Genomic DNA, 230,686 nt, shown 5'->3' with positions numbered 1-230,686 from the left:
GTTCGCACTCGGGGAGACCGCGCCATGCCGCGCATACGCTCTGTCGCCGACACCGCTGCATCCGCCACCGCCGCCAAGGCCGCCTCCATCGCCTCGGCGCTCGACCGCCGCACCTTCCTCGCCGCGTCCGGAGCCGTCTCCCTGACGGCCGGGATCGGCTACGCACTCGGCCCCGGCACGGGCAGCGCCGTCGCGGGCCCCGCGGCGCCTCCCGTACAGGGTCCCGTCCCGGCGGCCGTCTCCCGCCGGGCCCCCGCCGCCGCGCTCGCGCCCTACACGCGCGGCACCACCCTCGGATCCGTCGCCGCCGCTCCGGCCGGCGCGGGCTACCGGCGCCTCGGCGACGGCCCGGCCTGGCAGCGCGTCGTCCGCGGCGACCTCGCGTCCGCCAAGTCGGGGCGCGAGGGACGGCGCACCGCGCTCGCCGCGTTCGTCCAGTTCACCGACCTGCACCTGGTCGACGTACAGCACCCGCTGCGCTACGAGTACCTGCGCTCCCAGACCGCCAGCGCCTGGCGCCCCCAGGAGTCCCTCTCGGTAGCCGGGGCGGTCTCCCTCGTGGAGCGGGTCAACGCGCTGCGCGGGGCTCCCGTCACCGCGTCGCCCCTGCACTTCGTCATGACGACCGGCGACAACACCGACAACAACGCCAAGTCGGAGCTGGACTGGTTCCTGAAGGCGATGAGCGGCGGGCGCATCACCCCGAACACCGGCGACCCGCGCCGCTACGAAGGCGTGCAGGACAGCGGCCTCAAGCTGTACTGGCACCCGGACGCCGCCCTGCGCGACGCCGACAAGCAGCTCGGCTTCCCCCGCATCCACGGCTTCCTGGACGCCGCGATCGGTGAGCTGCGCAGCCCGGGGCTCAACCTGCCCTGGTACTCGACCGTCGGCAACCACGATGCGCTGCCCGGCGGCTGCTACGCGCCCGGCGACTCCTTCTTCGCCGACTTCGCGGTCGGCGGGCGGAAGCTGATGGAGCTGCCGGACTCGGCCGGCAAGGCGATCTGGGACAACGTCAAGAAGGGCGGCGACCCCAAGGGCCAGGCCTTCAAGGACCTCCTCAAGTCCCAGGCCCGCCACATGCGTTCGGTCACTCCGGACGAGTCCCGCGCCCCCTTCACCCCGGCCGAGTACCTCAAGGCCCACCTCGACCCCGCGCACACGGGCCCGGGCCCGCACGGCCACGGCTACACGCAGGCCAACGTCGACGCCGGCACCCAGTACTACGCCTTCCGCGTCTCGGACGACATCCTCGGCATCAGCCTCGACACGACGGACCCGGGCGGCCACTACGAGGGCTCCGTCGGCACGGCCCAGCTGCACTGGCTGGAGCGCACACTCAAGGACAACGAGAAGAACGGGGGCTCCCACGTCCTCGTCTTCAGCCACCACACCAGCAAGACCATGCGCAACCTCCGTCAGGACCCGCACCACCCCGGTGAGGCCCGGCACGGCGGCGACGAGCTCCTCGCGCTCCTCGGCCGTCACGGCGACGTCCTGGCCTGGGTCAACGGCCACAGCCACAAGAACGACATCACTCCGCACGCGGGCCCCGAAGGCCGCTCCTTCTGGGAGATCTCGACGGCGTCGCACGTCGACTTCCCGCAGCTGGCCCGCGTCATCGAGATCACCGACAACCACGACGGCACGGTCTCGCTGTTCACCACGCTCATCGAGTCCGCGGCCCCGCACCGCACCGACTTCACCGACCTCACCCAGACCGGCCTCGCGGCCCTCTACCGCGAACTCTCCTTCAACGCCCCCGGATCCCGCGCCACCCTCTCCGGCACCCCCGGGGACCGCAACACGGAACTCGTTCTGCGCAAGGCCTGAGACGCGAGGGGTGAGACGCCAGGCCTGAGACGCCAAGTCTTGGATCGGCTTGATCCCGCCCAACCCGATCTCGGCCCTCAACCCCTTCCCGTGACCCCTGAGTCCCCCAGGTCGACCGCAGCACACAGCTGTCGAACATCGGCGAAGGAGACACGGGATGTCAGTGCGTACCGGCCTGGTGGGTGTGGCCGTAGTGGTGTCGGTGACGGCGGGGGCGCTCGCGACCCCCGCTCTCGCCGACGCGCCGGCCAAGGACGGACACCGGGCGACGCGGCAGGCCATGGACGCCGCGGTCGCGGCGGGCGTGCCCGGGGTGACGGGGCAGGCGACGGACAAGTACGGAACCTGGAAGGGCACTTCGGGCCTCGGTGACCTGCGGACGACGACTCCGCGCGGCGACCGGGACCGCTATCGTGTCGGCAGCATCACCAAGACGTTCGTCGCGACCGTCCTCCTCCAGCTGGAGGCCGAGGGCAGGCTGAGCCTGGACGACACCGTCGACCACTGGCTGCCCGGCGTCGTCACCGGACACGGCCACGACGGCCGGAAGATCACCGTCCGCCAGCTCCTCAACCACACCAGCGGCATCTACAACTACACGGCGGACAAGGACTTCCAGCAGACCGTCTTCGGGCGCGACGGCTTCCTGAAGCACCGCTACGACACCTGGGCACCCGGCAAGCTCGTGTCGGTCGCCATGGCCCACGAGCCCGACTTCGCGCCCGGCACGTCCTGGAACTACTCCAACACCAACTACGTGCTGGCCGGCATGGTAGTGAAGAAGGTCACCGGACACTCCTACGCCGACGAGATCCGCCACCGCATCATCGAGCCCCTCCATCTGCGCGCCACCAGCCTGCCCGGCACCGCCGTCACCGTGCCGCGCCCGGCGGGCCGCGCCTACAGCAAGTTCCCCGACGACCCGGACAAGAAGACGTACGACGTCACCGAACTCAACCCGACCATCGCCTCGTCGGCCGGCGAGATGGTCTCCGACTCGGCTGACCTGAACCGCTTCTACTCGGCGCTCCTGCGCGGCCGGCTGCTGCCCGCCGCACAGCTCGCCGAGATGAAGAAGACCGTCCCCGTCTCGAAGGACGAGCCGGGCCTCGGCTACGGACTCGCCCTCATGCGGCAGAAGCTCAGCTGCGGCAAGGAGATCTGGGGCCACAGCGGCGGCATCCACGGCTCCAGCACGGACTCCGTGACCACGCCCGACGGCCGTCACACCCTCTCGTTCAACTTCAACGGCGACTGGACGGGCGACAGCCAGGCTGTCATCGAGGCCGAGTTCTGCCCGAAGTAGCCGCAGACATCGAGTAGTCGGGCGGCTTGGGGTCGGCGGTGCGCTCAGTGCGGCAGCACCATCACGTACGCCGCCGGTTCCCGGTCCACGGACGCCATCAGCGCGGTCCTTACGACCGTCGCCTGCTGTTCGAGGGACTCGCGCAGCTTGCGCGGCGTGATGTGGACGACGGTGATGCCGAGGCGCTCCAGGTGCTCGCGCTTGCGGGCGTACTCGGCCCACTCCAGGCCGTCGCTCTCCTCCTGGAGCTCCGGGCGCAGCCCGTGCCGGGGTGCCCGCGTGTCCAGCTCCACGGCGACGGCCTGGTCGGGCCAGTACGCGTCGACACCGCCGAGGTGCGGCCCGCCGGGCAGGCGCAGGTCCACGTTCCACAGCGGGTCGGGCAGGCCGTACTCGCGCACCATCTCGTACAGCCGGTCCTCGGCGATGGCGCGCCCCTCGGCGAGCAGCGAGTCCACGGCGTCGATGACGTGTGGGCGGGTGAGAAGCCTGGCCTGGTTCAACTCCCGTACCACGGCGGCGGGTTCGCAGTGGCCGCCACGGACGGCCTCGGTGAGCAGGCGCCGCACCGCGCCCGCGTCGTCGAGCTGGGCGACGGCGTCCGCGAGGGCGCGCGGCACCGGCGCCACCGGCACCCCCGCGATCCGCTGCGGCGTGGGCATCCCGTGACTGCGCACGAGCCGGGCGAGACCGGTCGAGCGCAGCCGCCGTGTGCGCGGCACCATGACGTCGATCCGGTCGAGGGAGAGCAGCGGCGGAACGGACACGAAACGGTGCAGGGCCAGTGCGGCGAGCCCCGTGACCATCGCGTTGGCGTACGGGACGTGGGGCGCGGCCTGTGGGGGGTGTGGCTCGTCGGGGGTGGTCTGCGTGGGCACGGCGACAGCGGTACGGGTCTGGGGACGGCCCGCGTACAGGAGGACCGCGTGCAGCCGCTCGTCGGCGGTGGGCAGGCCGGGGTGGAGCAGATACACGCCGGGCAGGAGCTGCTGCCAGGGGCCGTCCGGCCGGCACTGCTCGTTCAGGGCCGCGGAGTTGACCCCGTGCGCCTTGAGCTGGGCGGCGCTCAGCACGCGCTGACGGCAGTCGTCGAGGTGCTGGAGGGGGCGGGGGGACAGCGGGGTGTTGTGGTTCATGACCTGGCCATTCCCGGCGCCGGCCCGGCCCCTAACCGCTGTTACACGCCCGTCGACAAAGAGGGACAAGCCTGCCCTAAAGTACGGACGTTCGACTGCCGAGAAGGGCAGGCGGGGCGACGGGTTACGGCCGGAAGTGCCCGCGTTCGGTAACTCCCGGCCGTAGCCGCCCTGTTGTGTCTCTCGGGGCTAGATCCCGGCTGCCGCGTCGCACGCCTGCGCGCGCAGGGCACGGGCCAGGTCGTCACGCGCCTCGAGGACGAGACGGCGCAGCGCGGGCGCCGAGTCCTCGTGCGCCGCCAGCCACGCGTCGGTCGCGTCGAGCGTGCCCTGCGAGTCCTGGAGCGAGGGGAACAGCCCCCTCACCACGTCCATGCCGATCTGGATGGACCGCTCCTCCCAGACGCGCTCGATCGCCGCGAAGTACCGCTCCGCGTACGGCGCCGTCAGCTCGCGCTGCGCCGGCTGCTGGAAGCCCGCGATGGTCGCCTCGACCAGCGCGTTCGACAGCGCGTCCGACTCGACGACCTGCGCCCAGGCCTGCGCCTTCACCGCCGCGGACGGGCGCGCCGCGAGGCAGCGCACCTGATGCCGCTTGCCGGACGCGGTGTCGTCACGCGCCAGCTCCGCGTCGATCACCGACTCGTCGGCCTCGCCCGTGGAGGCGAGCGCGTTCACGAACGACCAGCGCAGCTCCTGGTCGACATCGAGCCCGTCGATCTTCGCGGTGCCTTCGAGCAGGCCGCGCAGCAGCTGGAGGTCGGCCTCGGCGGAGGCGACGGAGGCGAAGAACCGCGCCCACGTCAGCTGGTTCTGGCTGGCCGGCTCGGCGAACCGCAGCTCCCGCAGCGCGCCCTCGGCGAGCTGCCGGCTGCCCTCGGCGCGCCACTCGGGCGACGCGTAGTGCGTGACCGCCGAGTTCGCCCAGGTGTGCAGCATCTGGAGGACGCCGATGTCGCTCTCGCGCCCGGCGAACCGCAGCACGAGGCCGATGAAGTCGCGCGCGGGCATGAGCCCGTCCCGCGTCAGGCTCCACAGCGCCGACCAGCACAGGGCGCGCGCCAGCGGGTCCGTGATGTCGCCGAGGTGCTCACGGAGGGTGGCCAGCGAGTTCTCGTCGAAGCGGATCTTGCAGTACGTGAGGTCGTCGTCGTTGACGAGGACCAGCTCGGGCGCCTCGGCGCCGGCCAGCTCGTCCACCACGGTCCGCGGCCCGTCCACGTCGACCTCGGCGCGCGCGTACCGCACGAGCGCCCCGCCCGCGCCGTCGCGCCGGTAGAGGCCCACGGCGACGCGGTGCGGCCGCAGCGTGGGGTGGGACTCGGCGGCCTCCTGGACGACGGCCAGCTCGGTGATGTGCCCGTCGGCGCTCAACGTCACCTGCGGGGTGAGGGAGTTGACGCCCGCCGTCTGCAGCCACGCCCGCGACCACGTGGCCATGTCGCGCCCGCTGGTCTCCTCCAGGACGGACAGCAGATCGCCGAGCTGCGTGTTCCCGTACGCGTTCCGCTTGAAGTAGCGCCGGGCCCCTTCGAGGAACGCCTCGCGCCCCGCGTAGGCGACGAGCTGCTTCAGGACGCTCGCGCCCTTCGCGTACGTGATCCCGTCGAAGTTGAGCTTGGCGTCCTCCAGGTCGCGGATGTCGGCCGTGACCGGGTGCGTGGAGGGCAGCTGGTCGGCGCGGTACGCCCACGCCTTGCGGTTGTTGGCGAAGGTGATCCAGCCGTTGGTGAAGCGCGTCGCCTCGACCATCGAGAACGTCCCCATGAAGTCCGCGAAGGACTCCTTGAGCCACAGGTCGTCCCACCACTGCATGGTCACGAGGTCGCCGAACCACATGTGCGCCATCTCGTGCAGGATGACGTTCGCGCGCCGCTCGTACGACGCCTGCGTCACCTTGCCGCGGAAGATGAACTCCTCGCGGAACGTGACACAGCCCGGGTTCTCCATCGCGCCGAGGTTGTACTCCGGCACGAACGCCTGGTCGTACTTCCCGAAGGGGTACGGGTAGTCGAAGTGGTCGTGGAAGAAGTCGAGCCCCTGCTTCGTCACCAGGAACACGTCGTCCGCGTCGAAGTGCTTCGCGAGCCCCTTGCGGCACATCGCGCCGAGCGGGATCTCCAGCTTCGTACCGTCCTCGAAGACGCGCTCGTAGGAGTCCGTCACATAGTGGTACGGGCCCGCGACGATCGCCGTGATGTACGTCGAGATCGGCTTCGTCTCGGCGAACCTCCATACACCGTCCGCGAGTTCACCCACCCCGTTCGACCAGACCGTCCAGCCCTCGGGGGCCTGCACGCTGAAGCGGTAGGGCGCCTTGAGGTCGGGCTGCTCGAAGTTGGCGTGGACGCGCCGCGAGTCGGCGGGCTCGTACTGCGTGTAGAGATAGACCTCGCCGTCCTCGGGGTCGACGAAGCGGTGCATGCCCTCGCCGGTGCGGCTGTAGGCGCACTGGGCGTCGACCACCAGCTCGTTCTCCGCGGCCAGGCCGTCGAGCGCGATCCGGGTGCCGTCGAAGACGGCCGCCGTGTCGAGGTCCTCGCCGTTCAGCGTCACCGCGTTCACGGACGGCGCGATCAGGTCCACGAAGGTGGCGGCGCCGGGCTCGGTGGCCCGGAACCGGATCGTGGTCACCGAGCGGAACGTCCGGGGACCCTCGCCCTCGGTCTCGCCGACCGCGGACCGCAGGTCGAGCTGGACCTCGTACCCGTCGACGGACAGCAGGCCCGCCCGCTCGCGGGCCTCGTCGCGGGAAAGATTCTCTCCGGGCACGGGCGGCACTCCCTTGTGACTCGACTGGCTGCACTTGTGGTGCGAACAGGACCGATCCTGCCATGTGCTCCTGACCGCGGACACCGGGGAATGGGACGCCGGTGCGGTGCGTTGGCGAGGAGAGTCAACGCCACGGAATACATGAGGAGAACCATGTCCGAGAAGACCCCCGTCGACTTCTGGTTCGACCCCCTGTGCCCCTGGGCCTGGATGACCTCACGGTGGGTCCTCGAAGTGGAGAAGGTCCGCGACATCAAGGTCAGCTGGCACCTGATGAGCCTCGCCGTCCTGAACGAGGACAAGCTCGACGACCTGCCCGACGAGTACCGCGAGCTCCTGGAGACGAAGGCCTGGGGCCCGGTCCGCGTCGTCATCGCCGCGCAGGAGGAGCACGGGGCCGAGGTGCTCGGCGACCTCTACACCGCGCTCGGCACGCGCATCCACAACGGCGGCGAGGGGCCCACGAAGGAAGCCGTCGCCGCCGCCCTCGACGAGGTCGGCCTGCCCGCCTCCCTCCTCGACCACTGGGACGGCACCAAGTACGAGGCCGAGCTGCGCGCCTCCCACAAGGAGGGCATAGACAAGGTCGGCCAGGACGTCGGCACGCCCGTCATCGCCGTACCGGGCGCGAACGGCGAGCAGATCGCGTTCTTCGGCCCCGTCGTCACCCCGGCCCCCAAGGGCGAGGAGGCCGCGCGGCTCTGGGACGGCACGCTCCTGGTCGCCTCGGTCCCCGGCTTCTACGAGATCAAGCGCACGCGCACGCAGGGGCCGGTCTTCGACTGAGTTCAGTCCGGCTCGGGGATGCGGATGTGAAGGTCGCGGCTGCCCACGCACTTCTTGAAACCGGTGCGGACGTGCCGGCAGCCGGGTGCCTCGCACATCACGCAGTCGTCCACGTTGTTCCTCACGAGGCGATTCTTGAGCCAGTCCTTCTCGTCCCGCGTCAGTGAGCGATGCGTCTCCTGGGAGTCGCAGGTGTGACATGGCAGCTTTGGCATGTCTTCACGATCCCCCCGGAAGCCCGTAAACCGAAAGACCCCCGCGAGTCATGTCCTCGTGGGGGTCTTCCGTCTTTCTTCCGCCCGCCGTCGCGAAGGTTGAGAAGACGATCACGAGGCGGGACGCTTCAGGGGATCAGGGGGCGACCAACAGGTTGAACGCCCGGTCCTTCGCGGCCGCGTACCGCTTGGCGACGTCCTGCCAGTTGACGACGCGCCACATGGCCTCGATGAAGTCGACCTTCTGGTTCTTGTACTGGAGGTAGAACGCGTGCTCCCACGCGTCGAAGACCAGGATCGGGACCGAGCCCTGGCCGACGTTGCCCTGGTGGTCGTAGATCTGCTCGACGACGAGGCGCCCGCTCACCGGCTCGTACGCGAGGACGCCCCAGCCGGAGCCCTGCGTCGTCGCGGCGGCCTTGGTCAGCTGGGCCTTGAACCCGGCGAAGGAGCCGAAGGAGGTGGTGATGGCGTCCGCGAGGTCACCCACGCCGTCCGCGGCCAGCGGCTCGCCGCCGCCGTCGCCGGACATGTTGTGCCAGTAGATGCTGTGCAGGATGTGGCCCGAGAGGTGGAACGCGAGGTTCTTCTCCAGGCCGTTGATGGCGCCCCACGACTCCTTGTCGCGAGCCTCCTCCAGCTGCTCCAGGGTGTCGTTCGCCCCCTTCACATACGCCGCGTGGTGCTTGTCGTGATGGAGCTCGATGATCTGCGGGTTGATGACCGGTTCGAGCGCCGCGTAGTCGTACGGAAGTTCAGGAAGCGTGTAAATGGCCATGTCCGAGCCCTCCGGCTGAGTACTGCAGAGCTTATTGCAAGTAATGTGCAAATGCAGGCTAACAGCAGGAGTGCGTGGCGCAACGCGAAGGACCCCCGGGCCGTCTGGCCCGGGGGTCCTTCGGTGAGCGGGAGAGATCTAGGCGTCGGCCGCCGCCCGCGACTCCGCCGCCTTCTGGCGTACGTAGCCGACGATCGCGAGCACGATGGTCAGGCCGCCCGTGTAGTACAGCTGCACGCGTGTGTCGTGCTCACGGGCCATCAGGACGAAGACCGCGACCATCGCGACGAGAGCCAGGACCGTGAGGTACGGGTACGCCCACATCTTCACGACGAGCTTCTCCGGGGCCTCGCGCTCCAGCTTGCGGCGCAGGACCAGCTGCGAGATGGCGATGAAGAACCAGACGACGAGGATGATCGCGCCGATGGTGTTGAGCAGCCAGGCGAAGACGTCGTCCGGGCGCCAGTAGCTGAGCAGGACGCAGACGAAGCCGAAGACGGCGGAGACCAGAACCGCGACGCGCGGCACACCGCCGGTGACCTTGCCGATCGCCTTCGGGCCCATGCCGCGGGCGACGAGCGAGCTCGCCATGCGGGAGGCGCCGTAGATGTTGGCGTTCATGGCGGACAGGAGCGCGATGAGGACGACCACGTTCATGATCTGGCCGGCGCCGGGGATGCCCAGGTAGTCGAGCGTGGCGACGTACGGGCCCTTGGTCGGGATCTCCTTCGCCGTCCACGGCAGCAGGACGACGACGACGGCCATCGAGCCGACGTAGAAGAGCGCGATGCGCCACATCGCCGTACGGACCGCCTTCGCGACACCCTGCACCGGGTGCTCGGACTCGGCCGCGGCGATGGTGACGGTCTCCAGACCGCCGTACGCGAAGACCGAGGCGAGCAGGCCGACGATCAGCCCCTCCGTGCCGTTGGGCATGAAGCCGCCGTGGCCCGTGAGATTGTCCATGCCGGGTGCGGAGACGTCGGGCAGGACACCGAGGATCGCCAGCACGCCGATGACGAGGAAGAGCACGATCGCGCCGACCTTGAGCGTCGCGAACCAGAACTCGAACTCTCCGAAGTTCTTCACGGCCGCGAGGTTCGTGCCGGTGAACAGCAGCATGAACAGTGCGACCAGCGCCCACTCGGGCACGCCCGGCAGCCACCCGTGCACGATGCCCGCCGCGCCGATGCCCTCCAGGCCCACGGCCACACAGAGCAGGAACCAGAACGACCAGCCTGCCGTGAACCCGGCCCACGGGCCGATGCCCCGCTCCGCGTGCACGGAGAACGAGCCGGAGGCGGGGTACGCGGCGGCCATCTCGCCGAGCATGCGCATCACGAGCATCACGAGTGCGCCCGAGATCGCGTAGGCGAGGATGATCGACGGCCCGGCGGCAGCGATGGCGGTTCCGGAGCCCACGAAGAGGCCGGCGCCGATCACACCGCCGAGCGCGATCATGGAGAGATGGCGCTGCTTGAGGCCGCGCGACAGCGACGGCTCGGCCGGCGACTGATCGATCGGCTGCGCGTCGACCGGCGACTGCGCGGACGTCCGAGACATGGATGTGCCCTGTTCATTAGCTGAGACGGGGAAAGGCCCACAGTCTGAGCAGCGGCACCGGCTACAGGGAACAGCTGACCGGTATACGGACACGACGCTCACACATCGTGAAGGTTCAGGCACGCCGCGCGCGCAGTTCCCGCACTCCCGCGACGGCCACGACGAGCGCGGTCGCGCCGGTCGACCACAACAGCTGCGGACGGGCCGTGTCGTCGGTCAGCATCAGCCCGATGACGGCCGCCATCGCGGCGAGCGTCACCCACGTCAGCCAGGGGAAACCCCACATCCGCAGCACGAGCCGCTCGGGCGCCTCCCGTTCGACGAGCCGCCGCAGCCGCAGCTGCGACGCCGCGATCAGCGCCCACACGAACAGCAGCACCGCGCCGACCGAGTTGAGCATGTAGAGGAAGACGGATTCCGGCCACTCCAGATTGAGCAGCACCGACACGAAGCCGAACGCGACCGACGCGAGCACCGCCCGGCGCGGCACGCCCCCGCCGCTCACCTTCAGCAGCGCGCGGGGCGCCTCACCACGCTCGGCCAGCGAGAACACCATGCGCGACGAGCCGTAGAGGTTCGCGTTCAGCGCCGAGAGGAGCGCCACGAACACCACGATGTTCATGATCTGGCCGGCGGACGGCACCCCGATCGCGTCGAGGACCGTGACGTACGGGCTGATGCCCGCCTTCTGCGCCGTCCACGGCAGCACCGTCACGATGACCAGCATCGAGCCGACGTAGAAGAACAGGATGCGGAAGACCGCGCTGCGCACCGCACGCGAGACCGCGCGCACCGGGTCGTCGGACTCGGCGGCCGCGATCGTGACGACCTCCAGGCCGCCGAACGCGAACACGACGGCGAGCACACCGGAGATGACGCCCTGCCAGCCGTGCGGCAGGAAGCCGCCCTGCCCGGTGAGGTTCGTGAGGCCCACCGGGTCCGTGTCCGGCAGCAGCCCGAAGACCGCGAGCGTGCCGAGGATCAGGAACGCGACGATCGCGAACACCTTCAGGGCGGCGAACCAGAACTCGAACTCGCCGAAGTTCTTCACGGCCGCCAGGTTCGCCCCGGTGAAGACCAGCATGAACACCAGCACCCACGCCCACTGGGGCACGCCCGGCGCCCAGCCGTTCGCGATCTGCGCCGCGCCCGTCGCCTCCACGGCGAGGACGACGACGAGCAGGAACCAGTAGAGCCAGCCGACGCTGAACCCGGCCCAGCGGCCGAGCGCCCGCTCCGCGTGCACGGAGAACGAACCCGACGCCGGCATCGCGGCCGACATCTCGCCCAGCATCCGCATCACGCACATCGCGAGCGTGCCCGCGATCAGATACGAGACGACGATGCCGGGGCCCGCGACCGCGATACCGGCCCCCGAGCCGACGAAGAGCCCCGCCCCGATGACACCGCCGAGGCCCAGCATCGTCAGATGCCGCTGCTTGAGTCCGCCTCCGAGCGGTTCGGGTTCGGACGGGAGCTGGTCGTGCATGGGAGGTTCAGACTGCTTTCGGGGATCGCGTGAGTTTGGCAGGAACCTACAGTCTCCCCGGCGGCCGACCCCGGGCGCAAAACGGGCCGTTTCGGCTCTGGCCCCAGTGACGAGCATCACGCCAAGTCGCGCATGAGCAACGCCCTTTGTGAAGAGCCCACCAACACCCGCCGTCACCCTTTGTGGAGCAGTGACCGTGATCGGGGATCGGCCCCTGGGATAGCGTCACGGTGTCCCCACCTGCCCTCACCCCGCGGAGTCCCGATGAGTACGGCTGCCGTCTCCACCCGCCCCGGCAAGGTCCTGGCCGACCTGCTGCCCGCCTCGCGCACCCGCGACATCGCGCTCGTGCTCGGCGGCGCCGCCCTCACCGGCATCGCGGCCCAGATCGCCGTGCCCGTGCCGGGCTCCCCGGTTCCGGTCACCGGGCAGACCTTCGCCGCGCTCCTCGTCGGCACCGCGCTCGGCGCCCGCCGAGGCTTCCTCTCCCTCGCCGTGTACGCGCTCGTCGGCATGGCCGGCATGCCGTGGTTCGCCCAGGGCACCTCCGGTGCGGGCAGCGCCTCCTTCGGCTACGTCATCGGCATGCTGCTCGCCTCCACCGTCGTGGGCGCGCTCGCGCGGCGCGGCGGCGACCGTTCCGTCCTGCGCACCGCGGGCACCATGGTCCTCGGCTCCGCGATCATCTACGCGGTCGGCGTGCCCTACCTCGCCGCCGCCACCGGCATGACCTTCACGCAGGCGGTCGCCGCGGGCCTCACCCCGTTCCTCATCGGCGACGCCGTGAAGGCGGCCCTGGCGATGGGCGTGCTGCCCACCGCCTGGAAGTTCGCCAACAAGTAGTTCGCGCCACGGGCGCTCAGCGCACGTTGTAGTTCCTCCGGAAGAGGTTCGCCGGGTCGTACGCGGCCTTCACATCGGCGAGCCTCTTCCGCGTCTGCGCGTCGTACAGCCCCTCGGTTCGGTCGCCGCCGCCGAACGCGAAGTTCAGGGACCGGCCCATCCGCTGCTCCTCGACCTGCTGGAACGCGCGGGCGTGATGGGCGCGGACGGCCTCACGGTCCGTTCCGTCCAGCGGCGACAGGATCCGCACCAGCCACCCCGCCTCCCGGTACGGCACGGAGTTCGCGGCGGGCCTCGACAGGGCTCCGCCCAGGTGGTTGAGCTGCACGACGTGCATGGAAGAGGCGTCGGGCCCGCACAGCGCGAGGAGTTCGGACAGGCCCTCCACGGCCGGCTCCCGCAGCATCGCGCTGTCCCCGTAGTAGGCGTGCGGGAAGTCCGGGTCGCTGTGGATGGTGTGGCTCTGCGCGTACGGCATCTCGCGCAGGCTGTCCGTCAGGGCCGGTCCGAGCGCCGCCCGCAGGGGCGCCACGAGCCGCTCGCCCTCGTCCGCGCTCCCGGTGAAGGCGACGCGTACGGAGATCACGTACCGGCCGCGCAGGTGCGACGGGAGCGCCGGGATGTCCGGATGGACGAGGGCCGAGAGGGACGACGTCAGCGCGTCCGGCACGGTGCGCGCCCAGTCCGTGTATGCCCGCAGCACGGCCCCCGCGTCGGCCTTCGCACCGTCGTGGGCGAGCGAGCCGCCGTACAGCCGCGCGACCGGCATCAGAGCCATCTCCAGTCCCGTGACGACGCCCAGATTCGCGCCGCCGCCGAGCAGGCCGCGGAAGAGCTCCGGCTCGGCGTCGGCGGAGACCGTGCGACGGCGGGCGTCCGCCGTGACCACGTCGACCGACCGGACGTGATCGGCCGCGTAACCGAACTCCCGCGCCAGGATGCCGAGTCCGCCGCCCAGCGTGTACGAGACCGCGCCCACGCCCGGCGCCGAGCCGTTCAGCGGGGCGAGGCCGTGGGGGGCGGCCGCCTCGACGACCTGCCGCCAGCGCGTACCCGCCGAGACCCGCACCGTGCGCGCCGCCGCGTCCACCACGACCTCGTCCATGCGCCGCGTGGAGATCAGCACCCCGCCCTCAAAGTCTCCGGGCAGCCCGTGCCCGGTGGCCTGCACGCCGACGGGCAGGCCGGCACCGGCCGCGAACGCGACAGCGGCCTCGACGTCATCGGCGGAGGTTGCCGCGAAGATGACGTCGGGCCGCTGGGCGAAGCCGGTCTGGAAGCCGGCCAGTTCCTCGTCGTACCCGGCGTCGCCGGGCCGCAGGACGAGCTGCTGTGTACGGATGTCGTCGGAGTTCATGCGGCGGACTCTGCCCGCATTACCTGACACCCGCTGTCAGCTTTTCTGCTGAGACCTTTCCGGGATGGCCCGGACGGGTCAGGCGGAGACCTTCTTGCGCTTCTGTATCTGCTCACGCACCAGCGCGAAACCGACCACCAGGGCCGCCACGAGCAGCGACAGGACGACCTGCTCGCGGCCGGCGTCGTCGGTGAGCATGTAGACGAGCACGAACGAGATCATCGCGATCGTCGCCCACGTCAGATAGGGGAAGAGCCACATCTTCACGACGAGCTTCTCGGGCTGCTCGCGCAGGATCATTCCGCGCATCTTCAGCTGCGTGAAGCAGATGACGAGCCAGACGAAGAGGGCGACGGCGCCGGAGGAGTTCAGCAGGAAGTTGAAGACGGTGTCCGGCCACTGGTAGTTGAACCAGACGGCGACGAAGCCGAAGACGACCGAGCCGAGAATCGCGGCCTGCGGCACGCCCCGCTTGTTGGTCTTGGCGAACGCCTTCGGCGCGTCACCGCGCTGACCGAGCGAGAACGCCATGCGGGAGGCGGTGTAGAGCCCGGAGTTCAGGCACGAGAGCACGGCCGTCAGCACGATGACGTTCATGACCTGACCGGCGTGGGGGATGCCGATCGAGTTCAGGGCCGCGACGTACGAGCCGTCCTTGGTGATCGACTTGTCGTTCCACGGCAGCAGCGTCAGGACGATGAAGATCGAACCGAGGTAGAAGACGCCGATGCGCCAGATCACGCTGTTCGTGGCCTTGGTGACGGCACGCTGCGGGTCCTCGGACTCGCCGGCGGCCAGCGTGACGATCTCGCTGCCCATGAAGGAGAAGACGACCATGAGGACGCCGGTGAGGATCGACCCGGCGCCGTTGGGCATGAATCCGCCCGCGTCCGTCAGGTGTGCGAACCCGGCACCCGGATTGTCCGAGCCCGGCAGCACGCCGAACACGGCGAGCAGACCGATGATCACGAACCCGCCGATCGCGACGACCTTGATGCCCGCGAACCAGAACTCGAACTCGCCGTACGAGGCGACCGAGGCCAGGTTCGTCGCGGTCAGGACGACCATCACGATCAGGGCCCAGCCCCACTGCGGCACGGCCGGTACCCAGCCGTTGAGGATCACCGCGCCGGCGGTGGCCTCGACCGCGAGGACGACGACCCAGAAGAACCAGTACAGCCAGCCGATGGAGAAGCCGGCCCAGCGGCCGAGCGCCTGGTCGGCGTAGGCGGAGAAGGAGCCGGAAGAGGGCCGTGCGGCGGCCATCTCGCCGAGCATCCGCATCACCATGACGACCATGAGGCCGACGAGGGCGTACGAGATGAGGATGGCGGGTCCGGCCTTGGCGATGCCCGAGCCGGAGCCGACGAAGAGGCCGGCACCGATCACACCGCCGATGGCGATCATCGACAGGTGTCGGTTCTTGAGTCCGGCCTTCAGCTGGTCGGGACCGTTATTTCCGGTCTGACCGCTGTCAGGCTGTGAATCTCCAGGATTGTGGGGCGCCTGGTCGGCCTTCGCAAGGGAGGGTTGCGAGGTCATGGACGAATCCTTAAGTCTCGGGTCACGAGCCCACGCATTCAAACCCAGGGACGTACCGGACGGAAGACCTGACTCCGTATCGTGATTTTCGCCTCTGAGACGTTTGCCCGTAAACGATCGCCGACAACGACCCGACCGCCGGCGACAACGACCCGACCGCGCCGTGCCCGCGTGGGACGTGCCACACTCGGACCCATGCGCGTGTACCTCGGCTCGGATCATGCCGGCTACGAACTCAAGAACCACCTCGTCGAATGGCTCAAGGCCCACGGCCACGAGCCCGTCGACTGCGGGCCCCACATCTATGACGCCCAGGACGACTACCCTCCGTTCTGCCTCCGCGCCGCGGAGCGCACGGCGGCGGACCCGGACGCCCTCGGCATCGTGATCGGCGGCTCCGGCAACGGCGAGCAGATCGCCGCGAACAAGGTGAAGGGCGTTCGTGCGGCCCTCGCCTGGAGCGAGCAGACCGCTGCGCTGGGCCGTGAGCACAACGACGCGAACGTGGTCTCCATCGGCGGCCGCATGCACACGCAGGAAGAGGCGACGAAGTTCGTCGAGATCTTCCTCTCCACCCCGTACTCGGGCGAGGAGCGCCACACGCGCCGCATCGAGATGCTGTCGCGCTACGAGGAGACGGGCGAGCTCCCCGCGATCCCGGCCCACCACCCGCAGGGCTGATTCCAGCCGCTCGTTCCAGCTTCTCCGGCGGCTTCGTTCCAGCCCCTCCGGCGTTTTCGGAGCGGGGTCCGGGGCGGAGCCCCAGGACTTTCGGGAAGGGGCGGGGTGAGGGGAGAAGCTCCCCCCACCCCGCCCCCACCAACCCCAGGAGAAGAAGACCCGTGCCAGAGGGCCACACCATCCACCGCCTGGCCCAGGACCACCTGGAGCGCTTCGCCGGCCGGCCGGTACGCGTCCAAAGCCCGCAGGGAAAGTTCTCCGACAGCGCGGCCCTCCTGGACGGCCTGGTCCTCGACGGAGTGGACGCCCACGGCAAACACCTCTTCCTGGGCTTCACGGAAACCGGCTGGGTCCACATCCACCTGGGCCTCTTCGGCAAGTACACCCTCGGAGAGACCCCCGCCCCGCCGCCCACGGACACCGTCCGCCTGCGGCTGCTGAGCGACACGCACTACTCCGACCTGCGCGGCCCCACGACCTGCGCCCTGATCACGGACGCCGAGAAGCAGGCGATACACGACCGCCTCGGCCCCGACCCGCTCAGGAACGGGGACGACCCGGACCGCGCCTGGCGCCGTGTCTCCCGCAGCCGCACCACCGTCGCCGCGCTGCTCATGGACCAGAAGGTCATCGGGGGCGTCGGCAACGTCTACCGCGCCGAGGTCCTCTTCCGGCACGGCATCGACCCGTACACCCCGGGCAAGGACCTCACGCCCGACGAGTGGACGGCGATCTGGACGGACCTGGTGGCGCTGATGCGCGAGGGCGTCCGGCACAACCGCATCGACACCGTCCGCCCGGAGCACACCCCCGAGGCGATGGGCCGTCCGCCGCGCGTCGACGACCACGGCGGCGAGGTGTACGTCTACCGGCGGGCCACGATGTCCTGCCATCTGTGCGGCACGGAGATCCGCACGGCGTCCCTCGCGGCCCGCAACCTCTTCTGGTGCCCGAGGTGCCAGCCGCCACGCTGACCGGCACCCGGCACCCGCCGCGTCAGAACCCGTGCGGCAGCCAGGGCGCCACGGTCGACCCGAACGCGAGCGCCGCCTCGTCGACCGCGCCGGGACGCAGCTCGCGCACCCGGCCGGCCGCCGCCAGCGCCGAGAGCGACGTGTCACCGAGGTAGGCCGTCGCCAACTCCCTTACGGACAGGGCGAGATCGGCTGTGTCCGCGCCGTCCCCCGTGCGCTTGCACGACGCCCCCTTCGCGTCCCCGGTCAGCCGCCACCGCCCCGCGTTCCACGGACAGAACTCGTCCGTCACGTCCAGGACGACGTCGACCGGCGCCTGATACGTGCGGGCCTCCAGCGCGGCTCCGACGTCCACGAGCCGTACGTGCATCGAGTCCCGCAGCCGCACCTGGCACCGCCGGATGTCGCTGACGAGGGAGAACAGCGGATCGTCGACCGGCCGGTTGCGCGCCTGGACGGTCGACGTCAGGTCGATGCCCAGGAGGAAGCGCCACAGCGCCGCGTACGCCGCCGGGTCGAGCGCGTCGATGTGCCGCAGCGTGATCCGGCCCTTGGGTCCGGCCGCGTCCCACTCGGGCTTGTTGTGGAACCGGACGTAGCCGACCGTCTCACCGTCCCGCTCGGCCAGCACGCACTGCATCGGCGACGCGCCCTCCCGCTCCGACGGCGGGTCGAGCAGCGGCAGCCGCTCCCAGCCGGGCCTGCGGGCGAGCATGCCGGGCCGGGTGCCGATCGTCCGCGCGTACACGGACTCGCACGCGGCGGCGGCCTCGGCGACGTCGGCGAACCGCAGCCGTACGTCGTCCGTGCCCGCCGGAGCGTTGATCCGCACCCGCGTCGAGTCGATCTCCACGCTCGCCTGCCGCGTCGCGATGCCGTACCCGAAGCGGCCGTAGATCGCGGGCTCGGACGCGGTGAGCACGGCGAGCGGCTCGCCCCAGGACCGTACGTCGTCGAGCTGGCGCCGCATCATCGACGTCAGGACCCCGCGCCGCCGGTCCGTCGCCGCGACGGACACCATCGTGACGCCCGCCGCCGGGACCCGGGCCCCGCCCGGCACCGTCACCCGGAACGTGAACGCCCCCGCCGTCCCCACGCACCGGTCGCCGTCCCACACGCCGATGGACCGGTCGAACTCGGTGAGGTCGTCCCACAGCGCGCGTTCCTCGGGCGCTTCCGGAACTCCGCCGAAGGCCAGCTCCAGCTTCCCGTACCACTCGTGCCAGTCGTCCTGGCGCAGCACCCGTACGTCCATCGTCATGAACCATCCCTACCAGGACGCCGTGGGCGAAGCGAGAGATTTTCCCCGCCCGCGGAAGGTGCCACGGCCGCCGGGAAGACGGACAAGTGGGACCTCCCGTGCGAAGCCCCTGGGCCGATGGATAAGGTCCACGAGCAATGGCAGGACGACGCGCGCAAGCCGAGACGTTTCCGGCCCGGATGAAGATGAGACTGCACCGGGCTCGCATCGGCATGCGCAGATCGGGTGTCGACTACTTCCGCGGCGACGGTTCCGACTGGGTCGCGCTGGTGGCCCTGCTCCTCACGGTCCCGGTCATCGCCTGCGGCACCCTCCTCAACTCGGTCTGGTGCTCCCCGACGGCGCTCGTCCTGCCGATCGTGGCGGGCGGTCTGCTGCTGCGCCCGGCCAGCCTCCTCGGCCTGTACGCGGCGGCCGCCGCGGCGCTCATCGTGGAGTCGGTCAGCCTCGGCCCGTACGCGGAGGGCGCCGCCCGGGTCACCCCCGGCACCGTCCTGGCCGTCGCCGCCTGCGGCTTCTTCGGCCTGCTCATAGCCCAGTTCCGCAGCCGGGTCGGCGTGCCCTGGCGGCGCGGCGGCACGATGCTGTTCGACCTGCGTGAACGCATCCGCGTACAGAGCAAGTTGCCGCAGCTGCCCATGGGCTGGCACCGGGAGATGGCACTGCGCCCGGCCGGCGGCCAGTCCTTCTCCGGAGACTTCGTCGTCGCGGCCCGTACGAACGGCGGCCGCACGCTGGAGGCGGTCCTCACCGACGTATCGGGCAAGGGCATGGACGCGGGGTCGCGGGCGCTGCTCCTGTCCGGAGCCTTCGGCGGACTGCTCGGCTCCCTGCCGCCGCACGCCTTCCTGCCGGCCGCCAACGGCTATCTGCTCCGCCAGGACTGGGACGAGGGCTTCGCCACGTCCATCCACCTCGTCCTCGACCTGGAGTCGGGCGACTACGAACTCTTCTCGGCGGGCCACCCGCCGGGCCTCCAGCTCAGCGCGGGCAGCGGACGCTGGGAGGAGAAGGCCGCGGAGGGCCCGCTCCTCGGCGTCTACGACGGCGCGCAGTTCGACTCGACCAAGGGCTCCCTGCGCCCCGGCGACGTCCTGATGCTCTTCACGGACGGCCTGGTCGAGACGTCCGACCGCGACATCACCGAGGGCATCGACCGCCTCACCGGGGAGGCGGACCGCTACGTGTCGGGCGGCTTCCACGGCGCGGCCTGGCACCTCATCGAGGCGGTGGCCAAGGACGTCAACGACGACCGCGCGCTGCTGCTGATCTGCCGCGACGCCTGACGGCTCCGCCTGTGCGCTGAAGGGGTGCGGCAAAGCCGCCCGCCCTCAGGGGCGCGGGGAACGGCGCGACCAGCCACAGAAGACCCGCATCCGGCAACGAAGGCTCGCCCCCACGGCGCGCATCCGTCACACCCCGGCGCCCACCCGTTCCTCGAGGGGTGCCCCGTTCCCCCGCCCCCCTGGAAGGCGACGCGCGAGCCACTCCGAGCGGCCCGCCGCCATCGGCCCGAGGACCGCGAGCAGGAGCACGTAGCCCGCGATGAACGGCGACAGCCGCTCGTCCAGGCCCGCGCCCGCCGCCATCGTGGCGAGGATCAGGGCGAACTCGCCCCGGGCGAGCAGCGTCGTGGAGATGTTCGCGGCGGGGCCGGGCCCGAACCCGTACACGCGTGCCGCGCCGAGTCCCGCCAGCACGTTCATCACCAGCGTCACGGCGACGGCCGCGAGGACCGGCCACAGCACCGTCGGCAGGTCGCCCGGGTCGATGGAGAGGCCGAACGCGAAGAAGAAGATCGCCCCGAACGCGTCCCGCAAAGGGTGCACGAGCTTGCGGATGCGCTCGCCGGAGGTGGTGGAGCCGAGCATCAGGCCGACCATGAACGCGCCGATCGCGTCCGCGACCCCGAACCACTCGGAGACCCCGGCGACGAACACGGCCGCGCCGAGGAAGGAGATGACGAGGAGCTCGTCGTCCTTGGTGTTGAAGAGTTGGCCCACGATGCGGGTGCCGAAGCGCGCCGCGAGCGCGAGCAGCAGGAGGAAGCCGAAGGCCTTGCCGCCGTCCATGACCGCCGAGGCCAGGCTGTCCGCGCCGGACAGGATCGGCTGGAGCGCGGCCAGGTAGAGGGCCAGGAAGATGTCCTCGACGACGATGATCCCGAGGATCGGCTTGGTCTCCGGATTGCCGAGGCGCCCGGTGTCGACCAGCACCTTCGTGACGATCGCCGACGAGGAGATGCCGAGGACCCCGGCGAGGACCAGAGCCTCGGAGAGGCCCCAACCGAGGGCGAATCCGAAGCCGAGGCCCGCGCCGACGTTCAGCGCGAGGTACGTCCCGCCGGCGACGGCCATCTTCCGGCCGCCGGTCTTGAGGTCGTCCAGATGGAACTCGAGGCCCAGGTAGAAGAGCAGCAGGACCAGGCCGAGCGCGGAGAGCATCTCCAGGTCGTGCGGGTCGGAGACCAGCACGATGCCGGGGGTGTGGGGGCCGAGGAGGATCCCGGCCAGGATGAACAGGGGGATGGTGGGGAGTCCGATGCGTCCGCCGAGGCGGGCGAGGACGGCGGCGGCGAGAAAGGCGCCGCCCATGGCTATCAGGGTGTCCGCATGTCCGATGGGTCCGTTCCTTCCGGTCTTGGCTTGGTCGAATGACCGGCTCAGGTCAAGAGAAGGTCAAGAACGCGTCAATAGTTAGCTTACCAAACCATTTCCGGTGACGCGGGGTGGGGTTCTCCCCACCCCCGTTTCGCCAGCGGCCCTCATGGCCGGGAAGACCCCCGAATCCGTACGTTCGAGACATCGAATCCGGCATGTACGAGAGGGCGACCATGGGCCTGCGCAAGAAGCGGCACGACGAGGCACCGCGTGACGACGACAGGTGGGCTGTCGAACTGCGCGGCGTCCGCCGTCAGTACGGCCGCGGTGGCGGCGCCGTGCACGCCCTGCGCGGCATCGACCTCGCCCTGCCCCGCGGCAGCTTCACCGCCGTCATGGGCCCCTCCGGCTCCGGCAAGTCCACGTTCCTCCAGTGCGCGGCCGGCCTCGACCGCCCCACCGACGGCACCGTCCACCTCGGCGGCACCCTCATCACCGGCATGAGCGAGAACAAGCTCACCGCCCTGCGTCGCACCCGCCTCGGCTTCGTCTTCCAGGCCTTCAACCTGCTGCCCTCGCTCACCGTCGAGCAGAACGTCGTCCTGCCCATGCGCCTCGCGGGCCGGCGCCCCGACCGGCGCCGCGCCGCCGAGGTCCTCGCCCAGGTCGGCCTGGGCGACAAGGGCAAGCGGCGTCCGGGCCAGCTCTCCGGCGGCCAGCAGCAGCGCGTCGCCATCGCCCGCGCCCTGATCACCCGCCCCGACGTCGTCTTCGCCGACGAGCCCACCGGAGCCCTCGACACGACAACGGCCGCCGACATCCTGGGACTTCTGCGCACGGCCGTCGACGGCATGGGCGCCACCGTCGTCATGGTCACGCACGACCCGGCCGCAGCGGCCTGTGCCGACCGCGTCCTGTTCCTCGCCGACGGCCGGATCGTCGACCAGCTGCAGGGCGCGTCCGCGCAGACGATCGCCGCCCGCATGACGACCCTGACGGCCCCCGCCTACGCGGGAGTGGCCGCCTGATGGTCCCCAACGGCCTCGCCCGCGCCGCCGTCCGCTTCAAGCCCGCGGCCTTCGTCGGCACCTTCGTCGCCCTGATGATGGCCGCGATGATCGTCTCGGCCTGCGGCATCCTCCTGGAGACCGGCGTACGCGCCTCCGTCCCGCCCGGGCGCTACGCGGGCGCCCCCGTCGTCGCCGCCGCCGACCAGCGCGCCCACTTCGTCACCGGCTCCGGCGAGGACCGCCAGGACGAGTCCGTCCAGGTGCCCGACCGCGCGCTCCTCGACAACTCCCTGGTGGCGAAGGCCGCTTCGGCCCCGGGCGCGCGCACCGCCGTAGCCGACCTCACCTTCCCCGTACAGCGGGACAGGAAGCCGGTCACCGCCCACAACTGGGGCTCCACCGCCTTCACCGGCGAGAAGCTCACCGCGGGCCGCGCCCCGCACCCCGGCGAAGTCGTCCTCGCCGGCACGGCGGCCTCCGTCGGCGACCACGTCACCCTCACCGCCCCGGAAGGCCCCCGCACCTACCGCGTCTCCGGGACCACCGCCACACAGCCGCATCCCACCGCCTGGCTCGCCGACTCCGAAGCCGTACGCGTCTCGGGACACCCCGGCCGCATCGACGCCGTCGCCGTACTCCCCAAGGACGGAGTCACCGACGGCACCCTCAAGGCCCAGGTCGCCCACGTGCTCGGCGCCGAGGCCGACGTCCACACCGGCGACGACCGCGGCGCCGCCGAGGACGGCTCGCTCGCCGAGGCCAAGGAACTCCTCACCGGGCTCGGCGGATCCTTCGGCGGGATCGCCGCCACCGTCGCCGCGTTCACCGCCGCCGGCACCGTCGCCCTCTCCGTCGGCCAGCGCGCCCGCGAGTTCGCCCTGCTGCGCGCCATCGGCACGACGCCCCGCCAGATCCGCCGCTCCATCGCCACCGAGACCCTCCTCGTCGCCCCGCTCGCGGGCGCCGTCGGCTGTCTGCCCGGCATCGGGCTCGCCCGCTGGTGGTTCGGCCAGCTCAAGGAGAGGGGCGCGATCCCGCAGCCCGTCGACCTCTCCGTCTCGTACATCCCGCTGCTCGCCGCCGTCGGCACCGCCCTGCTCACCGCGCTCGCCGCCGGGTACATGGCGGCCCGCCGCCCCTCGCGCATGAAGCCTGGCCAGGCCCTGTCCGAGGCGTCCACCGAGCGGCTGCGGGTGGGCTGGATCCGTACGCCGCTGGGTATCGCGGCGGCCGTCGGCGGCGCCGTGTGTGCCGGGCTCGCCGCCTCCGCCACCGGCGAGGACGCGGCCAACGCGGCGCTCGGCGTCGTCATGCTGTTCATGCTCGCGGTCGCCCTGCTCGGCCCCCTCGTGGCCCGCGCCTGCGCCGCCCTGTTCGGGCTGCCGCTGCGCACGGCGGGCGCCTCCGCGAACCTCGCCGCCGCCAACTCCCGTACGAACGCGCGCCGTCTGGCCTCGGCGATCACGCCGATCGTCCTCGCCATGGCGTTCTCCTCGGTCCTCGTCTTCATGCACACGAGTGAGGACCGGGCCGCGAGCGACCAGCAGCAGGCCGGCATCACCGCCGACCACATCGTCACCTCCGACGCGGGCCTCGCCCCCGACGCCGTACGGCAGGCGGCGCACACCCCCGGAGTGACCTCGGCCGTCGGCCTCCTCAAGACGTCCGTCCTCGTCCCGGCCGGGTCCGGCGGCGACCGCTGGCTGGAGTCGGCGTCCACCCAGGGCGTCACCGGCACGGCGCGCGACCTCGCCCGCGTCCAGGACCTCGACGTACAGGACGGCATCCTCACCCTGCGCCCCGGGCGGATCGCCCTCGACGCGAACCTCGCCAGGACCGCCCATGTCTCCGTCGGCGACCGACTGGAGATCCGCCTGCCCGACGGCACCAAGGCGACCCCCGAGGTCGCGGCGACGTACGGCAGGGGCCTCGGCCTCTCCGAGGTGACGCTGCCCCGGGCCGACCTGGCGGGCCACGTCACCACGTCGTTCGACACGGAGCTGTGGACGAAGGGCGGCACGCCGGACTCCCTGGCCCCGCTCGGGACGGCTCTGGACCGTGGCGACTACACCACGGCCCAGTCCCTCGACCGTGAGCTCAACGCCTGGGCGAACACGGTGATGGCCGCGGTCCTGGGCGGATTCGCCGCCGTGGCCGCCGTCAACACCCTCGTCATGACGGTCCTCGACCGGCGCCGCGAACTCGGCACGCTCCGCCTGATCGGCTCCACCCACCGCCAGGTCATGCGCATGATCCGCTGGGAGGCGCTCCTGGTCGCCCTCGCCGGCATCGGGCTCGGCACGGGCATCGCCGTCGCCACCCTGGTGCCGATGATGAACGGCCTGACGGGGCAGTCCCCGTACATCCCGCCGCTCGTGTACGGCTCCTTCGCCGGGTCCGTCCTGCTCCTCGGTCTGGCCGCGACCGCGCTCCCGGCCCGGGCGGCCCTGCGCAGGCCGTAGGGTCGGCCGCATGCTGACCCTCGCCGAGGTGGAGGCCCTGGCACGCAGGGCCCACGCCACCCAGACGGACAAGGCCGGGCGCCCCTACGCGGAACACCTGGAGGCGGTCGCCGAAGGTGTACGCGCCCGGGGCGGCGACGACGAGCAGATCGCGGCGGCCTGGCTCCACGACGCGATCGAGGACGACGCGCTCTCACCGCAGTGGCTGGCCGCGGCGGACCTCACGGACCGCACGAAGGCCGTCGTCCTCGCCCTCACCAAGCGCTCCGGAGAGCCTCAGGAGGCCTACGCACAACGAATTCTGGCCACTCCTGGCGCGCTGCTGGTGAAGGAGTCGGACCTGGCCCACAACGCGAACCCCGCCCGTCTGGCGGTCCTGGACACGGCGACCAGAGACCGCCTGGCAAAGAAGTACGCGGGGATGCGGGCCCTGTTGGGCCTGAGCGAGTGATACCGGACTACGCCCGGACCCGCCCACGATCCCGCGCCACCTGGGCCGCGTCCTTCTTGAACGCCCACTCCATCTTCGGTTCCATCGCGAACCGGAAGATCCGCTGGACCGGGGGAGTGCACAGGACCGTGATCAGGGAGGCCGCGACGACCGTCACGAACACCTCGCCCAGCGGCTTGTGCAGCCAGGCGTAGTCGTCGAACCAGCCCCAGAAACGGGAGCCCTTCGCGATGAAGCCGTGCAGCAGGTAGCCGTACAGCGTCCCCGCGCCCAGCACGGTGAACCACATCTTCCGCCGCGGCACCCAGGCGAAGAAGCACGCGGTGAGGACGACCGAGCAGCCGAAGAGCGCGAACGTCATCACGGCTCCGGCCCACCACGGCGCGCCCAGCTCCTGCGCGCTGTCGCGGTGGTAGAACCACGCCGACGTCATCCGCGGAGCGGCCCAGTAGGCCAGCACCAGGGCCGCCGCGAAGATCGGCACGGACAGGATCCGCACCTCACGCCGGCGCACCAGCTGGAAGTGCTCGGGCTTCAGGAACAGGCCGACCACGAAGAAGGGGAGGAACTGCAGTACACGCTGGAGATCGAGGTCGTCGCCGATGTCGGGGGAGACGGAGGCGAGTACGGCGATGGCGACGGCGAGCGGCACCGGCCAGCGGACGATCTTCCACAGCGGGGTGGTGAGCCGCCACACGAACAGGGCGACCAGGAACCAGGTCAGGTACCAGGGGTCGAGCAGGCTGAACGGCTGCGTCGGATCGTTGTCCGCCCAGCGCTTGAAGAAGGTGTAGGCGACCTCGAAGATCACGTACGGCACCGCGACCCCGGTGATGAGCCGCCGGAGCCGGTCGGGCCGCATGTCGAAGCTGCGGGAGAAGTAGCCGGAGATCACGATGAACGCCGGCATGTGGAACGTGTAGACGGTCATGTAGAGCGCCTCGGCGACGCGGCTGTGATCCGTCAGCGGTTCCCAGGAGTGGCCCATCGCGACCAGCACGATGGCCAGGTACTTGGCGTTGTCGAAGAACGCGTCCCGCTGTTTCGCGGGCTTGGCGGCCGGTGTGGGGGGAGCGGCTGCCGTATTCGGTGGCTGATGGGCGGGGGCCGTCTGTGCCGCAGGGAGCGGGGCTCGGGTGGGGGCAGCGCGGAACATCTGAGGCACCTTAGCGGCGCCCTCGGTATTTCGTAAAACCCTCAAGTCAAATCCTCCTTACCGCCCGAGTACCCCCGATTCGGAGAAGTCGTCATAGCGATGGCGAAGTTTTCGCAGGTCTTCAGGAGGGACTTCGGGAGGCATCCATATGAGTCCGTTATGACCATTCTCATCCTGATTAAATAGTGCATATCGGCCGGACTCGACCGTCCTGGATGTGGCCCCCGCGACAATTCGAATTCGCGGCGAACAACGCATGCGTGATCCCACGTGCCCACGATGTGGACATGCTGTGTGTGCATGGAAACGATCAGGCCGAATTGCCGGCCGCGGGAACCCGCGAAATTGCCCGGGGGGCACCCGCTGATCATGTGCCCCAAGGGTGTGCGGCCGGCACGCCGTCGCACGGGAGTGGCCGACGATGCGTCACCCGCCGCATACGGGGGCCGTGTTGGTGGCACGATGGTTCTGGCGGGGGTGTGCGGGGTCGTACCCCCCGGGCCGGGAGTGCGGACCGACCTAGGGTGTGATCAGTGTGGCCATTTCGCTGTCAGTCGTACTGCTGTTGGCGATCATTCTCGTGGTGCTGATCCGGGGAGGGTCGATCAAGGCCGGGCCTGCCGTCGTGGCGGTCCTGTTCGGGTTCTTCCTGGCCTCGACCGGAATGGCCGACGACATCCAGAGGTTCCTGAACTCGATAGCGGACACGATCAACTCGATCCAGTTCTGACCGCTCGGGAGGCTGTCCGGCCCAGGACATGAAAAAACCCCGGGCCCGGTTCGTGAGAACCGGGCCCGGGGCCACAAGAGCGGGCGACGGGAATCGAACCCGCGTAGCTAGTTTGGAAGACTAGGGCTCTACCATTGAGCTACGCCCGCACAGCTTGCGCCGCAGGTCGGTGACCGCGGCAACGGGAAGCATCGTAGCGGGTCGGACCCCCTCGTCGCACACCGCATTCACACCACTCGCAATGCGGGAGCCGCAACGGCCGCGTGCATGTACCCTACGTGTCGCACCGACGGGGTGTGGCGCAGCTTGGTAGCGCGTCCGCTTTGGGAGCGGAAGGCCGTGGGTTCAAATCCCGCCACCCCGACCAGCGTCGCAACAGCAGCGTCTCAAGCGGTAAACGCCCCCTCAAGATCGCGTTGTGGGTCGGCTCCGGCTTGCCGTTACTATGCAAGCTGCGTGCCCGTGTGTCTCTTAACCGGGCAGGAACCCAGAAGTCAGCCCCCAAGGAGACCGAACCGTGAAGAGCGCCGTGGAGACCCTGAACCCGACCCGGGTTCGGCTCAGCATCGAGGTGCCCTTCGAGGAGCTCAAGGACAGCCTCGACGCGGCGTACAAGAAGATCAACCAGCAGGTCACGGTGAAGGGCTTCCGCAAGGGCAAGATCCCTGCCCGCGTCATCGACCAGCGGTTCGGCCGCGGTGCTGTGCTTGAGGAGGCCGTCAACGACGCGCTTCCGAAGTTCTACACCGAAGCGGTCAACGAGGCCGAGCTCAACGTGCTGGGCCAGCCCGAGGTCGACATCACGGAGCTGAAGGACGGCGAGACGCTGAACTTCACCGCCGAGGTCGACGTCCGTCCCGAGATCGAGATCCCGGACTACTCCGGCATCGAGGTCGAGGTCGACGCCATCGAGGTCAGCGACGAGGACGTGGACAAGTCGGTGGAGCAGCTCCGTGAGCGCTTCGCCTCCACCTCCCCGGTCGAGCGGGCCGCCGAGGACGGCGACGTCGTCACGATCGACCTCGAGGCCAAGGTCGACGGCGAGGTGCTCGAGGACGGCGTTGCCTCCGGCGTCTCGTACACGATCGGCTCGGGCGAGCTCCTCGAGGGCATCGACGAGGCCGTGAAGGGCCTGGAGGCCGGTGGCGAGGCCACCTTCACCTCCGAGCTCAAGGGCGGCTCCGCCGAGGGCAAGGAGGCCGAGGTCACCGTCAAGGTCACCCAGGTCGCCGCCCGTGAACTGCCGTCCCTGGACGACGAGTTCGCGCAGCTCGCCTCCGAGTTCGACACCCTCGACGAGCTGAAGGCCGACAGCCGCAAGCGCCTCGAGAACATGAAGCAGTACGACCAGGCCACGCAGGCCCAGGAGCGCGTCCTGGAGAAGCTGCTCGAGCTGGTCGAGGTCCCCGTTCCCGAGAAGCTGCTCGAGGACGAGGTCAAGACCCGCAAGCACAACCTCGAGCACCACCAGCTCGGCCAGATGGGCCTCGACCTCGAGAAGTACCTCGAGATCCAGGGCAAGACGGTCGAGGAGTTCGACGCCGAGACCGCCGAGCAGGCCGTCAAGGGCATCAAGACGCAGTTCGTCCTCGACGAGCTCGTCAACAAGGAGAAGCTGAACGTCAACCAGGAGGAGCTCACCGAGCACCTCATGCGGCGCGCGCAGTCCTCCGGCATGTCCCCCGACCAGTTCGCCCAGGCCGTCGTCGAAGGCGGCCAGGTCCCGATGCTGGTCGGCGAGGTCGCCCGCGGCAAGGCCCTCGCGGTCGTCGTCGAGGCCGCCACGGTCAAGGACACGAACGGCGAGATCGTCGACCTCGAGGACGACGAGGACGAGTCGGCCGCCGCCGGCGAGACCGTCGAGGCGGACGCCTCCGCCGAGGCCGAGGACAAGAACGAGGCCTGAGCCTCGGTCTGATCTCATCTGCGTGGCTGGGCCCCGGGACGACACCGTCCCGGGGCCCAGTCGTACCTGCGGCGCCGGGTGCGACATGCGCTCACAGCGAACAGTTCCCCTTGCGGGATTCACCGAAGCGACCCGCGCGTTAGGGTCCATGAATACGAGGGCAGATGAGTCCCCGCAGCCGCCGCCGAAGGGCGGTGCGCAGGTGTGGGCCCCAGGCCCTCCGCATAAGACGCGAGACGGCGCGTTGCCGTCAGAGACGAGCAGGTGGATACGTGACGAATCTGATGCCTTCCGCCGCCGGTGAGCCGTCCCTCGGTGGTGGCCTCGGCGACCAGGTCTACAGCCGACTGCTCAACGACCGCATCATCTTCCTGGGCCAGCAGGTCGACGACGAGATCGCCAACAAGATCACTGCCCAGATGCTCCTCCTGGCCGCTGCCGACCAGGACAAGGACATCTACCTCTACATCAACAGCCCTGGCGGCTCGGTGACGGCCGGCATGGCGGTCTACGACACCATGCAGTACATCCAGAACGACGTCGTCACCATCGGCATGGGCATGGCCGCCTCCATGGGCCAGTTCCTGCTGACCGGCGGTACTCCGGGCAAGCGCTTCGCGCTTCCGAACACGGACATCCTGATGCACCAGGGCTCCGCCGGCATCGGCGGTACGGCTTCGGACGTCAAGATCCAGGCCGAGTACCTGCTGCGCACCAAGAAGCGCATGGCGGAGATCACCGCCCGGCACTCCGGGCAGACCGTCGAGACGATCATCCGTGACGGTGACCGCGACCGCTGGTACACCGCCGACGAGGCCAAGGAGTACGGCCTCATCGACGAGATCATCAGTGCCGCTACGGGTGTTCCGGGCGGCGGCGGCACCGGGGCCTGAAACCCCGGTTACGCGGTCATCCAAGCCCACCTCACAAGGACGGAACACCGACCATGAACAACATCCCCGGCAGCGGTCTGTACACCGGCCCGCAGGTCGACAACCGCTACGTGATCCCGCGCTTCGTCGAGCGCACCTCGCAGGGCGTGCGTGAGTACGACCCGTACGCGAAGCTCTTCGAGGAGCGCGTGATCTTCCTCGGCGTGCAGATCGACGACGCGTCCGCCAACGACGTCATGGCGCAGCTCCTGTGCCTGGAGTCGATGGACCCGGACCGCGACATCTCCATCTACATCAACAGCCCCGGCGGCTCCTTCACGGCGCTCACGGCCATCTACGACACGATGCAGTTCGTGAAGCCGGACATCCAGACGGTCTGCATGGGCCAGGCGTCCTCCGCGGCCGCCGTGCTCCTCGCGGCCGGTACGCCGGGCAAGCGCATGGCGCTGCCGAACGCCCGCGTCCTGATCCACCAGCCCTCCGGCGGCACCGGCCGTGAGCAGCTCTCCGACCTGGAGATCGCCGCGAACGAGATCCTCCGGATGCGTGAGCAGCTCGAGGAGATGCTGGCCAAGCACTCCACGACGCCGATCGAGAAGATCCGCGACGACATCGAGCGTGACAAGATCCTGACGGCCGAGGACGCCCTGGCGTACGGCCTGATCGACCAGATCATCTCCACCCGGAAGATGAACAACTCCGCGGCCGCGTGACGCAGCGCTGTATCGTCTGCCGCTCCTTGGCACGCTTCACGTAGAAGTGAACCGTGCCAAGGGGGGCCCGAACGGGGGGCCCGGCAAGGTACCGTCGGATACAGGCACCAGGAGTCGCTTACGCGAGCGTCTCCCAGGCGAAGGGGAAGCACCTCGTGGCACGCATCGGTGACGGCGGCGATCTGCTCAAGTGCTCGTTCTGCGGAAAGAGCCAGAAGCAGGTCAAGAAGCTCATCGCAGGCCCCGGTGTGTACATCTGCGACGAGTGCATCGACCTCTGCAACGAGATCATCGAGGAAGAGCTCGCGGAGACGAGCGAGGTCCGCTGGGAAGAACTTCCCAAGCCTCGCGAGATCTACGAGTTCCTCGAGGGCTATGTCGTCGGCCAGGAGGCCGCGAAGAAAGCCCTCTCGGTCGCTGTGTACAACCATTACAAGCGGGTCCAGGCCGGTGAGAACGGCGGAGCCCAGGGACGCGACGACGCGATCGAGCTGTCGAAGTCCAACATCCTGCTCCTGGGCCCCACGGGCTCGGGCAAGACCCTCCTGGCCCAGACCCTGGCCCGCATGCTGAACGTTCCGTTCGCCATCGCCGACGCGACGGCGCTCACGGAGGCCGGCTATGTGGGCGAGGACGTCGAGAACATCCTCCTGAAGCTGATCCAGGCGGCCGACTACGACGTCAAGAAGGCCGAGACCGGGATCATCTACATCGACGAGATCGACAAGGTCGCCCGTAAGAGCGAGAACCCGTCGATCACGCGCGATGTGTCCGGTGAGGGCGTCCAGCAGGCCCTGCTCAAGATCCTCGAGGGGACCACGGCTTCCGTCCCGCCCCAGGGCGGCCGCAAGCACCCCCATCAGGAGTTCATCCAGATCGACACGACGAACGTGCTGTTCATCGTGGGCGGCGCGTTCGCCGGCCTGGAGAAGATCATCGAGTCGCGGGCGGGTGCCAAGGGCATCGGCTTCGGCGCGACGATCCACTCCAAGCGCGAGCTGGAGGAGAAGGACCAGTTCCAGGAGGTCATGCCGGAGGACCTGGTGAAGTTCGGGATGATCCCCGAGTTCATCGGCCGTCTCCCCGTCATCACCTCGGTCCACAACCTGGACCGCGAGGCGCTTCTCCAGATCCTCCTGGAGCCGCGCAACGCCCTGGTGAAGCAGTACCAGCGCCTCTTCGAACTCGACGGCGTGGAGCTGGACTTCGAGCGCGAGGCCCTGGAGGCCATCGCCGACCAGGCCATCCTGCGCCGCACCGGCGCGCGCGGCCTGCGCGCGATCATGGAGGAAGTCCTCCAGTCGGTGATGTACGAGGTCCCCTCCCGCAAGGACGTGGCCCGCGTCGTCATCACGGCAGAGGTCGTCCTCTCGAACGTGAACCCGACACTGATCCCTCGCGACGTCCGCGGCTCGGGCAGCGGAGAGCAGAAGTCGGCGTAGCGCGTACGTGAGACATGGGAAGGGCCCCGGTCGGGTGACCGGGGCCCTTCTTTCATGCCGTGCCTGAGGTGCCGGGCGAGGTCAGGACTTGACGCGGACCTCGCCGCGGAGCTTGGTCGACGTGTCGGCGGCGCTCTGCAGATCCGCGCTCTTGCCCGTCATGGCCGTCGCGAGATCGACGGGGATGACGATGCCGAGGGTGCTGTGGTCACCCCAGATGCAGATCGGCATCGACATCTCCTTGGGGGCGGAGGAGGTCTCGCCGCTGCTGGGCGTGTCGTTCTTGATCTTCGTCTCCTGGCACTTCAGTACCGCGCCGTCGGAGTCGAAGCTCTGCGGGCTGCCGACCAGCTCACCGGTGTCGGAGTTGTCCGACGAAGACTTCGCCTTCATCTCGGCGAACATCCCGTCGACGACCTTCTCCGGGTCGGAGATCTCGCCGTACACGCCCATGAACTTCAGGTACTTGACCGCGAGCGGGTTCGTCTTGGTGTCGCCGGCCTGGTACTCCGCGCCGACGCCCTGGGCGTTCTTGACGCCGTTCTTCTCGGCGTCCTTGACGTCCTTGTCGCTCATGCTGGAGTCGTCGCCGCTCGCGGCCTTCTTGTACTCCCCGAGCACCGTCGCCGGCGTCGTCAGCTTGTGGGGGCCGTCGTCGGCCACGGACGAGCCGCCACCGCCGAAGACGAAGTACGCGCCCACGCCGATCGCGGCGACCACGGCCACCGCGCCGATGATCAGGCCCGTCTTCTTCTTGCCGCCCTGGGGCGGGCCGGGGGGCGGGGGGACCTGGCCGTAGGGGGCCTGGGGGTGCTGCCCGTAGGGGCCGGGCTGCTGGGGCTGGCTGTAGCCGCCCGGCTGGCCGTACGGCTGCTGCGGCTGGCCGTAGGGGGGCTGCTGCGGCGGGACGCCCTGCGGGGCCTGCTGCGGGTAGCCGTAGCCGGGCTGGGGCGCGGCCGGGGGCTGCTGGCCGTAGGGGCCCGGCTGCGGCTGGCCGTAGGGTCCGGGCTGCTGAGGCTGCTGCCCGCCGTACGGGCCCGGCTGGTTGTAGCTCATTTCTGGGGTTCCCTCCCGATGCTTATGCGTTCCGAACATCCTGGCGGAAGGTGACCGTGCGTGGGGAACCCAGAGTCGGATCGGTGCCATGTTGTTGAAAGGTTGTGCCACATGGCCGGGGCGGCCGCCGCGTCGCACGGGAATCCGGTTTCGGGGCACCCCTGCCGCGCCTCTAAACTGGGCCCGTGACCGAGAACACTCAGCAGCAGAATCCAGCGCCCACCACCGAACTGCCGACCCAGTACGCGCCGGCCGAGGTAGAGGGGGCGCTGTACGAGCGCTGGGTAGACCGGGGTTACTTCACCGCTGACGCGAACAGCGAGAAGGAGCCGTACACGATCGTCATCCCCCCGCCGAACGTCACGGGCGCGCTCCACCTGGGCCACGCCTTCCAGGTCACGCTCATGGACGCCCTCACGCGCCGCAAGCGCATGCAGGGCTACGAGACGCTGTGGCTGCCCGGCATGGACCACGCCGGCATCGCGACCCAGAACAAGGTTGAGCAGCAGCTCGCCGAGGAGGGCAAGTCCCGCCAGGACCTGGGCCGTGAGGCGTTCACCGACCGCGTGTGGCAGTGGAAGGACGAGTACGGCGGCCGGATCCTCGGCCAGCTGCGCCGCCTCGGCGCGGGCCTCGACTGGTCGCGCGAGCGCTTCACGATGGACGAGGGCCTGTCGAAGGCCGTCCAGACCATCTTCAAGAACCTGTACGACGACGGGCTCATCTACCGCGCCGAGCGCATCATCAACTGGTGCCCGCGCTGTCTGACGGCGATCTCGGACATCGAGGTCGACTACCAGGACGACGACGGCGAGCTCGTCTCGCTCAAGTACGGCGAGGGCGACGAGACGGTGGTCGTCGCCACGACCCGCGTCGAGACCATGCTCGGCGACACCGCCGTCGCGGTGCACCCCGACGACGAGCGGTACGCGCACCTGATCGGCAAGCGCATCAAGCTGCCGCTCACCGACCGGACCATCCCGGTCGTCGCCGACACGCACGTCGACCCCGAGTTCGGCACCGGCGCCGTCAAGGTGACGCCCGCCCACGACCCGAACGACTTCGCGATCGGCCAGCGGCACGACCTGGAGTCCATGACGATCATGGACGAGCGCGGTGTCATCACCGTGCACGGTCCCTTCCAGGGTCTCGACCGCTTCGAGGCGCGCTCCGCGATCGTCGGCGCCATGCGCGAGCAGGGCCGTGTCGTCGCCGAGAAGCGTCCGTACGTCCACTCCGTCGGCCACTGCTCGCGCTGCAAGACCACTGTCGAGCCGCGCCTGTCCCTCCAGTGGTGGGTCAAGGTCGACACGCTCGCGCAGGCCGCCGGTGACGCGGTCCGTGACGGGCGCGTCGCGCTCCACCCGAAGGACATGGAGAAGCGGTACTTCGACTGGGTCGACAACCTCAACGACTGGTGCATCTCGCGCCAGTTGTGGTGGGGCCACCGGATCCCCGTCTGGTACGGGCCCGACGGCGAGGTCGTGTGCGTCGGCCCCGACGACCCGATCCCCGGCACGGAGGCCGAGGGCTGGACCCAGGACGAGGACGTCCTCGACACCTGGTTCTCCTCCGGCCTGTGGCCGTTCTCCACGCTCGGCTGGCCGGAGAAGACCCCGGACCTCGAGAAGTTCTACTCGACCGACGTCCTGGTGACCGGCCACGACATCATCTTCTTCTGGGTCGTCCGGATGATGATGTTCGGCCTGTACGCCATGGAGGACCAGGTCCCCTTCAAGACCGTCGCCCTCACCGGTCTCGTCCGCGACGAGTTCGGCAAGAAGATGTCGAAGTCGAACCCGAACGCCGTCGACCCGCTCGACTGGATGGACGCGTACGGCTCCGACGCCGTGCGCTTCACCCTGGCCACCGGCGCCAACCCGGGTGCCGACGTGCCGATCGGCGAGGACTGGGTCAAGGCCTCCCGTAACTTCGCCAACAAGATCTGGAACGCGACGCGCTTCGCGCTGATGAACGGCGCGACCGTCGAGGGACCGCTGCCGGCGCCCGAGGCGATGACCGCGACGGACCGCTGGATCCTGTCCCGGCTCAACAAGACCGTCGCCGAAGTCGACGCTTTCTACGACGACTTCCAGTTCGCCAAGCTCTCCGACGCCCTCTACCACTTCGCGTGGGACGAGGTCTTCGACTGGTACGTCGAGCTGTCGAAGACGACGTTCTTCGAGGGCGGCGAGCAGGCGAAGGTCTCGGGTCGTGTCCTGGGCGAGGTCCTCGATGTGACGCTGCGTCTGCTGCACCCGATCGTCCCGTTCGTCACCGAGACGCTCTGGACCACGCTGACCGGTGGCGAGACCCTCGTGATCGCCGAGTGGCCGAAGGACAGCGGCTTCCGTGACCCTGCCGCCGAGAGCGAGATCGAGACGCTCCAGCAGGTCATCACCGAGGTCCGGCGCTTCCGTGCCGACCAGGGTCTTCAGCCCGGTCAGCGCGTGCCGGCCCGGCTCGACCTCGACGGGACCGCGCTCGCTCCGCACGAGGCCGCCATCCGGCAGCTTCTGCGGCTGCAGCCCGAGGGTGACGACTTCTCGGCGACCGCCACTTTGCCGGTCGGCGGCGCGCAGGTCGCGCTCGACCTGTCCGGCACGATCGATGTGGCGGCCGAGCGGAAGCGGCTCGCCAAGGATCTGGCAGCCGCCGAGAAGGAGAAGGCCCAGGCCACGGGCAAGCTCGGCAACGAGGCGTTCCTCGCCAAGGCGCCGGACGCCGTCGTCGACAAGATCCGTGGGCGCCTCGCCAAGGCGGACGAGGACATCGCCCGCATTCAGCAGCAGTTGGAGCGGTTGCCTCAGGCCTGACGTGGCTGACGCGTCCGAAGCGAGACGCGCTTCGCATGCGTCCGTCGTGCGTGAAGTGCGGTGAAGGCCCCCCGGAATCCTCATGGTTCCGGGGGGCCTTCGCGTTTTCCGTAGTGGCGCGGGGCTTTACGTTCGTAGCCCCAGGCGTTGCAGCTCCGCGTCCGCCAGCGCGTCCAGCACCACCGGGTCCGCCTCTCGCCAGCCCTTCGCCAGCGAGCCCGGGCCGGGGCCAGGGGGGACGTCCAGTTCGAGGTCCGAGTCCGGGTCCGGGTCCAGGTCCGCGTCCAGGTCCTGGTCCGAGGTCTCGTGGGGCGCGGCCGGGAGCAGTTCCGCCGTCGCCGCCAGTTCGTCCAGCGGCCGCAACAGCGCCCTCAGCGCCAGGAGTTCACGGCCGTCCTCCGTCCCCGCCAGCTCCTGCGCTGCCGCCGCCTGGCGCGTCCAGCGGATGCGGCGGGGCAGCCACACCGTGAGCATCAGGCCGACCGGGATCAGGAAGAGCGCCGCCGTGCCCAGGACCGCGAGGGCCTGTGCGGCCGCGGGGCCCTGCGGTGCCGGTGCCGCGCTCACGATCCGGTCGCCCGCGTGCGCCACGCCCCGCAGCGCTCCGTCCACCGAGCTGCCGAGAAGCGGGATACGGGGGCGGTGGGGGGCCGGTGGGGACGCCGGCTGTACCAGCCGGTGCATGGCCAGCGCCACCGCTGCCCAGAGCGCCGTCCACAGCAGGGCGGCGCCGTCGCCCAGGAGTTGGCGTGCGCGGCGGCCGGGGTTGTGTGCGTACCACATGGTCCGATTGGACCTTCTCCGTACGGGGCCGGGGGCGCACCGCGCCGGGGGGTCTCCCGGCGTCCCCGGTTCGGGTCAGCCCTTTCCGGCCGCCACGCGCCCTTGGGCGCAGGCCACTTACGCGGCCTTCAGCAGGCGCTGGAGCGAGTCGAAGTCCTCCACGCACTTGCCGCAGCCCAGCGCCACGCTGTCCAGCGGGGCCTCCGCGGGGAAGACCGGGATGCCTGTCGCCTCCGTCATGCGCACGTCCAGGCCCGGAAGCAGCGCGCCGCCGCCCGTCAGCACGATGCCATGCTCCATGACGTCGCCGGAGAGCTCCGGCGGGCACTCCTCGAGGGTTGCCCTGAGCGCCGAGACGATCGCTTCGACGGGGGAGTCGAGGGCTTCCCGGATCTCTTGGGTGGTGAGGGTCGCGGTGTGGGGGAGGCCGGCCAGTCTTTGACGGCCTCGCACCGTGAAGGTGCCCGTTTCGGAGAGGTCCCCGGCCGGGGCCGCTGAGCCGATGGCCAGTTTGACGGCCTCCGCGGTGCGTTCGCCGATCAGCAGGCCGTGTGCCTTGCGTACGTGGTTCGTGATCGCCTCGTCCATGCGGTCGCCCCCGACGCGCAGGGACTGGGCGGTGACGATGCCGCCCAGCGAGATCACCGCCACCTCCGTGGTGCCGCCGCCTATGTCCACGACCATCGAGCCGCGCGCCTCGGCCACCGGGAGGCCCGCGCCCATCGCCGCGGCCATGGGCTCCTCGATGACGTGGACCGCCCGGGCTCCGGCTCGTTGTGCCGCGTGGACGATCGCCCGGCGCTCCACCGGAGTGACTCCGCTCGGGACGCAGATGACCATGCGGGTCCTGGGGCGGCGGCCCGGGACCGCCATGCGCACGAAGTGGCGGAGCATCTCCTCCGCCGCCTCGTAGTCGCTGATCACGCCGTCGCGGAGGGGGCGGATCGTGGTGATGGAGCCCGGGGTGCGGCCGAGTGTCTCTTTGGCTTCCGTGCCGACGGCGACGGTCGTCCTGTTCTGTTTCCGCGCCACCACAGACGGCTCGTTGAGCACGATCCCCTTGCCGCGTACGTAGAGAAGAGTGTTGGCGGTGCCGAGATCGATGCCTATGTCCATGATCGCCAAGTTTGCAGGGTGATGCCGCGGTCCGGATGGACCAAGGTCCTGAAACGGACGGGCCGAAAGTCCCTGGCTTGCCGGGTGGGGTGGGGGCCGGGCTGTGTCGGTGGTTCTCCGTAGACTGGCTCGTGTGAGTGAGCTCCCCCCGCGCGACAGCGGCGAATCCGACGGCTTCGACGACATCGTGGACGCCGAGACCGAGCGTGACCCCGATCTGGCACTGATCGAGGCCGGCAGCCGTACCCTCCGGACGCAGGGGGGTGCTCCGCAGGGGGACGGCGTGCCCGGGCGGCCGCAGGATCCCCAGGTGGCCGAGGCCCTGCGAGAGGTCGAGACCGAGCTCGCGGGGCGGTGGGGCGAGACCAAACTGGAGCCGTCCGTCTCGCGTATCGCCGCTCTGATGGACGTGCTCGGTGACCCGCAGCGCGCCTATCCCTCGATCCACATCACGGGGACGAACGGCAAGACGTCCACGGCCCGCATGATCGAGGCCCTTCTCGGCGCTTTCGAACTGCGCACCGGGCGTTATACGTCGCCTCACGTCCAGTCGATCACCGAGCGCATCAGTCTCGACGGCGCGCCGATCGACTACGAGCGGTTCATCGAGACCTATCGGGACATCGCCCCGTATGTGGAGATGGTCGACCAGAAAGAGGAATTCCGGCTTTCCTTTTTCGAGGTGCTCACGGGGATGGCGTATGCCGCCTTCGCCGACGCGCCGGTCGATGCCGCCGTCGTCGAGGTCGGAATGGGCGGCAGCTGGGATGCCACCAATGTGATCGACGCTTCGGTGGCCGTCGTGACGCCCATCGATCTGGACCACACGGACCGGCTGGGCTCCACCCCTGGCGAGATCGCCCAGGAGAAGGCCGGAATCATCAAGCAGGGCGCCACGGTGATCATGGCGCAGCAGCCCGTCGACGCCGCGCAGGTGCTCCTGAAGAAGGCCGTCGAGGTGGACGCCACCGTGGCCCGGGAAGGGCTCGAGTTCGGTGTCGTCTCCCGGCAGGTCGCCGTGGGCGGGCAGCTGTTGACCCTGCGCGGGCTCGGCGGCGAGTACGACGGGATCTTCCTCCCGCTGCACGGCGCCCACCAGGCGCACAACGCGGCTGTCGCGCTGGCCGCCGTCGAGGCCTTCTTCGGGATCGGCTCCGAGCAGGCCCGGCTGCTCGATGTGGACACCGTCCGCCAGGCCTTCGCCGGCGCCACGTCGCCCGGCCGGCTCGAGGTCGTGAGGCGTTCGCCCACCGTGGTGCTCGACGCCGCGCACAACCCGGCCGGCGCCCGCGTCACCGCCGAGGCCATCAGCGAGGTCTTCGACTTCAGCCGGCTGGTGGGAGTCGTCGGAGCGAGCGGCGACAAGAACGTGCGCGGGGTGCTCGAGGCCTTCGAGCCGATCTTCGCCGAGGTCGTCGTCACGCAGAACTCCAGCCATCGCGCGATGGACGCCGACGAGCTCGCCGCCATCGCGGTCGAGGTCTTCGGGGACGAGCGCGTGCAGGTCGAGCCCCGCCTCGACGACGCCCTCGAGGCCGCCATCACGCTGGCCGAGGAAGAGGGCGAGTTCTCCGGCGGCGGCGTGCTCGTCACCGGGTCCGTGATCACTGTCGGCGAGGCCCGGCTGCTGTTGGGGAAGGGCTGATCCGCTGTGCGCGTGCTGTGTTCATCGACCCTGATCGGCGAGTTCTTCGTCATCGGCTTCGCCGGACTCGTCGCCATGAAGGACCCCGACCTCTCGGGCGGGGTCGTGTGGGGCGTGTGCGGTGTCGCCATGCTGCTGTCCGTGCTGCTGTGCGGGGCGCTCGGGCGGCGTGGTGGCATCGAGCTGGGGTGGGTGCTTCAAGCGGCGCTCGTCGCCAGCGGGTTCGTCGTGCCGATGATGTTCATCCTGGGTCTCTGCTTCGCCGGGCTCTGGTGGGCCTCCGTCCACTTCGGCCGCAGGATCGACGAGGCCAAGGCCAGGTGGGCGGCCCAGGCCGAGGCCGGAGGTAACACCGCGTAGCCGTGCCCGGTATCGTGCGGACATCCCACGAAGATTTTGGAGCCGCACCATGAGTCAGCGCACTCTTGTCCTTCTCAAGCCCGACGCCGTCCGCCGCGGTCTCGTCGGCGAGATCATCGGCCGGATCGAGCGCAAGGCCGGCTGGACGATCAGCGCGCTGGAGCTGCGGAACCTGGACCAGGACACCCTGGAGCAGCACTACGGCGAGCACAAGGGCAAGCCCTTCTACGAGCCGCTGGTCGCCTTCATGGCGTCCGGGCCCGTGGTGGCTCTCGTCGTCGAGGGCGAGCGGGTCATCGAGGGTGTGCGTCAGCTGGCCGGTCCGACCGACCCGATCGCCGCCGCTCCGGGCTCCGTCCGCGGCGACTTCGGCACCATCGTCCGCGAGAACCTGATCCACGCCTCGGACTCGGAGGAGTCGGCCGAGCGCGAGCTGAAGATCTTCTTCCCTGGACAGGTGTAGTCCGGTCCGTGAGACCGGGAAGTTCTTTTTCTGACACTGCGTCAGTCGCGGAGCGCTGCTGAACAGGGGCGGCCGGAGAAATTCGGCCGCCTTTTGGCATATGCGCCCCCATTGGGGGAACGCGACACTCCGTCGGCACGTCCCCATTAGCGGAGCGGGGAATCATCTGCTGACAATGGCGAAGACCCTCGCGCCGTGGTCGTGCAGGCGAGACTACGATGTAAGCCTCCACGCCACTCGCACCCACCTCGCCTACCTAACAAGCCATCAAACGCTCCACTTGGGAAGGCCAGACGAATCCTGATGGGGAACTCAATGTCGTTCATCGGCCGTGACATGGCTGTCGACCTCGGGACCGCCAACACGCTGGTGTACGTCAGGGGTCGCGGGATCGTACTCAACGAGCCGTCCGTCGTCGCGATCAACACCAACACCGGCGGCATCCTCGCTGTCGGCGCCGAAGCCAAGAAGATGATCGGCCGCACGCCGGGCAACATCGTCGCCGTGCGACCGCTGAAGGACGGCGTGATCGCCGACTTCGAGATCACCGAGCGCATGCTCCGCTACTTCATCCTGAAGATCCACAAGCGGCGCTACCTCGCTCGCCCCCGTGTCGTGGTGTGTGTGCCCTCCGGCATCACCGGTGTCGAGCGCCGCGCGGTCATCGAGGCCTCCTCGCAGGCCGGTGCCCGCCAGGTGCACATCATCGAGGAGCCCATGGCCGCGGCCATCGGCTCCGGCCTCCCGGTCCACGAGGCCACGGGCAACATGGTGGTCGACATCGGCGGCGGCACCACCGAGGTCGCGGTGATCTCGCTCGGCGGAATCGTCACAGCACAGTCCATCCGGGTCGCCGGGGACGAGCTGGACAACGCGATCATCCAGCACATCAAGAAGGAGTACTCGCTGCTTCTTGGTGAGCGGACTGCCGAGCAGATCAAGATCACGATTGGCTCCGCGTACGACCTCGACTCCGACGAACACACCGAAATCCGGGGGCGCGACCTCGTGTCCGGACTTCCGAAGACCGTCGTCATCTCGGCCGCCGAGGTGCGCAAGGCGATCGAGGAACCGGTCAACGCGATCGTCGACGCCGTCAAGACGACCCTGGACAAGTGCCCGCCCGAGCTGTCGGGCGACGTCATGGACCGGGGCATCGTGCTCACCGGCGGCGGCGCCCTGCTGCGCGGCCTCGACGAGCGGCTGCGCCGTGAGACGGGCATGCCGATCCACATCGCCGAGGACCCCCTCGACAGCGTGGCGCTCGGCTCCGGCAAGTGCGTCGAGGAGTTCGAGGCGCTCCAGCAGGTGCTGGACGCCCAGCCGCGCAGATGACCTGACGCGAGACGTCCGCCGTACGAGTGCCTGCCACTTCGTACGGCGGATCGTTGATATATAGGCAAGGCGTAAGAATTCCCCATAACCTGCGATGCCTCAGGGTTTCCGCAGAATCCGATTGAGGAAGGCACGGCCGCCGCACGTGAGGGACACACGAGAGAGCCGGCTGCTCCTGGTGCTGCTGATCGCCATCGCGTTCGCACTGATCACGGTGGACATCCGCGGTGGGGAGGACTCGCCGGTCGACGGTGCCCGCCAGGCCGCCGCCACGGTCTTCGGCCCCGTGGAGAACGGCGTCTCCAGCGCAGTCGACCCGATCGGCAACGCCATAGCTGCCGTCAAGGACTCCGGTGAGCGGCACAACCGCGTCAGTGAACTGGAGCGCGAGAACGCCGCCTTGAAGGCGAAGCTCGGCAGCGACGACCGCAACCGAAGCAAGATCCGCCAGCTCGACTCCATGCTGAAGACGGCGGGCGCAGGGCAGTACGGCATCAAGGGGGCACAGGTCATCGCCATAGGAGCAGCCCAGGGGTTCTCCTGGACCGTCACGATCGACTCCGGCGCCAACGACGGCCTCAAGCGCGACATGACCGTTCTGAACGGGGACGGGCTCGTGGGACGCGTGACCACCGTAGGACCCGACACCGCGACCGTCCTGCTCGCCAACGACCCCGACTTCACCGTCGGCACCCGCATGGAGCGCACCGACGAGCTCGGCTTCGCCTCCGGACAGGGTGACCGGCCGCTGCGCGTGCAGCTCCTCAACGGCAAGGCCAATGTCAAGAAGGGCGACCGTCTGGTGACCTTCGGGTCCCAGGCCGACAAGCCGTTCGTGCCCGGCGTGCCCGTGGGGCAGGTGGTCCGCGTCGATCCGTCCGGCGGCGACCTGACCCGGACGATCTATGTGAAGCCGTACGTCGGATTCACCAAGCTCGACGTCGTGGGCGTGGTCGTACAGGCTCCGCGCACCGATCCGCGCGACGAGGTGCTGCCGTCCAAGCCGGCCAAGCCCAAGCCGACGCCCACCGTCACCGTCACGGCCACGCCGTCGGGGCCCCCGGCCGACGCCAACGGCATCGACGAGCAGTAGGAGCTGGATCCCATGCGCTTCAACCGGTTGCTGCTCGCCACCCCCCTGGTGATCGTCGCCCTGGTGGTCCAGGTGTGCGTACTCGCCCGTCTCCAACTGCCCGGCGCCGTGCCGGACCTCGTGCTCCTGACCGTCGTCGGCCTCGCCCTCGTGTACGGCCATGTCGGCGGCGCGTTCATCGGGTTCGGCGCGGGTCTGCTCGCGGACCTCGCGCCGCCCGCCGACCACGCCGCCGGGCGCTACGCCCTCGTGCTGTGCGTCGTCGGCTATCTCGTCGGCCTCGCCAAGCCGGACAACGGCCAGCTCAGGTCGGCCTTCGGCCCGATGGTCGTGGTCGTCGCCGCGGCCATCGGCTCGACCCTGCTCTACGCGGGCGTCGGCGCCCTCGTCGGTGACACCGCCGCCCGCCATGTGGGCATCGGCAGCCTGCTGTTCACGGCCGCGCTCTACGATCTGCTGCTCGCGCCGTTCACCGTGCCGTTCATCATCGCCCTGGCCAGACGTGCCGACAACGATCCGCTCGCTGATTCCTCGCCCGGCGCAGGCAAGGCCACCGACGTCACCGCCGGCTGGCTCTCCTCCGGCACCGGCCTGCGCATCGGCAACCAGCGCGGCGGAATCCGCCTGAAGGCCGCCAGGGCGCGCACCGCGCGGGCCGGCCGCATCAAGGGGGTCAAGCGCCTGTGACCGCCGCGCACATCACCGCGTACACGCACTGAGAGGGGGAGGCAGCATGACCAACATTCCCGAGACCGGGCGGACTCCACGCGTCCAGATCCGGCTCGTCATCCTTCAGATCCTGGTCCTGTCCCTCCTGCTCACCCTCGGCGGCCGCCTCTGGTACCTCCAGATCCGCAACGGCGCCGAGTACGCCAGGGAGGCCTCCGGCAACCACGTGCAGCAGGTCGTCAGCCCCGCCGTGCGCGGCTCGATCCTGGACGCCCGCGGTGTGCCGATCGCCGACAACGAGACGCGCCTGGTCGTCTCCGCGTCCCGCACGGACCTGATGAAGATGCCCGACGACGGCAAGGCCGTGCTCGCCAAGCTCGCCGACGTCCTCGGGATGAAGTCCAGCGACGTCACGGACAAGGTCCGCCTCTGTGACGCCAAGACGCCGCAGCCCTGCTGGAACGGCTCGCCCTACCAGCCCATCCCGATCACGGACGAGGCCACGCCCAAGCAGGCCCTCCAGATCCGCGAGCGCTCCGAGGACTTCCCCGGCATCACCGCCGAGCCCGAGGCCGTACGCCGCTACGCCGGGCCGGGCGGCTCCAACACCGCGCAGGTCCTCGGCTACCTCTCGCCGGTCACCGACGCCGAGATCGAGAAGGCCAAGGACACCTCGTCGCCGTACCTGCGCTCCGACCAGGTCGGCCGCTCCGGCCTGGAGCGCACCTACGACAAGGAGCTGCGTGGCAAGGCCGGCGTCACCCGCTACGAGGTCGACAACCTCGGCCGCGTCATCGGGCGCGCCAAGAGCGACGAGGCCGAGCCCGGCGCCAACGTCGTCACCTCGATCGACGCACGCGTGCAGGGCGTCGCCGAGCGCGAGCTGAACGAGGCGATGAAGGTCGCCCGCCAGCAGTTCGACAAGATCACCGGCGAGAACTACAAGGCCGACTCCGGCGCGGTCGTCGTCATGGAGGCCAAGACCGGCCGGATCGTCTCCATGGCGTCCGCACCGTCGTACGACCCGAACGTCTGGATCGGCGGCATCTCCGCCAAGGACTACAAGCAGCTCACCGGCAAGGGCTCCGACTACCCGCTGCTCAACAGGGCCATTCAGGGTCAGTCCGCGCCCGGTTCGACGTTCAAGGTGATCTCCACGGCCGCCGCGGCCGAGGCCGGCTACAAGTGGGACGGCGGCTACCCCTGCACCAGCTCCTACTCGGTCGGCGGCCAGGTTTTCAAGAACTTCGAGGGGGAGAGCTTCGGCCCCATCTCTCTCGGCCGCGCGCTGGAGGTCTCCTGCGACACCGTCTTCTACGGCCTCGCCGACCGGGAGTGGAAGAAGGACGGCGGCATCAACCCGAAGGGGACCCCCAAGGACTACTTCTACAAGGCCGCCCACCAGTTCGGCCTCGGCAAGACCACGGGCATCGACCTTCCCAACGAGGTCACGGGCCGGGTCCCCGACCGTCGGTGGAAGAAAGCCTTCTGGGAGGCCAACAAGGACAGCTGGTGCAAGACCGGCAAGAAGGACGGCAGCTACGTCGAGAAGATCGCCTACGAGAACTGCCTCGAGGGCAACAAGATGCGCGAGGGCGACTCGATCAACTACTCCATCGGCCAGGGAGACACCCTCCTCACGCCGATTCAGGAGGCCATGATCTACGGGGCCCTCGCCAACGGCGGAACCGAGTACGTCCCGACCATCGGCAAGGCGATCATCAGCGCCGACGGCAAGTCGGTCAGGGAGATCAAGCCCCAGGTCAAGGCCAAGCTCCCGGTCACCAAGGCGACCCTCAAGGGCATGAACGACGCCCTCGCCGGCGTGGTCACCCGCGGTACCGCCGCCTGGAAGTTCGGCGGCTGGCCCCAGGACAAGATCCCGCTGCACGCCAAGACCGGCACCGCCGAGGTCTACGGCAAGCAGACCACGTCATGGCTGGCCACCTACTCCAAGGACTACTCGGTCATCATGACGATCTCCCAGGCCGGTACGGGCTCCGGAGCCTCCGGTGAGGCCGTGCGCAAGATCTACAACGCGCTGTACGGCGTCACCGCCGACGGCACGATCGACAAGAAGAAGGCCCTGCTGCCCTCGCCGGAGAAGAACCTGCCGAAGATCCATCGGGACGGTTCGATCGACGCGCCGACCATCAAGCCCTACAAGCCCGCCGACCCGAGCCCGTCCCCCTCGCCGCAACTGGCGGCGGTCCTCGGCGCCCCGGTGACCGGAAGGCGGCACTGACACCATGGCCGGTACCAACGGTTTCTCCGTCTCCGGGTACGGACCCGAGCGCTCCGCCCTGTCCCGGCTCATGGCCCGGGACTCGGTGATGCGCCGCCTCGACTGGCCGATCCTCCTGTCGTCGCTCGCCCTGTCCCTCATCGGCTCGGCGCTCGTCTACTCGGCGACCCGCAACCGCACCGTGATCAACCAGGGCGACCCGTACTACTTCCTGTTCCGGCACCTCATGAACACCGGCATCGGCCTGGCCCTGATGATCGGCACGATCTGGCTCGGCCACCGCACCCTGCGCACGGCCGTGCCGATCCTCTACGGCGCCTCGGTCTTCCTGATGCTGCTGGTGCTGACCCCGCTCGGCGACACGATCAACGGACAGCGCAACTGGCTGTCCGCGGGCGGAGTGTCGCTCCAGCCCGCCGAGTTCGCCAAGATCACGATCATCCTGGGCATGGCGATGCTGCTGGCCTCACGGGTCGACGCGGGCGACAAGCAGTACCCCGACCACCGCACGGTACTGCAGGCGCTGGGCCTCGCCGCCGTCCCGATGCTCGTCGTGCTGCTCATGCCCGACCTCGGCACGATCATGGTCGCGGCCGTCATCGTGCTCGGTGTGCTGCTCGCCTCCGGCGCCTCCAACCGCTGGGTGTTCGGCCTGCTCGGCGCGGGTGTGCTCGGCGCGATCTCCGTCTGGCGACTGCACATCCTCGACGACTACCAGATCGCCCGCTTCGCGGCCTTCGCCAACCCGGCGCTCGACCCGGCCGGCGTCGGCTACAACACGAACCAGGCCCGCATCGCGATCGGCTCGGGCGGCCTGACCGGCACCGGTCTCTTCCACGGCTCCCAGACCACCGGCCAGTTCGTCCCCGAGCAGCAGACCGACTTCGTCTTCACCGTCGCCGGCGAGGAACTCGGCTTCGCCGGCGCCGGACTGATCCTGCTCCTGCTCGCCGTCGTCCTGTGGCGCGCCTGCCGCATCGCCCGCGAGACGACCGAGCTCTACGGAACGATCGTCGCCGCCGGGATCATCGCCTGGTTCGCCTTCCAGGCCTTCGAGAACGTCGGCATGACGCTCGGCATCATGCCGGTGGCGGGCCTGCCCCTGCCGTTCGTGTCGTACGGAGGATCGTCCATGTTCGCCGTCTGGGTGGCGATCGGGCTCCTCCAGTCGATCCGCGTGCAAAGGCCCATGTCGGCGTAAGGAAGACCTGGTCCGCCAGAGGGTCTGCCCAGAATCCGGATTCGCGACTAAATTCGGTTCATGACGGAGACGAAGCGCGAGATCGAGCGGAAGTACGAGGCGCCCGTGGCCGACGAAGGCTTCGGACTCCCGGATCTGAGCCGTGTCGCCGGAGTCTCGGCCGTCATCGACAAAGGCGTCGTCGACCTCGACGCCGTCTACTACGACACCGTCGACCAACGTCTCGCGGCCGCCGCGATCACGCTGCGGCGCCGCACCGGCGGCGCCGACGCGGGCTGGCACCTCAAGCTCCCCGTCTCCCTCGCCGAGGGCGTACGGGACGAGATCCGGGCCCCGCTCTCCGACGACGTGCCCCGCGACCTCACCGGCCTCGTGCGCTCGCGGGTGCGCGAGGCCGATCTCGTACCCCTGATGCGGCTGCGCTCCTCGCGCGACGTCCGTGATCTCACCGGCGCCGACGGCGCGCTGCTCGCCGAGGTCAGTGTCGACGGCGTACGGGCCGAGCGGCTCTTCGGCGGGGCCGGCGCCGCCGCCTGGACCGAGATCGAGGTGGAGCTGGCGGACGGCGGCGACCCGGCGTTCCTCGGCAAGGTCGAGAAGAAGCTCCGCAAGGCGGGCGCGAGCCGCTCGGCCTCCCCGTCGAAACTCGCGCGGGCACTCACGGAGACCGGTATCGGCCCGCGCCCGCCCCGGCCCGCCCACGACCCCGAGACGCCCGCCGACCACGTGCTCGCCTACCTCAGGGTCCAGCGCGACGCGATCGTCGACCTCGACCCCGCCGTCCGCCGCGACCTGCCCGACGCGGTGCACCAGATGCGCGTCGCCACCCGCCGGCTGCGCAGCGCCCTGCGCTCGTACCGCAAGATCCTCGACCGCGCCGTGACGGACCCGATCGGCGACGAGCTGAAGTGGATCGCCGGTGAGCTCGGCGTCGACCGCGACCAGGAGGTCCTGACCGAGCGGCTGACCGCGGCCCTCGGCACATTGCCGCGTGAGCTGTCCGCGGGCCCCGTCCGCACCCGGCTGCGGACCTGGTCGCGGGCCCGGCGCTCCGGCTCGCGCCGCCGTCTGATCGCCGTGCTCGACGGCAAGCGCTACCTCGCGCTCCTCGCCGCCCTCGACGCACTCGTCGACGCGCCCCCGCTGCGGGCCGAGCAGCCGGAGGACGCCCTGGCCAAGGCCGTGCTGCGGGACTACAAGCGGCTCGCGGGATACGTCGAGGGGGCGCTCGCCGAGGATCCCGGCCCGGCCCGCGACCTCGCCCTGCACAACGCCCGCAAGGCCGCCAAACGCAGCCGGTACGCGGCCGAGGTCGCCGCGCCCGCGCTCGGCGAGCAGGCGGAACAGGTCGGCAAGCACGCGAAGGCGCTCCAGACCCTGCTCGGCGAGCACCAGGACAGCGTGATGGCGCGCGAGGCGCTGCGCGACCTGGCGGCGCAGGCCCACGCGGCGGGGGAGAGTTCCTTCACATACGGGGTGCTGTACGGGCGCGAGGAGGCGCTCGCCGAGCGGGCCGAGGAGGAGCTGCCGCCGCTGTGGGCGAAGGCTGTCTCCTGGCCGCGTTACGCTTGACAGTCATCCCTGTCAGCTCACGAAGGTCCCGGGTATGCCTGCCGAAGCCGCAGAGTCGGTTTTTCCACAGCTCGAAGCTTTGCTCCCGCATGTGCAGAAGCCGATCCAGTACGTGGGCGGTGAGCTCAATTCCACCGTCAAGCCGTGGGAGAGCTCCGACGTCCGCTGGGCGCTCATGTACCCGGACGCCTACGAGGTCGGGCTCCCGAACCAGGGCGTCATGATCCTCTACGAGGTGCTGAACGAGCGCGAGGGTGTTCTCGCCGAGCGCACGTACAGCGTGTGGCCGGACATGGAAGCGCTGATGCGCGAGCACAAGGTGCCGCAGTTCACCGTGGACTCGCACCGCCCGCTCAAGGCGTTCGACGTGTTCGGGCTCTCCTTCTCCACCGAGCTCGGCTACACGAACATGCTCACGGCCCTGGACCTCGCCGGCATCCCGCTGGCGGCCAAGGACCGCACGATCGACGACCCGATCGTCCTCGCGGGCGGCCACGCGGCCTTCAACCCCGAGCCGATCGCCGAGTTCATCGACTGTGCCGTCATCGGTGACGGCGAGCAGGCCGTCCTCGACATGACGGAGATCATCCGCGCCTGGAAGGCCGAGGGGTGCCCCGGCGGCCGCGAGGAGGTGCTGTTCCGTCTCGCGAAGACGGGCGGTGTCTACGTCCCCGGGTTCTACGACGTCGAGTACCTGCCGGACGGCCGCATCGGCCGCGTCGTGCCGAACAGGTCCGGCGTGCCGTGGCGCGTCAGCAAGCACACCGTCATGGACCTCGACGAGTGGCCGTACCCGAAGCAGCCCCTCGTCCCGCTCGCCGAGACCGTCCACGAGCGGATGTCCGTCGAGATCTTCCGCGGCTGCACCCGCGGCTGCCGTTTCTGCCAGGCCGGCATGATCACGCGCCCCGTGCGGGAGCGAAGCATCACCGGCATCGGCGACATGGTCGAGAAGGGTCTCAAGGCGACCGGGTTCGAGGAGGTCGGCCTGCTCTCGCTGTCCTCCGCCGACCACTCCGAGATCGGTGACATCGCGAAGGGCCTCGCCGACCGGTACACCGAGGACAAGATCGGCCTGTCGCTGCCGTCCACCCGCGTCGACGCGTTCAACGTCGACCTGGCCAACGAGCTCACGCGCAACGGCCGCCGCTCCGGCCTGACGTTCGCCCCCGAGGGCGGCTCCGAGCGCATGCGCAAGGTCATCAACAAGATGGTCTCGGAAGAGGACCTCATCCGGACCGTCGCCACGGCGTACGGCAACGGCTGGCGTCAGGTGAAGCTGTACTTCATGTGCGGCCTGCCCACGGAGACCGACGAGGACGTCCTCCAGATCGCCGACATGGCGATGAACGTGATCCAGAAGGGCCGCGAGGTCTCCGGCCAGAACGACATCCGCTGCACGGTCTCCATCGGCGGCTTCGTGCCCAAGCCGCATACGCCGTTCCAGTGGGCCCCGCAGCTGTCGTCCGCCGAGACGGACGCCCGCCTGGAGAAGCTCCGCGACAAGATCCGCGGCGACAAGAAGTACGGCCGCTCCATCGGCTTCCGCTACCACGACGGCAAGCCCGGCATCGTCGAGGGCCTGCTCTCCCGCGGTGACCGCCGTATCGGCTCCGTCATCCGGGCGGTCTACGAGGACGGCGGCCGCTTCGACGGCTGGCGCGAGCACTTCAGCTACGACCGCTGGATGGCCTGCGCCGAGAAGACGCTGCCCGAGTTCGGTGTCGACGTCGACTGGTACACGACGCGTGAGCGCACGTACGAGGAGGTCCTGCCCTGGGACCACCTGGACTCCGGTCTCGACAAGGACTGGCTCTGGGAGGACTGGCAGGACTCGCTCGACGAGACCGAGGTCGAGGACTGCCGCTGGACGCCGTGCTTCGACTGCGGCGTGTGCCCGCAGATGGACACGCACATCCAGGTCGGCCCGACGGGCAAGAAGCTGCTGCCGCTGACGGTCGTCAAGTAGCGTACGAACAGCGGGAGTCGAGGGGCCGGGACGCCGTCATGGCGTCCCGGCCCCTCACTTGTGTCAGGCCGTGACCGGCTTGTCGTCCACGCGGACGTGGTCGACCGCCCAGTACCAGTTGTTGCCCGCGTCGTACATGCGGAACTTCAGGGTGACCGACTTCGCGCCCGCCGGGACCGCGAGTTCCTTCGTCACGAAGGTGTTCTCGGCGTCCTGGCCCGCGTTGTCGTTGCCTGTCGCGTCGGCGCTGTAGTGGAGGAGACGGGTCTCCTCGCCCGTGTCGAAGGCCGCCGTCACGGCCGCCTTCTGCGGGGCCTCCTGGCGGTAGTGCGAGTCGAAGGCCACGTACAGCTTCGACGTGCCGGACGGGACCGGGACCGCGGGCGAGACCAGCGTCGAGTCGAACGTGCCCTTCGACGACGGCGATCCCGTGTCGTCCCAGTCGTCCGGGTCGGCGACCGCGACGACGCCGAGCGCACGGCCGAAGCCGCCCCGGTCCTGACCCGCCGGTGACCAGGCCCGCTTGGTGTGGAACGTCCAGCCCTGGAGGCGGGCGGTGCCCTGCGGCATACCGGCCGCGTTCACCACGGACCAGCCCTTCGGGGCCTTCGCCGTCCAGCCGACGACCCCCGACACCGGCTCCAGCGAGTCCGCCACCGACTCGAAGTCCTCGCCGAGCAGATGGCCCGCCATGGACGGGGCGGTACGCGCCGAGACCTCGCCGTCGGCCAGGACGAACCGCTCGCCGGAGCGGGCCCGCGCCGTCACGAGCAGCCGGTACGCGGCCGTGCCCGACAGCTCGGCGGGGACCTGCACCTCCCACTCGGCGGTCGCCGACGCGCCCGCCGCGAGCGAGGCGGGCGGCGCCGAAACCGCCTTCACCGCCCAGCCCTTGGGCACCACCGGGTGCGCCTCGATCGCGGACACGGCGGTCGTCGCGTCGAACCGTGCGCGCACACGGGCCGCCTTGCCGGGGACCAGGATGGCCTCGTCGATCGTGGTCGACGCCGCTTCCAGGGACACCGTGACGCCGAGCGCGTCGGGCAGCCCCATCGCGGGGTCGGTGACGCCTTCGAGCTTGCCGGGGACCCGGCCCGCGTACCGGCGCAGGAAGCCGGGCTCGTCGCGGACGGTGACGGACACGTCGTACCAGCCCTCGCGCGGCACACGGATCCGGACGGTGCGGTGGGCGCCCGCGCCGACGCGGAACTCGCGAGTGCCGCCGCCGTAGGCGAGGTCGCCGACGAGGAACGTGCGGGCGGTACGGGCGTGGTTGGTCAGCTCGACGTCGGCGCCGCGGCCGTCGTCGGCGAGGTCCAGGTGCGCCTCGTACGTGCCCGCCGCGTCGCCGCGCAGATGCCACAGGGCGCCGTTCGGCCCGTGGACGCGCAGGTCGTAGCCGTTGTCGCCGGGGCTCCACACGTCGGACAGCTTCGACTTGGGGCTCAGCGTGTAGTGCCTGGGCGCGATGCCGGGCTCGGGGTACACCGCGAGGACGGCGCCCTGGCGGCCGTGGTTCGCGAGGTCCAGGGTGACCTTGCCGCCGCGCACACGGGGCGTGACCCGCAGGTCGTACGGGGTGGGGCGGGCGGTGCGGCTGCCGCGCTGCTGCTCGGGCAGGAGCTGCGGCTTGGGCACGGTGGGCGCGGGCAGCTTGCCGGTGTCGGTGACCTTCTGGCGGTTGCCGCTGGTGTCGGGCAGCGTGGGCCACGACGGGTTCTTGCCGGAGAAGTCGAAGACGTCGGTCAGGTCGCCGGTGATCTCGCGGCGCCAGGGGCTGATGTTGGGCTCGCGCACCCCGAAGCGCTTCTCCAGGAACTGGATGACGGACGTGTGGTCGCACACCGTCGACGCCACGGCGCCGCCGCGCGTCCACGGCGACACGACGATCATCGGTACGCGCATGCCGAGCCCGAGCGGGAAGGGCCCCGCCGCCTTCGTCTCACCGGCGGGCAGCGTGTCGGACCAGGTCAGCGACCCGTCGGCACCCTTCACGCGGTACTGGCCCCGCTGGTTGACGGGCCGGTAGAAGGTCGAGCCGCCCTTGCTGACCCGCACCACGACCTCGCCGTCGGGCGTCACGGTCGACCGGCCACGGCCCTCGGCGACCGGCGGCACGGGCGCGACCAGGTGGTCGTAGAAGCCGCCGTGCTCGTCGTAGTTCAGGATGAACGCGGTCTTGGCGAAGACCTCGGGATTGTCGGCGAGCGCGGACAGCAGACGCGCCGTCAGATCCTCGCCGTGCGGCGGCGCGTAGCTGGCGTGCTCGGACAGCGCGGCCGGCGCGACGAGCCAGGAGACCTGCGGCAGCGTGTCGTTCTTCACGTCCTCGGCGAACGCGGCCACGAGCGCGTCCCCCATGGCCCACGGGTCGTTCGTCTGCGCGGGGTCGCCGACCTTCTTCATGCCGCGCTCGTACAGCGACTCACCGGGCTTGGCGGCGCGGAAGGTGGTGAACCAGGCCAGCGCGTTGTCGTCGAAGTTCTCCTGCGCCTGGTACGTCTTCCAGCTGACGCCCGCCGCTTCGAGGCGCTCCGCGTAGGTCGTCCACTCGAAGCCGGGCTCCTGGTTGTCGACGACGGCGATGTCGCGCACCGTGCCGCCGCTGGTGCCGGTCATCAGGTGCTCGCGGTTGGGGTTGGTGCTGGTCTCGGTCGAGCAGTAGTAGTGGTCGCAGATGGTGAAGACCGAGGCGAGAGCGTTGTAGAAGGGCATGTCGGCGGGCTCGTAGTAGCCCTGGCCGAGCCAGCCGCTGCCGCGCCGGGTGACGTAGCCGTCGGCCACACCGTCGTTGCGGGCGTTCATCGAGTCGCCGAACCCGAAGGCGGCGGCGCCCTGCTGATAGGCGCTGGTGTGCGCGGCGTTCATCGCGAACGGCGCGAGCCAGCCCTCGGCGCGCGACGGGTCGGGCTGGTGGAACACGGGCCGGCCGTTGATCCCGCGCACGGCGGCGCGGTCACCGAACCCCCGTATGCCCTGCATCGTGCCGAAGTAGTGGTCGAACGACCGGTTCTCCTGCATGAACACCACGACGTGCTGGATGTCCTCCAGCGTGCCGGGCCTGCCCGGCGCGGCGAGCGCGGTGCGCAGGCTCAGCGGCAGCGCGGCCAGCACACCGGCGGCCGCGGCGCCGCCGATGAGGGTGCGGCGGGAGAGTTCGGGTCTGTGCTCGGGGTGCGGTGAGCTCGTGCTCATCGGGGTTGTCCTCCAACGTCCTTCTGCAAGCGGCCTGTTTGGCCCAGACCCGTTATGAATACGAGACAGAAGTGGCCGTGGCCAGAGGTGTGCGTGAAGTTCCCATGACGCGGATCCGTATGCCGCGCTCCGGCGTCTGAGAAGGCATGGACTGGGAGAAGCATCCGACGCCCGCGGAGCCCGCGGCCGCTGAACGGCCGCCCGAGGGCTGCCTCGTGGCCGCGATCCGCATCCCGGTGCGCATCGTCGTCCTGGTCCTCGTCGTACCGATCCGCCTGACCTGGGACGCCGTCGTCGCGGGCGGTCGTGTCATGTGGCGTCGCGGCCTGGTGCCCCTGGCCCGCGGGACCGGACGGCTGCTGCGCGCGGTGTTCGTGACGCCGTGGGTGTGGCTCTGGGTGCGCGCACTGGCTCCGGCGGCACGGGGCGCGGGCGCCGCGCTGGCGTGGCTGGGCAGGGCGCTGTTCGTGTGGCCGTGGGTGGCGCTGTGGAGGCGCGTGCTGGTTCCCGTCGGCAGAGGTGTCGCCGTCGCGCTGACCTGGACCGGCAAAGCGCTCTTCGTCCGGCCTTGGGCCGCGCTGTGGCGGCACGTCCTCGCGCCGGTCGGCCGCGGGGTGCGGGCCGTCGCGCTGTGGGTGTGGTGGAAGGGCGTCGTCGCCTCGGTCGCCTGGGGGTACCTCCGGGTGATGACACCGGCCGGGCACGGGATCGCGTGGCTGGCACGGGGGGTGTGGGCGGGCCTCGCCGTCGCGGGCCGAGGGTTCGCGCGTCTCGCCTCCGCCGTGTGGGCCGGGGCTGTCGCGGTGGGGCGTGGGGGCGCGTGGCTTGCGCGGGTGGTCGGGGCGGGTCTCGCCGCCGTGGGGCGGGGCGTCGCGCGCCTGACCTCCGCTGTGTGGGCCGGGCTCACCGTGGCCGGGCGTGGGCTGCGCGTGGGTGGTGCGTGGCTGCTGCGGGCGCTGTTCGTGTGGCCGTGGGTGTGGCTGTACGCGCGCGTGCTCGTGCCTCTCGGCGGCGGGACCGCCTGGCTGGCGCGGGGCCTCGCGGCGGCGGGCCGCGCCCTGGGAGCAAGGCTCGCCGCACTGCTGCGCGCCCTCGTCGTCGTCCCCGCGGTGTGGCTCTGCACACATGCCCTGACCCCGCTCGGCCGCGGCATCGCTCTCCTCGCGCGCGGCACGGCGACCGCCGTCGTCCTGCTCGCCAAGGCCCTCTTCGTCTGGCCCTGGGTCTGGCTCCACGCTCGCGTACTCACCCCCGTCGGACGCGCAACTGTCTTTCTTTTCAAGCTGGTTGGGGCCCATCTCGCCCTCGCCGGCCGAGCGCTGGGCGCGGGCCTGGCGTGGCTCGGCCGGGGTGTGTGGTCAGGCCTCGCGTGGCTCGCGCGCGGCGTCTGGGCCGGCGTCGCGTGGTTCGGGCGTGGGGTCCGGACCGTCGCCGTCACCCTCGTACGGTGGATCTTCGTCGTGCCCGCCGTCGCTCTCCGGCGCTGGGTGCTCGTCCCCGTCGGGCGGGCCGTCGTCGTCCTCGTACGGGAGACCGGTGACGCGCTCGGGCACGCGTGGCGTGTCGCCGGACACGTGTCGCGGGCCGTCGGGAGGTTCCTCGGCCGGCTCCTGCGGTGGATCTTCGTGGACCCGGTGCACTGGGCGTACCGCAGAGTGTGCACCCCGCTGGGGCACCTCGTACGGGACTCCGTATGGCGGCCGGCGGCCCGGGCGGTCAAGGACGCGGGGCGCACCGCGCGACAGGCTCTCGCGGCGGCCCGCGAGAGCGTGCGCCAGGCCAGGGCCGACGTCCGCCGGGCGCTCTTCGGAGCAAAACGGGCGGAGCCCGAGCCTCTGGTCAGGGACCGGCGGGAACCTGGCCCGCCGCAGGCACGTACTCTTGGTAGCAGTACGACCGCACTCACGAAGGACTAGAACACTGGGCAAGCGACAGCCCGAAGGCCCGCCGCCCGCACCCGCGGTGCAGCGCATCCGACTGCGCTACACCAAGCGCGGCCGCCTCCGGTTCACCAGCCACCGTGACTTCCAGCGCGCCTTCGAGCGTGCGCTGCGCCGCGCCGAGGTGCCCATGGCGTACTCGGCGGGGTTCACGCCGCACCCGAAGGTGTCGTACGCCAATGCCGCACCCACCGGCACGGGCAGCGAAGCCGAGTATCTGGAGATCGCGCTCACCGAAGCGCGCGATCCGGACACGCTGCGCGAGCTCCTCGACGAGTCGCTCCCCACGGGGCTCGACATCATCGAGGCCGTCGAGTCCCGCACCTCGGGCCTCGCGGACCGGCTCACCGCATCCGTCTGGGAGCTGCGGCTCGACGGCGTCGACGCCGCCGAGGCCAAGGCCGCCGCGGACGCGTTCGTCGCGGCGGAGGCCGTCGAGGTCCAGCGAAGGACCAAGAACGGGATGCGGACGTTCGACGCCCGCGCCGCCGTCGTCAGCCTCGAGGCCACCGAGGCCCCGCAGGCGAACGACGCCCAGGCTGATAGGCCGACCGACAAGGCCTGTGCGATACTGCGCCTGGTTGTTCGGCACGTGACGCCTGCCGTTCGACCCGACGACGTTCTGTCCGGTCTCCGAGCTGTGGCCGACCTGGCGCCGCCGGTCCCCGCAGCGGTGACCAGGCTGGCGCAGGGGCTTTTCGATGAAGAGACCGGCACGGTGACCGACCCGCTCGCGCCCGACCGCGAGGCAGTCGAGGCCGCACCTCCCGCAAGCGGGGGGAGCGCCGCAGCTGCCGCCGCGACGGCGCCGGTGCCAGGTTCCGCGTAAGGACGGTCGTCGAAGCGCCGCCCTCGTACTCGGGAGCCACCTGGGTCGGGCAGCGCACGAACCCAAGGACTTTCGCCAGGCCGTACGCACACATGGCGTACGGAACCGGCGAGAACAGACAGAGAGCTCCCGTGCGGCGCCCGCGCCCCGGACGGCGGCACCGCGCATGAACGCGCGAGCCGCGGACGTCACCGGACCAGGCGCGGCGCCCGGGAGCCTGACGGGAGATCCACCCGCATGCTCGAGCCGACCGAACCCACTGAGACGTCGTCGTCCGTGGGAACCGACAACAACAGTCCCAGCGACACCCTGCCGCCGCGCCGTCGGCGCCGTGCGGCCTCGCGCCCCGCGGGCCCGCCCACGGGTGCCGCCGCCGACACCGCCCCGGCCGCGAAGGCCGCCGCCGAGCCCGTCGCCGACGAGGCCGAAGAGACCGAGGCGACCGCGGCCGCCGCCGAGGCCCCCGCGCAGGACGCCGCACCCGCCGGGCGCCCGCGCCGGCGTGCCACCCGCCGCGCCTCCGCGCCCGCCGGCGCACCCAAGACTCCCGACGCAGCGGAGAGCGCCGAGGCCGAGCCCGCTGCCGCCGCCGCGCCCGCCGTCGCCCAGGAAGAGCCCGTCGCCGAGCCGGAGGCCGCGCCCGCCGGGCGTACCCGCCGCCGTGCCACGCGCCGCGTCTCCGCCCCCGCCGGTACCCCCGAGCAGGCCGAGGCCCCCGCGGTGACCGAGCCGGTCGCCGCGCCCGCCGTGGCCGCGGAAGAGCCGGCCGCCGAGCCGGAGGCCGCCCCCGCCGCCCGCGGCCGCCGCCGCGCCACCCGCCGCTCCACGGCCCCCGCCGGCGCGCCCGAGCAGGCCGAGCCCGTGGCCGCCGCCGAGCCCGCCGCGACGGAGGCCCCGAAGGCGGAGGCCACCAAGACCGAGGCCCCCAAGACCGAGGCCCCCGCCGCCGCGTCCGACGAGGACGCCGAGGGTGGGCGCCGCCCCCGCCGCCGCGCCACCCGCAAGGCCGCGGTCGGCTTCTCCGAGCCGGCGCAGCGCTCCGCCAAGAAGGCCGCCTCGCGCGCCGCCGCCGAGCCCGCCGCCGACGAGACCAAGGGCACGAAGGGCTCGCGCCGTCCCGCGCGGCCGTCCGTCGCCGTCTTCCAGGCGCCGGTCTTCGCCGAGCCGATGTTCCAGACCCCGGAGCGCGCCGCCGCGGCGGCCGCCGCCGAGGCCGCGGTGGAGGAGGAGCCGGTCGAGGCCGAGGCTCCCGTCGAGCCCGTGACCGTGGCCGATGTGGTCGCGGAGGAGACGCCGCGCCGTCGCCGCCGCCGTGGCCGCGCCGCCGAGGAGCAGCCCGCCGCCCCGGCCGCCGAGCCGCAGCGGCCCGCCGCCGTCGAGGAGCCTGCCGAGGCCGAGGCCGAGGAGGCCGAGGGCGACCAGGACCACGAGGACCACGACGAGCAGGGCGACCGCCCCACGCGCCGCCGGCGCCGTGGTGGCCGCCGGCGCCGTCGCGGTGACTCCGCGGACGCCGAGTCCGACGAGCAGACCGACGAAGAGGCCGAGCCCACCGACGAGGGCGCCGAGCACACCGACGAGAGCGATGAGGCCGACGAGGCCGACGAGCGCGAGGAGTCCGGCCCGTCCGGCTCCAGCAGCAGCCGTCGCCGCCGTCGCCGTCGTCGCCGCGCGGGTGACGCCTCCACCGACAGCGAGCCGGGCGACAGCGACCCCGAGCGCACGGTCGTGAAGGTCCGTGAGCCCCGTAAGCAGGAGGAGCGGGGCACCGGCGCCGACGAGGTGCAGTCCATCAAGGGCTCGACGCGCCTCGAGGCGAAGAAGCAGCGCCGCCGCGAGGGCCGCGAGCAGGGCCGCCGTCGTGTGCCGATCATCACCGAGGCCGAGTTCCTGGCCCGCCGCGAGGCCGTCGAGCGCGTCATGGTCGTCCGCCAGCACGGCGAGCGCACCCAGATCGGCGTGCTCGAGGACGACATCCTCGTCGAGCACTACGTCAACAAGGAGCAGGCGACCTCGTACGTCGGCAACGTGTACCTGGGCAAGGTCCAGAACGTGCTGCCGTCCATGGAGGCCGCGTTCATCGACATCGGCAAGGGCCGCAACGCCGTGCTCTACGCCGGTGAGGTCAACTTCGAGGCGCTCGGCATGGCCAACGGGCCGCGCCGTATCGAGACGGCCCTCAAGTCCGGCCAGTCCGTCCTCGTACAGGTCACCAAGGACCCGATCGGCCACAAGGGCGCCCGCCTGACCAGCCAGGTCTCGCTGCCCGGCCGCTACCTGGTCTACGTCCCCGAGGGGTCGATGACCGGCATCAGCCGCAAGCTGCCCGACACCGAGCGCGCGCGTCTGAAGACCATCCTCAAGAAGATCGTCCCCGAGGACGCGGGCGTCATCGTGCGCACCGCCGCCGAGGGCGCGAGCGAGGAGGAGCTGAGCCGCGACGTCGAGCGTCTGCAGGCCCAGTGGGAGGACATCCAGAAGAAGTCGAAGCAGATCTCGACGAGCTCGCCGAGCCTGCTGTACGGCGAGCCGGACATGACCGTCCGCGTCGTGCGCGACATCTTCAACGAGGACTTCTCCAAGGTCATCGTCAGCGGTGACGACGCGTGGGACACCATCCACGGCTACGTCAACCACGTGGCGCCCGACCTCGCCGACCGCCTCTCGAAGTGGACCTCCGAGGTCGACGTCTTCGCGACGTACCGGATCGACGAGCAGCTCGCCAAGGCGCTCGACCGCAAGGTCTGGCTGCCCAGCGGCGGCTCGCTGGTGATCGACAAGACCGAGGCGATGATCGTCGTCGACGTCAACACCGGCAAGTTCACCGGCCAGGGCGGCAACCTCGAAGAGACCGTGACGAGGAACAACCTCGAAGCGGCCGAGGAGATCGTGCGCCAGCTGCGCCTGCGTGACCTCGGCGGCATCGTCGTCATCGACTTCATCGACATGGTCCTTGAGTCCAACAGGGACCTGGTCCTGCGCCGGCTCCTCGAGTGCCTGGGCCGTGACCGGACCAAGCACCAGGTGGCCGAGGTCACCTCGCTCGGCCTGGTCCAGATGACCCGTAAGCGCGTGGGCCAGGGCCTCCTGGAGTCCTTCTCCGAGACCTGCGTCCACTGCAACGGGCGCGGTGTCATCGTCCACATGGAGCAGCCCACGTCCGCCGGTGGTGGCGGCGGCAAGCGCAAGAAGCGCGGCCGTGGCGGCAACGGCGCGGAGCAGACGCACGAGCACGACCACGAGCAGGCGGCGCTGGAGACGGAGGTGGAGACCGAGGCAGAGGTCGCCGCCGAGGTCGCGGCCCCGGTCGCGCTGGCCGAGCCCGAGTTCGTGCCCGACGAGGAGCTGTACAGCAGCCCCGCCGAGGCGGAGGCCGCGGCCCGTGGTGGCCGTTCGCGCCGTCGCGCGACCCGCAGGGCGTCGGCTCCGGCCGGCGCGCCCAAGGGTGAGGCGGCCCCGAAGGAGGCCGCCAAGGCGGAGGCTCCGAAGGTGGAGGCCCCGCAGGTCGAGGCTCCCAAGGCCGAGGCCCCGCAGGCCGAGGCGGAGCCCGTCGTGGCCGAGCCGGTCGTGGCGGAGCCCGCCCCGGTCGAGGACGCCGCTCCCAAGGGGCGTACGCGCCGTCGGGCGACCCGTAAGGCGACGGCCCCGGCCGGTTCGCCGAAGGCCGCCGCCGAGGCCGAGGTGACCGTCACGGCGCCCGCCAAGCCCGAGCCGGAGCCCGTCGTGGCCGAGGAGCCCAAGGCCGCCGTTGCCGAGGAGAAGGCCGAGGCGCCCGTCGAGAGCGCGGCTCCGGCCCGCCCGCGTCGCCGCGCCGTCCGCAAGGCCACCGCGCCCACCGCGTCCGAGGAGACGGCCGTCGTGGTCGTCCCGTCGGCCACGGAGGCGCAGGCCGAGCCGGAGCAGGCCGAGCCCGAGGCCGCCGAGGAGGCGCCCGCCGCCAAGAAGACGGCCCGTAAGACGGCCAAGAAGGCGACGGCGAAGAAGGCGGCCACCAAGAAGACCGCGGCCAAGAAGACGGCCGCGAAGAAGACGACGGCCAAGAAGGCGGCGACCAAGACCGCCGCCAAGAAGACGACCGCGAAGAAGACCGTGGCGGCCGAGCAGCAGGCTCAGCCGTCCGTCTCCGCCGCGGCCGACGAGGCCTGAGGAACGCGGTAGATCCGGATCCGACGCCCCCGAGCCGCACGACGCGGAACGGGGGCGTCGGCGTGTCACAGGGCACGTGACCCCGACCGGACCGCACCCTGCTCTTGGAGAGCGGCCAACTACCTGTAAAACTCATGGAGTCGCACGAGTGAACATGAACGATCACGCGACCGCGCGTTGGGGAGAACACGCGGCCCGTGAAACTGGGGAGGGGTAACAATGGCGCACGCGCGCCTGAGAGGCACGGGCCGTCACCGTGCCGTGAAGCCGGTCAAGGGCGCCAGACAGGCCGTGGCCATCGCCACGGTCCTCTCGGCGGCCGGGATCCAGGCCACCGCGTCCGTGGGGACCGCCGCCGCGGACACCCCCACGTGGACCGAGGGGCCGATCTTCAACGACCCGCACGGCACCACGGACCAGCAGTACGCGATCCGCACCAGGCTGATCCAGCTGACGAACGCGGCGCTGCCCGGTTCGGTGATCAAGGTCGCGGTCTACCACGTGTGGGAGCAGTCGGTCGTCGACGCGCTCGTCGCGGCCAAGAACCGCGGCGTGAACGTGCAGATACTGCTCGACGAGTCCAGCGTCAGCGACCGCCCCACCAACACCTCGTACGCCTCGCTGAAGGCCGCCCTGGGCACCAGCAGGACGAGCCCGTCCTTCGTGACGCTCTGCCCGGCGCACAAGTCCTGCCTGGGTGACCCGAAGTACGGCCAGTCGATCATGCACAACAAGTTCTGGTTGTTCTCCGCGGTCGAGGGCGCCACGAACGTCGTCGTGCAGACCACGTCGAACTCGACGCCGTCGGCGCACACGAAGTTCTACAACGACGCGCTGATGCTGCCGAACAACAGCGTGATGTACGAGGCGTACTCGGACTACTTCACGGACATGACCGGCAAGAGCTGGTCGACGTGGGACTACCGCACCGTCAGCAACGGTCTGTACAAGGCGTATTTCTTCCCGCGGGCCGGCACGGTCAACGAGTCCGACACGATGTACTCGGTCCTCAACAACGTCGCCTGCTCCTACAAGGACCCGGTGACCGGCGCCGCGAAGAAGACCGTCATCCGGGCCGCGATCTTCAAGGTCACGCGCAAGCAGATCGCCGACAAGCTGGTCTCGCTGAAGAAGCAGGGCTGCACCGTCAGCCTCATGTACGCGGAGACCGACAGCGCCAAGAGCCTGGGCGGCCCCAAGGGGACATGGGAGGGGCTGCACGCCACCGGCGGACCCTCGCTGCGCTGCCTCAACGACGACCGGGACCCGCTGAACGCCGGCAAGAAGCTCACGACGCCGTACATCATCCACTCGAAGTACCTGCTGGTGGACGGCATGTACGACGGCAAGCGGAACAAGATCACCTTCACCGGGTCGCAGAACTACACGGGCCCCGCGCTGCGCGAGAACGACGAGGCGATCGTCAAGGTCGACGACGACTCAGTGCACGACGCCTACCGCGACCACTTCAACCGGGTGTGGAACGTCGCCTGGCCCGGCACGGCCGACGCCACGGACCTGTGCAAGGGCGTGAAGCCGCTGCCGCAGGACGGTGAGAAGCCGCCCGCGTAGCCCGCGCGCACCCGGCGGAAGGGGGCTGGTTTGACCCTTTCGGCGGGTGACCCGTAACCTTGACCGTCGGCGTCTGTTGAGCGCCGCACCCCTGAGCACCTCACCTCCCGGTCCGCCGGGGGAGGCCGCTCGTCCAATCCGGAACATCACGGGCCCTCGGGCACGTGTGAGCGGCTGGCTTCAGGGGTTTCGTCCCGAGCGAGAGAGAGATCCGCGTGTACGCCATCGTGCGCAGCGGTGGTCGCCAGCACAAGGTTGCTGTCGACGACATCGTTGAGGTTGACAAGATTTCCACCGCCAAGGTTGGCGACACCGTAGAGCTCTCTACGCTGCTCGTTGTCGACGGCGACGCTGTGACCAGCGACCCGTGGGTGCTGGCCGGCATCAAGGTCCAGGCCGAGGTCGTGGACCACCACAAGGGTGCCAAGATCGACATCCTTCGGTACAAGAACAAGACCGGCTACCGCCGTCGTCAGGGTCACCGTCAGCAGTACACGGCGATCAAGATCACCGGTATCCCCGCGGCTGCGAAGTAAGGGACTGAGACAAGATGGCACACAAGAAGGGCGCATCGTCCACTCGGAACGGGCGCGATTCCAATGCTCAGCGGCTCGGTGTGAAGCGCTTCGGCGGTCAGACCGTCAACGCCGGTGAGATCCTGGTCCGCCAGCGCGGCACCCACTTCCACCCCGGCACGGGCGTCGGTCGCGGTGGCGACGACACCCTGTTCGCGCTGAACGCCGGTGCGGTGGAGTTCGGTACGCACCGCGGCCGCAAGGTCGTGAACATCGTTCCGGTCGCCTGAAACCCCTAGTTCCTAGGACTCAGGCGCCGTAGAGCGTTTTCGCGAGGGCGGACCTTGCTTGCCCGGCCAGAAGCTTCGGCTTCCGGATCGGGAAGCAGGTCCGCCCTTCGTGTGTTTCCAATGAACGACGAGCAAAGACATTTCGTACTCCTCCGGCCCTTCGCCGGGGGAACCCCCAGGAGGCACTGAACCATGACCACCTTCGTGGACCGCGTCGAACTGCATGTCGCCGCGGGTAACGGAGGCCACGGCTGTGCCTCCGTTCACCGTGAGAAGTTCAAGCCGCTCGGCGGCCCGGACGGCGGCAACGGCGGCCGTGGCGGCGATGTCATCCTGGTCGTCGACCAGTCGGTGACGACGCTCCTCGACTACCACCACTCCCCCCACCGCAAGGCCACGAACGGCAAGCCGGGCGAGGGCGGGAACCGCTCCGGCAAGGACGGCCAGGACCTCGTCCTGCCCGTGCCGGACGGCACCGTCATCCTCGACAAGGCGGGCAACGTGCTGGCCGACCTCGTCGGCCAGGGCACGACGTACGTCGCCGCCCAGGGCGGCCGCGGCGGCCTCGGCAACGCGGCGCTGGCCTCGGCCCGCCGCAAGGCGCCCGGCTTCGCGCTCCTCGGTGTGCCCGGCGATCTCCAGGACATCGTCCTCGAGCTCAAGACGGTCGCGGACATCGCGCTCGTCGGCTACCCGAGCGCCGGAAAGTCGTCCCTCATCTCGGTCCTGTCGGCTGCCAAGCCGAAGATCGCCGACTACCCGTTCACGACGCTGGTCCCGAACCTCGGCGTCGTCACGGCCGGCTCGACCGTCTACACCATCGCCGACGTGCCGGGCCTCATCCCGGGCGCCAGCCAGGGCAAGGGCCTCGGCCTGGAGTTCCTGCGCCATGTCGAGCGCTGCTCGGTCCTGGTCCACGTGCTCGACACGGCCACGCTCGAATCGGACCGTGACCCGGTCTCCGACCTCGACATCATCGAGGAGGAGCTCAAGCAGTACGGCGGCCTCGACAACCGCCCGCGCCTCGTCGTCCTCAACAAGATCGACGTGCCGGACGGCCAGGACCTCGCGGACCTGGTCCGCCCGGACCTGGAGGCCCGCGGCTACCGCGTCTTCGAGGTGTCGGCCGTGGCCCACAAGGGCCTCAAGGAGCTCTCCTTCGCCCTCGCCGAGATGGTCTCCGCGGCGCGCGCCGCCAAGCCCAAGGAGGAGGCGACCCGCATCGTCATCCGCCCGAAGGCGGTCGACGACTCGGGCTTCACGGTCACGCAGGAGGAGGACGGCCTCTTCCGCGTGCGCGGCGAGAAGCCGGAGCGCTGGGTGCGCCAGACCGACTTCAACAACGACGAGGCCGTCGGCTACCTCGCCGACCGCCTCAACCGCCTCGGCGTCGAGGACGCCCTCTTGAAGGCCGGCGCGGTCACGGGCGACGGCGTGGCCATCGGCCCCGAGGACAACGCGGTCGTCTTCGACTGGGAGCCCACGGTCATGGCGGGCGCCGAGATGCTCGGCCGCCGAGGCGAGGACCACCGCTTCGAGGAGCCGCGCCCCGCGGCCCAGCGCCGCCGCGACAAGCAGTCGGAGCGGGACGACGCGGAGCAGGAGTACGACGAGTTCAAGCCGTTCTAGGCCCGCTCGGGCGTTCCGGCCCAGCTCATGAGGAAGGCCCCCGGGAGATTCTCCCGGGGGCCTTCCTCATGTTCGGCCTGCGCGCCGAGCTTCGGTGGTGAGCCTGCGCGCCGAGCGCTACGCCGTGACCGTGTCGCCGGACTCGGCGTCGGAGTCCAGGGCCTCGGCGAACTCGTCCGCGTCCGTGTCCGTGCCGCGCTGGCCGGGGATCTCCGCCGCGAGGCGGGACTCCATGCGGACCCGGCGCTCGTCGGCCCGGTCGCACAGCGCGCGCACCGCGTCGTTGAAGCGGTCCAGGGACGGCGGGTCGGAGGGGCCCAGGAGGTGCTCCTTGAGCTCCGCGCGGGCCTCCGCGTGGGAATCCGTCTCCGGGGCGCGTACGGCCGCGAGAAGGGCGGGTACCTCCGTTGCCGCGGGCGTCAGGATCGTCGCCGCGCTCACCGTCGGGAATCCGGCGCGGAAATCGCTCTCGGACATGCCGGAGGTGTTCGCGACGGCGTACGGCTTCTCGCTCGTCAGCCAGTCCGAGACGACCGAGGAGACATCGCTGATGAGGACGTCGGCCTGGTTGAAGCAGGTGAAGATCGCCGGACGGGCGTCCGTGATGACCAGGTGCTCCCACTCCGGGAAGGACGCCCAGTAAGCGGCCTCCCACGCGGCGGTCGCCTCGGCGACGGCGGCCTGCCGGTCCCCGTCGGGCGCGCCCTGGAGCATCATGCGCTCCATCTCGTCCGCGCTGGCGCGGAACGCGGTCGACGTCAGCCTGTCCAGCTCCGTCGTGCGGCGGACCAGCTCGGCGGCGGCCTCGGGGCCGGGCCGGGCGCCGGAGCGCTTCGCGGCCGCCTCGCGGACCATCGCCTTGATGCGCTCGTTCGCGACGCCCGCGCGCGGGTCGACCGAACCGGTCATCGGGTGCGGCTTGTAGAGGAGGCGTACGGAGTCGTCGGCGAGCAGGTGCTTGACGAAGTTCTCGCCGGCGAGCAGCACCGACGTGTTGCCCGGGTTGCCGTCCCAGCCCTCCCAGGTGGGGGCGTAGAGGACCGTCGTGTACGTGCCCCGGGGCGCGCCGGTGGCGCGCTTGATGGGCGACAGCTGCGGGCGGCCCACCTCCACGACGTCCTTGTCCTCGACGCCGATGTCGGCGAGCTGGTAGCGCTCGCGGGCCGCGGGCCCGGCCACCCACACCTCGTCGTACGCCTTCGCGTACGGGTTGCAGGAGGACAGCTTGTCGCTCTCGCCGTGGTTGATGAAGGCGTGCTTGATCGTCGGGATGCGCAGGACCTGGGAGGTCTTCGCGGCGTTCGCCGGGTGCAGCACCATCTTCAGCGTCGAGTTCTCCAGGGAGAACATCGTGGCGACCTTGGGGAAGCAGATGACCGGCACGTCGGTCGCGTCGATCTTCTGGACCATGAACCGCTCGCGCAGCACGATCAGCGGCTTGCCGTCGACCTCGGAGAGTGTCGAGAGCCACATGTTGGCCTGGTACGCGGACGACGTGCCGCCCGAGAAGTACATCGCGACGGTCGGCTTGTAGTCGGCCAGCCACCGGTCGAGCCAGGCCATGACCTTCTGCTCGCTCAGGGCGCGCTTCTTCGGGAGCAGCCAGGTCGCGAGGTGGACCGTGCCGCCGCCGAGCAGCACGATCGAGACGGCGAGGCCGATGCCGCCCCAGAGCGCGTCGGTGGTGGCCGCGGTGATCAGCAGGCCGACGGTGCCGGGGGCGGCGAAGCTGAGCAGGCGGTGACCCTGGCGGCGGGCCAGGATGCGCGGCGGGGCCGCGGAGAGCCGCAGCTCGGACGCGTCGATGTTCCGCGTCACGATGGGCAGCGCGCGCGTGCGTCGTACCAGCACGGCCACGGCCTGGCACACGAAGTGCAGGGCGTAGAAGGCGAGCAGCGCGATGGTGAGGGGGGACTGCTCGGCCAGCGGCTCGATGCCGTCGATGCGCAGGAGACCGACCAGGATCAGCATGTCGCGCAGCAACTGCCGGACGGTGACATCGAAGCGGATCTTGCCGAGGAGGGAGAGCAGGCCGGGCTGCTTGTACTGGAGATACGTGTCGAGCGCGAGACCTGCGGCGCTCGCGGCGACGAACACCGGGACGTACGGGATCAGCGCGCTGACGAGCTGGGCCGTGTAGAGCGCGAACATCGCGAAGAGCGCTGAGAGCTGCACGACGCGGCGGGGGGCAAGGCCGGCGGAGGGCACTGGGCGGGGCTCCTGGCAGGGGGTCGGGTGGCGGGGGGAAAGGTCTGCGGGGGGTGCGCGGCGTTCTTCGACGAAGGCCGACCACTGACCGTATGACTTTCGCGCCCTCGCTAGCAATCCTTCGTGATAGCAATCACCGGATAAAGGGGCAAAGGCCCCACGATCTCTGGGCAGCGATTCCTTTCGCCGCCTCCGGTGGAATTCCTTTCGCGTGAGCCTGCCGTCCGCCCCTCGGAACCCGGAGGCGCCGCGCCGTGCCGCTCACGTAGATTGCAGGACCCGGGCCGTGGCCGGGACGAGGCCCACGGCCGGTCGGCACCGATGGGGAAAGCACGTGTCAGCGGCAGGGCAGGACATGAGGCAGGGCGTGGCGGAAGCCCGCAGGATCGTGGTCAAGGTCGGATCCTCCTCGCTCACCACCGCCGAGGGCGGCCTCGACGCCGACCGGGTCGACGCCCTCGTCGACGTGCTGGCCAAGGCCCGCGGCGGCAGCGAGAAGGAGATCGTGCTCGTCTCGTCCGGCGCCATCGCCGCCGGGCTCGCGCCGCTCGGCCTGCGCCGGCGCCCCAAGGACCTCGCCCGCCAGCAGGCGGCCGCGAGCGTCGGCCAGGGCCTCCTGGTGGCCCGCTACACCGCCTCCTTCGCGCGCTACGGCGTCCGCGTCGGGCAGGTCCTGCTCACCAGCGACGACATGGCCCGCCGCGCCCACCACCGCAACGCGTCACGCACCCTCGACCAGCTCCTCGCGATGGGCGCCCTGCCCGTCGTGAACGAGAACGACACCGTGGCCACGGACGAGATCCGCTTCGGCGACAACGACCGGCTCGCCGCCCTGGTCGCCCATCTGGTCCACGCCGACCTCCTCGTCCTCCTCTCCGACGTCGACGGCCTCTACGATGGCGACCCCGCCAAGCCCGGCAGCTCGCGGATCTCCGAGGTCCGCGGCCCCGCCGACCTCGCGCACGTCAAGATCGGCAGTGCGGGCAAGGCGGGGGTCGGCACCGGCGGCATGGTCACCAAGGTCGAGGCGGCCGGGATCGCCGCCGCCGCGGGCATCCCCGTGGTCCTCACCAGCGCGGTGCACGCGGCCGACGCGCTCGCCGCCCGCGACACGGGCACGTACTTCCACCGCACGGGCCGGCGCAGCGCCGACCGCCTCCTGTGGCTCCAGCACGCCTCCACGCCGCAGGGCGCGCTCACGCTCGACGACGGGGCGGTGAAGGCCGTCGTGGAGCGCCGCAAGTCGCTCCTTCCCGCGGGCATCGCGGCCGTCGAGGGCGAGTTCAGTGCGGGCGACCCGGTCGAGCTGCGCGACACCACGGGGCGGGCGGTCGCGCGCGGCCTGGTGAACTTCGACGCCAAGGAGATCCCGCAGCTCATCGGCCGCTCCACCCGCGAGCTGGCCCGCGAGCTGGGGCCCGCGTACGAGCGTGAGGTCGTCCACCGTGACGACCTCGTGCTGCTGCAGGCCTGACCGCCCGGCGCATTCGTGAAGATCCGGCGTCCGCGCTGGTCGTAAACCGTGTAAACGGCCGAAAGCCGGGCCTCCGGCGGGGGACCTTCCCCAAAAGCGCCCCATGACGGCGCTTGGCCTGCTCAACTTTGTTTCAGGAAGTTCCGCACGACCATTGCGCAAAGGAGGCCGTCGTGAGACGAGCGCGCCCGGGGGCGACGTCCCGAGGGTCGGCGGAGCGGGCACTGACCAGCGTCGCGGCCGGCGAGTCGTACCAGGGCAGCGGGCAGGAGGAGGGCGTCGTGACGGAGGAAGGCCCCCGCCTCTGGCATGTCACTCTCAGCGTCTCCGGCGCCGACGCGCCCCTCGCGGAGGTACGGCGGGGGCTCGAACAACTGGCGCACGACCACCCCTTTCTGCTGACGAGCCGGTACGCCGTCGACCACGCCGAGATCCGCTACTGGGAAGAGGCCCGCGACCTGCACGACGCGGCCGCCGTGGCGCTGCGCCTGTGGGGCGAGCACCGCCAGAGTTCCCAGCTCCCGCCGTGGGAGATCGTCGGCCTCGAGGTCATCGACCGCGACACGTACCACCAGCGCATCGCCGAGGGATACGGGCCCCTGCCGGCCACCCCGGTCGGCGTACACCCGTTTTAGGTCACATCTCAGGGTTCGGAACAGCCGCCGGACGGCCCCGGCGCGCCCACTACCCTGCAGATATGACCTCGCTCTCGCCGTACGACTCGATGACCCCCGTCACCCAGGCCGCCTACCGCGCCCGGTCCGCGGCCGGTGTGATCGCCCCGCTGCCGCGGGCCGCGAAGGACGACGCCCTCGCGGCGATCGCCGACGCCCTCGAAGTGCGCACGGCCGAGATCGTCGAGGCGAACGCCAAGGACATCGCCCGCGCCCGCGAGGCCGGCACCAGCGAGTCGATCATCGACCGTCTCACGCTCACGCCCGAGCGCGTCCGCGCCATCGCCGCCGACGTGCGCGACGTCGTCGCCCTGCCCGACCCGGTCGGCACCGTCGTCCGCGGCAACACCCTGCCCAACGGCATCGACCTGCGCCAGGTCCGCGTCCCGCTCGGCGTCGTCGGCATCATCTACGAGGCCCGCCCGAACGTGACCGTGGACGCCGCCGCCCTCTGCCTCAAGTCGGGCAACGCCGTTCTCCTGCGCGGCAGTTCGTCCGCGTACGAGTCCAACACCGCCCTCGTGCGGGTGCTGCGCGACGCCGTCGGCGGTTCCGGACTGCCCGCCGACGCCATCCAGCTCGTGCCCGGCGAGGGCCGCGACTCCGTCACCGAGCTGATGCGGGCGCGCGGCCTGGTCGACGTCCTCATCCCGCGCGGCGGCGCCTCCCTCATCAAGAACGTCGTCGAGAACTCGATTGTCCCCGTCATCGAGACCGGCACCGGCAACTGCCACGTCTACGTCGACGCCCACGCCGACCTCGACATGGCCGTCGACATCCTGATCAACTCCAAGGCGCAGCGCCCCAGCGTCTGCAACGCCGCCGAGACCCTCCTCGTCCACCAGGACATCGCCGACGCCTTCGTGCCCCGCGCCCTCGCGGCCCTCGCCGAGGCCGGCGTCACCGTGCATGCCGACGAGCGCGTCCTGGCGTACGCCGAGGGCTCCAAGGCCACCGTCGTCGAGGCGACCCCCGAGGACTGGGAGACCGAGTACCTCTCGTACGACATCGCGGCCGCCGTCGTGCACTCACTGGACGCCGCCGTGGAGCACATCCGCCTCTGGTCGTCCGGCCACACCGAGGCCATCGTCACCACCTCGCAGCAGGCGGCCCGCCGCTTCACCCAACTGGTCGACTCCACGACGGTCGCCGTGAACGCCTCGACACGCTTCACGGACGGCGGCCAGTTCGGCTTCGGCGCCGAGATCGGAATCTCCACCCAGAAGCTCCACGCCCGGGGCCCCATGGGGCTTCCGGAGCTCACGAGCACCAAGTACATCGTCACGGGCGACGGCCACATCCGGTAGCCGTGGGCATGCGGACAGGAACAAAGGGAATTCCCGCACCGACTGCCCAAAACGACCCCCCAGGTCTACTCTGGACGCGTGCCGGAGGACGTGGGGGGCACGCCGTTCCCTGACGGCTGGGAGCCCGACGACGACCGCGACCGCGGGGGTGCGGACGAAGAGTTCGCCTCCGTGGTCTTCGACGAGGACTTCGTGCAGGCCGCCGAGGTCCATGAACCGACCGCGGTCGAGCGGCTGCTCGCCGCGGCGCAGGCGCGTGCCGAGGCCCAGGAAGCCGAGGCGCGAAGGGCCCGCACGCGTGGCTCCTCGGTCGACGACGACCTGTACGACGACGTGTACGGCCCCGACCCGCGAGGCGGCTACGCCTACGGCCCGGACGCCGACGACCTCTACGACCCCGATGTCGACGAGGACGGCTACCCGCGGCCCGGCGCGTACGCCGCGAAGGTGCGCTGGCGCCGCCCCGTCGCCTGGCTGCTCGCCCTCGTCATGGGCATCGGCATGGTCGCGCTCGCCTTCACCGCCGTCTACCGCGGCGCCTCGTCGGGCGGCCGCCAGGACCGGGTCCCGCCACCCGCGACGACCGAGCTGGAGAAGGGCTTCCCGATCGCCCCCAGCGCCTCCGCCGACTACTCCCCGTCACCGGTCCCCGCGACCCCGCGGATCCCCTGACCACGGACGGGCACACCCCGTCGGCACAGGGGCGACACACTGTCGGAAGTTGTCGCGTACCAGCGCGTTTACCGGACCCCCCGCAGACCTACCCTGAAGGTATGGGCGAGCCAGGAGACCCACCGGAGGGGACCCCAGAGAGCGCTCCCGGCGGTGGTGGCGAGGACGAGTACCGATCCGTCGTCTTCGACGAGTCGTTCATCCGCGCTGCCCGGCTCCAGGAGTTCTCCGCGCAGGAGCGCATCACCGACCACGCGCCCGCCGTACGCCGGCGCCCCGGACTGCGCCGCGGCCTCACCCGGCAGGCCGTCATCCTCGTCATCCTGATCGTCATCGCGTTCGGCACCGCGATCTACATGGGCGTACGCAACCCCTACCAGGGCGTCACGACCGCCCACCGGCCCGAACCGCTGCGGATGACCGTCATCCCGCTCTCGCCCCAGGGCCGGGTGCCCGGCGCGGTCTCGGTGTCCGAGCTGTACGAGCACAGCCCCGCCGCCCAGTTCGGGACGGCCGCCGAGGGCATCGCCCTGCCTCCGGCCCGGCGCACCTCGCACTTCTCCGAGAGTCAGGTCTTCGCCGCCCTGACCACCGCCAAGGACTACCTCGTCGAGTCCTCGCTCGACCCCGAGGTGCTCACCGGGAAGGCGGTGCGGTCCGTGCGGATCCTGGTCGCCCCGCAGCAGCTCGACCAGTTCGACCGGAGCTTCGACCGGCCCGCCGCCGACGGACGGCACGAGGCCACCGGCTGGCTCGTCCGCTTCGACCCGAAGCAGGCCGCGCTCGCCGACACCGGGATCCGCGTCCACGGCACCCTGCGCGCCACGGAGTCCGACGCGGACACCCTGGAGGTCGCCTCCGACCACACCTTCGTCTACGCGCTGCGCCCGGCCGGCGCCGGCTCCCACGCGAAGGCGTCCCTGTTCACCGTCCGCCGCGAGCTGCACTTCCGCTTCGACCGGGACGACCTGCGCATGCACCAGGCCGAGGTGCTCGTCAGCTATGTGCAGGCCGGGCCGCTGTCCTGCTCCGTCGACTCGGCCGCGCATCTGCACCCGCTGCTCGCGGGACAGACAGCGAAGGAGGGCGGCCCGGCCGGCACCGACCCGTTCGCCACGGGCGGCACCACCTCGCTGTGCGGTGCCCTCGCGCCGGGCGCCCAGCCTTCGCTCTGATCCCCGCGTGACCTACGCGCCGTCCTCCGACGTCCCGTGGTTGCCCGTGTTCGCGCCGCCGTTGCCGCCGCCGAACTTGCCGCGCAGCTTGCCGCCCAGGTCGCCCGCGCCGCCCGCGATGTCCGTCACCAGCTTCATCAGCGGGTCCTTGGAGTTGCGCATGTTGTCCGCGTAGTGCGAGGCCGACTGGCGGAACGAGTCGGTGACCGAGGTGTCCTTGTCCTCGGTGCGGCGCGGGTAGTGGCCGTCCATGATCCGCTGGTAGTCGCGGGTCGCCGCCCACTTCTTCAGCTCGGCCGCGCGGACCGTGGTGAAGGGGTGCGTGCGCGGCATCACGTTGAGGATCTTCAGCACGGAGTCGCGCAGGTCGCCCCCGGCCTCGTACTCCTCGGCCTGCTTGAGGAACGCGTCCACGTTCATCTCGTGCAGGTGGTTGCCGCCCGCGATCTTCATCAGGCCGCGCATCGACGCCTTGAGGTCCTGGCCGACCAGCAGGCCGGCGCGGTCCGCCGACAGCTCCGACTTGCGGAACCACTCGCGCAGCGCCGTGACGATGGCCATGATCGCGAAGTTGCCGAGCGGGATCCACGCGACGCGGAGCGCCAGGCTCGTCAGGAACAGCAGTATCGTCCGGTAGACCGAGTGGCCGGACAGCGCGTGGCCCACCTCGTGGCCGACGACCGCGCGCATCTCCTCCTCGTCGAGCAGCTCCACCAGGCCGGTCGTGACGACGATGATCGGCTCGTCCAGGCCGATGCACATCGCGTTCGGCTGGGGGTCCTGGGTCACGTACATCGGCGGGACCTTCTCCAGGTCCAGGATGTAACAGGCGTCCCGCAGCATGTCGTTGAGGTGCGCGAACTGGTCGTCGGAGACCCGGACCGAGTCCGACAGGAACAGCAGGCGCAGGCTCCGCTCCGGCAGCAGTCCGCTGAGCGCCTTGAACACCGTGTCGAAACCGCTGAGCTTGCGCAGCGCCACCAGGGCCGATCGGTCCGCCGGGTGCTCGTACGCCCGCGAGGAGATCCCCTCGAAGCGCCGGCGCTGCCTGCTCGGTACGTGCTCGCGCTGGTCGTCGTTGCCGTCATTGACGTCGGGCATGCGTCCCCCATGTTCGTGTGCCGTCGTGTTCGGTTGTGCCCCCGAGGAGGTCTCCACAGTAGGCGGAGATACCGTGGCGGGGCAGCACACCGAAGGAGCGAAACGCCATGGAGCACACCCCCGACGCCGCCTGGCTCACCCAGGTGGTCAGCGCCGCCGCCTCCGACCAGCAGGGCGCCGGCAATCTGCTGCGCACCGTGATCGTCGTGGGCGTCCTCGGCAGCGTGTTCCTGGGCTGGTTCCTGCTGCGCGGTTACAAGCGCGACGACTGACGCGGCTGCGGGGCGGACACGCATACGGCAGAGTCGGCGTGATCGCCGAGGACACCCCCGCATACGATGAGCGGGAAGTCTTTATCCAGACCTCATGTCACCACCCAGAGCCCGACTCCCCATCCCGTCTCACCCGGATAGGTCCTGCTGACGATGAGCCTCCACAGCACCGCTGCCCAGCTGGCCACCCTCGCCGCCGAGGGCGGCGAGGAAGGCGGCAACCACCCGAGCCTCAGCCCCTACCTCACCGGCGGCGGCGCCCTGTTCCTCCTGCTGCTGATGCTGTGGATCGTCACCCGCTTCAACCGGGACCGCTAGGCCCTGACGGCGAAGGCACCCCGACCGGGCCAGTAGGCTCTGCACGCATGGGAGAGCAGGACATGCCTACCGGCCCGGTCAACGGCCCGGCCGGCGGCCCGGACCGGGCAAGGATCAGCACGGCCAAGAGGCGTCTCGGCGTCATGGGCGGAACGTTTGACCCGATCCACCACGGACACCTGGTGGCGGCCAGCGAGGTCGCCGCGCAGTTCCACCTCGACGAGGTCGTGTTCGTGCCGACCGGGCAGCCGTGGCAGAAGGCCGACCGCCTGGTCACCCCGGCCGAGGACCGCTATCTGATGACGGTCATCGCGACCGCCGAGAACCCGCAGTTCTCGGTGAGCCGCATCGACATCGACCGCGGCGGGCCGACGTACACCACGGACACGCTGCGCGATCTGCGCGCGCTCAATCCGGACACGGACCTCTTCTTCATCACGGGCGCCGACGCCCTGGGCCAGATCCTCACCTGGCGGTACACGGAAGAACTGTTCTCCCTGGCGCACTTCATCGGGGTCACCCGGCCGGGCCACCCGCTGACCGACCCCGGTCTGCCGGAGGGCGGTGTCTCGCTCGTCGAGGTGCCGGCCCTCGCCATCTCGTCCACGGACTGCCGTGCGAGGGTCGCCAAGGGGGACCCCGTCTGGTACATGGTCCCGGACGGTGTGGTGCGCTACATCGACAAGCGCGAGCTGTACCGCGGCGAGTGAGCCGAGAGGGGCACCGGTGAACGACCGATACGACGGTTACTCGGGCAGTTACTCGGGGGACGCGTCCAACACGTCCGACCAGTACGAGCTCGTCGGCTACGACGAGTACGGGCAGCCCGTGTACCGGCAGGTGCCCCAGCAGCCTGCGCAGTACGAGTACCCGCAAGCGACCCAGACCCAGAGTCAGGGCCAGAGCCAGGGCTACGGCTACGACCCGTACGCCACCGGCCAGCAGCCGCCGGTGCCCTCGTACGACACGTACGACCCCTACGGGGCGGGCGCGCCCGCGCAGCAGGGGCCGCCCTCTTCCTACGACCCCTACGGGGCTGCCGCGGGAACGGGCCAGCAGCAGCGGGTCGAGGAGCAGACCGCGACCGCCCACATCCCGGCGCAGGCCGCTCCCAGGACCGAGCCCGCGGCGCGCGAGCGCGACGGGTCGCCCGAGTACCGCACCGAGCAGTTCTCCTTCGTCGAGGAGCCGGACGAGAACTCCGAAGACGTCATCGACTGGCTGAAGTTCACCGAGTCGCGCACCGAGCGCCGCGAGGAGGCCCGCCGCCGCGGCCGCAGCCGGGTCGTCGCCCTCGTCGTCGTCCTCGTGCTCTGCGTGACCGGCGGCGTCGGCTACCTCTGGTACGCGGGCAAGCTGCCCGGCTTCGGCTCCGCCGGCTCCGGCAAGGGCGCCGCGGACACCGCGGGCCCGCAGAACCGCGACGTGATCGTCGTCCATCTGCACAACACCAAGGGCGGCGGCACCTCCACGGCGCTGCTCGTCAACAACACCACCACCAAGCAGGGCACCACCGTCCTGCTCCCCAACTCCCTTGCCCTGACGGACGACGAGGGCAGCGCGACGACGCTCGGCAAGTCCGTCGACGGCGACGGGTCCTCCGGCACGCGCGACGCCATCGACACCGTCCTCGGCACGGACGTCGAGGGCACGTGGCGCCTCGACACCCCGTACCTCAACAACCTCGTCGAACTCGTCGGCAACATCGACATCGACACGAACGCCGACGTCCCCGACCCGGCCGCCAAGTCCGGGAAGAAGACGACGTCCCCGCTGGTCAAGAAGGGCAAGCAGCAGACGCTGAGCGGCCCCATGGCCGTCGCGTACGCCACCTACCGCGCGCCCGGCGAGTCCGACACCGCCCAGCTCATGCGGTTCGGCCAGGTCATGCAGGGCGTGCTGCGCAAGCTGTCGTCCGACCCGCACGCCGCCACCGTCACCGTCCAGTCCCTCGCCCAGATCCTCGACCCGTCGCTGGGCGAGAAGGACCTCGGCGCGTTCCTCGCCAAGCTCGCCGACCGGGCCAAGGGCGGCGACTACAAGACCGCGCTGCTGCCCGTGCAGCAGGACGGCACCCTGTCCGAGCAGGCCACCGACAGCGTCGTCAAGGACGTCCTCGGCGGCACCGTCAAGAACCCGGGCAAGGACGCCTCCGTACGCGTCGGCATCAAGAACGCCACCGGCGTGAAGGCCCGCACGGAGAAGGCCAGGGTCACGCTCGTGAACGGCGGCTACACCTTCGTCGACGCCGGGACGGGCACCGCGGCCCAGGCCGCGTCGCAGGTCACGTATCAGGACGCCGACCGCAAGCAGGACGCCGTCGAGGTCGCCAAGACCCTGGGCCTGCCGACGAGCGCGGTGCGCAAGGGGAAGACCGTGGCGAACGCGGACGTGTCCGTGGTCCTCGGCCAGAACTACACGGGCGGACAGTAGGCGGGCCCGGCCCCGGGGCGCGCTCCCGGGGCCAGGAGAATCCAGTAAGGGCCGTCGGCGGTCCGTGAGACCCTTGGGGTATCCCTTCAGGGGATTACTGCCCGCCGACGGAAAGCCTTGTAGTGACCGCCACTGACCGTTCCCTCGAGCTCATCACCACCGCCGCACAGGCGGCTGCCGACAAGCTCGCGCACGACATCATCGCGTACGACGTCAGCGACGTGCTGTCGATCACCGACGCCTTCCTGCTGGCCTCCGCGCCCAACGACCGCCAGGTCAAGTCGATCGTCGACGAGATCGAGGAGCGCCTGAACAAGGAGCTCGGCGCCAAGCCGGTCCGCCGCGAGGGCGACCGCGACGCCCGCTGGATCCTCCTCGACTACGTCGACATCGTCGTCCACGTCCAGCACAGCGAGGAGCGCGTCTTCTACGCCCTCGAGCGCCTGTGGAAGGACTGCCCCGAGCTGGAGCTTCCCGAGGACGCCAAGGCCACCCGTGGCAAGGCGGAGGAGCACGCCCAGCGGACGCAGGCCGCGGAGGAGGCCGAGGAGCTTCGCGAGCTGGGCGGAGAGCTGCGTTGACCGCCGCGGGGGCCGGCGCCGGAGCGGCCGGGGGACCGGCCCGCGGACGGCGCGTCATCCTGTGGCGGCACGGCCAGACCGCCTGGAACCTGGAGCGCCGCTTCCAGGGCTCCACGGACATCGGCCTGACCGAGACCGGCGTCGCCCAGGCCCGCCGGGCCGCCCGGCTGCTCGCCTCGCTGAAGCCGGACGCCATCGTCGCGTCCGACCTCAGCAGGGCCGCGTCCACGGCCGCCGAGCTGGCCGCGCTCACGGGCCTCGACGTGACGCACGACGAGGGCCTGCGCGAGACCTACGCCGGTGATTGGCAGGGCCTCACGCACGACGAGATCATCGGCCGTTACGGCGACCAGTACGCCGCGTGGAAGCGCGGCGAGCCGGTGCGCCGCGGCGGCGGCGAGCTCGAGACGGAGGTCGCCGACCGGGCCGCTCCCGTCGTGCTCAGCCACGCGGAGAAGCTGCCGCAGGACGGCACGCTCGTCGTGGTCAGCCACGGCGGCACGATCCGCACCACCATCGGGCGCCTCCTCGGTCTCGAGTCCCACCACTGGGAGGGTCTCGGCGGTCTCTCCAACTGCTGCTGGTCCGTCCTCGGCCAGGGGGCACGCGGCTGGCGGCTGCTCGAGCACAACGCGGGCACGCTCCCGGAGCCGGTGCTCGGCGACGACGACTGAGCCCCCCCGACGGGGCCGAACGGCCGGATTTCACTTTCCGGCAGGTCGCAGGCTAAAGTTCTTCTTGTTCGCAGCCGCGCAGAGCGGGGAGAACGCAAGGGGCTATAGCTCAGTTGGTAGAGCGCCTGCATGGCATGCAGGAGGTCAGGAGTTCAATTCTCCTTAGCTCCACAGTCGAAGCGTCCGCTTCACAGAGATCCCGTCCGGGTAAGGGCGGGATTTTTTGTTACCCGGCACAGTTTTCTCCAACTGCCTTGAGGCGCTGGTGTCCCAGGGGCGTATAGGTCTGCGGATGTGGTCCTCGTGTGTGGGCGTGTGCGTAAGTGCTGGCCGGAGCGGGCGAACTCGGCGCCGTGTCCGGACCGGTACTCATGCGTCGCTGACCGTGACGCTCCGGCCGTGGCAGAATCGGACGGCCGGTAGAGGGCCGCATCCGTTCGACGAAGACGGCCCGACGGGAGGGAGAACGCGATGCCCGCGCGCATCACCGAGGCGGCCGACCGCCCCCTCGGCGTGACAGTGAGACCGGCCGAAGCAGCCCATTGCGGGCAGCACATGACGTCCCCTTCCCCCTCTCCCTCTTCCTCCCCCTTCCTCGACTGTCCGTCCTGCGGCTCCCTCCACGTCGCGCAGATGCTCGGCGACAACGCCGGGATCTCGTACGTGTGCACGGCCTGCGGCCACAGCTGGAGCTGATCGATGGGTGCACACAGGAGGACGTGCGACTGGTGCGGCAGCGGCACGCCCATCGTCAGGGACATGGAGCCGGTCAACCCCGACTACCAGTACTGGTGCGAGGAGTGCGCGCGGGCGCTGATCATAAAGGGCGACCCGATCGAGACATATCGGGAGCTGGAGGGCGAGCCGATCTACGGCCGGCTGCTCGACGAGCACTGCACGCTCAAGCGGTTCTATTCGTTCGCCACGGCCTGATGATGGAGTAAATTCGGGCAAATCGGGCCAAGGTGGAAACGATTTGGTGATGCACCGGGTGCCCGGTAATGTTGGCGTCGCCGCCGGGGAAACCGGGCGACACGGTGAACATGCGGTTCCGCCGCATGGCCACAAGGGGCTATAGCTCAGTTGGTAGAGCGCCTGCATGGCATGCAGGAGGTCAGGAGTTCAATTCTCCTTAGCTCCACAGTAGTTGGACATGAAAGCGGGCCACCCGAACAGGGTGGCCCGCTTTCGTATGCCGTCACGCGGCCCCGCGGGCCGCGCTCACGGGGTCAGCCGCGCCCGCTGCCCAGCGCCCTGCGCCCCCGGCCCGGCGGGAGCGCGGGCGGCAGGGCCGGGCGGGCCGGAACCGCCGCCGGGTCCTCCTCGATACGCAGCGCCAGCGCGGGGCAGCGGCGCACGGCCCGTACGGCCCGCGCCTCCGAGTAGCGCGCCACCGGGGCCTCCGCCACCGAGGGATAGCCGTCGGGGCCCAGCTGGATCAGCTCCGGCACGATGTCCGCGCACAGGCCGTGGCCCTCGCACAGCGTCCAGTCCACCGCGAGCCGCCGGCCGCTGGGGGACTCGCCCTGCGGCGCCTCCGTGTGCAGGGGCAGCACGCCCTGCACCGGGCGCCCGCAGCCGCCGCCCAGGACATGCGCGGCCAGATCGTCCGTGAACGCCGAGATCGTCGACTCCAGGAACGCCGCCGAACCGTCCGGGTGCTTGCACGCGCCGCGCCGCTTCACGGCCCTGGTGACCTGCTGGAGGGCTTCCAGGGCGGTGGGGCCGCCGCCGTTCAGGACGTCCTCCAGGCCGCGCGCCGCCGCCGGCAGACCCAGATAGCAGGGCCCGCACTGGCCCGCGCTCTCCGAGGCCAGCCACTGCGCCACCCGCAGCGCCTCGCCGAGCGGGCAGGTGTCCGGGCCGATCGGCAGGATCGCGCCCGCGCCGAGCGCGCCACCGGCGGCCTCCAGGGAGGCGCGGGAGACCACCGCCTCCTGCGCCGCGAAGGCGTCGAGCCACTTGCCGTGATAGCCGCCCGTGAGCACGCCCTGGGGCATGGGCGGGGCGCCCGCGAGCTCGAGCACGTACCGCAGGGGCACCCCCGCCGGGACTTCGAGGACCATCGGGCGGGCGACGGCTCCGGAGAGGGTCAGCAGGATGGTGCCGGGCTCGTCGCGCAGGCCCGTGCGGCAGTAGCGCTCGGGCCCGGTGCGGGCCGCAATGGCGAGCTGGGCGAACGTCTCGGCGTTCGACAGCAGGGTGGGCGCGCCGCCCACCCCGGAGTCGGAGGCGCGCACCTTGCGGCCCGGAGGCACCGGGGGGCCGCCGTCCGCCGAGCGGATCAGCGCGGAGGACTCCCCGGTGACCATGCGTACGGGGTTGCGCTGCACGCGCGCGCGTAGCGGGGCGCCACGGCGGTTGGACAGGCCCCTTTCGAGGAGCGCGGCCTGCATGGACGCCTCGGTGGAGTCGCGGGTCACGCCGACCACGAGGGTGCGGGCGCCGAGCGCCTCGGCGACCAGGAGCGCGCCGTCGAGGATGAGGTGCGGGGCGCGGTTGATCAGCACCGTGTCCTTGCGGCAGGCGGGTTCGTCCTCGCTGCCGTTGACCACGACGACGGGGCGCACCCCGCGGCGTATCGCGGACTGGGCGACGGCGCGCAGCTTCTTGGCGAAGGGGAACCCCGCGCCGCCGCGGCCGCGCAGCGATATCTGCCCGGCCAGCGCGGCCAGTTGCTCACCGCCCATCGGTTCGAGCGGGCCGTGCACTTTCAGATGCATGTCGAGGTCGAGTCGCTCGACCAGGTCGAAGCCCGAGGTGAGCTGGGGGAGACCGACGACGCGGACTTCGGGGACGTCGGGCAGCGCGGTGTTCACTGAATGCCTCCGGGCGGCGTGTTCCAGGGCTCACCCGCGGAGGGGGCCTGGAACGGGCCGGGCAGCGTTTCGGTGGCGGACTCTTCCTCGAAGCTCGGGATGCCGCCGTAGGGGGTGTCGAGAGTGGGGTCGTACGCCGAGGGGGGTGCCGGAGCGGGGGGCGGCGGGGACGGGGCCGGCCAGCGCTCGGGGGGCTCGGGGTCGACGAACGGGAGGGCCTCGGTGGGCTGGAGGTCCAGGAGGGTCAGCGGCTCCCCGGGGGGCGGGTCGCCGAAGAGCGGGTCCACCTGGGTCGAGACCGCGCGGTAGGCGGCCGAGAAGCCGATGCCCGCGGTGGCGGGGCGCGGCTCGAACGCGGGGCGCGCCGGAGCCTCGTACAGCGGTGGCATGCCGGGGGGCGGCGTCTGGAGCGGGTTGTCGCGCGGCCGCGGCGGGGGCTCGCGGTTCACGTCGAAGCGGGGATCGGACGGTGCGGGACGGCCGGGGCCGCCGGGCAGCGGTGATGCGGTGACGTTCCGGCGGCGGGTGCCCTGCGTCCTGCCGTCGCCGTCGAGGAGCGCGAGGACGCGGGCGGCGACCTTGCGCTTGACCGGTCCCGGCGCCGCCCGCAGGGCGACCGCACCGCCCACAGCGACCAGGCACAGGCAGTACAGGACCACCACGTAGGTCTTCGGCTGTCGGCCCGCGTACAGGCCGTGGATCAGCGCGGAGCACCAGGCGGGGTAGGCCAGCATGTGCAGGGCGCGCCAGCGGGAGGCGATCTGGGCCGGGGAGGCGAAGGCCTTGCGGAGCGCGCCGGTGACGCCGGTGGTGACCATCAGGAGCCCGGCGAGCGAGCCGAGGCCGATCAGGCCCGCGCTGCCGGTCACGCCGAGCCCGAAGGGGATCAGCGCGCCGAGCACGGACACATGGTCGAGGGCCAGCTTGACGGTGACGTGCAGCAGCAGGAAGCCGATCGAGGCGACCGCCGTGGCCCGGTGCACGCCCTGGGAGAGCAGGCGCTGGCGCGAGGTCAGGAACAGTCGGTCGGAGGCGACCAGGCCCCAGACGACGGACGCCGTCAGGGAGACCAGGGACAGCACCCCGGTGGTGAAGTCGAGCGCGGCGCGGAATGCGTTGCTCCCGACGACGACCACGAGGGGTATCAGCAGCAGCGCCGCCGCACACAGGGCCCCTCGTGCCGTCCGGCTGGGTGCGGGGGACGGGCGGATCCTGCGCCGGGGGCGCCGGGTATTGCGAAGCTGGGGGAACGGATTCAGCGGCTGCCCGTTCGTCGGGGAGTTCAACGGGGAGTTCAGTGGAGGGTTCATGGGGGCGACTCCGAATGGTTCGGCAAAGTGGTCCCGCTGCCGCACTCTAGGTCGACCCATACCAGCCAGTACGAGGTTTGAGTTATCTCGTTGTTATCTATTGGAGGTGTGGGATTTGTGTTGCCCCGATAGGGGTCGGTACGCGGGGTAACCCTTGGCCCATGCACCTTCTGTAGGCCTCCTTCGGCCCTTGCGAAGCCGTCCCGCGGCCCTCCGCCGTAAGCCCGTCGCGGCCCGTGTGGGCCCTGCGGTACCCTGACGCCATGCGTGCCGTACGCCTTCTGCTTAGCGAGCCGCGCTGATCAGTCCCGACCGCTGACGAATCGCGGATCGGAATCGGCGCGGCGCCCCCTCCTGTGCGAGGGGCATTTTTGTTTGGCCAGCGCGGTCAGTTCCGTAAGCAGAGACGATCGATGGAGCTTTGAGGATCATGAGCGAGACGAATTCCGCTGCCGCTTCCGAGGTGGCCGCGCCGCACCGCTACACGGCGGCGATGGCCGCCGACATCGAGGCACGCTGGCAGGACTTCTGGGACGCCGACGGCACGTACGAGGCGCCGAACCCGAGCGGTGACCTGGCGGGCGACACCGAGGCGGACAGGGCGCTGGCCGCCAAGCCGAAGAAGTTCGTCATGGACATGTTCCCGTACCCCTCGGGTGCGGGCCTGCACGTCGGCCACCCGCTGGGCTACATCGCCACGGACGTCTTCGCGCGCTTCCAGCGGATGAACGGGCACAACGTCCTGCACACCCTGGGCTTCGACGCCTTCGGCCTGCCGGCCGAGCAGTACGCCGTGCAGACGGGCACCCACCCGCGCACGTCCACCGAAGCCAACATGGTCAACATGAAGTCCCAGCTGCGCCGGCTGGGCCTGGGCCACGACAAGCGCCGGTCGTTCGCCACGATCGACCCCGAGTACTACAAGTGGACCCAGTGGATCTTCGTCCAGATCTTCAACTCCTGGTACGACGACGAGGCGAAGAAGGCCCGTCCGATCGACCAGCTGATCGCGCAGTTCGAGAGCGGTGAACGCGCCGTACAGGACTCCACGCGCGCGTGGCACGAGCTGAACGCCGCCGAGCGGGCCGACGTACTGAGCGAGTACCGGCTGGCCTACGCCTCCGAGGCGCCCGTCAACTGGTGCCCCGGCCTGGGCACCGTCCTGGCCAACGAGGAGGTCACGGCCGACGGCCGCTCCGAGCGCGGCAACTACCCCGTCTTCAAGGCCAAGCTGCGCCAGTGGAACATGCGCATCACCGCCTACGCGGACCGCCTGCTGGACGACCTGGACGCCCTGGACTGGCCCGAGGCGATCAAGCTGCAGCAGCGGAACTGGATCGGCCGCTCCGAGGGCGCCCGCGTCGACTTCCCCGTCGGCGACGATGCCATCACCGTCTTCACCACCCGTCAGGACACCCTGTTCGGCGCCACGTACATGGTCCTGGCGCCCGAGCACGACCTGGTGGACCGGATCGTCCCCGCCGCCTGGCCCGAGGGCACGCACGACGTCTGGACGGGCGGCCACGCGACGCCCGCCGAGGCCGTCGCCGCCTACCGCAAGCAGGCCGCCTCGAAGTCCGACGTCGAGCGCCAGGCCGAGGCCAAGGACAAGACCGGCGTCTTCACCGGCGCGTACGCGACCAACCCGGTCAGCGGCGAGCGGGTCCCCGTCTTCATCGCCGACTACGTCCTGATGGGCTACGGCACCGGCGCGATCATGGCCGTCCCCGCCCACGACACCCGCGACTTCGCGTTCGCGCGCGCCTTCGAGCTGCCGATGCGCTGCGTCGTGGAGCCGTCGGACGACCGCGGCACCGACACCACCACGTGGGACGACGCGTTCGCCTCCTACGACGCGCGGCTGGTCAACTCCGCGAGCGAGCAGATCTCCGTCGACGGCCTGGGCGTCACCGACGCCAAGGCGCGCATGACGGAGTGGCTGGAGCGCACCGGCATCGGCCGGGGCACCGTCAACTTCCGCCTGCGCGACTGGCTGTTCAGCCGTCAGCGCTACTGGGGCGAGCCCTTCCCGATCGTCTACGACGAGGACGGCGTCGCCCACTCGCTGCCCGAGTCGATGCTGCCGCTGGAGCTGCCGGAGGTCGACGACTACAGCCCCCGCACGTTCGACCCGGACGACGCCGACACCCAGCCCGAGACGCCGCTGTCCCGCAACGGCGACTGGGTCCACGTCACGCTGGACCTGGGCGACGGACCCAAGAAGTACCGCCGCGAGACCAACACCATGCCCAACTGGGCGGGTTCGTGCTGGTACGAGCTGCGCTACCTGGACCCGCACAACAGCGAGAAGCTGGTCGACCCGGCCATCGAGCAGTACTGGATGGGCCCCCGTGAGGGTCAGCCGACCGGTGGCGTCGACCTGTACGTGGGCGGCGCCGAACACGCCGTGCTGCACCTGCTGTACGCCCGCTTCTGGTCGAAGATGCTGTTCGACCTGGGCCACGTGTCGTCGGCCGAGCCGTTCCACAAGCTGTACAACCAGGGCATGATCCAGGCCTACGTGTACCGCGACAGCCGCGGCATCGCGGTGCCCGCCGCCGAGGTCGAGGAGCGCGACGGCGCGTACTACTACGAGGGCGAGAAGGTCTCCCGTCTGCTGGGCAAGATGGGCAAGTCCCTGAAGAACGCCGTCACGCCGGACGAGATCTGCGCCGAGTACGGCGCGGACACCCTGCGCCTGTACGAGATGGCGATGGGCCCCCTGGACGTCTCGCGCCCGTGGGACACGCGCGCGGTGGTGGGCCAGTTCCGTCTGCTGCAGCGCCTGTGGCGCAACATCGTCGACGAGGCGAGCGGGGAGGTCACCGTCGTCGACACCGAGGACTCCGCCGTCGACGGGGCCACGCTGCGTGCCCTGCACAAGGCGATCGACGGCGTCCGTCAGGACCTGGAGGGCATGCGGTTCAACACCGCCATCGCCAAGGTCACCGAGCTGAACAACCACCTGACCAAGGTCGGTGGCCCGCTGTCACGCAGCGTGGCCGAGCGACTGGTGCTGCTGGTCGCGCCGCTGGCCCCGCACATCGCCGAGGAGCTGTGGCGCAAGCTGGGCCGCACCGACTCGGTCGTCCACCAGGACTTCCCCGTCGCCGACCCCGCGTACGTCGTGGACGAGTCCGTGACCTGCGTCGTGCAGATCAAGGGCAAGGTCAAGGCGCGCCTGGAAGTGTCCCCGTCGATCTCCGACGAGGAGCTGGAGAAGGTGGCCCTGGCCGACGAGCGTGTCGTCGCCGCGCTGGACGGCGCGGGCATCCGCAAGGTCATCGTGCGGGCGCCGAAGCTGGTGAACATCGTTCCCGCGTAAGCGGTGACACCGGCCAGCGCGTGAGCGGTGGCCGGTGCTGGGCGACCACTGCGTTCGAACCGGATCAGGGTTGTTCCCTACGGGCAGGTTGGGGGTTCCGCTGGAACCACCGGCCTGCCTTTTCCGTTTACCGTGGAAGAGGCGGACGGACCGCCGACCTTGTCGGGAGGAGCGTCATGGGAGAGGCCGTGATCGCAATCGTGGCGCTCATGTTCGTACTGTTCCTGGCCCTGGGCGCGTACGTGACGGTGAAGGTCGTCGGCGCCGCCAAGCGGGGAGTGGACCGCACGGTCGCACAGGCCCGCCGGTCCGTCGAGGACACGACGCTCAAGGCGCGGACCTTCGTGCAGCCGGGCGCGGCCGGCGAGATCGCGCAACTGCGGCTCAAGCTGCGTACGTCGATGAGGTCCACCCAGGACGCGCTCCACGCGCGCGTGGCCGAGGACGCCTCGCTCAAGGAGTCCCTGGACCTCTTCGGCCGGCTCAGCGTGCACGGGCACGAGCTGGACGAAGACCTCAAGCGTCTTGAGACCGAGCCGGACAAGGCGCATCTCGCCGAGCTCCTGCCCGATCTGCGCAAGCGGACGGAGCAGATCACCGCGTCGGCCGACTCTCTGCGCCGGGCGGCCAGGGACCGCGCCCACCGGATCGCCGACGACGACCTGGATTCCCTGAGCGCCCAGATCGACATCGAGGCGGGGGCGCTGCGGCACTGGACGACCGAACCGTCGCCCGAGACCGCGCAGACGTCGCCCCCGTGGCCCGCGGCACCGGCCCCGGAGCGCCCTGCCACGCATCAGACCTGGCCAGGGACCCCGCAGGGCGGACGGGCCGAGACGCCCGACCGGCCCGCGCTCTCGCCCACCGACCCGCGCCCGACCTATCCTTGGCAGAAGAAGGCCCGCCCGGAGAGCACGACTTGACGTGTGACCGGGCCACCGGGGCCGGGCTGCCGTCCACCGGCCCGGGCAGGTAACCTCCAGCTCATGTCCCGCCATGTCGCGATCGTCACGGATTCAACGGCCTACCTGCCGCAGCGGACGATGGAGCGCCACGGCATCATCGCGGTCCCTCTGACCGTGGTCCTTGGCGACCAGGCCCTCGAAGAGGGCGCCGAGATCTCCACCCGCTCACTCGCCGAAGCCCTGCAGAAGCGCCGGCCGGTGACCACGTCCCGGCCCAGCCCCGAGATCTTCGCCGCCACTTATCGCAAGCTGGCCGAAGAGGGTGCCACCAGCGTCGTCTCGCTCCATCTGTCGTCCGAACTCTCCGGCACCTACGACGCCGCGGTGCTCGCGGCGCGCGAGGCGCCGGTGCCGGTCAGAGTCGTGGACACGGGCATGGTCGCGATGGCCCTCGGTTTCTGCGCGCTCACGGCCGCCGAGGTGGCCGACGGCGGCGGCACGGTCGACGAGGCCGTGACCGCGGCGGAGAAGCGCGCCGCCGCCACGTCCGCGTACTTCTACGTCGACACCCTGGACTACCTCCGCCGCGGTGGCCGTATCGGCGCGGCCCAGGCCCTGCTCGGCTCGGCGCTAGCTGTGAAACCGCTGTTGCAGCTCGGAGGCGGCCGTATCGAACTGCTGGAGAAGGTGCGCACGTCGTCGAAGGCGATCGCCCGGCTCCAGGAGATCGTCGCCGAGCGCGCGGGAACGAGCGAGGTCGACATCGCGGTGCACCATCTCGCCGCGCCGGACAGGGCAGCGGCGTTCGCGGACCGGCTGCGGGAGCGGGTGCCGGGGCTCATGGACCTTCATGTCAGCGAGGTCGGCGCGGTGATCGGGGCGCACACGGGGCCGGGGTTGCTGGGGGCGGTGGTTTCGCCTCGGTGAGGGGCGGCGCGGTGCGGTGCTCTGAGCCGGAGGCGTGGTCCGTGAGATGGGCTGCGCTTGTGGGTGACGGAGTTATCCACAACTGCCGGGTTGTCCCCGGGAATTGAGCAAGATCACCGCGGTTTCGACGGAGTGCCTAGCGTTCGTGGCATGGCACTTGGATCAGCACTTTCAGGGACATCGGTAAGTTCAGAGGCATCGGTACGTTCAGAGACGCTTGACGCGGCCGCGGGGGATGTGGCGTCCGGCGCCGGGGCGACGTCGGGGACGTGGCACCGGCGTAGGCGGGTGCGGCGGCGCTATCGGCAGGCGTCGGCCGAAGCGTTGAGGTTGCGGGCGGAGGCGCTCTTCGCGGAGCAGCGGGGTGGGCCGCCTGACTCACCGGGTCTGCCCGGTGTGCCGAGTCTCTCCCCGGGTCCGCCAGGTCCGCAGGGCGTGCCGATTCCGCCTGATCCGGCCGAGTGGGTGCCGCCGGTGCGTCCGCCTCTTCCACCATGGGCCGGGACGGTCTCTTCACGTCCGCCTCGATGGGCTCGGGCCGATGCCGATGCCGATGCCGATGCCGATGTGGGCGTGGGCGTGGGCGTGGGTGAGGTCGGGGTGGGTGCGGCGCCGGGGGAGTTCAGGGAGGAGTGGGACGGTTCGGCGGGCGAGGCGGAGAGGGATACGGCCTCGTGGCGGGAGCGGGCCGGGCTTGCCGTGCGGGAGCGGCTGCCGCTGTGGATGCAGACGCGGTGCGGGCTGGAGCGGCGGAGCGTGATCGCTCTGGTCGTGGTCCTGGTCGCGGCGGCGGGTTTCGCCGTGCACCACTTCTGGACCGGACGGGCTCAGCCGGTGAGCGTGCCCGAGGTGGTCCGATCAGAGGCGCCCGAGGCGGCGGCGGGTTCGTCCGCCGGCGGTCAGGAGTCGGACGCCGGGCCATCGGCACCCGCCGCGTTCGGGGCGTCGGCTGTGGGCGGTGCGGCCGGGGCATCGGGAGCGGGGATCGTCGTGGACGTCAGCGGGAAGGTGCGGAGTCCCGGGATCCACCGGCTGCCGGCCGGATCCAGGGTCGCCGACGCGTTGCGGGCCGCCGGAGGCATCCGCCCGGGCGTGGACCCCACGGGAATCAACCGGGCACGACTGCTGGCGGACGGCGAGCAGGTGGTCGTGGGCGCACCCGAGGCTCCGGGAGGGATCGGCTCGGGGGGTGCCGCGGGTTCGGCGGGTGCTGCCGGCACTGGGGCCGGAACCGGGGCCGCGGCGGCGGGGCCGATCGGTCTCAACACCGCTACCGCAGAGCAGCTCGACACGCTGCCGGGCGTCGGACCCGTGCTGGCCCAGCACATCATCGACTACCGCACAGAGCATGGAGGGTTCCGTTCCGTAGAGGAGCTGCGTGAGGTCAACGGCATCGGCGACCGGCGTTTCTCCGACCTCCAGAATCTCGTACGGCCATGAGGAGCACGGGAGTTGCACCGGCTTCGGACTCCTCCTTGGGTGACTCGAACCCGCGGCGGGAGGGTCCGGCAGACCTCCGTCTCGTCCCTCCGGCACTCGCGGCGTGGGCCACGGCAGCGGTGACCCTGGACGCTCCGGCGGTCTGGGTGACGGCTCTGGCGCTGACCTGCGCGGCTGTGGCCGGAGTGTTGTTACTGGGAGGGGCGACGCGGGGGCGGTCAGGGAGGACGGAGCCGCCGCGTCCGCCACTGCGGCCCCCGCCCCCGGAATTACGGTCGCCGTCACCGCGCCTTCCCCGCAGAGTGTTCTCGCTCTGGCCTCGTATGTCCGTGGCCGCCGTACTGCTGTGCGTGGCCGCGTCCGCGGCCTCGGCCGCCTTGCACGGCGCGGATCTGACCCGCGGGCCCGTTCCCGGGCTTGCCAGGCAATTCGCGCACGTGACAGTCGAGTTGGAGGTGACGGCCGACCCGCGGCTGACGCGCCCCCGCGTGCAGGGGGACCACCCGGCTCCCTCCTCCGTCGTCATCGCAGCCGATGTGCTGAGAGTCGGCGACGCCGCGCAGGGCGGGTCCTCGGGCGGTTCCGGGACGCGGGTGCGTACGCCGGTCCTGGTCCTCGTCGACGTCGACCGTGCCGCCGCGGGGAGGACGCCGTGGCTGTCGCTCCTGCCCAGCACGCGGCTGGTCGTGCACGGAGGGCTGGCACCCTCGTCGGCCGACGGAGGCCGGGTCGCGGCCCTGCTCCGCGTCGGGCGGGACGAGAGCCCACGGGTCGTCGGCGCGCCCTCCACGGCTCAGCGGTTCGCGGGGAAACTGAGGGGCGGGCTGCGGGAGGCGACCGAGGGGCTCCCGGGGGATGCGCGCGCGTTGCTTCCCGGGCTGGTCGTCGGGGACACCTCACGTGTCCCGCCCGAGCTGCACGAGGCGTTCGAGGCCACCGACTTGTTGCACCTGACGGCGGTCAGCGGGGCGAACTTCACGATCCTTCTCGCTCTGCTCATCGGCCCGCCCGGCACCGCGCACCGGTCCGAGCGCCGTGGCCTCGCGCCGCGGCTGGGGATCCCGCTTCGGGCGACCGCTGTGCTCGGCGGCGCGCTCACGCTCGGCTTCGTGATCGTGTGCAGACCGGAGCCGAGCGTGCTCAGGGCGGCGGCCTGCGGGTCCGTCGCGCTGCTCGCCATCGGCACCGGGCGACGCAGGTCCCTGGTCCCGGCCTTGGCCACGGTCGTACTGCTGCTGGTGCTGTACGACCCCTGGCTGGCCCGGAGTTACGGGTTCCTGCTGTCCGTCCTGGCCACCGGTGCGCTGCTGACCCTGGCACCGCGCTGGAGTGCGGCACTGCGACGGCGCAGGTGTCCGCCGCGACTGGCGGAGGCGCTCGCCGCGGCCGGCGCGGCGCAGGCGTTATGTGCGCCGGTGGTCGCGGTCATCGCGTCACGGGTGAGCCTGGTGGCGGTGCCCTGCAATCTGCTCGCGGAGTTCGCGGTCGCGCCGGCGACGGTGCTGGGGTTCGCCGCGCTGGCCGCCGCGCCACTGGCGATGCCGGTCGCGAAGGTCTTCGCCTGGTGCGCGAGCTGGCCCGCCGGATGGATCGCGGACATCGCACGCGCGGGGGCCGCACTGCCCGGCGGAGGCGTCGACTGGCCCGGTGGTGTGAGCGGCGGGCTGCTGCTCGCCGTGGTCACTCTGTGCGTGGTCCTCGTGGGCCGTCAGGTGCTCAAGTCCCCGTGGGCCATGGGGATATGTGTGCTGCTCCTGGTTCTCGTGGTCATGCAGCCGAGGCCCCTGACCCGGGTGATCACAGGGTGGCCCCCGCCAGGGTGGCGGATGGTGATGTGCGATGTCGGGCAGGGCGACGCGCTGGTGCTCGCCGCGGGCGCCGGTGCCGGGGTGGTGGTCGACGCGGGGCCGGATCCGGTGCTGGTCGACCGCTGTCTGCGCTCGCTCGGGATCACCCGGGTCCCGCTCGTCCTGCTGACCCACTTCCACGCGGATCACGTCGCGGGTCTGCCCGGGGTGCTGCGGGGGCGTGAGGTGGGGGCGATCGAGACGACGGGGTTCGACGAGCCGCCTGAACAGGTGCGGTTTGTCAGGGGGTTGGCGGAGGCGCGGCACATCGCGATGACCCGGGCCGTCGCGGGGGAGCGGCGGCGGACGGGCCGGCTCGCATGGCAGGTGCTGTGGCCGCCGCCGCGACCCGCCCCGGACCCGGACGGTCCGAACGACGCGAGCGTCACGCTGCTGGTCCGCACCGCGGGCCTCACCCTGCTGCTCATGGGTGACCTCGAACCACCGGCGCAGCGTGCCCTGTTGAGGTCCCCCGTGGCGGCGGCGCTGCCACCCGTGGACGTTCTCAAGGTCGCCCACCACGGTTCCGCCTACCAGGATCCGGTACTCCTGAGCCGGGTCGCGCCCCGGCTCGCCCTGATCTCGTGCGGTGAGGACAACCAGTACGGGCATCCGTCGGCGCGCACGGTCGCGGCGTTGCGGGCCGGGGGAGCGGCGGTCCTCCGGACGGACCGGGACGGGGCGTTGGCGGTCACCGGGTCCGGGCAGGACGGGTCCGGGCAGGGCGGATCCGGGCCGGGTAGATCCGGGACGGCTGGACCTGGGCAGGACGGATCCGGGTCGGTCCGCTCCGGGGAGGGGGAGGGGGAGGGGCAGGGGGAGCGGGAAGGCGTGGGGCTCGGTGTGGTGGCGGGCGGGTCATGACGGGTGCCGAGCACCTGGGCATGACGCCCTGTTACCGGCTGGTAGAAATGCCTCCGAGCTGGCGAAACAGTAAGTGGAATGGCTAATTCAGGCATCTCTGTACAGGGGGTGACAGTCCCTGGCATTCCCGCGATGTGGGCCCGTGTTGCCTCGAATGCCACAACGATGGTCGAATGCATCTTCGTTGATGGTGGTGTCAAGCTTCACTGGGGTGTCTCGCACATGTTCGGCCGCTGGCTGGGAAACCGTACGAACCGGGCTCAACGAACAAGTCCGCTCGCGGGGGTGAGCGTGCCGCCCGGTGCGGGGTTCGTCAGCTGCCGGGTGCTCGACCCCGTCAACGAGCCGGTGCGCGGAGCCGAGTTCGCGGTGAGCGACGCCATGGGGCGCACGGTCGTGAGTGGCGGGGCCGACCCGTTCGGCTCGTTCGTCGCGGCCGTGCCCGCCGGCGACTACCGGCTCGCGGTCACGGCGGAGGGCTACACACCGTACCGGGGGAGCGCCTCGGTCGGCGACAGCGGGCACTCCTCTCTCGGTGACGTCATGCTCCAGGTCGCCCAGCCGCCCGCCCTGCCCGACGCCGGGGACTGGGAGATCGAGCCCATGCACTCGTCGGTCGGGTTCACGGCGCGGCACATCGGACTGGCCCGGATCCACGGCCGGTTCAACACGTTCGCGGGCGCGCTGCGCATCGCCGAGCGGGTCGAGCAGTCCGCGATGCACGTGGTGATCGACGCGTCGTCCATCGACACGAACGTGAAGATGCGCGACGACCACCTCAGGTCGGCCGACTTCCTCGACGTGGACCAGTTCCCGACGCTCGAGTTCTACAGCGAGCGGTTCGCGCACAAGGGCGGCAGCCGCTGGGCGATCACCGGCGCTCTCTCCCTGCACGGTGTGACCCGCACGGTCACGCTCGACGCGGAGTACCTGGGTCTGGGCAACGGCATGGAAGGGGAGACCCGTGCGGCCTGCCGCGCCACCACGGAGCTGCACCGCGACGACTTCACGGTCAACTGGCAGACGATGCTGGCCCGTGGGATCGCGGCGATCGGCTCCAGCGTGACGATCGAGCTCGACATCCAGATCGTCCCCAAGAGCTGACGCCCCTGCAGTCCGGTTAGGGCAGCCGCGGTCCCCGCGGTCCCGGCCGGGGCAGCCCTGGCCCTCGCGGCACCGGCCGTGGCCGCCGCGGCTAAGGCGCTTCGAGCCAGCCCTCGTGCTCCGCGGCGAATTCGTCGAGTGAGGCGGCGTCGAGGCGGCCGGTGGGGTCCTCGATCACCACGAGCCACTGCGCGTCCTCGGCGTCGTCCTCACCGGCCAGCGCGTCCCGTACGAGCTGGGGCTCCTCGGTGACGCCGAACCGGTCGGGAAGCTCCTCGGCCACCTCCTCCGCGGCGTCGCGATCGGGCAGCACCAGTACATGTCGTGCATCGGTCACCCGCCCATTCTCCGGCACGGCGGGGGTTGTCAGTGCCGCGTGGGATGCTTGACCGCGATGGCCAGGAAGACTGCAACAGACGACGTGCTCGCCCCTGTCACCCTCGCCGTGGGGCAGGAGGACCTGCTGCTCGACCGCGCCGTACAGCAGGTGGTGGCGGCCGCCCGCGCCACCGACGCGGACACCGATGTGCGTGACCTCACGTCCGACCAGCTCCAGCCCGGCACACTCGCCGAGCTGACCAGCCCGTCGCTCTTCGCCGAGCGCAAGGTCGTGGTCGTACGCAATGCGCAGGACCTCTCGGCCGACACGATCAAGGACGTGAAGGGCTACTTCGCGGCTCCCGCCGAGGAGATCACGCTGGTGCTGCTGCACGCGGGCGGCGCCAAGGGCAAAGGGCTGCTCGACGCGGCCCGCAAGGCGGGGGCCCGCGAGGTCGCCTGCCCCAAGATGACCAAGCCGGCGGACCGCCTGGCGTTCGTGCGCAGCGAGTTCCGGGCGATCGGCCGTTCCGCGACGCCGGAGGCGTGCCAGGCCCTGGTCGACTCGATCGGCAGTGACCTGCGGGAGCTGGCGTCCGCCGTGACGCAGCTCGGCGCGGACGTCGAGGGCACGATCGACGAGGCGGTCGTCGCGCGGTACTACACGGGCCGGGCGGAGGCCTCCAGCTTCACCGTCGCCGACCGGGCCGTCGAGGGCCGCGCAGCCGAGGCGCTCGAGGCGCTGCGCTGGTCGTTGTCGACGGGGGTGGCGCCGGTGCTGATCACCAGCGCGCTCGCCCAGGGCGTCCGCGCCATCGGCAAGCTGTCGTCGGCACGCGGCGGCCGGCCCGCCGATCTCGCCCGCGAGCTGGGGATGCCGCCGTGGAAGATCGACCGGGTGCGTCAGCAGATGCGGGGCTGGACGCCGGACGGCGTGGCCGTCGCGCTGCGGGCCGTCGCCGAGGCCGACGCGGGCGTCAAGGGTGGCGGGGACGATCCCGAGTACGCCCTGGAGAAGGCCGTGGTCGCCATCGCGAGGGCAGCCCGCTCCCGCCGCGGCTGAGCCATCCGACCACGGGGGTCCTGGGACACCTGTCCCGCTACAGGTCCTCGGACACCCGTCCCGTATAGGTCCTGACACCTGTCCGCCTGAATGCCAAAAACCCCGCCCGGCTGTCCTGGGGAAGGACAGCTGTGCGGGGTTTCAGGTTCAAGCTCGATGGATCCGCACCCGCGTGGCGAACGCAGTCGCGTGCAGATCCGGGGTGCCGGCCGGGAGCGGAGAGAGAGGGCCCGCTCGGGTCCGTCCGGCGATCACATCAAAGGAGTGCCCGTCCCGTGAGGGAGTGTGGGTACTCAGCCCTTGAGGGAAGAAGCCTTGGAAGCAAGCGCCGACTTCTTGTTGGCGGCCTGGTTCTTGTGGATGACGCCCTTGGAGACGGCCTTGTCGAGCTTGCGCGAAGCCTCGCGCGTGAGCTCCTCGGCCTTCTGGGTGTCACCCGCGGCAACGGCCTCGCGGGCCTTGCGGATCGCGGTCTTCAGGGAGGACTTGACAGCCTTGTTGCGCTGACGAGCCTTCTCGTTGGTCTTGATCCGCTTGATCTGGGACTTGATGTTCGCCACGAAATGAGCCTTTTCAGGTTCAGGCACGCGAGCTCACGCCCACGTGCCGGTGATTTCTCTTGAGGTGCCTCGTGCTGAGAGGGCAAGAGACACAGCTGTCAACGTTACCAGCCGTGCTCCGAGCGGCCCAAACCGGGCGCAGTCCCGCGTCCGTGGGACCATGGAACCTACGTATCGATCCGACCCGAGGCGACAGGCGCCTCAAGAGACAGGACCCTGCGTGCCCGCGACCCCTAACAATGTGCCCGAGCCGAGCCGTACCGCCCCGGCTCTGATCCGCAATTTCTGCATCATCGCGCACATCGACCACGGCAAGTCCACGCTCGCCGACCGGATGCTCCAGCTGACCGGTGTGGTCGAGCAGCGGCAGATGCGTGCTCAGTACCTCGACCGGATGGACATCGAGCGCGAGCGCGGCATCACGATCAAGTCCCAGGCGGTCCGTCTGCCCTGGGCCCCGAGCGAGGATCCGGGCAACACTCACATCCTCAACATGATCGACACCCCGGGGCACGTGGACTTCACGTACGAGGTCTCACGGTCCCTCGCGGCCTGTGAGGGCACGGTCCTGCTGGTCGACGCGGCCCAGGGCATCGAGGCGCAGACTCTCGCCAACCTCTACCTGGCGATGGAGAACGACCTCAAGATCATCCCGGTTCTCAACAAGATCGACCTGCCGGCCGCCCAGCCCGAGAAGTTCTCCGAGGAGCTCGCGAACCTCATCGGCTGCGACCCGGACGACGTGCTGAAGGTCTCCGCGAAGACCGGCATGGGCGTCGAGGCACTGCTCGACAAGGTCGTGGCCGAGATCCCGGCCCCGGTCGGCATCGCCGACGCGCCCGCCCGCGCGATGATCTTCGACTCGGTCTACGACTCCTACCGTGGCGTCGTCACCTACGTACGAGTCGTGGACGGTCAGCTCAACAAGCGTGAGCGCATCCGGATGATGTCCACCGGCGCCACGCACGAGCTGCTGGAGATCGGTGTCTCCTCTCCGGAGATGACCCCGGCCGACGGCATCGGCGTCGGCGAGGTGGGCTACATCATCACCGGCGTGAAGGACGTCCGTCAGTCCAAGGTCGGTGACACGATCACCTCCCTGCACAACGGCGCGACCGTGGCGCTCGGCGGTTACAAGGACCCGAAGCCGATGGTCTTCTCGGGTCTCTATCCGCTGGACGGCTCGGAGTACCCGGACCTGCGCGAGGCCCTCGACAAGCTGCAGCTCAACGACGCCGCGCTCGTCTACGAGCCGGAGACCTCGGCCGCCCTCGGCTTCGGCTTCCGCGTCGGCTTCCTCGGCCTGCTCCACCTCGACGTGATCCGTGAGCGTCTGGAGCGCGAGTTCGGGCTCGACCTCATCGCCACCGCGCCCAACGTGGTCTACCGCGTGGCCATGGAGGACGGCAGCGAGCACACGGTCACCAACCCGAGCGAGTTCCCCGAAGGTAAGATCGACAAGGTCTTCGAGCCGGTCGTGCGCGCCACGATCCTCGCCCCCAGCGAGTTCATCGGCTCGATCATGGAGCTCTGCCAGACCCGTCGCGGCACGCTGCTCGGCATGGACTACCTCTCCGAGGACCGCGTCGAGATCCGCTACACGCTGCCGCTCGCGGAGATCGTCTTCGACTTCTTCGACCAGCTGAAGTCCAAGACACGCGGCTACGCGTCCCTGGACTACGAGCCCACCGGCGAGCAGGACTCCAGCCTGGTCAAGGTCGACATCCTGCTGCACGGCGACAAGGTCGACGCCTTCTCTGCGGTCACGCACAAGGACGCGGCGTACGCGTACGGCGTGCGGCTGGTCGCCAAGCTGCGCGAGCTCATCCCGCGGCAGGCCTTCGAGGTGCCGATCCAGGCCGCCATCGGCTCCCGGGTCATCGCCCGCGAGACGATCCGCGCGATCCGCAAGGACGTCCTCGCCAAGTGCTACGGCGGTGACATCTCCCGTAAGCGCAAGCTGCTCGAGAAGCAGAAGGAGGGCAAGAAGCGCATGAAGATGGTCGGCTCCGTCGAGGTGCCGCAGGAAGCCTTCATCGCCGTGCTCTCCAGCGACGACAGCGGTTCGAAGAAGAAGTAGGCCGCGTCACAGCTGTCCGGGGGCCCGTCGCGCGTGAGTGCGGCGGGCCTCTTGATTTCCCGGCATTGTTGTGCGGGCCTTTTGTGGGGGCCGTGTGTACAGCGCCTGTCGACAGGAAGTGACAGGCTGCGGCCCCTTACGTACCGGGCGACCGCGCTCTACTCTGATCACTGCTCGGTAGTTACTCGCCAGTTAAACAACAGCCGCCAACAGCCAGCCGCGCCCAGTCTCGCCGCGCTGCCGCGGGCCCCCGGAGGACGTCGTGAGCGACACACATACCCTGATCGAGAACCGTCCGCCGTCCGTGGCGGCCCTCTTCCTGGAGCGCGTGGCGGCCACGCCGGATACCGAGGCCTACCGCTACCCGGTACCAGCCGCCGGTGAGGGCCCCGACGAATGGAAGTCGCTGAGCTGGGCGCAGGCCTCGACACGGGTCTACGCGATCGCGGCCGGCCTGATCGAGCTGGGCGTGCAGCCGGAGGAGCGGGTCGCGCTCGCCTCCTCCACGCGGGTCGAGTGGATCCTGGCCGACCTCGGCATCCTGTGCGCCGGCGCCGCGACGACCACCGTGTACCCGCAGACCAACGCCGAGGAGTCGGCGTTCATCCTCGCGGACTCGGACAGCAAGGTCCTGATCGCCGAGGACGCGGCGCAGCTGGCCAAGGCCCGCGAGCGCCGGACCGAGCTGCCGGACCTCGCCCATGTCGTCGTCATCGACGAGACCGGGGTCGAGCCGGAGGCCGCGGACCCCGAGGGCTGGCTGCTCACGCTCGCCGACCTGGAGAGGCGCGGCGCCGCGTACCTGGAGAAGCACCCGGAGCTGATCAAGGAGAAGGTCGGCGCGATCACCGCGGACCAGCTCGCGACGCTGATCTACACCTCCGGCACCACCGGCCGCCCCAAGGGTGTGCGCCTCCCGCAGGACAACTGGTCGTACATGGCGAAGGCCATCGCCGCGACCGGCCTGGTCGGCCCGGACGACGTGCAGTACCTGTGGCTGCCCCTCGCGCACGTCTTCGGCAAGGTCCTCACCTCCGGGCAGATCGAGGTCGGGCACGTCACCGCCGTCGACGGCCGCGTGGACAAGATCATCGAGAACCTGCCCGTCGTGCAGCCGACGTACATGGCCGCGGTGCCGCGCATCTTCGAGAAGGTCTACAACGGGGTCGCGGCCAAGGCGCGGGCGGGCGGCGGCGCCAAGTACAAGATCTTCCAGTGGGCGGCCGAGGTCGCGCGCGAGTACGCGAAGGTCAGCCAGGACAGCTTCCGCAGGACCGGTTCGGCCTCGGTGCCGTTCGGGCTCGGCGCCAAGCACAAGGTCGCCGACGCGCTCGTCTACTCCAAGCTGCGTGAGGCGTTCGGCGGCCGGCTGCGCGCCTGCGTCTCCGGCTCCGCCGCGCTCGCCCCCGAGATCGGTTACTTCTTCGCCGGCGCGGGCGTGCACATCCTGGAGGGCTACGGCCTCACGGAGACCTCCGCCGCGTCCTTCGTCAACCCCGGCGAGGCGTACCGCACCGGCACGGTCGGCAAGCCGGTGCCCGGCACGGAGGTGCGGATCGCGGACGACGGCGAGATCCTGCTGCGCGGCCCCGGCGTCATGCAGGGCTACCACGGGCTGCCCGAGAAGACGACCGAGGTCCTGGAGTCCGACGGCTGGTTCCACACCGGCGACATCGGCGAGCTGTCGCCCGACGGCTACCTCAAGATCACCGACCGCAAGAAGGACCTGATCAAGACCTCGGGCGGCAAGTACGTCGCGCCCGCCGAGGTCGAGGGCCAGTTCAAGGCCGTGTGTCCGTACGTCTCGAACATCCTGGTGCACGGCGCCGACCGGAACTTCTGCACGGCGCTCATCGCGCTCGACGAGCCGTCCATCCTGGAGTGGGCCAAGGACAACGGCCTGGAGGGCAAGTCGTACGCCGATGTGGTCGCGGCCCCCGTCACGGTCGAACTGGTCGAGGGCTACGTCAAGGAGCTCAACCAGGGCCTCCAGAAGTGGCAGACCATCAAGAAGTTCAAGCTCCTGCCGCGCGACCTCGACATCGAGCACGGCGAGCTGACCCCGAGCCTGAAGCTGAAGCGGCCGGTCGTCGAGCGCGAGTACGGGCACCTGATCGACGAGATGTACGCGGGTTCACGCGAGAAGTGACGCCGCGTCACCGCTTGAGGGATGCGCCGCGGTCCGCCACTACGGTGTGCGGCCGCGGCGCAACTCCCGTAACAGCTCCTCCATCTGTGTCACCTGGCGGCGCGGTGCGGCGGCGTCCGGCGGGGTGCTGTCCGTCGGTTCGTGTTCGACGGCGGACAGGTGGGCCGTCGGCTCGGCGAACTGGAGCTGTTCACGTTCGCCGTCGGGCGTTTCCAGGTGCCGTACACGCCCCGACGCGCGCCTGGCCGCGGAGCCGGCCCTCCGAGCCCACCTCGCGTGCCACGCGGGTCACCTCGTCCGCGAAGCCCCGCAGGTGCTCCATCATCGTGTCGACGGTGTCCTTCGGCTCCAGGATCCCGCCGTGCGCGTCCACGGAGATCTTCTCGGACAGTTCGGCCTGGGCCACGGGCGTGGTGACCTGGGTGATGTTGCGGACCTGCGAGGTCAGGCTGGACGCCCTGTAGTTGACGTTGTCGGTGGGGTCCTTTCACGCGCCGGGGACGCCGCGGACCTGGGCGCGGCCGCCGCGCCGGCCCTCGGTGCCGACCTCGCGTGCCACGCGCGTGACCTAGTCGGCGACGGCGGACATCTCGTCGAGCCGCCCGTGCCGCACGATCTCCCGCCGCACCCGCGTCAGTTCGGCGTTGTGGTGCCGGCTGCGGCCCATGATCTGGTCAACATCGCGCCGAGTCCGGCCGCCAGGCCCTCCCCGGTCTCCGGGGCCTTGGTGAAGTCGCCGTCACGCGCCGACGTCATCGCGGCGAGCGGCGAGCGGCGAGCGGCGAGCGGCGAGCGGCGTACGGAGTTCGGAGTTCGGAGTTCGATGACCCCGATCCGGCCCGGATCCGGAGCGCGCGCGTAGCACTGTTCTCGCTCATGGTGGCCCACTTCGGTAACTCGGTGCTTATGGACGGGTCCGGTCTGTCACTCTGTCCGTGTCGCCTGAGGCGTCTTCGCCCGAACTGCTCAGGAGCTGCACCGTGGGGTCCATTCCGCTGCAACGGGAGACCGCCTACGCCACCGACGAGCCCTCCCGTCCCCCGGGAGCACCGGCCGCCGTGCGGACCTCGCTGCCCGGAAACCCGCTGGCCCCCGCGGCCGCCCGCCGCTTCGTACGGGGCGCTCTCGCCGACTGGGCCGAGCTCGGCCTGACCGCCACGGCCGGCGGCGGCGACCGGCTCACCGACGACGCCGTGGTCGTCCTCAGCGAACTCGTCACGAACGCCGTCGTCCACGCGGGCACCAATGTCGAACTGCTGTGCCGCCTCGAGACCGGCCACCCCGACGACCCGGACGGCGGCTGCGCGCCCGCCGCCCTCGTCATCGAGGTCTCCGACCACCACCCCGCCCGCGCCGTCCGCAGCGACCGCACCGACATGGGCCCCGACACCCCCGAGTGCGGGCGCGGCCTGCGCCTCGTGGCCTCCCTCTCCGACGCCTGGGGCATCACGTACCAGGCCGGTACCAAGACCGTCTGGGCCCGCCTCCCCGTCGACGGCGCCGAGCCGCGGAGCGCTGACCCCTCGGCGTTCCCCGGCGCAAGAACCTTTCAGCACGGGCTGCGCGCCGCCGACACACTGGCTCCCACGCCGCGCCGCTACCCGCACGACCGGGACTGGGTCAACCGTGGCGCGCTCTCCTTCCTCGCCGAGGCCTCCGACCTGCTGGCCGGACAACTCGACGAGGACCAGGTCGCCTCACTCGCCGGACAGATGCTGGTGCCGCGCCTCGCCGACTGGTGCGCCGTCTGGCTCGACGACGAGGACGGCAGGCCGGACCGGGGCGCCGCCGACCGGGCGGGCCGCGGCACCGGCGCCCTCGCCACACCCCGCCTCGCCCGTGTCTGGCACACCAGCGAGAACCGCATGGAGGAGCTCCGCAAGATCCTGGAGAAGGACCCGCCGCAGCCCACCGACGCGGCGCGCAGCGCGGCCGTCCCCGTGCCGTGGCCCTTCGAGTCCCTCGGCGGCGACCCGGCCGGCGCCGCGCTCGCCTACCGCCTCAGCGCGGGCGGCCGCGCGGTCGGCACGCTCCTCATCGGACGGGCCGGCCTGACCCGTTTCCCCGACGAGGTCACCGGCCTCGTCGAGGACTTCGCCCGCCGCGTCGCCCTCGCCGTCAGCGCCGCCCGCCGCTACGCCCGCCAGGCCACCATCAGCCGCATCCTCCAGCGCGGACTGCTGCCCTCCGCCGTCGCCCAGATCCCCGGCATCGAGTCCGCGCTCGTCTACGAGCCGCGCGACGCGGGCGGCCCCGGCGGCGACTTCTACGACGTGTTCCCCGCCGGCGACGGCCGCTGGTGCTTCGCGCTCGGCGACGTCCAGGGCAAGGGCCCGGAGGCGGCCGTCGTCATCGGCCTCGCCCGGCCCTGGCTGCGGCTGCTCGCCCGTGAGGGGTACCAGGTCGCCGAGGTCCTCGACCGTCTCAACCGGCTCCTCCTCGACGACGCCACGGAGGCGGCCGACGCCGCGGCCCGCGCGCTCGCCGCCGCGGGCGGCCAGGGCCTCACGCCCGAAGGCGCGCCCCGCTTCCTTTCCCTGCTCTACGGGGAGCTGGTGCCCACCGAGGACGGGATGCGCTGCACCCTGGCCTCCGCCGGACACCCGCTGCCGCTCCTGCTGCGGCCCGACGGCCCGGTCGTGTCCGCCGCCGAGCCCCAGGTGCTCCTCGGCGTCGTCGACGACCCCGGCTACACCAGCGAGAGCCTCGTGCTCCACGACGGCGACACCCTCCTGTGCGTCACGGACGGGGTGACGGAGCGCCGGGACGGGCACCGCCAGTTCGACGACGGCGACGGCCTCTCGCACGCCCTCGCCGGCTGCACGGGCCTCACCGCACCCCTGCTCGCCGAGCGGATCAGACGGCTGGTCCACGAGTTCTCCGAGAGTCCGCCCGACGACGACCTCGCCCTCCTGGTCCTCCAGGCCCGCTGAGCCCCGGAGCAGCGACCGGCGGGACAACCTCACGGCTGCGGGACAATGGGTCCATGCCTTCCGCACTCCCCGACGGTGAGCCCGTCCCCGACGACGGCGCGCTGCCCGCCTCCGCCCTGGCCGGGGCGGCGGACCGGCCCCTCGGGTTCTATCTGCACGTCCCGTACTGCGCCACGCGCTGCGGCTACTGCGACTTCAACACGTACACCGCGACCGAGCTGCGCGGCTCCGGCGGTGTGCTCGCCTCCCGCGACAACTACGCGGACACCCTCGTCGACGAGGTGCGCCTCGCCCGCAAGGTCCTCGGAGACGACCCGCGCCAGGTGCGCACCGTCTTCGTCGGCGGCGGCACCCCGACGCTCCTCGCGGCAGACGACCTCGTACGGATGCTCGGGGCGATCCGCGACGAGTTCGGGCTCGCGCCCGACGCCGAGGTGACGACGGAGGCCAACCCCGAGTCCGTCGGCCCCGCCTACCTGGAGACCCTCCGCGAAGGCGGCTTCAACCGGATCTCCTTCGGCATGCAGAGCGCCAAGCAGCACGTCCTGAAGATCCTCGACCGCACCCACACCCCCGGCCGCCCCGAGGCCTGTGTCGCCGAGGCGCGCGCCGCGGGCTTCGACCACGTCAACCTCGACCTGATCTACGGCACCCCCGGCGAGAGCGACGACGACTGGCGGGCCTCGCTGGAGGCGGCCATCGGCGCCGGGCCCGACCATGTGTCGGCGTACGCGCTGATCGTCGAGGAGGGCACCCAGCTCGCCCGGCGCATCCGCCGAGGCGAGGTCCCGATGACGGACGACGACGTCCACGCGGACCGCTACCTGATCGCGGACGAGGTCCTCGGCGGGGCGGGCTTCGACTGGTACGAGGTGTCGAACTGGGCCACCACCGACGCCGGGCGCTGCCTGCACAACGAGCTGTACTGGCGCGGGGCCGACTGGTGGGGCGCGGGCCCCGGCGCGCACAGCCACGTCGGCGGGGTGCGCTGGTGGAACGTGAAGCACCCGGGCGCCTACGCCGGGCGCCTCGCGGAGGGGCGCTCGCCCGGCGCGGGGCGCGAGCTCCTGTCGGACGAGGACCGGCGCGTCGAGCGCATCCTGCTGGAGCTGCGCCTCCTCGAGGGCTGCCCCCTGTCGCTCCTGAAGCCGGCGGGCCGTGCCGCCGCCGGCCGGGCCCTGTCCGACGGCCTGCTCGAAGCGGCCCCGTACGAGTCCGGGCGCGCCGTCCTCACCCTGCGCGGCCGCCTCCTCGCCGACGCGGTCGTCCGCGACCTCGTCGACTGAGGGGCCCCAACGCTCATGGGACGGGGCCCCGACGCTCCTGGGACGGGCTCCCGGCAGTTCCAGGGCAAGGCCCCGACGCTCCTGGGACGGGCTCCCGGCAGTTCCAGGGCAAGGCCCCGACGCTCCTGGGACGGGCTCCAACTCTCCTAGGAGAGGTCCGCGGGCAGTGTCACGAAATCGATCAACTCCTCGACCCTGCCCAGGAGTTCGGGCTCCAGGTCGCGGTAGCTGTGCACCCGCGACAGGATGTGCTGCCAGGCTGCGCCGGTGTTCTCCGGCCAGCCGAGCGCCCGGCACACGCCCGTCTTCCAGTCCTGGCCGCGCGGCACCAGGGGCCACGCCCGGATGCCCACGGCCGACGGCTTCACGGCCTCCCACACGTCGATGTAGGGGTGGCCGACGACCAGCGCGTGCTCGCCGGTGACCTGCGCCGCGATGCGTGACTCCTTCGAGCCGGGCACCAGATGGTCGACGAGGACGCCGAGCCGGGCGTCGGGCCCCGGGGCGAACCGGGCGACGATCGCGGGCAGGTCGTCGACGCCCTCCAGGTACTCCACGACCACGCCCTCGATGCGCAGGTCGTCGCCCCAGACCCGCTCCACCAGTTCCGCGTCGTGCCGGCCCTCCACATAGATGCGCCCGGCCCGCGCGACCCGCGCCCGTGCCCCGGGCACCGCGACCGACCCGGAGGCCGTGCGCGTGGGACGCGCGGGCGCGGCGGACCCGGGACGTACGAGGGTGACGACCCGGCCCTCGAGCAGGAAGCCGCGCGGGTCCATGGGGAACACCCGGTGCTTGCCGAAGCGGTCCTCCAGGGTCACCGTCGGGCCCTGGGCCGTCTTCTCGCAGCGGACGACGGCCCCGCAGAACCCGGTCGTGACCTCCTCGACCACGAGATCCACGTCCGCCGCCACCTCGGGCGCGGCCTGCTGCTTCTTCCACGGCGGGGTGAAGTCGGGGGAGTACTGGCGCATTCTGCAGACGATAGGAAGTGCGAACGGCCGTGCGGTTACGACACGCCGAAACGCGCCGCCAGCTCGGCACGCTGCGCACGGACAAACTCCGCATTCACCGCGGCTCCGTGCCCGGGGACGTACACGGCGTCTTCACCACCCAGTTCCAGCAGCCGGTCCAGGGCGGCCGGCCAGCGGCTCGGCACCGCGTCACTGCCCGCCTGCGGCTCGCCCGACTCCTCGACCAGATCGCCGCAGAAGACGACCTCGGGCGTGCCCGGCACCAGGACCGCCAGGTCGTGCCCGCTGTGTGCCGGGCCCACGTTCGCGAGCAGCACCTGGAGCCCGCCGCCCAGATCGAGCGTCCACTCCCCGCACACCCGGTGGGGCGGCACGACGAGCACGTCAGCGGCCTCGGCCGCCTCCTCGCGCGGCACGCCGTGCGCCATCGCGGAGGCCCGCAGCTCGTCGCGGCCCCGCGTGAACACCGTGTCGATGCCCGCGGCGCCGTACACCTCGACACCGGCGAACGCCGCAGTGCCGAGAACATGGTCGAAATGGGGGTGCGTCAGCGCGATATGCGTCACGCGCGCGTGCGGGCCGATGAGGCGCCGGGTGTCCGCCCGCAACACCGCACCCTCACGAAGTGACGAACCCGTGTCGACGAGCAACGCCGCCCCGTCGCCCACCACAAGGCCCGTCGTGCAGTCCCAGCCCGGCAGCCGGACCCGCCCCGCCCGAGCGGACAGCTCCTCCCAGCCCACCGCATTCCAGTCCAGGTCGTCCATGGGTCCGACGCTAGCGCCCTTGCCGGGCCCGTACCCACCGGCCGTACACTGACCCGGAGGCCATTGGCACTCGGCCGCACCGAGTGCCAGCCGCGGACGACACAGCTGGAGGTGCGCGCGAATGCTCAGTGAACGCAGGCTCGAAGTGCTGCGCGCCATCGTCCAGGACTACGTGGGGACCGAGGAGCCGGTCGGCTCCAAGGCGCTCACCGAGCGGCACAGCCTCGGCGTCTCACCGGCGACGGTGCGCAACGACATGGCGGCGCTCGAGGAGGAGGGCTTCATCGCCCAGCCCCACACGAGCGCCGGGCGGATCCCGACCGACAAGGGCTACCGCCTGTTCGTGGACAAGCTGACGGCGGTCAAGCCGATGACGGGGCCCGAGCGCCGCGCCATCCAGAACTTCCTCGACGGCGCCGTCGACCTCGACGACGTCGTCGGCCGGACCGTGCGGCTGCTCGCGCAGCTGACGCGGCAGGTCGCCGTGGTGCAGTACCCGTCCCTGACGCGGTCCACCGTGCGCCACGTGGAACTGCTCTCGCTCGCCGCGGCCCGCGTGATGCTCGTGCTGATCACGGACACGGGGCGGGTCGAGCAGCGGATGATCGACTGCCCGGCGCCGTTCGGCGAGACCTCTCTCGCCGATCTGCGGGCCCGGCTCAACAGCAGGGTCGCGGGACGCCGCTTCGCGGACGTGCCGCAGCTGGTGCAGGACCTGCCGGAGTCCTTCGACGCGGAGGACCGCGGCACGGTCTCGACGGTGCTCTCCACTTTGCTGGAGACACTCGTCGAGGAGACCGAGGAGCGGCTGATGATCGGCGGAACCGCCAATCTCACCCGCTTCGGACATGACTTTCCCCTCACCATCCGGCCCGTTCTCGAGGCCCTTGAGGAGCAGGTCGTGCTCCTCAAACTCCTTGGTGAGGTAAACGATTCGGGCATGGCCGTACGGATCGGTCATGAGAACGCCCATGAGGGACTCAGCTCTACCTCCGTGGTCTCGGTCGGCTACGGTTCGGGCAGCGAGGCAGTCGCCAAGCTCGGCGTGGTCGGACCGACCCGCATGGACTATCCGGGAACGATGGGAGCAGTACGCGCAGTGGCACGTTACGTCGGACAGATCCTGGCGGAGTCGTAAGTGGCCACGGACTACTACGCCGTACTCGGCGTGCGCCGCGACGCCTCCCAGGACGAGATCAAGAAGGCCTTCCGCAGGCTGGCCCGTGAACTTCACCCGGACGTGAATCCGGACCCGAAGACACAGGAGCGGTTCAAGGAGATCAACGCCGCCTACGAGGTGTTGTCGGACCCGCAGAAGAAGCAGGTCTACGACCTCGGCGGCGACCCCCTCTCGCAGGCGGGCGGAGGCGGAGCCGGCGGCTTCGGCGCCGGTGGCTTCGGGAACTTCTCCGACATCATGGACGCGTTCTTCGGAACGGCGTCCCAGCGTGGTCCCCGGTCGCGCACGCGCCGCGGCCAGGACGCCATGATCCGGCTCGAGATCGAGCTGGACGAGGCCGCCTTCGGGACCACCAAGGACATCCAGGTCGACACGGCCATCGTCTGTACGACCTGCAGCGGCGAGGGTGCCGCGCCGGGTACGTCCGCGCAGACCTGTGACATGTGCCGCGGTCGCGGCGAGGTGTCCCAGGTCACGCGGTCCTTCCTGGGCCAGGTCATGACCTCGCGGCCGTGCCCGCAGTGCCAGGGCTTCGGCACGGTCGTGCCGACGCCGTGCCCGGAGTGCGCCGGTGACGGCCGCATCCGCTCGCGGCGCACGCTCACCGTGAAGATCCCGGCCGGTGTCGACAACGGCACGCGGATCCAGCTCGCGGGCGAGGGCGAGGTCGGCCCCGGCGGCGGCCCCGCCGGTGACCTGTACGTCGAGATCCACGAGCTGCCGCACCCCGTCTTCCAGCGGCGCGGCGACGATCTGCACTGCACCGTCACCATCCCGATGACGGCGGCGGCGCTCGGCACCAAGGTGCCGCTGGAGACGCTCGACGGCCTCGAGGAGATCGACATCCGGCCGGGCACGCAGTCCGGTCAGTCGGTCCCGCTGCACGGGCGCGGCATCACGCACCTGCGCGGCGGCGGTCGCGGCGACCTCATCGTGCATGTCGAGGTCCTGACGCCGACGAAGCTGGACGCCGAGCAGGAGCGGGTGCTGCGTGAGCTGTCGAAGCTGCGCGGCGAGGAACGTCCCACGGGGCAGTTCCAGCCCGGTCAGCAGGGTCTGTTCTCGCGGCTCAAGGACGCGTTCAACGGCCGGTAGGCGGATTCGGACTTGTACGGGGGACGTGGCACGATGCGGTCATGTCCCCCACGCTGACCGATCTCTGTCACTATCCGATCGTGCAGGCACCCATGGCGGGCGGTGCCTCCTGTCCGCAGCTCGCCGCCGCCGTGTCGGAGGCCGGCGGGCTCGGGTTCCTCGCCGCCGGGTACAAAACCGCCGACGGGATGTACCAGGAGATCAAGCAGGTACGGGGGCTGACCAACCAGCCGTTCGGCGTGAATCTCTTCATGCCGCAGCCCGAGTACGCGGACCCCGCGGCGGTCGCGGTCTACGGCAGCCAGCTCGCCGGTGAGGCAGCCTGGTACGAGACGCAGCTCGGCGACCCGGACGGCGGCCGCGACGACGGCTTCGACGCGAAGCTCGCGATCCTCCTCGACGACCCGGTACCGGTCGTCACCTTCACGTTCGGCTGCCCGAGCCGCGACGTCCTCGACTCCCTCGCCCGCGTCGGCACCCTCACCGCCGTCACCGTGACCACCCCGGAGGAGGCGCAGGCCGCCCAGTGGGCCGGCGCCGACGCGGTGTGCGTCCAGGGCATCGAGGCGGGCGGCCACCAGGGCACCCACCGGGACAACCCGGAGGCCGACGGCTCCGGCATCGGGCTCATCGCCCTGATCGCGCAGGTCCGTGAGGCCGTGCAGATCCCGATCATCGCCGCCGGCGGCCTCATGCGCGGCGGGCAGCTCGCCGCCGTGCTCGCCGCGGGCGCCGACGCCGGACAGTTCGGCACGGCCTTCCTGGTCTGTCCCGAGTCCGGCGCCAACCTGCTGCACAAGCAGGCCATGACCAACCCGCTGTTCGTGCGGACCGAGCTGACCCGGGCGTTCTCCGGGCGCCCGGCGCGCGGCCTGGTGAACCGGTTCATGCGCGAGCACGGCCCGTACGCGCCCGCCGCCTACCCGCAGATCCACCACATGACGTCGACGCTGCGCAAGGCCGCCGCCAAGGCGGGGGACCCGCAGGGGATGGCGCTGTGGGCGGGACAGGGCCACCGGCTCGCCCGTGAGCTGCCCGCCGGCCAGCTCGTCGAGGTGCTCGCGGCCGAACTCGCCGACGCGAAGGACGTGTTGGGCGCGGGGGGTGCCGCATGACGGCGCCGGTGTTCGTCGTCGACGAGGTGCCGTCCGCCAAAACGTTCGTGCTCGACGGGGCCGAGGGGCGGCACGCGGTCTCCGTGAAGCGGCTGCGGGCCGGTGAGGACGTCGTCCTGACCGACGGGCGCGGACGCTGGACCGAGGCGGTCGTGGAGGCCGCCGAGGGCAAGGACCGGCTCGTCGTCACGGCGGGCCCCGTCCAGGAGGAGCCCGCGCAGGCGCCCAGGATCACCGTCGTCCAGGCCCTGCCCAAGGGCGACCGGGGCGAACTCGCCGTCGAGACCATGACGGAGACCGGTGTCGACGCGATCGTGCCGTGGCAGGCCGCCCGCTGCATCACGCAGTGGAAGGGCGACCGCGGCGCCAAGGCGCTCGGCAAGTGGCGGGCCACCGCGCGCGAGGCGGGCAAGCAGTCCCGCCGGGTGCGCTTCCCGCACGTCGCGGACGCCGCGACGACCAAGCAGGTGGCGGCGCTTCTCGCCGGGGCGGACTTCGCGGCCGTCCTGCACGAGGACCGCGACTGCGACAGCGGCGCCCTCGCCACCGCCGAGCTGCCCACGGCCGGGGACATCGTCCTCGTGGTCGGCCCGGAGGGCGGCGTCTCGCCCGACGAGCTCGCCGCGTTCGCCGAGGCGGGCGCGCGTCCGTACCGGCTCGGGCGTAGCGTTCTGCGTACGTCGACCGCGGGGACCGCCGCGACGGCGCTGCTCCTCGGCCGCACCGGCCGCTGGTCCTGATCAGACCCCCAGGGGGACGCGTGGAACTCGCCCAGGTCAGACTTCTCGTCACCGACTTCCGTGCCTGTTACCACTTCTACGCGGACGTGCTCGGCCTCAAGCCGCAGTCGGGCGCGCAGGACGGCCCGTACGAGAAGTTCAGCCCCGCGGCGGGCTCCGCCGGCATCGCGCTGGAGGACCGGGCGCTGATGGCGCGGATCATCGGTGAGCTGACGGGCGCCCCGGACGGGTACCGCTCCCTCGTCGTGCTGCGGGTCGACGATCTGGACGAGTACTGCGAACAGATCGTCGCGCGCGGCGCCGAGATCCTCCAGGGGCCCGCGCCGATGACCGACCGGATGCGCGTCGCACACCTCAAGGACCCCGAGGGCAACATCGTGGAGCTCCAGGAGTGGCTGCTGATGCGCGGCTGATCGCCCAGCGGTCCGGGGCAAGTGACCAAACCCCCTGACCTGGCCGTGCGCGCGTGCCTAGGGTGATCGAGTGACACGGACAGCGCACTCTGGATATCTCCGGTTCCCGCATCTGCACGGCGAGTTGGCCGCCTTCACCGCCGAGGACGACGTCTGGGTCGCCCCTCTCGACGGTGGGCGCGCCTGGCGCGTCAGCGCCGACAACGTCCCCGTCAGCCATCCCCGGATCTCGCCCGACGGCACCACCGTCGCCTGGACGTCCACCCGCGACGGCGCCCCCGAGGTGCACATCGCCCCGGTCGACGGCGGACCCTCGAAACGCCTTACGTACTGGGGCAGTTCGAGGACGACGGTGCGCGGCTGGACCCCCGACGGGCAGGTCCTCGCGCTCAGCACCCAGGGCCAGGCGTCCCTGCGCCGCAGCTGGGCGAGGGCCGTGCCCCTCGACGGCGGACCCGCCACCACGCTCCCGTACGGGCCCGTGGGCGACGTCGTGACCGGGCCCGGCGGGCAGGTCGTCCTGCTGTCCGCGCCGATGGGCCGCGAGGCCGCCTGGTGGAAGCGCTACCGGGGCGGCACCGCGGGGAAGCTGTGGATCGACCGGGCGGGCGACGGCGAGTTCGTCCGCCTCCACGAGGAGCTCGACGGGAACATCGAGTACCCGATGTGGGTGGGAGACCGCGTCGCCTTCCTGTCCGACCACGAAGGCGTCGGCGCCCTGTACTCGTCCCTCGCCGACGGCAGTTCACTGCGCCGGCACACGCCGCTCGACGGCTTCTACGCCCGGCACGCGGCGAGCGACGGCGACCGCGTCGTGTACGTGTCGGCCGGAGAGCTGTGGATCGTGGACACCCTCGACGGCGCGGAGGACGCCGCGCCGCGCCGCCTGGACGTCCGCCTCGGCGGGCAGCGCGTCGACCTCCAGCCCCACCCCGTCAGCGCCGCCCGCTGGTTCGGCGCGGCGGCGCCCGACCACACCGCGCGCGGCAGCGCCGTCGCGGTGCGCGGCGCGGTCCACTGGGTCACCCACCGCTCCGGGCCCGCCCGCGCGCTGGCCGCCCGGCCCGGCGTACGGGCCCGCCTCCCGCGCACCTTCCGCGTCGAGGGCGAGGAACACGTGGTGTGGGTGACGGACGCCGAGGGCGACGACGCCCTGGAGTTCGCGCCCGCCACCGGCATCGCGCCCGGCGCCACCCCGCGCAGGCTCGCCGCCGGGCAGCTCGGCCGCGTACTGAACCTCGCGATGGCACCCGACGGCAGCCGGGCCGCCGTCGCCTCGCACGACGGGCGTGTGCTGCTCGTCGAGCGCGAGAGCGGCGAGGTCAGGGAGGTCGACCGCAGCGAGGACGGCGACGTGACAGGTCTCGTCTTCTCGCCGGACTCGGCGTGGCTCGCCTGGTCGCACCCCGGTCCCTCGCCCCTGCGCCAGCTCAAGCTCGCCAACACCGCCGACCTGTCGGTGACGGAGGCGACGCCGCTGCGGTTCCGGGACTACGCGCCCGCGTTCACCCTCGACGGCAAACACCTCGCGTTCCTCTCCTCGCGCTCCTTCGACCCGGTCTACGACGAGCACGTCTTCGACCTCGCGTTCGTCGGGGGCTCGCGGCCGCACCTGATCACGCTCGCCGCGGCGACGCCCTCCCCGTTCGGCCCCCAGCGCCACGGCCGCCCCTTCGACACCCCGGACAGCCCCGCCGCCGAGACGCCCGACAGCGAAGGCACCCCCACCACCCGTATCGACCTCGAAGGGCTCGCCGACCGCATCGTCGCGTTCCCCGTCGAGGCGGCCCGCTACACGACCCTGCGGGCCGCCAAGGACGGCGTCCTGTGGCTGCGGCACCCGCTCCAGGGCGTACTCGGCGCGTCCCGGGCCACCCCCGACGACCCCGACCCCAAGAGCGAGCTCGAACGCTACGACCTCGCCCAGCAGCGCATCGAGCACCTCGCCTCCGACGCCGACCACCTGGCCGTCAGCGGCGACGGCAAGCGCGTCCTGCTGTGGACCGACGGCAAGCTCAAGGTCGTACCGAGCGACCGGCGCGCCTCCTCCGACGACGACAGCGACACCAACATCACCGTCGACCTGAGCCGGGTCCGCCAGGACGTCGACCCGGTCGCCGAGTGGCGGCAGATGTACGACGAGGCGGGCCGCCTCATGAGGGACAACTTCTGGCGCGCGGACATGGACGGCGTCGACTGGGACGGCGTCCTGGAGCGCTACCGCCCCGTCCTCGACCGCGTCGCCACCCACGACGACCTCGTCGACCTCCTGTGGGAGGTCCAGGGCGAACTCGGCACCTCCCACGCCTACGTCACACCGGGCGGCGGCTGGAGCGGCGGCGACCGGCGGCAGGGCCTCCTCGGCGCAGACATCTCCCGCCACGAGGACGGCAGTTGGCGCATCGACCGCGTCCTGCCCACCGAGACGTCCGACCCGCGCGCCCACGCACCGCTCGCCGCGCCCGGGGTGGCCGTACGTGCGGGTGACGCGATCGTCGCGGTGGCCGGACGCCCCGTCGACCCCGTCACCGGTCCGGGACCGCTCCTCGTCGGGACGGCGGGCAAGCCCGTCGAGCTGACCGTCTCCCCGGCCGGCGGCGGCGACCCGCGCCACGCGGTCGTCGTCCCCGTCGCCGACGAGGAGCCGCTGCGCTACCACGCCTGGGTCGCCGACCGACGCGCCCACGTCCACGCGCAGTCGGGCGGCCGCCTCGGCTATCTCCACGTGCCCGACATGCAGGCCCCCGGCTGGGCCCAGATCCACCGCGACCTGCGGGTCGAGGTGGCGCGCGACGGACTCGTCGTCGACGTGCGCGAGAACCGCGGCGGACACACCTCGCAGCTCGTCGTCGAGAAGCTGGCCCGCCGGGTCGTCGGCTGGGACCTGCCGCGCGGCTCCCGCCCCTTCAGCTACCCGATGGACGCGCCCCGCGGCCCCGTGGTGGCCGTCGCCAACGAGTTCTCCGGCTCCGACGGCGACATCGTCAACGCGGCGATCAAGGCGCTCGGGATCGGCCCCGTGGTCGGGGTACGCACCTGGGGCGGCGTCATCGGCATCGACAGCCGCTACCGGCTCGTCGACGGCACGCTGGTGACCCAGCCGAAGTACGCGACCTGGCTGGACGGCTACGAGTGGGGGCTGGAGAACCACGGCGTCGACCCCGACGTCGAAGTGGTCGCCGCCCCGCAGGACCACGCCGCCGGACGCGACCCGCAGCTCGACGAGGCCGTGCGCATCGCCCTCGCGGCGCTCGCCGAGAACCCGGCGCGGACGGCACCCGAACTCCCGGAGCCACGCGGGCGGGCGCAGGGCCTGTCGTAGGAGGCAGGCGTCGCGGGGGGTGGTGGGCCGGATAGCATTCCCGGCGTAGTGACCGGACGGTGTGAGGAGACGTGATCGTGGCCGGAGAGCCGCAGGCCGACTGCCTGTTCTGCAAGATCGTCGCGGGGGAGGTCCCGGCCACGCTGGTACGGGAGACCGAGACCACCGTCGCCTTCCGGGACATCAACCCGCAGGCGCCGACCCACATCCTCGTCATCCCGCGCGTCCACCACCGCGACGGCGCGGCCCTCGCCGCCGCCGAGCCGCAGATCGCCGCCGACGTGCTGCGGGAGACGGCCGAGGTCGCCGCCGAGGAGAAGCTCGACAGCTACCGCGTCGTGTTCAACACCGGCAGCGGCGCGGGCCAGACCGTCTTCCACGCCCACGCCCATGTCCTCGGGGGCCGCGGCCTCCAGTGGCCCCCCGGCTAGCGGGCGCCTGGTAACGCGCCGTGTCCGTACGGGAATTGGTGGTGCTCGGCACCGCGAGCCAGGTGCCGACGAGGCACCGCAACCACAACGGCTACCTGCTGCGCTGGGACGGGGAGGGCATCCTCTTCGATCCCGGCGAGGGCACGCAGCGCCAGATGCTGCGGGCCGGCGTCGCCGCGCACGACCTCAACCGGTTGTGCGTCACCCACTTCCACGGCGACCACTCCCTCGGCCTCGCCGGGGTCATCCAGCGCATCAACCTGGACCGGGTGCCGCACCCCGTCACCGCGCACTACCCGCGCTCCGGGCAGCGCTTCTTCGACCGGCTGCGGTACGCCACCGCGTACCGCGAGAGCGTCGCACTCGCCGAGGAGCCGGTGGGTGGCGCGGGCGGCGTCCTCGCCGAGACGCCGTCGTACACGCTGGACGCGCGCCGTCTCTCCCACCCCGTCGAGTCCTACGGCTACCGGCTCGTGGAGCCCGACGGACGCCGCATACTGCCCGGACTGCTCGCCGAACACGGCATCTCCGGGCCCGACGTGGGGATCCTCCAGCGCGACGGGTCCCTGCGCGGCGTCACCCTCGACGACGTGAGCGAGGTGCGGCGCGGGCAGCGGTTCGCGTTCGTCATGGACACCCGGCTCTGTGACGGGGTGAACGAGCTCGCCGAGGGGTGCGACATGCTCGTCATCGAGTCGACCTTCCTCGACGGCGACCACCGACTGGCGGCCGACCACGGCCACTTGACCGCCGGGCAGGCCGCACGCGTCGCGGCCGAGGGCGGGGTGCGGCATCTCGTGCTCACACACTTCAGCCAGCGCTACTCCGACCCCGACGAGTTCGAGCGTCAGGCCCGCGCCGCCGGCTTCACCGGAGAGCTGACCGTGGCACGGGACCTGGACCGGGTCCAGGTGCCCAAACGCGTCTAATCCCGGGCGTACCATGCTCTGATGTCCCTCGCCTCACTCCCCAAAGCCGAACTCCACCTGCACATCGAAGGCACCCTCGAACCCGAGCTCGCCTTCGAGCTCGCGGCCCGCAACGGCGTCGACCTGCCGTTCGCCGACACCGAGGCCCTCCGCAAGGCCTACCTCTTCGAAGACCTGCAGTCCTTCCTCGACCTGTACTACGGCCTGATGGCGGTCCTGCGCACCGAGGAGGACTTCGAGCAGCTCGCCGACGCCTACCTCGCGCGCGCCGCCGCGCAGGGCGTGCGGCACGCCGAGATCTTCTTCGACCCGCAGGCCCACACGGCCCGCGGCGTGCCGATCGGGACCGTCGTCGAGGGCCTGAGCGCCGCCCTGTCGAAGAGCGTGGAGCGCCACGGCGTCTCCACCCGGCTCATCATGTGCTTCCTGCGCGACCAGTCCGCCGAGTCGGCGATGCAGACCCTGGAGTCCGCGAAGCCCTACCTCGACCGGATCGTGGGCGTCGGCCTCGACTCCGCCGAGGTCGGCAACCCCGCCTCCAAGTTCCGTGAGGTGTACGAGGCCGCGGGCGCGCTCGGGCTGCGCAAGGTCGCCCACGCGGGTGAGGAGGGCGACCCCTCGTACGTATGGGAGGCGCTGGACGTGCTCGGCGTCGAGCGCATCGACCACGGGCTCCGCTGCGTCGAGGACCCGGCGCTCGTCGAGCGGCTCGTGCGGGACCGGGTGCCCCTGACGCTGTGTCCGCTGTCGAACGTGCGGCTGCGCGCCATCGACGTACTGGAGGACCACCCGCTGCCGCGGATGATGGACGCCGGTCTGCTCTGCACGGTGAACTCCGACGACCCGTCCTACTTCGGCGGGTACGTCGGAGACACCTTCCACGCGGTCCACGAGGCGCTCGCGCTCGACCACGAGCGGCTGCGCGAGCTCGCCCGCAACTCGTTCGTCGCGTCGTTCCTCGACGACGACGAGGAGCTGCGCTCGCGCTACCTCGCCGAGGTCGACGCGTTCGCGTTCGACGACTGACCGAGTCCCGCCGAACCGCCCCGCGGTCCCGCCGTGGAGAACTCCTCCTGCGTCGGGGCCGGTTGGGGCGTGCTCACCGTGATCTCCACGACCGGCTGCTCCGGCGCGCCCATCTGCGGGACCGCGCCCGCCGGGGCGCCCGTCACACCGGCCACCAGGGCGGCGGGAGCGCCGCCCCTCCTGCGGACCGTGCCGGGCCGCAGCAGCGGGCTGCCGCCCGTGTGCAGCGCCACCGCCGTGAGCGGCAGCGCCAGGACGAGCAGCGCCGCGGCGAGCGTCGTGCCCATCGCCGGGTAGCCCGCCGTCTGCGAGAGGACGCTGCCGGTGAGCGGCCCGCAGGCCGTGCCGAGCGACGCCGCCGAGCCGACGAGGACCGCCCAGCGGCCGCGCGGGTCCAGGGACGCGGCCAGGCCGATCAGATACGACAGGACCACGGGGTACAGCGTGTTCCACGCGATCTCACCGGTCGCGAACGACGCGAGGTCGTCCGCGCGGGCGCTCACCACGATGCAGCACGCGATCAGTGCCGTGCCCGCGCCGATCGGGGCGGCGCGGCCGAGCCGGGACCCGAGCGCCCCCGCGCCGAGCACGCCCACCAGCGCCGTGCCGAGCGCCACCGCGAAGACCGCGCCGACGGTGATCTCCGTCAGGCCCGCCTGGTCCGTGCCGATGCGGCTGCTGACGCCCCACAGGGAGTTCTGCGCCATCGACCAGCAGAGCATCGCGGCGGCCAGGACCAGGCCCGAGCGGCGGAAGGGGAGAGGACCGGCGGGCCCGGGCCGCTGCCCGGCCGGGGTGGGGAGCCCGGCGGTGCCGCTCTCCAGGCCGGAGGTCGCCGGCCATGTCGCCAGCGCCGTCAGCGCGATCGCCGCGAACGGCAGCGCGTGACCGGTGCCCAGGTGCGGCATCGTCAGATACAGCGCGCCCGCCAGCGCCGAGACGCTGAGCAGGCCCAGCGTCGACGCCCGGTGCGGGTCACGCTGCCCGGCGATTCCCGTCGCGGCGACGGTCGTCGCCGTGCCCGAGCCGAAGCCTCCGGCCATCGCGCCGATGACCACCAGCGGAACGAAGGACGTCGCCGCGGCCGCGCTGTATCCCAGCGCCGCGAGCAGCAGGCCCGCTCTCGCGAGGGTGCGGGGGCCCATGCGGTCCACACGGCCGGCGAAGGTGAAGCCCGCCGCGGCCGAACTCATCAGCAGCGCACTGCCGATGAGACCCGCCTGCGCCGGGGGGAGATGGAGGCTGTCGCCGAGACGGCCCACGACGGTGGGCAGCAGATACGGGGCCAGATAACCGGCCGTGAAGAGAGCGACAAGGGGCCGGGGAGTGCGGCGGGACACGGGCGTTCCAAGGCGTGGCGGTGTACGGGGATCAGGGCATGCGGAATTACGGGGATGCCTGAACAGGCAAGGGGATTGGGGGGTGCGCCGGGGCTCGCGATACGAGGGGGCGCGGCCAATTTGTATCAAGCACGGGGAGGGTGAAAACAGCCGGGCCGGTGTGATCTGGGCCACGTTCTGTTTGCGGGGTAGGAGTGGGGGTAAGCGAGCTTGTTTTTCCGGGGCGCCGGGTCGCGGCCCCGGCCCCGTTCCGGGGGCGCCGGCTGCCGTTCCGTACGCCGTGCTACGCGCGTTGTCCGGGGGGTATCAGGCACACTGTGCGGACCCTCACCACTCTGGGGAGCCCACCGTGAACTCCATCGACCCGGCGCATGTGGATCCGCTCGCCCGGCTGCGCACCCCCGCCGATCCGGCCTGCGACGTCTATCTGACGGGGACCGTCTTCCTCGACATCATCTTCACGGGGCTGGACAGCGCCCCCGTGCGGGGGACCGAGTCCTGGGCGCGCGGCATGGGGTCCAGCCCCGGCGGTGTCGCCAACATGGCCACCGCCCTGGCGCGGCTCGGACTGCGGACGTCGCTGGCAGCCGCCTTCGGGGACGACCACTACGGCGAGTACTGCTGGGACAGCCTGGAGCAGGGTGAGGGCATCGACCTGACGTCGTCGCGGACCGTCGCCGGCTGGCACTCGCCCGTCACCGTCTCCATGGCGTACGAGGGCGAGCGGACCATGGTCAGCCACGGTCACGAGCCGCCGCCGGAGGAGCCCGCCCCCCAGTGCCCGCCGCAGGCACGCGCCGCCGTCGCGTCGCTGGCCCCCGGGACGAGCGAGCCCTGGATCGCCACGGCCGCGGACCGCGGGACGCGGATCTTCGGTGACGTGGGATGGGACGACACGGGCCGCTGGGACCTGAGCTCCCTCGACGACCTGTCGCGCTGCGAGGCCTTCCTGCCGAACGCCGAGGAAGCCATGCGCTACACCCGTACGTCCTGCCCCCGGGCCGCCGCGCACGCACTGGCCGAACACGTGCCGATGGCCGTGGTCACCCTGGGTGCCGAGGGCGCCTACGCCGTGGACGCGGGCAGCGGGGAGACCGCCTCCGTGCCCGCCATCGAGGTCGCCGCCCTGGACCCCACCGGGGCCGGTGACGTGTTCGTCGCCGGGTTCGTGACCGGGACGCTCGCGGGGTGGCCGCTGGCCGACCGGCTCGCCTTCGCCGGACTGACCGCCGCCCTGTCCGTGCAGGAGTTCGGCGGATCACTGTCCGCGCCCGGCTGGTCGGAAATAGCTGCCTGGTGGCGGCATGTGCAGGCCTACGACGACCAGGAGCCCGCCGCCCTGCGCCGGTACGCCTTCCTGGAGGCGCTGCTGCCCGAGGCCGGCCGGCCGTGGCCCCTGAGGCGTGCGGTGCCGACGATCGGCTTCGGGCGGTCCGTGTAGGCCCGCGGAAAAGGCCTACGGCGTTGTCGGTGCACCGACGTACCCTGGGCAGTGCAAGGCTGTCGACGCGGCGCGAGCCCCCGCACGAGGAGGATGAGCAGGCCTTCAGTGCCGGCCCATGACTCAGACACCCACCGCTCAGGCGCGAGCGCATTTCACGGTCCCGGCGAACCATCCCATGGTGACCGTCCTCGGATCGGGCGACGCGCTCCTTCGCGTGATCGAGAAGGCCTTCCCGGCGGCCGACATCCATGTCCGGGGCAATGAGATCAGCGCTGCGGGCGACGCGACGGAAGTCGCCCTCATCCAGCGCGTGTTCGACGAGATGATGCTGGTGCTCCGCACCGGACAGCCGATGACGGAGGACGCAGTGGAACGCTCGATCGCCATGCTCAAGGCGAGCGAGAACGGGGAGGGTGACGGCCAGGAGACCCCGGCCGAGGTTCTCACTCAGAACATTCTCTCGTCGCGGGGCCGGACCATCCGTCCGAAGACCCTCAACCAGAAGCGCTACGTCGACGCCATCGACAAGCACACCGTCGTCTTCGGGATCGGCCCCGCCGGTACGGGCAAGACCTATCTCGCGATGGCCAAGGCCGTGCAGGCCCTGCAGTCCAAGCAGGTCAACCGCATCATCCTGACCCGGCCCGCCGTGGAGGCGGGGGAGCGGCTCGGATTCCTGCCGGGCACGCTCTACGAGAAGATCGACCCCTATCTGCGCCCCCTGTACGACGCGCTGCACGACATGCTCGACCCGGACTCCATCCCCCGCCTGATGGCCGCGGGCACGATCGAGGTGGCGCCGCTGGCCTACATGCGAGGCCGCACGCTGAACGACGCCTTCATCATCCTGGACGAGGCGCAGAACACGAGCGCCGAGCAGATGAAGATGTTCCTCACCCGGCTCGGCTTCGACTCGAAGATCGTGGTCACGGGTGACGTGACGCAGGTCGACCTGCCGAGCGGCACGAAGAGCGGCCTGCGGCAGGTCCAGGACATCCTGGAGGGCCTCGACGACGTCCACTTCTCGCGGCTCACGTCCGAGGATGTCGTCCGGCACAAGCTCGTCGGCCGTATCGTCGACGCGTACGAGAAGTACGACAGCCAGCACGGCACCGAGAACGGCTCGCACCAGGGCCGCGGCAGAGGGAAGTAGCAAGCACCGCATGTCGATCGACGTCAACAACGAGTCCGGAACCGAGGTCGACGAGCAGGCGATCCTCGACATCGCCCGCTACGCGCTCGCGCGGATGCGCATCCACCCGCTCTCCGAGCTCTCGGTGATCGTCGTGGACGCCGACGCCATGGAGCAGTTGCACGTGCAGTGGATGGACCTGCCGGGGCCCACGGATGTCATGTCGTTCCCGATGGACGAGCTGCGGCCGCCGTCGAAGGACGACGAGGAGCCCCCGCAGGGCCTGCTCGGCGACATCGTGCTGTGCCCGGAGGTCGCGAAGAAGCAGGGCGAGGACGCGCCCACGCAGCACTCCATGGACGAGGAGCTCCAGCTGCTCACCGTGCACGGGGTGCTGCACCTGCTCGGCTACGACCACGAGGAGCCCGACGAGAAGGCCGAGATGTTCGGGCTCCAGGCGGCCATCGTGGACGGGTGGCGTGGCGACAAGGGCCTGACCGGTCCGTCCCCCGCGCCCACCGTCTCATGAGTCCTTCGCTCGTCGCGGGCGCCGTCGCCCTCGTCGTGGTCGCCTGGCTGGCGGCCTGCGCCGAGGCCGGCATCGCCCGCACCTCCAGCTTCCGCGCCGAGGAGGCCGTCCGGTCCGGGCGGCGCGGCAGCGACCGGCTCGCCCAGGTGGCCGCCGACCCGACCCGCTATCTGAACGTGGCCCTGCTGGTCAGGGTCGCCTGCGAGATGGCCGCCGCCTCGCTGGTCACGTACGCCTGTCTCCAGGAGTTCGACGCGACCTGGGAGGCGCTGGCCGTCGCCATCGGCGTGATGGTGCTCGTCTCGTACGTGGCCGTCGGCGTCTCGCCCCGCACCATCGGGCGCCAGCACCCGCTGAACACGGCCACGGCCGCCGCGTACGTGCTGCTGCCGCTGGCCCGCGTCATGGGCCCCATCCCGCCGCTGCTCATCCTCATCGGCAACGCACTGACCCCCGGAAAGGGGTTCCGGCGCGGGCCCTTCGCCTCCGAGGCCGAGCTGCGCGCCATGGTCGACCTCGCCGAGAAGGAGTCCCTCATCGAGGACGAGGAGCGCCGCATGGTGCACTCCGTCTTCGAGTTGGGGGACACCCTGGTCCGCGAAGTCATGGTCCCCCGCACCGACTTGGTCGCCATCGAGCGGTACAAGACGATCCGGCAGGCGCTCACGCTGGCGCTGCGGTCCGGGTTCTCCCGCATCCCGGTCACCGGCGAGAGCGAGGACGACGTCGTCGGCATCGTGTATCTCAAGGACCTGGCCCGCAAGACGCACATCAGCCGGGACGCCGAGAGCGAGCTCGTCTCGACCGCGATGCGGCCCGCCACGTTCGTGCCCGACACGAAGAACGCGGGCGACCTCCTGCGCGAGATGCAGCAGCTGCGCAACCACGTCGCCGTCGTGATCGACGAGTACGGCGGCACCGCGGGCATCGTCACCATCGAGGACATCCTCGAGGAGATCGTCGGCGAGATCACCGACGAGTACGACCGTGAACTGCCGCCCGTGCAGGACCTCGGCGACGAGCGCTTCCGCGTGACGGCCCGCCTCGACATCGGCGACCTCGGCGAGCTGTACGGCATCGAGGAGTACGACGACGAGGACGTGGAGACCGTCGGCGGGCTCCTCGCCAAGGCGCTCGGCCGCGTGCCGATCGCGGAGGCCTCCTCCGTCGTCGAACTGCCCGACGGACGAGCGCTGCGGCTCACCGCGGAGGCCGCCGCGGGCCGGCGCAACAAGATCGTGACCGTGCTCGTGGAGCCGGTGGGCGAAGAGGGGGAGTGACGTCGTGACGCCGCAGGAGCTGCGCGCCTTGTGTCTGTCGTTCAACGCGGCCGTCGAGGAGTTCCCCTTCAACCCCGACACGTCCGTCTTCAAGGTCCTGGGCAAGCTCTTCGCCCTGACGAACCTGGACGCGCGGCCCCTCACCGTCAACCTCAAGTGCGACCCCGAGGACGCGGTGCGCCTGCGCGCCGAGCACGACGCGATCGTGCCCGGCTGGCACATGAACAAGCGGCACTGGAACACGGTGACCGTCGGCGAACTCCCGGACAGGATGGTCCGGGAGCTCGTGGAGGACTCGTACGACCTCGTGGTGGCCGGCCTGCCGAGGGCCGAGCGCCTCAAGCTCGACCGTGGCTGACGAGGGCAGGGCGCACCGCGGCGGGAGCTGCGCGCGTTCCCGACGAACCGCCGCGCTGCGACTGCGTGATGGACAACGACACGGCCGCGACGCCGGAGTGGCCGGCGACGTCCGAGGGGCGGCGTGGGGCCGTGCACCCCGTTGCCGGGCTGCCGTCGTGGCGTTCCTTATGCTCACCCCATGACTGAGAGCAACGACCTCACCGCCGAGGACCGCAAGATCGTCACGCTGGCGCGCAGCGCCCGCGCCCGCAACGGTGTGCCCGAGGGGGCCGCCGTACGGGACGAGACGGGGCGCACGTACGTGGCGGGCACCGTCGCGCTGGACTCCCTGAAGCTCTCCGCGCTGCGGACCGCCGTCGCGATGGCCGTGGCGTCGGGGGCGCAGTCGCTGGAGGCCGCCGCCGTCGTCTCCGACGGTCCGGAGGCCGACGCGCAGGACCTGGCGGCAGTACGGGATCTCGGAGGCGCGGGTACACCGGTGTTCCTCGCGGGGCCCGACGGCGTGGTGCACGGGGCCGTCGCCGCAGGCTGAGCCGGCGGCCACGGGCCGGAACGGCTACAACGCGTCCGGCCCCCGCTCGCCCGTCCGTACGCGGACGACGGTCTCCACCGGGACCGCCCACACCTTGCCGTCACCGATCTTCCCGGTCTGCGCCGCGCCGACGATCGCGTCGATGACCGGGTCGAGGTCCGCGTCCTCGACGACGACCTCGATCCGGACCTTGGGGACGAGGTCGATCCGGTACTCGGCCCCTCGATAGACCTCGGTGTGGCCGCGCTGGCGCCCGTACCCGCTGGCCTCCGTGACGGTCAGACCCTGCACGCCGAGCTCCTGGAGGGCGGTCTTGACCTCGTCCAGGCGGAACGGCTTGACGATCGCGGTCACGAGCTTCATGCGGAGGGCTCCTTCGGCGGGGCGGAGTGGGCGGTGTGCGGGGCGGTGTGTCCGGCGTGGACGCCGTGATCGTAGGCGGTCTCCGCGTGCACCGTCTGGTCGAGGCCCGTCAGCTCCTCGTCGGCGGAGGCCCGGAAGCCCATCGCCCGGTCGATCGCCTTGCCGATCCCGTACGTCACCAGGAACGTGTACGCCGCGACGGTGAGCACGGCGACCGCCTGCCTGCCGAGCTGTCCGAACCCGCCCCCGTAGACCAGGCCCTCTTTGCCGCCGGTCATCGTGGCCGTCGCGAACAGGCCGATCAGCAGGGTGCCGACGACACCGCCGACGAAGTGCACACCGACGACGTCCAGCGAGTCGTCGTAGTCGAAGCGGAACTTCCACGCGACGGCGTACGAGCAGACGACGCCCGCCACCAGACCGACCACGCAGGCGCCCAGCACGCCGACCACGCCGCACGCCGGGGTGATCGCGACCAGGCCGGCGACGGCACCGGACGCCGCGCCGAACGTCGTGGGGTGACCGTCGCGCTTGTGCTCCACGAAGAGCCAGCCGAGCAGGCCGGTGCAGCCCGCGATCAGCGTGTTGAGGACGGACGCGGCCGCCAGGCCGTTCGCGGCGAGGGCCGAGCCGCCGTTGAAGCCGAGCCAGCCGAACCAGAGCAGCCCCGCGCCCGTCATCACCATCGGCAGGTTGTGCGGGCGCATCGCTTCCTTCTTGAAGCCGAGACGCGGGCCCAGGATCAGGCACAGGGCCAGACCGGACGCGCCCGAGGCGATCTCCACGACGAGTCCGCCCGCGAAGTCGAGCCCGCCGAGCGACTGCGAGATCCAGCCGCCGGGGCCCCACACCCAGTGCGCCACGGGAACGTATACGAGCAGTGTCCACACCGGCACGAACACCAGCCAGGCCGCGAACTTCGTGCGGTCCGCGACCGCGCCGCTGATCAGCGCGGCCGTCAGGAACGCGAAGGTGAGCTGGAAGGTGGAGAACAGGAACGTGGGGACCGTGCCGGTCAGGCTGTGCGGGGTGATGCCCGCCATGCCCGCGTGCTCCAGACCGCCGATGAGGCCCGCGAACGCGTCGTCGCCGAACGCGAGCGAGTAGCCGGCGACCAGCCAGACGACGGTGACCAGCGCGATCGACACGAACGACATCAGCAGCATGTTCAGGACGCTCTTCGTGCGGACCATGCCGCCGTAGAAGAGGGCCAGGCCGGGCGTCATCAGGAGGACGAGCGCGGTCGCGGCCAGCAACCACGCGGTGTCGCCGGTGTCGAGGCCGGTGGCGGCGGCCAGCGGCGCGTTCTCGGTCTGCACGGGGGTCTCCTCGGGCGTGGGGGCGGACGACGAGCCTCACCGTCGCGCGTTTCCGTTCGCTGACCCGCGCGTTTCCGCGGTGTTTCGTGTTGCGCGGGGGTTTCGGGAGCCTCACGACGGACCTGCTTGCCCCGCAGGTGCGGCAGGGCGCGGAGGATCAGGGACAATGGGCGCCATGAGCGTTCGTACCCAGTCATCCGAGCCGTCCGGGGAAGCGTCCCACCGGGCCGGCTTCGCCTGCTTCGTCGGCCGCCCCAACGCGGGCAAGTCCACCCTCACGAATGCTCTGGTCGGCAAGAAGGTCGCGATCACCGCGGACCAGCCGCAGACCACGCGGCACACGGTGCGCGGCATCGTGCACCGGCCCGACGCGCAGCTGATCCTGGTCGACACCCCGGGCCTGCACAAGCCGCGCACGCTGCTGGGCCAGCGGCTCAACGACGTCGTGCGCACGACGTGGGCCGAGGTCGACGTCATCGGCTTCTGCCTGCCCGCGAACGAGAAGCTCGGCCCCGGCGACCGCTTCATCGCCAAGGAGCTCGCCTCCATCAAGAAGACGCCGAAGGTCGCGATCGTCACCAAGACCGACCTCGTCGACAGCAAGCAGCTCGCCGAGCAGCTCATCGCCATCGACCAGCTCGGCAAGGAGCTCGGCTTCGAGTGGGCGGAGATCGTGCCCGTCTCGGCCGTCGGCGACAAGCAGGTCGGCCTGCTCGCCGACCTCCTCGTCCCGCTGCTGCCGGAGGGTCCCGCGCTCTACCCGGAGGGCGACCTCACGGACGAGCCCGAGCAGGTCATGGTGGCGGAGCTGATCCGCGAGGCCGCGCTGGAGGGCGTGCGCGACGAGCTGCCGCACTCCATCGCCGTCGTCGTCGAGGAGATGCTGCCGCGCGAGGACCGCCCGGCGGACCGGCCGCTCCTCGACATCCACGCCTTCGTCTACATCGAGCGCCCCAGCCAGAAGGGCATCATCATCGGCCCGAAGGGCAAGCGCCTCAAGGACGTGGGCATCAAGTCCCGCAAGCAGATCGAGGCACTCCTCGGCACCCCCGTCTTCCTGGACCTGCACGTGAAGGTCGCGAAGGACTGGCAGCGGGACCCGAGGCAGCTGCGCAAGCTGGGGTTCTGAGGCAGGGCGGGCGGGTCGAGGCGCTTTTCGGCACGCCTGCCACGCGGCGGCAGTCGCGTATTGACGGAGTCCGGACGTGCACGTGAAGGTCGCGAAGGACTGGCAGCGGGACCCGAGGCAGCTGCGCAAGCTGGGGTTCTGAGGCAGGGCGGGCGGGTCGAGGCGCTTTTCGGCACGCCTGCCACGCGGCGGCAGTCGCGTATTGACGGAGTCCGGACGTGCACGTGAAGGTCGCGAAGGACTGGCAGCGGGACCCGAGGCAGCTGCGCAAGCTGGGGTTCTGAGCCGGAATCCGCGCCGGCTGCGCAGGCTCGGCTTCCAGGTTCGGCAGGCGCTAGCTCTCGTACGTGCTCGGGGTCAGGTCCTGGAGGCCCACGACCCTCAGCAGCTCCAGGCGTTCGTACGCCTCCGTGCCCGGTCGTGCCGAGTGCACGACGAGCTGCTGGTCGTGGCCGTCGCTGAGCAGTACCTCGCAGTCGAGGTCGAGGGCGCCGACCACGGGGTGCAGGAAGCGCTTCGGTGAGGGGCGGCGCACCACGACGTCGTGCGACTGCCACAGTTCCTCGAACTCCCTCGACCCGGCGCGCAGTTCGGCCACGAGGGCGGCCGGCCCCGGGTCGTCGGGGCGGGCCGCGGCGACCTTCCGCAGGCTCGCCACGTGGGCACGGGCGTGCGCCTCGTGGTTCTCGGGCGGGAACATGGGCCGGGTCGCCGGGTTCGTGAACCAGTCGCGGATCACGTTCCTGCCGGTGTGGTCGCCGGTCAGGGCCACCGACATCGTGTTCTGGGCGAGCATCTCGCCCCAGTCGCTGATCACCGACGCCGGCAGGTCGTGCAGCCGGTCCAGGATCAGAAGCAGGCCCGGCCGCACATGCCCGGACGAACGGCCAGGACGGGGCGGCTCCTCGCCCGCCAGATGGAACAGGTGGTCGCGCTCGGCGTCGTCGAGCCGCAGCGCACGGGCCAGCGCCGTCAGCATCTGCCGCGACGGATGGGAGCCGCGGCGCTGCTCCAGGCGCGTGTAGTAGTCCGTGGACATCCCGGCGAGCTGCGCCACCTCCTCGCGGCGCAGCCCCGGCGTGCGGCGCCGCGGGCCCGCGGACAGGCCCACGTCGGGGGGCGCCAGGCGGGCGCGGGAGCGGCGGAGGAAGTCGGCGAGTTCGGCTCGGTTCACCTCTTCAGGATCGCTCGGAACCGGTCTCGTAACCAGGGAGCGCCAGTCCCCGGACAACCGCGTCTCTCCCGCCCGGCCCGCCACGCGCGCAGGCTCAGGACATGGCTACGAACACGAGGAGGCAGCCATGCTGACACTGGTCACAGGTGCGACGGGCAAGGTCGGACAGAGGTTCGTGCCGCGACTGCTGCAGAACCCGGCGCCGGGCGACCGGGTGCGGGTGCTCGTACGGGACGCGGCACGCGGCGAGCGGTTCGCCGCACTGGGCGCGGACGTGGTGGTGGGCGACCTGCGGGACGCGGACGTGCTCGGCAAGGCGACGGCCGGGGCGGACGCCGTGGTGAACGTCGCCGCGGCCTTCCGCGGAGTGCCCGACGAGGAGGCGCGGGCGGTCAACAGGGACGCCGCCATCGAGCTGGCCCGGGCCTCCGTGGCCTCGGGCGTGCGGCGGTTCGTGCAGGTCAGCACGGGTCTGGTGTACGGCAGCGGGCGCGGCAGGCCGCTGGTCGAGGACGACGAGACGGTGCCGGGCGGTCATCTGTGGGGCGCCTACCCCGAGTCGAAGGGGGAGGCGGAGCGCGCGCTGCGGGCAATGGACGGCCTCGACGATCTCCGCATCGCCCGGCTGCCCTTCGTGTACGGGGACGGGGATTCCCACCTGGCCGACGTGACGCACATGGCGTCGAACTGGCCGGCCATGCAGCGTCTGCACATGGGCCACCACGCGGACGTCGCCCAGGGGCTGCAACGGCTCCTGTACGCGCCGGGCGCGCACGGCGTCTACAACATCGCTGACGACGCTCCGGTCACCTTGGTCGACGTGCTCCAGCTCAACGGCGTGCCGGTGCCGCCGGAGGCGTACGACAAGGTGGACCCGGACCCCTGGGCCGGCGTCATGTCGACGGCCCGCATCCGCCGCGAGCTGGGCTTCCGCCCGCTTTTCCCGTCCGTGTGGACGGCCCTGGACGCCGGCGCGCTGTAGCGCCGGCCCGTCAGGCCACCGACCGGATCCGCCGCACCAGGAGCGCCCCCGCGAGCCCGATCACCGCCGCGACCAGGTACAGGACGCGGTAGCCGCCGAGGTACGTGACGATCGGCGCGGCGAGCGCGGGCGCGGCGACCTGGGGCAGGGAGTTGGCGACGTTGATGACGCCCAGGTCCTTGCCCCGGTCCATGGCCTTGGGCAGGACGTCCGTCATCAGGGCGAAGTCGACCGAGGTGAAGACGCCGAAGCCGACGCCGAGGACCGCCGCCGCGACGATCGCGCCGGGCCAGGTCTGCCACCCGGCCAGCGCGGCCGTCGCCACGGCCATCAGGACGCCCGACCAGATCACGAAGGGTTTGCGGCGCCCCACCCGGTCGGAGGCGACCCCGGCCACGACGACGGTGCACAGCAGGGTCACGCCGTTGACCGCCGTCAGGATCAGCACGCCCTGGTCGGGGTCGCCGTAGTGGAGGCGGTCGCGCAGGTAGTAGAGGAGGTACAGGAGCACCAGCGCGTTGCTGAGGTTGATCAGGAAGCGGGTCAGCCAGGCCCACGCGAGGTCGGGGTGTCGGCGGGGGCTCAGCCAGAACCCGGCCAGGAAGGTCCGCCAGCCCCACGGCGGCCGGTCCGCCGGGGCGAGCCGCAGGTCCGGATGGCGCAGCACGTACGGCAGGACGCCCACCAGGGCGAACACCGCGCACGCCGTGTACCCGGCGCCGATCCCGCCCACGACCGTCGCGAGCCCCGTGCCGACGACCACGCCCAGGATCTGCGCGGCCCCCAGCCAGCCGCCCACGGCGCCGCGCTGGAGCCGCGGCACCCGGTCGGGCACGGCCGCCGTCACCGCCGCGAACGCCGCGTTCAGCGTCAGCTGCACCAGGCACCAGCCGGCCGCCATCGTCCACACGGACCCGGCCCCCGCCAGCAGGAGCAGCGCACACGCGCCGCCGCCCGCGCCCGCCACGATCCACGGCGTACGCCGCCCGAACCGCGACACCGTACGGTCCGAGAGCGCGCCGAAGAACGGGTTCGCGGCGAGCGACACCACGGCGCCCGCCCCGGTCACCCACGCGAGCAGCGTCTCCTTGGACATGCCGGTGCCGGGCGCGAAGTCCTCGGCCTGGAGGGCGAGCAGGATCTGCAGGGGCCCGTACCAGCCGACCCAGATCGCCCCGTTGGCCAGCGACAGCGCGGCCGTCCAGCCGCGCCCGACCCGCTCGACGGGCTCGTCGAGCGCCGCGACGGCGGCTGTCATGCGCGCTGCGCCCGCAGCACGTCCCGCAGCCAGTGGTACGACGCCTTCGGCGTGCGCTCCAGAGTCGCGTAGTCGACGTGGACGAGGCCGAAGCGGCGCGCGTAGCCCTCCGCCCACTCGAAGTTGTCCATCAGCGACCACACGAAGTAGCCGCGCACGTCGACCCCCGCCTCCAGAGCGCGGTGCAGGGCCCGCAGATGGCCGCCCAGGTACGCGATCCGCTCCTGGTCGTCCACACCCTCGTAACTGCAGCCGTTCTCGGTGATGACCAGGGGCGGGAGCCGGTCGCCGTAGCGGTCGCGGAAGGCGAGGAGGAGCTCGGTGAGCGCTTCGGGGACCACCGGCCAGCCGAAGTCCGTGACGGGGTATCCCTCGATCTCCCTCGGGGAGAAGGGGAGTTCGGGCGGCAGGGTGAGGCCGGAGAACTCCGTCGCCTCGCCGGAGGTGAGCGGCGCGCCCACCTTGGTCGGCTGGTAGAAGTTGATCCCGTACCAGTCGACGGGCTCCGCGATCACCTTCAGGTCGGCGTCCACGTCGCCCGGCATCAGGTCGCCGATCCCCTCCGGGTAGGCGCCGAGGAGCAGCGGATCGGCGAAGAGCCGGTTGAGGAGCACGTCGTAGAAGTCCGCGGCCTCACGGTCGGCGGGGTCGTCGGAGGCGGGCCAGGTCGGGCCGTGCGAGTTCGCTATCCCGATGTCCGTGGCGCCTGCCGCGCGCAGCGCCCGTACGGCCAGTCCGTGGGCGAGGAGCTGGTGGTGGGCCACCGGCAGCGCGTCGAACAGGAGCTGCCTGCCGGGCGCGTGCTGGCCGAGCGCGTGGCCGAGGAGGGTGTGCTCGGCGGGCTCGTTGAGGGTGATCCACTTCCGTACGCGGTCGCCGATACGGTCCGCGACCTGGGCCGCGTAGTCCGCGAAGAGCGACGCCGTGTCCCGCTTCAGCCAGCCGCCCGCCTCCTCCACGGACAGCGGGGTGTCCCAGTGGAAGAGCGTCGGCACGGGCTGTACGCCCGCCGCGCACAGCGCGTCGACGAGCCGGTCGTAGAAGTCGAGGCCGCCCGGCGACATGACGCGCGGCCAGGAGACGGAGAAGCGGTACGCCCCGACCCCGAGGCCGGCGATCAACTCCACGTCCTCGCCGTAGCGGTGGTAGTGGTCGCAGGCGACGGCGGCCGTCGAGCCGTCCTTCACCCGCCCGGGCTGTGCCGTGAACGCGTCCCACACCGAGGGGAGACGCGCGTCGATCGCGCCCTCGATCTGGTGGGCCGAGGTGGACACGCCCCACAGGAAGTCGTGCGGGAACTGAGGTACCGGTTCGCTCGCTGCCATGCGCGCGATCATGCGTACCGGCGGTAACGGAAGTCAACGCCCCTGCAGGAAAAGGTCGTTGCACCCCCGAAACGCGGCTATGCCCCTTCCTTCAGGACCCGCGAGATCAGCCCCCGCTGCTCGTCCGTGAGCCGCGGGTCCGCGCAGTACACGGTCTTCCCGTCCACCGTGATCGTGTAGCTGAACCCGTCCGGCACCCCTACCGGCGGCGTGCCCCGGCCCGCGGCCAGCGCCCGCTCGGCCAGGGCGTGCCACTCGTGGGCGTCGGCGCGGCCCGAGGTGTCGACCTCGGCCCGCCGCTCGATGCCGGCGAATCCTCCGGTACGGATGACCTGAATACGCATGGGACCTGTCTACTCCAGCGGCCGCCCGCTGCCCAGCCGGGCGGCCGCCGAGCCCTGTGCCTGAGCCGGCTCTACTCCGTCGGCACGCCGACCTGCGACCAGGCCTTCTGGACGGACTCCAGCTCCTCGCCGCCCTTGAAGCGGGTGCGCGCCGCCTTCACCGTCAGCTTCGCGAAGTCCGCGAAGGACGCGTCCTGTGCCAGCTCGCCGCCGGTCAGGACGTCGTACCAGATCTGCCCGGCCCGCTCCCACGCGTTGCCGCCGAGCGCCACGGCCAGCAGGTAGAAGGCGTGGTTCGGGATGCCGGAGTTGATGTGCACGCCGCCGTTGTCGCTGCTCGTCCGCACGAAGTGGTCCATGTCGGCGGGCTGCGGGTCCTTGCCGAGCACGTCGTCGTCGTACGCCGTGCCGGGCGCCTTCATGGAGCGCAGCGCCTTGCCGGTGACGCGCGGCGCGAGGAGGCCCGCGCCGATCAGCCAGTCGGCGTCGGCGGCGCTCTGGCCGAGCGAGTACTGCTTGATCAGGGAGCCGAAGACGTCCGACACCGACTCGTTCAGGGCGCCCGGCTGCCCGAAGTAGGTGAGGTTCGCCGTGTACTGGGTGACGCCGTGCGTCAGCTCGTGGCCGATCACGTCGACCGGAATGGTGAAGTCGAGGAAGATCTCGCCGTCCCCGTCGCCGAACACCATCTGCTCGCCGTTCCAGAACGCGTTGTTGTAGTCGTTGTCGAAGTGCACGGACGCGTTCAGCGGCAGACCGCTGCCGTCGATGGAGTCGCGGGCGAACTTCTCCAGGTACAGCTCGAAGGTCGCGCCGAGGCCCGCGTACGCGCGGTTGACGGTCGCGTCCTTGCCGGGCTCGTCCCCCTCGCCGCGGACCTTCGTGCCCGGCAGCTCGGTGCGGTGGCCCGCGTCGGAGACCGTGCGGTGCGGCTTGTGCTCGACGGCGCCCGCGGGCGCGGCCACCGAGGGGGCGCCGATCACGGTGGTCAGACGGCGGCGCGTGCGCTCCAGGGCGTCGCGTTCCAGGGTGCGGCGGGCCGGCGCCGAGAACGCGGGGTCGGCTGACCGGGCGGCCTTGTCGAGGATGTGGGGCGGCACGATGGTGCAGAAGACGGGCTCGAAGCCCGTACGGTTCGCGGTCATGGCGGCAATGTGGCACTGCGTGATCTCACTGTCACTACCCGCAGCCAGAATTCATGAAATAGAGGTATTCGTCACCTCTTGCCCGTTACCTGGCGTCGGTCCCGCATACTGATACACACCCGCGTCCCTCCCACGGCTGGGTTAGGCTGCGACGCATCATGCGTTACGGGCTGCTTCTCCTTAGCTGCCGCGGCGAGGGCCTGTAGTCGAGGCCGACCCCCTCCCCGCGGAGTTCGGTGTTGCGCTTAGACCGTCGGCCGTCCTTCCGGACACACCCGAGGAGCCCCCGCACATGCCGAACTTCCAGCGCCCCACTTCCATGCCGGTCCACAAGTACGGGCAGTACGAGCAGGTCGACATCCCCGACCGCACGTGGCCCGGCAAGCGCGTCACCGTCGCCCCCCGCTGGCTCTCCACCGACCTGCGCGACGGCAATCAGGCGCTGATCGACCCGATGTCCCCGGCCCGCAAGCGCGAGATGTTCGACCTCCTGGTCCGCATGGGCTACAAGGAGATCGAGGTCGGCTTCCCCGCCTCCGGCGAGACCGACTTCGCGTTCGTACGGTCGATCATCGAAGAGGGCGCGATCCCGGACGACGTGACGATCTCCGTGCTGACGCAGGCGCGCGAGGAGCTCATCGAGCGCACGGTCCAGTCCCTGAAGGGCGCCAAGCGCGCGACGGTGCACCTGTACAACGCGACGGCGCCGACCTTCCGCGAGATCGTCTTCCGCGGCTCCAAGGAGCAGATCAAGCAGATCGCCATCGACGGCACGCAGCACGTCATGGACTACGCGGAGAAGATCCTGGGCCCCGAGACGACCTTCGGCTACCAGTACAGCCCCGAGATCTTCACCGACACCGAGCTGGACTTCGCACTGGAGGTCTGCGAGGCGGTCATGGAGGTCTACAAGCCGGGTCCCGGCCGCGAGATCATCCTCAACCTGCCTGCCACGGTGGAGCGTTCGACGCCGTCCACGCACGCGGACCGCTTCGAGTGGATGCACCGCAACCTGTCGAACCGCGAGTACGTCTGCCTGTCCGTGCACCCGCACAACGACCGCGGCACGGCCGTCGCCGCCGCCGAGCTGGCCCTGATGGCCGGCGCCGACCGCATCGAGGGCTGCCTGTTCGGCCAGGGCGAGCGCACCGGCAACGTCGACCTGGTCACGCTGGGCATGAACCTGTTCTCGCAGGGTGTCGACCCGCAGATCGACTTCTCCGACATCGACGAGATCCGGCGCACCGCCGAGTACTGCAACCAGATGGAGGTCCACCCGCGCCACCCCTACGCGGGCGACCTGGTCTACACGTCCTTCTCCGGCTCCCACCAGGACGCCATCAAGAAGGGCTTCGAGGCGATGGACGCGCGGGCCGAGGCGGCCGGCAAGTCCGTCGACGACATCGAGTGGGCGGTCCCGTACCTGCCCATCGACCCGAAGGACGTCGGCCGCTCCTACGAGGCCGTCATCCGCGTCAACTCGCAGTCCGGCAAGGGCGGTATCGCGTACGTCCTAAAGAACGACCACAAGCTGGACCTGCCGCGCCGCATGCAGATCGAGTTCTCGAAGATCATCCAGGCGAAGACGGACGCCGAGGGCGGCGAGGTCACGCCGAAGGAGATCTGGTCGGTCTTCCAGGACGAGTACCTGCCCAACTCCGAGAACCCGTGGGGCCGCATCCAGGTCAAGGCCGGGCAGAGCACGACCGACACGGACGGCGTCGACACGCTGACCGTCTCGGCCGACGTCGACGGCGAGGCCACCGTCCTGACGGGTACGGGCAACGGACCGATCTCGGCGTTCTTCGACGCCCTGCAGGCCGTCGGCATCGACGCCCGCCTGCTGGACTACCAGGAGCACACGATGAGCGAGGGCGCCTCCGCGCAGGCCGCCTCGTACATCGAGTGCGCGATCGGCGACAAGGTCCTGTGGGGCATCGGCATCGACGCGAATACGACACGCGCGTCGCTGAAGGCCGTGGTCTCCGCGGTCAACCGCTCCGCACGCTGACCCAGGTCACCGGCACCTTCACCGGCCCCGTCCGCCCTCGTGGCGGGCGGGGCCGCGTCGTATACCGGCCACGGTCCCGTACAAGGTGATGACGCCGTATCAACAATGTGGCTAACATCACGCCCAACCAGGCGATGTGGCCTGGGGGTCGACGGAGGTGTGCGACGTGCTGCCGATTTGGGGACGAACCGACCGTAACGGGCTTGCTGGTCAAGCATCGCTTCCAGTGGCGCGTCCCCTGTCGCGTGTCATCGGCGTCCGCACCGCGTGGACCACCGTCGGCGACGGGGAGTTCTTCTGTCCCGGTTGCGGCGGTGACCGCAACTACCGCCGCCGCACGGGCCGTCGCCGCTTCGTGCTCCTCGGCATCCCGCTCGTCCCGCGCGGCGCCACCGGCCCCGTCGTCGAATGCGCCGCCTGCGAGGACCGGTTCGCCGCCGACGTCCTCGACCACCCCACCACGCACCGCTTCTCCGCGATGCTCCGCGACGCCGTCCACACCGTCGTCCTCGCGGTCCTCTCCGCGGGCGGAGCTTCCTCCCGTACGGCCCTCGAGACCGCCGTCGCGACCCTGCGCGGCGCCGGGTTCGACGACTGCACGGACGTCCGACTCGCCGCGCTCGTCGAGGCGTTGCTCACCGACGCGGGCCGCGTCCCCGAGCACTGCGGGCCCGGCGCCGGACTCGCCATCGAACTCCACGAGGCCCTCGACCCGCTCGCCCCGCACCTCGCCCCCGCCGGACGCGAGTCGATCCTCCTCCAGGGCGCCAGGATCGCGCTCGCCGACGGGCCCTACACGCCCGCCGAACGCGACGTGCTCAGCACCGCGGGCGCCGCCCTCACCATGTGCACCGACGAGGTGTCCCAGCTCCTGGAAGCGGCCCGCACCCCGTCGTGACGCCGTACGGCGGGCTCGTACTCCCCAGGGAGTATCGAGCCGCCGCACGCACCCCCGGCAGTACCCCGCACCTCGCCCTCACGCCCGACGAACCGAGGCCTCCCCGACGGGAGTCTGGAGACGTCCTGTCCGACCGGACGGCGACACCGGACACCGTGATGTGAGGGAGGCCCACCGATGGGGGGCGTACCGACAAAGAGGCGCCGGGCAGCCGTGCCCTGGACGCTGCTCGGCCTGTGGATCGTCCTGCTCGCGATCGCCGGACCCTTCGCCGGCAAGCTGAGCGACGTCCAGCACGACCGGGCCGTCGACTATCTGCCGGCCGGCGCCGACTCCACGCAGGTGGCGAAGATCCAGGACGAACTGCCGGGCGGCGAAAGCACCGAACTCGTCCTCGTCTACCACCGCGACGGCGGACTCACCGCCGCCGACCGCACCACGGCCGCCGCCCAAATCGCCCGCGTCGACCGGACCTTCGACCTCACCGCGGTCCCGAAGGGCGTACCGTCCCATGACGGCGCCACCCTCATGTACCCGGTCGCCAGCACCACCCCGGGGCACGACGAGAAGGCCCGCGACGCCTTCGTCGACGACGTGCGCGACATCGCCCACGACACCGGAGGGCTGAGTGTCGACACCGGCGGGGCAGGCGCACTCGCCACCGACGCGAGCGAGGTCTACGGCTCGCTCGACGGCCCCCTGCTCTACACGACCGTCGCCGTCGTCGCGATCCTGCTCATCCTCATCTACCGCAGCCCCTTCCTGTGGCTCGTGCCGCTCGTCGTCGCGGGCGTCGCCGACTTCCTGTCGATGGGCGTCGCCTACGGGCTCCATCAGGCGTTCGGCACCACCGTCAGCGGCCAGAGCTCCGGCGTCATGACGATCCTCGTCTTCGGCGCGGGCACCGACTACGCGCTGCTCCTCGTCTCCCGCTACCGCGAGGAACTGCGCCGTGTCGAGCGGCCCCACGACGCGATGCGGGCCGCCCTGCGCGGTTGCGGGCCCGCCGTCCTCGCCTCGTCGGGGACCGTCGCCGTCGGCCTGTTCTGCCTGCTCGCCGCCGACCTCAACAGCAGCCGCGGCATGGGACCGCTCGGCGCCGTGGGCGTCCTGTGCGCGCTCGTCGCCATGCTGACGCTGCTGCCCGCCGTCCTCGTCCTGCTCGGAAGGCGCGTGTTCTGGCCGCTCGTCCCGGCGTACGGCTCCACGCCCAAGGCCCGCAGGTCCCTGTTCGCGGCGATGGGCAGCTCGGCCGGGCGCAGGCCGCTGACCGTCCTCGCCTCCGGCGCCCTGCTCCTCGGGGCGCTCGCGCTCGGCGTGTTCAGCCTGCCCGGCAGCCTCAAGCAGGAGGACACCTTCACCGACAGGCCGGACTCCGTCGTCGCGATGCAGACCCTCGCCGCCGCCTACCCCGAGCGCGGCACCCAGCCCATCAGCGTGATCACGCCGACGGGCCGCGCCGGCGAGACGCTCGCCACCGCGCGCGACGTGCCCGGGGTCGCCGCCGCCGAGCGCGTGCGCAGCGGACACGGCTGGACGGAGATCTCCGTCACCGCCTCCGCCCCGCCCCAGTCCACGGGCGAGACCACCACCATCGAGACCCTGCGCGACCGGCTCGACGGCAAGGGGTCGTACGTCGGCGGACAGAGCGCCCAGCAGCTCGACCTGAAGGACACCAACTCCCGTGACCGCAAGGTCGTCGTGCCGATCGTCCTGGCCGCCGTCCTGCTGATCCTCGTCGTGCTGCTGCGCAGCCTCGTGGCGCCGCTGATCCTGCTCGGCGCGGTCGTCGCCGTGTGGGGCGCCTCGCTCGGCATCGCCGGGCTCGTCTTCGGGCCGCTGTTCGGCTTCCAGGGCACCGACCCCGGACTCGGCCTGCTGACCTTCGTGTTCCTCGTCGCCCTCGGCGTCGACTACGGCATCTTCCTCATGCACCGCATGCGCGAGGAGTCCCTCGCGGGCGCCGAACCCGGAGCCGCCGCGCTGACCGCGCTGCGCACCACGGGAGGAGTGATCGCCTCGGCGGGACTCGTCCTCGCCGCGACCTTCTCGGTCCTCACCAACATGCCGCTGGTGTCGCTCGTCGAGATGGGCTTCGTCATCGCGGTCGGCGTGCTCCTGGACACGTTCCTCGTCCGCACGTACCTGGTGACGTCGGCGAGCATGGCCCTCGGCCGTACGGTGTGGTGGCCCGGGCCGCTGTCCAGGAAGCCGCAACCCCTGCCACCGGCGGAGGAACCGGAGCGCACCCTCGCGCCCACACCCTGACCGCCCCGCGGACCCCACGGCGCCCCTCTCTCCCCGGAGGGGCGTCCTCCGTGCCCTCCTGACGGAAGATGAACCGGTGGACGTCAAACACATCCTGGTCCCGGGCCTCGGCCGGCGCGACGTCAGCGCCGCCCGGACCCTGCGCGAGGACACGCTCCTGGCCGCTGCCGCGGCGGTCGCCGCCGTCGTGATCGCCCTGACGACGAGCGGCAACGGCCGTCACCCCGACGCGCTCGGCTGGGCCCTGCTCCTGGCCGCGCACGTCCCGTCGGCGTTCAGGCGGCGGGCGCCGGTACGGGCGTTCCTCGGCCTCGTCGTCTGCGTAGCCCCGTACCACGCGCTCGACTACAACCACACGGCGCCGATGGTCGTCTCCATGACCGCCCTCTACACGGTCGCATCGACAGGGCGCCCCCTGCGCACCCTGTTCCTCGGTGCCGGCGTCCTCGGCATCATGCTCGGCGTCAAGTTCGGCGAGGGCATGACCGAGGGCACGGAGGCGCTGCGGATCTCCGGCTGGATCGTCGCGTTCCTGCTGGTCGGCGTCATCGTCCGGGTCCACCGGCAGTACGTCGCCTCGGTCGTGGAGCGTGCCGAGCGGGCCGAACGCACCCGCGAGGAGGAGGCGCGGCGCCGGGTCGCGGAAGAGCGGCTGCGCGTCGCCCGCGACCTGCACGACCTGCTCGCCCACAGCATCACCCTCGTCGGCGTCCAGACGTCGGTGGCCGCCCACGTCCTGCACGCCGACCCGGACCGCCTGGACCGCGCCGCCGTCGCCAAGGCGCTCGACGACATCGCCGAGACCTGCCGCACCGCCCGCGGCGAACTGCGCGCCACGCTCGAAGTGCTGCGCGCCGGCCCCGACGACAGCCGCGGCCCGCTCCCCGGGCTCGACGGGCTGCCGGACCTCGCCGAGGCCGCCCGCACCGCCGGAGCCACCGTCGACCTGTCCGTCGAGAACGTGGAGGCGCCGCCCGCCGTGGGCGCCGCGGCCTACCGCATCGTCCAGGAAGCACTCACGAACGCCGTCCGGCACGGCGGCCCCGGACTCACCGTCCGCGTCGGCATCCGCAGCCTCGGCGACGCCCTCCACCTGCGCGTCGCCGACGACGGCACACCACCGGCCACGTCCACGTCCACGTCCACGGCCACGTCCTCGTCCGAGCCCGACCGGCCCGCTGGCTTCGGCCTGCTCGGCATGCGCGAGCGGGCCCGCAGCGTGGGCGGCACCCTCGACGCCGGGCCGCGCGCCCAGGGCGGATTCGAAGTCGCGGCGGTCCTGCCGACCGGGGTGGCCCGGTGACCGGGGCCCAGCCCGTGCGCGTACTTCTCGCCGACGACCAGACCCTCGTGCGGGCCGCGTTCGCGATGCTCGTCGAGTCCGCGCCCGACATGGAGGTCGTCGGCCAGGCCGGTACCGGCCGCGAGGCCGTGGAACAGGCCCGCACGCACCGTGCCGACCTGATCGTCATGGACATCCGCATGCCCGACCTCGACGGCATCGAGGCGACCCGCCTGCTCGCCGCCGACGAGGACCTCGCGGGAGTCAAGGTCCTGATGCTGACGACGTACGACACCGACGAACACGTCGTCGAGGCGCTGCGGGCGGGCGCGTCCGGGTTCCTCGTCAAGGACACCAAGCCGGCCGAACTCCTCGACGCCATCCGTACCGTGGCCGCCGGCGAGTCCCTGCTGTCGCCCGGCCCCACGGCCCGCCTGATCGCCCGCGTCCTGCGCGCCCCGGCCGAACCCGGGCCCGTCCCGCCCGGCCTCGCCGCGCTCACCGACCGCGAGCGCCAGGTCCTGACCCTCGTGGCGCGCGGCCTCACCAACACGGAGGCGGCCGAGGTCCTCGGCCTCAGCCCTCTCACGGCGAAGACGCACGTGAGCCGCATCATGGGCAAGCTGGGCGCGCGCGACCGGGCCCAACTCGTCATCGTGGCCTACGAGTCGGGCCTGATCGAGCCGGGAGGCGCCTGACCGCTCGGCTACAGCAGCCCCGCCGCCGCGAGGAACTTCCCCACCCGCTCGATCTCCTCCTCGGACAGCGGGATCTGCGGATCCGCCGTCAGCGGGCAGTCGATCACGCCCCGCAGATACAGGGCCGCCTTGAACGCCCCGAGCGCGGACGAGCTCCCGCCCATCCGCGCCGGATCCCCCACCCGCACCATCCGGAACAGCGCACACAGCCGCTCCTGCTCGACCCGCGCCCGCTCCCGGTCACCGGCCCGGCAGTACGCGTACAGCCGCGCGTAGCCGGCCGGATCGACGTTCCCGAGGCCCGGCACCACCCCGTCCGCACCCATCGCGAGCGCCGAGTCCACGGTCAGCTCGGACCCGGTCAGGACGCTGAACCCCGTGATGTCGGTGCGGGAGCGCGCGCCGACGACGACCTCGCGGAACGCGCCCTCGTCACCGCTGGAGTCCTTCAGGCCGGCGAGCGTCCCGTCTGCGGCCAGGTCGAGGACGAGGTCGGCGCCCAGCTTGGAGTGCACCGACACCGGCAGGTCGTAGGCGAACACCGGCAGGCCGCACCGCTGGGCCAGGAGCCGGAAGTGGCGGGCGATCTCGGCCGGGTGGGTGCGCGTGTAGAAGGGCGCCGTGGCGACGATCGCGTCCGCGCCCGCCTCCGCCGCCGTACGGGCGTGGTCGAGGACGCGCAGGGTCGCCATGTCGATCGCCCCGGCCAGGACGGGCAGCTGACCGGCGACATGACCCACGACGGTGTCGACGACCACTTTGCGGTGCCGGTCGGGCAGGAAGGCCGCCTCGCTGGAGGAGCCGAGCACGAAGAGCCCGTCGACGCCACCCGCGACGAGGTGGTCGACGAGGCGCACGAGAGAGCCGACGTCCACCTCGTGGTCCGGGGTCAGGGGGGTGCAGACGGGCGGGACGACTCCGGTCAGCGGGGTGTGTGGCGTCATGAGATCTCCTGGACGAGTTCGTGCGTGGACTGGCCCTCGCGCACGGGATGGTGACAGCGGAACCGATGCCCCTCACCGCCCGGCTCGAACTCCGGCATCGCCTCCGCGCACACCTCGTCGGCCTTCCAGCACCGCGTACGGAACGGGCAGCCGCTCGGCGGACGCGTCGCCGACGGCACCGGGCCGACCAGCGGGATCGGGTCGATCGGGTCGAGCAGCCCGGGCGTCGCCGAGAACAGCGCACGGGTGTACGGGTGCCTGGCCCGGTCGAGCACGTCGTCCGACGGCGACTCCTCCACGATCCGGCCCAGATACATCGTGATCACGCGGTCGCTCATGCGCCGCACGGTCTGGATGTCGTGCGAGACGAACACGAGGGCGAGGCCGAGGCGTTCCTTGAGGTCGAGCAGCAGATTCAGGATCTGCGCCCGCACCGACACGTCGAGCGCGCTCGTCGGCTCGTCCGCCACGACCAGCGCGGGTTCGAGGGCGAGGGCGCGGGCGATCGCCACGCGCTGGCGCTGCCCGCCCGACAACTGCCCGGGCAGCGCCCCGGCGAGCGCGCCCGGCAGTCCGACCAGGGACATCAGCTCCCGTACGCGTTCCGCGCGTGTGGCGGGTGTGCCGCGGCGGTGGACGTCGAGGGGGTCGCGCAGGATCTGGCGGGCGGTCAGGCGCCGGTTCAGGGCCGTCGACGGATCCTGGAAGATCATGCCGACGCCCTCGCCGACGGTGGCGCGCCGCTCGCCCGGCTTCATGGTCCACAGGTCGTGGCCGTCCACGACGACCGTGCCGGACGTCGGGCGCTGCACCCCCACGAGGACCTTGGCGAGCGTCGACTTGCCGCAGCCCGACTCGCCGACCACGCCGACCGTCTCGCCGCGCGCCACGGACAGGTCGGCCCCGGTCAGGGCGTACACTCGGTCGCGGGCGAACAGGCCGCCGGAGCGGGCCCGGTGCACCACGTGGGCATCCCTCAACTCGACCACGGGATCCGTCACTTCAGAGCCTCGCTTCCCCGGGGAGCCGGAACCGTGGGCGGCGGGACCACCGCCGGATGGTGACAGGCCGACGCGTGCCGCCGGCCGCCGAGCAGGTCGGGCGCCGTCGTCCGGCACACCTCGCTCGCCATCGGGCACCGGTCGGCGAACCGGCAGCCCGCGGGGAAGTCGGCCGGTGACGGCACGACGCCCCTGATCTGCGTCAGCCGGTCCGCCGCCGTCTCCAGCGAGAGGACCGAGCCGAGCAGCCCGCGCGTGTAGTGGTGGGTGGGCGCCTCGACGAGGTCCGCCGTCACGCCCGTCTCCACGATCTGCCCGCCGTACATCACGACCACCCGGTCCGTGACGTCGGCGACGAGCGCCAGGTCGTGCGAGACGAGGATCAGCGCGAAGCCCAGCTCCTCGCGCAGCCGCAGCAGCAGCTCGATGACCTGCGCCTGCACGGTCACGTCGAGCGCGGTCGTCGGCTCGTCGGCGACGATCAGCTTGGGGCTGCGCGACAGGGCCATCGCGATCAGGACGCGCTGGCGCTGGCCGCCCGACAGCTCGTGCGGATAGCTGCGCAGGGTCCGCTCGGGGTCGAGGCCGACGAGGGAGAGCAGCTCGGCCGGGGTGCGCCGGCCACCGCGGCGGACGACCTGCTTGAGCTGGGAGCGCACGGTCATCGCCGGGTTCAGGGACGACAGGGCGTCCTGGTAGATCATCGCCATGTCGTGGCCGAGGAGCCGGCGCCTGGCGCCCATCGAGCGGCCGATCAGCTCCTGGCCGTCGAAGGTGACCCGGCCGCGGATCCGCGCGCCCGTGGGTTCGAGCCCCATCACGGTCAGCGCGGTCAGCGACTTGCCGCACCCCGACTCGCCGACCAGGCCGAGGACCTCACCGGGCCGCACGTCGAACGTGATGCCGTCGACGATGTCCACGCCACCGTGCCGCGCGTCGAAGCCGATCGCGAGATCGGTGACCTGGAGGACGGGGTCACCCTCGGGCAGGGGCCGGGCACGGGACCTCAGCCGGGTGGCGGCCTCGGTGAGGCCGGGCAGTTCGAGGACGGTGCCGCTGCCGGGCTTCGGCGCTTCGAGACGGTCCGCCTCCACGCCGGACACGTCGCGCGCGGCGGGCGCGGCCCACGCGTCGGACACGCCCTCGGACAGGACGTTGAGCGCGAGCACCGTGAGCAGCATCAGCAGGCCGGGGAAGACGGTCGCCCACCAGCCCCCGATCAGGACCATGTTCTTGCCGTCCGCGATGACACTGCCCCAGGACGGGTCGGGCGGCCGGACCCCCGCCCCGATGAACGAGAGCGACGCCTCGAAGACGATGGCCTCCGCGACCTGCACCGTGCAGAACACCAGGACCGGCGCCGCGCAGTTGACCGCCACGTGCCGCAGCACGATGTGCGGCGTGCGCGCTCCGATGACCCGCTCGGCCGTCACGTAGTCCTCGCCGTACTGGTCGAGCACGTTGGCCCGTACGACACGGGCGACCGGCGGAGTGAACAGGAACGCGATCGCGCAGATGAGTACGGGGATGCCGCCGCCGAACACGGCGACGAGGACGGCCGCGAGAGCGATCCCGGGGAACGCCATCACGACGTCGAGGCAGCGCATCAGCGTCTCGTCGACCGCCTTGCGCGACGTCGCCGCGATCGCGCCGAGCACCGCGCCCACCACCAGCGCGAGCAGCGTCGCGCCGAGCCCGATGGCCAGCGACCAGCGCGCCCCGTACATCAGCCGGCTGAGGATGTCGCGGCCCAGGCTGTCCTGGCCCATCCAGTGACTGCCCGACGGGTGCCCGGTGCCGTCGGTCTGCGACTGCTGGTCGAGCGGGTCATGGGGTGCGAGCAGCGGCGCGAACAGCGCCATGAGGACGACGACCGCGACGACGGCGACCGCGATCCGGGACAGGACGGGCAGCCGGCGCAGGGAGCGCAGCCGGATGCCCGGCCGGGACAGCGCCTCGGCGAGCGCTCTGCGGGAGGTGACCATCTAGCTCTGCGCCCCCCTGAGCCGCGGGTTGACCATCAGATACAGGATGTCGATGGCGAGGTTGACGACGACGAACCCGACGGCCGTCGTGAGGACGACCCCCTGGACGACCGCCGGGTCACCGTTCTTCACCGCGTCGATCATCAGCTTCCCCATCCCCGGCAGGGAGAAGATCGTCTCCGTGACGACCGCCCCGCCCAGCAGATAGCCGACCCGCAGTCCGAGCACGGTCAGCGGATTGATCAGGGCGTTGCGCAGCACGTTGCGCCCCACCACGACGACCGGCGGCAGCCCGCTGCCGATCGCCGTACGGACGTAGTCCTTGTCCAGCTCCTCGACCACCGCCGTACGCACGATGCGCGTCAGCTGCGCCGCGACGGGCAGGGACAGCGAGAGCGCCGGGAGCGTCATGCACTTGAGCCAGCCCGTGAAGGAGTCCGCCGGGTTGATGTAGCCGCCGGTCGGGAACCAGCCCTGCCCGACCGCCAGATACTGGATCATCAGCAGCGCCAGCCAGAACCCGGGCGCCGCCACGCCCGTCAGCGACACGACGCGGATGATCTGGTCGAGGAGCCGGTCGCGGTGGATGGCGGCCGTGACACCGAGCACCAGGGACACGACGACCGCGACCGCGAGGCCGAGGAACGTCAGCTGCAGCGTCAGCGGCAGCGCGGTGGTCACCTGGTCGACCACCGGCTGCCGGGTCAGGGCGCTGACGCCCATGTCGCCCCGGACGAGATCGCCCACGAAGTGGAAGTACCGCACGGGCAGCGGATCGAGCAGCCCGTTGCGCTCCCGGAAGTCGTGCAGCTGCTGCGGCGTCGGATTGGCGCCCTGGAAGAACGCCGACGCCGGATCGCTGTCCGAGAACCGCATCACGAGAAACACGAACAGGACGATGCCGAGCAGCAGCGGCACGAGCAGGACCAGGCGGCGGGCCAGAATTCTGGCGATCACGACCACGGGCACGAACTCCCTTGCGAGAAAGCCGCGTTACGCGGGCTTGGCCTTGAGCACGTTGATCCCGGGATAGGGCTGCGCCTGCACACCGGTGATCTTCTTCGGGTCCCAGGCCGTCATCAGCTCGTTGTGCACGACCGGGTAGAGCACGGCCTGCTCGGCGACGATGTCGATGTACTCCTGGATCATCGTCTTCTTCTTCGCCGGGTCCGGCTCGCGCGTGGCCTGGTCCATCAGCTTGAAGAGGTGCTTGGCGTCGGAGCTGCCCGCCCAGCGCGCGTAGCCCATCCACAGGTTCGAGGGGCCGTAGTTGTAATGCATGATCAGGTCGGCGTCGAGCCCGAACTGGTTGGGGTTCGAGGCGGCCGCCACGACCTGGTAGTCCTTCTTCTGGTCCATCTTCGTGAAGACGGCCGTGGTCTCCTGCGGGTCGAGCGTGGTCTTCACGCCGATCGCGTCCCACGACGCCTTGATCGTCGGCAGACAGTCCATGATCCATGAGACGTTGACGGACATCAGGGAGACCGAGAGCCCGCTGACCCCGGCGTCCTTGAGGAGCTTCTTCGCCTTCTCGGGGTCGTAGTCGTACACCGTCTTCGCCGGCCGGTGGTCGGGGTTGCCCTCGTTCAGGAACGAACTCGCGCCCTTCCCGTGCCCCTTGAGCGCCACCTCGATCATCTTCTGCTTGTCGATGGCGTAGTGCAGGGCCTGACGTACCCGCACGTCGTCGAACGGCTTGTGCGCGGTGTTGAACATCAGGAAGAGGTTGTTCATCCCGGCCCCGCCCTCGACGGTGAGGCCGCCCTTCTTCAGCTGCGTGATGTTGGCGTACGGGATGTTGTCCGCGATCTGCGCGTCCGCGCTGCCACCGGAGATCTTCGCGACGCGGGGCGCCGCGTCGACGATGGTCAGCCAGTTCATCTTCTTGAACGACGCCTTGCGCGGCCCGTTGTAGTCCGCGAACGCCTCGAAGGTGGTGTTCGTCTTCGGCTGGTGCGAGGTCTGCCGGTACGGGCCCGAGCCCACCGCCTTGCCCTTGGTCGCGTCGTCCCAGGCGCCCGGCTTCGAGAACACGTGCTTCGGCATGATCTTGGCGAGGGTCAGCCGCGCGGCCCCGTCCGGGAACGGGAACTTGAGGACCAGCTCGACGGAGTCGTCACCCGTCTTCCTGACCTCCTTGAGCCAGCTCTCGAAGAAGCCCTTGGCGAGCGACTGCGTGCCCGGGTCGAGGATCCGGTCGAAGACGAACACCACGTCGTCCGCCGTGACGGGCTTCCCGTCGTGCCACTTGGCGCCCTCGCGCAGGGTGAACTTCCAGGAGGTGGTGGCCAGTTCGGCGTCCGTCGGCACCTTCGTGGCGAGCGCCGCGTACGGCTCGCGCGTGATCGGGTCGGTGTCGAGGAGACCCTCGTAGATGTGCTGGTTGCCGGCCATGGCGAAGGCCGACGCGGTCTGCGTCGGGTCCCAGCTTCCGTCGTTGCCGTACCCGATGACGGCGGTCAGCGAGGATCCGCCGCCTTTGCCGCCGCCCGTGTCGTTGGTGGACTTGGGCCCGGACGAACAGGCCGACAGGGAGGTGGAGATGGCAGCGGCCGCGCCGAGGGCGCCGGTGTACTTGAGGAAGGATCGGCGGCCGGTCGGCTCGTGGTCGCTCATGGTGCCTCCAGAGAGGGAGATGCGCGGGAGATCCAACGTCCTACGTCTTGGTAGCGACGTGACCATAGGAGCGCCACGAGAGCCGGTCAAGAGATCGCGCAGAGAAGCCCGGAGAGCTCCGGGTGCCGGGCGGGAAAGAGTTTGGTCCTGACGTGGGACGTGGGACGTCTGCTGCGCCTACGATGCGGCGCATGTCTGAGGAGCCCAGGAACCCGGCGATACGGCACCGCCGTGTCAGCCAGCAGGTACAGCGCGCGGTCACACAGCTCATCCTGGACAGAGGGCTGCGACCCGGCGAACTGCTGCCCACCGAGGCCGAGTTGATGGAGTCGCTCGGCGTCAGCAGAAACTCCGTACGCGAGTCCCTCAAGGCCCTCCAGGCACTCGACATCGTCGAGATCAGACACGGCTACGGCACCTACGTCGGCCAGGCCTCCCTCACCCCGCTCGCCGACGGCCTCACCTTCCGCACCCTGCTGCGGCCCGCCTCCGACGCGCACGCCCTCGCCGAGATCCTCCAGGTCCGCGAGATCCTCGAGGAAGGCCTGATCCGCAGGGTCGCCGCGGCCCCGCTCCCGGCGGAGATCCTCGACCGCCTCGACGACATCGTCCGGAAGATGGCCGCCGCGGGCCAGGCCGACGAACCCTTCGCCGACCTCGACAGGGACTTCCACGAAACCCTCTACCGCTCGCTGGGCAACGAGCTGATCCCGCAGCTGCTCGGCGCGTTCTGGCACGTCTTCGACCGCGTCGCCGGCGCGCGCTCCTGGTCCAGCGACCCCGACCCCGACGTCACCGTCAGCCGCCACCGCGACATCGTCACCGCCCTGCGCGCCCAGGACGCGGCAGGCGCGCAGCGGGCCATGGCGCATCACTTCCGGGGCATCGAGGCACGCGCGGAACAGGAGACGAGAGGCGTCGAGTGAGCGCGCTGGATTTCTGTGGAGCTATGCGCGCACATTCCCCCCGATTCAAACAGCATCGAGCATCCCCGTTCCGAATGGTGTGTTCGAATTAGCCCGCGCCGCATAGATCCCAGAGGTCGTTCTCACTCTAATTGGCACGCGTACCCGCCGGTGCGGTAAGGGTGAAATTCGACGGCGGCGGGGAGCCACCTGACGTGGGCGGAACGGCGGTCCGGGCACGCGGTCCCAGGCGCGGGAAGAGCTGGGTGAATACCCGCAGCGGAGTTCGGGAATTGCTTCTCGCGTCACACCGCCGACGATTCAGCGCCACGTCCCGTGTCCGCTCGTGGAAGGGGGCCGTTGTTTCGGTGACGCCGCCGCCCGCCGGGAAACGCACGGAACGTATGGACAGGAGCCAACGCCGATGAAGCCGCCAATCGGTTCTTACGCCGTCGACATCAGCACCGGACAGGTGGGCCGGGTCATGGGGCACGAGGGTCCTTACGTTCAGCTCCGTCCCTTCGGGGGCGGCCGCGAATGGGACTGCGCACCGGACACGGTGCGGGTGGCGACGACGTCCGAGCGGCTGCGGGCGGCAACCGCCTACGCGAACGCCAGGAGCCGCGGCGAGGTCCCCTGACCCCACCCCTTCACAGGTCCCCCGACTTCACCCCTGCGGCGTAGGCGAGAATGGGCCCATGAGCCTGTTCCGCGACGACGGCATCGTGCTGCGCACCCAGAAGCTGGGTGAAGCGGACCGCATCATGCTGTTCCCTTCCGGGGAGCGCCCCCCGTACCCCTGGCCGGAACCCCGCGGGGGCGCGCGATGAGTCTCTTCCGCGACGACGGCATCGTGCTGCGCACCCAGAAGCTGGGCGAGGCGGACCGCATCATCACGCTGCTCACCCGCAACCACGGGCGCGTACGCGCCGTGGCCCGTGGTGTGCGGCGCACCAAATCCAAGTTCGGCGCCCGGCTCGAACCGTTCTCGCACGTCGACGTGCAGTTCTTCGCGCGGGGCAGCGAGCTGATCGGGCGCGGGCTGCCCCTGTGCACCCAGAGCGAGACCATCGCCCCCTACGGCGGCGGCATCGTCAGCGACTACGCCCGCTACACCGCCGGCACCGCCATGCTGGAGACCGCCGAGCGCTTCACCGACCACGAGGGCGAGCCGGCCGTCCAGCAGTACCTGCTCCTGGTGGGCGGACTGCGGACCCTCTCCAGAGGCGAGCACGAACCCCACCTCGTCCTCGACGCCTTCCTGCTGCGCTCCCTCGCCGTGAACGGCTACGCCCCGAGTTTCGGCGACTGCGCCAAGTGCGGCCTCCCGGGCCCCAACCGCTTCTTCTCCGTCGGCGCGGGCGGCTCGGTTTGCGTCGACTGCCGGGTACCGGGCAGCGTCGTACCCTCACCGCAGGCCCTCGTCCTCCTCGGCGCGCTGCTGACCGGCGACTGGGAGACGGCGGACGCGTGCGAGGCACGCTTCGTGAGAGAGGGCAGCGGACTGGTGTCGGCGTATCTGCACTGGCACCTGGAGCGCGGACTGCGCTCCCTGCGTTACGTAGAGAAAAGCTAGAACTGAGCTAGGGGAGAGCCCACATGGCACGTCGCGGAATCCTCGGACGGTCCCGCCGTGAGTACAAGACGCCCGAACCGCACCCGACGGGCGCGCGGCCGCCGAAGATCCCCGGCGAGCTGGTGCCGGAGCACGTCGCCATCGTGATGGACGGCAACGGCCGGTGGGCGAAGGAGCGCGGGCTGCCGCGCACGGAGGGCCACAAGGTCGGCGCCGAGCGGGTCATGGACGTCCTCCAGGGCGCCATCGAGATGGGCGTCGGCGCGATCTCGCTCTACGCCTTCTCCACGGAGAACTGGAAGCGCTCGCCCGACGAGGTCCGCTTCCTCATGAACTTCAACCGCGACTTCATCCGCAAGACCCGCGACCAGCTCGACGAGCTGGGCGTACGGGTGCGCTGGGTGGGCCGCATGCCCAAGCTGTGGAAGTCGGTCGCCCAGGAGCTGGAGATCTCCCAGGAGCAGACCAAGGGCAACGACAAGCTGACCCTGTACTTCTGCATGAACTACGGCGGCCGCGCCGAGATCGCGGACGCCGCGCAGGCCATCGCCGAGGACGTGAAGGCGGGCCGCCTCGACCCGTCGAAGGTCAGCGAGAAGACCTTCGCGAAGTACCTCTACTACCCGGACATGCCGGACGTCGACCTGTTCCTGCGCCCCAGCGGCGAGCAGCGCACCTCCAACTACCTGCTGTGGCAGAGCGCTTACGCCGAGATGGTCTTCCAGGACGTCCTGTGGCCCGACTTCGACCGCCGTGACCTGTGGCGCGCCTGCCTCGAGTACGCCTCCCGGGACCGCCGCTTCGGCGGAGCCATCCCGAACGAGGAACAGATCGCCAACAGCTGATCGGACGACTGTGGGGGGTACTCGGAAGTACCCCCCACAGCACACGCGAGAAACGGCGCTCAGCTCTCCGCGGCGGCGCCCGCGCACTCCGCGCACGTACCGAAGATCTCCACCGTGTGCGCCACGTTCACATACCCGTGCTCCGTGGCGATCGCCTCGGCCCACTTCTCCACGGCCGGGCCCTCGACCTCGACCGCCTTGCCGCACACCCGGCACACGAGGTGATGGTGGTGCTCGCCGCTGGAGCAGCGCCGGTAGACGGCCTCGCCGTCCGACGTGCGCAGGACATCGACCTCGCCCGCGTCGGCGAGGGACTGCAGGGTGCGGTAGACGGTCGTCAGACCCACCGAGTCACCCTTGTGCTTGAGGACGTCGTGGAGCTCCTGGGCACTGCGGAACTCGTCCACCTCGTCGAGCGCCGCCGCCACGGCCGCACGCTGGCGGGTCGACCTGCCTCGAACCGGGGCTCCCACTGTTGCCTCCTCGGATTTACTGCCGGCGGCCCATTGTGCCAGGCCGCACGGTGCCCGGGTCAGACCTCGGCCCCGGCCTGACCGGGGATCCGGCCTGGAATAGCGCACTCCGCCGGGTCACCGGCCGCGCTCGCCGCCGCCCGCGCCCTGCGCCTGGCCAGCGGCGTGGCGATCAGGCTGAAGACGATGAACGCCGCGATGGTCAGCAGCACGATCGTCGCGCCGGGCGGGATCTCGACGTAGTAATTGGTGATCGTGCCGCCCAGCGTCGTGGTGACGCCGATGGCGACGGCGATCGCGAACGTCGCCGCGAAGCTCCGCGTGAGCTGCTGCGCGGCCGCCACCGGGACCACCATCAGCGCGGACACCAGGAGCAGACCCACGACGCGCATCGCGACGGTGACGGTCGCCGCCGCGGTCACCGCGACGAGCAGGTTCAGGACGCGCACCGGCAGACCGGTGACCCGGGCGAACTCCTCGTCCTGGCTGACCGCGAACAGCTGCCGGCGCAGACCGATCGTGACCACGGCGACGAATCCGGCGAGGACACAGATCGACACGAGGTCGCTCTGCGAGACGGTCGACAGCGAGCCGAAGAGATAACTCTGCAGGTTCGCCGTGGAACCGCCGGGGGCGAGGTTGATCAGCATCACGCCGCCCGCCATACCCCCGTAGAAGAGCATCGCGAGCGCGATGTCGCCGCGCGTCTTCCCGTACCAGCGGATCAGCTCCATGATCACCACGCCGACCACGGAGACGGCCATCGCCATCCACACGGGCGACGTAGACAGCAGGAAGCCGAGGCCGACGCCCGTCATCGCGACATGGCCGATGCCGTCACCCATCAGGGCCTGCCGGCGCTGGACGAGATAGATGCCGATCGCCGGGGCGGTGATGCCCACCAGGACCGCGGCGAGCAGGGCCCGCTGCATGAAGGCGGAGTCGAGGAATTCCATGTCAGCTCAGCAGTCCTGTGCGTACGGGGGTGAGATCCGAGGTGTGCGGGTGGACGTGGTCGTGGCCCGGCAGCGCGTGCTGACCGACCGCCTCCGGCGGAGGCCCGTCGTGCAGGACGCAGCCGTCACGCAGCACGACCGCACGGTCGATCAGCGGCTCCAGCGGACCCAGCTCGTGCAGGACGAGCAGCACGGACGCGCCGGCCTCGACCTGCGCCCGCAGCGTCTTCGCGAGGATCTCCTGGCTCGCCAGGTCGACGCCCGCCATCGGCTCGTCCATGATCAGCAGCTCGGGTTCGGAGGCCAGGGCGCGCGCGATGAGGACGCGCTGGTGCTGGCCGCCGGAGAGCGCGTCCACCGAGTCCTTGGCACGGTCGGCCATCCCGACCAGCTCCAGCGCCCGGCGCACCGCCTCACGGTCCGCCTTGCGCAGCAGCCCGAACCGCGCCCGCGACAGCCGCCCCGAGGACACGACCTCGGTGACCGTGGCCGGCACCCCGCCCGCGGCGGTCGTCCGCTGCGGCACGTAACCGACCCGCGCCCAGTCCCGGAACCGCCGACGCGGCGTACCGAAGATCTCGACCTCGCCGCCGCTGACGGGCACCTGGCCGATCACGGTGCGCACGGCCGTCGACTTGCCCGAACCGTTGGCGCCGAGCAGGGCCACGACCTCACCGCGGCGCACGGTCAGGTCGATGCCGCGCAGCACGGGACGCGAGCCGAGCTCGGCCGTCACGCTGCGCAGGGCTATGACGGGCTCGCCGGCCTTCACCGATGCGTCCATGCCGCTGTCCTCCGTGGTCACTTGGCGCCGAGCGCCGTCTGCAGGGCCTTCAGGTTCGACTCCATGACCTGGATGTAGTCGTCGCCCTCGGACTTGTCGGTGATGCCCTCGAGCGGGTCGAGCACATCGGTCTTGAGGCCCGCGTCGCCCGCGAGAGTCTTCGCGGTCCTGTCGCTGACGAGGGTCTCGTAGAAGACCGTGGTCACCCCGTCGGCCTTCGCCATGTTCTGGAGGTCCTTCACGCGCGCCGCGCTGGGCTCGCTCTCCGGGTCGAGACCACTGATGGCCTCCTCGGTGAGCCCGTACCGCTCGGCGAGATAGCCGAAGGCCGCGTGGGTCGTGATGAACACCTTCGAATCGGTGTTCTTCAGCCCGTCCTCGAACCGCGTGTTCAGCCCGTCGAGCTTGCCGACCAGAGCCGCGGTGTTCTTCTTGTACGCCGCCGCGTGATCCGGGTCGGCCTTCTCGAAGGCCTTGCCCACCCCCTCGGCGACCTCGGCGTACTTCACCGGGTCCAGCCAGATGTGCGGATCCCGGCCGCCCTCGCCGCCGTGCTCGTGGTCGTGCTCCTCGGCGTGCCCGCCGACCTCGGTGCCGTGCTTCTCCAGATGCGTCAGGGAGGCGGCATCGACCTTGGTCTTGATCCCGGACTGCTGTATCGCGTCGTCGACGGCCGGCTGGAGGCCCTTGAGATAGAGGGCGACACCCGCTTCCTGCAGCTGCGCGGTCTGCTTCGCGCTGAGCTCCAGGTCGTGCGGCTCCTGGCCGGGCTTGGTCAGATTGGTGACGGCGACGTGGTCCCCGCCGATCTGCTCCGCGAGGTACTGCATCGGATAGAACGACGCCACCACCGCGAGCTTGCCGTCGCTGTTCCTGCCGTCACCCGAGGAGGCGGAGCAGGCCGACAGGGCCGTGATGCCGAGCACGGTGACGGAGGCGACCGCGGCGGTGGGTATGAGGCGTCGTACGTTCATGACACTCATTTTCAACAAATCTGGAAACGATTGTCAACAAGCTGTCGCCGCGATCACACCGAAACGGGCATCCCACCCCAGCCCGGGCTCCGGACCCCCAACCGATTTGATCCGGAGCCCTACGCCGCCGGTAACCTGAAGCATTCGCATTCGCTCTGAAGCAGCAGCTTCGTCGTCGTCGTAATGAAGAGAGCACCGTGGCCGCCGACAAGATCGACACCATCGTCAGCCTCAGCAAGCGCCGTGGCTTCGTCTACCCGTGCAGCGAGATCTACGGCGGCCAGCGCGCCGCCTGGGACTACGGGCCGCTGGGCGTCGAACTGAAGGAAAACCTCAAGCGCCAGTGGTGGCGCTACATGGTCACCTCGCGCGAGGACGTCGTCGGTATCGACTCGTCCGTGATCCTGGCGACCGAGGTCTGGCAGGCCTCCGGTCACGTCGCCACGTTCACCGACCCGCTCACCGAGTGCACCTCCTGCCACAAGCGGTACCGCGCGGACCACCTGGAGGAGGCGTACGAGGCCAAGCACGGCAAGCTGCCGGAGAACGGCCTCACCGACCTCAACTGCCCCAACTGTGGCAACAAGGGCACCTTCACCGAGCCCAAGCAGTTCTCGGGCCTGCTCTCCACGCACCTCGGCCCCACCCAGGACAGCGGCTCCATCGCCTACCTGCGCCCCGAGACCGCCCAGGGCATCTTCACCAACTTCGCCAGCGTCCAGCAGACCTCGCGCCGCAAGCCGCCGTTCGGCATCGCCCAGATGGGCAAGAGCTTCCGCAACGAGATCACGCCCGGCAACTTCATCTTCCGCACCCGCGAGTTCGAGCAGATGGAGATGGAATTCTTCGTCAAGCCGGGCGAGGACGAGAAGTGGCAGGAGTACTGGATGGAGCAGCGCTGGAACTGGTACACCGGCCTCGGCATGCGCGAGGAGAACATGCGCTGGTTCGAGCACCCGGCGGAGAAGCTCTCCCACTACTCCAAGCGCACCGCTGACATCGAGTACCGCTTCCGCTTCGGCGGAAACGAGTGGGGCGAGCTCGAGGGCGTCGCCAACCGCACGGACTACGACCTCTCCGCGCACTCCAAGGCCTCCGGCCAGGACCTCTCCTACTTCGACCAGGAAGCCGGCGAGCGCTACACCCCGTACGTCATCGAGCCCGCCGCCGGTGTCGGCCGCTCCATGCTCGCCTTCATGCTCGACGCCTACGTCGAGGACGAGGCGCCCAACGCCAAGGGCAAGATGGAGAAGCGCACCGTCATGCGCTTCGACCACCGCCTCGCCCCGGTCAAGGTCGCGGTCCTGCCCCTGTCCCGCAACCCGGAGCTGTCCCCGAAGGCCAAGGGACTCGCCACCGCGCTGCGCCAGAACTGGAACATCGACTTCGACGACGCGGGCGCCATCGGCCGCCGCTACCGCCGCCAGGACGAGATCGGTACGCCGTACTGCGTCACCGTCGACTTCGACACCCTCGACGACAACGCCGTCACGGTTCGCGAGCGCGACACCATGAAGCAGGAGCGTGTCTCCCTGGACCAGATCGAGGGCTACCTGGCGACGCGCCTCGTCGGCTGCTGATCACCCCTCGGGGAACCAGGCACCACAGAAGCGGCCCAGGAGCGTGCACATCGCGCTCCTGGGCCGCTTCCGTCGTTCCCGGGCGGCCGAGGACGCCGGCGAGACGCACAACGCACCACGGAAACCCCCCTGTTGATATTGCTCTTGCTGCACACTCCTTGCGGAACGCGCGCCCACAGGGGCCGCGGAGGAGGCGTCATGCTGCCGAGCACCACCACGAGCAAGGTCAGTCGCTGGGACCAGCACGGCCGGGAGCACACGGTCCGGGTACAGCGCTCGGGCCCGCGCCGCACCATCAGATGCGACACCTGCGGCTGGCGAAAACCCGCCCAGTTCCTGCCCTGGCTCAAGGCCGAGGAGCACCTCGCCCAGGAGCACCAGGCGACGGTGGACCCGTCGGCCCAGGGGCCCCAGTAAGGCCGAATTGACACGGGGCCCGGAGATCTCTAGAGTCCTCCGAGTTGTCACCCGGCCAACCGGCCCCGCGACAGCACCTCCGCCGCTCAAGCGGCACCCAAACAAGCAGCACGATCTCCTACCGGGAGTGAATTCGGCACGCCCGAATTCAATTCGCGGTGGACTCGCCGGCCCGATTAGGCGCCGCCGGGGGAATCCGCTAAAGTTTGGGACGTCGGAACGGCCCAACAGCCGCGAAGACAAACCCGCTGACTGGGAATCAGGCCCGAAAGGATCTGATAGAGTCGGAACCGCCGGAAAGGGAAACGCGAAAAGCCGAAAGGCCGGAGCGGAAACCTGAAAGGCACCGAGGAAATCAGACACGAAAGCGTCTGATAGAGTCGGAAACGCAAGACCGAAGGGAAACTGCCCGGAGGAAAGCCTGAGAGAGTATCTCGGGTGAGTACAAAGGAAGCGTCCGTTCCTTGAGAACTCAACAGCGTGCCAAAAGTCAACGCCAGATTGACAACCCCGGCCCACTTTGTGGGTTGGAGGTTCCTTTGAAGAAGTCCTCACTCCCACACCGGGGTGAGGCGCACTAGCGAGGACGCAGTGAATCGTGGGGATTATTCCTCCCGACGGTTCCGCTCTCGTGGTGTTCACCGGGATATCCCGGAAACATTCACGGAGAGTTTGATCCTGGCTCAGGACGAACGCTGGCGGCGTGCTTAACACATGCAAGTCGAACGATGAAGCCCTTCGGGGTGGATTAGTGGCGAACGGGTGAGTAACACGTGGGCAATCTGCCCTGCACTCTGGGACAAGCCCTGGAAACGGGGTCTAATACCGGATAACACCCCCTCTCGCATGGGAGGGGGTTGAAAGCTCCGGCGGTGCAGGATGAGCCCGCGGCCTATCAGCTTGTTGGTGAGGTAGAAGCTCACCAAGGCGACGACGGGTAGCCGGCCTGAGAGGGCGACCGGCCACACTGGGACTGAGACACGGCCCAGACTCCTACGGGAGGCAGCAGTGGGGAATATTGCACAATGGGCGAAAGCCTGATGCAGCGACGCCGCGTGAGGGATGACGGCCTTCGGGTTGTAAACCTCTTTCAGCAGGGAAGAAGCGAAAGTGACGGTACCTGCAGAAGAAGCGCCGGCTAACTACGTGCCAGCAGCCGCGGTAATACGTAGGGCGCAAGCGTTGTCCGGAATTATTGGGCGTAAAGAGCTCGTAGGCGGCTTGTCACGTCGGTTGTGAAAGCCCGGGGCTTAACCCCGGGTCTGCAGTCGATACGGGCAGGCTAGAGTGTGGTAGGGGAGATCGGAATTCCTGGTGTAGCGGTGAAATGCGCAGATATCAGGAGGAACACCGGTGGCGAAGGCGGATCTCTGGGCCATTACTGACGCTGAGGAGCGAAAGCGTGGGGAGCGAACAGGATTAGATACCCTGGTAGTCCACGCCGTAAACGGTGGGAACTAGGTGTTGGCGACATTCCACGTCGTCGGTGCCGCAGCTAACGCATTAAGTTCCCCGCCTGGGGAGTACGGCCGCAAGGCTAAAACTCAAAGGAATTGACGGGGGCCCGCACAAGCAGCGGAGCATGTGGCTTAATTCGACGCAACGCGAAGAACCTTACCAAGGCTTGACATATACCGGAAAGCATCAGAGATGGTGCCCCCCTTGTGGTCGGTATACAGGTGGTGCATGGCTGTCGTCAGCTCGTGTCGTGAGATGTTGGGTTAAGTCCCGCAACGAGCGCAACCCTTGTTCTGTGTTGCCAGCATGCCCTTCGGGGTGATGGGGACTCACAGGAGACTGCCGGGGTCAACTCGGAGGAAGGTGGGGACGACGTCAAGTCATCATGCCCCTTATGTCTTGGGCTGCACACGTGCTACAATGGCAGGTACAATGAGCTGCGATGCCGCGAGGCGGAGCGAATCTCAAAAAGCCTGTCTCAGTTCGGATTGGGGTCTGCAACTCGACCCCATGAAGTCGGAGTTGCTAGTAATCGCAGATCAGCATTGCTGCGGTGAATACGTTCCCGGGCCTTGTACACACCGCCCGTCACGTCACGAAAGTCGGTAACACCCGAAGCCGGTGGCCCAACCCCCTTGTGGGGAGGGAGCTGTCGAAGGTGGGACTGGCGATTGGGACGAAGTCGTAACAAGGTAGCCGTACCGGAAGGTGCGGCTGGATCACCTCCTTTCTAAGGAGCACTTTGGCTGCCAGGTTTCACCTGGTGGTCCAAGAGCCATTTCGTCGGCAAATGTCCGACGGTGGTTGCTCAAGGGTGGAACGTTGACTATTCGACCGGGTTCTCGGGTCGGAGGCTGTGAGTACTGCTCTTCGGAGCGTGGAAAGCATGATCTCCGGGCGGAAGCGGGTCGGGCACGCTGTTGGGTGTCTGAAGGTACGGCCGATTGGTCGCCTTCAGTGCCGACCCCAGTGCACTCGAATCTGCTGGTTCGGGGTGATGGGTGGTTGGTCGTTGTTTGAGAACTGCACAGTGGACGCGAGCATCTGTGGCCAAGTTTTTAAGGGCGCACGGTGGATGCCTTGGCACCAGGAACCGATGAAGGACGTGGGAGGCCACGATAGTCCCCGGGGAGCCGTCAACCAGGCTTTGATCCGGGGGTTTCCGAATGGGGAAACCCGGCAGTCGTCATGGGCTGTCACCCATACCTGAACACATAGGGTATGTGGAGGGAACGCGGGGAAGTGAAACATCTCAGTACCCGCAGGAAGAGAAAACAACCGTGATTCCGGGAGTAGTGGCGAGCGAAACTGGATGAGGCCAAACCATATGCGTGTGATACCCGGCAGGGGTTGCGCATGTGGGGTTGTGGGATCTCTCTTTCACAGTCTGCCGGCTGTGAGACGAGTCAGAAACCGTTGATGTAGGCGAAGGACATGCGAAAGGTCCGGCGTAGAGGGTAAGACCCCCGTAGTCGAAACATCAGCGGCTCGTTTGAGAGACACCCAAGTAGCACGGGGCCCGAGAAATCCCGTGTGAATCTGGCGGGACCACCCGCTAAGCCTAAATATTCCCTGGTGACCGATAGCGGATAGTACCGTGAGGGAATGGTGAAAAGTACCGCGGGAGCGGAGTGAAATAGTACCTGAAACCGTGTGCCTACAAGCCGTGGGAGCGTCGCGCAAGGAACTTGTTCCTTGCGTCGTGACTGCGTGCCTTTTGAAGAATGAGCCTGCGAGTTTGCGGTGCGTTGCGAGGTTAACCCGTGTGGGGAAGCCGTAGCGAAAGCGAGTCCGAATAGGGCGATTCAGTAGCGCGCTCAAGACCCGAAGCGGAGTGATCTAGCCATGGGCAGGTTGAAGCGGAGGTAAGACTTCGTGGAGGACCGAACCCACCAGGGTTGAAAACCTGGGGGATGACCTGTGGTTAGGGGTGAAAGGCCAATCAAACTCCGTGATAGCTGGTTCTCCCCGAAATGCATTTAGGTGCAGCGTCGTGTGTTTCTTGCCGGAGGTAGAGCACTGGATAGGCGATGGGCCCTACCGGGTTACTGACCTTAGCCAAACTCCGAATGCCGGTAAGTGAGAGCACGGCAGTGAGACTGTGGGGGATAAGCTCCATGGTCGAGAGGGAAACAGCCCAGAGCATCGACTAAGGCCCCTAAGCGTACGCTAAGTGGGAAAGGATGTGGAGTCGCACAGACAACCAGGAGGTTGGCTTAGAAGCAGCCACCCTTGAAAGAGTGCGTAATAGCTCACTGGTCTAGTGATTCCGCGCCGACAATGTAGCGGGGCTCAAGCGTACCGCCGAAGTCGTGTCATTGCGATATATACCCCCAACGGGGATCGTGATGGGTAGGGGAGCGTCGTGTGCCGGGTGAAGCAGCCGCGGAAGCGAGTTGTGGACGGTTCACGAGTGAGAATGCAGGCATGAGTAGCGATACACACGTGAGAAACGTGTGCGCCGATTGACTAAGGGTTCCTGGGTCAAGCTGATCTGCCCAGGGTAAGTCGGGACCTAAGGCGAGGCCGACAGGCGTAGTCGATGGATAACCGGTTGATATTCCGGTACCCGCTGTGAAGCGTCAAACATTGAATCAGGCGATGCTAAGTCCGTGAAGCCGTTCCGGACCCTTCGGGGAAAGGAAAGTGGTGGAGCCGACGGACCAGACTTGTAGTAGGTGAGTGATGGGGTGACGCAGGAAGGTAGTCCAGCCCGGGCGGTGGTTGTCCCGGGGTAAGGGTGTAGGCCGTGTGATAGGTAAATCCGTCACACATAAGGCTGAGACCTGATGCCGAGCCGATTGTGGTGAAGTGGATGATCCTATGCTGTCGAGAAAAGCCTCTAGCGAGTTTCATGGCGGCCCGTACCCTAAACCGACTCAGGTGGTCAGGTAGAGAATACCGAGGCGTTCGGGTGAACTATGGTTAAGGAACTCGGCAAAATGCCCCCGTAACTTCGGGAGAAGGGGGGCCATCACTGGTGAGAGGACTTGCTCCTCGAGCTGGGGGTGGCCGCAGAGACCAGCGAGAAGCGACTGTTTACTAAAAACACAGGTCCGTGCGAAGCCGTAAGGCGATGTATACGGACTGACGCCTGCCCGGTGCTGGAACGTTAAGGGGACCGGTTAGTGCACTTTCGGGTGTGCGAAGCTGAGAACTTAAGCGCCAGTAAACGGCGGTGGTAACTATAACCATCCTAAGGTAGCGAAATTCCTTGTCGGGTAAGTTCCGACCTGCACGAATGGCGTAACGACTTCTCGACTGTCTCAACCATAGGCCCGGTGAAATTGCACTACGAGTAAAGATGCTCGTTTCGCGCAGCAGGACGGAAAGACCCCGGGACCTTTACTACAGTTTGATATTGGTGTTCGGTTCGGCTTGTGTAGGATAGGTGGGAGACTTTGAACTCTGGACGCCAGTTCAGGGGGAGTCGTCGTTGAAATACCACTCTGGTCGTGCTGGATGTCTAACCTGGGTCCGTGATCCGGATCAGGGACAGTGTCTGATGGGTAGTTTAACTGGGGCGGTTGCCTCCTAAAGAGTAACGGAGGCGCCCAAAGGTTCCCTCAGCCTGGTTGGTAATCAGGTGTTGAGTGTAAGTGCACAAGGGAGCTTGACTGTGAGACCGACGGGTCGAGCAGGGACGAAAGTCGGGACTAGTGATCCGGCGGTGGCTTGTGGAAGCGCCGTCGCTCAACGGATAAAAGGTACCCCGGGGATAACAGGCTGATCTTCCCCAAGAGTCCATATCGACGGGATGGTTTGGCACCTCGATGTCGGCTCGTCGCATCCTGGGGCTGGAGTCGGTCCCAAGGGTTGGGCTGTTCGCCCATTAAAGCGGTACGCGAGCTGGGTTTAGAACGTCGTGAGACAGTTCGGTCCCTATCCGCTGTGCGCGTAGGAATATTGAGAAGGGCTGTCCCTAGTACGAGAGGACCGGGACGGACGAACCTCTGGTGTGCCAGTTGTCCTGCCAAGGGCATGGCTGGTTGGCTACGTTCGGAAAGGATAACCGCTGAAAGCATCTAAGCGGGAAGCCTGCTTCGAGATGAGTATTCCCACCCCCTTGAGGGGTTAAGGCTCCCAGTAGACGACTGGGTTGATAGGCCAGATCTGGAAGCCCGGTAACGGGTGGAGGTGACTGGTACTAATAGGCCGAGGGCTTGTCCTCAGTTGCTCGCGTCCACTGTGTTGGTTCTGAAACCACGAACAACCCCACGTTTGTCACAGAGCGTGGTGCGGTTGACAGTTTCATAGTGTTTCGGTGGTCATAGCGTGAGGGAAACGCCCGGTTACATTCCGAACCCGGAAGCTAAGCCTCACAGCGCCGATGGTACTGCAGGGGGGACCCTGTGGGAGAGTAGGACGCCGCCGAACTATTTTTGTAGAAAACCCCCGTAACGGATGAGAATCCTGTTACGGGGGTTTTCTGCGTTTGGGGGTTGGTCGGGGGCCGGTCCCCGTTTTTTCGGCCGGACCCCTTTTCAAGGCCCGGCCGAATATCGTGCGGGTGGTGCGGTTAGGAATTCAGGCCGCGGAGCACGAGATCCGTGAGGGCCCTGAACTCTTCGTCGATGCCGGCCTTCTGCCATTCACCCGCGTACGCCGGATCGTGGAAACGGTTGGTCGCGTCGAATACCGCGCGGGCCGTCAGAGCGGGGTCGGGGTGAGGAAGGCTGAACTGCCCCTTGGCGATGCCGTCCTGAATGATGTGGTCGAGCTGCATGATCAGCTCACCGACGTGGAGTTCGACCACCCGGCTGTTCTCAGTGATCAGTACTTGGTACGTGGCGAAGAGCTGCGGATCGTCGCCCGCCTTGCGGCGCTTGGCCGCGAACAGTGTCGCGAGCCATTGGCGCAACATGGCGGGCGCCGTCAGCGAGCCGTCTGTCATGAGCAGTTGCAGTTCGTTCGTGGTGCGGTCGAGCCAGCGCTTCGTGACCGCCTCGCGCAACTGTGCCTTCGTACCGAAATGCCGGTAGACGCTGCCGTGACTGACGCCGAGCGCGCGGGCCACGTCGACGACGTTCGCCTTGGCGGGACCATGCTGGCGCAGTACCTCCTCGGTCGCTTCGAGGATGCGCTCGGTGGTCAGGGTCTCGGTTGCCATGATGCCGACCGTACCGGGCGGTGGTCAGCGCTCGCTGTCGAGGTGTGCCATCTGTGCCTCGGGATAGCGGTCACCCGCGGCGGCACCGGCCGGGACGGCCTCCTCGATCGCGGCGAGGTCCGCCGAGTCCAGGTTGATGTCGAGAGCGCCGAGCGCCTCCGTCAGCCGGTCCCTGCGACGGGCGCCGACCAGGGGGACGATGTCGTCTCCGCGGCTGAGTACCCAGGCGATGGCGACCTGCGCGACGCTGGCACCCTTCTGCTCGGCGATCTTGCGCAGCGACTCGACGAGGTCGAGGTTGTGCTGAAGGTTCTCGCCTTGGAAGCGCGGGCTCATTCCGCGGAAGTCGTTCGCGGCGAGCTTGCGGTCCCGGCCGAAGTGCCCGGAGATCAGGCCGCGCGACAGGACCCCGTACGCGGTGATGCCGATGCCCAGCTCACGGGTGACCGGCAGGATCGCCTCCTCGATGCCGCGGGAGATCAGCGAGTACTCGATCTGCAGATCGGAGATGGGGGCGGTGGCGGCGGCCCGCCGGATCGTGTCGGCGCCGACCTCGCTCAGGCCGATGTGCCTGACGTGTCCCTTCTCGACGAGCTCGGCGATGGCGCCGACGGTCTCCTCGATCGGTACGTCGGGGTCGACACGGGCGATCCGGTATACGTCGATGTGGTCGACGCCGAGGCGCTGGAGCGAGTACGCGGCGAAGTTCTTCACGGCGGCAGGCCGGCCGTCGTAGCTGGACCAGCCGCCGTCCGGGTCGCGCAGAGCGCCGAACTTCACGCTGGTCAGCGCCTTCTCGCGGTGTGTGGCGGGGGCGGTCCGCAAGGCCTCCCCGATGAGCATCTCGTTGTGCCCCATCGCGTAGAAGTCCCCGGTGTCGAGCAGGGTGATGCCGGCGTCGAGGGCCGCGTGGATGGTGGCGATGGACTCGCCCCGGTCGGCCTCGCCGTAGAGCGCGGACATCCCCATGCAGCCGAGCCCGATGGCGGAGACCTCGGGACCGGTGGAGCCTAGAAGGCGAGGGTGGAGGGTGGGGGAGGTGGGAGTGGTGGGGGACATCAGGCGCTCCTTAGATCGGTGCCGTCAGTTCGATGGTTCTGTGTCTCGCTGCCCACGATGACATGACAGCTGACAGATTTCAATATCTGTCAGCTGTCATCTGTTATCCGTCATCTGTTATCTGCCAGGTGTCACCTGTCACCTGTCACCCGCTACCCCTGCCATGCGATGGCCGGGAGCAAGTGCTGGTCACCCCCGGTCGGCCGCGCTCACCCCCGGCCATCGCGGGCTGACCGGGCCAGCCCCGGCTCAGCTCACCAGCCGTGGCAGCCTCAAGCTCAGTGCTGTTGTCAGGGCTATGCCCGCCAGTTGCACCAGCAGGGTTGTCACCAGTGCGTCTCGCATGCCCAGGCTCGGGGTCAGGGTGAGGAAGAGGGAGCCGAGTGTGGCCACGCCGAGGGCCAGGGCCGACTGCTGCGTGGTGATCATGACGCCGCTGCCCACCCCCGCCCGCGTCGCCGGCACCTCGGACAGGATGAGCCGGAACAGGATGGGGAGTTGGAGTGCCTGGCCCGCGCCCGCGAGTGCGGCGCCCGGCATCAGTTCGAGGACGCCCAGGTCGGGCCAGGTTCGCCAGGCCGCGAGGGCGATGAGGGCCACGCCGACCCCCTGGATGATGCCGCCCGCGGTGACGATCCGGGTGCCGTAGCGGGCGATGAGGCGCGGGCCCGCGAGGGATACGCCGAAGAAGACCGCGGCCATCGGCGCGAGGGCCAGGCCCGCCGGTACGGGGCCGAGGTGTTCGCCCTGCTGGAGTGCCACCGCGATCACGAACATGAAGCCGCTGAACCCGATGGAGAACGGCACGATCATGATCAGGCCGCGGCGCAGTGACACCAGGGCGAAGAGGCTCGGTGGGACCAGTGGGGTGCGGCCGTGCCGGTCCGCCCGGCGTTCCACCTGGTAGAAGGCGTACGCGACGAAGGGGAACACCGCGAGCGAGAGCCATGTCCACAGGGGCCAGCCGGCCGCCCTGCCCTCGGTCAGGGGTGCGAGGAGCGTGAGCAGGGACGCCGCGAGGAGTACCGTGCCGGGGCCGTCGACCGGTTCGGGGTGCGGGGAGCGGGTTTCGGGGACGGTACGGGTCGCCAGGAAGAGGCCGACCAGGACGACGGGCACGTTCACCAGGAACACCGACCGCCAGCCGGTCCCGAAGACGTCCGCTGCGACGAGGACGCCGCCCAGGATCTGGCCGACGACCATGGACAGGCCCGCCGTGGCCCCGTACAGGCCCATGGCCTTCGCCCGGCGCCTGCCTGTCGTCGTCGACTGGATGGTGGCGAGGACCTGCGGGAGCATCGCGGCCGACGCGGCGCCCTGCGCGACGCGCGCGGCCACGAGGGTCCAGGCGTCGGGGGCGAGGCCGCAGGCCAGTGAGGTCAGGCCGAAGGCGATCATGCCGCCGAGGAAGAGCCTGCGCCGGCCGAAGAGGTCGCCGAGCCGTCCGCCGAGGACGAGCAGGACGGCGTACGCGAGTCCGTAGCCCGCGACGACGAGCTCGAGGAGTGCCTCGCCCGCGGCCAGGTCGTGGCCGATGGTGGGCAGGGCGACGTTGACGATGAAGAAGTCGATGAGGGGGAGCGCCGCGCCGACCAGCACGGTGAAGAGCCCGAGTCCGCCGAGTGCCGGTGGAACCGTGGCGGTGCGGGCTGTGGTGGAGACAGAGAGGGAACGGGTCCCGGTTCCGGTCATGGGTACCAGCGTCGTCCGGAGCTCAGACTGGTACCAGAGTGTTCTTATCCTGGTAGAAGGACTACCTGGCAACAGGCTCCTTGGCGCGGCAGGCTGGAGGCATGACCACGATGGCGCGGACGACGAAGACGACTGCGGCACAGGCACAGGCACCGACGCAGGCACAGATGCAAGGGCTGGCGCAGGTGTCGGCGAAGGGGCAGGGGCAGGCCGGTGGAGCCCCGCGTGAGTCGCCCAAGCGGGAGTCCGAGATCCGGCGGCATGAGCTTGCCGACTTTCTGCGCAACCGTCGCGCCCGCATCACTCCCGAGCAGGTCGGCCTGCCGCGTGGCCGGCGCCGGCGTACCCCTGGGCTGAGGCGTGAGGAGATCGCGCAGCTGTCCGCCGTCGGGGTCACCTGGTACACGTGGCTCGAGCAGGCGCGGGACATTCAGGTGTCGGTGCAGGTCCTGGACGCGCTGGCGCGCACGCTGCTCCTCGACGCGAGTGAGCGCGCGCATCTCTTCCAGCTCGCCGGGGCCGTCGATCCGTCGCCCGCGGCGAGCTGCCAGACGGTCACGCCGGCGCTGCGGCTGATGCTGGAGAAGCTGGAGCCGCTGCCCGCGTGCATCCAGAACAGCCGGTACGACATCCTCGCGTACAACCGCACGTACGGGCGGCTGCTGTGCGATCTGGACACGGTGGCGCCCGAGGACCGCAACTGCATGGTGCTGATCTGCACGAACGAGCAGTGGCGGAAGTCGTTCGTGTTCCTGGAGGACACGATCCGGCTGATGGCGGCCAAGTTCCGCGGGTCGATGGCCGGTCATCTGGGCGAGCCCGCCTGGGAGTTGCTGCTCAAGCGGCTCGAGGACGAGTCGCCGGAGTTCCGTGAGGCGTGGCAGCTGCACGAGGTGGTGGGCACGCGCAGCAAGACGAAGTACTTCCGCAACGCGCACGTCGGACCGCTGTCCCTGGTCCACACCGATCTGTGGCTCGGCCCGGACCAGGGGGCCCGTCTGGTGACGTACACGCCCGCCGACGAGGAGTCCCGCGAGGGGCTCGACCGGCTTCAGGAGCTGGCGCCCGCCGTGACCTCCTGATTTTCCCGGCGGCCACGGGTATCGGGCGGTCGGTGAGGAGGCCGATCAGGGGTGTGGTGACGTCGGAGCCCGCGAGGATCCTTCAGGCCGCGCGGGTTCTGGCGCAGGCCGCTTCAGGAGCTTGCGCCCGCCGTGGCCCCCTGGATTTCCGGCTGTTCCAGGCAGAGGGCGGTGCGCTGGGCGGTGGAGCGTGCCCAGCGGCCGCTGGTGAGGAGGCCGACCAGGAGGACGGCGACGCCGCAGCCCACGATGATCCACCAGCCGCCGCGGCTCGCGTCGACGAACGTGGTCGCGTACGCGGGCGTGCCGACGCCCGACGCGATGCCCGACGCGAGGACCGCGCCGATGACGGCGACGCCGAGGGTCTGGCCGATCTGCCGGCTGGTGGAGGCGACCGCGGCGGCGACGCCGGCCTGCGCGCGGGGCATGCCCGAGACGGCGGTGTTGGTGATGGGGGCGTTGACGAAGCCGAAGCCGAGGCCGAACAGGACGTAGCCGATGAAGCGGGTGACGTTCGAGGTCTCCGCCTCGAACGCGGCGAACAGGACGCCGCTCGCCGTCATCGCGATGCCCGCGACGAGCAGCGGGATCCTGGGGCCGCGGTTGCCGACGATGCGGCCGGAGATCGGGGCGCACACCAGGGTCATGGCCGCCATCGGCAGCATCCACAGGCCGGCGTCGAGGGCGTCGAGGCCGCGTACGTTCTGCAGGTAGAGCGTCGAAAGGAACAGGAAACCGCCGAGCGAGGCGAACGCGCTGATCGCGATCACCGTGGCGCCGCTGAAGGGTGCCGAGCGGAAGAAGCGCAGGTCGATGAGGGGTTCCGCGCGGCGTGGCTCGTAGGCGATCAGGCCGGCGAGGGCCGCGAGGGCGAGCAACGCGAACGTCACGATGACGGGGGACCTCCAGCCCGCGGCGGGGGCCTCGATGATCGCGTAGGTGAGGGAGCCGAGGAGCGTCATGACGAGGAGCTGGCCGACCGGGTCGGGGCGGCGCGGCTTGGGGGCGCGGGACTCGGGGACGTAGCGCATGGTCAGCAGGAGGGCGGCGAGGCCCACCGGCAGGTTGATCCAGAAGATGGAACGCCAGCCGACCGAGTCGACGAGGACGCCGCCCACGATGGGGCCCGCGGCCATGGAGATGCCGACGACGCCGCCCCAGACGCCGATGGCCCGGGCGCGCTCCCGGGGCTCGGTGAACGTGTTGGTGATGATCGACATGGCGACGGGGTTGAGCATCGAGCCGCCGACCGCCTGGACCATGCGGAACGCGATGAGCGACTCCAGGTTGGGCGCCACGGAACACAGCACCGAGCCCACGGTGAAGATCACCAGGCCGGCCTTGAATATCCGGCGGCGACCGATCCGGTCGGCCGTCGAGCCCGCCAGCATCAGGAGCGAGGCGAGGACCAGCGTGTACGCGTCGATGGTCCACTGCATGCCGGAGACGCTCGCGCCGAACTCCTTCTGCATGCTCGGCAGCGCGACGTTCAGGACGGTGTTGTCGAGGCTGACGATCAGCAGGCTCATGCAGCAGATCGCGAGGACGAGCATCCGCCGGCGGTGGGTCAGTGGAGGGGGCATGTAATCGACGGTAGCCCCACCGCGGGCGGGGCCGCCCGCCAGGTGGGGGACAATGGAGAGCCGTCCCTGCCCGCCGCCCCACGTTTTCGGAGAGCCCGCCCGATGTCCCAGCAGCTCACCATCGGTCCGCACCTCGTGCAGCCGCCCGTGGTCCTCGCGCCCATGGCCGGGATCACGAACGCGCCCTTCCGCACCCTGTGCCGGGAGTATTCCGGCGGCAAGGGCCTCTTCGTGAGCGAGATGATCACGACGCGGGCGCTGGTCGAGCGCAACGAGAAGACCATGCAGCTCATCCGTTTCGACGCGAGCGAGCAGCCCCGGTCGATCCAGCTGTACGGCGTCGATCCGGCGACGGTCGGCAAGGCCGTCCGGATGATCGCCGAAGAGGATCTCGCGGATCACATCGACCTGAACTTCGGCTGCCCGGTCCCGAAGGTGACGCGCAAGGGCGGCGGCTCCGCGCTCCCGTACAAGCGGAATCTGCTGCGGGCCATCCTGAAGGAGGCCGTCAGCGGGGCCGGGGACCTGCCGGTCACGATGAAGATGCGCAAGGGCATCGACGACGACCACATCACGTTCCTCGACGCGGGCCGGATCGCCGTCGAGGAGGGTGTCACGGCGATCGCCCTGCACGGGCGCACCGCGGCCCAGCACTACGGCGGTACAGCCGACTGGGACGCCATCGCGCGTCTGAAGGAGCACGTCCCGGAGATCCCGGTCCTCGGCAACGGCGACATCTGGTGCGCCGACGACGCGGTGCGGATGATGCGCGAGACCGGCTGCGACGGCGTCGTGGTGGGGCGCGGCTGCCTGGGCCGGCCGTGGCTGTTCGGGGATCTCGTCGCCGCCTTCGAGGGCACGGGCGCGCCCGCCGCGCCCGACCTGCGCAAGGTCGCCGACGCGATGGTGCGGCACGCGGGGCTGCTCGGCGAGTGGATCGGCGACGAGGCACGCGGTGTCATCGACTTCCGTAAGCACGTGGCCTGGTACCTGAAGGGCTTCTCGGTCGGCTCCGAGATGCGCAAGCGGCTCGCCGTCACGTCGTCGCTCGCCGAGCTGCGCGCGGGGCTCGACGAGCTGGACCTCGACCAGGCGTGGCCCGTGGGCGCGGACGGGCCTCGCGGCCGTACGTCCGGCAACAACCGGGTGGTTCTGCCGGACGGCTGGCTCAGGGACCCGTGGGACTGCGCGGGTGTCAGCGAGGACGCTGAGCTGGACACGTCCGGAGGGTGAACTGGTCGCGGGGGAGTTGTTTCTCACCGACCCGCCCCACCTTGTCCTTTCGCCGTTTCCTCCAGCCCAGCCCAGCCCAGCCCAGCCCTTTCCCGGAACCGGGGGCTCTGCCCCCGCACGCCCCCGGCCGCCAGGAGACCTAAAAGACCGCCGTGAGCAGCGCGAGCGGCGCCGCCGCCGAGCGTGACTCGCGCTCGCACGCGTGCGGGTACGGGACGGGCGCCGGGTACGCCTCCCGCGCGTACCCGGCGAGCACCTCCGGCAGCCGGTGGCCGGAGGCCGCGGCCGCCTCCACCAGTGCGTGCGCCACCGTCCGCGCCTCGTCGTGCAGCCCGTAGCGGGCGAGCCCGAGCGCGATCAGGGCGTTGTCGTGCGGCCACACCGAACCCCGGTGGTAGGAGAGCGGGTGGTACGCGGCCTGACCGGCAGCGAGCGTGCGCACCCCCCAGCCGGAGAAGAAGTCGGGCTCCAGGAGGCGCCGGCCGACCACCTCCCCGTACTCCTTGTCGAGCAGGCCCGACCACAGGAGATGGCCCGCGTCGGACGCCAGCGCGTCGACGTGCCGGCCGTCGCCGTCCAGGGCGAGCGCGGGGAACGCACGGTCCGCCATCCAGAAGTCCCGCTGGAAACGGTCCCGCAGATCGGTCGCCGCCTGCTCCAGGAGGTCCGCGTACACCGGGTCGTCCCAGGCCGTGCGGGCGAGCGTGGCGGTGCGGCGCAGGGCGTCGTACGCGTAGCCCTGGGCGCCCGCCGCCGTCACGGGGCCCGTGGGGCGGCTGCCGTCGGCCGAACAGATGGCGCCCGGTGAGTCCTTCCAGTTCTGGTTGGCGAGGCCGCCTCGGTCGGCTCGGTAGACGAGGTAGCCGCGTGAGGTGAGGCCGCCGTGGTCGAGCATCCAGCTGACGGCGGCCCGCGCGTGCGGTTCGAGGCGGCGGGCCGTCGCCAGGTCGCCGGTCCGGTCCGTGTACGCGCCGAGCAGGACGAGGAACAGGGGCGTCGCGTCGACCGAGCCGTAGTAGCGGGCGAACGGGACCTGTCCGAAGTGCGCCAGCTCGCCGTGCCGCACCTCGTGGACGATCTTGCCGGGCTGGGCGACGGCGTCCTCGGTGGACTCCGTGGCCTGCGTAGCGGCGAGCACCGGGAGCGTCGCGGCGGCCAGGCCCGGCCGGTACGGGAGGGCGAACAGCGAGGTCAGAAGGGCGTCCCGGCCGAGGAGTGTGAGGAACCAGGGGACGCCCGCGCCCGGCACGCTCAGCCGCTCGCCGTCCGGGCCGGTGGCCGGGACCTGGAGCACGGCCAGGTCGGCGAGGCCCTTCGTGCACGCCGCGGCGAGACCGGGCCAGGCGGCGGGCAGTGTGATGTCCCGCGTGAACTCCTCGGTGCGCGCGGCGAGTTCGGCCGCCGCGTCGGCGGGGGAGGCGGGGACCGGGGCGCTGGGCGCGCCGTGCGGGCGGGCCGCGACACGCAGGCTCAGGTCGGCCGTGCCGTGCCCGGCCAGTTCGAGGGCCCAGACGAGGCGGCGGGCGCCGGTGCCGGTCTCCTCGACGGCGTCGGGCGCGGGTTCCGCGGTCACCGTGGTCGACGAGCGCCACTCGCCCCGCCGGTAGCCGAACCGGACCCCGTCCTCCAGGGCCGACCGGGAGCGGACGGCGCCGGTCTTCGTGTAGGTGCGGTGGTCGGCGCGCAGCTCGAACTGGTCGGTGAAGTCGGCGTCGACGGTCAGCGCGAGCCGTACCGTCGTCGGCGCCGCGCGGTTGGAGACGACCCGCAGGGTTTCGACGAACGCGCTGTCCGCCACGGCCTGTTCGCGGAAGAGCGTGTACGCGGGCGGCTCCAGGCGGCCGCCGCGCGGCACGAGCACACAGCGCGCCACGCCCTCGCCGGCGCCGGTCCGCCCTGCCGCGTCCCCGCCCGGTGGTCCGGCGGGGGTGAGCACCTCGGGCGCGGCGCCGTCCGCGGTGAGCTGCCAGCGGCTGAGGTGCCGGCCGTCGCGCACGAACAGGCCGTCGGGCGAGCCCGATCCGCGTACGCCGCTGATGTCACCGCTCGGGCCGATCGCCGCGAACGTGGCGCCCCGCACGAGCAGTTGATGCTGTCGGTCCGTCATCCCCAGGTCCCTCCCTCGTGCCGCTCCCGCGGCTGCTGCAGCAGATCCAGGGCGAGCGCGGCGCTCCAGGCGAAGCCGCGCGCGCCGCAGCCGCGTCCCGTGTACGGATCCACGTATTCGGCGAAGGCCGTGTCGAGCGCGGTGCCGAGCAGCGCGGTGCGCAGGCGTTCGGCCTCGGCGTGCTCGCCGTGGAGGCGCAGGCCACGCTCGATCAGCCAGTTCGTGTTGAACCAGGCCGGTCCGCGCCAGTAGCGGTGCGGGTCGAAGGCCGGTCCCGTCAGGTCGTAGCTCGGCACGAGCCGCACCGCCGTACCGAGGCCGAAGCGGGGGCCGCGGGCGGTGCGCAGCAGGCCGTCGGTCACGTGCCGGGGAAGCGTCGGCAGGATGAGCGGGATCAGGCCCGAGACGCCGTACTCCGGGACCAGGGCCGGGGGTGGTGACATCTGCCCGGTGGTCGTCCGGGACGTGTCGTGTCCCGGTGCGCGGGATGCGGGGTGGCTGTCGGTCGCGTGCAGGTCGCGGCAGAAGAACATGCCCGTCGCCGGGTCCCACAGGCGCTCGACCAGGGCTGCCGTGAGGCGTTCGGCGCGGTCGTGCCGGGCCGTGCCCGTGGCGCCGAGTTCGCGGGCGATGCGGGCGAGGGCGTGCTCGGAGGCGATCAGGAGGGCGTTGAAGGAGGGGTCCTCGACGGCGAACTCGCCCTTTCCGTCGGCGTACCGTCCGTCGCGGTAGTCCGTCGCGAGGCGTACGTACCGGCCGTAGTCGAGGTCGGTGGGCCGGTCGTCGGGCGTGCCGTGCTCCAGGTCGGCGCGGTGGAACGCGTGCGCGGGAGCCGGGGCGATCCGGCTCAGCGGGGCGTCCCAGCAGGGGCTGTTGTCCATGCCCTGCTCCCAGGGATGGATCACCGAGGCGAGGCCGCCGCCGCCCAGGTCCCTGCGGTGCAGGAGATAGCGGTGCCAGGCCGCGAGCTTCGGATGGATGCGGGCCAGGAACGAGCGGGACCGGGACAGCCCGGGGTCGGCGCGGTGCACGAGCCACGCGGCCAGCGCGTGCACCGGCGGCTGCACGATGCCGGAGGTCTGCACGGCGCGCGGCGCACCGGCCGCCCGGCCCGAGGTGGAGGAGCGCCAGAAGTCGGGGCTGGGAAAGTAGGCGTCGAGGGGGACGGAGGGGTTGAACACGATGTGCGGCACCCGGCCGTCGTCCCACTGGGCGGCGAACAGCGTCTCCAGCTCCAACTGGGCGCGCAGCGGCGACACATGGCGTGACCCGATGGCGACGAACGCGGAGTCCCACGACCACTGGTGCGGATAGAGGGTGCGGGAGGGGACCGTGGACGTGCCCGTCCAGTTCGTCTCCAGGACCCGCGCGGCCCGCTCGCGCAGCGCGGCCCGCTCGCGCTCGCGCGGGGGAGCGGCGGCATCGGAGGCGTGGCGCAGAGCCGCACCGGTCCGCCGGGTTGTGCGGTCCACACGAACTCCCACGGTCTGTCAGTTAAGCCGTATCCAGCATAGAGTTACGTCTACTTGACCAGCAAAACCCAATATGTAACGCGCAGTTGACGAACGCAAGGGGTGCGAATGGCCGGGGACCGGACGAGAGAGCGGCCGCGGAGCCAGGCGAGCGCCGGGGACCTGCTGCACCTCGTGCGCAGCGGCCGGGCGATCACGCGCGGCGCGCTCCAGGAGGCCACCGGGCTCTCCAGGGCCACCGTCGGCCAGCGCCTCGACCGGCTCTTCCGGGCGGGCTGGCTGCGTGAGGGCGCGGGCGGTCCGGCAGGGTCGCCGACGGGCGGTCGGCCCTCCCTGCGCCTGGAGTTCGACGACGCCCACGCGGTCGTCCTCGCCGCCTCCCTCGACACCCGGCACGCGCGCGCCGCCCTCCTCACGCTCACCGGTGAGCTGCTCGCCGAGCGCTCCGGCGCCCTGTCCGTCGACGAGGGGCCGGAGCGGGTGCTCGGCGCGCTCGGGGGCTGGTTCGCCGGGCTCCTGAAGGAGGCGGGCCGGAGCGCGGACGCGGTGTGCGGCATCGGGCTCGGGGTGCCGGGTCCCGTCGACACCGCCACGGGCCGCGTCGTGCAGCCGCCGATCATGCCGGGCTGGGACGGCTACGACATCAGGGGCCGCCTGGGCCGCTCCTTCGCCGAGCAGACGGGCGGCGCGGGTGGGTCGGGTCGCTCAGGTGACGCGGCCGGCGTCCCGGTTCTCGTCGACAACGACGCCAACCTGATGGCCTACGGCGAGCAGCGCACGGGTCACCCGGACTGCGCGGCCTTCGTCCTCGTCAAGGTGTCCACCGGCATCGGCGCGGGCGTCGTCGTCGGCGGCCAGATCTACCGGGGCATCGACGGGGGAGCGGGCGACATAGGGCATGTCCGGGTGCCCGAGGGCGCGGGCGCGCTGTGCCGGTGCGGCTCGTACGGGTGCCTGGCCGCGGTGGCCGGCGGGCGCGCCCTTGCGCGGCGGCTCACGGAGGCCGGGGTGCCGGCCGAGTCGGGGTCGGATGTGCGGGAGCTGCTCGCCGAGGGGCACCCCGAAGCGGTGCGCCTGGCACGGGAGGCCGGGCGCAGCGTGGGCGAGGTCCTGGCGACGGTGGTGACGCTGCTCAACCCCGGGGTCCTGATGATCGCCGGGGATCTGGCCGGAACTCCCTTCCTCACGGGCGTACGCGAACTGCTCTACCAGCGGGCCCTGCCGCGCTCCACCGCTCATCTGGACGTGGTCGGCGCGCGGCTCGGTGAGCGGTCGGCCCTGGTCGGGGCGGGTGCGCTCGTCGTGGAGCACCTCTACGCGCCGGACAGGGCGGAGGAGCGGCTCGCGGCGCTCGGCCTGTGACCCCCCGTTTTCCGTCCGGATGCTGACATCGAGGGGCCCGGAAACGGCGTGATTCTCGCCACCCCTGATAGGGGTGGCGCTCAGATGAGCATGTTGAGGCCGGTTGTACGTTTCTAAGGCATGGCACTGAGTGCCACTGCTCGATCATTTATGACTTGAACTCACATGAGCCTTGAGCCCGCTCACCTGAGCGATATCCGGGGTCTACGGGGGTTGCGTGTTCAAGAAATGAAGACAAGCCTTCGAGTGTCGCTATCCATTAGTTACTTTCGATCTAGCGGCGGACGGGTGGTTACGGCCGTATGACGCACAAGTGGACGTACCCAGATGCCTTCGATCTGGGTATGTTCCTCGCCGTCAGGGCAGCCACCGAGTCATCGAGGAGTCGAGACCCGTGTCGGAAAACAAAGATCCCCACGTAGTGAAGTTCGTTTACGACTTCACCGAGGGAAACAAGGACCTCAAGGACCTCTTGGGCGGGAAGGGTGCGAACCTCGCCGAGATGACCAATCTCGGTCTGCCGGTTCCTCCTGGTTTCGTCATCACGACTGAGGCTTGCAAGGTCTACCTCGACAGTGGCGATGAGCCGGTGGCACTGCGTGACGAGGTGAGTGCGCACCTCGACGCCCTTGAGCAGAAGATGGGCAAGAAGCTCGGCCAGGCCGACAACCCCCTTCTGGTGTCGGTGCGTTCGGGCGCGAAGTTCTCCATGCCCGGCATGATGGACACCGTCCTCAACATCGGACTCTCCGACAAGTCCGTCCTCGGTCTGGTCAAGCAGTCCGGCGACGAGCGGTTCGCCTGGGACTCCTACCGGCGCCTCATCCAGATGTTCGGCAAGACCGTCCTGGACGTCGACGGAGAGCTCTTCGAGGACGCCCTCGAGAAGGCCAAGGCCGCCAAGAAGGTCACGGTCGACACCGACCTCGACGCCTCCGACCTCAAGAAGCTGGTCACCCGCTTCAAGAAGATCGTGAAGACCGAGGCCGGCCGGGACTTCCCGCAGGACCCGCGCGAGCAGATGGACCTCGCCATCCACGCGGTCTTCGACTCCTGGAACACCGACCGCGCCAAGCTCTACCGCCGCCAGGAGCGCATCCCCGGCAACCTCGGCACCGCGGTCAACATCTGTTCCATGGTCTTCGGCAACCTCGGCCCCGACTCCGGCACCGGCGTCGCCTTCACCCGTGACCCCGCCTCCGGCCACCAGGGCGTGTACGGCGACTACCTCCAGAACGCGCAGGGCGAAGACGTCGTCGCGGGTATCCGCAACACCGTGCCGCTCGCCGAGCTCGAGTCGATCGACAAGAAGTCGTACGACCAGCTCATGCAGATCATGGAGACGCTCGAGACCCACTACAGGGATCTCTGCGACATCGAGTTCACGATCGAGCGCGGCCAGCTGTGGATGCTGCAGACCCGCGTCGGCAAGCGCACCGCCGGTGCCGCCTTCCGCATCGCGACGCAACTCGTCGACCAGGGCCTCATCGACGAGGCCGAGGCGCTCCAGCGCGTCACGGGCGCCCAGCTCGCGCAGCTGATGTTCCCGCGCTTCGACGAGAGCGCGAAGGTCGAGAAGATCGGCCGCGGCATCGCCGCCTCGCCGGGCGCCGCGGTCGGCAAGGCCGTCTTCGACTCGTACACCGCCGTCAAGTGGTCGCGTTCGGGCGAGAAGGTCATCCTGATCCGCCGCGAGACCAACCCCGACGACCTCGACGGCATGATCGCCGCCGAGGGCATCCTCACCTCGCGCGGCGGCAAGACGTCGCACGCCGCCGTCGTCGCCCGCGGCATGGGCAAGACCTGTGTCTGCGGCGCCGAGGACCTCGAGGTCGACACCAAGCGCCGCCGGATGACGGTCGGCGGGCAGGTCATCGAGGAGGGCGACGTCGTCTCCATCGACGGCTCCACCGGCAAGGTCTACCTCGGTGAGGTGCCGGTCGTCCCGTCCCCGGTCGTCGAGTACTTCGAGGGCCGCATGCACGCCGGCGCCGACGACGCCGACGAGCTCGTCGGCGCCGTGCACCGGATCATGGCGTACGCGGACCGCGTCCGCCGGCTGCGGGTGCGCGCCAACGCGGACAACGCCGAGGACGCGCTGCGCGCCCGTCGCTTCGGCGCACAGGGCATCGGCCTGTGCCGCACCGAGCACATGTTCCTCGGTGAGCGCCGCGAGATGGTCGAGCACCTGATCCTCGCCGACACGGACACGGAGCGCGAGGAGGCCCTCAAGGAGCTTCTTCCGCTCCAGAAGAAGGACTTCGTCGAGCTGTTCGAGGCGATGGACGGGCTCCCGGTGACGGTGCGCCTGCTCGACCCGCCGCTGCACGAGTTCCTGCCCGACATCACCGAGCTGTCGGTGCGCGTCGCGCTCGCCGAGTCCCGCCAGGACTCCAACGAGAACGACCTGCGCCTCCTGCAGGCCGTGCACCGCCTGCACGAGCAGAACCCGATGCTGGGCCTGCGCGGTGTCCGTCTCGGCCTCGTGATCCCGGGCCTGTTCGCCATGCAGGTACGGGCCATCGCCGAGGCCGCCGCCGAGCGCAAGAACGCCAAGGGCGACCCGCGCGCCGAGATCATGATTCCGCTCGTCGGCACCGTCCAGGAGCTGGAGATCGTCCGCGAGGAGGCCGAGCAGGTCATCGCCGAGGTGCAGGAGCAGACCGGCGTCGAGCTGAAGCTGGCGCTCGGCACGATGATCGAGCTGCCCCGCGCCGCGCTGACGGCCGGGCAGATCGCCGAGGCCGCGGAGTTCTTCTCCTTCGGCACGAACGACCTGACGCAGACCGTCTGGGGCTTCTCCCGCGACGACGTGGAGGCCTCGTTCTTCACGGCGTACCTGGAGAAGGGCATCTTCGGGGTCTCGCCGTTCGAGACCATCGACAAGGACGGCGTCGGCAGCCTCGTACGCAACGCCGTGGAGGCCGGCCGCGCCACGCGGCCCGACCTCAAGCTCGGCGTCTGCGGCGAGCACGGCGGTGACCCGGAGTCGGTCCACTTCTTCCACGAGGTCGGCCTGGACTACGTCTCCTGCTCGCCGTTCCGTATCCCGGTCGCCCGCCTCGAGGCCGGCCGCGCAGCGTCGACCTCGACGGGCAGCGACCACCGGTAGGAACCGGTCCGCAATACTCCGGAGCCGTTGTCTGGGTGCCCGACCCTCACGAAAGGCAGCGGCTCCGGTGCACCGAAGGAGAGGGCGGTACCCCTTGTGCGGGGGGTGCCGCCCTTTCGCGTGCGCGGGGCCGGCGCTCTTGGGGGTTCTGTGATGTCCGTTCCCTTGTGAGGCCCTGGAGGCAAGTGGTGTAGTCCATTTCATGCCTCCGAGTAACGGTACGACTTCACCGCGTCTGTCACGCCGCTCGTTCGTCACCGCCCTCGCGGTGACCTCGGCAGCCACCGCCCTGCCGCTCGGGCTCGGACCCGCCGCCGCGCGTGCCGCCGGCCGGAGCGCGGTCAACGAGCGCCCCGTCGTCATCCCCGCCCTCCAGAACTGGGCCGGATCCACGGGACGGTACCGCCTTCACGCAGGCGCACCGATCGTCGTGCAGACCGCGAAACCGGGTGAGCTCCTGCCGCTCGCCCGGCAGTTCGCCGACGAGATCGAAGAGGTCACCGGCATCAGGCCCGGCGCGCCCCGCGCCGGCCACGGAGTACGGGGCGGCCTGCGACTCGTCCTCGACCCGGCCGACCGGCACGCGCCCGGCGGCGACCGGTACGCCGAGGAGGGCTACACCCTCACCGTCACCGCATCCGCCGTCACGGTCACCGCACCCACCCGCACCGGCCTCTACTACGGCACCCGCTCGGTCCTGCAGATCCTCCTGCGCTCCGACGGGCGCCGCGAACTGCCGACCGGCACCGCCCACGACTGGCCCGACTACGCGCTGCGCGGCTTCATGCTGGACGCGGGCCGCCGCTACTTCACCCCGGGCTTCGTCCGCGACCAGCTGCGCCTGATGGGCTGGTTCAAGCTCAACGACCTGCAACTGCATCTGAACGACAACGAGATCAGCCCGGCAGGCGGCGACTGGTCGAAGGCCTACGACGCGTTCCGGCTGCGCAGCGACAAGCCCGAATGGGCCGGGCTCGCCGCGTCCGACGGCTCGTACTCGCGGGAGGACTGGGACTCCTTCGAGGACACCGCCGCCGCGCACGCCGTCCAGCTCACCCCCGAGATCGACGCGCCCGCACACGCCCGCTCCTTCGTGCGCTTCCGCCCCGAACTCGGTCTGAAGGGCGGCAACTCCGACCATCTCGACCTCGCCAAGCCGGAGACGACGGCCTTCATGAAGAAGGTCTTCGACGAGTTCGCGCCCTGGTTCCGCAGCCCCGAGATCCACTACGGCGCCGACGAGTACACCGGACCCGAGGAGCAGTACCGCGGCTACTTCAACGCCATGGCCGCCCACATCCGCACCCTCGGCAAACACCCCCGCGCCTGGGGCAGCCTCACCGAGATGGCGCCCTCCGGCACGTCCGGCTACGACCGTGACGTCACCATCCACAGCTGGAACAACGGCTGGTACGGCCCCAAGGCGGCCACGGCCGACGGCTACGAGATCGTCAACACGAACGACGGGCTCCTCTACGTCGTCCCGTTCGCCACCTACTACCACCCGCTCGGCCTCGACGGCCCCTACCTGTACGAGAGCTGGGCCCCGCACGTCTTCCCCGGCGATCAGAGCCTCCAGCCGCACGACCCGAAGCTGCGCGGCGCCATGTCCGCCGTGTGGAACGACCTCGTGCACGCCACGTACACCCAGCAGGCCGTCCACGGTCTGGTCGAGAAGACCTTCGGGACGCTCGCTCAGAAGATGTGGAGCGGGTCCGGAGCGGGCCTGAGCTACCGGGACTTCACCGCCGAGCTGCGGCGCGGGATCGCCGGACCCGGGCTCACCACCCTCACGCCCACCCTCGCCGAACCCGACCAGATCTCCCTGGACGCGCCGGCCACCGCCTCCTCCACGGCCGCGGGGTCCCGCCCCGCGTACGCCACCGACGGCAGCCCGGTCACCCGGTGGACCAGCGGCCGCGAGCGGGCTCCCTGGCTGGCCGTCGACCTCGGGCGGAGCCGGCCCGTACAGCGCGTGCGCGTCGAATGGGGGCAGGAGCACGGCACCGCGTACGCCGTCGAGGTCTCCGACGACGGCGTCGCGTGGCGCACCGTCGCCGAGCGCACCGGCCGCGACCGCGCGGGCTGGGACGAACTCGGCTTCCCGGCGACCACGGCCCGCCATGTACGCCTGCGCGGCCGGGAGCAGGCGAGCACGCGCTACTCGGTGTGGAGCCTTCAGGTGTACGACATCCCCGACCTGGCGCTCGGCCGACCCACCACCGCGTCGTCCGCCGAGACGGCCACGCTCACCGCGCCCAACGCCACCGACGGCGACCCGGGCACCCGCTGGGCCTCGAAGTACACGGACGGCGAGTGGATCGAGGTCGACCTGGAGCAGACGCGCACCGTGCGGCGGATCGTCCTCGACTGGGAGACGGCCGCCGGACGGGACTACGACCTCCAGGTCTCCGCCGACGCCACCGGCTCGTCCTGGAGCACCGTCGCCGCACGCCGCGACCGCACCACGGCCGGGGTGGACACGGTCGACCTCGACGCCGTGGAGGCGCGGCGCGTACGGATGCTGGGCGTGAAGCGGCAGACGACGTACGGGTACTCGCTCTACCGGTTCGAAGTGCGGGGCTGAGCACAGGGCGAAGGGGTACGGGGGAAACGAGGGTGCGGGGTTCCGCATCTACTGGCCGGTAAGTACAGTCGGGCACCCCCGTACCCCCTCGTCCAGGGAGCACAGCCATGACCGGCTGGAACGCGAGCGACATACCGGACCAGAGCGGCCGCACGGCCGTGGTCACCGGCGCCAACAGCGGCATCGGCTACATCACGGCACGCGAGCTGGCCCGCAAGGGCGCCCGCGTCGTCCTCGCCTGCCGCAGCGAGGCGCGGGGCACGGCCGCGCTGGAGCGGCTGCGCTCCGAGGTGCCGGGCGCGCAGGCCGAGTTCGAGCAGCTCGACCTGGGTGACCTGTCGTCCGTGCGGAAGTTCGCCGGATCCCACGGCGGCGGCGAGCCGCTCGACCTGCTGATCAACAACGCGGGCGTGATGGCGCTGCCCCAGGGGCGGACCGCCGACGGCTTCGAGACGCAGTTCGGCGTCAACCACCTCGGCCACTTCGCGCTGACCGGCCTGCTCCTGCCGCGGCTCCTCGACACGCCCGGAGCGCGCGTCGTCAGCGTCTCCAGCGGCTTCCACGCCCTCGCCGACGTCGACATCGCCGACCTCAACAGCGAGCGCCGCTACCGGCGCTGGATCGCGTACGGCCGTTCCAAGACGGCGAACCTGCTGTTCGTCCACGAGCTGGCGCGCAAGCTGGCGGCGCGCGGGTCCGACGTCGTCGCGGCGTCCGCGCACCCCGGGTACGCCTCCACGAACCTCGCGACGCAGGGCGTGCGCATGGAGGGCCGCAAGGCCGTCGAGCGGGTCATCGAGCTGGGCAACCGGGTCATCGCCCAGTCCGCCGAGGCCGGCGCGCTGCCCACGCTGTACGCGGCGACGGCTCCCGGTGTGCTCCCGGACTCGTTCACCGGCCCGTCCCTGATGATGTGGCGCGGGGCGCCCGCGAAGTCGTGGCGGGCCCGGCGGACCCTCGACGACGTGGCGGGGGAGCGGCTGTGGGCGGCATCGGAACAGCTGACGGGCGTGACGTTCTAGGAGACGGTCCGGGGGCTGCTTCAAGCCGCCCGACCGACGGTTCGGCCGACCGGCCGGCCGGGCTAGTCGAGTTCAGAGGCGTCGAACACCGCGCGGGCCGCGTCGCCGTCGACGCGGGCCGCGAGGCGGTCGATGACCGGGGTGCCGCAGCGGAGCAGTCCGTTCGCGCGGGCCCGGCGCGCGCCCGTCTCCAGGCGGTGCCACAGGACGGGGTTGTCGGTGAGCACCTTCGGGTCCAGCTCCACCCGGCCGCCGAGCGCGTCGCGCAGCACGAGCCGCGGCGTCACCCCGTCGCTGTGGCGCACCGATGTCAGCAGGTCCGTGCAGACGCGCCGCGTGCCCCAGACGCCGCGCACGGCGAGCCAGCCGGGGCCCGCGCTGACCAGCGGCGGATGCAGCACGGCGTGCAGCAGCACCGAGAGCCCCGCCCACAGCCCGACCCGCGCCGCGCTCAGCGTGCCGTTGGCCGTGTCGATCACCAGGATCAGGCAGAACAGCGTGAGCGCGCAGAACACCGCCGCCCGCAGATCGGCGGCCCACCGCCGGTCCCGCACCACAGCGTCCTGCACGGACGGCGCCGCCGCCCGCCCGCGGGATCCAGCCCTCGTATCGCGTCCCATGCAGCGCACCGTAAGCCCGTGCGGCGCCCCAGGTCAGCACTCTTGACGCGTCGCTGATCCGCCCGCCGCGCACGTTGACGCCGTGCTGACGGGAGGGCCGACATACGGCTGTAGTCCCACTGTCGTAATCCCGCCGCATGGTTGATCGTTGGGCCGTCGGAATCCGTGGACCGAACGAAGCGGGCGTACGAACAGCAGGGGGACGATCAATGACCATCAGTCGCAGGGGACTGCTCGGGACCGGCGCCGCGCTGGGGCTGCTCACCGCGTGCGGCTCCAACACCGGCCGGGACGACGGAGGCTCGGGCGGCGGGCCGGAGCTCTCGCAGTGGTACCACCAGTACGGCGAGCAGGGCACCGAGCAGGCCGTGAAGAAGTACGCCGCCGCGTACGACAAGGCGCACGTCACCGTCCAGTGGCGGCCCGGCAACTACGACGAGCAGACCGCCGCCGCCCTCCTCACCGACTCGGGCCCCGACGTCTTCGAGGTCGACGGGCCCACCCTCGACCAGATCCAGGGCAAGCAGATCGCCGACCTCACCGGCCTGTTCGAGGGGGTCAAGGACGACTTCAACCCGGCGGTCCTCGCCCCGAAGACGTACGACGGCAGGATCTGGGCGATCCCGCAGGTCATCGACATGCAGATGCTCTACTACCGCAAGAGCCTGCTCGCCGACGCGGGCGTCGAGCCGCCGCGGACGCTCGACGAGCTCGTGGACGCCGCGAAGAAGCTCACCTCGAAGAAGACCAAGGGCCTCTTCCTCGGCAACGACGGTGGCGCCGGCGTCCTCGGCGGCACGCCCCTGTACGCGGCCGGCCTCGAACTCGTCACCGAGGACGGCAAGGTCGGCTTCGACGACCCGGCCGCCGCCCGGACCCTCGGCAAGATCCATCAGCTGTACGCCGACAAGTCGCTGCTCCTGGGCGCGCCCTCCGACTGGTCCGACCCGTCGGCGTTCGTCCAGGGCCTGACCGCCATGCAGTGGTCGGGCCTGTGGGCGCTGCCCACCGTGCAGAAGGAACTCGGCGACGACTTCGGCGTGCTGCCCTTCCCGAAGGACGGCGCGGGCGAGCCGTCGGTGCCGGTCGGCGCGTACGGCGCGGCGGTCTCCACCCGAGGCAAGCACCAGCAGGCCGCGAAGGACTACCTCAAGTGGCTGTGGATCGACCGCACCGAGTACCAGGAGGACTTCGCCCTCGCGTACGGCTTCCACATCCCGGCCCGCATCTCGCTGGCGAAGAAGGCCGGGAAGCTCAGGAAGGGCGCGGCGGCCGACGCCGTCCGCTTCACGACCGACCACGGCTACGCCCAGCCTCTGCGCTGGACACCGGCCGGCCGGACCGCCTACCAGGACGCCCTCAGCCGCATCATCAAGGACGGCGCGAGCCCGGACGGCGAGCTGAGGAAGGTCGTGCGGAAGGTGTCGGCCGAGCTCGACCGCGTGAAGAAGAAGTGAGCCTCCGGCAGGAGGGCCGCCGCCAGGCGATCCCTCGGCAGAGAGGGCGCCGCCAGGGCGACACGGCACGGAAGTGGGCCGGTGTCCAGAACCGCACCCTCTGGTTCTGGATCTTCGTCGGGCCCTTCCTCCTCGGCCTCGGCGTCTTCACGTACATCCCGCTCGGCTGGAGCGTCTACCTCAGCTTCTTCGACGCCCACAACACCGTCACCCCGAGCGACTTCGTCGGCCTCGGCAACTACACGGCGATGCTGAAGAACGAGGCGTTCACCGACAGTCTGTCGACGTTCCTCGTCTTCTCGCTCCTCATCGTCCCCGCCACCTACGCGCTGTCGCTCGCCCTCGCCCTCATGGTGAACCGTCAGCGCCGCGCCCAGGCGTTCTTCCGCTCGGTCTTCTTCCTGCCCGCCGCCTGCAGCTACGTGGTGGCCGCCCTGATCTGGAAGATGTCGCTCTTCAGCGGGGTGCGGTTCGGGCTCGCCAACACCGTCCTCGGCTGGTTCGGCGGCGACCAGATCGCCTGGCTGTCGACGACCGACCCGCCCTGGTACTGGGCCGTCATCGTCACCGTACGGCTCTGGCTCCAGGCCGGCTTCTACATGGTGCTGTTCCTCGCGGGGCTCCAGCGCATCAGCCCCACCCTCTACGAGGCGGCGGCCGTCGACGGGGCGCGGCCCGGCTGGCAGGTCTTCCGGTACATCACGTTCCCGCAGCTGCGGGCCACCTCCGTGGCGGTCGTCCTGCTCCTCGTCATCAACGCCTTCCAGGCCTTCGACGAGTTCTACAACCTGCTCTCGGACGCCCGCGGTTATCCGCCGTACGCCAGACCCCCGCTCGTCTACCTCTACTACACGGCGCTCGGCCAGGGGCAGAACCTCGGGCTCGGCAGCGCGGGCGCGGTGCTGCTCGCCCTGATCATCGCGGTGGTGACGGTGGGGCAGGCCAAGTGGTTCGGCCTGGGCCGGAAGGAGGCGCAGTGAGGGACGACTCCCGGGTCAGGGCGGGCCGCGCCCTGCGCCTCGCCCTGCTGATCGCACTCGCGCTCCTGTTCCTGATCCCCTTCTATCTCCTCGTACGCAACGGGCTCGCCGCCGAGAGCGACATCACCTCCCCCGAGTGGACCTTCTTCCCGTCCTCGCTGCACTGGGGGAACGTGAGGGAACTCTTCGGCGACACATCCGTCCCCTACGCCCGCTCCCTGCTCAACTCCGCGCTCATCGCGGTCGCGACGACGCTCGGCACCCTCCTCCTCGCCTCGCTCGCCGGCTACGGCCTGGCCCGCATCCCGTACCGCCACGCGAACAAGGTCTTCTACGCGATCCTCGGCACCCTGATGGTCCCGGCCGCGGTCACCTTCGTGCCCAGCTTCGTGCTCGTCTCGTCGCTGGGCTGGATCTCGACACTGCGCGGGCTGGTCGTCCCGACCCTGTTCTCCGCGTTCGCCTGCTTCGTCTTCCGGCAGTACTTCCTGGGATTTCCCGGGGAGCTGGAGGACGCGGCGCGCGTCGACGGGCTCGGCTACTGGCGTACGTACTGGCGGGTGGTCGTGCCCAACTCCCGGCCCGTCTTCGCGGCCGTCGGCACGATCGTCTTCATCGGCGCGTGGAACTCCTTCCTGTGGCCCCTGGTCATCGGCCAGGACCGCAACGCGTGGACCGTCCAGGTGGCTCTGTCGTCCTTCACCACGTCCCAAGTGGTGCGGCTCCACGAGCTGTTCATCGCGGCGGCCGTCTCGATCGTGCCGCTGCTCGTGGTGTTCCTGTTCTTCCAGCGGTGGATCGTGGCGGGGGTGGAGCGCTCGGGCATCGACGACTGACCCACCCCCGTCTCTCCTCGGGCTATGCCGCCGCGCCGCCGTCGATCACCAGGTCGGCGCCGACCACGGCCGCGGCGTCCTCGGACGCCAGGTACAGCACGGCGGCGGCCACCTCGTCCGCCGCCGCGACCCGGCCGAGCGGCGACTCCTCCTTCATGCGGACGGCCCGGTCGGCCTCGGTCTCGCCGGGGCGCAGGGACATGGCGGTCGCGGAGGGACCCGGGCTGACCGCGTTGACACGGACCCCGTCACCGATGTGGTCGAGGGCGGCGCCCCTGGTCAGGGCGGAGACGGCCGCCTTCGACACGGCGTAGCCGGTCACGCCCGCGCGGGACTTGTGAGGGCCGAGGTTGGAGGAGATGTTGACGATCGCGCCGCCGTGCTCCTGCGTCCGCATCTGCGCGATTTCGGCCTGGAGGGCGAGGAGTACGCCGGTGACGTTGATGTCGAGCAGCGCCTGCCAGTCGTCGGCGGCGAGTTCGGCGACGAGGCCCGCGCCGCGGAAGACGCCCGCGTTGTTCACGGCGACGTCGAGCGACCCGAACCGCTCGACGGTGGCGCGCACCAGCTCATGGAGGTCCCCGGCCCGGCTCACGTCGGCGGTGTGCGCGACGGCGGTGCCGCCCGCCGCCTCGATGAGGTCCACCGTCGCGTCGAGGGTGGCGCGGGTCCGCCCGGCGACGACGACGCGTGCGCCCTCGGCGGCGAAGGCGAGCGCGATGGCCCGCCCGAGCCCGGTGCCGGCTCCGGTGACGAGGACGCTCTGACCGGCGAAGCGACTGCGGGACATGAAGGGCTCCTTGGGTGGTGGGTCGACGCGTGGATCAGATATTTCTAGAACGATCGGTTCAGTATGCGGGCACGCGAAAGAGCCCGACGGACGAGTCAGGAAAACAGCCCCACGGCCCCACAGCCCTTCGGCCCCTCGGCTCCTCGGCTCCTCAGTCCAGAAGGCCGAGTGCCTGCTCGGCCGCGTCCCGTATGCGCGCCGGGTCCGGTGACGCCTTCCCGACGACGCGCATGCCCTGCATGAGGACGAGCAGCAGGCGGGCCAGGGCTCGGGGATCACGGTCGGCGGGCAGCTCGCCCTGGGCCCGGGCTCGCGTGAGTGTGGCGCGCAGCAGCGTCTCGACATGCTCCCAGCTGTGCTCCACGCGGCGCGCCGCCGCCGTGTCGTGCGGGGCCAGCTCCGTCGCCGTGTTGGTGACGAAGCAGCCGGTCAGGCGCCGTTCGTCGGTCGTCGCCTCGGCGGCGAAGCGCCGGACGAGCGCGCGTACGGCCGGCAGTGCGGGGCCGCCGGCCGACAGGTCCGCGAGGATGGCCGCGTCGGCGGACTCGGCGTACCGGTCCATCGCCTTCAGGTACAGCTCGTGCTTGTTGCCGAAGGTCGCGTAGATGCTGGCGCGGCCGATGCCGAGATGGTCGACGAGGTCCGCCATCGACGTCGCCTCGTAGCCGCGCCGCCAGAACAGCTCTAGGGCCGACTGGAGCGCGGCGTCCGGATCGAATTCCTTGGTCCTGGCCACGGGAAGGAGACTAGGCGTAAGCGGAACGATCGGTCAAGAAAACGATCGGTCAAGAAATACTCGGCGTGGGTCAGATCGCGCCGGTGTGGGTCAGATGGTGCTCGGCGTGGTCTGCACGGCGTACGTGGCGACCGCGTACGCCTCGTCGTCGAGGCAGGCGCCGCTCTCCAGGTCGAAGCGCTGCTTGAGCAGCGGCGACGCGACGAACGGGCGGCCCTCGGCCGAGCCGATCAGGCCGCGCGAGAGGACTGCGGCGCCCGTGAACGGGTCACGGTTGCCGACCGCGTAGAGGCGGCCCGTGCGGTCCAGGAACACGGCGGCCTGCCGGCCGTCGGGGAGCAGCGCCGCGACCCCGCGGCCCGGGGTCAGCCGGTCCAGTTCGCAGACCGTGAACCAGGCGTCCTCCAGGTGGAGTTGCACCATCACGGCGGTCTTCTCGGGAGCGACGGTCATGACGTCACCGATCCTTCCAGGGGGCGGGAGCCGATGGACAGCAGGGGCAGGTCGGGCTTGATCTGGTCGCGCTCCGGGACGAACCGCACGAGCGGGTCCGGCGCGTCGGGCGCGTTCACGAAGGACACGAAGCGCTCCAGGCGCTCCGGGTCGTTGATGGTGTCGGCCCACTCGTCGCGGTAGTGCGCGACGTGGTCGGCCATCAGGGCCTCCAGCTCGTCGCAGAGGCCGAGGGAGTCGTGCACGACGACGTCCCGTACATGGTCGAGGCCGCCCTCGATCCGCTCCAGCCAGCCCGCCGTACGCTCCAGACGGTCGGCCGTGCGGATGTAGAACATCAGGAACCGGTCGATCAGCCGGATCAGCTCGGCGTCGGACAGGTCCTGCGCGAGGAGGTCCGCGTGGCGCGGGGTCGCGCCGCCGTTGCCGCCCACGTACAGGTTCCAGCCGTTGGCCGTGGCGATCACCCCGAAGTCCTTCGACTGGGCCTCCGCGCACTCGCGCCCGCAGCCCGACACGGCCGACTTCAGCTTGTGCGGCGCCCGCAGCCCCCGGTAGCGCAGCTCCAGGTCGATCGCCATGCGCACCGAGTCCTGGACGCCGTAGCGGCACCACGTCTGACCCACGCAGGACTTCACCGTCCGCAGCGCCTTGCCGTACGCGTGACCCGACTCGAAACCGGCGTCCACCAACCGCGCCCAGATCAAGGGAAGTTGCTCGACCCGCGCACCGAACAGGTCGATGCGCTGACCTCCGGTGATCTTTGTGTAGAGGCCGAAGTCGCGCGCCACCTCACCGATCACGATCAGCTTCTCCGGGGTGACCTCGCCGCCGGGGATGCGGGGCACGACCGAATAGGAGCCGTTCTTCTGGAGGTTGGCGAGGAAGTGGTCGTTCGTGTCCTGGAGCGCCGCCTGCTCGCCGTCGAGGACATGGCCCTCGGCGCCGATCGTCGGGGCGAGCGAGGCGATGATCGAGCCGACGGCCGGCTTGCACACCTCGCACCCCTCGCCGCCACGCGCGCCGTCACGCCCGTACGCGTCGAGCAGCTCCGCGTACGACGCGATCCGCTTGACCCGGACGATCTCGTACAGCTCGGCGCGGGTGTGCGGGAAGCAGCCGCACAGGCCCTTGTCGCCGCTCTGCGGGAGGAGCTGGCCGATCAGCTTCACGCAGCTGCCGCAGCCCGTGCCGGCCTTGGTGCACTTCTTCACCTCGGGCAGCGTGGCGTGCGCCTGGACCGCCTCCTTGGTGACGTTGTGGCAGGAGCAGATCACCGCGTCGCCGGGCAGTGCCTCCGGGCCGAGCGCCACCGGCGCCCCCGCACCGGCGGGCAGCACCAGCTGCTCGGGCGCCACGGGCGGCACCGAACCGGTCAGCGCGCGCAGCGTCCCGTACGCCTCCGCGTCCCCGACCAGGATCCCGCCGAGCAGCTCCCCCTCCGGGCCCACGACGAGCTTCTTGTACGTGCCCGAGCGCGAGTCCGAGTAGACGACGTCCAGGCAGCCGTCGGCCGCGCCGTGCGCGTCGCCGAACGACGCCACGTCCACGCCGAGCAGCTTCAGCTTCGTCGACAGATCGGCACCGGTGAACTGCCCGTCCTGCGAGGCGAGCGCGGCGGCCACCGTCTGTGCCATCTCGTAGCCCGGCGCGACCAGGCCGTACACGCGGCCGTCCACGGCCTGCGCGCACTCGCCGATCGCGTAGACGGCCGGGTCGCTGGTGCGGCACCGCTCGTCGACGGTGATGCCGCCGCGCTCGCCGACCGTGAGCCCCATGTCGCGGGCGAGCTGGTCGCGCGGCCGAACGCCCGCCGAGAACACCACCAGGTCCGTCGCCAGCTCCGAGCCGTCCGACAGCTTCACGGCGCGCACCGCACCGTCCTCGCCGCCGGTCAGGATCTCCTGCGTGCCGACGCCCGTGTGGACGCTCAGGCCCATGCCCGTGATGGTGCGCAGGAGGGCCGCGCCGCCGCCCTCGTCGACCTGCACCGGCATCAGACGCGGCGCGAACTCCACGACGTGCGTGTCGAGGCCGAGGCCGCGCAGGGCGCCGGCCGCCTCCAGGCCGAGCAGCCCGCCGCCCACCACCGCGCCGGTGGTGGCGCGCCGCTTCGCGTACTCCTCGATCGCGAGCAGGTCCTCGATCGTGCGGTACACGAAACAGCCCGTCGCGTCCTTGCCGGGCACGGGCGGCACGAACGGGTAGGAGCCGGTGGCGAGGACGAGCGTGTCGTACGTGACCTGGAGGCCCGAGCGTGCCGTGACCGTCCGCGTCGCGCGGTCGATGTGCTCGGCCGGGTCCCCGAGGTGCAGCTCGATGCCGTGCCGGGCGATGAACGCGGCGTCCGTGAGTGAGAGTTCGTCCGGGGTGCGGCCCGAGAAGTACGAGGTGAGCTGGACCCGGTCGTAGGCGGGGCGCGGCTCCTCGCACAGCACGACGACGCGGTGCGTGTCCGTGAGACCGCGCTCGGCCAGGGCCTCAAGGAAGCGCTGGCCGACCATGCCGTGGCCGACGAGTACGAGTGTGGGCATGGTGGTCATCTCAGAGGCCTCCGTCGTGAGTGAGCAGGTGGAGCAGGGGTGCGCCGTCGTCGGGCAGCGGGTCGTCGGCCTCCCAGGCCCGGGCGAGCGCCCCGACCGTGCCGAGCTCGCCGACCAGGACTCCGCCGACGAGCCGGTCACCGCGGACGACGACCTTGCGGTACGTGCCGCGGGTGGCGTCGGCGAGCTGCACGACGTCGTCACCGGGCAGGGCCTCGGGCTCGCCGAACGCCGCGAGGTCGAGCGGCCCGGCCTCGTGCGGCAGGGTCAGCCGGGTGAGGGTGCGGGTGCCGGCGTAGGGGCGCCGCCGCCCGGAGAGCAGGTTGTCGGCGAGCGCGTCGGCCTGTTCGACGGCCGGGGTCGCGAGCCCGTAGACGCGGCCCGCGTGCTGGGCGCAGTCCCCGACCGCGCGGACGTGGGGGTCCGACGTGCGCAGCTCGTCGTCGACGACGATCCCCTCGCGCACATCGAGCCCGGCCGCCGCAGCGAGACCCGTCCGGGGACGGACACCGCAGGCGAGGACCGTCAGATCCGTGTCGAGGACGTAGCCGTCGGCGAGCTCGACGCGGCGGACCGCGCCGTCGACGACGCCCACGCCCCGTACCCGGCACTGCGTGTGCACCTCGACGCCGAGCGCGGTGAGGTGCTCGTGCACCAGGTGCGAGGACCGGGGGTCGAGCTGGCGCTCCATGAGGCGCTCGGACTGCTGGGTGAGCACCACCTGGGCGCCGCGAAGAGCGAGCGCACGGGCCGCGGACACCCCGAGGAGCCCGCCACCGACGACGACGGCGCGTACACCGGGAGCCACCGCCCGCGACAGGGCCAGGCAGTCGTCCATGGTGCGGAAGGCGTGCACACCGTCCGGCAGCTCCGCCGCGCCCGGCGCGAACAGTCCGCGCAGCGGCGGCAGGACCGGGTTCGATCCGGTGGCGAGCACGAGGGTGTCGTACGGGACGTCGGAGCCGTCCTCGCAGCGCACCACGCGCTCGGCGCGGTCGACGCGGACGGCGCGGGTGCGCAGGTGGGTCCCGGTGTGACGGGGCAGCGCGATGACGTCGGCGCCGTAGCTGCCCGCGAGGACCTCGGCGAGCAGCACCCTGTTGTACGGGGCGTGCGCCTCCTCGCCGACGAGTACGGCGGCCGAGCCCAGGCGCCGGGCGAGCCGGGTACCGGCGAGGCCGGAGCCGATCACCACCACGCGCCCAAGGTCCGTCGAAAAGGTCATGCACCGAAGCCTGCGGGGCCGGTGTTACCCGGCCGCATCCCTCCCGTTTCCCACGGGGAACGCTGCGCTCAGCGCGCGAGGGGAGTCGGTGTGAGGGCTCAGCGGCTGCCGGTCAGATGGGCGAACACCACGACGTTGCCCCGGTAGCCGGTCTGCTTCGAGTAGCCGCCGCCACAGGTGATGACGCGCAGTTCGGGCCGGTCCGCCGCGCCGTACACCTTCTTGTCGGGGAAGGCGTTGGCGTCGTAGACCTCGACGGCGTCGACGGTGAACACGGCGACGGAGCCGTCGCGGCGGTCGACCTCGATGGTGCGGCCCTTGGCGAGGGCGCCCAGGTCGTAGAAGACGGCGGGGCCGTCGGCGTTGTCGACGTGGCCGGCCACGATCGCCGTGCCGCGGACGCCGGGCGCGGTCCCGGCCTCGTACCAGCCGGCCAGGTTCTTCTCCTGCGGCGGCGGGACGTCCAGGCTGCCCTGCGGGGTCAGGCCGAGTCCCATGAGCGGCGCGTCCACCCGGATCGACGGGATGCGGATGCGGTCGGGCGGCGAGGGGGAGAGGGGGGCCGCGCCGGGCGGCTCGTGGCCGGTGCCGGGGTGCGCGGACGCGGCCTGCGCGGCGGACGGCTGCGGCGGTCCCTGCGTCTCGGTCCCTTGGTACAGCAGCCAGGCGCCCAGGCCCAGGGCGAGAGCGGTGACCGCGGCTATGAGTCCGCTGACGGCTCGTCGGAGGGGCACCTGTGGCATCGGGTTCTCCAGGTCGAAGCGGGTGGGGGCGCCTTCCTCCCCCGGCCGCGCGAGGGGGTGCGCGGCCGGGGGAGGAGAGGACAAGCGGTACCAGGGGGCCGGAGGGACAGCGGAGGTCGTCCGTCCGGCCCCCGTCAGATCCCTTCGCCTCTCGCCCGGCGATGCAGGAGCCAGGTACCGCCCGCGGCGGCGACGGCAAGCGCTGCCACTCCCGCCGCGGTCTTCACGGGGTCGGTGCCGAGCGCGCCGCCGACCCCCGTCTTCACATGGCCCTTCGGGGGGACCTGGTCCGAGGAGGAGGCGAGCGCGACGATCAGGTCGCCCGTCACCTGCCCGCCGCCGGAGCACTTCGCGACGATCTCGTACGTTCCGGGCTGCGCCGACGGAGGCACCTGGAAGCGCCCCTCGGCGTCCTTCGCGTGCTTGCCCGGGGCGAGCATGAAGGGGCCCGCGCCGACCGCGCTCGCGTCCCCGGCGGCGGCGCGAGCAGCACCGCACGCGGTGGTGTTGACGGTGACCGTGGCGCCCGCGACGGCGTTCGCCGGGTACACCGTGAGGCCGCCCGAGCCGGCGTACGCGGGCGCGGCGGTCAGCGCCGCGGCGGCCGCGGCGAGCGCGGCAGCGGGCAGCAGGCGGGATGTGCGCATCGTGTCGTGCTCCTCCGAGGGGGCACGGCCCGCGGCACCCCCAAGTGCCGCTGCGTCGGTCACGCCCCTGCCCTACCGAGGTAAGTGGCACTCGCCCCGGGACGCCTCCTGATGCACCATCAGAAAACTGGTGAAAGGGCGTCATCTGACATCCCGGCAGGAACGTTCCGGCAGGTCACCGGCGTGTCGAAGAAAAGAACCCGCAGGTGGAGCCCGCGCCGGTGAACGGGTGACCGGACTCCCGGGGTGCCCGCTTGACCTCAACCAAACTTCAGGTACGAGGCTTGCGCCATGAACACCACAGCCGCACCGTCCGCCGCCCCCGTTTCCGCCCGTACCGAGGCCCCCGTCCGGGTCGCCGTCGTCATCGGCAGCAACCGCGAGGGCCGCTTCGGCCCCGTCGTCGCCGACTGGCTCATGTCCCTGCTCGGGGAGCGCCCCGACTTCGCCGTCGACGTGATCGACGTGGCCGCGACCGACCTGCCCACCGCGCTCTCCTACGACCCGTCCCCCGAGGTGCGGGCCGAGCTGGCCCAGGTCACCCCGAAGCTGGCCGCGGCCGACGCCTTCGTCGTCCTCACGCCCGAGTACAACCACTCCTACCCGGCGGCCCTCAAGAACGTCATCGACTGGCACCACGCCGAATGGCAGGCCAAGCCCGTCGGCTTCGTCTCCTACGGCGGGATCTCCGGCGGCCTGCGCGCGGTCGAGCACCTGCGCACCGTCTTCGCCGAGCTGCACGCCGTCACGGTGAGGGACACCGTCTCCTTCGCCAACGCGGGCAGCCACTTCGACGCGACCGGCGCCCACCGGGACCCCGAGGCGCCGGCCGCCGCGGCGAAGTCGATGCTCGACCAGCTGGCGTGGTGGGCGAAGGCGCTGCGAGAGGCGAAGGAGGTGCGCCCGTACGGCAGTTGAGACCGGACGGACGAAGGTCCCCGCGGCCGTCGGCGGCGGGGACCCTCGGTCACACAGGTGCGATGTCAGCCCACGGACACGGCCGACCAGGTCGCGGCCACGGCGGCGTACTCCGCGCTGCCGGCCCCGTACAGGTCCTTCGCCGCGCTGAGCGTCGCCGTGCGGGCGCCCGCGTAGTTCGTCGAGGACGTCATGTAGACGGTCAGGGCCCGGTACCAGATCTTGCCGAGCTTGTCCTTGCCGATGCCGCTCAGCGTCGAGCCGTTGCACGTCGTGCTGTTGTGCTGGACGCCGCCGATGACCTTGGGCCCGCTGCCCTCGGCGAGCAGGTACGCGAAGTGGTTGGCGACCCCGGACGAGTAGTGCACGTCGAGGTTGCCGACCGACGAGCTCCAGCAGTCCGCGGAGTTGCCGTCCTTGCTGGGCTTGTCCATGAAGCGCAGCGCCGGCTGGCCGAAGCCGGGCTTCACGATCTTCTCGCCGATGAGCCAGTCGCCCGGGTCGGACGCGTTGTTCGCGTAGAACTCGACGAGCGTGCCGAAGATGTCGGACGTCGCCTCGTTCAGGCCGCCGGACTCGCCCGAGTAGGTGAGCCCCGCCGTCTTCGACGTGACGCCGTGCGACATCTCGTGCCCGGCGACGTCGAGCGCCACCAGCGGCCCGAACGTCGAGCCGTCACCGTCGCCGTACGTCATGCAGAAGCAGGTGTCGTCCCAGAAGGCGTTGTTGTAGTTGCTGCCGTAGTGGACGCGGTTGTACGAGCCCTTGCCGTCGCCGCCGATGCCGTTACGGCCGTGGACGTTCTTGTAGTAGTCCCACGTCGTGTCGGTCCCGTACTGGGCGTCCACGGCGGCCGACGAGCGGTCGGCGTTCGCGCCGGTGCCCCAGTGGTTGTCGGCGTCGGTGAACACCACCGCGGGAGCGCGGCTCCAGCAGATGGTCAGGATGCAGCCGTCGGTCTTGTTCTGCGCGTCACCCGAGTAGGTGCCGCCGCGCGTCGCGTCCTTGAGCTGGTACGTCGACCCGGACTGGGTCGTCTCCAGCGGCACCGTGCCCGAGTAGAGGGACTTCCCGTCGCCGGTCGCGGTCTCGATGCTGTCCCAGGCGTCGATCTGCTTGCCGGTGGTGGCGTCGGTGAGGACGACACGGGCGACCGGGTTGCCGAGCGAGTCCTTGCCGGCGGCGTCGGTGCGCCAGGCCAGCTTCGGCGCGCCGTGCAGCGCGTCCACGACGAGCGCGGGCTTGGCGACGACCTTGCGCAGGAGCTCGCCCGGGTTGGCGGCGCGCAGCGCCGTGGCGGCGAGGTCGGCGGCCTTCGGGGCGGGGAGCGCCGGCGTCACGCTCGGCACGGCGAGGTCGCCGCGGACCGCGCGGTTCGCCGAGCGGTAGCCGCCGTCGCGGTTCAGATGGACGACGAAGTCACCGCCGAGGACGGGGAGCTTGCGGAAGGTGCGGTTGTAGCGCACGTGCTGGGTGCCGTCCGGGTCGACGACGACGTCCCGCACGGAGGTGCCCTGAGCCGAGGTGAGCCCGAGGTCCCCGGCCACCGCGTGCAGCGCGGCCGCGGCGTTGCGGACGGCGTCGGCGCGGGTGGGCGGGGCGGTGTCGGCGCCCGCGGTGGGGGCGAGGGCGGCGGCCAGGAGGGTGGCGGCCGCCGTGGCTATGCCGGCGGTGGTGAGTCGCGATGTGGTCCGGGCAGGTCTCATCGGGCTCCTAGTGACGGCGCGCGGGCGCGCTGAGGGGGGTCACACTGATGACGCCTCAGATTTAAGGGTCCATGACATGTCATGTCCATAGCGCCTCTGTGGTGGAGCTGTGAATAGGTGTTCACGTGCAGAATCAGGTGTGCACGGCCCGCGAAAGGAACGGACATGAACGCACTGGCCCTGACGGTCCTCACCACGACCGACGGCGAGGCCAAGGCCCGCGCCCTGGCCGCGGGAGCGGTCGAGGCGCGCCTGGCGGCCTGCGCCCAGATCGCGGGCCCGGTCACGTCGGTCTACCGCTGGCAGGGCAACACGGAGACCGCCCAGGAGTGGCAGGTGCTCCTCAAGACCACGGCCGACGGCTACGCGGCCCTGGAGTCATGGCTGTTGGAGGCGCACGACTACGACACCCCGGAAATCATCGCGACGCCGGTGGTACGGGGGAGCGCCGCGTACCTGGCGTGGATCGAGGGGGAGACGGGCGGGGCCTGAACGGCACGGGCCGGAAAGCCCGCCGGCCCGAGCGCGCCGGCGCCCGGGCCACCATGACTTACCGACTCGCGGCCGACCACCGCTCACCAGCAAGCCGGCTCACGGTCCAACTCACCGGAACCAACCAACCAACTCGCCAACTCACAGCCGCACGTCACCGATACGCGGCCGCACGTCACCGATCCACGGTGTCACTTACGCAGCAGCAGGGTGATCCCCGCAACCACCACACCGAGCGCCACGGCGCCGACGCCGTATCCGAGGCGGTGGGACCGGAGCCCCGGCAGGAAGCGGTCGACGGCGATGCGCCCGGGGCCGGTCAGGGCGAGAGCCACCGCGCCGAGTGCGATCAGGAGCTCGTACTCGATGCCCTGCGGCGCGAAGAATCCGCCGCCCCACTTCACGGCGATGGCGTTGACCAGGGTGCCGGCCACGGCCGCGGCGGCCAGCGGGGTGAGCAGGCCGAGCACGAGGCCGAGCCCGCCGAGGGTCTCGCTGAACCCGGCGACCGCGGCGAACGCCTTGGGTGACGGGTAGCCGGAGGCGGCGAAGAACTGCCCGGTGCCGTCGATTCCGCCCCCGCCGAACCAGCCGAAGAGCTTCTGCGTGCCGTGCGCGGCCATGGTCAGGCCGAGGGCGAGGCGCAGTACGAGAAGACCGAGGTCATAGGCGTGGGCGGGCGCGGCAGGGGTGGGGGTACCGGGCGCGCGAAGCGGACCGAGCTGGTTCGCGAGAGAGGTCACGTGGGGTCTCCTGACTCGGAAATCGATATGCTTGAACTTTCAAGCTACAGCCCCAAGCTAACCGCACGGCCGCCGTGTTTCAAACTTGAACCACATCGCCCGGGCGGTCACCGGAACCGGTGCCGGCCGCCTCGACGCGTACCGCGCACACTTTGAACTCCGGCATCCGGGACGTCGGGTCGAGCGCGGGGTTGGTCAGGTTATTGGCGCGCCCGGCGCCTGACCAGTGGAACGGCATGAACACCGTGTCGGGCCGGATTCCCGTGGTGATCCGGGCGGGCGCCTCGGCCCGCCCGCGCCGGGAGACGACGGCGACCGGCTCGCCCTCAGCCACCCCGATCCGCGCGGCGAGCCGGGGATGCAGCTCCACGAAGGGGCCGGGCGCGGCGGCGTTCAGCTCGGCCACGCGCCGGGTCTGCGCACCCGACTGGTACTGAGACACGACGCGCCCCGTCGTCAGATGGACCGGGAACTCGGCGTCGGGCTCCTCGGCGGCCGCGCGATGCGAGACGGCGACGAAGCGGGCCCGTCCGTCCTCGGTGGCGAACCGTTCCAGAAAGAGCCGGGGCGTCCCCGGATGTTCCTCTTCCGGACAGGGCCAGAACACCCCGTCCTCCTCGACGAGCCGCCGGTAGGAGATCCCCGCGTAATCGGCGGCTCCCCCTTCCGAGGCCCGCCGCAGCTCCTCGAAGACCTCCTCCGGATCGGCGGGGAAACCCTTCTCCACCCCCAGCCGCCCGGCGAGCTCACGCAGCACCTCCAGATCGCTGCGCACCCCGTCCGGAGGCATGACGGCGCGACGCCGCAGCAGCACGCGTCCCTCCAGGCTGGTCACGGTCCCCGTCTCCTCGGCCCACTGGGTCACGGGCAGCACCACATCGGCGAGGGCGGCGGTCTCGGAAAGCACCACATCCGCCACGGCCAGAAAGTCGAGCGACCGCAACCGCCCTTCCACATGGGCGGCACGAGGGGCCGAAACCACCGGATTCGACCCCATGACCAGCAGCGCCCGTACGTCATGCCCCAGCGCGTCGAGCAGCTCGTACGCGGAACGGCCGGGGCCGGGAAGGGAGTCGGGGTCCACGCCCCACACACCGGCCACGTGCGCACGCGCCGCCGGGTCGGTCAGCTTGCGGTACCCGGGCAGCTGGTCGGCCTTCTGCCCGTGCTCGCGCCCGCCCTGCCCGTTGCCCTGCCCGGTCAGGCACCCGTACCCGGAAAGGGGCCGCCCTGCTCGCCCGGTCGCGAGGCACAGGTTGATCCAGGCGCCCACGGTGTCGGTGCCCTTGGACTGCTGCTCGGGCCCGCGCGCGGTGAGCACCATGGCGGCCTCGGGCTCACAGAACATCCGCACGGCCTCGCGCAGTTGAGGCACGGAGACCCCGGTCACGCGCTCCACGTACTCGGGCCAGTGCGCCATCACGGCGGCCCGCGCGTCCTCCCAGCCCCGCGTCCGGGCGCGCACGAACTCCTCGTCGACCCGCCCCTCGGTCACCACCAGATGCAGCATCCCGAGGGCCAGGGCGAGATCGGTCCCGGGCCGGGGCGCGAGATGGAGGTCGGCGAGCTCGGCGGTGCGCGTACGGCGGGGGTCGATGACGACCAGCGTGCCGCCGTTCTCCCGCAGTTCGTTCAGATAGCGGACCGCGGGGGGCATGGTCTCGGCCATGTTCGACCCGACCAGAACCACACATCCCGTACGAGGAATGTCCTCCAGGGGGAACGGCAGCCCGCGGTCGAGCCCGAACGCGGCGAGCTGCCCCGCCGCGGCGGACGACATGCAGAACCGGCCGTTGTAGTCGATCTGGGAGGTCCCGAGCACGACCCGGGCGAACTTCCCGAGCCCGTACGCCTTCTCGTTGGTGAGCCCGCCCCCGCCGAAGACCCCGCACGCGTCCGGGCCATGAGCCGAACGCGTACGGGAAAGCCCGTCGGCGACCAGGCCGAGCGCCTCGTCCCACGAGGCGGGCTCCAGCACGCCGCCCCTGCGGACCAGCGGTCCCGTCAGCCGCACGCCGGGTGCCAGCACGGCAGCGGCCGTACGCCCCTTCCCGCACAGGGCGCCACGATTGACCGGGAACCCGGCACGCTCCTCGACCCCGACAACACCAGAGGCGGTGGGGACGAGATTCATCCCGCACTGGAGGGAGCAGTAGGGGCAGTGGGTGGGCGTGACAGTGAGCATGGGCCCACCTTGCGCGCATGCTGTTACGCGACAGCCCACGCCCGATTACACGCAGGACACGACGCCCTCTTAGCGCTACTGGCGGGCGCGTGAGAACAACGCCGGATGAGCCGCGAAACCGCTGCGAGGAGACGCCTCACCGGCGGACCGGTGAGAAACGAGAAACGGCGGATCAGCCGCAAAACCGTCGCGAGGGGACGTGGGGGTGTGTCCGCCCGCAGCACGGAGGTGCGGGCGCCGGTCAAGGTACACAGGGCGGAGGCGCCGCGATGGCGAGGACGGACACACCCCCGCGGCCCCGCCCCACGGCACACGAGGCGCATGAGCGAGTCCGCACCCGCTGGACGAAGCCCAGCGACGCCTCACCTCCAGAGCGAGGCTCAGCGACGCCTCACCTCCGGAGCGAGGCTCAGCCACGCGCCACCTCCGGAGCGAGGCTCAGCCACGCGCCACCTCCAGAGCGAGGCTCAGCGACGCCTCACCTCCGGAGCGAGGCTCAGCGACGCCTCACCTCCAGAGCGAGGCTCAGCGACGCCTCACCTCCAGAGCGAGGCTCAGCGACGCCTCACCTCCAGAGCGAGGCTCAGCGACGCCTCACCTCCAGAGCGAGGCTCAGCCACGCGCCACCTCCGGAGCGAAGCTCAGCGGCGCCTCACCTCCAGAGCAACGCTCAGCGACGCCTCACCTCCACAGCAACGCTCAGCGACGCCCCACCTCCAGAGCGAAGCTCAGCCACGCCCCACCCCCAGAGCAACGCTCAGCGACGCCCCACCCCCAGCGCCTCCCGAACCCCAGGCTCCTTGTCCCCGAGGAACCGGGGATCGGGCCGGAACACGGAATCGAGCACGGCCTTGCCCGCCGCGAACACCTCACGGGCCCCGCCGTAATACCAGGTCACGTCGTGCCGGTCGTCGACACCGACGCCGTACGAGGAGACGCCCGCGGCCTCGCACAGGGCGACCGCGCGCCGGATGTGGAAGCGCTGGCTGATCAGCACGGCCCGGTCGACCCCGAAGATCTTCTTGGCCCGCACGCAAGAGTCCCAGGTGTCGAACCCGGCGTAGTCGCTGACGACAGCCTTGCCGGGCACCCCGTGCCGGGTCAGATAGGCCCGCATCGCGTCGGGCTCGTCGTAGTCCTCGCGGCTGTTGTCGCCGGTCACGAGGACCACCCGGATCCGCCCGTCGCGGTAGAGCTGGGCCGCCGCGTCGAGCCGGTGCGCGAGATAGGGCGACGGCTCGCCCTCCCACAGCCCGGCCCCGAACACGACGGCGACATCGGTGCGCGGCGCATCGTCGACCGTGCGCAGCCGGTCCCCGGTCACGACGAACAGCCACGTCGCCGGCAACAGCGTCAGCACACACACGGCCATCGCGCCCTGCACGAACCGCCGCCACCCCCGCCGCGTACGCGGCAACCGGATCCGCACCACTGACCACCCCTGCTCGAAATCGTCGTCGCACGACTGGACGCACGTCTACGCCGGCCGGTTCACAGGGCAGGCGAGGACCCCGACCCCGACCACCTCACATCCGCCCGAACACCCGGTGAGCCCCGGGGAAGCGACGCGTCACCGCCCCGCAACGACGCCGCAACCTCCCCCGGGCAGGATCAATTCATGACGGCGTCGAAACACCATCGCGACGAGCCCACCGGCACGGCCCACCTCGACAGTACGGCGCAACTCATGACCAGGATCACCAGCCAGCTCGGCACCCAGCTCAGCCACGTCCGCCTCGACGGCAGCCGCCGTACACCCCCGCAGGCACCGCCCGCCCCACCCGCCCCGCACACCCCGCCCGCCCTGGTGGTGGTGGCGCACGGCAGCCGCGACCCGAGGGCGCTCGCCACGGTCCACGCCCTGCTCGACAAGGTGCGCGAGGAACGCCCGGGACTCCCCGTCCACCTCGGCCACATCGAGCTGAACGAACCGCTCCTGACCGACACCCTCGCGGGCCTCGCCCCCGGCAGGGCCGTCCTCGCCCCGCTGCTCCTGTCGCGCGGCTACCACGTCAAGCAGGACATCCCGGCAGCCCTGGCCACGGCCCCGCACCTGACGGCCCGCGTCGCCCAGCCGCTGGGCCCCCACCCGCTCCTGGTGGAAACGCTGTACGCGCGTCTGGTGGAGGCGGGCTGGGACCCGCGCCCCGACGCCCGCACGCGCAGGACGAGCGGCGTGGTCCTCGCGGCGGCGGGCTCCCGCGACCCCGATTCGGCCGTCGACACGGCCCGCACGGCCGCGCTCCTGGCCGAGCGGCTGGGCGTCCCGGTCGTGCCCGCCTACGCGAGTGCCGCCGCCCCCACGGTCCCGGCCGCGTTGCGTGCCCTCGCCGTCAGAGGAAGGCACCGCGCCGCCGTCGCCGCGTACTTCACGGCGCCGGGCCGCTTCGCCACCCAGTGCGCGCAGGCCGCCCCCTGGATAGCCGCGGCCCCGCTCGGCGCACACACGGCGATGGCCCGCCTCCTCCTCCACCACTACGACGGGACCGTCGCCTCCCTGGCGGCCACCCCCTTGCAGCGGCAACTCACGTCGGCCTGACCGTTTGTCACCGCATGCCCTTACTGTCAGTCCATGGAAGGCACGCACGAGACACCCGCAGCGAAACACGGGACACCCGCAGCCAGACACGAAGCACCCGCACCACAACACGAGACACCCGCAGCGAAATCGAACCCGACCGCCCCGACCGCCCCGACCCACGCCACCGACCCGTCCGGCTATGACGCCGCGTCGGTGGAGCGCTGGGCACCCGAGCCCGACAAACGCCCCGGCCGCACCGCCTTCCAGCGCGACCGCGCCCGCGTCCTGCACTCCTCGGCACTGCGCCGCCTCGCGGGCAAGACCCAGGTCGTCACCCCGGGCACGATGAACCGCGCCTGGGACGCCAGCCCCCGCACCCGGCTGACGCACTCCCTGGAATGCGCGCAGGTGGGCCGGGAGCTCGGCGCGGCACTCGGCTGCGATCCGGACCTCGTCGAGACGGCCTGTCTCTCGCACGACATGGGCCACCCGCCCTTCGGGCACAACGGCGAACAGGCGCTGAACGAGGTGGCGCAGGACTGCGGCGGCTTCGAGGGGAACGCGCAGTCGCTGCGCCTGCTGACGCGTATCGAACCCAAGCGCTTCGTCCACAGCGCCGACACGGACGAGCTGGTCAGTGTGGGACTGAACCTCACGCGCGCCGCGCTCGACGCCGCGACGAAGTACCCGTGGCCCCGCGGCGGCCACCCCACCGACCCGGCCTCGCCCAAGTTCGGTGTGTACGAGGACGACCGCCCGGTGTTCGACTGGGTCCGCAAGGAGTCACCCGAGCGCAGGACCTGCTTCGAGGCGCAGGTCATGGACTGGTCGGACGACGTCGCGTACTCGGTGCACGACCTGGAGGACGGGCTGCACGCCGGCCACCTCGACCCGAACATGCTGCACGCGGAGCCCGAGCGCCGGGACATCTACGCGGTCGCGATCGGCCGTTACGTACCGGCGGACACGGACCCCGAAGAGCTCGCGGCGGCGCTCGACCGGCTCCTCGACCAGGAGTGGTGGCCGCACGGCTACGACGGAACGGCCGTCGCCCAGGCCCGCCTCAAGGACGCGACGAGCCAGCTCATCGGCCGCTTCTGCCTCGCGGCCGAGGCCGCCACCCGGGCCCGCCACGGCACGGGCCGCCTCACGCGCTACGAGGCCGAACTGGTGGTGCCGCGCGAGGCCCGGCACGAGTGCGCGGTCCTCAAGGCGGTCGCCGACCGGTACGTGATGCAGCGCCCGCAGCAGGAGCGGCTCCGCGCCGACCAGCGCATCGTCGTGGCGGAACTCGCCGAGGCGCTCACCCGCCGCGCGCCCGACGGTCTCGACCCGCAGTTCCGCGCCCTGTTCGACACGGCGGGCGACGACCGCGCCCGCAAGCGCGTGATCGTCGACCAGATCGCCTCCCTCACCGACGCCTCGGCCCGCGAGCTGCACGCACGGCTCACCGGGCCCCGTCCCTGAGGGGCGCTCCCGTGCACGGTCGTCCTGGGCGTCCCACTCGTCGCGAAACCGGCCATCGACCACTGGGCGTGACGAAAAGATGCCCTGTTCGGGCCATGCCCCCTTCCCGCATCACGCTCCGTGCGGGACGCTCGCATATGGCGCCATGGCAAAGAGGAGGCATCACGTGGTCGACGCGGATCAGACGTTCGTCATTGTCGGAGGCGGGCTCGCCGGAGCGAAAGCGGCTGAGACGCTGCGCTCCGAGGGCTTCAACGGCAGAGTGATCCTCATCGGGGACGAGGGGGATCATCCGTACGAACGCCCACCCCTGTCCAAGGGCTATCTCCAGGGCAAGGAGGAACGGGACAGCGTCTTCGTCCACGAACCGGCCTGGTACGCACAGAACGACATCGAGCTGCACCTCGGCCAGACCGTCGTCGCGGTCGACCCTGCCGTGAAGAACGTCCGGCTGGGCGACGGCACGGTCGTCCACTACGACAAGCTGCTCCTGGTCACCGGCGCGGAGCCGCGCCGCATGGACATCCCGGGCACCGATCTCGCCGGCGTGCACCATCTGCGCCGCCTCGCCCACGCGGAGCGCCTCAGGGGCGTCCTCGCCTCCCTCGGCCGGGACAACGGCCACCTCGTGATCGCGGGCGCGGGCTGGATCGGCCTGGAGGTCGCCGCGGCGGCCCGCGAGTACGGCGCCGAGGTCACCGTCGTCGAGCCCGAGGCGACCCCGCTGCACGCGGTCCTCGGCCCCGAGATCGGCCAGATCTTCGCCGACCTGCACGCCGAGCACGGCGTCCGCTTCCACTTCGGGACCCGCCTCACCGCCATCACCGGCCAGGACGGCATGGTCCTCGCCGCCCTCACCGACGACGGCGACGAGCACCCGGCCCACGACGTGCTCGCCGCGATCGGCGCCGCCCCGCGCACCTCGCTCGCCGAGTCCGCCGGGATCGAACTCGCCGACCGGTCGAGCGGCGGCGGCATCGCCGTGGACGCCTCGCTGCGCACCTCCGACCCGGACATCTACGCGGCCGGTGACGTGGCGGCCGTGCAGCACCCGCTCTTCGGGACCCGGCTGCGCGTCGAGCACTGGGCGAACGCGCTCAACGGCGGCCCGGCGGCCGCCCGGGCCATGCTGGGGCAGGAGGTGACGTACGACCGTGTGCCGTACTTCTTCTCCGACCAGTACGACGTCGGCCTCGAGTACTCGGGCTGGGCGCCCCCCGGCTCGTACGACCAGGTCGTCATCCGCGGGGACGCGGGCAAGCGGCAGTTCATCGCGTTCTGGCTCAAGGACGGGCGGGTGCTCGCCGGGATGAACGTGAACGTGTGGGACGTCACGGAAAGCATCCAGGCCCTCATCCGCACCGGGGTCAGGCCCGGGGCGGAGCGCCTGGCGGATCCGTCCGTCGCGCTGACGGAGCTCCTCGAGGGGGAGGACGGGTGACGTGAGTGTCGGCGGGCCGCCGTAGAATCCTTGCGTGGCAGGCAGGATCAATGACGAGGACGTGAAGGCGGTCCGGGACGCGGTCCCGATCGACGCCGTGGTGTCCGAGTACCTGCAACTGCGCAACGCGGGCGGCGGGAACCTGAAGGGCCTGTGCCCCTTCCACGACGAGAAGTCGCCGTCCTTCCAGGTCAGCCCCAGCAAGGGCCTCTTCCATTGCTTCGGCTGCCAGGAGGGCGGCGACACCATCACGTTCGTGATGAAGGTCGACCACCTCTCCTTCTCCGAGGTCGTCGAGCGCCTCGCCGGCCAGGCGGGCATCACGCTGCGGTACGAGGAGGGCGGCTACAACCCCTCGCACCAGCGCGGTGAGCGCATCCGCCTGGTCGAGGCGCACAAGGTGGCCGCCCAGTTCTACATGGACCAGCTGGAGAGCGCCGAGGCGGAGATCGGCCGCAAGTTCCTCGCCGAGCGCGGCTTCGACCAGGCCGCCGCCGCGCACTTCGGCGTCGGCTACAGCCCGGCAGGCTGGGACCACCTCACGCGCTTCCTGCGTGGCAAGGGCTTCACCGACAAGGAGCTCATCACCTCCGGGATCTCCCAGGAGGGCCGCCGCGGGCCCATCGACCGCTTCCGCGGCCGTCTGATGTGGCCCATCCGCGACATCGGCGGCGAGGTCGTCGGCTTCGGCGCCCGCCGCCTGCGCGAGGACGACAACGGCCCGAAGTACCTGAACACGCCGGAGACGCCGATCTACCGGAAGTCCCAGGTCCTCTACGGCATCGACCTCGCCAAGAAGGAGATCGCCAAGTCGAGCCGCGCGGTCGTCGTCGAGGGCTACACGGACGTCATGGCCTGCCACCTGGCCGGCATCACGACCGCCATCGCGACCTGCGGCACCGCCTTCGGCGGCGACCACATCAAGATCCTGCGCCGCCTCCTCATGGATAACGGCAGCGCCCGCGTGATCTTCACCTTCGACGGCGACTCGGCGGGCCAGAAGGCCGCCCTGCGCGCCTTCGAGGACGACCAGAAGTTCGCCGCCGAGACCTACATCGCCGTCGCCCCTGACGGCATGGACCCCTGCGACCTGCGCCTGGCCAAGGGTGACGAGGCGGTCGCCGACCTGGTCGAACCCCGCACCCCCCTCTTCGAGTTCGCCCTGCGCCACATCGTCTCCCGCTACGACCTGGAGACCCCCGCAGGCCGCGCCGCCGCGCTCGACGAGGCCGCCCCCGTCGTCGCCCGCATCAAGAACAGCGGCGCGCAGCACGAGGTCGCCGTCCAGCTCGCCGGCATGCTCGGCATCCTCGACACCCAGTTCGTCGTCAAGCGCGTCTCGCAGCTCGCCCGCTGGGCCCGGGACCGCGGCGGCCGCGGCCCCGCCCCGGCCCGCCCGCAGCAGCCCTACGAGGCCGCGGCGACCCGCGCGTCCGCCGCGGGCCCCGCCCTCACGCTGCGCAACCCCGTGTACGCCACCGAGCGCGAGCTGCTCAAACTCGCCCTCCAGCGGCCCGAGTTGGTCTCCCCGGCCTTCGACGCGTACGGCGTGGACGAGTTCACCGCCGCCCCGTACGCCGCGGTGCGCGAGGCGATCATCGAGGCGGGCGGCGCCGACCTCGGCACCCAGGACCCGCAGGCATATCTCGTACGGGTACGGGAGGCGGCCCCCGACGACGCGGTGCGCGCCATGGTCACCGAGCTCGCCGTCGAGGCCATCCTGCGCAGGTCCGTCGACGAGGTCTACGCGGGCCAGCAGCTCGTCGCCGTGCGCCGCCGCGCCGTCGACCGGCGCATCCGGGACGTACAGGGCTCCCTGACCCGTCTGGGCACGCACAGCGACCCGGCACGCCTGTCCGCCGTCCAGGAGGAGCTGATGGTCCTTCAGCGCTACGACAGGGCACTGCAGGACCTCGGCGCGCAGGCGCTCTGAGCGCCGCGCCCCCTTCGGTCCGGGGCGAGGCCCGCCCGGCCGGTTTCGTCCCGCCCCGCGGGGGCAGGCGTTGTGCACGGTAACCGAGCGGTCACGGAACGAACTCAAAAAGTCGCCGCACGCCCCTCGTGGCGGCGTTGTGTCGTACAGCACACTGGGTCCGGTGCCTGAGTCCTCGGAGCGCGGCCGGAACCCCGACAACGGGTCCGACACCCCCGCGGTTCCGCCCAACGCGTACGGGACGGACAGCGGTGTGGCCGCCGTCGCCGATCCCGGTGTACCCCTGCCGCACGCCTCAGCAGCGATCACCTTGGAGGTCGCCCCCGTGCAGACCCAGACCCTCAGCCAGACCGGTGCCGCACGTCAGAGCGCCCAGGGCGCCCCCGCGCCGGACACGGACGCGGAGGCACTCCCGGCCGTCCCCCAGCAGCGGGGGCCGGAGAACCATCCGGACTCCGACCCGCCCGACGATCCCGCCGGCACCCCGCAACCGGCCGATACGGCCGAGCTGGCCGAGCCGGATGCGGAGTCGGAGTCGGACCCGGAACCGCGGCAAGCCGGTGCCCGCCCGCCCGTCGCCCTCCTCCTGGACACGGTGGACTCCGAGACTCCCGAGCCGCCGCCCTCGCGCGGCCGCACCGACACGGGCGGCCCCTCCTCGGACCTGTTCCGCCAGTACCTGCGCGAGATCGGACGGATCCCGCTGCTCACGGCCGCGGAGGAGGTCGACCTGGCCCGCAAGGTCGAGGCCGGTCTCTTCGCGGAGGAGAAGCTGACGGGCACCCCCGACCCGGACTCCCAGCTCGCCATCGACCTCGACAAACTCGTCGTGATGGGCCGGATGGCCAAGCGCCGCCTCATCGAGGCCAACCTGCGCCTCGTCGTCTCGGTCGCCAAACGTTACGTGGGCCGCGGCCTGACCATGCTGGACCTGGTCCAGGAGGGAAACCTCGGCCTGATCAGGGCGGTCGAGAAGTTCGACTACGCCCGCGGCTACAAGTTCTCGACGTACGCGACCTGGTGGATCCGGCAGGCCATGTCACGGGCCCTCGCCGACCAGGCCCGCACGATCCGCGTCCCGGTGCACGTCGTCGAGCTGATCAACCGGGTCGTGCGCGTCCAGCGCCGCATGCTCCAGGAACGCGGCTACGAACCCACGCCCGAAGAGGTCGCCGCCCATCTCGACCTGCCGCCGGAGCGGGTCAGCGAAGTCCTGCGCCTGGCCCAGGAACCGGTGTCGCTGCACGCGCCCGTGGGGGAGGAGGACGACGTCGCGCTGGGCGACCTGATCGAGGACGGCGACGCGGCGTCCCCCGTCGAGTCGGCCGCGTTCCTCCTCCTGCGCGAACACCTGGAGGCGGTCCTCTCCACCCTCGGCGAACGCGAACGCAAGGTGGTCCAGCTCCGCTACGGCCTGGCGGACGGCCGCCCCCGCACGCTGGAGGAGATCGGCCGCATATTCGGGGTGACCCGGGAACGCATCCGCCAGATCGAGTCCAAGACCCTGAACAAACTCAGGGACCACGCTTTCGCGGACCAGCTGAGGGGCTACTTGGACTGAGGGCGGCCCCCCAAAAAAGAGGCGCGGGGAACGGCGCGCTCAACCCCTACAGCCCGCAGTCGAACCATCGGGGGCGCGGGGAACGGCGCGCTCAACCCCCACAACCCGCAGTCGAACCATCAGGGGCGCGGGGAACGGCGCACTCAGCCACGAACGACCCGCACGCAGAACCCCACCCCCCCCATGACGCGGCTACTCCACCTCCACCACGGCCTGCGCGAACTGAGCCTCGTACAGCCGCTCGTACGCCCCACCCGCGGCGCGCAACGCATCGTGGGTGCCCTGCTCCACGATGTCTCCGTTCTCCATCACCAGGATGGTGTCGGCGTCGCGGATCGTGGACAGCCGGTGAGCGATGACGAAGCTGGTCCGCCCGTGGGCGAGCCGCGCCATCGCCTTCTGGATGAGCACCTCGGTACGGGTGTCGACGGAGCTCGTCGCCTCGTCGAGGACGAGTATCACCGGGTCCGAAAGGAACGCGCGCGCGATGGTGATGAGCTGCTTCTCACCGGCGCTGACCCCCGACCCCTCGTCGTCGATCACGGTGTCGTAGCCCTCGGGCAGCGTCCGGATGAACCGGTCCGCGTGGGCGGCCCGCGCCGCCTCCTCGATCTGCTCCCGGGTGACGTCCTTCGCCGCGCCGTACGCGATGTTGTCCGCGATCGTGCCGCCGAACAGCCACGTGTCCTGGAGCACCATGCCGATCCCGGAACGGAGTTCGTCGCGCGACATCTTCGCCACGTCGACCCCGTCGAGGGTGATGCGCCCGCCGGTGACCTCGTAGAAGCGGAGCAGCAGGTTGACCAGGGTCGTCTTGCCGGCGCCCGTCGGGCCGACGATGGCGACGGTGTGCCCCGGCTCCACGGCGAGGGACAGGTCCTCGATGAGGGGCTTGTCCTGCTCGTAGCGGAAGGACACGTTCTCGAACTCGACGAGCCCGCGCAGCAGATCGGGCTTCTCGCCCGGCACCGGGTCGGCCTCCTGCTCGTCCGCGTCGAGCAGTTCGAAGATCCGCTCGGCCGACGCGACGCCCGACTGCACCAGGTTCGCCATCGAGGCGACCTGCGTCAGCGGCATGGAGAACTGCCGCGAGTACTGGATGAACGCCTGGACGTCACCGATCGACAGCGAACCCGAGGCGACCCGCAGGCCACCCACCACGGCGACCAGCACGTAGTTCAGGTTCGACACGAAGAACATCAGCGGCTGCATCATCCCGCTGTTGAACTGCGCCTTGAACCCGGCCTCGTAGAGCGCGTCGTTCTGCTCGGCGAACGCCTTCGCCGACTCCTCCTGACGCCCGAAGACCTTCACCAGGTTGTGGCCGGTGTACATCTCCTCGATGTGCGCGTTCAGCTTGCCGGTGGTCTTCCACTGCTGCACGAACTGCGGCTGCGACCGCTTGCCGACCCGCGTCGCGATCAGGAACGACAGCGGCACCGTCACCAGCGCCACCAGCGCGAGCAGCGGCGAGATCCAGAACATCATCACCAGCACGCCGATGATGGTGAGCAGCGAGTTGATGAGCTGACCCATCGTCTGCTGGAGCGTCTGCCCGATGTTGTCGATGTCGTTCGTGGCGCGGCTGAGGACCTCACCGCGCTGCCGCTTGTCGAAGTACGACAGCGGAAGGCGCGACAGCTTCGCCTGGATGTCCTCGCGCATCCGGAAGACGGTCTTGTTGAGCGCCCGGTTGGACAGCCGTGTCGCCACGGCCATCAGCAGCCCGGCCCCGAGGAACGTGAACAGGGCGATCCCGAGCACGGAGCCCACGGCCCCGAAGTCGATGCCCTGGCCGGGCGTGAAGTCGATCCCGGAGAGCATGTCGGCGACCCCGGAGTCGCCCTTGGCCCGCATCCCCTCGATGACCTGCGCCTTGCTGCTTCCGGCGGGCATCTGACGCCCGATGATGCCCGCGAAGACCAGGTCGGTCGCCCGGCCCAGGATCTTCGGGCCCAGCACCGACAGGCCCACACTCAGGACGACACACGCGACCATCGCGTACATCGTCGTCCTCTCGGGCTTGAACTGCCTGATGAGCCGCTTGCCCGAGCCCTTGAAGTCCATCGAACGCTGGTCCGGGCCCCCGGCCATCATCCGCCCGCCTGGCCCCGCCATCAGGCCGCCTCCGCTTCCGTCAGCTGGGAGAGAACGATCTCCCGGTACGTCTCATTGCCGGCCATCAGCTCGTGATGGGTGCCCGTGCCCACGACATGGCCCTCGTCGAGGACCACGATGCGGTCCGCGTCGCGGATGGTGGAGACCCGCTGGGCCACGATCACCACGGTCGCCTCGGAGGTCTCCTGACCCAGCGCCGCCCGCAGCGCGGCGTCCGTCGCGTAGTCGAGCGCGGAGAACGAGTCGTCGAAGAGATAGATCTCGGGCCGCTGCACCAGCGTCCGCGCGATCGCGAGCCGCTGGCGCTGACCGCCGGAGACATTGGTGCCGCCCTGCGAGATCGGGGAGTCGAGCCCGTTCTCCAGCTTCTTCACGAAGTCCTTGGCCTGTGCCACCTCCAGGGCGTTCCACAGCTCCTCGTCGGTCGCGTCGGGATTGCCGTACCGCAGATTCGTCGCGACCGTCCCCGCGAAGAGGTACGGCTTCTGCGGCACGAGCCCGACGGTCCTGGCGAGCAGCGCGGGGTCGATGGTGCGCACGTCGACGCCGTTCACCAGGACCTCGCCGTCGGTCGCGTCGAACAGGCGCGGCACCAGGCCGAGAAGGGTGGACTTGCCGCTGCCGGTCGAGCCGATGACGGCGGTCGTCTCACCGGGGCGCGCGGTGACCTGGATGGCCTTGAGCACCGGCTCCTCGGCGCCCGGATAGCGGAAGCCCGCGTCCCGGATCTCCAGGTGGCCGTGGTCGCGCAGCTCGCGCACCGGCGAGGCCGGCGGCACGACGCTGGACTCGGTGGAGAGGACCTCCTGGATGCGCTCGGCGCAGACCTCGGCGCGCGGCACCATCATGAACATGAAGGTGGCCATCATGACGCTCATCACGATCTGCATCAGATAGGCGAGGAACGCGGTGAGCGCGCCGATCTGCATGCCGCCGCTGTCGATGCGGTGCGCGCCGAACCAGACGACGGCGATCGACGAGATGTTCACCACGGTCATGACGATCGGGAACATCAGCGCGAGGAGCTTGCCGGTGCCGAGGGAGACCTCGGTCAGATCGGCGTTGGCCTCGCGGAAGCGACCCTTCTCGTAGTCGTCGCGGACGAAGGCGCGGATGACGCGGTTGCCGGTGATCTGCTCGCGCAGCACCCGGTTCACCGTGTCGAGCCGCACCTGCATGGTGCGGAACAGCGGCCGCAGGCGGCGCACGATCAGGCTGACGCTGATCCCGAGGACCGGGACCACGGCGAGCAGCACGCCCGACAGGGGCACGTCCTGGCCCAGCGCCATGACGATGCCGCCGACACACATGATCGGCGCCGACACCATCAGCGTGAACGTCATGAGCGTGAGCATCTGGACCTGCTGCACGTCGTTCGTCGTGCGGGTGATCAGGGACGGCGCCCCGAACTGGCCCATCTCGCGCGCCGAGAAGGACTGCACGCGGTCGAACACGGAGGCCCGGACGTCCCGTCCGAGCGCGGACGCGGTGCGGGCGCCGTAGTACACGGCGCCGATGTTGCAGACCATCTGGACCACGGTGATCGCGATCATGATGGCGCCGAACGTCAGGATGTAGCCCGTGTCCCCCTTCACGACACCGTTGTCAATGATGTCCGCGTTCAGGGTGGGCAGATAGAGCGAGGCGCAGGTCTGCAGGAACTGCAGCAGCACCAGCACGCCGATGGGTTTCTTGTACGGACCGAGGTAGGTCCGCAGGAGTCGTATGAGCACGCTCGGTCTCTCGAAGTCGGCCGGTGAGGGGTCAGTGGTGCACGACCCCCATCGTCCGACACTCCACCCGCGTTACCTCAACCGATTTAGCCAAGAGCCCGCCAAGAAACCTACGTGGAGCGGGACGAAGCGGTCACGCCCCCACGGAATCGAAGGCTCCGGGGTGCGTCTGTTCCCGTACGGCGGTGAACTGCTGTCGCACCGCCTGCCCGACGGGCAACTCCTCGCCCGGCTCCAGAACCTGCGCCGCCGCGCCCTGCCACTGCGGCAGCTGCCCGTTCAGCGCCCACGCGGCCTGCCGCGCCGCACCGAGCGCCGCGTAGTCCGCGGGCTGCGGCACCACGACCTGCGTCCCGAACAGCATCGGCGCCGCGGCCTGCACCGCCGGCAGCTCGGCCGCCGCGCCGAGCAGGAAGATCCGCCGCACCTCGACCCCCCGCGCGCGCAGTACGTCCATGGCGTCCCCGAGCCCGCACAGCATGCCCTCGAACGCGGCCCGCGCGAGATGCTCCGGCTTCATCGACTCCCGCCGCAGCCCACTCAGCGTGCCCGCGGTGTGCGGCAGATTCGGCGTCTTCTCGCCCTCCAGATACGGCAGCAGGACCAGGCCGTGCGACCCGGGAGTCGACTTCATCGCCAGGTCGGACAGCTCCTCGATCCCGGAGAGCCCGAGCATGTCGGCCGTACCCCGAAGGGCCCGCACCGCATTGAGCGTATGGACGACGGGCAGATGCATGCCGGTCGCGTCGGCGAGCGAGGTGATCATCCCGGACGGATCGGCCAGCGCCTCGTGGTGCACCGCCATGACCGACCCCGAGGCGCCGAGCGACACCACGGCGTCGCCCTGACGCACCCCGAGCCCGAACGCCGCGGCCATCGTCTCGCCCGTACCGGCCGAGATGATCAGCCCCTCCGGAGTGGTGCCGGCCGCGTCCCCCGGACCGAGCACCTCCGGCAGCATCGCCTGATGCCCGAGCGCCAGCTCGACCAGATCAGGACGGTACGAGCCGCTCGCCGCCGACCAGTAGCCGGTGCCCGAGGCCCCGCCCCGGTCGGTGGTCCGCCGCGAGGGCCGGCCGAGGAGCTGCCACACCAGCCAGTCGTGGGCCTGGAGCACGAGCGCGACCCGCTGCGCGGCCTCCGGCTCGTTCCTCGCCAGCCACCGCAGCTTCGTCACGGGATGCATGGCCTGCGGCACACACCCGACGGCCTGTGCCCACGCCTCGCGCCCGCCGAGCCGGTCGATGAGATCCGCGGCCGCGGCCTGCGTCCGCTTGTCGCCCCCGGGCATCGCGGGCCGCACGGTGTTGCCCTGCGAGTCGAGCGGCACCAGCGCGTTCTGCTGCGCGGAGACCCCGATGGCCTGCACGCCTTCGAGCAGCCCGCCGCCCGCGGCCTCGCCGAGCGAGAGGAGCCACGCCTGTGGGTCGACATCGGCGGGACGGCCACCGCCCTCGCCGGGTTCGAGAGGGTGCGGGGCATAGCCCTGCTTGAGCACGGCACCGGAGTCCGCGTCACAGACCACGATCCGAGTGAAATCGGGCGAACTGTCCAGCCCGGCGACTATCCCCATGACTGAATTCTGCCGCACTCCGCCCCGGCCCCGTCCCGCGGGCCGGGGCCGGGCCGAGGACCCGCTCTCGCCAGGGCCGTGGGGCTCAGGTGTTGCTGGTGCCCCAGTCGTCCTCGAAGCCGTCGCCGCCCTGGCCGCGCTCCCGCAGCGAGCGGACCCGGCCGGCCACCGACTCGGGGACCCGGCTCTCGACCTTCTCGCTCACCGAGTGCAGCGCTTTGCCCGCGATCTGACGCGTCTGCTGGGCCGCGGACTCCGCCGTGTTCCGGACGGCAGGGTTCTGCGCGAACTCGCGGGCGGACTTCTTCAGCTGCTCGTAGCGCTCGCGTCCGGCCCGGGTCCCGAGCACGTACCCCAGGGCCAGACCGGCGACGAATGTGAGCCGGTAGCGCATGGCTGCCACCCTTCCCTTGTGATCACCGGGGGAACCGATTGGCGGAGCACCCCCCTGCTTGCGCTAATGTATGTGTCGCAGCGAGCGCACGCCCCCTGGCGAGTGCCAAGGTAGGTGCGTTCGATGCACGAGACATTCCCCTGTAGCTCAATTGGCAGAGCAGCCGACTGTTAATCGGCAGGTTACTGGTTCGAGTCCAGTCGGGGGAGCTCGATCTCCTGTAGCTCAATTGGCAGAGCAGCCGGCTGTTAACCGGCAGGTTACTGGTTCGAGTCCAGTCGGGAGAGCTGACGAACAAGACCCCCGGGAACCCCGGGGGTCTTTTCGTGTCGTCTTCTTCGCCAGGTGGAACCGTACGCGGGCGCGCGGAGTCCTCTACCCCGAGCAAGGCCGACCATCCGGAGCAGGAGATCGTATGAGCGGCTATGCTGCGGCAGACGGCGCGCACACATGTACGCGCCACGCCGAAACGGGGCGGTAGCTCAGCCGGTTAGAGCAGCGGACTCATAATCCGTCGGCCGTGGGTTCGAGTCCCACCCGCCCCACACAGCCTTCTCCCAGAAGGAACGTTTCTAGCTGCGACTCAAGCATCCCGTAGTGGTTCCGCGCGTCAGGCAAGGCACGCCCGAAGGTCGCTAGCTCGGCCTACGTTCGGCCGAAACGCAGGCGATCAACGCCGCCCGGCCCAACGCTCTGACGGAGTACACGACATGGAGAAGCCCCGGCCGGATCATCCGGCCGGGGCTTCTCCATGCGCCCGACAGCTACGGGGCACGACGCACGGAGTGTCGGGCGACCGCGCCCACTGCTCGCCGTGCCGGTTGCCGTCGGTGTTCGCCTCGTTGTCCGGCGGCAGCGCGGTCTCGTCGACGATGGCGCGCAGCACGTCGTCGTCGCCGAGGCCGGCATGGTTGGCGCGGCCGTAGCCGACCAGGTGCACGCGGCCGTCCTCGGCGATGTCCCCGTGGCGCAGCGGCCGGCCAGGTCGCTGTGACCGTTGCGACAGATGGCGACCGCGGAGGCGGTGCTCTTGGCGACGGTGCAGTGGATCGGCACGCCGTTGACCGGGCCCCACAGCCCCTTGTGGTTGCGGTTGTGGTGCTGCCGGTCGCCGACCTCGACGACGGTGACGCACTCGGCGCGGAGCGCGTCGATGAACGGGGCAGGGGTCATGGGCGGTGCCATGGACTTTCCAGAAATGAGGAAGGCCCCGGCCGTATGGCGCGGGGCCCGGAGGGTGCGTGCGGCTGGTGGTCCGAGGTGATGCCGACGAACTGAGCGTGCTCCAGCGGCCAGGGCTGGTCGTGGTCCTGCCGGACCTCGACGCCGACGGGCATTCGAGTCTGTCCGGCGAACGCCCAGCTCACTGGGCCTCGATGGAAAGGCGGACCTGATCGCCGATGCCCCCATCCCGACCCAGCCGTGGCGCCGCCTGAGGTGATGGCTTCGACGTCCCACACGGGGGCTCCGGTCTGGATGACTGCCAGGGATTTGAGGGCGTGCGCGGTGAGTTGGCTCGGGTCGGTGATCCCGGATGCCGGGGTGCGGCGGTAGATGTGGCGGGGCCAGCCGCCGGCCTCAAGGGCCGTGGCGACTTGAGGCCGGGCTGGACAGGCGGGCGTCGCCCTCGCCCTCGCCGCGGGCCGTGACGACGGTGGTGCCCCTGCCCTGCTCGTAGGGCTCGGTGAGCGTGTACGTGGAGACGCAGCCTGGGAGGTCGAAGACTGCTTCCGGGGCGGCGGCCTGGCTGCCGATCATCGGGCGGACACGGACAGGAGGTGAGAAGCCCGGGTGAGCGGCGTCTGACCAGGTCACGTCTGCGGTCCACTCGGACCCGCCATCGAGGGCCATCACCTCCTGCATGGCACTGAGGCTGTCTTGTCGTCGGAGTCGAGGCTGGAGTGGTCCATGAGGACACCGGCGCTCGGTGCGAGCCGGCAGTCGGAGATAGATCAGTACCTGGTGCCCGTCAGTGCCATGCCACCAGCCAAGACTCGATCCAGGCCGGACGGGCAGGTCTCGAACCGGCCCGGTCCATGTGGTGATGGCCGTTACTGCCGAAGGCGCCCCGAACGCCCGGGGCATCCGACCGACTTCAGGTTTCCACCGAGCTGCACAACCCCGGACGAGGCCACTCTCGACGCGGTTCAGCGGTTCGACACAGCGTCGGCGAGCCTCGCCCCCGACCGGTCAGGGCCGTGGGTGACGGCGCGCCACGCGGAACCTGCGACACGGCTTCAGGAAATTTGAGCAGCTGACAACGGGTCGCTGGGCAGGGCTCACGAGCCATCAACTGCCGTACAAAAAAGGGCAATTGAGAGTCGAAGGAGCATGCCTCAGCCGACGGGAGCCTTCGCAGAGATACGGCCACACGGATTAATTTTCGGATATTCAGCACGTCCTATAAGTGATGAATGAGGTGATTTCTGTATCTTCTTTCGCAGAGCGGCTGTCCGGCCGATCTCTCCGAGAAGGAAGAAACTGACATGAGCAAGCGTTCCATTGCTGTCACCGCTGCTATCGCGGGCGCTGCAGCTCTTGCTGCCACCGGCATCAACTACGCCGCTGCTGCCGGCACGGAGGCGGCTCCGGCTGCTCCGGCTGTTCGTCAGGCGGCTGCTCCCGCGGCGGCGCCCCTCGGTGGCGACTCCGGCCAGGGCAAGGAGAAGGGCGGCAACCACCACTACTACGAGGGTCGGATCCACTTCAACGAGCGGTCCTACTCGGCCAGGACGGATGGCTGCATCACTGTGGTGAGCGGTCTGGGCGCCCGCAGCTTCAACGTCCGCAACGACAGCTGGAAGACTGTTGAGGTCTTCCGTGGTGCGACCTGCGACAACGGGTCTCCCGTTGCCACGGTCGGACCGTGGAGCACCAGCAACAGCGTCTCCCCCCACAAGATCCGTGGCGGCGTGTGGGTCAAGAACGGTGTTGTGGGCAGCTTCCGTGTAGTCGACGACTTCCGCGGGCGTGGTGGCTACGGTGGCGACCACGGCAAGGGCGAGTGGTAAATCCTGCCGCGGGAATAGTTGAGGCCCCGGCCCGTCGGAATCGGGCCGGGGCCATCAACGAAAGCTTAATCCAGCCGGGCATGCCGCGCCCGAAATGGCCTAATGCTTACACGGAGCGCCTCGCGCCCCGTGCCCGCACGAAGGTCATTTCGGGCGCTCGCCGGGCTGCGCCGCGTTTCGTCGAAGGCGCTTCAAGGCGGGTCCGGTTCGCGGCAGTGTCTCGAGATGGGCTCGTGGGCGGTCCCGGAATGTTGCCAGACTGCATGCTCGCTCCTCTGCTGAAGCGGCTTCGCTCCGGCGCCGAACGGACCGAGATCGGCGAGTTTCCGCGGCAAAAGCTGGAAAGTCACCTCGGCCTCGATCCTCTGGGCCTGCGGCCAGGCGCCATGGCCGTTCGAGTGACCGGCTGGTGGAACTCGGCCGGCTCGACAGATGACATGGCCGGCGCACAGCCGCTCCCTTCCCGTCGTCTCATCGCTGGCCTGGGTGTGCCGTTGACTGACGCGTAGGGGGCACGGTCCAACCGTTGCTCCCGGTGGGACACCGAAGCGAGGTGGTCGGTGGCGCGATCACCTTGAGGTGATCGACGCGATCGCATGGAATTCCAGACCGGATCACGGTGGGTGCATCTGCACGAGAAATACGGCAACTGGCGGGGCGTCTGCAACCGGCTGCAGATGTGGGCCCTCGATGGCGCCTAGGAGCGGATGTTCACCGCTCTGATGGCGCAGGCCGACGCCGATCAGGTCCTGGAGTGGCTCGTCGCGGTGCACTCCACGATCGTGCGTGCTCACCAGCACGCGGCCGGAGCCCCCTTTTGCGGGCTCCGGCCGCGTGCTGGTGAGCACGCTATCGGCAGGTCCCGTGGCGGACTGACTACCAAGATCCACCTCGCGGCCGACGGCGCCTGCCGACCCCCGGCCTTCCACCTCGCTGGCGGACAGCAGGAGACGCGCCCGCCTTCCCGGACGTGATGACCCGCCTCCGCGTTCCCCGCCCGCGCGGGCGGCCCCCGGACCCGGCCAGAGGTCCTCCTGCCCGACAAACCCATGCGCCTGTCCGGTCAAGCAGCCGCAGCGAGTGTTGACGGCATCGGTGGGGAGAACGTGATTGCCTCATCAGATCTCTGGCGGAAGGTCAGGCGTCGGCGGAGCTGACCGAGCATGCGGTTGAACAGGTGGCGGAGGGCCGCGTAGTAGCGGTCGCCGGTGTCCCGTCGATGGTTGTGGTGGGGGCGTGGGCACCTGGAGGTGAGTGCAGCGAAGGCCCAGTGTCTGCCGGTCGCGGCCGAGCGACTGTTCTTGACCCGGTGGTGCCTGACGCGACGGCTCTTGCTGGACTCCCGTGTCACCGGGGCGCTTCCGGCATACGCCTTCAGGTCCCGGGCCGCGTTGAACCGGGTGCGGTCGTCGCCTGTCTCGGCGGGTATCCGGGCACCGGTAGGCACGGCGTGACCGGGGAACCTCATGATGATCTCTGCGTCGGGATGCTGGAGAAAGAGTTCTTCGCTGTCGCGTGCCAGATCGCCGCAGGCTCGGCAGGCCGCCTCGCGTTGGGTGAGCAGGGCGAGCGGCCGGCGTCCCATCGCTGTCTCCACCAGGGCCGGTTGGCGGAGCCATGTCCGGCGGATCACCTTGAGCAGCCGGTCGGTCTCGTCCTCGATCCGGCGCCGGCGGCCGGCCTTCGTGGCATCGGCCTTGAGCCTTTGGCGGGTAAGTCCGATGGCCTCGGCCGGAGTGGGGGCGATCGCCAGGACCGCGCGGGCCTCACGGGACACCAGCCGCACGCGCTTGATGTGAACGCCTCCAGAACCGCCGGGTAGCACTCGCGTAGGTGCGAACGCAGCCGATTGTGGGCCCCGATGTGGTCCCAGACCGCGTCCTGTCGGGCTCTGGCGAGGACGGCGATCGCTCTGACCGGGTCGGAGTCGTCCGACAGCGGCCGGTGGAGCTCGGCGTCGGGCCGCAGGATGTCCGCCAGGACTGAGGCGTCCTGATGGTCCATCTCTTGCGGGAGACGACGTGCCGGTCGCGTGGCGGGCCACGGCCATCGGGTTGATCGCGAAGACCCGGCGCCCGGAGGCCCGCAGACAGGTCACCAGAAGTCCCCGCGAGGTCTTGATCGCGATCGGGATCGGCTTGTGCGGGCTGTCGCCGTGCTCGGCGAGCAGCCGCAGCAGGTCCTGGAAGCCCGCTGCGTCGTCGCTGATCCTTGGCTTGCAGGGCAGTCGGGCATCGGAATCGACCATCGCCACGTCAGGGTGGTCCTCAGCCCAGTCGATTCCGCGGGTCACGTGCATGCGCGCCCCTTTTCGAGCCTTCACCGTCCGCCGGCGTCGAGCCGCGGCGGGATCACTCGGCGACCTCATTCAAGTGCCACCGGCGCACCACCCCATCAGCCGTCCGTGGCCCCAGCTGTCCCCAAGGCCTCGCTCTCGCGAAGAGCTTCATGGCTCCGGCCGACCGGGAGGCGGCCCTGCGAACGGCTCGGACCACGGCACCGTACGGCGGCCGAGTCCCCAACGGCAGGGGCCGCGCGTGCATCCCTCTTGTCGGTGCGCTCCCAGGCGCTGCATACACGCCAGACGTCCCGCTCGGCCCCTGCCAGAACTGACCCAGCAGCGGCCCTCGACGCCCATGGGGCGTATTCATCTCGCGCTGTGCGCGCATCTGCGAAGACGCGGTATCCGGGCAGTGATCCCCGTCCCGGCGGAGCAGCGCAGCCACCGGTTTCGGCGCGGCCGCATGGGTGGCAGACCGCCCGCCTTCGACCGCGATGCAGACAAGCAGCGCAACACAGTCGAGGGGTGCATCAACCGCCTCGAACAGCGGCGCGGCGTCGCCAGGAACGTTTTGACCTGCGACACGCCGGAGCGTCCACCGTTCGGCGGACGTGATTCCCCGTCAGGTAGACCGTCGGCCACCCGCTGCCGACGCGAAGAGCCGACGCGAAGAGCCGACGCGAAGAGCCGGCGGGAAGGCCGTTGGGGGCAACCTCCGACACCTGGCTCGGGAGAAGCGCGAGCAGGTCGCGCGGGTCATCCATGGCGATGGCCCCCGGCGCCTCAGGGGAGGGGTGGGGAGGGGTCTGGGTCTCCAGGTCTTGGGCGGGGCCGTCGCTCCCTTCAAGCTGGCGGGGATACGTTCACGGGCGCACCAGGCTGATGCAAGATCGGCGATCTGACCGATCTGCCCCCTTTCCCTCCCCCCTTCCTTCCCTCCTCCCGTCGGCCCACGCGCCGGCTGCTCTGCTTCGCCGTAGCTTCCCGGCGCCCCCGCATCGGGTTCGCCGCCGAGGCGCTGAACCTGCCTGCACGGGGTATCGCACGCGCGGTAGGGGGTGTCCGACACGCGGAGGATCGAACGAGGTGGTGCTCTCCCTCATGCGCAACGAGGGACGACGTCGGCGTCAGGACCAGGACGGGCGGATCGCGAGCCCAGGTCGGTCTGCGCGGTGACGGCCGTGGCCGCCGAAGGCGCTCGGGACTCTCAGGACACCCGAGACGCACAGGGCATCCGGCTTCACGTGTTCACCGAGCTGAAGAAGCCGGACGAGGCCGCCGCCCTCCAGCCGCTCCAGTGGGTCGACATGGCCTCGGCGGGCCTCGCCTATACCGGCCGGTGACGCGAGCGACGGCGCGCCACGCGGAACCTGCGACACGGCTTCAGGAAATTTGAGCAGCTGACAGCGAGTCATCGGGCAGGGCGCGCGAGGCATCAACTGCCATGTGTAAGTGGGCAATTGGCGATCGGTGCGGATGCCTCGGGCGGTGTGCGCCTCCGTGGCCATACGGCCACACGGCTTATTTTTCGCATTTTCAGCACGTCTGATAAGTGACGAATGAGGTGATTTCTGTATCTTCATTCACAGAGCGGCTGTCCGGCCGATCTCTCCGAGAAGGAAGAAACTGACATGAGCAAGCGTTCCATTGCTGTCACCGCTGCCATCGCGGGTGCTGCAGCCCTTGCTGCCACCGGCATCAACTACGCCGCTGCTGCCGGCACGGAGGCGGCTCCGGCTGCTCCGGCTGTTCGTCAGGCGGCTGCTCCCGCGGCGGCGCCCCTCGGTGGCGACTCCGGCCAGGGCAAGGAGAAGGACGACGACTACAACGGCGGCTACCGGCACGAGGGTCGGATCCACATCAACGAGCGGTCCTACTCGGCCGGCTCGGACGGCTGCATCACCGTGGTCAGCGGTCTGGGTGCGAACAGCTTCAACGTCCGCAACGACAGCCGCAAGACTGTTGAGGTCTTCCGTGGTGCGACCTGCGACAACGGGTCTCCCGTTGCCACGGTCGGACCGTGGAGCACCAGCAACAGCGTCTCCCCCCACCGGGTCCGTGGCGGCGTGTGGGTCAAGCACGGCGTCGTGGGCAGCTTCCGCGTGGTCGACGACTACCGCCGTGGGGGCAAGGGCAGCTGGTAGTACCTGCTGCTGAAATAGTTGAGGCCCCGGCCCGTCGGAATCGGGCCGGGGCGGTCAACGAAAGTTTAACCCAGCCGGGCACGCCGCGCCCGAGATGGCTTAATGCCGGCATGGATCGCCTCAATTCCGTGCCTGCATGAGGGTGATTTCGGGCGCTCCCATGGACATGTCGCGCTTCGTCGAAGACGCGCCGAGGTATGTCCAGTTCTTCTGGCTCGATCGAGGCCCGACGCAGGGCCTCGATCGAGTCCGAAGCTTCCCAATCGGGGTGCCTCGCAGGGGTCCGGCAACCTGAAGGACTTCGCACCGTTCCATGCCGAGTTGCTCGTCAGGAACGCGCAGGGTCTTCGGGAAGTCGTAAGGGCGGGCGAGCTGTACACCCGTACTTACGTTCGGATATTCGGGAAAGTCACCTGTCAGAGTCACGTCGGCTGCCGTCGGTCATGTTGCACATTGCGTATACGGACGGGGGTATGCGAAATGGCTCCATGGCCGACCAGCCGAACACCGCAGTGGGTGGGATTGCGGGCTGTGCACGGGCTGAGCGTTCACCAGGCCGCGGACCTCCTTGCTCCGTCGATCCGTGACGCCGAATCCGCCTCTTTGGACTCGAGGGATGCATGAAAATGCCGCAGAGCTCGCTCAGAAAATCAAAGACTCCGGCCGCCGCGGCAATCTCGCAAAGACTTGAAGAGACCATCGAAAGCTCCGAGTACTGGGCAAGGAGGATGCCGCGCGAAGCCGTCCGCCTGGTACGCAAGGAGCGCCTCTACGGCGTCGCCGCCGGAGGCGTCAGCCTCCTCACCGGACTTCTGGCCTGGCCTCTGGTCGCCGAGTCCTCGATGCTCACGGCGCAGGTTCTCATCTCCGGGCTGTCGGGCCTCGCGGCGCTGGCCGTCGCCGCCCCCTACGCGAGCGGCCTGAGTGATCGCGGCGAGGACTCCATCAAGCTGGGCAGTGCGTACGGGGAAATGCATCGCGAACTCCTGCGCGACAGGGAGCAGATCGTCGAGGGACTCGAGAAGAACGCGTCTCACCTGTCCGGGTTCTACCAGCAGTTCGACTACATCGAAGAACGCAGGGATTCCCTCGGAATTCGCTCCAGGCCGTCAAGGCTGAGCGCATCCGGTGTTCCGCCGGCCGGTGAGTTCGCGGGGCGAGAGCAGGCCGTTCCGATCGCACCGGGAAGGTGTTCAAGGAGTTCGGCCCCCGCGGAGCCGGTGAGCAGTGCTCGTACCGTGGTCGTGGATCAGGACGCGGTCGCCACGCTCATCTACCTCGTGGCGAATCAGTTGACGTCGCAGAACCAGGCTTCGACAGCGGAGTTCGCCCGTCGCCCGTCTTCGTCTCAGCCCGAGATCTGCGAACAGGGTTCGACAAGGCGTCTCGAGCAGCATTGGCAGCCCGCCTTGCCATTCGACACCCCACGGAGTCCGGACTCGGGAAGGCGTGACGAAAACCGCCTCACGGCAACATCTCAGGCGTTTCTCTCGAAGCTGTCCGGTCCGGCGGGGCCACTGCGACGATTCAGCCGTTCGTGACGGTGTGTCCGGGCACGAACGACGAGTCATGCGGCGCCGGCCGAATGCTGCCGCCGAACGACTTCGCTCTCCCGAGCTTGATCTTCGATGTCCGTAGCCGAATGGCAGGCCGAACTTGAGCATTCGGTTCGGCCACCGGCCTACACGGTCACGGGCTGGCACGGAGGCGGTCCTCGGCTGGGCATGTGCTCCGACCTAGGAACACACACGTCCAGCACGAAGGCGTGGGGATGAGTCTGCTGGGTCACGACGCGAGGCAGGACCCGCCGGCACCCCCGCCCGCGTCCGCCGCGACTTTCGGCACATCCGCCCCAAGGCCGGCTGCCCGGCCCAGGTACCGAGACCGAAACCGTTCCGCCCCGGCCCCTGACCCATCGTCGGATCAGGCCCCGGCGCCGAGCGGATCACCTCACCCCGCCCTGGCCGCCTCGCGGCTGAAACGACGGCACCCGCGCATCGAGGGGACGCAGTCAGCCGATCGGCTGAGCGGAAGTGCCCGGCGAGCCCTTGCGTCCGTCACACACAGGGGCTCGGCCCGGCTGAACCGAGCGGTGCAAGCGGCCTGGCGAGTCGCCAGGTGATCAGGTGGTCCCGGGAGCTGTATCCGTAGGCCAACCCGCTTGGTGGGTGCGGCACATGAGGGCGCGCGACCGCGACGGCCGGACGCCGCCGCAGTCCGCCACACCCCCGGACGGACCGTTCCCCGACGCCGGTCGCGGCGCGGCCTCGCGTCACTGTTGATGTGGCCGGTCACGCGAACAGAGCAACATCCTCGCCGCAGCCCACGCGCGCGGGATCGGCCGGTCCGTAGCACCGTTCGCCGTATGGACTCCACGCCGATCGTCGTGCACCCGCCCACCCCCACCGGGGGCCGGCGGGTGGTAATCCAGGGGCACATCGCCGGGATCGCCCGGAGTGATGCCGACCTCGTCGCATTCCTCTGTCAGGCCGGCGTGACGGTTCACAGCGCACTTCTCGACGACGAGACATGGGTGAAGTGGCGGGGAGGGCGAGCCCACCACTACGCGGCACGATGAACATCGTGGACCCGCCGAGGGCAAGCGGGTCTTCCGGCCTCCGCAGCCATGCCTCTGCGCGCGTGCGGAGGTGAGCCCCCCGTCCCGGCCGCCGGAGCTCCCGCTGTTTTGCTCGGGCAGGCCTTCGCTGCCGGACTGATCGGCACCTGTCGCCACCGGGCCGGCCCCGATGCTGGTGCGTCGCGACTCATCCGTGGACTGCTCACGCCCGCCCGCCTGCGCACCGGCCCAGGGGCTCGGTGCGCACGGCGGTGAACCGGCTCGCCCGCATCAGGTCGATTTCGTGCCGGGGGACCAACTCCTGCTGTACGCGGACGGCGTGACCGAGGTCCGCGACGCGCACCGGCAAGGACGTCCCCGCGCCGCGGCGACCCCGGTCGGCGGAATCAGCCGGCCACCGGGGTGAGGGTGAGGGGCTGGACCTTGCCCTCCAGCATCGCGCCGAGGCCGAGGACCGCGCAGATGTCCGGGCGTTCGGCGATGTGGATCGGCACTCCCGTGGCCTCGCGCAGCATCTGGTCGAAACCGGGCAGCAGCGCGCTGCCGCCGACCATCATGATGCCGCGGTCCGCGAGGTCGGCCACCAGGTCGGGCGGGCAGTCCCGCAGGACCTGGCCGATGCCGTCGAGGACGGCGGTCAGCGGGGTGTGGATCGCGTGGCGCACGGCCGCCGTGTCGACGTGCACCGAGCGGGGCAGGCCCGTCGCCACGTCCCGGCCGTGGATCTCCGTCGACTCCGGGCCGTGCGGGGTGAGGCCGTTGCCGCTGAGGGCGATCTGCAGGGGACGTACGGACTGCGACGGGAGCATCAGCTCGTGGTGCTGGCGCAGGTGCTGGACCACCGCGTGGTCGATGGCATCGCCGCCGACCGGGATGCGCTCGGCGGTCACGATCGAGCCCAGGGAGAGGACGGCGATCTGCGTCGTGGCCGCCCCGCACACGATGATCATCGTGGCTTCCGGGCGCTCGACGGGCAGGCCGCAGCCGACGGCGGCGGCGATGAGGGTGTCGACGAGTTCGACGCGGCGCGCGCCGAGTCCGACCAGGGTCTCGACGGCGGCGCGCTGCGCGAGCGGGTCGGCGTCGTGCGGGGTGCAGGCGGCGGCGCGCAGCCGGGGCTTGCGGCGCAGCGTGCGGCGCAGCTTCTCGCCGAGGAGGTGGCGCAGCATGCGCTGGGCCATGTCGATGTCGACGACGGTGCCGCCGGAGACGGGGCGCATGACGCGGATGTAGTCGGGGGTGCGGCCCGTCATCTTCTCGGCGAGCTCACCGACCGCGATCAGGGCGCCGGTGCGGGTGTTGACGGCGGCGGCGCTCGGCTCGTCGACGACGAGGCCCGCGCCCTTCACGAACACCCGGGTCCGCGCGGCCCCCAGGTCGACGGCGAGATGGCAGCGGCGCAACTGCTCCAGACTGACGGTCATGGCAGATCCTCCCGAGAGCGCAGACCGTGACGGGTCGTCAAATAACGGCCCTTCTGGAATCCTCCGGCGGGGTGGCTCCGGGCGCGCGCTGGAATGAGCCGGGCGGGGTTCCGCCGGACGGGTGATCTTGCCGGGCGTTGTTAGCATCCCGTGTGACCAGCACCCCCTCCTCGCCGGACCAGGCAGACGCTTCCGAGGCCCCTGCGATACCCGCCTCCGCACCGGTGAAGGGCCCCGCGCCGGGTGGGCGCCGCCGGATTCTCGCCGATCTCACCCCGCTGCGTATCTCCGTCGACTACCGGCGCCTGTGGGTCGGCAACACGGTGTCCTGGACGGGCCAGGCGATGACCGCGCTCGCGGTGTCCCTCCAGGTGTACGACATCACGCGCTCCAGCTTCTCCGTGGGCCTCGTCGGCCTGTTCTCGCTGGTCCCGCTGGTCGTCTTCGGCCTCTACGGGGGTGCCATCGCGGACACGATGGACCGGCGCAAGCTCGGCCTGTACAGCGCGTCCGGTTCGTGCGCGCTGTCCGTGGCACTGGCCGTCGCGGCGCTCGCCGGCTATCACCGGGTGTGGCTGCTCTACGCGGTCGTGGCCCTCCAGGCGGTGTGCGGGGCGCTCAACTCCCCGGCACGCACGTCGATGATCCCGCGCCTGCTGCCGTCGGAACACCTGCCGGCGGCGAACGCGCTCAACTCCATGACGAGCACGGCCGGCACCCTCATCGGCCCCATGCTGGGCGGGGTCGTGGTCGGCCTGTGGGGCTACCAGACGGCGTACCTGATCGACGCGGTCGCCTTCTCGGCGGCTCTGTACGCGATGTGGCGGTTGCCCGCGATGCTGCCGGACGGGCCGGAGGGGGAGCGGCGCAAGCGGGCCTCCGTCGTGGACGGCCTGCGGTTCCTGGCCGGGCGGCCCAACCTCCGGATGACCTTCTTCACGGACATGTGCGCGATGGTCCTCGCGTATCCGCGGGCGCTGTACCCGGCCGTCGCGCTGCTCTGGTACGGCGGCGACGCCCGGACCACCGGCCTGCTCGTCGCCGCTCCCGCGGTGGGCGCTCTGCTGGGTGGGGTGTTCTCCGGCTGGCTCGGCCGCGTGCACCGGCACGGCCTGGCGGTCGTGATCGCCGTGTGCGGGTGGGGCCTCGCCATCGCCGTCTTCGGCCTGACCAGAAACCTCTGGCTCGGCCTCTTCTTCCTCGCGCTCGCCGGCTGCGCGGACACGGTCTCGATGGTCTTCCGCGGCACGATGCTCCAGGTCGCGGCCCCCGACGAGATGCGCGGCCGCCTCCAGGGCGTCTTCATCGTGGTCGTGGCGGGCGGCCCCCGCCTCGGCGACTTCGTCGCAGGCTCGACGGCCGACCTCGCGTCCCCCACGGTGGCGATCACGGGCGGCGGCGCGGCGTGCGTGGTGGCGGTCCTGCTCCTCGCCCTGAAGTGGCGCAAGTTCCTGAGCTACGACGCCAGGAGGCCTACGGCGTGAGGGCGCTCGGGGTGTCACGGCGGCGGGGCGCGCAGCGGTACTCCGGCGAGCGGCCGCGGATCTGCGTGCGGTCGTGTTTCGAGCCGGGGACGAGTCCTTTGCCGGTGGCGCCGCCCGCGGCCTGAGGGGCGTCAGCGGTGCAGGGCGTCGAGGAGATCTGTCAGGTTGCGGACCAGGTGGTGGGCACCGGCGTCGGTCAGGCAGGTGGCTGTGCGGCGGTTCGGGGCGTAGCCGATGAAGGGGAGGCCTGCCGTCCGGGCCGCGGTCAGCTCCGCGGGGGACGAGCCGATGAGTACGCCGTGCGGGGTGGGGGAGCCCGGCTGGTGCAGGGCGCGGTGCGGGACGTCCGGGTTCGGCATGAGCAGGCGGGGGTCTTCGGAGCGGCCGTGGACGCCCGCGCGGACGGCGAGGGCACGGTTCTGGAGATGAGCCGAGACGGCGTGCGGTGACACGTCGCTGACCACGGACACCGGGCGGCCGGTGGAGTTGAGCGTGCGGATCAGGAGGTCCGCGTCGCGGGTGGGCCGACGGGGCGCGCCGTCCTCGGTCTCGTACTCCACCAAACCGTCCATGCCACCCCCGTGAAACCGGTCGAAACGTGTGACACGTGCCTAACACCATGGTGAGCGAGGGGTGTTGGGGCTGTCAGGCGCACCCGGAGGCCCGCATGGAGATGGCATCGCGACGGCGTCCGGGTCGCGTCCGGGTCGCGTCCGGGTCGCTCCCTGGCGGGAAGGCGCCAGGGCAGCTTCCCGCCAGGTCCCGTCAATGTCGCTGTAACAGTGGGCACTTCACACTCTTCGCAGTGCTCGGGTAACACCCCGACCCGAGGCTTACGAAGAGAGGCAACGATGACCAGAGGACCAGCGAGACGGGGCGCGGCCCTGCTGTCGGCCGGGCTCGCGCTAGCGCTGCTTCCGGGCGGGCAGGCCGTCGCCGGTGACACCACCACCCCGGCGGCCCACGCCACCACGCCCGCCGCCCGAGCCGCTCACACAGTGACCCTGGTGACCGGTGACAAGGTGACCGTCACCGACCTCGGCGGCGACAAGAAGGCCGTCACCGTCGACCGCGCGAAGGGCGCGACCGGCGCCGTCAGGACCCAGGTGAACGACGGCAGGATCAGCGTCGTACCCGACGAGGCGCGTGCCTACCTGGCGGCCGGGACTCTGGACGCCCGGCTCTTCGACGTGAGTGAGCTGATACGCCAGGGCCTGTCCGACGCCAAGGCCGACGCGACCCCGCTCATCGTGTCGTACAGCGGGAAGAGTGCCCGTTCCGCGGCGCGCACCCCGAAGGGCGCCGACCGGACCCGCGCTCTCGCCAGTATCGGCGGCGCCGCCGTGGACGCCGGCAAGGGCCGCACGTTCTGGAACGCCGTGACCGCCCCCGAGGGCAAGGACTTCGCCGACGGCATCGGCAAGATCTGGCTCGACGGCCGCGTCAAGGCCGACATGGCCGAGAGCAACGAGCAGATCGGCACCCCGAAGGCCTGGGAGGCCGGGCTCACCGGCAAGGGCGTGAAGGTCGCCGTCCTCGACACCGGCTACGACGCCACGCACCCCGACCTCGCGTCCCGCGTCACCGAGTCCAAGTCCTTCATCGAGGGCCAGGAGGTCGCGGACCGCAACGGCCACGGCACCCACGTCACCTCGACCGTGGGCGGCAGCGGAGCCGCCTCCGACGGCAAGGAGAAGGGCGTCGCCCCCGACGCGACCCTCGCCGTCGGCAAGGTCCTCAGCAACGAGGGTTCCGGCAGCGAGTCGCAGATCATCGCCGGTATGGAGTGGGCCGCCAAGGACATCCACGCCAAGGTCGTCTCGATGAGCCTCGGTTCGTCCGAGGCCAGCGACGGCACCGACCCGATGGCCGCCGCCGTGAACTCCCTGTCCAAGGAGACCGGCGCCCTCTTCGTCATCGCCGCGGGCAACTCCGGCGCCCCCGGCTCCATCGGCTCGCCCGGCGCCGCCGACTCCGCCCTCACCGTGGGCGCCGTCGACTCCTCCGACCAGGCCGCCTACTTCACCAGCAAGGGTCCCCGCTTCGGGGACAACGGGCTCAAGCCCGACCTGTCCGCGCCCGGCGTCGACATCCTCGCCGCCCGCTCCTCGCTGGTCTCCGGCAGCGGCCCGTACACCACCATGAGCGGTACGTCGATGGCGACGCCGCACGTCGCCGGTGTCGCGGCCCTGCTCGCCCAGAAGCACCCCGACTGGACGGGCGAGCAGCTCAAGGACGGGCTGATGTCCACGTCCGAGGAACTCGCCGACTCCGCCTACGACCTGGGCTCGGGACGCGTCAGCGTGCCCGACGCCGTGACCGCGGACGTCACCGCGACCGGCAGCGCCGACCTCGGCTATTACAAGTGGCCGTACGAGAGCAACAAGCCGGTCACGAAGACGGTCATCTACAGCAACTCCTCCGACAGCCCGGTGGAGCTGACGCTGGCCGCGGAGGGCGCGGCCGACGGCGTCGTCTCGCTCGCCGACAGCAAGCTGACGGTGCCGGCACACGGCACCGCCTCCACGACTGTGACCGGCGACGGCGCCAAGGCCGCCGTCGGGAACACCAGCGGGCGCATCGTCGCGTCCGTGGCCGGGAAGCCCGTCGCGCACACGGCGTTCGGCCTGGTCAAGGAGGAGGAGCGGTACACGCTCACCGTCCATGTGAAGGACCGGGACGGCGCCGCGACGGCCGCGTATCTCGGCGTGCAGCAGCTCGTCGGGAACACCGATCCGTTCCCCGCCACGGTCGGTGACTCCGGCACCCTCCAGCTGCGCCTGAAGCCCGGCTCGTACTACGTCGAGTCCTACCTCGACGTGCGCGGCAGCCACGGCAAGGACTCCCTCGGACTCGGCTACCTCGCCGACCCGGAGATCAAGCTCGACCGGGACCGCGAGATCACCCTCGACGGGCGGCAGTTGAAGGAGATCAAGGCCGACGTCGGCCGGACGGCCCAGACCCGCCAGCTCCTCATGGAGGCCGACCGCAAGGCGGGCGGCGCCGACTACATGAGCGCGGTCCAGCTGCCCGTCAAGTACGACAGCGTCTTCGCCGCGCCGACTCACAAGGTCACCGACGGGTCCTTCGAGTACCGCACCGTGTGGCGCCTCGGGAAGCCCACGCTCCAGGTGGACGGGCTCCGCGATGCCGTCGTCCAGCCTGGCTCCACCCTGACCGAGGGCCGCAGCAAGCTCGCGGTCGTGGACGCCGGCGCCGGTGCGCCCACCGACTACACGGGCAAGAACGTGCGCGGCAAGGCCGTTCTCGTCCGCCGCACCGACGCGCTCTCCCCGGCCGAGCTCGCCCAGGCCGCGCAGGACGCGGGTGCCAAGGCGCTGTTCGTCACCGACGACGCAGCGGGCAGGCTCAACGCCTGGTTCGGCACGGACGACGGCGCCGACCGTCCGCTCCAGATCGCCACGGTCGACTCCGCGGACGGCGCGAAGCTCGCCGCGGCCGCGAAGGCGGGCCACAGCGTCGCGATGACCGGCACCCGCAACACACCGTGGGTGTACGACGTCACCGACGAGCACAAGGGTGCCGTCCCGGGCGGCGACCTGACCTACCGGCCCGGCAAGTCCGAACTGGCTGTCCTGGACGCCAAGTTCCATGCGGTGAAGCCCCAGGCGGGCGGCGAGTTCCGCTACTCGATCACCGACACCTTCCACATCGGCCTCGGCTTCCTCGAGAAGATCGACTACCCGGCCGAGCGCACCGACTACGTCTCCACCGGCACCGGCCAGAAGTGGCACGAGTCCGTCCAGACCGGCCCGACCGACCTGGAGCAGCGCAGCGGCCTGATCACCTACAAGGGCGGCAAGCACTCCGAGCTCGACTGGTTCAAGCCGGTCTGGCACCCGTGGCTCGGCACCGGTCTCGGCTGGGGCCAGCAGCGCTCCGGCGACACCCTCCAGTTCAACGTGCCCGGCTGGGGCGACTCCGGCCCCGACCACACCGGCTTCGGCGACGTGTGGAGCGACAGCACCCAGACGCAGAACACCGAGGTGTACGTCGACGGGGTGCTCAAGGACCGCAAGAAGAGCTCCGCCGTGTATGTGTGGGACGCCGACCCGGCCGAGCACACCTACAAGGTCGTCACCGACACGGCGCTCGACCCCGCGCGCTGGAAGCTGGCCACGAAGGGCCACTCCGAGTGGACGTTCAAGTCCGCCGAGACCCCCGACGACCGGTGGACGTTCCTGCCGCTGCTCAACCTCGGCTTCGACGTCGACACCGACCTCGCGGGCAACGTCCGCGGCGGACACCGGATCCCCGTCGGCATCTTCTCCGAGTACGTCAAGGGCGCCCCGGACACCGGGAAGATCGGCGGCGGCACCCTGGAGGTGTCGTACGACGACGGCAAGACCTGGACGAAGGTCGCGCTCGACGGGCACGGCGCGTCCTGGAAGGGCACGCTGAAGGTGCCGGGCGACGCGGAGTACGTGTCCCTGCGCGCCTCGGCGAGCGACGACCGCGGTGGCAAGGTCACCCAGGAGATCATCCGGGCGGTGGGGGTCAAGTAGCCCTTCCGGTACCGATGTTCTGACCGGTACGGGTGCACTGACCTGTACGGATGTCTGGCCGAAGGCCCGGCACGGCAGCCAGCCGCGCCGGGCCTTCGCGTGCGTCTCGGCGCCCTCGACGTCCACCCAGTGATACGTCGCTGTCCGCCATGCGGGAACGCCCTTGTGGGGGCGCCGTGGCCGCGGACAGGATGCGTGCATGGCTCCGGTACTCGTCTCGCGCGTGCTCGTCTCGCGCCGCCACGTGGATCTTCTGCGTGTGTCGACGATGCTCTGTCCGGCCGCTTCCGGCCCCGACGCCCTTTCCTGAGGCGCTCCGGGGAGGCGTTCCCTCGCCCGGTCCGCCCGCGTCCCGTGTCCTTCGAGCCGCCCCGGCGGCCCCGCGTCCGTTCCCGCAGTAGTCCACGCCCCCGCGCGATTCCCGAGGTGTCGTCATGCCCGAGAACCATCCTCTGCTGCACTGGTACCTGCCGGCCCGGCGGCCGGCCGACATCGACTCGCTGGCCCCCACGGCCCTCGCCGCGGAGCGTGCCGGGTTCGACTCGCTCTCGATGCCGGCCGGCGGCCCCGACCCGTGGGCGCTCGCGTCGGGGCTCTGTCGTCAGACCGAGCGGATCGGCTTCCTCGTCGCGCTGCCCACGGGCAGCGCGGGACCCACCGTCATCGCCCAACAGGCCGACGCGTTCCGCCGGTTCGCGGGCGGCCGCCTCAGGCTCGACGTCGGCGCGCACGGCGCCGGGCTGACCCACGACCAGCGTTACGGGCGCACCGACGAGGTGATGGCCGTCGTGCGCGACCTGCTCGACGGCAGGCGCATCGACTTCCAGGGGGAGCATGTGCAGGTCGAGGGCGCCCAGTTGAGCGACCCGGCCGTCGAGCATCCGGTGCCGCTCTACTTCGGGGGCGAATCCCCGGCCGCCGACGGCATCGCGGCCCGGCGGGCCGATGTGCGGCTGGTGAGGAGCGCGCCGCCGGCCGTCGTCGCGGAGCGCGTCGCCCGCTCGCGGGACCGTAATCCGCGGCTGCGGTACGGGCTCCGCCTGCGCCTGGTGGGCCGCGCCGAGGAGTCCGAGGCGCGGGACGCGGCGGACCGGATCGTGGACGACGGCCGGAGCGGACCGGCGGGGGACACGGTCGTCGGCACGTACGACGAGGTGGCGCGGCGGCTGTTCGCCTACCGGCAGCTCGGCATCGACGAGTTCGTCCTCTACGGCTGTACGGGTCCCGGCGAGCCGGCCCGCGTAGCCGGTGAGGTCCTTCCGCGGCTGCGTGCCCTCACGGACGCGGCCGCGGTGTGCGGGGCGTGACGCGCGGCGGCGCCGCCTCCCCGTGGGACCGGGGAGACGGCGCCGCCGCGGTTGACTCCGCGTGACCTGCGCGGCCTGGCGTCAGACGAGCCAGCCGACGAAGTGGACGAGGCCGGCGAGGATGTCGGTGATCAGGTTCATGGTGGCGCGTTCTCCTAGCGGTGTTGCACGTGTGGGACCAACTCCCCGGCCACGTATGGGACATGGACCGGGCCCGCAATTACGGTCTGCAGCCCGTTGCTTGCGCACCGTAAGCATCGTCGGTCACCGGCGCCTCAGGCAATTCCTCGCGGAACGATCACCTGTTCCAGGGAACAACTGCTCCCCTGTTCGTATTTGCGAGTCCTCGTGATGCCCCGCCCTGCCGTGCGGACTCGCTCACGGCGCCGTCCCCGCGATCCCGCGCACCACTCCCAGCTCCACCAAGTCCTGTGGCCTGAGGCGGAGTTGATCGGCCGTCGCGTCCACCTCGTCCGGGTCGCGCTTGAGGATCGCGGCGGCGAGTTCGGGCGCGATGACGGAGAAGTAGCTGTCCGGTGTCGCCCAGGTGTTCTCCGGTGCGGCCAGGGCGAGCGCCCCGCCCGAGCCGCCCTCGCCCACGACCAGCGTGGTGACCGGGACCGGCGACGCGGCGAGCGCCGTGAACAGGTCCGCGATGGCGGCACCCGCCCCGGACCGCTCCGCCTCCGCGTCGTTGGCCGCGCCCGGCGTGTCCACCAGCGTCAGCACGGGCATGCCGAGTCGCCCGGCGAGCCGCACCAGGCGCGCCGCCGTGCGGTAGCCGGCCGGCCGGGTCGCCGTACCGAGCTGTGCGGCGTACGCGACCGTTCTGCCGTCCCGGGCGCTCTCCCCGAAGCCGCACAGCACACCGTCGTCGGTGCCGCCGCAGCGGTCGCCGACGACCGTGACCCGGGACGCGAAGTAGGCGTCCAAGTAGGCCTCCGCGCGCGGCCGTTCGGTGGACCGGGCGCGGCGGACGGCGTCGCGGCCCGTGGCGGGCAGATCGCCGCGGCCGAGCGCGTAGGGGACCGGGGCGGGGTCGTCGGACGGGCGCGTGAGCAGCCGCAGCCAGCGGGCGAGGGTCTCCGTCAGGTCGTCTCGGCGCACCACCGCGTCGACGGCGCCGGCCGAGAGCTGGCCGCGTGCCGAGTACGCCGCCGGGTCCGCGTCCGCGGGCCTCACCCGCGAGCCCGCGAAGCCCACCTGCGCCGACTCGAGCGCCAGGATCACATCGGCGCCCGCGCCGAGCGTCGCCCAGCCGCCGCCCGTCGTGGGGTCGCGCAGGACCGCCACCTGCGCCAGGCCGGCTTCCCGCGTGAGCGCCGACTGCCGTGCCACGCGCTGGAGTTGGACCAGCGCCCGCATGCCCTCCTGCATCCGGCTGCCGCCCGTCGCGACCAGGGGCACGACGGGGAGCCGGTGCGCGCGGGCGAACGTGTACGCGGCCTCTATGCGGTCGCCCGTGCGCTCGCCGAGCGAGCCGCCGAGGAAGCCGAACTCGAAGGAGACCAGTACGGCCCTGGTTCCGCCGACCGACGCCGTCCCGCACACCACGGACTCGGCCTCGCCGGTGCGGGCGGCGGCCCGTGCCCGCGCCGCGTCGTAGCCGTCCCAGGAGAGCGGCCCGTCGGGCGCGTACGTGCCGTCGGGGGCGGGCAGTTCGGTGAAGGTGCCGGGGTCGGTGACGGCGGCGAGGGCCTCGCGGGCGGAGAGCCGCACGGTGTCAGCCACGGGGGAGCGCCCGCTTCATGATCTTGCCCATGTCGTTGCGGGGCAGCGACTCCAGGCAGCGCACCACGCGCGGGCGCTTGTGCGGGGCGAGGCGGTCGGCGACGTGGGAGGCCAACTCGTCCGCTGCCGGGGGATGTTCGGCGTCGGCCGGGACGATCCAGGCCACGATGCGCTCGCCGAGGTCGTCGTCGGGCTCGCCGGTGACGGCGGCCTCGCTCACCCCGGGGTGCTCCAGGAGCGCGTTCTCGATCTCGCCCGCGCCGATCTTGTAGCCGCCGCTCTTGATGAGGTCGGTGGCCTTGCGGCCCACGATGCGGACATAGCCGTCCGGGTCGCGGACCGCCATGTCGCCGGTGCGGAACCAGCCGCCCTCGGCGAACGCGCCGGCCGTCGCGTCGGGCCGGTTCAGGTACTCGGTGAAGAGGTTCGGGCCCCTGACCTGGATCTCGCCGACCGCCTCCGGGTCTCCGGCCGGGATCTCCGTGACGCCGTCCTCCTCCACGAGCCGCACCGAGACGCCCGGCAGCGGCACGCCGACCGTGCCCGCACGCGCCTCGCCGTCCGCCCGCACGCTCGTGTTCATCAGGGTCTCCGTCATCCCGTACCGCTCGATGACGCGGCGGCCCGTCGCTGCGGCGATCCGCTCGTGGTCGTGCACGGGCAGCGCCGCGGAACCGGACACCAGGAGCCGCGCCCCCGACAGGGCCTTCACCAGCTCCGGCTCGACGGGCAGGGCCTCGGCGATGCGGTGGTACATCGTCGGCACCCCGAACAGCATGGTCGCCCCACTGCCCAGCTCGCGCGCCACGCCCTCCGTGCTGAACCGGCCCAGGTGGCGCACCGATCCGCCGCGGCGCAGCGGGCCGAGGATGCCCAGGATCAGGCCGTGCACGTGGAACAGCGGCAGGCCGTGCACCAGGACGTCGTCGCCGGTCCACTCCCACGCGTCCTGGAGCGCGTCCAGGGTCGAGGTGACCGCGCGGCGCGGAAGGACGGCGCCCTTGGGCGGGCCCGTCGTGCCGGAGGTGTAGACGACGAACGCGGGCGCCGACGCGTCCGGCTCGGGCCACTCGCGGGCCGGGCCCGACGCGGCAGTCGTGTCGACGTCCGTGCCGACGAACGTCAAGTCGCCGAGCGCGTCCGGGAGTTCGGTCCCCGGCGCGGCGAGCACGACGTCCGGGGCGCTGTCGGCCACGATGTGCGCCAGCTCGCCGCTGCCGGACTTCGGGTTGAGCGGCACGGCGGGCACGCCCGCGAGCAGCGCCGCGACGACGCCGACGGCGGTCTCCAGGGTGGGTGTCGCCCACACGGCGGCCCGGCGCGCGCCGTCGAGGCGCGCGGCCAGGGCTCCGGCCGCCGAGGCCAGCTCCCCGTAGGTGAGGGAGCGGTCGCCGAAGCGCAGGGCGGGGCGGTCGGGGTCGTGGGCCAGGGCGGGGAAGAGCAGGGACACGGGTGGCGCTCCTAGCGGCGGTCGACAGGGACGGC

The 230,686-nt window shown here is 70.7% G+C and carries 179 protein-coding genes, 7 tRNA genes, 3 rRNA genes and 4 pseudogenes; 121 read left to right on the top strand and 72 right to left on the bottom strand.

Annotation, left to right across the window (positions count from 1 at the left end; translation table 11 throughout):
* Positions 1 to 24: 24 nt before the first annotated feature.
* Together LGI35_RS17160 and LGI35_RS17155 are read left to right on the top strand one after the other, a co-directional pair.
* Positions 25 to 1,836 carry a TIGR03767 family metallophosphoesterase gene (locus LGI35_RS17160; RefSeq protein WP_227294677.1) on the top strand — a complete coding sequence of 604 codons (1,812 nt, stop codon included), beginning with the start codon at positions 25 to 27 and terminating at the stop codon, positions 1,834 to 1,836.
* A 157-nt stretch (positions 1,837 to 1,993) separates the two neighbouring features.
* Positions 1,994 to 3,142, top strand: coding sequence for a serine hydrolase domain-containing protein (locus tag LGI35_RS17155; RefSeq protein WP_227294676.1), 1,149 nt, complete (start codon positions 1,994 to 1,996; stop codon positions 3,140 to 3,142).
* Between the two features lie 44 nt (positions 3,143 to 3,186).
* Here the strand turns inward: LGI35_RS17155 and LGI35_RS17150 are convergent, their stop codons facing one another.
* A complete protein-coding gene (locus LGI35_RS17150; protein WP_227294675.1) occupies positions 3,187 to 4,278 on the bottom strand; it encodes a hypothetical protein in 1,092 nt (363 codons plus the stop codon).
* Positions 4,279 to 4,467: 189 nt separating this feature from the next.
* Positions 4,468 to 7,050, bottom strand: a complete 2,583-nt coding sequence (gene pepN, locus LGI35_RS17145; protein WP_227294674.1) for an aminopeptidase N — start codon at positions 7,048 to 7,050, stop codon at positions 4,468 to 4,470.
* A gap of 153 nt (positions 7,051 to 7,203) precedes the next feature.
* On the opposite strand from pepN, the gene LGI35_RS17140 reads away from it, so the two are divergent.
* Complete coding sequence (locus LGI35_RS17140) at positions 7,204 to 7,836, top strand: mycothiol-dependent nitroreductase Rv2466c family protein (protein ID WP_227294673.1); 633 nt, start codon at positions 7,204 to 7,206, stop codon at positions 7,834 to 7,836.
* Between the two features lie 2 nt (positions 7,837 to 7,838).
* On the opposite strand, the gene LGI35_RS17135 is transcribed toward LGI35_RS17140, so the two are convergent.
* From LGI35_RS17135 to LGI35_RS17120, 4 genes are all read right to left on the bottom strand, one after another.
* Complete coding sequence (locus LGI35_RS17135; protein ID WP_227294672.1) at positions 7,839 to 8,051, bottom strand: hypothetical protein; 213 nt, start codon at positions 8,049 to 8,051, stop codon at positions 7,839 to 7,841.
* A gap of 136 nt (positions 8,052 to 8,187) precedes the next feature.
* On the bottom strand, positions 8,188 to 8,829 hold the full coding sequence (locus LGI35_RS17130; RefSeq protein WP_227294671.1) for a superoxide dismutase: 642 nt from the start codon (positions 8,827 to 8,829) through the stop codon (positions 8,188 to 8,190).
* Positions 8,830 to 8,967: 138 nt separating this feature from the next.
* Positions 8,968 to 10,392 (bottom strand): amino acid permease, encoded by a 1,425-nt coding sequence (locus tag LGI35_RS17125; RefSeq protein WP_227294670.1) that lies wholly within the window; start codon positions 10,390 to 10,392, stop codon positions 8,968 to 8,970.
* A gap of 115 nt (positions 10,393 to 10,507) precedes the next feature.
* Positions 10,508 to 11,881 (bottom strand): amino acid permease, encoded by a 1,374-nt coding sequence (locus LGI35_RS17120; RefSeq protein WP_227294669.1) that lies wholly within the window; start codon positions 11,879 to 11,881, stop codon positions 10,508 to 10,510.
* Between the two features lie 264 nt (positions 11,882 to 12,145).
* Between LGI35_RS17120 and LGI35_RS17115 the strand changes: the two genes are divergently transcribed.
* Positions 12,146 to 12,724, top strand: a complete 579-nt coding sequence (locus LGI35_RS17115) for a biotin transporter BioY (RefSeq protein ID WP_227294668.1) — start codon at positions 12,146 to 12,148, stop codon at positions 12,722 to 12,724.
* Positions 12,725 to 12,740: 16 nt separating this feature from the next.
* On the opposite strand, the gene LGI35_RS17110 is transcribed toward LGI35_RS17115, so the two are convergent.
* Together LGI35_RS17110 and LGI35_RS17105 are read right to left on the bottom strand one after the other, a co-directional pair.
* Positions 12,741 to 14,081, bottom strand: a complete 1,341-nt coding sequence (locus LGI35_RS17110; protein ID WP_227294667.1) for an FAD-binding oxidoreductase — start codon at positions 14,079 to 14,081, stop codon at positions 12,741 to 12,743.
* Between the two features lie 78 nt (positions 14,082 to 14,159).
* On the bottom strand, positions 14,160 to 15,623 hold the full coding sequence (locus LGI35_RS17105; RefSeq protein WP_227294666.1) for an amino acid permease: 1,464 nt from the start codon (positions 15,621 to 15,623) through the stop codon (positions 14,160 to 14,162).
* A 195-nt stretch (positions 15,624 to 15,818) separates the two neighbouring features.
* Here LGI35_RS17105 and LGI35_RS17100 point away from each other — a divergent pair, with 195 nt between their 5' ends.
* Both LGI35_RS17100 and LGI35_RS17095 read left to right on the top strand, forming a co-directional pair.
* Complete coding sequence (locus LGI35_RS17100) at positions 15,819 to 16,304, top strand: ribose-5-phosphate isomerase (protein WP_227294665.1); 486 nt, start codon at positions 15,819 to 15,821, stop codon at positions 16,302 to 16,304.
* 161 nt (positions 16,305 to 16,465) lie between these two features.
* The gene (locus LGI35_RS17095) at positions 16,466 to 17,278 is read left to right on the top strand and encodes an Fpg/Nei family DNA glycosylase (RefSeq protein WP_227294664.1); all 813 of its coding nucleotides are present in this window, start codon (positions 16,466 to 16,468) and stop codon (positions 17,276 to 17,278) included.
* A gap of 22 nt (positions 17,279 to 17,300) precedes the next feature.
* On the opposite strand, the gene LGI35_RS17090 is transcribed toward LGI35_RS17095, so the two are convergent.
* On the bottom strand, positions 17,301 to 18,539 hold the full coding sequence (locus LGI35_RS17090) for a GNAT family N-acetyltransferase (RefSeq protein WP_227294663.1): 1,239 nt from the start codon (positions 18,537 to 18,539) through the stop codon (positions 17,301 to 17,303).
* A 137-nt stretch (positions 18,540 to 18,676) separates the two neighbouring features.
* Here LGI35_RS17090 and LGI35_RS17085 point away from each other — a divergent pair, with 137 nt between their 5' ends.
* Positions 18,677 to 19,825 (top strand): PP2C family protein-serine/threonine phosphatase, encoded by a 1,149-nt coding sequence (locus LGI35_RS17085; protein ID WP_227294662.1) that lies wholly within the window; start codon positions 18,677 to 18,679, stop codon positions 19,823 to 19,825.
* 126 nt (positions 19,826 to 19,951) lie between these two features.
* Here LGI35_RS17085 and LGI35_RS17080 read toward each other — a convergent pair whose 3' ends face one another.
* The gene (locus tag LGI35_RS17080; RefSeq protein WP_227294661.1) at positions 19,952 to 21,133 is read right to left on the bottom strand and encodes a cation:proton antiporter; all 1,182 of its coding nucleotides are present in this window, start codon (positions 21,131 to 21,133) and stop codon (positions 19,952 to 19,954) included.
* Between the two features lie 239 nt (positions 21,134 to 21,372).
* Between LGI35_RS17080 and LGI35_RS17075 the strand changes: the two genes are divergently transcribed.
* Genes LGI35_RS17075 through LGI35_RS17065 form a run of 3 tightly spaced genes read left to right on the top strand, consistent with a single transcriptional unit; the run spans position 21,373 to position 25,062 of the window.
* The gene (locus LGI35_RS17075) at positions 21,373 to 22,167 is read left to right on the top strand and encodes an ABC transporter ATP-binding protein (RefSeq protein WP_227300340.1); all 795 of its coding nucleotides are present in this window, start codon (positions 21,373 to 21,375) and stop codon (positions 22,165 to 22,167) included.
* On the top strand, positions 22,167 to 24,611 hold the full coding sequence (locus LGI35_RS17070; protein WP_227294660.1) for an ABC transporter permease: 2,445 nt from the start codon (positions 22,167 to 22,169) through the stop codon (positions 24,609 to 24,611). The genes LGI35_RS17075 and LGI35_RS17070 overlap by 1 nt, the downstream gene beginning before the upstream one ends.
* A 10-nt stretch (positions 24,612 to 24,621) precedes the next feature.
* Positions 24,622 to 25,062 (top strand): HD domain-containing protein, encoded by a 441-nt coding sequence (locus LGI35_RS17065; protein ID WP_227294659.1) that lies wholly within the window; start codon positions 24,622 to 24,624, stop codon positions 25,060 to 25,062.
* Between the two features lie 7 nt (positions 25,063 to 25,069).
* Here LGI35_RS17065 and LGI35_RS17060 read toward each other — a convergent pair whose 3' ends face one another.
* Complete coding sequence (locus LGI35_RS17060) at positions 25,070 to 26,218, bottom strand: acyltransferase family protein (protein WP_227294658.1); 1,149 nt, start codon at positions 26,216 to 26,218, stop codon at positions 25,070 to 25,072.
* Positions 26,219 to 26,753: 535 nt separating this feature from the next.
* Here LGI35_RS17060 and LGI35_RS17055 point away from each other — a divergent pair.
* Positions 26,754 to 26,948, top strand: coding sequence for a hypothetical protein (locus LGI35_RS17055; protein WP_100594330.1), 195 nt, complete (start codon positions 26,754 to 26,756; stop codon positions 26,946 to 26,948).
* Between the two features lie 78 nt (positions 26,949 to 27,026).
* Here the strand turns inward: LGI35_RS17055 and LGI35_RS17050 are convergent.
* Positions 27,027 to 27,097: transfer RNA gene (locus LGI35_RS17050), tRNA-Gly, on the bottom strand.
* 141 nt (positions 27,098 to 27,238) lie between these two features.
* Here LGI35_RS17050 and LGI35_RS17045 point away from each other — a divergent pair.
* The 5 genes from LGI35_RS17045 to clpX all read left to right on the top strand — a co-directional run bounded on the left by LGI35_RS17045 (position 27,239) and on the right by clpX (position 31,902).
* Positions 27,239 to 27,315, top strand: a tRNA-Pro gene (locus LGI35_RS17045).
* 150 nt (positions 27,316 to 27,465) lie between these two features.
* Complete coding sequence (tig, locus tag LGI35_RS17040; RefSeq protein ID WP_227294657.1) at positions 27,466 to 28,854, top strand: trigger factor; 1,389 nt, start codon at positions 27,466 to 27,468, stop codon at positions 28,852 to 28,854.
* A gap of 284 nt (positions 28,855 to 29,138) precedes the next feature.
* A complete protein-coding gene (locus LGI35_RS17035) occupies positions 29,139 to 29,747 on the top strand; it encodes an ATP-dependent Clp protease proteolytic subunit (protein ID WP_227300339.1) in 609 nt (202 codons plus the stop codon).
* Positions 29,748 to 29,800: 53 nt separating this feature from the next.
* Entirely contained in the window at positions 29,801 to 30,460 is a 660-nt protein-coding gene (locus LGI35_RS17030; RefSeq protein WP_227294656.1) for an ATP-dependent Clp protease proteolytic subunit, read from the top strand.
* A 155-nt stretch (positions 30,461 to 30,615) separates the two neighbouring features.
* Positions 30,616 to 31,902, top strand: a complete 1,287-nt coding sequence (gene clpX / locus LGI35_RS17025; protein ID WP_227294655.1) for an ATP-dependent Clp protease ATP-binding subunit ClpX — start codon at positions 30,616 to 30,618, stop codon at positions 31,900 to 31,902.
* An 81-nt stretch (positions 31,903 to 31,983) separates the two neighbouring features.
* Here the strand turns inward: clpX and LGI35_RS17020 are convergent, their stop codons facing one another.
* Positions 31,984 to 32,958 carry a hypothetical protein gene (locus LGI35_RS17020; protein WP_227294654.1) on the bottom strand — a complete coding sequence of 325 codons (975 nt, stop codon included), beginning with the start codon at positions 32,956 to 32,958 and terminating at the stop codon, positions 31,984 to 31,986.
* 185 nt (positions 32,959 to 33,143) lie between these two features.
* Between LGI35_RS17020 and LGI35_RS17015 the strand changes: the two genes are divergently transcribed.
* Positions 33,144 to 35,774, top strand: a complete 2,631-nt coding sequence (locus LGI35_RS17015; protein WP_227294653.1) for a valine--tRNA ligase — start codon at positions 33,144 to 33,146, stop codon at positions 35,772 to 35,774.
* 126 nt (positions 35,775 to 35,900) lie between these two features.
* Here LGI35_RS17015 and LGI35_RS17010 read toward each other — a convergent pair whose 3' ends face one another.
* Entirely contained in the window at positions 35,901 to 36,557 is a 657-nt protein-coding gene (locus tag LGI35_RS17010; RefSeq protein ID WP_227294652.1) for a hypothetical protein, read from the bottom strand.
* Positions 36,558 to 36,674: 117 nt separating this feature from the next.
* A complete protein-coding gene (locus LGI35_RS17005; RefSeq protein ID WP_227300337.1) occupies positions 36,675 to 37,673 on the bottom strand; it encodes a rod shape-determining protein in 999 nt (332 codons plus the stop codon).
* 133 nt (positions 37,674 to 37,806) lie between these two features.
* Here LGI35_RS17005 and folC point away from each other — a divergent pair, with 133 nt between their 5' ends.
* From folC to LGI35_RS16955, 10 genes are all read left to right on the top strand, one after another.
* Positions 37,807 to 39,318, top strand: a complete 1,512-nt coding sequence (folC, locus tag LGI35_RS17000; RefSeq protein WP_227294651.1) for a bifunctional tetrahydrofolate synthase/dihydrofolate synthase — start codon at positions 37,807 to 37,809, stop codon at positions 39,316 to 39,318.
* A gap of 6 nt (positions 39,319 to 39,324) precedes the next feature.
* Positions 39,325 to 39,678, top strand: coding sequence for a DUF4233 domain-containing protein (locus LGI35_RS16995; RefSeq protein WP_116512996.1), 354 nt, complete (start codon positions 39,325 to 39,327; stop codon positions 39,676 to 39,678).
* A 49-nt stretch (positions 39,679 to 39,727) separates the two neighbouring features.
* The gene (gene ndk / locus LGI35_RS16990) at positions 39,728 to 40,141 is read left to right on the top strand and encodes a nucleoside-diphosphate kinase (protein ID WP_227294650.1); all 414 of its coding nucleotides are present in this window, start codon (positions 39,728 to 39,730) and stop codon (positions 40,139 to 40,141) included.
* 315 nt (positions 40,142 to 40,456) lie between these two features.
* Positions 40,457 to 41,476 carry a rod shape-determining protein gene (locus LGI35_RS16985; RefSeq protein WP_059131610.1) on the top strand — a complete coding sequence of 340 codons (1,020 nt, stop codon included), beginning with the start codon at positions 40,457 to 40,459 and terminating at the stop codon, positions 41,474 to 41,476.
* A 145-nt stretch (positions 41,477 to 41,621) separates the two neighbouring features.
* Entirely contained in the window at positions 41,622 to 42,569 is a 948-nt protein-coding gene (gene mreC / locus LGI35_RS16980; protein ID WP_227294649.1) for a rod shape-determining protein MreC, read from the top strand.
* A gap of 12 nt (positions 42,570 to 42,581) precedes the next feature.
* Positions 42,582 to 43,256, top strand: a complete 675-nt coding sequence (gene mreD, locus LGI35_RS16975; protein ID WP_227294648.1) for a rod shape-determining protein MreD — start codon at positions 42,582 to 42,584, stop codon at positions 43,254 to 43,256.
* Between the two features lie 46 nt (positions 43,257 to 43,302).
* Positions 43,303 to 45,483 carry a penicillin-binding protein 2 gene (gene mrdA, locus LGI35_RS16970; RefSeq protein WP_227294647.1) on the top strand — a complete coding sequence of 727 codons (2,181 nt, stop codon included), beginning with the start codon at positions 43,303 to 43,305 and terminating at the stop codon, positions 45,481 to 45,483.
* Between the two features lie 4 nt (positions 45,484 to 45,487).
* On the top strand, positions 45,488 to 46,684 hold the full coding sequence (gene rodA, locus LGI35_RS16965; protein ID WP_227294646.1) for a rod shape-determining protein RodA: 1,197 nt from the start codon (positions 45,488 to 45,490) through the stop codon (positions 46,682 to 46,684).
* Between the two features lie 60 nt (positions 46,685 to 46,744).
* The gene (locus LGI35_RS16960; RefSeq protein ID WP_227294645.1) at positions 46,745 to 48,256 is read left to right on the top strand and encodes a CYTH and CHAD domain-containing protein; all 1,512 of its coding nucleotides are present in this window, start codon (positions 46,745 to 46,747) and stop codon (positions 48,254 to 48,256) included.
* A gap of 34 nt (positions 48,257 to 48,290) precedes the next feature.
* A complete protein-coding gene (locus LGI35_RS16955) occupies positions 48,291 to 50,225 on the top strand; it encodes a TIGR03960 family B12-binding radical SAM protein (RefSeq protein WP_227294644.1) in 1,935 nt (644 codons plus the stop codon).
* Between the two features lie 63 nt (positions 50,226 to 50,288).
* Here LGI35_RS16955 and LGI35_RS16950 read toward each other — a convergent pair whose 3' ends face one another.
* A complete protein-coding gene (locus LGI35_RS16950; RefSeq protein WP_227294643.1) occupies positions 50,289 to 53,420 on the bottom strand; it encodes a phosphocholine-specific phospholipase C in 3,132 nt (1,043 codons plus the stop codon).
* Positions 53,421 to 53,566: 146 nt separating this feature from the next.
* On the opposite strand from LGI35_RS16950, the gene LGI35_RS16945 reads away from it, so the two are divergent.
* The 7 genes from LGI35_RS16945 to obgE all read left to right on the top strand — a co-directional run bounded on the left by LGI35_RS16945 (position 53,567) and on the right by obgE (position 64,341).
* Positions 53,567 to 55,336 carry a hypothetical protein gene (locus tag LGI35_RS16945; protein WP_227294642.1) on the top strand — a complete coding sequence of 590 codons (1,770 nt, stop codon included), beginning with the start codon at positions 53,567 to 53,569 and terminating at the stop codon, positions 55,334 to 55,336.
* A gap of 46 nt (positions 55,337 to 55,382) precedes the next feature.
* Positions 55,383 to 56,189, top strand: coding sequence for a TIGR03936 family radical SAM-associated protein (locus tag LGI35_RS16940; protein ID WP_227294641.1), 807 nt, complete (start codon positions 55,383 to 55,385; stop codon positions 56,187 to 56,189).
* Positions 56,190 to 56,426: 237 nt separating this feature from the next.
* A complete protein-coding gene (locus LGI35_RS16935) occupies positions 56,427 to 60,335 on the top strand; it encodes an Rne/Rng family ribonuclease (RefSeq protein WP_227294640.1) in 3,909 nt (1,302 codons plus the stop codon).
* A gap of 219 nt (positions 60,336 to 60,554) precedes the next feature.
* Positions 60,555 to 61,907 carry a phospholipase D-like domain-containing protein gene (locus tag LGI35_RS16930; protein WP_227294639.1) on the top strand — a complete coding sequence of 451 codons (1,353 nt, stop codon included), beginning with the start codon at positions 60,555 to 60,557 and terminating at the stop codon, positions 61,905 to 61,907.
* A gap of 215 nt (positions 61,908 to 62,122) precedes the next feature.
* The gene (gene rplU / locus LGI35_RS16925; protein WP_116513007.1) at positions 62,123 to 62,443 is read left to right on the top strand and encodes a 50S ribosomal protein L21; all 321 of its coding nucleotides are present in this window, start codon (positions 62,123 to 62,125) and stop codon (positions 62,441 to 62,443) included.
* A 14-nt stretch (positions 62,444 to 62,457) separates the two neighbouring features.
* Positions 62,458 to 62,712 (top strand): 50S ribosomal protein L27, encoded by a 255-nt coding sequence (rpmA, locus tag LGI35_RS16920; RefSeq protein WP_100594223.1) that lies wholly within the window; start codon positions 62,458 to 62,460, stop codon positions 62,710 to 62,712.
* Between the two features lie 192 nt (positions 62,713 to 62,904).
* Complete coding sequence (gene obgE / locus LGI35_RS16915; RefSeq protein ID WP_227294638.1) at positions 62,905 to 64,341, top strand: GTPase ObgE; 1,437 nt, start codon at positions 62,905 to 62,907, stop codon at positions 64,339 to 64,341.
* A 117-nt stretch (positions 64,342 to 64,458) separates the two neighbouring features.
* On the opposite strand, the gene LGI35_RS16910 is transcribed toward obgE, so the two are convergent.
* Positions 64,459 to 66,549 carry a CDP-glycerol glycerophosphotransferase family protein gene (locus tag LGI35_RS16910; protein ID WP_227294637.1) on the bottom strand — a complete coding sequence of 697 codons (2,091 nt, stop codon included), beginning with the start codon at positions 66,547 to 66,549 and terminating at the stop codon, positions 64,459 to 64,461.
* A 367-nt stretch (positions 66,550 to 66,916) separates the two neighbouring features.
* On the opposite strand from LGI35_RS16910, the gene proB reads away from it, so the two are divergent.
* The 5 genes from proB to LGI35_RS16885 all read left to right on the top strand — a co-directional run bounded on the left by proB (position 66,917) and on the right by LGI35_RS16885 (position 71,851).
* Entirely contained in the window at positions 66,917 to 68,023 is a 1,107-nt protein-coding gene (proB, locus tag LGI35_RS16905; RefSeq protein WP_227294636.1) for a glutamate 5-kinase, read from the top strand.
* A gap of 173 nt (positions 68,024 to 68,196) precedes the next feature.
* Positions 68,197 to 68,658 (top strand): hypothetical protein, encoded by a 462-nt coding sequence (locus LGI35_RS16900; RefSeq protein ID WP_227294635.1) that lies wholly within the window; start codon positions 68,197 to 68,199, stop codon positions 68,656 to 68,658.
* A 62-nt stretch (positions 68,659 to 68,720) separates the two neighbouring features.
* On the top strand, positions 68,721 to 70,004 hold the full coding sequence (locus tag LGI35_RS16895) for a glutamate-5-semialdehyde dehydrogenase (protein ID WP_227294634.1): 1,284 nt from the start codon (positions 68,721 to 68,723) through the stop codon (positions 70,002 to 70,004).
* Positions 70,005 to 70,082: 78 nt separating this feature from the next.
* Positions 70,083 to 70,676: an SCO2584 family spore wall biosynthesis protein gene (locus LGI35_RS16890; protein WP_227294633.1), complete on the top strand. Its 594-nt coding sequence runs from the start codon at positions 70,083 to 70,085 to the stop codon at positions 70,674 to 70,676.
* A 101-nt stretch (positions 70,677 to 70,777) separates the two neighbouring features.
* Complete coding sequence (locus LGI35_RS16885) at positions 70,778 to 71,851, top strand: SCO2583 family membrane protein (protein WP_227294632.1); 1,074 nt, start codon at positions 70,778 to 70,780, stop codon at positions 71,849 to 71,851.
* A 12-nt stretch (positions 71,852 to 71,863) separates the two neighbouring features.
* Here LGI35_RS16885 and LGI35_RS16880 read toward each other — a convergent pair whose 3' ends face one another.
* The gene (locus LGI35_RS16880; RefSeq protein WP_227294631.1) at positions 71,864 to 72,952 is read right to left on the bottom strand and encodes a M48 family metallopeptidase; all 1,089 of its coding nucleotides are present in this window, start codon (positions 72,950 to 72,952) and stop codon (positions 71,864 to 71,866) included.
* Between the two features lie 107 nt (positions 72,953 to 73,059).
* Between LGI35_RS16880 and LGI35_RS16875 the strand changes: the two genes are divergently transcribed.
* From LGI35_RS16875 to LGI35_RS16830, 10 genes are all read left to right on the top strand, one after another.
* Positions 73,060 to 73,224, top strand: a complete 165-nt coding sequence (locus LGI35_RS16875; RefSeq protein WP_227294630.1) for a hypothetical protein — start codon at positions 73,060 to 73,062, stop codon at positions 73,222 to 73,224.
* A 153-nt stretch (positions 73,225 to 73,377) separates the two neighbouring features.
* On the top strand, positions 73,378 to 73,542 hold the full coding sequence (locus LGI35_RS16870) for a hypothetical protein (RefSeq protein ID WP_165914691.1): 165 nt from the start codon (positions 73,378 to 73,380) through the stop codon (positions 73,540 to 73,542).
* 47 nt (positions 73,543 to 73,589) lie between these two features.
* Positions 73,590 to 74,252, top strand: coding sequence for a nicotinate-nucleotide adenylyltransferase (nadD, locus tag LGI35_RS16865; protein WP_227294629.1), 663 nt, complete (start codon positions 73,590 to 73,592; stop codon positions 74,250 to 74,252).
* 16 nt (positions 74,253 to 74,268) lie between these two features.
* On the top strand, positions 74,269 to 75,975 hold the full coding sequence (locus LGI35_RS16860) for an LCP family protein (RefSeq protein WP_227294628.1): 1,707 nt from the start codon (positions 74,269 to 74,271) through the stop codon (positions 75,973 to 75,975).
* 122 nt (positions 75,976 to 76,097) lie between these two features.
* Positions 76,098 to 76,556: a ribosome silencing factor gene (gene rsfS, locus LGI35_RS16855; protein WP_227294627.1), complete on the top strand. Its 459-nt coding sequence runs from the start codon at positions 76,098 to 76,100 to the stop codon at positions 76,554 to 76,556.
* Positions 76,553 to 77,230, top strand: a complete 678-nt coding sequence (locus tag LGI35_RS16850) for a histidine phosphatase family protein (RefSeq protein ID WP_227294626.1) — start codon at positions 76,553 to 76,555, stop codon at positions 77,228 to 77,230. Before rsfS ends, LGI35_RS16850 begins: the two co-directional genes overlap by 4 nt.
* Positions 77,231 to 77,328: 98 nt before the next feature.
* Positions 77,329 to 77,401 (top strand) — tRNA-Ala (locus LGI35_RS16845).
* A gap of 300 nt (positions 77,402 to 77,701) precedes the next feature.
* Positions 77,702 to 77,926 (top strand): hypothetical protein, encoded by a 225-nt coding sequence (locus LGI35_RS16840; protein ID WP_227294625.1) that lies wholly within the window; start codon positions 77,702 to 77,704, stop codon positions 77,924 to 77,926.
* A gap of 3 nt (positions 77,927 to 77,929) precedes the next feature.
* On the top strand, positions 77,930 to 78,163 hold the full coding sequence (locus LGI35_RS16835) for a hypothetical protein (protein ID WP_116513021.1): 234 nt from the start codon (positions 77,930 to 77,932) through the stop codon (positions 78,161 to 78,163).
* Between the two features lie 135 nt (positions 78,164 to 78,298).
* Positions 78,299 to 78,371: transfer RNA gene (locus LGI35_RS16830), tRNA-Ala, on the top strand.
* Between the two features lie 88 nt (positions 78,372 to 78,459).
* Here LGI35_RS16830 and LGI35_RS16825 read toward each other — a convergent pair.
* A complete protein-coding gene (locus LGI35_RS16825) occupies positions 78,460 to 80,049 on the bottom strand; it encodes an NADH-ubiquinone oxidoreductase-F iron-sulfur binding region domain-containing protein (RefSeq protein ID WP_227294624.1) in 1,590 nt (529 codons plus the stop codon).
* Positions 80,046 to 81,359: a ferric reductase-like transmembrane domain-containing protein gene (locus LGI35_RS16820; RefSeq protein ID WP_227294623.1), complete on the bottom strand. Its 1,314-nt coding sequence runs from the start codon at positions 81,357 to 81,359 to the stop codon at positions 80,046 to 80,048. Before LGI35_RS16820 ends, LGI35_RS16825 begins: the two co-directional genes overlap by 4 nt.
* 430 nt (positions 81,360 to 81,789) lie before the next feature.
* Here LGI35_RS16820 and leuS point away from each other — a divergent pair, with 430 nt between their 5' ends.
* From leuS to LGI35_RS16790, 6 genes are all read left to right on the top strand, one after another.
* Complete coding sequence (gene leuS / locus LGI35_RS16815) at positions 81,790 to 84,684, top strand: leucine--tRNA ligase (protein ID WP_227294622.1); 2,895 nt, start codon at positions 81,790 to 81,792, stop codon at positions 84,682 to 84,684.
* Between the two features lie 176 nt (positions 84,685 to 84,860).
* On the top strand, positions 84,861 to 85,607 hold the full coding sequence (locus LGI35_RS16810) for a hypothetical protein (protein ID WP_227294621.1): 747 nt from the start codon (positions 84,861 to 84,863) through the stop codon (positions 85,605 to 85,607).
* Positions 85,608 to 85,670: 63 nt separating this feature from the next.
* Positions 85,671 to 86,516: a DegV family protein gene (locus tag LGI35_RS16805; RefSeq protein WP_227294620.1), complete on the top strand. Its 846-nt coding sequence runs from the start codon at positions 85,671 to 85,673 to the stop codon at positions 86,514 to 86,516.
* Between the two features lie 150 nt (positions 86,517 to 86,666).
* Positions 86,667 to 87,956 (top strand): ComEA family DNA-binding protein, encoded by a 1,290-nt coding sequence (locus tag LGI35_RS16800; RefSeq protein WP_423835709.1) that lies wholly within the window; start codon positions 86,667 to 86,669, stop codon positions 87,954 to 87,956.
* Positions 87,953 to 90,667: a ComEC/Rec2 family competence protein gene (locus LGI35_RS16795; protein WP_227294618.1), complete on the top strand. Its 2,715-nt coding sequence runs from the start codon at positions 87,953 to 87,955 to the stop codon at positions 90,665 to 90,667. Before LGI35_RS16800 ends, LGI35_RS16795 begins: the two co-directional genes overlap by 4 nt.
* Before the next feature lie 222 nt (positions 90,668 to 90,889).
* Positions 90,890 to 91,771 (top strand): YceI family protein, encoded by an 882-nt coding sequence (locus LGI35_RS16790; protein WP_227294617.1) that lies wholly within the window; start codon positions 90,890 to 90,892, stop codon positions 91,769 to 91,771.
* A 91-nt stretch (positions 91,772 to 91,862) separates the two neighbouring features.
* On the opposite strand, the gene LGI35_RS16785 is transcribed toward LGI35_RS16790, so the two are convergent.
* Positions 91,863 to 92,108 carry a hypothetical protein gene (locus LGI35_RS16785; protein WP_116513028.1) on the bottom strand — a complete coding sequence of 82 codons (246 nt, stop codon included), beginning with the start codon at positions 92,106 to 92,108 and terminating at the stop codon, positions 91,863 to 91,865.
* 57 nt (positions 92,109 to 92,165) lie between these two features.
* On the opposite strand from LGI35_RS16785, the gene holA reads away from it, so the two are divergent.
* The gene (holA, locus tag LGI35_RS16780; protein ID WP_227294616.1) at positions 92,166 to 93,152 is read left to right on the top strand and encodes a DNA polymerase III subunit delta; all 987 of its coding nucleotides are present in this window, start codon (positions 92,166 to 92,168) and stop codon (positions 93,150 to 93,152) included.
* 293 nt (positions 93,153 to 93,445) lie between these two features.
* On the opposite strand, the gene rpsT is transcribed toward holA, so the two are convergent.
* On the bottom strand, positions 93,446 to 93,712 hold the full coding sequence (gene rpsT, locus LGI35_RS16775) for a 30S ribosomal protein S20 (RefSeq protein ID WP_100594244.1): 267 nt from the start codon (positions 93,710 to 93,712) through the stop codon (positions 93,446 to 93,448).
* Between the two features lie 220 nt (positions 93,713 to 93,932).
* On the opposite strand from rpsT, the gene lepA reads away from it, so the two are divergent.
* Together lepA and LGI35_RS16765 are read left to right on the top strand one after the other, a co-directional pair.
* Positions 93,933 to 95,792, top strand: a complete 1,860-nt coding sequence (lepA, locus tag LGI35_RS16770; protein WP_227294615.1) for a translation elongation factor 4 — start codon at positions 93,933 to 93,935, stop codon at positions 95,790 to 95,792.
* Positions 95,793 to 96,054: 262 nt separating this feature from the next.
* Complete coding sequence (locus LGI35_RS16765) at positions 96,055 to 97,941, top strand: AMP-dependent synthetase/ligase (RefSeq protein ID WP_227294614.1); 1,887 nt, start codon at positions 96,055 to 96,057, stop codon at positions 97,939 to 97,941.
* A 188-nt stretch (positions 97,942 to 98,129) separates the two neighbouring features.
* On the opposite strand, the pseudogene LGI35_RS16760 reads toward LGI35_RS16765, so the two are convergent.
* Together LGI35_RS16760 and LGI35_RS16755 are read right to left on the bottom strand one after the other, a co-directional pair.
* A pseudogene (locus tag LGI35_RS16760) lies at positions 98,130 to 98,539 on the bottom strand (HAMP domain-containing protein); the annotation flags it as partial.
* Between the two features lie 35 nt (positions 98,540 to 98,574).
* Positions 98,575 to 98,829: a hypothetical protein gene (locus LGI35_RS16755; RefSeq protein ID WP_227294613.1), complete on the bottom strand. Its 255-nt coding sequence runs from the start codon at positions 98,827 to 98,829 to the stop codon at positions 98,575 to 98,577.
* A gap of 92 nt (positions 98,830 to 98,921) precedes the next feature.
* On the opposite strand from LGI35_RS16755, the gene LGI35_RS16750 reads away from it, so the two are divergent.
* Together LGI35_RS16750 and hemW are read left to right on the top strand one after the other, a co-directional pair.
* The gene (locus LGI35_RS16750; protein WP_227294612.1) at positions 98,922 to 100,874 is read left to right on the top strand and encodes a SpoIIE family protein phosphatase; all 1,953 of its coding nucleotides are present in this window, start codon (positions 98,922 to 98,924) and stop codon (positions 100,872 to 100,874) included.
* A 53-nt stretch (positions 100,875 to 100,927) separates the two neighbouring features.
* Positions 100,928 to 102,160, top strand: coding sequence for a radical SAM family heme chaperone HemW (hemW, locus tag LGI35_RS16745; protein WP_116513033.1), 1,233 nt, complete (start codon positions 100,928 to 100,930; stop codon positions 102,158 to 102,160).
* A gap of 146 nt (positions 102,161 to 102,306) precedes the next feature.
* Here the strand turns inward: hemW and LGI35_RS16740 are convergent, their stop codons facing one another.
* Entirely contained in the window at positions 102,307 to 103,134 is an 828-nt protein-coding gene (locus tag LGI35_RS16740) for a DUF3097 domain-containing protein (RefSeq protein WP_227294611.1), read from the bottom strand.
* 35 nt (positions 103,135 to 103,169) lie between these two features.
* A complete protein-coding gene (locus LGI35_RS16735) occupies positions 103,170 to 103,901 on the bottom strand; it encodes an MBL fold metallo-hydrolase (protein ID WP_227294610.1) in 732 nt (243 codons plus the stop codon).
* 121 nt (positions 103,902 to 104,022) lie between these two features.
* On the opposite strand from LGI35_RS16735, the gene hrcA reads away from it, so the two are divergent.
* The 9 genes from hrcA (at position 104,023) to LGI35_RS16690 (ending at position 114,152) form a co-directional block, all read left to right on the top strand.
* Positions 104,023 to 105,039 carry a heat-inducible transcriptional repressor HrcA gene (gene hrcA / locus LGI35_RS16730; RefSeq protein WP_116513036.1) on the top strand — a complete coding sequence of 339 codons (1,017 nt, stop codon included), beginning with the start codon at positions 104,023 to 104,025 and terminating at the stop codon, positions 105,037 to 105,039.
* Positions 105,040 to 106,176 carry a molecular chaperone DnaJ gene (gene dnaJ, locus LGI35_RS16725; RefSeq protein WP_116513037.1) on the top strand — a complete coding sequence of 379 codons (1,137 nt, stop codon included), beginning with the start codon at positions 105,040 to 105,042 and terminating at the stop codon, positions 106,174 to 106,176. It begins immediately after the preceding gene.
* 41 nt (positions 106,177 to 106,217) lie between these two features.
* Positions 106,218 to 107,291, top strand: coding sequence for a nitronate monooxygenase (locus LGI35_RS16720; protein WP_227294609.1), 1,074 nt, complete (start codon positions 106,218 to 106,220; stop codon positions 107,289 to 107,291).
* On the top strand, positions 107,288 to 108,031 hold the full coding sequence (locus LGI35_RS16715; RefSeq protein WP_227294608.1) for a 16S rRNA (uracil(1498)-N(3))-methyltransferase: 744 nt from the start codon (positions 107,288 to 107,290) through the stop codon (positions 108,029 to 108,031). The genes LGI35_RS16720 and LGI35_RS16715 overlap by 4 nt, the downstream gene beginning before the upstream one ends.
* A 20-nt stretch (positions 108,032 to 108,051) precedes the next feature.
* Positions 108,052 to 108,444: a VOC family protein gene (locus LGI35_RS16710; RefSeq protein WP_227294607.1), complete on the top strand. Its 393-nt coding sequence runs from the start codon at positions 108,052 to 108,054 to the stop codon at positions 108,442 to 108,444.
* A 70-nt stretch (positions 108,445 to 108,514) separates the two neighbouring features.
* A complete protein-coding gene (locus LGI35_RS16705) occupies positions 108,515 to 111,766 on the top strand; it encodes a S41 family peptidase (RefSeq protein WP_227294606.1) in 3,252 nt (1,083 codons plus the stop codon).
* A 77-nt stretch (positions 111,767 to 111,843) separates the two neighbouring features.
* The gene (locus tag LGI35_RS16700; RefSeq protein ID WP_227294605.1) at positions 111,844 to 112,197 is read left to right on the top strand and encodes a histidine triad nucleotide-binding protein; all 354 of its coding nucleotides are present in this window, start codon (positions 111,844 to 111,846) and stop codon (positions 112,195 to 112,197) included.
* A 20-nt stretch (positions 112,198 to 112,217) separates the two neighbouring features.
* The gene (locus LGI35_RS16695) at positions 112,218 to 113,126 is read left to right on the top strand and encodes a ribonuclease Z (protein ID WP_227294604.1); all 909 of its coding nucleotides are present in this window, start codon (positions 112,218 to 112,220) and stop codon (positions 113,124 to 113,126) included.
* A gap of 21 nt (positions 113,127 to 113,147) precedes the next feature.
* The gene (locus LGI35_RS16690) at positions 113,148 to 114,152 is read left to right on the top strand and encodes an adenosine deaminase (RefSeq protein WP_100594258.1); all 1,005 of its coding nucleotides are present in this window, start codon (positions 113,148 to 113,150) and stop codon (positions 114,150 to 114,152) included.
* On the opposite strand, the gene LGI35_RS16685 is transcribed toward LGI35_RS16690, so the two are convergent.
* Entirely contained in the window at positions 114,113 to 115,492 is a 1,380-nt protein-coding gene (locus LGI35_RS16685) for an MFS transporter (protein WP_227294603.1), read from the bottom strand. The two genes, LGI35_RS16690 and LGI35_RS16685, sit on opposite strands and share 40 nt — an antisense overlap.
* A gap of 349 nt (positions 115,493 to 115,841) precedes the next feature.
* On the opposite strand from LGI35_RS16685, the gene LGI35_RS16680 reads away from it, so the two are divergent.
* The 6 genes from LGI35_RS16680 (at position 115,842) to LGI35_RS16655 (ending at position 120,769) form a co-directional block, all read left to right on the top strand.
* Entirely contained in the window at positions 115,842 to 116,933 is a 1,092-nt protein-coding gene (locus LGI35_RS16680) for a carbohydrate kinase family protein (protein WP_227294602.1), read from the top strand.
* Between the two features lie 118 nt (positions 116,934 to 117,051).
* A complete protein-coding gene (locus LGI35_RS16675; RefSeq protein WP_227294601.1) occupies positions 117,052 to 118,089 on the top strand; it encodes a PhoH family protein in 1,038 nt (345 codons plus the stop codon).
* A gap of 10 nt (positions 118,090 to 118,099) precedes the next feature.
* A complete protein-coding gene (ybeY, locus tag LGI35_RS16670) occupies positions 118,100 to 118,597 on the top strand; it encodes an rRNA maturation RNase YbeY (protein WP_116513047.1) in 498 nt (165 codons plus the stop codon).
* Positions 118,594 to 119,877 (top strand): hemolysin family protein, encoded by a 1,284-nt coding sequence (locus LGI35_RS16665; protein WP_227294600.1) that lies wholly within the window; start codon positions 118,594 to 118,596, stop codon positions 119,875 to 119,877. Before ybeY ends, LGI35_RS16665 begins: the two co-directional genes overlap by 4 nt.
* A 4-nt stretch (positions 119,878 to 119,881) precedes the next feature.
* The gene (locus tag LGI35_RS16660) at positions 119,882 to 120,235 is read left to right on the top strand and encodes an MmcQ/YjbR family DNA-binding protein (protein ID WP_227294599.1); all 354 of its coding nucleotides are present in this window, start codon (positions 119,882 to 119,884) and stop codon (positions 120,233 to 120,235) included.
* A gap of 180 nt (positions 120,236 to 120,415) precedes the next feature.
* On the top strand, positions 120,416 to 120,769 hold the full coding sequence (locus LGI35_RS16655; RefSeq protein ID WP_227294598.1) for a cytidine/deoxycytidylate deaminase family protein: 354 nt from the start codon (positions 120,416 to 120,418) through the stop codon (positions 120,767 to 120,769).
* A gap of 24 nt (positions 120,770 to 120,793) precedes the next feature.
* On the opposite strand, the gene LGI35_RS16650 is transcribed toward LGI35_RS16655, so the two are convergent.
* Both LGI35_RS16650 and LGI35_RS16645 read right to left on the bottom strand, forming a co-directional pair.
* Positions 120,794 to 121,132, bottom strand: a complete 339-nt coding sequence (locus LGI35_RS16650; protein WP_116513051.1) for a P-II family nitrogen regulator — start codon at positions 121,130 to 121,132, stop codon at positions 120,794 to 120,796.
* A complete protein-coding gene (locus LGI35_RS16645) occupies positions 121,129 to 122,451 on the bottom strand; it encodes an ammonium transporter (RefSeq protein ID WP_227294597.1) in 1,323 nt (440 codons plus the stop codon). Before LGI35_RS16645 ends, LGI35_RS16650 begins: the two co-directional genes overlap by 4 nt.
* A gap of 175 nt (positions 122,452 to 122,626) precedes the next feature.
* On the opposite strand from LGI35_RS16645, the gene era reads away from it, so the two are divergent.
* Entirely contained in the window at positions 122,627 to 123,580 is a 954-nt protein-coding gene (gene era, locus LGI35_RS16640; RefSeq protein WP_100594339.1) for a GTPase Era, read from the top strand.
* A gap of 334 nt (positions 123,581 to 123,914) precedes the next feature.
* Here era and LGI35_RS16635 read toward each other — a convergent pair whose 3' ends face one another.
* Positions 123,915 to 124,754 carry a helix-turn-helix transcriptional regulator gene (locus LGI35_RS16635; RefSeq protein ID WP_227294596.1) on the bottom strand — a complete coding sequence of 280 codons (840 nt, stop codon included), beginning with the start codon at positions 124,752 to 124,754 and terminating at the stop codon, positions 123,915 to 123,917.
* A 127-nt stretch (positions 124,755 to 124,881) separates the two neighbouring features.
* Here LGI35_RS16635 and LGI35_RS16630 point away from each other — a divergent pair, with 127 nt between their 5' ends.
* Positions 124,882 to 125,736, top strand: coding sequence for an NAD-dependent epimerase/dehydratase family protein (locus tag LGI35_RS16630; protein WP_227294595.1), 855 nt, complete (start codon positions 124,882 to 124,884; stop codon positions 125,734 to 125,736).
* Between the two features lie 10 nt (positions 125,737 to 125,746).
* Here LGI35_RS16630 and LGI35_RS16625 read toward each other — a convergent pair whose 3' ends face one another.
* The 4 genes from LGI35_RS16625 to LGI35_RS16610 all read right to left on the bottom strand — a co-directional run bounded on the left by LGI35_RS16625 (position 125,747) and on the right by LGI35_RS16610 (position 129,808).
* Positions 125,747 to 126,994 carry an MFS transporter gene (locus LGI35_RS16625; RefSeq protein ID WP_227294594.1) on the bottom strand — a complete coding sequence of 416 codons (1,248 nt, stop codon included), beginning with the start codon at positions 126,992 to 126,994 and terminating at the stop codon, positions 125,747 to 125,749.
* Complete coding sequence (locus LGI35_RS16620; RefSeq protein ID WP_227294593.1) at positions 126,991 to 128,331, bottom strand: GH1 family beta-glucosidase; 1,341 nt, start codon at positions 128,329 to 128,331, stop codon at positions 126,991 to 126,993. Before LGI35_RS16620 ends, LGI35_RS16625 begins: the two co-directional genes overlap by 4 nt.
* A 65-nt stretch (positions 128,332 to 128,396) precedes the next feature.
* Complete coding sequence (locus LGI35_RS16615) at positions 128,397 to 128,663, bottom strand: protealysin inhibitor emfourin (protein WP_116513056.1); 267 nt, start codon at positions 128,661 to 128,663, stop codon at positions 128,397 to 128,399.
* A gap of 71 nt (positions 128,664 to 128,734) precedes the next feature.
* Positions 128,735 to 129,808 (bottom strand): M4 family metallopeptidase, encoded by a 1,074-nt coding sequence (locus tag LGI35_RS16610; RefSeq protein WP_227294592.1) that lies wholly within the window; start codon positions 129,806 to 129,808, stop codon positions 128,735 to 128,737.
* 292 nt (positions 129,809 to 130,100) lie between these two features.
* On the opposite strand from LGI35_RS16610, the gene leuA reads away from it, so the two are divergent.
* The 5 genes from leuA (at position 130,101) to LGI35_RS16585 (ending at position 136,965) form a co-directional block, all read left to right on the top strand.
* Entirely contained in the window at positions 130,101 to 131,819 is a 1,719-nt protein-coding gene (leuA, locus tag LGI35_RS16605) for a 2-isopropylmalate synthase (protein WP_116513058.1), read from the top strand.
* A gap of 226 nt (positions 131,820 to 132,045) precedes the next feature.
* Entirely contained in the window at positions 132,046 to 132,717 is a 672-nt protein-coding gene (locus LGI35_RS16600; RefSeq protein WP_227294591.1) for a TerB family tellurite resistance protein, read from the top strand.
* 177 nt (positions 132,718 to 132,894) lie between these two features.
* On the top strand, positions 132,895 to 134,985 hold the full coding sequence (locus tag LGI35_RS16595; protein ID WP_227294590.1) for an MMPL family transporter: 2,091 nt from the start codon (positions 132,895 to 132,897) through the stop codon (positions 134,983 to 134,985).
* Positions 134,986 to 135,061: 76 nt separating this feature from the next.
* Positions 135,062 to 136,288, top strand: a complete 1,227-nt coding sequence (locus LGI35_RS16590; RefSeq protein WP_423835708.1) for a sensor histidine kinase — start codon at positions 135,062 to 135,064, stop codon at positions 136,286 to 136,288.
* Complete coding sequence (locus LGI35_RS16585) at positions 136,285 to 136,965, top strand: response regulator (RefSeq protein WP_227294589.1); 681 nt, start codon at positions 136,285 to 136,287, stop codon at positions 136,963 to 136,965. Before LGI35_RS16590 ends, LGI35_RS16585 begins: the two co-directional genes overlap by 4 nt.
* A gap of 8 nt (positions 136,966 to 136,973) precedes the next feature.
* Here the strand turns inward: LGI35_RS16585 and LGI35_RS16580 are convergent, their stop codons facing one another.
* The 5 genes from LGI35_RS16580 to LGI35_RS16560 are packed head-to-tail and all read right to left on the bottom strand — an operon-like array spanning position 136,974 to position 143,511.
* On the bottom strand, positions 136,974 to 137,909 hold the full coding sequence (locus tag LGI35_RS16580) for a dihydrodipicolinate synthase family protein (protein WP_227294588.1): 936 nt from the start codon (positions 137,907 to 137,909) through the stop codon (positions 136,974 to 136,976).
* Positions 137,906 to 138,910: an oligopeptide/dipeptide ABC transporter ATP-binding protein gene (locus LGI35_RS16575; protein WP_227294587.1), complete on the bottom strand. Its 1,005-nt coding sequence runs from the start codon at positions 138,908 to 138,910 to the stop codon at positions 137,906 to 137,908. Before LGI35_RS16575 ends, LGI35_RS16580 begins: the two co-directional genes overlap by 4 nt.
* Positions 138,907 to 140,895 carry a dipeptide/oligopeptide/nickel ABC transporter permease/ATP-binding protein gene (locus LGI35_RS16570; RefSeq protein ID WP_227294586.1) on the bottom strand — a complete coding sequence of 663 codons (1,989 nt, stop codon included), beginning with the start codon at positions 140,893 to 140,895 and terminating at the stop codon, positions 138,907 to 138,909. The genes LGI35_RS16575 and LGI35_RS16570 overlap by 4 nt, the downstream gene beginning before the upstream one ends.
* Positions 140,896 to 141,858, bottom strand: coding sequence for an ABC transporter permease (locus tag LGI35_RS16565; protein WP_116513064.1), 963 nt, complete (start codon positions 141,856 to 141,858; stop codon positions 140,896 to 140,898).
* A gap of 30 nt (positions 141,859 to 141,888) precedes the next feature.
* Positions 141,889 to 143,511 (bottom strand): ABC transporter substrate-binding protein, encoded by a 1,623-nt coding sequence (locus tag LGI35_RS16560; protein WP_227294585.1) that lies wholly within the window; start codon positions 143,509 to 143,511, stop codon positions 141,889 to 141,891.
* 182 nt (positions 143,512 to 143,693) lie between these two features.
* On the opposite strand from LGI35_RS16560, the gene LGI35_RS16555 reads away from it, so the two are divergent.
* From LGI35_RS16555 to LGI35_RS16535, 5 genes are all read left to right on the top strand, one after another.
* Entirely contained in the window at positions 143,694 to 144,437 is a 744-nt protein-coding gene (locus LGI35_RS16555; protein WP_227294584.1) for a FadR/GntR family transcriptional regulator, read from the top strand.
* A gap of 403 nt (positions 144,438 to 144,840) precedes the next feature.
* Complete coding sequence (locus LGI35_RS16550; RefSeq protein ID WP_100594282.1) at positions 144,841 to 145,056, top strand: hypothetical protein; 216 nt, start codon at positions 144,841 to 144,843, stop codon at positions 145,054 to 145,056.
* Positions 145,057 to 145,114: 58 nt separating this feature from the next.
* Complete coding sequence (locus LGI35_RS16545; protein WP_227294583.1) at positions 145,115 to 145,246, top strand: recombination protein O N-terminal domain-containing protein; 132 nt, start codon at positions 145,115 to 145,117, stop codon at positions 145,244 to 145,246.
* Positions 145,243 to 145,992 (top strand): DNA repair protein RecO, encoded by a 750-nt coding sequence (gene recO, locus LGI35_RS16540; RefSeq protein WP_116513067.1) that lies wholly within the window; start codon positions 145,243 to 145,245, stop codon positions 145,990 to 145,992. Before LGI35_RS16545 ends, recO begins: the two co-directional genes overlap by 4 nt.
* A 23-nt stretch (positions 145,993 to 146,015) precedes the next feature.
* On the top strand, positions 146,016 to 146,837 hold the full coding sequence (locus LGI35_RS16535; protein ID WP_100594284.1) for an isoprenyl transferase: 822 nt from the start codon (positions 146,016 to 146,018) through the stop codon (positions 146,835 to 146,837).
* Between the two features lie 59 nt (positions 146,838 to 146,896).
* Here the strand turns inward: LGI35_RS16535 and LGI35_RS16530 are convergent, their stop codons facing one another.
* Genes LGI35_RS16530 through LGI35_RS16515 form a run of 4 tightly spaced genes read right to left on the bottom strand, consistent with a single transcriptional unit; the run spans position 146,897 to position 150,024 of the window.
* A complete protein-coding gene (locus LGI35_RS16530) occupies positions 146,897 to 147,310 on the bottom strand; it encodes a Fur family transcriptional regulator (RefSeq protein ID WP_227294582.1) in 414 nt (137 codons plus the stop codon).
* 59 nt (positions 147,311 to 147,369) lie between these two features.
* The gene (locus LGI35_RS16525; protein ID WP_227294581.1) at positions 147,370 to 148,266 is read right to left on the bottom strand and encodes a metal ABC transporter permease; all 897 of its coding nucleotides are present in this window, start codon (positions 148,264 to 148,266) and stop codon (positions 147,370 to 147,372) included.
* Position 148,267: 1 nt separating this feature from the next.
* Positions 148,268 to 149,050, bottom strand: coding sequence for a metal ABC transporter ATP-binding protein (locus LGI35_RS16520; protein ID WP_227294580.1), 783 nt, complete (start codon positions 149,048 to 149,050; stop codon positions 148,268 to 148,270).
* Positions 149,051 to 149,067: 17 nt separating this feature from the next.
* Entirely contained in the window at positions 149,068 to 150,024 is a 957-nt protein-coding gene (locus tag LGI35_RS16515) for a metal ABC transporter substrate-binding protein (RefSeq protein ID WP_227294579.1), read from the bottom strand.
* Between the two features lie 197 nt (positions 150,025 to 150,221).
* Here LGI35_RS16515 and LGI35_RS16510 point away from each other — a divergent pair, with 197 nt between their 5' ends.
* The 5 genes from LGI35_RS16510 (at position 150,222) to rrf (ending at position 157,856) form a co-directional block, all read left to right on the top strand.
* On the top strand, positions 150,222 to 151,604 hold the full coding sequence (locus LGI35_RS16510) for a glycine--tRNA ligase (protein WP_100594288.1): 1,383 nt from the start codon (positions 150,222 to 150,224) through the stop codon (positions 151,602 to 151,604).
* A gap of 198 nt (positions 151,605 to 151,802) precedes the next feature.
* Entirely contained in the window at positions 151,803 to 152,021 is a 219-nt protein-coding gene (locus tag LGI35_RS16505; RefSeq protein ID WP_227294578.1) for a hypothetical protein, read from the top strand.
* A 660-nt stretch (positions 152,022 to 152,681) separates the two neighbouring features.
* Positions 152,682 to 154,209, top strand: a 16S ribosomal RNA gene (locus LGI35_RS16500).
* Positions 154,210 to 154,527: 318 nt separating this feature from the next.
* Positions 154,528 to 157,650: ribosomal RNA gene (locus tag LGI35_RS16495) — 23S ribosomal RNA — on the top strand.
* 89 nt (positions 157,651 to 157,739) lie between these two features.
* A 5S ribosomal RNA gene (gene rrf / locus LGI35_RS16490) occupies positions 157,740 to 157,856 on the top strand.
* Together the 16S, 23S and 5S rRNA genes form the textbook arrangement of a ribosomal RNA operon.
* A 142-nt stretch (positions 157,857 to 157,998) precedes the next feature.
* Here rrf and LGI35_RS16485 read toward each other — a convergent pair.
* From LGI35_RS16485 to LGI35_RS16475, 3 genes are all read right to left on the bottom strand, one after another.
* Entirely contained in the window at positions 157,999 to 158,589 is a 591-nt protein-coding gene (locus LGI35_RS16485) for a TetR/AcrR family transcriptional regulator (protein ID WP_206301892.1), read from the bottom strand.
* 24 nt (positions 158,590 to 158,613) lie between these two features.
* On the bottom strand, positions 158,614 to 159,648 hold the full coding sequence (locus LGI35_RS16480) for an aldo/keto reductase (RefSeq protein ID WP_227294577.1): 1,035 nt from the start codon (positions 159,646 to 159,648) through the stop codon (positions 158,614 to 158,616).
* Positions 159,649 to 159,897: 249 nt separating this feature from the next.
* Complete coding sequence (locus LGI35_RS16475; RefSeq protein ID WP_227294576.1) at positions 159,898 to 161,340, bottom strand: MFS transporter; 1,443 nt, start codon at positions 161,338 to 161,340, stop codon at positions 159,898 to 159,900.
* Positions 161,341 to 161,507: 167 nt separating this feature from the next.
* On the opposite strand from LGI35_RS16475, the gene LGI35_RS16470 reads away from it, so the two are divergent.
* Complete coding sequence (locus LGI35_RS16470; protein ID WP_451063854.1) at positions 161,508 to 162,422, top strand: helix-turn-helix transcriptional regulator; 915 nt, start codon at positions 161,508 to 161,510, stop codon at positions 162,420 to 162,422.
* A gap of 113 nt (positions 162,423 to 162,535) precedes the next feature.
* Here LGI35_RS16470 and LGI35_RS16465 read toward each other — a convergent pair whose 3' ends face one another.
* Positions 162,536 to 164,005: an MFS transporter gene (locus LGI35_RS16465; RefSeq protein ID WP_227294574.1), complete on the bottom strand. Its 1,470-nt coding sequence runs from the start codon at positions 164,003 to 164,005 to the stop codon at positions 162,536 to 162,538.
* Positions 164,006 to 164,107: 102 nt separating this feature from the next.
* Here LGI35_RS16465 and dusB point away from each other — a divergent pair, with 102 nt between their 5' ends.
* Positions 164,108 to 165,238: a tRNA dihydrouridine synthase DusB gene (gene dusB / locus LGI35_RS16460; protein WP_227294573.1), complete on the top strand. Its 1,131-nt coding sequence runs from the start codon at positions 164,108 to 164,110 to the stop codon at positions 165,236 to 165,238.
* Between the two features lie 139 nt (positions 165,239 to 165,377).
* Here dusB and LGI35_RS16455 read toward each other — a convergent pair whose 3' ends face one another.
* Complete coding sequence (locus LGI35_RS16455) at positions 165,378 to 167,345, bottom strand: amylo-alpha-1,6-glucosidase (RefSeq protein WP_227294572.1); 1,968 nt, start codon at positions 167,343 to 167,345, stop codon at positions 165,378 to 165,380.
* Positions 167,342 to 168,817: an MGH1-like glycoside hydrolase domain-containing protein gene (locus LGI35_RS16450; RefSeq protein WP_376601665.1), complete on the bottom strand. Its 1,476-nt coding sequence runs from the start codon at positions 168,815 to 168,817 to the stop codon at positions 167,342 to 167,344. The genes LGI35_RS16455 and LGI35_RS16450 overlap by 4 nt, the downstream gene beginning before the upstream one ends.
* Positions 168,818 to 168,925: 108 nt before the next feature.
* Between LGI35_RS16450 and LGI35_RS16445 the strand changes: the two genes are divergently transcribed.
* The 4 genes from LGI35_RS16445 (at position 168,926) to LGI35_RS16430 (ending at position 176,900) form a co-directional block, all read left to right on the top strand.
* Positions 168,926 to 170,179 carry an ROK family transcriptional regulator gene (locus LGI35_RS16445; RefSeq protein WP_227294571.1) on the top strand — a complete coding sequence of 418 codons (1,254 nt, stop codon included), beginning with the start codon at positions 168,926 to 168,928 and terminating at the stop codon, positions 170,177 to 170,179.
* 394 nt (positions 170,180 to 170,573) lie between these two features.
* Positions 170,574 to 173,291, top strand: a complete 2,718-nt coding sequence (gene ppdK / locus LGI35_RS16440) for a pyruvate, phosphate dikinase (protein ID WP_227294570.1) — start codon at positions 170,574 to 170,576, stop codon at positions 173,289 to 173,291.
* Between the two features lie 202 nt (positions 173,292 to 173,493).
* A complete protein-coding gene (locus LGI35_RS16435; RefSeq protein ID WP_227294569.1) occupies positions 173,494 to 175,878 on the top strand; it encodes a discoidin domain-containing protein in 2,385 nt (794 codons plus the stop codon).
* 107 nt (positions 175,879 to 175,985) lie between these two features.
* A complete protein-coding gene (locus tag LGI35_RS16430) occupies positions 175,986 to 176,900 on the top strand; it encodes an oxidoreductase (RefSeq protein ID WP_227294568.1) in 915 nt (304 codons plus the stop codon).
* Between the two features lie 62 nt (positions 176,901 to 176,962).
* Here the strand turns inward: LGI35_RS16430 and LGI35_RS16425 are convergent, their stop codons facing one another.
* A complete protein-coding gene (locus LGI35_RS16425; RefSeq protein WP_227294567.1) occupies positions 176,963 to 177,520 on the bottom strand; it encodes a hypothetical protein in 558 nt (185 codons plus the stop codon).
* A 209-nt stretch (positions 177,521 to 177,729) separates the two neighbouring features.
* On the opposite strand from LGI35_RS16425, the gene LGI35_RS16420 reads away from it, so the two are divergent.
* From LGI35_RS16420 to LGI35_RS16410, 3 genes are all read left to right on the top strand, one after another.
* A complete protein-coding gene (locus LGI35_RS16420) occupies positions 177,730 to 178,977 on the top strand; it encodes an ABC transporter substrate-binding protein (RefSeq protein WP_227294566.1) in 1,248 nt (415 codons plus the stop codon).
* Positions 178,978 to 179,087: 110 nt separating this feature from the next.
* Positions 179,088 to 179,957 carry a carbohydrate ABC transporter permease gene (locus tag LGI35_RS16415; RefSeq protein ID WP_227300333.1) on the top strand — a complete coding sequence of 290 codons (870 nt, stop codon included), beginning with the start codon at positions 179,088 to 179,090 and terminating at the stop codon, positions 179,955 to 179,957.
* The gene (locus tag LGI35_RS16410; RefSeq protein WP_227294565.1) at positions 179,954 to 180,793 is read left to right on the top strand and encodes a carbohydrate ABC transporter permease; all 840 of its coding nucleotides are present in this window, start codon (positions 179,954 to 179,956) and stop codon (positions 180,791 to 180,793) included. The genes LGI35_RS16415 and LGI35_RS16410 overlap by 4 nt, the downstream gene beginning before the upstream one ends.
* Before the next feature lie 22 nt (positions 180,794 to 180,815).
* On the opposite strand, the gene LGI35_RS16405 is transcribed toward LGI35_RS16410, so the two are convergent.
* The 7 genes from LGI35_RS16405 to LGI35_RS16375 form a co-directional block, all read right to left on the bottom strand.
* Positions 180,816 to 181,583, bottom strand: coding sequence for an SDR family NAD(P)-dependent oxidoreductase (locus tag LGI35_RS16405; RefSeq protein ID WP_227294564.1), 768 nt, complete (start codon positions 181,581 to 181,583; stop codon positions 180,816 to 180,818).
* Between the two features lie 151 nt (positions 181,584 to 181,734).
* Entirely contained in the window at positions 181,735 to 182,319 is a 585-nt protein-coding gene (locus tag LGI35_RS16400) for a TetR/AcrR family transcriptional regulator (protein ID WP_227294563.1), read from the bottom strand.
* Between the two features lie 90 nt (positions 182,320 to 182,409).
* On the bottom strand, positions 182,410 to 182,772 hold the full coding sequence (gene nirD, locus LGI35_RS16395; RefSeq protein ID WP_227294562.1) for a nitrite reductase small subunit NirD: 363 nt from the start codon (positions 182,770 to 182,772) through the stop codon (positions 182,410 to 182,412).
* Positions 182,769 to 185,315, bottom strand: a complete 2,547-nt coding sequence (nirB, locus tag LGI35_RS16390; protein ID WP_227294561.1) for a nitrite reductase large subunit NirB — start codon at positions 185,313 to 185,315, stop codon at positions 182,769 to 182,771. The genes nirD and nirB overlap by 4 nt, the downstream gene beginning before the upstream one ends.
* Position 185,316: 1 nt before the next feature.
* Positions 185,317 to 186,540 (bottom strand): NAD(P)/FAD-dependent oxidoreductase, encoded by a 1,224-nt coding sequence (locus LGI35_RS16385; RefSeq protein WP_227294560.1) that lies wholly within the window; start codon positions 186,538 to 186,540, stop codon positions 185,317 to 185,319.
* A gap of 98 nt (positions 186,541 to 186,638) precedes the next feature.
* Positions 186,639 to 187,283: a class F sortase gene (locus tag LGI35_RS16380; RefSeq protein WP_227300327.1), complete on the bottom strand. Its 645-nt coding sequence runs from the start codon at positions 187,281 to 187,283 to the stop codon at positions 186,639 to 186,641.
* Positions 187,284 to 187,417: 134 nt separating this feature from the next.
* Positions 187,418 to 187,930, bottom strand: a complete 513-nt coding sequence (locus LGI35_RS16375; protein ID WP_227294559.1) for a hypothetical protein — start codon at positions 187,928 to 187,930, stop codon at positions 187,418 to 187,420.
* A gap of 291 nt (positions 187,931 to 188,221) precedes the next feature.
* On the opposite strand from LGI35_RS16375, the gene LGI35_RS16370 reads away from it, so the two are divergent.
* Complete coding sequence (locus LGI35_RS16370; RefSeq protein ID WP_227294558.1) at positions 188,222 to 188,848, top strand: NADPH-dependent FMN reductase; 627 nt, start codon at positions 188,222 to 188,224, stop codon at positions 188,846 to 188,848.
* 65 nt (positions 188,849 to 188,913) lie between these two features.
* On the opposite strand, the gene LGI35_RS16365 is transcribed toward LGI35_RS16370, so the two are convergent.
* Positions 188,914 to 190,554 (bottom strand): M4 family metallopeptidase, encoded by a 1,641-nt coding sequence (locus LGI35_RS16365; RefSeq protein ID WP_227294557.1) that lies wholly within the window; start codon positions 190,552 to 190,554, stop codon positions 188,914 to 188,916.
* A 165-nt stretch (positions 190,555 to 190,719) separates the two neighbouring features.
* On the opposite strand from LGI35_RS16365, the gene cutA reads away from it, so the two are divergent.
* Positions 190,720 to 191,046: a divalent-cation tolerance protein CutA gene (gene cutA / locus LGI35_RS16360; protein ID WP_227294556.1), complete on the top strand. Its 327-nt coding sequence runs from the start codon at positions 190,720 to 190,722 to the stop codon at positions 191,044 to 191,046.
* A 191-nt stretch (positions 191,047 to 191,237) separates the two neighbouring features.
* Here the strand turns inward: cutA and LGI35_RS16355 are convergent, their stop codons facing one another.
* From LGI35_RS16355 to LGI35_RS16345, 3 genes are all read right to left on the bottom strand, one after another.
* Complete coding sequence (locus LGI35_RS16355; RefSeq protein WP_376601656.1) at positions 191,238 to 191,789, bottom strand: DoxX family protein; 552 nt, start codon at positions 191,787 to 191,789, stop codon at positions 191,238 to 191,240.
* A 79-nt stretch (positions 191,790 to 191,868) separates the two neighbouring features.
* Positions 191,869 to 193,974 (bottom strand): molybdopterin oxidoreductase family protein, encoded by a 2,106-nt coding sequence (locus tag LGI35_RS16350; protein ID WP_227294555.1) that lies wholly within the window; start codon positions 193,972 to 193,974, stop codon positions 191,869 to 191,871.
* Positions 193,975 to 194,731: 757 nt separating this feature from the next.
* Positions 194,732 to 195,346: a SanA/YdcF family protein gene (locus LGI35_RS16345; protein WP_227300325.1), complete on the bottom strand. Its 615-nt coding sequence runs from the start codon at positions 195,344 to 195,346 to the stop codon at positions 194,732 to 194,734.
* Positions 195,347 to 195,592: 246 nt separating this feature from the next.
* Between LGI35_RS16345 and LGI35_RS16340 the strand changes: the two genes are divergently transcribed.
* The 5 genes from LGI35_RS16340 to LGI35_RS16320 all read left to right on the top strand — a co-directional run bounded on the left by LGI35_RS16340 (position 195,593) and on the right by LGI35_RS16320 (position 202,897).
* Positions 195,593 to 196,513, top strand: coding sequence for a sirohydrochlorin chelatase (locus LGI35_RS16340; RefSeq protein ID WP_227294554.1), 921 nt, complete (start codon positions 195,593 to 195,595; stop codon positions 196,511 to 196,513).
* A 33-nt stretch (positions 196,514 to 196,546) separates the two neighbouring features.
* Positions 196,547 to 197,962 (top strand): deoxyguanosinetriphosphate triphosphohydrolase, encoded by a 1,416-nt coding sequence (locus tag LGI35_RS16335; protein WP_227294553.1) that lies wholly within the window; start codon positions 196,547 to 196,549, stop codon positions 197,960 to 197,962.
* Positions 197,963 to 198,128: 166 nt separating this feature from the next.
* Positions 198,129 to 199,403: an NAD(P)/FAD-dependent oxidoreductase gene (locus tag LGI35_RS16330; protein WP_227294552.1), complete on the top strand. Its 1,275-nt coding sequence runs from the start codon at positions 198,129 to 198,131 to the stop codon at positions 199,401 to 199,403.
* Between the two features lie 34 nt (positions 199,404 to 199,437).
* Positions 199,438 to 201,336, top strand: coding sequence for a DNA primase (gene dnaG, locus LGI35_RS16325; RefSeq protein ID WP_116502217.1), 1,899 nt, complete (start codon positions 199,438 to 199,440; stop codon positions 201,334 to 201,336).
* Between the two features lie 163 nt (positions 201,337 to 201,499).
* A complete protein-coding gene (locus LGI35_RS16320; protein ID WP_227294551.1) occupies positions 201,500 to 202,897 on the top strand; it encodes an RNA polymerase sigma factor in 1,398 nt (465 codons plus the stop codon).
* 192 nt (positions 202,898 to 203,089) lie between these two features.
* Here the strand turns inward: LGI35_RS16320 and LGI35_RS16315 are convergent, their stop codons facing one another.
* The 4 genes from LGI35_RS16315 to LGI35_RS16300 all read right to left on the bottom strand — a co-directional run bounded on the left by LGI35_RS16315 (position 203,090) and on the right by LGI35_RS16300 (position 208,715).
* Positions 203,090 to 205,015 carry an ABC transporter ATP-binding protein gene (locus LGI35_RS16315; protein ID WP_227294550.1) on the bottom strand — a complete coding sequence of 642 codons (1,926 nt, stop codon included), beginning with the start codon at positions 205,013 to 205,015 and terminating at the stop codon, positions 203,090 to 203,092.
* Entirely contained in the window at positions 205,015 to 206,748 is a 1,734-nt protein-coding gene (locus LGI35_RS16310; protein WP_227294549.1) for an ABC transporter ATP-binding protein, read from the bottom strand. The genes LGI35_RS16315 and LGI35_RS16310 overlap by 1 nt, the downstream gene beginning before the upstream one ends.
* A gap of 133 nt (positions 206,749 to 206,881) precedes the next feature.
* Positions 206,882 to 208,321 carry an FGGY family carbohydrate kinase gene (locus LGI35_RS16305; protein ID WP_227294548.1) on the bottom strand — a complete coding sequence of 480 codons (1,440 nt, stop codon included), beginning with the start codon at positions 208,319 to 208,321 and terminating at the stop codon, positions 206,882 to 206,884.
* Between the two features lie 85 nt (positions 208,322 to 208,406).
* Positions 208,407 to 208,715 (bottom strand): YtxH domain-containing protein, encoded by a 309-nt coding sequence (locus LGI35_RS16300; RefSeq protein WP_227294547.1) that lies wholly within the window; start codon positions 208,713 to 208,715, stop codon positions 208,407 to 208,409.
* A 136-nt stretch (positions 208,716 to 208,851) separates the two neighbouring features.
* Between LGI35_RS16300 and LGI35_RS16295 the strand changes: the two genes are divergently transcribed.
* From LGI35_RS16295 to LGI35_RS16285, 3 genes are all read left to right on the top strand, one after another.
* Positions 208,852 to 208,924: transfer RNA gene (locus LGI35_RS16295), tRNA-Asn, on the top strand.
* A gap of 5 nt (positions 208,925 to 208,929) precedes the next feature.
* Positions 208,930 to 209,002: transfer RNA gene (locus tag LGI35_RS16290), tRNA-Asn, on the top strand.
* A 184-nt stretch (positions 209,003 to 209,186) separates the two neighbouring features.
* Positions 209,187 to 209,260 (top strand) — tRNA-Ile (locus LGI35_RS16285).
* A 269-nt stretch (positions 209,261 to 209,529) separates the two neighbouring features.
* Here LGI35_RS16285 and LGI35_RS16280 read toward each other — a convergent pair.
* Together LGI35_RS16280 and LGI35_RS16275 are read right to left on the bottom strand one after the other, a co-directional pair.
* A pseudogene (locus LGI35_RS16280) lies at positions 209,530 to 209,900 on the bottom strand (N-acetylmuramoyl-L-alanine amidase); the annotation flags it as partial.
* Between the two features lie 393 nt (positions 209,901 to 210,293).
* Positions 210,294 to 210,578, bottom strand: a complete 285-nt coding sequence (locus tag LGI35_RS16275; RefSeq protein WP_227294546.1) for a hypothetical protein — start codon at positions 210,576 to 210,578, stop codon at positions 210,294 to 210,296.
* Positions 210,579 to 211,201: 623 nt separating this feature from the next.
* Between LGI35_RS16275 and LGI35_RS16270 the strand changes: the two genes are divergently transcribed.
* Positions 211,202 to 211,726, top strand: coding sequence for a hypothetical protein (locus LGI35_RS16270; protein WP_227294545.1), 525 nt, complete (start codon positions 211,202 to 211,204; stop codon positions 211,724 to 211,726).
* Between the two features lie 263 nt (positions 211,727 to 211,989).
* The gene (locus LGI35_RS16265) at positions 211,990 to 212,235 is read left to right on the top strand and encodes a hypothetical protein (RefSeq protein ID WP_227294544.1); all 246 of its coding nucleotides are present in this window, start codon (positions 211,990 to 211,992) and stop codon (positions 212,233 to 212,235) included.
* Positions 212,236 to 212,789: 554 nt separating this feature from the next.
* Here LGI35_RS16265 and LGI35_RS46615 read toward each other — a convergent pair.
* A pseudogene (locus LGI35_RS46615) lies at positions 212,790 to 214,025 on the bottom strand (IS110 family transposase).
* A gap of 324 nt (positions 214,026 to 214,349) precedes the next feature.
* On the opposite strand from LGI35_RS46615, the pseudogene LGI35_RS16250 reads away from it, so the two are divergent.
* From LGI35_RS16250 to LGI35_RS16230, 5 genes and pseudogenes are all read left to right on the top strand, one after another.
* A pseudogene (locus tag LGI35_RS16250) lies at positions 214,350 to 214,569 on the top strand (IS5/IS1182 family transposase); the annotation flags it as partial.
* A gap of 1,069 nt (positions 214,570 to 215,638) precedes the next feature.
* Entirely contained in the window at positions 215,639 to 216,151 is a 513-nt protein-coding gene (locus tag LGI35_RS16245; RefSeq protein WP_227294542.1) for a hypothetical protein, read from the top strand.
* Positions 216,152 to 216,771: 620 nt separating this feature from the next.
* Positions 216,772 to 217,692 carry a hypothetical protein gene (locus tag LGI35_RS16240; RefSeq protein WP_227294541.1) on the top strand — a complete coding sequence of 307 codons (921 nt, stop codon included), beginning with the start codon at positions 216,772 to 216,774 and terminating at the stop codon, positions 217,690 to 217,692.
* 824 nt (positions 217,693 to 218,516) lie between these two features.
* Positions 218,517 to 218,729, top strand: a complete 213-nt coding sequence (locus LGI35_RS16235; protein ID WP_227294540.1) for a hypothetical protein — start codon at positions 218,517 to 218,519, stop codon at positions 218,727 to 218,729.
* A gap of 169 nt (positions 218,730 to 218,898) precedes the next feature.
* On the top strand, positions 218,899 to 219,135 hold the full coding sequence (locus tag LGI35_RS16230; protein ID WP_341483366.1) for a SpoIIE family protein phosphatase: 237 nt from the start codon (positions 218,899 to 218,901) through the stop codon (positions 219,133 to 219,135).
* Here LGI35_RS16230 and mreB read toward each other — a convergent pair.
* On the bottom strand, positions 219,116 to 220,153 hold the full coding sequence (gene mreB / locus LGI35_RS16225; protein WP_227294539.1) for a rod shape-determining protein: 1,038 nt from the start codon (positions 220,151 to 220,153) through the stop codon (positions 219,116 to 219,118). The two genes, LGI35_RS16230 and mreB, sit on opposite strands and share 20 nt — an antisense overlap.
* A 224-nt stretch (positions 220,154 to 220,377) precedes the next feature.
* On the opposite strand from mreB, the gene LGI35_RS16220 reads away from it, so the two are divergent.
* Positions 220,378 to 221,637: an MFS transporter gene (locus LGI35_RS16220; protein ID WP_227300324.1), complete on the top strand. Its 1,260-nt coding sequence runs from the start codon at positions 220,378 to 220,380 to the stop codon at positions 221,635 to 221,637.
* A gap of 131 nt (positions 221,638 to 221,768) precedes the next feature.
* Here the strand turns inward: LGI35_RS16220 and LGI35_RS16215 are convergent, their stop codons facing one another.
* Positions 221,769 to 222,209 (bottom strand): HAD family hydrolase, encoded by a 441-nt coding sequence (locus LGI35_RS16215; RefSeq protein WP_227294538.1) that lies wholly within the window; start codon positions 222,207 to 222,209, stop codon positions 221,769 to 221,771.
* Positions 222,210 to 222,488: 279 nt separating this feature from the next.
* Here LGI35_RS16215 and LGI35_RS16210 point away from each other — a divergent pair, with 279 nt between their 5' ends.
* Both LGI35_RS16210 and LGI35_RS16205 read left to right on the top strand, forming a co-directional pair.
* Positions 222,489 to 226,163: a S8 family serine peptidase gene (locus LGI35_RS16210; protein ID WP_227294537.1), complete on the top strand. Its 3,675-nt coding sequence runs from the start codon at positions 222,489 to 222,491 to the stop codon at positions 226,161 to 226,163.
* A gap of 434 nt (positions 226,164 to 226,597) precedes the next feature.
* On the top strand, positions 226,598 to 227,470 hold the full coding sequence (locus tag LGI35_RS16205) for an LLM class flavin-dependent oxidoreductase (RefSeq protein WP_227294536.1): 873 nt from the start codon (positions 226,598 to 226,600) through the stop codon (positions 227,468 to 227,470).
* Positions 227,471 to 227,848: 378 nt separating this feature from the next.
* Here LGI35_RS16205 and LGI35_RS16200 read toward each other — a convergent pair whose 3' ends face one another.
* On the bottom strand, positions 227,849 to 229,201 hold the full coding sequence (locus tag LGI35_RS16200) for a carboxyl transferase domain-containing protein (RefSeq protein WP_227294535.1): 1,353 nt from the start codon (positions 229,199 to 229,201) through the stop codon (positions 227,849 to 227,851).
* Positions 229,194 to 230,651: an acyl-CoA synthetase gene (locus tag LGI35_RS16195; RefSeq protein WP_227294534.1), complete on the bottom strand. Its 1,458-nt coding sequence runs from the start codon at positions 230,649 to 230,651 to the stop codon at positions 229,194 to 229,196. The genes LGI35_RS16200 and LGI35_RS16195 overlap by 8 nt, the downstream gene beginning before the upstream one ends.
* Positions 230,652 to 230,686 lie beyond the last annotated feature (35 nt).

Origin of the sequence: Streptomyces longhuiensis (genome assembly GCF_020616555.1) — a bacterium.
GTDB classification, from domain to species: domain Bacteria; phylum Actinomycetota; class Actinomycetes; order Streptomycetales; family Streptomycetaceae; genus Streptomyces; species Streptomyces longhuiensis.
The sequence above is the reverse complement of the archived record's forward strand: the minus strand, read 5'-3'. Positions and strand labels throughout refer to the sequence as shown.

Excerpts from the sequence above, each read along its gene's own strand:
- LGI35_RS17160 (WP_227294677.1), top strand. The coding sequence starts at position 25 with ATGCCGCGCATACGCTCTGTCGCCGACACCGCTGCATCCGCCACCGCC.
- LGI35_RS17155 (WP_227294676.1), top strand. The coding sequence starts at position 1,994 with ATGTCAGTGCGTACCGGCCTGGTGGGTGTGGCCGTAGTGGTGTCGGTG.
- LGI35_RS17150 (WP_227294675.1), bottom strand. The coding sequence starts at position 4,278 with ATGAACCACAACACCCCGCTGTCCCCCCGCCCCCTCCAGCACCTCGAC.
- LGI35_RS17140 (WP_227294673.1), top strand. The coding sequence starts at position 7,204 with ATGTCCGAGAAGACCCCCGTCGACTTCTGGTTCGACCCCCTGTGCCCC.
- LGI35_RS17135 (WP_227294672.1), bottom strand. The coding sequence starts at position 8,051 with ATGCCAAAGCTGCCATGTCACACCTGCGACTCCCAGGAGACGCATCGC.
- LGI35_RS17130 (WP_227294671.1), bottom strand. The coding sequence starts at position 8,829 with ATGGCCATTTACACGCTTCCTGAACTTCCGTACGACTACGCGGCGCTC.
- LGI35_RS17125 (WP_227294670.1), bottom strand. The coding sequence starts at position 10,392 with ATGTCTCGGACGTCCGCGCAGTCGCCGGTCGACGCGCAGCCGATCGAT.
- LGI35_RS17120 (WP_227294669.1), bottom strand. The coding sequence starts at position 11,881 with ATGCACGACCAGCTCCCGTCCGAACCCGAACCGCTCGGAGGCGGACTC.
- LGI35_RS17115 (WP_227294668.1), top strand. The coding sequence starts at position 12,146 with ATGAGTACGGCTGCCGTCTCCACCCGCCCCGGCAAGGTCCTGGCCGAC.
- LGI35_RS17110 (WP_227294667.1), bottom strand. The coding sequence starts at position 14,081 with ATGAACTCCGACGACATCCGTACACAGCAGCTCGTCCTGCGGCCCGGC.
- LGI35_RS17105 (WP_227294666.1), bottom strand. The coding sequence starts at position 15,623 with ATGACCTCGCAACCCTCCCTTGCGAAGGCCGACCAGGCGCCCCACAAT.
- LGI35_RS17100 (WP_227294665.1), top strand. The coding sequence starts at position 15,819 with ATGCGCGTGTACCTCGGCTCGGATCATGCCGGCTACGAACTCAAGAAC.
- LGI35_RS17090 (WP_227294663.1), bottom strand. The coding sequence starts at position 18,539 with ATGACGATGGACGTACGGGTGCTGCGCCAGGACGACTGGCACGAGTGG.
- LGI35_RS17085 (WP_227294662.1), top strand. The coding sequence starts at position 18,677 with ATGGCAGGACGACGCGCGCAAGCCGAGACGTTTCCGGCCCGGATGAAG.
- LGI35_RS17080 (WP_227294661.1), bottom strand. The coding sequence starts at position 21,133 with ATGGGCGGCGCCTTTCTCGCCGCCGCCGTCCTCGCCCGCCTCGGCGGA.
- LGI35_RS17075 (WP_227300340.1), top strand. The coding sequence starts at position 21,373 with ATGGGCCTGCGCAAGAAGCGGCACGACGAGGCACCGCGTGACGACGAC.
- LGI35_RS17070 (WP_227294660.1), top strand. The coding sequence starts at position 22,167 with ATGGTCCCCAACGGCCTCGCCCGCGCCGCCGTCCGCTTCAAGCCCGCG.
- LGI35_RS17065 (WP_227294659.1), top strand. The coding sequence starts at position 24,622 with ATGCTGACCCTCGCCGAGGTGGAGGCCCTGGCACGCAGGGCCCACGCC.
- LGI35_RS17060 (WP_227294658.1), bottom strand. The coding sequence starts at position 26,218 with ATGTTCCGCGCTGCCCCCACCCGAGCCCCGCTCCCTGCGGCACAGACG.
- LGI35_RS17035 (WP_227300339.1), top strand. The coding sequence starts at position 29,139 with ATGCCTTCCGCCGCCGGTGAGCCGTCCCTCGGTGGTGGCCTCGGCGAC.
- LGI35_RS17030 (WP_227294656.1), top strand. The coding sequence starts at position 29,801 with ATGAACAACATCCCCGGCAGCGGTCTGTACACCGGCCCGCAGGTCGAC.
- LGI35_RS17020 (WP_227294654.1), bottom strand. The coding sequence starts at position 32,958 with ATGAGCTACAACCAGCCGGGCCCGTACGGCGGGCAGCAGCCTCAGCAG.
- LGI35_RS17010 (WP_227294652.1), bottom strand. The coding sequence starts at position 36,557 with ATGTGGTACGCACACAACCCCGGCCGCCGCGCACGCCAACTCCTGGGC.
- LGI35_RS17005 (WP_227300337.1), bottom strand. The coding sequence starts at position 37,673 with ATGGACATAGGCATCGATCTCGGCACCGCCAACACTCTTCTCTACGTA.
- ndk (WP_227294650.1), top strand. The coding sequence starts at position 39,728 with ATGAGTCAGCGCACTCTTGTCCTTCTCAAGCCCGACGCCGTCCGCCGC.
- LGI35_RS16985 (WP_059131610.1), top strand. The coding sequence starts at position 40,457 with ATGTCGTTCATCGGCCGTGACATGGCTGTCGACCTCGGGACCGCCAAC.
- mreD (WP_227294648.1), top strand. The coding sequence starts at position 42,582 with ATGCGCTTCAACCGGTTGCTGCTCGCCACCCCCCTGGTGATCGTCGCC.
- mrdA (WP_227294647.1), top strand. The coding sequence starts at position 43,303 with ATGACCAACATTCCCGAGACCGGGCGGACTCCACGCGTCCAGATCCGG.
- rodA (WP_227294646.1), top strand. The coding sequence starts at position 45,488 with ATGGCCGGTACCAACGGTTTCTCCGTCTCCGGGTACGGACCCGAGCGC.
- LGI35_RS16960 (WP_227294645.1), top strand. The coding sequence starts at position 46,745 with ATGACGGAGACGAAGCGCGAGATCGAGCGGAAGTACGAGGCGCCCGTG.
- LGI35_RS16955 (WP_227294644.1), top strand. The coding sequence starts at position 48,291 with ATGCCTGCCGAAGCCGCAGAGTCGGTTTTTCCACAGCTCGAAGCTTTG.
- LGI35_RS16950 (WP_227294643.1), bottom strand. The coding sequence starts at position 53,420 with ATGAGCACGAGCTCACCGCACCCCGAGCACAGACCCGAACTCTCCCGC.
- LGI35_RS16945 (WP_227294642.1), top strand. The coding sequence starts at position 53,567 with ATGGACTGGGAGAAGCATCCGACGCCCGCGGAGCCCGCGGCCGCTGAA.
- LGI35_RS16935 (WP_227294640.1), top strand. The coding sequence starts at position 56,427 with ATGCTCGAGCCGACCGAACCCACTGAGACGTCGTCGTCCGTGGGAACC.
- LGI35_RS16930 (WP_227294639.1), top strand. The coding sequence starts at position 60,555 with ATGGCGCACGCGCGCCTGAGAGGCACGGGCCGTCACCGTGCCGTGAAG.
- rpmA (WP_100594223.1), top strand. The coding sequence starts at position 62,458 with ATGGCACACAAGAAGGGCGCATCGTCCACTCGGAACGGGCGCGATTCC.
- obgE (WP_227294638.1), top strand. The coding sequence starts at position 62,905 with ATGACCACCTTCGTGGACCGCGTCGAACTGCATGTCGCCGCGGGTAAC.
- LGI35_RS16895 (WP_227294634.1), top strand. The coding sequence starts at position 68,721 with ATGACCTCGCTCTCGCCGTACGACTCGATGACCCCCGTCACCCAGGCC.
- LGI35_RS16885 (WP_227294632.1), top strand. The coding sequence starts at position 70,778 with ATGGGCGAGCCAGGAGACCCACCGGAGGGGACCCCAGAGAGCGCTCCC.
- LGI35_RS16880 (WP_227294631.1), bottom strand. The coding sequence starts at position 72,952 with ATGCCCGACGTCAATGACGGCAACGACGACCAGCGCGAGCACGTACCG.
- LGI35_RS16875 (WP_227294630.1), top strand. The coding sequence starts at position 73,060 with ATGGAGCACACCCCCGACGCCGCCTGGCTCACCCAGGTGGTCAGCGCC.
- LGI35_RS16870 (WP_165914691.1), top strand. The coding sequence starts at position 73,378 with ATGAGCCTCCACAGCACCGCTGCCCAGCTGGCCACCCTCGCCGCCGAG.
- nadD (WP_227294629.1), top strand. The coding sequence starts at position 73,590 with ATGGGAGAGCAGGACATGCCTACCGGCCCGGTCAACGGCCCGGCCGGC.
- LGI35_RS16840 (WP_227294625.1), top strand. The coding sequence starts at position 77,702 with ATGCCCGCGCGCATCACCGAGGCGGCCGACCGCCCCCTCGGCGTGACA.
- LGI35_RS16835 (WP_116513021.1), top strand. The coding sequence starts at position 77,930 with ATGGGTGCACACAGGAGGACGTGCGACTGGTGCGGCAGCGGCACGCCC.
- LGI35_RS16820 (WP_227294623.1), bottom strand. The coding sequence starts at position 81,359 with ATGAACCCTCCACTGAACTCCCCGTTGAACTCCCCGACGAACGGGCAG.
- leuS (WP_227294622.1), top strand. The coding sequence starts at position 81,790 with ATGAGCGAGACGAATTCCGCTGCCGCTTCCGAGGTGGCCGCGCCGCAC.
- LGI35_RS16810 (WP_227294621.1), top strand. The coding sequence starts at position 84,861 with ATGGGAGAGGCCGTGATCGCAATCGTGGCGCTCATGTTCGTACTGTTC.
- LGI35_RS16805 (WP_227294620.1), top strand. The coding sequence starts at position 85,671 with ATGTCCCGCCATGTCGCGATCGTCACGGATTCAACGGCCTACCTGCCG.
- LGI35_RS16800 (WP_423835709.1), top strand. The coding sequence starts at position 86,667 with ATGGCACTTGGATCAGCACTTTCAGGGACATCGGTAAGTTCAGAGGCA.
- LGI35_RS16795 (WP_227294618.1), top strand. The coding sequence starts at position 87,953 with ATGAGGAGCACGGGAGTTGCACCGGCTTCGGACTCCTCCTTGGGTGAC.
- LGI35_RS16790 (WP_227294617.1), top strand. The coding sequence starts at position 90,890 with ATGTTCGGCCGCTGGCTGGGAAACCGTACGAACCGGGCTCAACGAACA.
- holA (WP_227294616.1), top strand. The coding sequence starts at position 92,166 with ATGGCCAGGAAGACTGCAACAGACGACGTGCTCGCCCCTGTCACCCTC.
- hemW (WP_116513033.1), top strand. The coding sequence starts at position 100,928 with ATGCCTTCCGCACTCCCCGACGGTGAGCCCGTCCCCGACGACGGCGCG.
- LGI35_RS16740 (WP_227294611.1), bottom strand. The coding sequence starts at position 103,134 with ATGCGCCAGTACTCCCCCGACTTCACCCCGCCGTGGAAGAAGCAGCAG.
- LGI35_RS16735 (WP_227294610.1), bottom strand. The coding sequence starts at position 103,901 with ATGGACGACCTGGACTGGAATGCGGTGGGCTGGGAGGAGCTGTCCGCT.
- hrcA (WP_116513036.1), top strand. The coding sequence starts at position 104,023 with ATGCTCAGTGAACGCAGGCTCGAAGTGCTGCGCGCCATCGTCCAGGAC.
- LGI35_RS16720 (WP_227294609.1), top strand. The coding sequence starts at position 106,218 with ATGTCCCCCACGCTGACCGATCTCTGTCACTATCCGATCGTGCAGGCA.
- LGI35_RS16715 (WP_227294608.1), top strand. The coding sequence starts at position 107,288 with ATGACGGCGCCGGTGTTCGTCGTCGACGAGGTGCCGTCCGCCAAAACG.
- LGI35_RS16690 (WP_100594258.1), top strand. The coding sequence starts at position 113,148 with ATGTCCCTCGCCTCACTCCCCAAAGCCGAACTCCACCTGCACATCGAA.
- LGI35_RS16675 (WP_227294601.1), top strand. The coding sequence starts at position 117,052 with ATGACTCAGACACCCACCGCTCAGGCGCGAGCGCATTTCACGGTCCCG.
- ybeY (WP_116513047.1), top strand. The coding sequence starts at position 118,100 with ATGTCGATCGACGTCAACAACGAGTCCGGAACCGAGGTCGACGAGCAG.
- LGI35_RS16665 (WP_227294600.1), top strand. The coding sequence starts at position 118,594 with ATGAGTCCTTCGCTCGTCGCGGGCGCCGTCGCCCTCGTCGTGGTCGCC.
- LGI35_RS16655 (WP_227294598.1), top strand. The coding sequence starts at position 120,416 with ATGACTGAGAGCAACGACCTCACCGCCGAGGACCGCAAGATCGTCACG.
- LGI35_RS16650 (WP_116513051.1), bottom strand. The coding sequence starts at position 121,132 with ATGAAGCTCGTGACCGCGATCGTCAAGCCGTTCCGCCTGGACGAGGTC.
- era (WP_100594339.1), top strand. The coding sequence starts at position 122,627 with ATGAGCGTTCGTACCCAGTCATCCGAGCCGTCCGGGGAAGCGTCCCAC.
- LGI35_RS16630 (WP_227294595.1), top strand. The coding sequence starts at position 124,882 with ATGCTGACACTGGTCACAGGTGCGACGGGCAAGGTCGGACAGAGGTTC.
- LGI35_RS16625 (WP_227294594.1), bottom strand. The coding sequence starts at position 126,994 with ATGACAGCCGCCGTCGCGGCGCTCGACGAGCCCGTCGAGCGGGTCGGG.
- LGI35_RS16620 (WP_227294593.1), bottom strand. The coding sequence starts at position 128,331 with ATGATCGCGCGCATGGCAGCGAGCGAACCGGTACCTCAGTTCCCGCAC.
- LGI35_RS16615 (WP_116513056.1), bottom strand. The coding sequence starts at position 128,663 with ATGCGTATTCAGGTCATCCGTACCGGAGGATTCGCCGGCATCGAGCGG.
- LGI35_RS16610 (WP_227294592.1), bottom strand. The coding sequence starts at position 129,808 with ATGACCGCGAACCGTACGGGCTTCGAGCCCGTCTTCTGCACCATCGTG.
- leuA (WP_116513058.1), top strand. The coding sequence starts at position 130,101 with ATGCCGAACTTCCAGCGCCCCACTTCCATGCCGGTCCACAAGTACGGG.
- LGI35_RS16595 (WP_227294590.1), top strand. The coding sequence starts at position 132,895 with ATGGGGGGCGTACCGACAAAGAGGCGCCGGGCAGCCGTGCCCTGGACG.
- LGI35_RS16580 (WP_227294588.1), bottom strand. The coding sequence starts at position 137,909 with ATGACGCCACACACCCCGCTGACCGGAGTCGTCCCGCCCGTCTGCACC.
- LGI35_RS16570 (WP_227294586.1), bottom strand. The coding sequence starts at position 140,895 with ATGGTCACCTCCCGCAGAGCGCTCGCCGAGGCGCTGTCCCGGCCGGGC.
- LGI35_RS16560 (WP_227294585.1), bottom strand. The coding sequence starts at position 143,511 with ATGAGCGACCACGAGCCGACCGGCCGCCGATCCTTCCTCAAGTACACC.
- LGI35_RS16555 (WP_227294584.1), top strand. The coding sequence starts at position 143,694 with ATGCGGCGCATGTCTGAGGAGCCCAGGAACCCGGCGATACGGCACCGC.
- LGI35_RS16550 (WP_100594282.1), top strand. The coding sequence starts at position 144,841 with ATGAAGCCGCCAATCGGTTCTTACGCCGTCGACATCAGCACCGGACAG.
- LGI35_RS16545 (WP_227294583.1), top strand. The coding sequence starts at position 145,115 with ATGAGCCTGTTCCGCGACGACGGCATCGTGCTGCGCACCCAGAAGCTG.
- recO (WP_116513067.1), top strand. The coding sequence starts at position 145,243 with ATGAGTCTCTTCCGCGACGACGGCATCGTGCTGCGCACCCAGAAGCTG.
- LGI35_RS16535 (WP_100594284.1), top strand. The coding sequence starts at position 146,016 with ATGGCACGTCGCGGAATCCTCGGACGGTCCCGCCGTGAGTACAAGACG.
- LGI35_RS16525 (WP_227294581.1), bottom strand. The coding sequence starts at position 148,266 with ATGGAATTCCTCGACTCCGCCTTCATGCAGCGGGCCCTGCTCGCCGCG.
- LGI35_RS16520 (WP_227294580.1), bottom strand. The coding sequence starts at position 149,050 with ATGGACGCATCGGTGAAGGCCGGCGAGCCCGTCATAGCCCTGCGCAGC.
- LGI35_RS16515 (WP_227294579.1), bottom strand. The coding sequence starts at position 150,024 with ATGAACGTACGACGCCTCATACCCACCGCCGCGGTCGCCTCCGTCACC.
- LGI35_RS16505 (WP_227294578.1), top strand. The coding sequence starts at position 151,803 with ATGCTGCCGAGCACCACCACGAGCAAGGTCAGTCGCTGGGACCAGCAC.
- LGI35_RS16485 (WP_206301892.1), bottom strand. The coding sequence starts at position 158,589 with ATGGCAACCGAGACCCTGACCACCGAGCGCATCCTCGAAGCGACCGAG.
- LGI35_RS16480 (WP_227294577.1), bottom strand. The coding sequence starts at position 159,648 with ATGTCCCCCACCACTCCCACCTCCCCCACCCTCCACCCTCGCCTTCTA.
- LGI35_RS16475 (WP_227294576.1), bottom strand. The coding sequence starts at position 161,340 with ATGACCGGAACCGGGACCCGTTCCCTCTCTGTCTCCACCACAGCCCGC.
- LGI35_RS16470 (WP_451063854.1), top strand. The coding sequence starts at position 161,508 with ATGCAAGGGCTGGCGCAGGTGTCGGCGAAGGGGCAGGGGCAGGCCGGT.
- LGI35_RS16465 (WP_227294574.1), bottom strand. The coding sequence starts at position 164,005 with ATGCCCCCTCCACTGACCCACCGCCGGCGGATGCTCGTCCTCGCGATC.
- dusB (WP_227294573.1), top strand. The coding sequence starts at position 164,108 with ATGTCCCAGCAGCTCACCATCGGTCCGCACCTCGTGCAGCCGCCCGTG.
- LGI35_RS16455 (WP_227294572.1), bottom strand. The coding sequence starts at position 167,345 with ATGACGGACCGACAGCATCAACTGCTCGTGCGGGGCGCCACGTTCGCG.
- LGI35_RS16445 (WP_227294571.1), top strand. The coding sequence starts at position 168,926 with ATGGCCGGGGACCGGACGAGAGAGCGGCCGCGGAGCCAGGCGAGCGCC.
- LGI35_RS16435 (WP_227294569.1), top strand. The coding sequence starts at position 173,494 with ATGCCTCCGAGTAACGGTACGACTTCACCGCGTCTGTCACGCCGCTCG.
- LGI35_RS16430 (WP_227294568.1), top strand. The coding sequence starts at position 175,986 with ATGACCGGCTGGAACGCGAGCGACATACCGGACCAGAGCGGCCGCACG.
- LGI35_RS16425 (WP_227294567.1), bottom strand. The coding sequence starts at position 177,520 with ATGGGACGCGATACGAGGGCTGGATCCCGCGGGCGGGCGGCGGCGCCG.
- LGI35_RS16420 (WP_227294566.1), top strand. The coding sequence starts at position 177,730 with ATGACCATCAGTCGCAGGGGACTGCTCGGGACCGGCGCCGCGCTGGGG.
- LGI35_RS16405 (WP_227294564.1), bottom strand. The coding sequence starts at position 181,583 with ATGTCCCGCAGTCGCTTCGCCGGTCAGAGCGTCCTCGTCACCGGAGCC.
- nirD (WP_227294562.1), bottom strand. The coding sequence starts at position 182,772 with ATGACCGTCGCTCCCGAGAAGACCGCCGTGATGGTGCAACTCCACCTG.
- nirB (WP_227294561.1), bottom strand. The coding sequence starts at position 185,315 with ATGACCACCATGCCCACACTCGTACTCGTCGGCCACGGCATGGTCGGC.
- LGI35_RS16385 (WP_227294560.1), bottom strand. The coding sequence starts at position 186,540 with ATGACCTTTTCGACGGACCTTGGGCGCGTGGTGGTGATCGGCTCCGGC.
- LGI35_RS16380 (WP_227300327.1), bottom strand. The coding sequence starts at position 187,283 with ATGCCACAGGTGCCCCTCCGACGAGCCGTCAGCGGACTCATAGCCGCG.
- LGI35_RS16375 (WP_227294559.1), bottom strand. The coding sequence starts at position 187,930 with ATGCGCACATCCCGCCTGCTGCCCGCTGCCGCGCTCGCCGCGGCCGCC.
- LGI35_RS16370 (WP_227294558.1), top strand. The coding sequence starts at position 188,222 with ATGAACACCACAGCCGCACCGTCCGCCGCCCCCGTTTCCGCCCGTACC.
- LGI35_RS16365 (WP_227294557.1), bottom strand. The coding sequence starts at position 190,554 with ATGAGACCTGCCCGGACCACATCGCGACTCACCACCGCCGGCATAGCC.
- cutA (WP_227294556.1), top strand. The coding sequence starts at position 190,720 with ATGAACGCACTGGCCCTGACGGTCCTCACCACGACCGACGGCGAGGCC.
- LGI35_RS16350 (WP_227294555.1), bottom strand. The coding sequence starts at position 193,974 with ATGCTCACTGTCACGCCCACCCACTGCCCCTACTGCTCCCTCCAGTGC.
- LGI35_RS16345 (WP_227300325.1), bottom strand. The coding sequence starts at position 195,346 with ATGGCCGTGTGTGTGCTGACGCTGTTGCCGGCGACGTGGCTGTTCGTC.
- LGI35_RS16340 (WP_227294554.1), top strand. The coding sequence starts at position 195,593 with ATGACGGCGTCGAAACACCATCGCGACGAGCCCACCGGCACGGCCCAC.
- LGI35_RS16335 (WP_227294553.1), top strand. The coding sequence starts at position 196,547 with ATGGAAGGCACGCACGAGACACCCGCAGCGAAACACGGGACACCCGCA.
- LGI35_RS16315 (WP_227294550.1), bottom strand. The coding sequence starts at position 205,015 with ATGGCGGGGCCAGGCGGGCGGATGATGGCCGGGGGCCCGGACCAGCGT.
- LGI35_RS16305 (WP_227294548.1), bottom strand. The coding sequence starts at position 208,321 with ATGGGGATAGTCGCCGGGCTGGACAGTTCGCCCGATTTCACTCGGATC.
- LGI35_RS16300 (WP_227294547.1), bottom strand. The coding sequence starts at position 208,715 with ATGCGCTACCGGCTCACATTCGTCGCCGGTCTGGCCCTGGGGTACGTG.
- LGI35_RS16275 (WP_227294546.1), bottom strand. The coding sequence starts at position 210,578 with ATGCAGGAGGTGATGGCCCTCGATGGCGGGTCCGAGTGGACCGCAGAC.
- LGI35_RS16270 (WP_227294545.1), top strand. The coding sequence starts at position 211,202 with ATGAGCAAGCGTTCCATTGCTGTCACCGCTGCTATCGCGGGCGCTGCA.
- LGI35_RS16265 (WP_227294544.1), top strand. The coding sequence starts at position 211,990 with ATGCTCGCTCCTCTGCTGAAGCGGCTTCGCTCCGGCGCCGAACGGACC.
- LGI35_RS16245 (WP_227294542.1), top strand. The coding sequence starts at position 215,639 with ATGAGCAAGCGTTCCATTGCTGTCACCGCTGCCATCGCGGGTGCTGCA.
- LGI35_RS16240 (WP_227294541.1), top strand. The coding sequence starts at position 216,772 with ATGAAAATGCCGCAGAGCTCGCTCAGAAAATCAAAGACTCCGGCCGCC.
- LGI35_RS16235 (WP_227294540.1), top strand. The coding sequence starts at position 218,517 with ATGGACTCCACGCCGATCGTCGTGCACCCGCCCACCCCCACCGGGGGC.
- LGI35_RS16230 (WP_341483366.1), top strand. The coding sequence starts at position 218,899 with ATGCTGGTGCGTCGCGACTCATCCGTGGACTGCTCACGCCCGCCCGCC.
- mreB (WP_227294539.1), bottom strand. The coding sequence starts at position 220,153 with ATGACCGTCAGTCTGGAGCAGTTGCGCCGCTGCCATCTCGCCGTCGAC.
- LGI35_RS16215 (WP_227294538.1), bottom strand. The coding sequence starts at position 222,209 with ATGGACGGTTTGGTGGAGTACGAGACCGAGGACGGCGCGCCCCGTCGG.
- LGI35_RS16210 (WP_227294537.1), top strand. The coding sequence starts at position 222,489 with ATGACCAGAGGACCAGCGAGACGGGGCGCGGCCCTGCTGTCGGCCGGG.
- LGI35_RS16205 (WP_227294536.1), top strand. The coding sequence starts at position 226,598 with ATGCCCGAGAACCATCCTCTGCTGCACTGGTACCTGCCGGCCCGGCGG.